223 protein-coding genes and 14 pseudogenes (2 of these 237 cut by a window edge) are annotated in these 230,686 nt (G+C 40.7%); 114 read left to right on the top strand and 123 right to left on the bottom strand.

Annotation, left to right across the window (positions count from 1 at the left end; translation table 11 throughout):
- On the top strand, positions 1-606 hold the 3' portion of the coding sequence (locus AC0VZ4_RS10420; protein ID WP_017006644.1) for a hypothetical protein. 24 nt of this gene lie to the left of the window's left edge; the window shows 606 of its 630 coding nt (coding positions 25-630); its start codon lies beyond the left edge, outside the window; it ends in the stop codon at positions 604-606.
- Positions 607-634: 28 nt separating this feature from the next.
- On the opposite strand, the gene AC0VZ4_RS10415 is transcribed toward AC0VZ4_RS10420, so the two are convergent.
- On the bottom strand, positions 635-1,903 hold the full coding sequence (locus AC0VZ4_RS10415; protein ID WP_475439589.1) for an IS110 family RNA-guided transposase: 1,269 nt from the start codon (positions 1,901-1,903) through the stop codon (positions 635-637).
- A 349-nt stretch (positions 1,904-2,252) separates the two neighbouring features.
- Here AC0VZ4_RS10415 and AC0VZ4_RS10410 point away from each other — a divergent pair, with 349 nt between their 5' ends.
- Positions 2,253-3,119 carry a PhzF family phenazine biosynthesis protein gene (locus AC0VZ4_RS10410; protein WP_475439615.1) on the top strand — a complete coding sequence of 289 codons (867 nt, stop codon included), beginning with the start codon at positions 2,253-2,255 and terminating at the stop codon, positions 3,117-3,119.
- Positions 3,120-3,147: 28 nt separating this feature from the next.
- Here the strand turns inward: AC0VZ4_RS10410 and AC0VZ4_RS10405 are convergent.
- Positions 3,148-3,483, bottom strand: a pseudogene (locus AC0VZ4_RS10405) (transposase); the annotation flags it as partial.
- Between the two features lie 80 nt (positions 3,484-3,563).
- On the opposite strand from AC0VZ4_RS10405, the gene tnpA reads away from it, so the two are divergent.
- From tnpA to AC0VZ4_RS10385, 4 genes are all read left to right on the top strand, one after another.
- Positions 3,564-3,863 (top strand): IS66 family insertion sequence element accessory protein TnpA, encoded by a 300-nt coding sequence (gene tnpA / locus AC0VZ4_RS10400; RefSeq protein ID WP_475439614.1) that lies wholly within the window; start codon positions 3,564-3,566, stop codon positions 3,861-3,863.
- The gene (gene tnpB / locus AC0VZ4_RS10395) at positions 3,860-4,207 is read left to right on the top strand and encodes an IS66 family insertion sequence element accessory protein TnpB (protein ID WP_475439613.1); all 348 of its coding nucleotides are present in this window, start codon (positions 3,860-3,862) and stop codon (positions 4,205-4,207) included. Before tnpA ends, tnpB begins: the two co-directional genes overlap by 4 nt.
- A gap of 95 nt (positions 4,208-4,302) precedes the next feature.
- On the top strand, positions 4,303-5,826 hold the full coding sequence (gene tnpC, locus AC0VZ4_RS10390; RefSeq protein WP_475439612.1) for an IS66 family transposase: 1,524 nt from the start codon (positions 4,303-4,305) through the stop codon (positions 5,824-5,826).
- 99 nt (positions 5,827-5,925) lie between these two features.
- A complete protein-coding gene (locus AC0VZ4_RS10385) occupies positions 5,926-7,185 on the top strand; it encodes an IS4 family transposase (RefSeq protein ID WP_337119945.1) in 1,260 nt (419 codons plus the stop codon).
- Positions 7,186-7,221: 36 nt separating this feature from the next.
- Here AC0VZ4_RS10385 and AC0VZ4_RS10380 read toward each other — a convergent pair whose 3' ends face one another.
- From AC0VZ4_RS10380 to AC0VZ4_RS10365, 4 genes and pseudogenes are all read right to left on the bottom strand, one after another.
- Complete coding sequence (locus tag AC0VZ4_RS10380; protein WP_475439611.1) at positions 7,222-7,653, bottom strand: IS110 family transposase; 432 nt, start codon at positions 7,651-7,653, stop codon at positions 7,222-7,224.
- A 93-nt stretch (positions 7,654-7,746) separates the two neighbouring features.
- Positions 7,747-8,508 (bottom strand): IS5 family transposase, encoded by a 762-nt coding sequence (locus tag AC0VZ4_RS10375; protein WP_475439610.1) that lies wholly within the window; start codon positions 8,506-8,508, stop codon positions 7,747-7,749.
- 55 nt (positions 8,509-8,563) lie between these two features.
- Positions 8,564-8,848, bottom strand: a pseudogene (locus tag AC0VZ4_RS10370) (IS110 family transposase); the annotation flags it as partial.
- Between the two features lie 435 nt (positions 8,849-9,283).
- Positions 9,284-10,318, bottom strand: coding sequence for an IS110 family RNA-guided transposase (locus AC0VZ4_RS10365; RefSeq protein ID WP_033031807.1), 1,035 nt, complete (start codon positions 10,316-10,318; stop codon positions 9,284-9,286).
- A 153-nt stretch (positions 10,319-10,471) separates the two neighbouring features.
- On the opposite strand from AC0VZ4_RS10365, the gene AC0VZ4_RS10360 reads away from it, so the two are divergent.
- Together AC0VZ4_RS10360 and AC0VZ4_RS10355 are read left to right on the top strand one after the other, a co-directional pair.
- Positions 10,472-11,446: a transposase gene (locus tag AC0VZ4_RS10360; protein WP_033031893.1), complete on the top strand. Its 975-nt coding sequence runs from the start codon at positions 10,472-10,474 to the stop codon at positions 11,444-11,446.
- A gap of 201 nt (positions 11,447-11,647) precedes the next feature.
- A complete protein-coding gene (locus tag AC0VZ4_RS10355) occupies positions 11,648-11,839 on the top strand; it encodes a hypothetical protein (RefSeq protein ID WP_045984394.1) in 192 nt (63 codons plus the stop codon).
- 139 nt (positions 11,840-11,978) lie between these two features.
- On the opposite strand, the gene AC0VZ4_RS10350 is transcribed toward AC0VZ4_RS10355, so the two are convergent.
- On the bottom strand, positions 11,979-12,806 hold the full coding sequence (locus tag AC0VZ4_RS10350; protein ID WP_475439609.1) for a phytanoyl-CoA dioxygenase family protein: 828 nt from the start codon (positions 12,804-12,806) through the stop codon (positions 11,979-11,981).
- Positions 12,807-13,066: 260 nt separating this feature from the next.
- Between AC0VZ4_RS10350 and AC0VZ4_RS10345 the strand changes: the two are divergent.
- A pseudogene (locus AC0VZ4_RS10345) lies at positions 13,067-13,177 on the top strand (ISAs1-like element ISPsesp1 family transposase); the annotation flags it as partial.
- 22 nt (positions 13,178-13,199) lie between these two features.
- Here the strand turns inward: AC0VZ4_RS10345 and AC0VZ4_RS10340 are convergent.
- Entirely contained in the window at positions 13,200-14,237 is a 1,038-nt protein-coding gene (locus tag AC0VZ4_RS10340; protein WP_475439608.1) for a methionine synthase, read from the bottom strand.
- A gap of 78 nt (positions 14,238-14,315) precedes the next feature.
- Positions 14,316-15,293 carry a DUF1852 domain-containing protein gene (locus tag AC0VZ4_RS10335; protein ID WP_475439607.1) on the bottom strand — a complete coding sequence of 326 codons (978 nt, stop codon included), beginning with the start codon at positions 15,291-15,293 and terminating at the stop codon, positions 14,316-14,318.
- A 605-nt stretch (positions 15,294-15,898) separates the two neighbouring features.
- Between AC0VZ4_RS10335 and AC0VZ4_RS10330 the strand changes: the two genes are divergently transcribed.
- The 4 genes and pseudogenes from AC0VZ4_RS10330 (at position 15,899) to msrA (ending at position 19,654) form a co-directional block, all read left to right on the top strand.
- Positions 15,899-16,648 (top strand): spermidine synthase, encoded by a 750-nt coding sequence (locus tag AC0VZ4_RS10330; protein ID WP_475439606.1) that lies wholly within the window; start codon positions 15,899-15,901, stop codon positions 16,646-16,648.
- Positions 16,649-16,784: 136 nt separating this feature from the next.
- Positions 16,785-17,176: pseudogene (locus tag AC0VZ4_RS10325) on the top strand (DUF5924 family protein); the annotation flags it as partial.
- Positions 17,177-17,265: 89 nt separating this feature from the next.
- Positions 17,266-18,234 carry an IS30 family transposase gene (locus tag AC0VZ4_RS10320; RefSeq protein WP_475441638.1) on the top strand — a complete coding sequence of 323 codons (969 nt, stop codon included), beginning with the start codon at positions 17,266-17,268 and terminating at the stop codon, positions 18,232-18,234.
- 130 nt (positions 18,235-18,364) lie between these two features.
- Complete coding sequence (gene msrA, locus AC0VZ4_RS10315; RefSeq protein WP_475439605.1) at positions 18,365-19,654, top strand: peptide-methionine (S)-S-oxide reductase MsrA; 1,290 nt, start codon at positions 18,365-18,367, stop codon at positions 19,652-19,654.
- A gap of 839 nt (positions 19,655-20,493) precedes the next feature.
- On the opposite strand, the gene AC0VZ4_RS10310 is transcribed toward msrA, so the two are convergent.
- The 9 genes from AC0VZ4_RS10310 to AC0VZ4_RS10270 all read right to left on the bottom strand — a co-directional run bounded on the left by AC0VZ4_RS10310 (position 20,494) and on the right by AC0VZ4_RS10270 (position 30,113).
- Positions 20,494-21,375 carry a LysR family transcriptional regulator gene (locus AC0VZ4_RS10310; RefSeq protein WP_008135272.1) on the bottom strand — a complete coding sequence of 294 codons (882 nt, stop codon included), beginning with the start codon at positions 21,373-21,375 and terminating at the stop codon, positions 20,494-20,496.
- A gap of 333 nt (positions 21,376-21,708) precedes the next feature.
- Positions 21,709-22,365 (bottom strand): CoA transferase subunit B, encoded by a 657-nt coding sequence (locus AC0VZ4_RS10305; protein WP_475439604.1) that lies wholly within the window; start codon positions 22,363-22,365, stop codon positions 21,709-21,711.
- 14 nt (positions 22,366-22,379) lie between these two features.
- Positions 22,380-23,078, bottom strand: coding sequence for a CoA transferase subunit A (locus tag AC0VZ4_RS10300; RefSeq protein ID WP_475439603.1), 699 nt, complete (start codon positions 23,076-23,078; stop codon positions 22,380-22,382).
- 63 nt (positions 23,079-23,141) lie between these two features.
- Positions 23,142-24,038: a hydroxymethylglutaryl-CoA lyase gene (locus AC0VZ4_RS10295; protein ID WP_475439602.1), complete on the bottom strand. Its 897-nt coding sequence runs from the start codon at positions 24,036-24,038 to the stop codon at positions 23,142-23,144.
- The gene (locus AC0VZ4_RS10290) at positions 24,035-26,026 is read right to left on the bottom strand and encodes an acetyl/propionyl/methylcrotonyl-CoA carboxylase subunit alpha (RefSeq protein WP_475439601.1); all 1,992 of its coding nucleotides are present in this window, start codon (positions 26,024-26,026) and stop codon (positions 24,035-24,037) included. Before AC0VZ4_RS10290 ends, AC0VZ4_RS10295 begins: the two co-directional genes overlap by 4 nt.
- 8 nt (positions 26,027-26,034) lie before the next feature.
- Positions 26,035-26,805: an enoyl-CoA hydratase/isomerase family protein gene (locus tag AC0VZ4_RS10285; RefSeq protein WP_475439600.1), complete on the bottom strand. Its 771-nt coding sequence runs from the start codon at positions 26,803-26,805 to the stop codon at positions 26,035-26,037.
- A gap of 12 nt (positions 26,806-26,817) precedes the next feature.
- Complete coding sequence (locus AC0VZ4_RS10280) at positions 26,818-28,437, bottom strand: carboxyl transferase domain-containing protein (protein WP_475439599.1); 1,620 nt, start codon at positions 28,435-28,437, stop codon at positions 26,818-26,820.
- Between the two features lie 10 nt (positions 28,438-28,447).
- A complete protein-coding gene (locus AC0VZ4_RS10275) occupies positions 28,448-29,623 on the bottom strand; it encodes an isovaleryl-CoA dehydrogenase (RefSeq protein ID WP_475439598.1) in 1,176 nt (391 codons plus the stop codon).
- A gap of 55 nt (positions 29,624-29,678) precedes the next feature.
- On the bottom strand, positions 29,679-30,113 hold the full coding sequence (locus tag AC0VZ4_RS10270) for a MerR family transcriptional regulator (RefSeq protein WP_165723432.1): 435 nt from the start codon (positions 30,111-30,113) through the stop codon (positions 29,679-29,681).
- A 330-nt stretch (positions 30,114-30,443) separates the two neighbouring features.
- On the opposite strand from AC0VZ4_RS10270, the gene AC0VZ4_RS10265 reads away from it, so the two are divergent.
- From AC0VZ4_RS10265 to AC0VZ4_RS10235, 7 genes are all read left to right on the top strand, one after another.
- Positions 30,444-31,625, top strand: a complete 1,182-nt coding sequence (locus AC0VZ4_RS10265) for a thiolase family protein (protein ID WP_475439597.1) — start codon at positions 30,444-30,446, stop codon at positions 31,623-31,625.
- 129 nt (positions 31,626-31,754) lie between these two features.
- The gene (locus AC0VZ4_RS10260) at positions 31,755-33,245 is read left to right on the top strand and encodes a CoA-acylating methylmalonate-semialdehyde dehydrogenase (RefSeq protein WP_475439596.1); all 1,491 of its coding nucleotides are present in this window, start codon (positions 31,755-31,757) and stop codon (positions 33,243-33,245) included.
- Positions 33,246-33,407: 162 nt separating this feature from the next.
- A complete protein-coding gene (locus AC0VZ4_RS10255; protein WP_475439595.1) occupies positions 33,408-34,565 on the top strand; it encodes an acyl-CoA dehydrogenase family protein in 1,158 nt (385 codons plus the stop codon).
- A 10-nt stretch (positions 34,566-34,575) separates the two neighbouring features.
- Positions 34,576-35,367 (top strand): enoyl-CoA hydratase, encoded by a 792-nt coding sequence (locus AC0VZ4_RS10250; protein ID WP_033031561.1) that lies wholly within the window; start codon positions 34,576-34,578, stop codon positions 35,365-35,367.
- Positions 35,367-36,518, top strand: coding sequence for an enoyl-CoA hydratase/isomerase family protein (locus tag AC0VZ4_RS10245; RefSeq protein WP_475439594.1), 1,152 nt, complete (start codon positions 35,367-35,369; stop codon positions 36,516-36,518). The genes AC0VZ4_RS10250 and AC0VZ4_RS10245 overlap by 1 nt, the downstream gene beginning before the upstream one ends.
- Before the next feature lie 10 nt (positions 36,519-36,528).
- A complete protein-coding gene (gene mmsB / locus AC0VZ4_RS10240) occupies positions 36,529-37,428 on the top strand; it encodes a 3-hydroxyisobutyrate dehydrogenase (protein WP_475439593.1) in 900 nt (299 codons plus the stop codon).
- A gap of 9 nt (positions 37,429-37,437) precedes the next feature.
- Positions 37,438-38,208, top strand: coding sequence for an SDR family oxidoreductase (locus AC0VZ4_RS10235; protein ID WP_475439592.1), 771 nt, complete (start codon positions 37,438-37,440; stop codon positions 38,206-38,208).
- A gap of 75 nt (positions 38,209-38,283) precedes the next feature.
- On the opposite strand, the gene AC0VZ4_RS10230 is transcribed toward AC0VZ4_RS10235, so the two are convergent.
- On the bottom strand, positions 38,284-39,252 hold the full coding sequence (locus tag AC0VZ4_RS10230; protein WP_475441640.1) for an integron integrase: 969 nt from the start codon (positions 39,250-39,252) through the stop codon (positions 38,284-38,286).
- Positions 39,253-39,497: 245 nt separating this feature from the next.
- On the opposite strand from AC0VZ4_RS10230, the gene AC0VZ4_RS10225 reads away from it, so the two are divergent.
- From AC0VZ4_RS10225 to AC0VZ4_RS10215, 3 genes are all read left to right on the top strand, one after another.
- The gene (locus tag AC0VZ4_RS10225; RefSeq protein ID WP_475441639.1) at positions 39,498-40,139 is read left to right on the top strand and encodes a Vat family streptogramin A O-acetyltransferase; all 642 of its coding nucleotides are present in this window, start codon (positions 39,498-39,500) and stop codon (positions 40,137-40,139) included.
- A 124-nt stretch (positions 40,140-40,263) separates the two neighbouring features.
- Positions 40,264-41,226, top strand: coding sequence for a XamI family restriction endonuclease (locus AC0VZ4_RS10220; protein WP_475439591.1), 963 nt, complete (start codon positions 40,264-40,266; stop codon positions 41,224-41,226).
- Between the two features lies 1 nt (position 41,227).
- On the top strand, positions 41,228-42,763 hold the full coding sequence (locus AC0VZ4_RS10215) for an Eco57I restriction-modification methylase domain-containing protein (protein ID WP_475439590.1): 1,536 nt from the start codon (positions 41,228-41,230) through the stop codon (positions 42,761-42,763).
- A gap of 338 nt (positions 42,764-43,101) precedes the next feature.
- Here the strand turns inward: AC0VZ4_RS10215 and AC0VZ4_RS10210 are convergent, their stop codons facing one another.
- Positions 43,102-44,370 (bottom strand): IS110 family RNA-guided transposase, encoded by a 1,269-nt coding sequence (locus tag AC0VZ4_RS10210; RefSeq protein WP_475439589.1) that lies wholly within the window; start codon positions 44,368-44,370, stop codon positions 43,102-43,104.
- Between the two features lie 352 nt (positions 44,371-44,722).
- On the opposite strand from AC0VZ4_RS10210, the gene AC0VZ4_RS10205 reads away from it, so the two are divergent.
- Positions 44,723-45,001, top strand: coding sequence for a hypothetical protein (locus tag AC0VZ4_RS10205; protein ID WP_475439588.1), 279 nt, complete (start codon positions 44,723-44,725; stop codon positions 44,999-45,001).
- A gap of 108 nt (positions 45,002-45,109) precedes the next feature.
- Positions 45,110-45,445, top strand: a complete 336-nt coding sequence (locus tag AC0VZ4_RS10200) for a hypothetical protein (protein ID WP_475439587.1) — start codon at positions 45,110-45,112, stop codon at positions 45,443-45,445.
- 46 nt (positions 45,446-45,491) lie between these two features.
- Here the strand turns inward: AC0VZ4_RS10200 and ltrA (AC0VZ4_RS10195) are convergent, their stop codons facing one another.
- The 21 genes from ltrA (AC0VZ4_RS10195) to AC0VZ4_RS10095 all read right to left on the bottom strand — a co-directional run bounded on the left by ltrA (AC0VZ4_RS10195) (position 45,492) and on the right by AC0VZ4_RS10095 (position 71,295).
- Complete coding sequence (gene ltrA / locus AC0VZ4_RS10195) at positions 45,492-46,847, bottom strand: group II intron reverse transcriptase/maturase (RefSeq protein ID WP_475439586.1); 1,356 nt, start codon at positions 46,845-46,847, stop codon at positions 45,492-45,494.
- A gap of 665 nt (positions 46,848-47,512) precedes the next feature.
- Positions 47,513-48,475: a TIR domain-containing protein gene (locus AC0VZ4_RS10190; protein ID WP_475439585.1), complete on the bottom strand. Its 963-nt coding sequence runs from the start codon at positions 48,473-48,475 to the stop codon at positions 47,513-47,515.
- A 143-nt stretch (positions 48,476-48,618) separates the two neighbouring features.
- Positions 48,619-49,974 (bottom strand): group II intron reverse transcriptase/maturase, encoded by a 1,356-nt coding sequence (gene ltrA / locus AC0VZ4_RS10185; protein ID WP_475439584.1) that lies wholly within the window; start codon positions 49,972-49,974, stop codon positions 48,619-48,621.
- A 1,324-nt stretch (positions 49,975-51,298) separates the two neighbouring features.
- The gene (locus tag AC0VZ4_RS10180; RefSeq protein ID WP_475439537.1) at positions 51,299-51,955 is read right to left on the bottom strand and encodes a hypothetical protein; all 657 of its coding nucleotides are present in this window, start codon (positions 51,953-51,955) and stop codon (positions 51,299-51,301) included.
- A complete protein-coding gene (locus tag AC0VZ4_RS10175) occupies positions 51,945-54,827 on the bottom strand; it encodes a hypothetical protein (protein WP_475439583.1) in 2,883 nt (960 codons plus the stop codon). The genes AC0VZ4_RS10180 and AC0VZ4_RS10175 overlap by 11 nt, the downstream gene beginning before the upstream one ends.
- Before the next feature lie 2 nt (positions 54,828-54,829).
- Positions 54,830-60,490: a phage tail protein gene (locus tag AC0VZ4_RS10170; protein ID WP_475439582.1), complete on the bottom strand. Its 5,661-nt coding sequence runs from the start codon at positions 60,488-60,490 to the stop codon at positions 54,830-54,832.
- Complete coding sequence (locus AC0VZ4_RS10165) at positions 60,483-60,893, bottom strand: DUF6950 family protein (RefSeq protein ID WP_475439581.1); 411 nt, start codon at positions 60,891-60,893, stop codon at positions 60,483-60,485. Before AC0VZ4_RS10165 ends, AC0VZ4_RS10170 begins: the two co-directional genes overlap by 8 nt.
- Positions 60,877-61,467 (bottom strand): hypothetical protein, encoded by a 591-nt coding sequence (locus AC0VZ4_RS10160; protein WP_342863944.1) that lies wholly within the window; start codon positions 61,465-61,467, stop codon positions 60,877-60,879. Before AC0VZ4_RS10160 ends, AC0VZ4_RS10165 begins: the two co-directional genes overlap by 17 nt.
- Positions 61,467-62,021: a hypothetical protein gene (locus tag AC0VZ4_RS10155; RefSeq protein WP_475439580.1), complete on the bottom strand. Its 555-nt coding sequence runs from the start codon at positions 62,019-62,021 to the stop codon at positions 61,467-61,469. Before AC0VZ4_RS10155 ends, AC0VZ4_RS10160 begins: the two co-directional genes overlap by 1 nt.
- Before the next feature lie 203 nt (positions 62,022-62,224).
- Complete coding sequence (locus AC0VZ4_RS10150) at positions 62,225-62,512, bottom strand: hypothetical protein (RefSeq protein WP_475439579.1); 288 nt, start codon at positions 62,510-62,512, stop codon at positions 62,225-62,227.
- A 40-nt stretch (positions 62,513-62,552) separates the two neighbouring features.
- Positions 62,553-65,549: a tape measure protein gene (locus AC0VZ4_RS10145; protein ID WP_475439578.1), complete on the bottom strand. Its 2,997-nt coding sequence runs from the start codon at positions 65,547-65,549 to the stop codon at positions 62,553-62,555.
- Positions 65,509-65,853, bottom strand: a complete 345-nt coding sequence (locus AC0VZ4_RS10140; RefSeq protein WP_475439577.1) for a hypothetical protein — start codon at positions 65,851-65,853, stop codon at positions 65,509-65,511. Before AC0VZ4_RS10140 ends, AC0VZ4_RS10145 begins: the two co-directional genes overlap by 41 nt.
- 20 nt (positions 65,854-65,873) lie before the next feature.
- Positions 65,874-66,200, bottom strand: a complete 327-nt coding sequence (locus tag AC0VZ4_RS10135; RefSeq protein WP_475439576.1) for a hypothetical protein — start codon at positions 66,198-66,200, stop codon at positions 65,874-65,876.
- A gap of 39 nt (positions 66,201-66,239) precedes the next feature.
- Positions 66,240-67,139: a hypothetical protein gene (locus tag AC0VZ4_RS10130; protein ID WP_475439575.1), complete on the bottom strand. Its 900-nt coding sequence runs from the start codon at positions 67,137-67,139 to the stop codon at positions 66,240-66,242.
- Complete coding sequence (locus AC0VZ4_RS10125) at positions 67,136-67,339, bottom strand: hypothetical protein (protein WP_475439574.1); 204 nt, start codon at positions 67,337-67,339, stop codon at positions 67,136-67,138. The genes AC0VZ4_RS10130 and AC0VZ4_RS10125 overlap by 4 nt, the downstream gene beginning before the upstream one ends.
- Positions 67,336-67,779 carry a phage tail terminator protein gene (locus AC0VZ4_RS10120; RefSeq protein ID WP_475439573.1) on the bottom strand — a complete coding sequence of 148 codons (444 nt, stop codon included), beginning with the start codon at positions 67,777-67,779 and terminating at the stop codon, positions 67,336-67,338. Before AC0VZ4_RS10120 ends, AC0VZ4_RS10125 begins: the two co-directional genes overlap by 4 nt.
- Before the next feature lie 11 nt (positions 67,780-67,790).
- The gene (locus AC0VZ4_RS10115; protein WP_475439572.1) at positions 67,791-68,243 is read right to left on the bottom strand and encodes a phage virion morphogenesis protein; all 453 of its coding nucleotides are present in this window, start codon (positions 68,241-68,243) and stop codon (positions 67,791-67,793) included.
- Positions 68,244-68,711: a hypothetical protein gene (locus AC0VZ4_RS10110; protein ID WP_475439571.1), complete on the bottom strand. Its 468-nt coding sequence runs from the start codon at positions 68,709-68,711 to the stop codon at positions 68,244-68,246.
- Between the two features lie 76 nt (positions 68,712-68,787).
- Positions 68,788-69,726: a capsid protein gene (locus tag AC0VZ4_RS10105; protein ID WP_475439570.1), complete on the bottom strand. Its 939-nt coding sequence runs from the start codon at positions 69,724-69,726 to the stop codon at positions 68,788-68,790.
- 41 nt (positions 69,727-69,767) lie between these two features.
- Complete coding sequence (locus AC0VZ4_RS10100; protein WP_475439569.1) at positions 69,768-70,163, bottom strand: hypothetical protein; 396 nt, start codon at positions 70,161-70,163, stop codon at positions 69,768-69,770.
- 4 nt (positions 70,164-70,167) lie between these two features.
- Positions 70,168-71,295 carry a hypothetical protein gene (locus AC0VZ4_RS10095; RefSeq protein WP_475439568.1) on the bottom strand — a complete coding sequence of 376 codons (1,128 nt, stop codon included), beginning with the start codon at positions 71,293-71,295 and terminating at the stop codon, positions 70,168-70,170.
- 350 nt (positions 71,296-71,645) lie between these two features.
- On the opposite strand from AC0VZ4_RS10095, the gene AC0VZ4_RS10090 reads away from it, so the two are divergent.
- Complete coding sequence (locus tag AC0VZ4_RS10090; RefSeq protein ID WP_475439567.1) at positions 71,646-72,029, top strand: hypothetical protein; 384 nt, start codon at positions 71,646-71,648, stop codon at positions 72,027-72,029.
- Positions 72,030-72,295: 266 nt separating this feature from the next.
- The gene (locus AC0VZ4_RS10085) at positions 72,296-72,535 is read left to right on the top strand and encodes a hypothetical protein (protein WP_475439566.1); all 240 of its coding nucleotides are present in this window, start codon (positions 72,296-72,298) and stop codon (positions 72,533-72,535) included.
- 40 nt (positions 72,536-72,575) lie between these two features.
- On the opposite strand, the gene AC0VZ4_RS10080 is transcribed toward AC0VZ4_RS10085, so the two are convergent.
- Positions 72,576-73,124: a hypothetical protein gene (locus AC0VZ4_RS10080; protein ID WP_475439565.1), complete on the bottom strand. Its 549-nt coding sequence runs from the start codon at positions 73,122-73,124 to the stop codon at positions 72,576-72,578.
- 140 nt (positions 73,125-73,264) lie between these two features.
- Here AC0VZ4_RS10080 and AC0VZ4_RS10075 point away from each other — a divergent pair, with 140 nt between their 5' ends.
- Entirely contained in the window at positions 73,265-74,092 is an 828-nt protein-coding gene (locus AC0VZ4_RS10075; protein WP_475439564.1) for a hypothetical protein, read from the top strand.
- Here the strand turns inward: AC0VZ4_RS10075 and AC0VZ4_RS10070 are convergent.
- Genes AC0VZ4_RS10070 through AC0VZ4_RS10060 form a run of 3 tightly spaced genes read right to left on the bottom strand, consistent with a single transcriptional unit; the run spans position 74,085 to position 77,831 of the window.
- Entirely contained in the window at positions 74,085-76,775 is a 2,691-nt protein-coding gene (locus AC0VZ4_RS10070) for an ATP-binding protein (RefSeq protein WP_475439563.1), read from the bottom strand. The genes AC0VZ4_RS10075 and AC0VZ4_RS10070 overlap by 8 nt on opposite strands.
- A gap of 56 nt (positions 76,776-76,831) precedes the next feature.
- Positions 76,832-77,344: a hypothetical protein gene (locus tag AC0VZ4_RS10065; protein WP_475439562.1), complete on the bottom strand. Its 513-nt coding sequence runs from the start codon at positions 77,342-77,344 to the stop codon at positions 76,832-76,834.
- 13 nt (positions 77,345-77,357) lie between these two features.
- The gene (locus AC0VZ4_RS10060; protein ID WP_475439561.1) at positions 77,358-77,831 is read right to left on the bottom strand and encodes a helix-turn-helix domain-containing protein; all 474 of its coding nucleotides are present in this window, start codon (positions 77,829-77,831) and stop codon (positions 77,358-77,360) included.
- A gap of 139 nt (positions 77,832-77,970) precedes the next feature.
- Between AC0VZ4_RS10060 and AC0VZ4_RS10055 the strand changes: the two genes are divergently transcribed.
- Genes AC0VZ4_RS10055 through AC0VZ4_RS10035 form a run of 5 tightly spaced genes read left to right on the top strand, consistent with a single transcriptional unit; the run spans position 77,971 to position 82,629 of the window.
- A complete protein-coding gene (locus AC0VZ4_RS10055) occupies positions 77,971-78,285 on the top strand; it encodes a helix-turn-helix domain-containing protein (RefSeq protein WP_475439560.1) in 315 nt (104 codons plus the stop codon).
- 42 nt (positions 78,286-78,327) lie between these two features.
- Positions 78,328-78,789 (top strand): hypothetical protein, encoded by a 462-nt coding sequence (locus AC0VZ4_RS10050; protein ID WP_475439559.1) that lies wholly within the window; start codon positions 78,328-78,330, stop codon positions 78,787-78,789.
- Positions 78,790-78,803: 14 nt separating this feature from the next.
- Complete coding sequence (locus AC0VZ4_RS10045; protein ID WP_475439558.1) at positions 78,804-79,721, top strand: hypothetical protein; 918 nt, start codon at positions 78,804-78,806, stop codon at positions 79,719-79,721.
- A gap of 9 nt (positions 79,722-79,730) precedes the next feature.
- The gene (locus AC0VZ4_RS10040) at positions 79,731-81,395 is read left to right on the top strand and encodes a transposase (RefSeq protein WP_475439557.1); all 1,665 of its coding nucleotides are present in this window, start codon (positions 79,731-79,733) and stop codon (positions 81,393-81,395) included.
- A complete protein-coding gene (locus AC0VZ4_RS10035; protein ID WP_475439556.1) occupies positions 81,385-82,629 on the top strand; it encodes an AAA family ATPase in 1,245 nt (414 codons plus the stop codon). The genes AC0VZ4_RS10040 and AC0VZ4_RS10035 overlap by 11 nt, the downstream gene beginning before the upstream one ends.
- Here AC0VZ4_RS10035 and AC0VZ4_RS10030 read toward each other — a convergent pair.
- Complete coding sequence (locus AC0VZ4_RS10030) at positions 82,626-83,036, bottom strand: hypothetical protein (protein ID WP_475439555.1); 411 nt, start codon at positions 83,034-83,036, stop codon at positions 82,626-82,628. The two genes, AC0VZ4_RS10035 and AC0VZ4_RS10030, sit on opposite strands and share 4 nt — an antisense overlap.
- A 158-nt stretch (positions 83,037-83,194) precedes the next feature.
- Here AC0VZ4_RS10030 and AC0VZ4_RS10025 point away from each other — a divergent pair, with 158 nt between their 5' ends.
- The 19 genes from AC0VZ4_RS10025 (at position 83,195) to AC0VZ4_RS09935 (ending at position 93,687) form a co-directional block, all read left to right on the top strand.
- Entirely contained in the window at positions 83,195-83,554 is a 360-nt protein-coding gene (locus AC0VZ4_RS10025; protein ID WP_475439554.1) for a hypothetical protein, read from the top strand.
- A gap of 164 nt (positions 83,555-83,718) precedes the next feature.
- Entirely contained in the window at positions 83,719-84,030 is a 312-nt protein-coding gene (locus tag AC0VZ4_RS10020; protein WP_475439553.1) for a hypothetical protein, read from the top strand.
- An 11-nt stretch (positions 84,031-84,041) separates the two neighbouring features.
- Complete coding sequence (locus AC0VZ4_RS10015) at positions 84,042-84,437, top strand: phage protein GemA/Gp16 family protein (RefSeq protein ID WP_475439552.1); 396 nt, start codon at positions 84,042-84,044, stop codon at positions 84,435-84,437.
- Positions 84,438-84,635 (top strand): hypothetical protein, encoded by a 198-nt coding sequence (locus tag AC0VZ4_RS10010; protein ID WP_475439551.1) that lies wholly within the window; start codon positions 84,438-84,440, stop codon positions 84,633-84,635.
- Complete coding sequence (locus tag AC0VZ4_RS10005) at positions 84,632-85,039, top strand: Mor transcription activator family protein (protein WP_475439550.1); 408 nt, start codon at positions 84,632-84,634, stop codon at positions 85,037-85,039. The genes AC0VZ4_RS10010 and AC0VZ4_RS10005 overlap by 4 nt, the downstream gene beginning before the upstream one ends.
- Positions 85,040-85,048: 9 nt before the next feature.
- Complete coding sequence (locus AC0VZ4_RS10000) at positions 85,049-85,354, top strand: hypothetical protein (RefSeq protein ID WP_475439549.1); 306 nt, start codon at positions 85,049-85,051, stop codon at positions 85,352-85,354.
- A gap of 11 nt (positions 85,355-85,365) precedes the next feature.
- Entirely contained in the window at positions 85,366-85,617 is a 252-nt protein-coding gene (locus AC0VZ4_RS09995; protein ID WP_475439548.1) for a hypothetical protein, read from the top strand.
- A complete protein-coding gene (locus AC0VZ4_RS09990; protein ID WP_475439547.1) occupies positions 85,604-85,795 on the top strand; it encodes a hypothetical protein in 192 nt (63 codons plus the stop codon). The genes AC0VZ4_RS09995 and AC0VZ4_RS09990 overlap by 14 nt, the downstream gene beginning before the upstream one ends.
- Positions 85,792-86,019 (top strand): hypothetical protein, encoded by a 228-nt coding sequence (locus AC0VZ4_RS09985; RefSeq protein WP_475439546.1) that lies wholly within the window; start codon positions 85,792-85,794, stop codon positions 86,017-86,019. Before AC0VZ4_RS09990 ends, AC0VZ4_RS09985 begins: the two co-directional genes overlap by 4 nt.
- 148 nt (positions 86,020-86,167) lie before the next feature.
- On the top strand, positions 86,168-86,419 hold the full coding sequence (locus tag AC0VZ4_RS09980; RefSeq protein WP_475439545.1) for a hypothetical protein: 252 nt from the start codon (positions 86,168-86,170) through the stop codon (positions 86,417-86,419).
- Entirely contained in the window at positions 86,409-86,852 is a 444-nt protein-coding gene (locus AC0VZ4_RS09975; protein WP_475439544.1) for a hypothetical protein, read from the top strand. The genes AC0VZ4_RS09980 and AC0VZ4_RS09975 overlap by 11 nt, the downstream gene beginning before the upstream one ends.
- 9 nt (positions 86,853-86,861) lie before the next feature.
- Entirely contained in the window at positions 86,862-87,200 is a 339-nt protein-coding gene (locus AC0VZ4_RS09970) for a hypothetical protein (RefSeq protein ID WP_475439543.1), read from the top strand.
- Positions 87,200-87,706: a DUF1804 family protein gene (locus AC0VZ4_RS09965; protein ID WP_475439542.1), complete on the top strand. Its 507-nt coding sequence runs from the start codon at positions 87,200-87,202 to the stop codon at positions 87,704-87,706. The genes AC0VZ4_RS09970 and AC0VZ4_RS09965 overlap by 1 nt, the downstream gene beginning before the upstream one ends.
- Positions 87,706-89,445, top strand: coding sequence for a hypothetical protein (locus tag AC0VZ4_RS09960; RefSeq protein WP_475439541.1), 1,740 nt, complete (start codon positions 87,706-87,708; stop codon positions 89,443-89,445). Before AC0VZ4_RS09965 ends, AC0VZ4_RS09960 begins: the two co-directional genes overlap by 1 nt.
- A complete protein-coding gene (locus tag AC0VZ4_RS09955) occupies positions 89,438-90,937 on the top strand; it encodes a phage portal protein family protein (RefSeq protein ID WP_475439540.1) in 1,500 nt (499 codons plus the stop codon). The genes AC0VZ4_RS09960 and AC0VZ4_RS09955 overlap by 8 nt, the downstream gene beginning before the upstream one ends.
- Positions 90,927-91,544, top strand: coding sequence for a DUF3164 family protein (locus AC0VZ4_RS09950; protein ID WP_232525528.1), 618 nt, complete (start codon positions 90,927-90,929; stop codon positions 91,542-91,544). The genes AC0VZ4_RS09955 and AC0VZ4_RS09950 overlap by 11 nt, the downstream gene beginning before the upstream one ends.
- 10 nt (positions 91,545-91,554) lie before the next feature.
- On the top strand, positions 91,555-91,998 hold the full coding sequence (locus AC0VZ4_RS09945) for a hypothetical protein (protein ID WP_096793092.1): 444 nt from the start codon (positions 91,555-91,557) through the stop codon (positions 91,996-91,998).
- A gap of 2 nt (positions 91,999-92,000) precedes the next feature.
- A complete protein-coding gene (locus AC0VZ4_RS09940) occupies positions 92,001-92,543 on the top strand; it encodes a hypothetical protein (RefSeq protein ID WP_475439539.1) in 543 nt (180 codons plus the stop codon).
- A gap of 1 nt (position 92,544) precedes the next feature.
- The gene (locus AC0VZ4_RS09935; protein ID WP_475439538.1) at positions 92,545-93,687 is read left to right on the top strand and encodes a phage head morphogenesis protein; all 1,143 of its coding nucleotides are present in this window, start codon (positions 92,545-92,547) and stop codon (positions 93,685-93,687) included.
- A 465-nt stretch (positions 93,688-94,152) separates the two neighbouring features.
- On the opposite strand, the gene AC0VZ4_RS09930 is transcribed toward AC0VZ4_RS09935, so the two are convergent.
- The 18 genes from AC0VZ4_RS09930 to AC0VZ4_RS09845 all read right to left on the bottom strand — a co-directional run bounded on the left by AC0VZ4_RS09930 (position 94,153) and on the right by AC0VZ4_RS09845 (position 114,149).
- Positions 94,153-94,809, bottom strand: a complete 657-nt coding sequence (locus AC0VZ4_RS09930) for a hypothetical protein (protein ID WP_475439537.1) — start codon at positions 94,807-94,809, stop codon at positions 94,153-94,155.
- Positions 94,799-97,681, bottom strand: a complete 2,883-nt coding sequence (locus AC0VZ4_RS09925) for a hypothetical protein (protein WP_475439583.1) — start codon at positions 97,679-97,681, stop codon at positions 94,799-94,801. The genes AC0VZ4_RS09930 and AC0VZ4_RS09925 overlap by 11 nt, the downstream gene beginning before the upstream one ends.
- Positions 97,682-97,683: 2 nt before the next feature.
- Entirely contained in the window at positions 97,684-103,344 is a 5,661-nt protein-coding gene (locus tag AC0VZ4_RS09920) for a phage tail protein (RefSeq protein ID WP_475439582.1), read from the bottom strand.
- A complete protein-coding gene (locus AC0VZ4_RS09915) occupies positions 103,337-103,747 on the bottom strand; it encodes a DUF6950 family protein (RefSeq protein ID WP_475439581.1) in 411 nt (136 codons plus the stop codon). Before AC0VZ4_RS09915 ends, AC0VZ4_RS09920 begins: the two co-directional genes overlap by 8 nt.
- Complete coding sequence (locus AC0VZ4_RS09910; RefSeq protein WP_342863944.1) at positions 103,731-104,321, bottom strand: hypothetical protein; 591 nt, start codon at positions 104,319-104,321, stop codon at positions 103,731-103,733. Before AC0VZ4_RS09910 ends, AC0VZ4_RS09915 begins: the two co-directional genes overlap by 17 nt.
- Positions 104,321-104,875, bottom strand: a complete 555-nt coding sequence (locus AC0VZ4_RS09905) for a hypothetical protein (protein ID WP_475439580.1) — start codon at positions 104,873-104,875, stop codon at positions 104,321-104,323. Before AC0VZ4_RS09905 ends, AC0VZ4_RS09910 begins: the two co-directional genes overlap by 1 nt.
- Before the next feature lie 203 nt (positions 104,876-105,078).
- Positions 105,079-105,366: a hypothetical protein gene (locus tag AC0VZ4_RS09900; RefSeq protein WP_475439579.1), complete on the bottom strand. Its 288-nt coding sequence runs from the start codon at positions 105,364-105,366 to the stop codon at positions 105,079-105,081.
- Positions 105,367-105,406: 40 nt separating this feature from the next.
- Entirely contained in the window at positions 105,407-108,403 is a 2,997-nt protein-coding gene (locus AC0VZ4_RS09895; RefSeq protein WP_475439578.1) for a tape measure protein, read from the bottom strand.
- Positions 108,363-108,707, bottom strand: coding sequence for a hypothetical protein (locus AC0VZ4_RS09890; RefSeq protein WP_475439577.1), 345 nt, complete (start codon positions 108,705-108,707; stop codon positions 108,363-108,365). The genes AC0VZ4_RS09895 and AC0VZ4_RS09890 overlap by 41 nt, the downstream gene beginning before the upstream one ends.
- 20 nt (positions 108,708-108,727) lie before the next feature.
- Positions 108,728-109,054 (bottom strand): hypothetical protein, encoded by a 327-nt coding sequence (locus AC0VZ4_RS09885; protein ID WP_475439576.1) that lies wholly within the window; start codon positions 109,052-109,054, stop codon positions 108,728-108,730.
- Between the two features lie 39 nt (positions 109,055-109,093).
- Positions 109,094-109,993: a hypothetical protein gene (locus tag AC0VZ4_RS09880; RefSeq protein ID WP_475439575.1), complete on the bottom strand. Its 900-nt coding sequence runs from the start codon at positions 109,991-109,993 to the stop codon at positions 109,094-109,096.
- The gene (locus tag AC0VZ4_RS09875) at positions 109,990-110,193 is read right to left on the bottom strand and encodes a hypothetical protein (RefSeq protein WP_475439574.1); all 204 of its coding nucleotides are present in this window, start codon (positions 110,191-110,193) and stop codon (positions 109,990-109,992) included. Before AC0VZ4_RS09875 ends, AC0VZ4_RS09880 begins: the two co-directional genes overlap by 4 nt.
- Positions 110,190-110,633 carry a phage tail terminator protein gene (locus AC0VZ4_RS09870; protein WP_475439573.1) on the bottom strand — a complete coding sequence of 148 codons (444 nt, stop codon included), beginning with the start codon at positions 110,631-110,633 and terminating at the stop codon, positions 110,190-110,192. The genes AC0VZ4_RS09875 and AC0VZ4_RS09870 overlap by 4 nt, the downstream gene beginning before the upstream one ends.
- An 11-nt stretch (positions 110,634-110,644) precedes the next feature.
- Positions 110,645-111,097 carry a phage virion morphogenesis protein gene (locus AC0VZ4_RS09865; RefSeq protein ID WP_475439572.1) on the bottom strand — a complete coding sequence of 151 codons (453 nt, stop codon included), beginning with the start codon at positions 111,095-111,097 and terminating at the stop codon, positions 110,645-110,647.
- Positions 111,098-111,565: a hypothetical protein gene (locus AC0VZ4_RS09860; RefSeq protein WP_475439571.1), complete on the bottom strand. Its 468-nt coding sequence runs from the start codon at positions 111,563-111,565 to the stop codon at positions 111,098-111,100.
- A gap of 76 nt (positions 111,566-111,641) precedes the next feature.
- Complete coding sequence (locus AC0VZ4_RS09855; RefSeq protein ID WP_475439570.1) at positions 111,642-112,580, bottom strand: capsid protein; 939 nt, start codon at positions 112,578-112,580, stop codon at positions 111,642-111,644.
- 41 nt (positions 112,581-112,621) lie between these two features.
- Positions 112,622-113,017 (bottom strand): hypothetical protein, encoded by a 396-nt coding sequence (locus AC0VZ4_RS09850; RefSeq protein WP_475439569.1) that lies wholly within the window; start codon positions 113,015-113,017, stop codon positions 112,622-112,624.
- Between the two features lie 4 nt (positions 113,018-113,021).
- Positions 113,022-114,149, bottom strand: a complete 1,128-nt coding sequence (locus AC0VZ4_RS09845; protein ID WP_475439568.1) for a hypothetical protein — start codon at positions 114,147-114,149, stop codon at positions 113,022-113,024.
- Positions 114,150-114,499: 350 nt separating this feature from the next.
- On the opposite strand from AC0VZ4_RS09845, the gene AC0VZ4_RS09840 reads away from it, so the two are divergent.
- From AC0VZ4_RS09840 to AC0VZ4_RS09830, 3 genes are all read left to right on the top strand, one after another.
- On the top strand, positions 114,500-114,703 hold the full coding sequence (locus tag AC0VZ4_RS09840; RefSeq protein ID WP_475441590.1) for a hypothetical protein: 204 nt from the start codon (positions 114,500-114,502) through the stop codon (positions 114,701-114,703).
- The gene (locus AC0VZ4_RS09835; protein WP_475441589.1) at positions 114,694-115,050 is read left to right on the top strand and encodes a helix-turn-helix domain-containing protein; all 357 of its coding nucleotides are present in this window, start codon (positions 114,694-114,696) and stop codon (positions 115,048-115,050) included. Before AC0VZ4_RS09840 ends, AC0VZ4_RS09835 begins: the two co-directional genes overlap by 10 nt.
- A 219-nt stretch (positions 115,051-115,269) precedes the next feature.
- Positions 115,270-115,509: a hypothetical protein gene (locus AC0VZ4_RS09830; protein ID WP_475439566.1), complete on the top strand. Its 240-nt coding sequence runs from the start codon at positions 115,270-115,272 to the stop codon at positions 115,507-115,509.
- Positions 115,510-115,549: 40 nt separating this feature from the next.
- Here AC0VZ4_RS09830 and AC0VZ4_RS09825 read toward each other — a convergent pair whose 3' ends face one another.
- Positions 115,550-116,098, bottom strand: a complete 549-nt coding sequence (locus tag AC0VZ4_RS09825; RefSeq protein ID WP_475441588.1) for a hypothetical protein — start codon at positions 116,096-116,098, stop codon at positions 115,550-115,552.
- A 158-nt stretch (positions 116,099-116,256) separates the two neighbouring features.
- Here AC0VZ4_RS09825 and AC0VZ4_RS09820 point away from each other — a divergent pair, with 158 nt between their 5' ends.
- Entirely contained in the window at positions 116,257-116,967 is a 711-nt protein-coding gene (locus AC0VZ4_RS09820; RefSeq protein WP_475441587.1) for a hypothetical protein, read from the top strand.
- 19 nt (positions 116,968-116,986) lie between these two features.
- Here AC0VZ4_RS09820 and AC0VZ4_RS09815 read toward each other — a convergent pair whose 3' ends face one another.
- The 5 genes from AC0VZ4_RS09815 to AC0VZ4_RS09795 form a co-directional block, all read right to left on the bottom strand.
- On the bottom strand, positions 116,987-117,457 hold the full coding sequence (locus AC0VZ4_RS09815) for a hypothetical protein (protein WP_145234018.1): 471 nt from the start codon (positions 117,455-117,457) through the stop codon (positions 116,987-116,989).
- On the bottom strand, positions 117,454-117,690 hold the full coding sequence (locus AC0VZ4_RS09810; protein WP_475441586.1) for a hypothetical protein: 237 nt from the start codon (positions 117,688-117,690) through the stop codon (positions 117,454-117,456). The genes AC0VZ4_RS09815 and AC0VZ4_RS09810 overlap by 4 nt, the downstream gene beginning before the upstream one ends.
- 258 nt (positions 117,691-117,948) lie before the next feature.
- Positions 117,949-120,618, bottom strand: coding sequence for a sensor histidine kinase (locus tag AC0VZ4_RS09805; protein WP_475441585.1), 2,670 nt, complete (start codon positions 120,616-120,618; stop codon positions 117,949-117,951).
- Positions 120,619-120,659: 41 nt separating this feature from the next.
- Positions 120,660-121,151, bottom strand: coding sequence for a hypothetical protein (locus AC0VZ4_RS09800; RefSeq protein ID WP_475441584.1), 492 nt, complete (start codon positions 121,149-121,151; stop codon positions 120,660-120,662).
- 18 nt (positions 121,152-121,169) lie between these two features.
- Complete coding sequence (locus tag AC0VZ4_RS09795) at positions 121,170-121,652, bottom strand: helix-turn-helix domain-containing protein (protein ID WP_475441583.1); 483 nt, start codon at positions 121,650-121,652, stop codon at positions 121,170-121,172.
- Between the two features lie 145 nt (positions 121,653-121,797).
- On the opposite strand from AC0VZ4_RS09795, the gene AC0VZ4_RS09790 reads away from it, so the two are divergent.
- Genes AC0VZ4_RS09790 through AC0VZ4_RS09770 form a run of 5 tightly spaced genes read left to right on the top strand, consistent with a single transcriptional unit; the run spans position 121,798 to position 126,424 of the window.
- A complete protein-coding gene (locus tag AC0VZ4_RS09790; RefSeq protein WP_475441582.1) occupies positions 121,798-122,109 on the top strand; it encodes a helix-turn-helix domain-containing protein in 312 nt (103 codons plus the stop codon).
- Between the two features lie 41 nt (positions 122,110-122,150).
- Entirely contained in the window at positions 122,151-122,579 is a 429-nt protein-coding gene (locus AC0VZ4_RS09785; protein ID WP_475441581.1) for a hypothetical protein, read from the top strand.
- Positions 122,580-122,595: 16 nt separating this feature from the next.
- A complete protein-coding gene (locus AC0VZ4_RS09780) occupies positions 122,596-123,516 on the top strand; it encodes a hypothetical protein (protein WP_475441580.1) in 921 nt (306 codons plus the stop codon).
- A 9-nt stretch (positions 123,517-123,525) separates the two neighbouring features.
- Positions 123,526-125,190, top strand: coding sequence for a transposase (locus tag AC0VZ4_RS09775; RefSeq protein WP_475441579.1), 1,665 nt, complete (start codon positions 123,526-123,528; stop codon positions 125,188-125,190).
- Positions 125,180-126,424 carry an AAA family ATPase gene (locus AC0VZ4_RS09770; RefSeq protein WP_475439556.1) on the top strand — a complete coding sequence of 415 codons (1,245 nt, stop codon included), beginning with the start codon at positions 125,180-125,182 and terminating at the stop codon, positions 126,422-126,424. The genes AC0VZ4_RS09775 and AC0VZ4_RS09770 overlap by 11 nt, the downstream gene beginning before the upstream one ends.
- On the opposite strand, the gene AC0VZ4_RS09765 is transcribed toward AC0VZ4_RS09770, so the two are convergent.
- On the bottom strand, positions 126,421-126,831 hold the full coding sequence (locus AC0VZ4_RS09765) for a hypothetical protein (RefSeq protein WP_475439555.1): 411 nt from the start codon (positions 126,829-126,831) through the stop codon (positions 126,421-126,423). The two genes, AC0VZ4_RS09770 and AC0VZ4_RS09765, sit on opposite strands and share 4 nt — an antisense overlap.
- Positions 126,832-126,989: 158 nt before the next feature.
- On the opposite strand from AC0VZ4_RS09765, the gene AC0VZ4_RS09760 reads away from it, so the two are divergent.
- From AC0VZ4_RS09760 to AC0VZ4_RS09670, 19 genes are all read left to right on the top strand, one after another.
- Positions 126,990-127,349, top strand: coding sequence for a hypothetical protein (locus tag AC0VZ4_RS09760; RefSeq protein ID WP_475441578.1), 360 nt, complete (start codon positions 126,990-126,992; stop codon positions 127,347-127,349).
- A gap of 164 nt (positions 127,350-127,513) precedes the next feature.
- Entirely contained in the window at positions 127,514-127,825 is a 312-nt protein-coding gene (locus AC0VZ4_RS09755) for a hypothetical protein (protein ID WP_475439553.1), read from the top strand.
- Positions 127,826-127,836: 11 nt separating this feature from the next.
- Positions 127,837-128,232, top strand: coding sequence for a phage protein GemA/Gp16 family protein (locus AC0VZ4_RS09750; protein ID WP_475439552.1), 396 nt, complete (start codon positions 127,837-127,839; stop codon positions 128,230-128,232).
- Positions 128,233-128,430, top strand: coding sequence for a hypothetical protein (locus AC0VZ4_RS09745; RefSeq protein WP_475439551.1), 198 nt, complete (start codon positions 128,233-128,235; stop codon positions 128,428-128,430).
- Positions 128,427-128,834, top strand: coding sequence for a Mor transcription activator family protein (locus AC0VZ4_RS09740; RefSeq protein WP_475441577.1), 408 nt, complete (start codon positions 128,427-128,429; stop codon positions 128,832-128,834). The genes AC0VZ4_RS09745 and AC0VZ4_RS09740 overlap by 4 nt, the downstream gene beginning before the upstream one ends.
- Before the next feature lie 11 nt (positions 128,835-128,845).
- A complete protein-coding gene (locus AC0VZ4_RS09735) occupies positions 128,846-129,139 on the top strand; it encodes a hypothetical protein (protein ID WP_475441576.1) in 294 nt (97 codons plus the stop codon).
- Positions 129,140-129,165: 26 nt separating this feature from the next.
- Entirely contained in the window at positions 129,166-129,417 is a 252-nt protein-coding gene (locus AC0VZ4_RS09730; RefSeq protein WP_475441575.1) for a hypothetical protein, read from the top strand.
- Positions 129,404-129,595 (top strand): hypothetical protein, encoded by a 192-nt coding sequence (locus AC0VZ4_RS09725; protein ID WP_475439547.1) that lies wholly within the window; start codon positions 129,404-129,406, stop codon positions 129,593-129,595. Before AC0VZ4_RS09730 ends, AC0VZ4_RS09725 begins: the two co-directional genes overlap by 14 nt.
- On the top strand, positions 129,592-129,819 hold the full coding sequence (locus AC0VZ4_RS09720; RefSeq protein ID WP_475439546.1) for a hypothetical protein: 228 nt from the start codon (positions 129,592-129,594) through the stop codon (positions 129,817-129,819). The genes AC0VZ4_RS09725 and AC0VZ4_RS09720 overlap by 4 nt, the downstream gene beginning before the upstream one ends.
- Before the next feature lie 148 nt (positions 129,820-129,967).
- A complete protein-coding gene (locus AC0VZ4_RS09715) occupies positions 129,968-130,219 on the top strand; it encodes a hypothetical protein (protein ID WP_475439545.1) in 252 nt (83 codons plus the stop codon).
- Positions 130,209-130,652: a hypothetical protein gene (locus AC0VZ4_RS09710; RefSeq protein ID WP_475439544.1), complete on the top strand. Its 444-nt coding sequence runs from the start codon at positions 130,209-130,211 to the stop codon at positions 130,650-130,652. The genes AC0VZ4_RS09715 and AC0VZ4_RS09710 overlap by 11 nt, the downstream gene beginning before the upstream one ends.
- A gap of 9 nt (positions 130,653-130,661) precedes the next feature.
- Entirely contained in the window at positions 130,662-131,000 is a 339-nt protein-coding gene (locus AC0VZ4_RS09705) for a hypothetical protein (protein ID WP_475439543.1), read from the top strand.
- A complete protein-coding gene (locus tag AC0VZ4_RS09700) occupies positions 131,000-131,506 on the top strand; it encodes a DUF1804 family protein (protein ID WP_475439542.1) in 507 nt (168 codons plus the stop codon). The genes AC0VZ4_RS09705 and AC0VZ4_RS09700 overlap by 1 nt, the downstream gene beginning before the upstream one ends.
- Positions 131,506-133,245, top strand: coding sequence for a hypothetical protein (locus tag AC0VZ4_RS09695; RefSeq protein WP_475439541.1), 1,740 nt, complete (start codon positions 131,506-131,508; stop codon positions 133,243-133,245). Before AC0VZ4_RS09700 ends, AC0VZ4_RS09695 begins: the two co-directional genes overlap by 1 nt.
- Positions 133,238-134,737, top strand: coding sequence for a phage portal protein family protein (locus AC0VZ4_RS09690; protein ID WP_475439540.1), 1,500 nt, complete (start codon positions 133,238-133,240; stop codon positions 134,735-134,737). The genes AC0VZ4_RS09695 and AC0VZ4_RS09690 overlap by 8 nt, the downstream gene beginning before the upstream one ends.
- The gene (locus AC0VZ4_RS09685) at positions 134,727-135,344 is read left to right on the top strand and encodes a DUF3164 family protein (RefSeq protein WP_232525528.1); all 618 of its coding nucleotides are present in this window, start codon (positions 134,727-134,729) and stop codon (positions 135,342-135,344) included. Before AC0VZ4_RS09690 ends, AC0VZ4_RS09685 begins: the two co-directional genes overlap by 11 nt.
- A 10-nt stretch (positions 135,345-135,354) precedes the next feature.
- On the top strand, positions 135,355-135,798 hold the full coding sequence (locus AC0VZ4_RS09680; protein ID WP_096793092.1) for a hypothetical protein: 444 nt from the start codon (positions 135,355-135,357) through the stop codon (positions 135,796-135,798).
- Between the two features lie 2 nt (positions 135,799-135,800).
- A complete protein-coding gene (locus tag AC0VZ4_RS09675) occupies positions 135,801-136,343 on the top strand; it encodes a hypothetical protein (RefSeq protein WP_475439539.1) in 543 nt (180 codons plus the stop codon).
- A gap of 1 nt (position 136,344) precedes the next feature.
- Positions 136,345-137,487: a phage head morphogenesis protein gene (locus AC0VZ4_RS09670; RefSeq protein ID WP_475439538.1), complete on the top strand. Its 1,143-nt coding sequence runs from the start codon at positions 136,345-136,347 to the stop codon at positions 137,485-137,487.
- A gap of 457 nt (positions 137,488-137,944) precedes the next feature.
- On the opposite strand, the gene AC0VZ4_RS09665 is transcribed toward AC0VZ4_RS09670, so the two are convergent.
- The 6 genes and pseudogenes from AC0VZ4_RS09665 to AC0VZ4_RS09640 form a co-directional block, all read right to left on the bottom strand.
- Positions 137,945-138,904, bottom strand: coding sequence for a sugar-binding transcriptional regulator (locus tag AC0VZ4_RS09665; RefSeq protein ID WP_475441574.1), 960 nt, complete (start codon positions 138,902-138,904; stop codon positions 137,945-137,947).
- 248 nt (positions 138,905-139,152) lie between these two features.
- A pseudogene (locus tag AC0VZ4_RS09660) lies at positions 139,153-140,154 on the bottom strand (ABC transporter ATP-binding protein).
- 10 nt (positions 140,155-140,164) lie between these two features.
- Positions 140,165-140,995 carry a carbohydrate ABC transporter permease gene (locus tag AC0VZ4_RS09655; protein ID WP_475441573.1) on the bottom strand — a complete coding sequence of 277 codons (831 nt, stop codon included), beginning with the start codon at positions 140,993-140,995 and terminating at the stop codon, positions 140,165-140,167.
- A 2-nt stretch (positions 140,996-140,997) separates the two neighbouring features.
- Positions 140,998-141,869 (bottom strand): annotated as a pseudogene (locus AC0VZ4_RS09650) (carbohydrate ABC transporter permease).
- A gap of 146 nt (positions 141,870-142,015) precedes the next feature.
- On the bottom strand, positions 142,016-143,320 hold the full coding sequence (locus tag AC0VZ4_RS09645) for an ABC transporter substrate-binding protein (protein WP_475441572.1): 1,305 nt from the start codon (positions 143,318-143,320) through the stop codon (positions 142,016-142,018).
- Between the two features lie 152 nt (positions 143,321-143,472).
- Positions 143,473-144,111 (bottom strand): annotated as a pseudogene (locus AC0VZ4_RS09640) (hypothetical protein); the annotation flags it as partial.
- 88 nt (positions 144,112-144,199) lie between these two features.
- On the opposite strand from AC0VZ4_RS09640, the gene AC0VZ4_RS09635 reads away from it, so the two are divergent.
- Positions 144,200-145,168: an IS30 family transposase gene (locus AC0VZ4_RS09635; protein WP_475441477.1), complete on the top strand. Its 969-nt coding sequence runs from the start codon at positions 144,200-144,202 to the stop codon at positions 145,166-145,168.
- A gap of 27 nt (positions 145,169-145,195) precedes the next feature.
- On the opposite strand, the pseudogene AC0VZ4_RS09630 reads toward AC0VZ4_RS09635, so the two are convergent.
- Positions 145,196-145,888: pseudogene (locus AC0VZ4_RS09630) on the bottom strand (hypothetical protein); the annotation flags it as partial.
- A gap of 529 nt (positions 145,889-146,417) precedes the next feature.
- On the opposite strand from AC0VZ4_RS09630, the gene AC0VZ4_RS09625 reads away from it, so the two are divergent.
- The 5 genes and pseudogenes from AC0VZ4_RS09625 (at position 146,418) to AC0VZ4_RS09605 (ending at position 152,013) form a co-directional block, all read left to right on the top strand.
- Complete coding sequence (locus tag AC0VZ4_RS09625) at positions 146,418-146,801, top strand: response regulator (RefSeq protein WP_007377149.1); 384 nt, start codon at positions 146,418-146,420, stop codon at positions 146,799-146,801.
- 13 nt (positions 146,802-146,814) lie between these two features.
- The gene (locus AC0VZ4_RS09620; protein ID WP_475441571.1) at positions 146,815-147,720 is read left to right on the top strand and encodes an AAA family ATPase; all 906 of its coding nucleotides are present in this window, start codon (positions 146,815-146,817) and stop codon (positions 147,718-147,720) included.
- Positions 147,721-147,726: 6 nt separating this feature from the next.
- A complete protein-coding gene (locus AC0VZ4_RS09615) occupies positions 147,727-148,713 on the top strand; it encodes a DUF58 domain-containing protein (protein WP_475441570.1) in 987 nt (328 codons plus the stop codon).
- Entirely contained in the window at positions 148,713-150,683 is a 1,971-nt protein-coding gene (locus tag AC0VZ4_RS09610; RefSeq protein WP_475441569.1) for a transglutaminase TgpA family protein, read from the top strand. The genes AC0VZ4_RS09615 and AC0VZ4_RS09610 overlap by 1 nt, the downstream gene beginning before the upstream one ends.
- Positions 150,684-150,691: 8 nt before the next feature.
- Positions 150,692-152,013, top strand: a pseudogene (locus AC0VZ4_RS09605) (Na+/H+ antiporter family protein).
- Positions 152,014-152,285: 272 nt separating this feature from the next.
- On the opposite strand, the gene AC0VZ4_RS09600 reads toward AC0VZ4_RS09605, so the two are convergent.
- From AC0VZ4_RS09600 to AC0VZ4_RS09590, 3 genes are read right to left on the bottom strand one after another with little or no spacing between them, the layout of a single operon-like run.
- Positions 152,286-152,717, bottom strand: a complete 432-nt coding sequence (locus tag AC0VZ4_RS09600) for an acyl-CoA thioesterase (protein ID WP_475441568.1) — start codon at positions 152,715-152,717, stop codon at positions 152,286-152,288.
- A 5-nt stretch (positions 152,718-152,722) separates the two neighbouring features.
- Positions 152,723-153,541: a M23 family metallopeptidase gene (locus tag AC0VZ4_RS09595; RefSeq protein WP_475441567.1), complete on the bottom strand. Its 819-nt coding sequence runs from the start codon at positions 153,539-153,541 to the stop codon at positions 152,723-152,725.
- Positions 153,534-154,391: a 6-carboxytetrahydropterin synthase gene (locus AC0VZ4_RS09590; protein WP_475441566.1), complete on the bottom strand. Its 858-nt coding sequence runs from the start codon at positions 154,389-154,391 to the stop codon at positions 153,534-153,536. Before AC0VZ4_RS09590 ends, AC0VZ4_RS09595 begins: the two co-directional genes overlap by 8 nt.
- Before the next feature lie 203 nt (positions 154,392-154,594).
- Here AC0VZ4_RS09590 and fabA point away from each other — a divergent pair, with 203 nt between their 5' ends.
- Positions 154,595-155,110, top strand: a complete 516-nt coding sequence (fabA, locus tag AC0VZ4_RS09585; protein ID WP_002960896.1) for a bifunctional 3-hydroxydecanoyl-ACP dehydratase/trans-2-decenoyl-ACP isomerase — start codon at positions 154,595-154,597, stop codon at positions 155,108-155,110.
- Positions 155,111-155,175: 65 nt separating this feature from the next.
- On the opposite strand, the gene rmf is transcribed toward fabA, so the two are convergent.
- The gene (gene rmf, locus AC0VZ4_RS09580; RefSeq protein WP_002960897.1) at positions 155,176-155,346 is read right to left on the bottom strand and encodes a ribosome modulation factor; all 171 of its coding nucleotides are present in this window, start codon (positions 155,344-155,346) and stop codon (positions 155,176-155,178) included.
- Between the two features lie 410 nt (positions 155,347-155,756).
- Here rmf and acuR point away from each other — a divergent pair, with 410 nt between their 5' ends.
- The 3 genes from acuR (at position 155,757) to AC0VZ4_RS09565 (ending at position 157,923) form a co-directional block, all read left to right on the top strand.
- Positions 155,757-156,392, top strand: a complete 636-nt coding sequence (gene acuR, locus AC0VZ4_RS09575) for an acrylate utilization transcriptional regulator AcuR (RefSeq protein WP_475441565.1) — start codon at positions 155,757-155,759, stop codon at positions 156,390-156,392.
- Between the two features lie 49 nt (positions 156,393-156,441).
- The gene (gene acuI, locus AC0VZ4_RS09570) at positions 156,442-157,434 is read left to right on the top strand and encodes an acrylyl-CoA reductase (NADPH) (protein ID WP_475441564.1); all 993 of its coding nucleotides are present in this window, start codon (positions 156,442-156,444) and stop codon (positions 157,432-157,434) included.
- A 72-nt stretch (positions 157,435-157,506) separates the two neighbouring features.
- Positions 157,507-157,923: a VF530 family protein gene (locus AC0VZ4_RS09565; RefSeq protein ID WP_007377141.1), complete on the top strand. Its 417-nt coding sequence runs from the start codon at positions 157,507-157,509 to the stop codon at positions 157,921-157,923.
- A gap of 98 nt (positions 157,924-158,021) precedes the next feature.
- Here the strand turns inward: AC0VZ4_RS09565 and AC0VZ4_RS09560 are convergent, their stop codons facing one another.
- Entirely contained in the window at positions 158,022-158,453 is a 432-nt protein-coding gene (locus tag AC0VZ4_RS09560; RefSeq protein ID WP_475441563.1) for a DUF3859 domain-containing protein, read from the bottom strand.
- A gap of 206 nt (positions 158,454-158,659) precedes the next feature.
- Here AC0VZ4_RS09560 and AC0VZ4_RS09555 point away from each other — a divergent pair, with 206 nt between their 5' ends.
- Together AC0VZ4_RS09555 and AC0VZ4_RS09550 are read left to right on the top strand one after the other, a co-directional pair.
- On the top strand, positions 158,660-159,544 hold the full coding sequence (locus tag AC0VZ4_RS09555) for a YHYH protein (protein ID WP_475441562.1): 885 nt from the start codon (positions 158,660-158,662) through the stop codon (positions 159,542-159,544).
- A 13-nt stretch (positions 159,545-159,557) separates the two neighbouring features.
- A complete protein-coding gene (locus tag AC0VZ4_RS09550) occupies positions 159,558-160,088 on the top strand; it encodes a hypothetical protein (RefSeq protein ID WP_475441561.1) in 531 nt (176 codons plus the stop codon).
- 88 nt (positions 160,089-160,176) lie between these two features.
- Here the strand turns inward: AC0VZ4_RS09550 and AC0VZ4_RS09545 are convergent, their stop codons facing one another.
- From AC0VZ4_RS09545 to AC0VZ4_RS09520, 6 genes and pseudogenes are all read right to left on the bottom strand, one after another.
- The gene (locus AC0VZ4_RS09545) at positions 160,177-162,012 is read right to left on the bottom strand and encodes a protein kinase domain-containing protein (protein WP_475441560.1); all 1,836 of its coding nucleotides are present in this window, start codon (positions 162,010-162,012) and stop codon (positions 160,177-160,179) included.
- Between the two features lie 198 nt (positions 162,013-162,210).
- Positions 162,211-162,591: a hypothetical protein gene (locus tag AC0VZ4_RS09540; protein ID WP_475441559.1), complete on the bottom strand. Its 381-nt coding sequence runs from the start codon at positions 162,589-162,591 to the stop codon at positions 162,211-162,213.
- Positions 162,592-162,681: 90 nt separating this feature from the next.
- Entirely contained in the window at positions 162,682-163,341 is a 660-nt protein-coding gene (locus tag AC0VZ4_RS09535) for an NADPH-dependent FMN reductase (RefSeq protein WP_475441558.1), read from the bottom strand.
- Positions 163,342-163,504: 163 nt separating this feature from the next.
- Positions 163,505-163,741 (bottom strand): hypothetical protein, encoded by a 237-nt coding sequence (locus AC0VZ4_RS09530; protein ID WP_008136419.1) that lies wholly within the window; start codon positions 163,739-163,741, stop codon positions 163,505-163,507.
- A 71-nt stretch (positions 163,742-163,812) separates the two neighbouring features.
- Positions 163,813-164,430, bottom strand: a pseudogene (locus tag AC0VZ4_RS09525) (DUF5924 family protein); the annotation flags it as partial.
- Between the two features lie 32 nt (positions 164,431-164,462).
- On the bottom strand, positions 164,463-165,431 hold the full coding sequence (locus AC0VZ4_RS09520; RefSeq protein ID WP_475441638.1) for an IS30 family transposase: 969 nt from the start codon (positions 165,429-165,431) through the stop codon (positions 164,463-164,465).
- 207 nt (positions 165,432-165,638) lie between these two features.
- Here AC0VZ4_RS09520 and pxpB point away from each other — a divergent pair, with 207 nt between their 5' ends.
- The 7 genes and pseudogenes from pxpB (at position 165,639) to AC0VZ4_RS09485 (ending at position 172,320) form a co-directional block, all read left to right on the top strand.
- Positions 165,639-166,304, top strand: coding sequence for a 5-oxoprolinase subunit PxpB (gene pxpB / locus AC0VZ4_RS09515; protein ID WP_475441557.1), 666 nt, complete (start codon positions 165,639-165,641; stop codon positions 166,302-166,304).
- Positions 166,297-167,224 (top strand): annotated as a pseudogene (locus AC0VZ4_RS09510) (5-oxoprolinase subunit C family protein). The gene pxpB and the pseudogene AC0VZ4_RS09510 overlap by 8 nt, the downstream one beginning before the upstream one ends.
- A gap of 28 nt (positions 167,225-167,252) precedes the next feature.
- The gene (locus AC0VZ4_RS09505; protein ID WP_475441556.1) at positions 167,253-167,963 is read left to right on the top strand and encodes a DUF969 domain-containing protein; all 711 of its coding nucleotides are present in this window, start codon (positions 167,253-167,255) and stop codon (positions 167,961-167,963) included.
- Entirely contained in the window at positions 167,960-168,985 is a 1,026-nt protein-coding gene (locus AC0VZ4_RS09500; protein WP_475441555.1) for a DUF979 domain-containing protein, read from the top strand. The genes AC0VZ4_RS09505 and AC0VZ4_RS09500 overlap by 4 nt, the downstream gene beginning before the upstream one ends.
- Positions 168,978-169,646, top strand: coding sequence for a pyroglutamyl-peptidase I (gene pcp, locus AC0VZ4_RS09495; protein ID WP_475441554.1), 669 nt, complete (start codon positions 168,978-168,980; stop codon positions 169,644-169,646). The genes AC0VZ4_RS09500 and pcp overlap by 8 nt, the downstream gene beginning before the upstream one ends.
- A 153-nt stretch (positions 169,647-169,799) precedes the next feature.
- Entirely contained in the window at positions 169,800-171,473 is a 1,674-nt protein-coding gene (asnB, locus tag AC0VZ4_RS09490; RefSeq protein ID WP_475441553.1) for an asparagine synthase B, read from the top strand.
- Entirely contained in the window at positions 171,457-172,320 is an 864-nt protein-coding gene (locus tag AC0VZ4_RS09485; RefSeq protein ID WP_475441552.1) for a PhzF family phenazine biosynthesis protein, read from the top strand. Before asnB ends, AC0VZ4_RS09485 begins: the two co-directional genes overlap by 17 nt.
- Positions 172,321-172,471: 151 nt before the next feature.
- On the opposite strand, the gene AC0VZ4_RS09480 is transcribed toward AC0VZ4_RS09485, so the two are convergent.
- From AC0VZ4_RS09480 to AC0VZ4_RS09450, 7 genes are all read right to left on the bottom strand, one after another.
- Positions 172,472-173,650 carry an IS4 family transposase gene (locus tag AC0VZ4_RS09480; RefSeq protein ID WP_096792381.1) on the bottom strand — a complete coding sequence of 393 codons (1,179 nt, stop codon included), beginning with the start codon at positions 173,648-173,650 and terminating at the stop codon, positions 172,472-172,474.
- Positions 173,651-174,242: 592 nt separating this feature from the next.
- The gene (locus tag AC0VZ4_RS09475; RefSeq protein WP_475439682.1) at positions 174,243-175,460 is read right to left on the bottom strand and encodes an IS4 family transposase; all 1,218 of its coding nucleotides are present in this window, start codon (positions 175,458-175,460) and stop codon (positions 174,243-174,245) included.
- A 92-nt stretch (positions 175,461-175,552) separates the two neighbouring features.
- Entirely contained in the window at positions 175,553-176,731 is a 1,179-nt protein-coding gene (locus tag AC0VZ4_RS09470) for an IS4 family transposase (protein WP_475441551.1), read from the bottom strand.
- A gap of 339 nt (positions 176,732-177,070) precedes the next feature.
- Positions 177,071-177,517 carry a response regulator gene (locus AC0VZ4_RS09465; protein WP_008133516.1) on the bottom strand — a complete coding sequence of 149 codons (447 nt, stop codon included), beginning with the start codon at positions 177,515-177,517 and terminating at the stop codon, positions 177,071-177,073.
- Positions 177,518-177,850: 333 nt separating this feature from the next.
- Positions 177,851-178,423: a MiaE family protein gene (locus AC0VZ4_RS09460; protein ID WP_475441550.1), complete on the bottom strand. Its 573-nt coding sequence runs from the start codon at positions 178,421-178,423 to the stop codon at positions 177,851-177,853.
- 48 nt (positions 178,424-178,471) lie between these two features.
- On the bottom strand, positions 178,472-179,104 hold the full coding sequence (locus AC0VZ4_RS09455; protein ID WP_033029593.1) for a sulfotransferase: 633 nt from the start codon (positions 179,102-179,104) through the stop codon (positions 178,472-178,474).
- Positions 179,105-179,118: 14 nt separating this feature from the next.
- Positions 179,119-179,490 (bottom strand): MAPEG family protein, encoded by a 372-nt coding sequence (locus AC0VZ4_RS09450; RefSeq protein ID WP_149605286.1) that lies wholly within the window; start codon positions 179,488-179,490, stop codon positions 179,119-179,121.
- A gap of 205 nt (positions 179,491-179,695) precedes the next feature.
- Here AC0VZ4_RS09450 and AC0VZ4_RS09445 point away from each other — a divergent pair, with 205 nt between their 5' ends.
- Together AC0VZ4_RS09445 and AC0VZ4_RS09440 are read left to right on the top strand one after the other, a co-directional pair.
- Positions 179,696-180,955 (top strand): IS4 family transposase, encoded by a 1,260-nt coding sequence (locus AC0VZ4_RS09445; protein WP_475441549.1) that lies wholly within the window; start codon positions 179,696-179,698, stop codon positions 180,953-180,955.
- 61 nt (positions 180,956-181,016) lie between these two features.
- The gene (locus tag AC0VZ4_RS09440; RefSeq protein ID WP_475441548.1) at positions 181,017-182,363 is read left to right on the top strand and encodes a DUF2254 domain-containing protein; all 1,347 of its coding nucleotides are present in this window, start codon (positions 181,017-181,019) and stop codon (positions 182,361-182,363) included.
- 134 nt (positions 182,364-182,497) lie between these two features.
- On the opposite strand, the gene AC0VZ4_RS09435 is transcribed toward AC0VZ4_RS09440, so the two are convergent.
- The 3 genes from AC0VZ4_RS09435 to ggt form a co-directional block, all read right to left on the bottom strand.
- On the bottom strand, positions 182,498-183,223 hold the full coding sequence (locus AC0VZ4_RS09435; protein ID WP_007377161.1) for an SIMPL domain-containing protein: 726 nt from the start codon (positions 183,221-183,223) through the stop codon (positions 182,498-182,500).
- A gap of 154 nt (positions 183,224-183,377) precedes the next feature.
- Positions 183,378-185,072: an NAD-dependent malic enzyme gene (locus AC0VZ4_RS09430; RefSeq protein ID WP_007377162.1), complete on the bottom strand. Its 1,695-nt coding sequence runs from the start codon at positions 185,070-185,072 to the stop codon at positions 183,378-183,380.
- Between the two features lie 141 nt (positions 185,073-185,213).
- On the bottom strand, positions 185,214-186,986 hold the full coding sequence (gene ggt / locus AC0VZ4_RS09425; protein WP_475441547.1) for a gamma-glutamyltransferase: 1,773 nt from the start codon (positions 186,984-186,986) through the stop codon (positions 185,214-185,216).
- Between the two features lie 97 nt (positions 186,987-187,083).
- On the opposite strand from ggt, the gene rrtA reads away from it, so the two are divergent.
- Positions 187,084-187,680, top strand: a complete 597-nt coding sequence (gene rrtA / locus AC0VZ4_RS09420; protein WP_475441637.1) for a rhombosortase — start codon at positions 187,084-187,086, stop codon at positions 187,678-187,680.
- A gap of 89 nt (positions 187,681-187,769) precedes the next feature.
- Here the strand turns inward: rrtA and AC0VZ4_RS09415 are convergent, their stop codons facing one another.
- The 5 genes from AC0VZ4_RS09415 to AC0VZ4_RS09395 form a co-directional block, all read right to left on the bottom strand.
- The gene (locus AC0VZ4_RS09415) at positions 187,770-190,280 is read right to left on the bottom strand and encodes a S9 family peptidase (protein WP_475441546.1); all 2,511 of its coding nucleotides are present in this window, start codon (positions 190,278-190,280) and stop codon (positions 187,770-187,772) included.
- Between the two features lie 123 nt (positions 190,281-190,403).
- Positions 190,404-191,567: an endonuclease/exonuclease/phosphatase family protein gene (locus AC0VZ4_RS09410; protein WP_008135168.1), complete on the bottom strand. Its 1,164-nt coding sequence runs from the start codon at positions 191,565-191,567 to the stop codon at positions 190,404-190,406.
- 112 nt (positions 191,568-191,679) lie between these two features.
- Entirely contained in the window at positions 191,680-192,831 is a 1,152-nt protein-coding gene (locus AC0VZ4_RS09405) for a 5-(carboxyamino)imidazole ribonucleotide synthase (protein ID WP_475441545.1), read from the bottom strand.
- 2 nt (positions 192,832-192,833) lie between these two features.
- Positions 192,834-193,316, bottom strand: coding sequence for a 5-(carboxyamino)imidazole ribonucleotide mutase (gene purE, locus AC0VZ4_RS09400; protein ID WP_002962540.1), 483 nt, complete (start codon positions 193,314-193,316; stop codon positions 192,834-192,836).
- A gap of 151 nt (positions 193,317-193,467) precedes the next feature.
- On the bottom strand, positions 193,468-195,057 hold the full coding sequence (locus AC0VZ4_RS09395) for an ABC-F family ATPase (protein WP_475441636.1): 1,590 nt from the start codon (positions 195,055-195,057) through the stop codon (positions 193,468-193,470).
- Positions 195,058-195,445: 388 nt separating this feature from the next.
- Between AC0VZ4_RS09395 and AC0VZ4_RS09390 the strand changes: the two genes are divergently transcribed.
- Together AC0VZ4_RS09390 and AC0VZ4_RS09385 are read left to right on the top strand one after the other, a co-directional pair.
- The gene (locus tag AC0VZ4_RS09390) at positions 195,446-197,065 is read left to right on the top strand and encodes an IS1634 family transposase (RefSeq protein WP_475439728.1); all 1,620 of its coding nucleotides are present in this window, start codon (positions 195,446-195,448) and stop codon (positions 197,063-197,065) included.
- 348 nt (positions 197,066-197,413) lie between these two features.
- Positions 197,414-197,611 (top strand): annotated as a pseudogene (locus AC0VZ4_RS09385) (porin); the annotation flags it as partial.
- Positions 197,612-197,634: 23 nt separating this feature from the next.
- Here the strand turns inward: AC0VZ4_RS09385 and AC0VZ4_RS09380 are convergent.
- The 3 genes from AC0VZ4_RS09380 to AC0VZ4_RS09370 form a co-directional block, all read right to left on the bottom strand.
- Entirely contained in the window at positions 197,635-198,894 is a 1,260-nt protein-coding gene (locus tag AC0VZ4_RS09380; protein WP_475439645.1) for an IS4 family transposase, read from the bottom strand.
- Between the two features lie 64 nt (positions 198,895-198,958).
- The gene (locus tag AC0VZ4_RS09375) at positions 198,959-200,005 is read right to left on the bottom strand and encodes a cache domain-containing protein (RefSeq protein WP_475441544.1); all 1,047 of its coding nucleotides are present in this window, start codon (positions 200,003-200,005) and stop codon (positions 198,959-198,961) included.
- A 90-nt stretch (positions 200,006-200,095) separates the two neighbouring features.
- Positions 200,096-201,355 carry an IS256 family transposase gene (locus AC0VZ4_RS09370; RefSeq protein ID WP_475439694.1) on the bottom strand — a complete coding sequence of 420 codons (1,260 nt, stop codon included), beginning with the start codon at positions 201,353-201,355 and terminating at the stop codon, positions 200,096-200,098.
- A 256-nt stretch (positions 201,356-201,611) separates the two neighbouring features.
- On the opposite strand from AC0VZ4_RS09370, the gene tnpC (AC0VZ4_RS09365) reads away from it, so the two are divergent.
- Positions 201,612-203,051, top strand: a complete 1,440-nt coding sequence (gene tnpC / locus AC0VZ4_RS09365) for an IS66 family transposase (protein ID WP_475439674.1) — start codon at positions 201,612-201,614, stop codon at positions 203,049-203,051.
- A gap of 908 nt (positions 203,052-203,959) precedes the next feature.
- Here tnpC (AC0VZ4_RS09365) and AC0VZ4_RS09360 read toward each other — a convergent pair.
- Genes AC0VZ4_RS09360 through AC0VZ4_RS09350 form a run of 3 tightly spaced genes read right to left on the bottom strand, consistent with a single transcriptional unit; the run spans position 203,960 to position 206,758 of the window.
- Complete coding sequence (locus AC0VZ4_RS09360) at positions 203,960-205,168, bottom strand: ABC transporter permease (RefSeq protein ID WP_096793171.1); 1,209 nt, start codon at positions 205,166-205,168, stop codon at positions 203,960-203,962.
- Positions 205,161-205,949, bottom strand: coding sequence for an ABC transporter ATP-binding protein (locus AC0VZ4_RS09355; RefSeq protein ID WP_165743220.1), 789 nt, complete (start codon positions 205,947-205,949; stop codon positions 205,161-205,163). The genes AC0VZ4_RS09360 and AC0VZ4_RS09355 overlap by 8 nt, the downstream gene beginning before the upstream one ends.
- Positions 205,946-206,758, bottom strand: a complete 813-nt coding sequence (locus AC0VZ4_RS09350) for a DUF3025 domain-containing protein (protein ID WP_475441543.1) — start codon at positions 206,756-206,758, stop codon at positions 205,946-205,948. Before AC0VZ4_RS09350 ends, AC0VZ4_RS09355 begins: the two co-directional genes overlap by 4 nt.
- A gap of 112 nt (positions 206,759-206,870) precedes the next feature.
- Between AC0VZ4_RS09350 and AC0VZ4_RS09345 the strand changes: the two genes are divergently transcribed.
- Together AC0VZ4_RS09345 and AC0VZ4_RS09340 are read left to right on the top strand one after the other, a co-directional pair.
- Entirely contained in the window at positions 206,871-208,496 is a 1,626-nt protein-coding gene (locus AC0VZ4_RS09345) for a M28 family metallopeptidase (RefSeq protein WP_475441542.1), read from the top strand.
- 120 nt (positions 208,497-208,616) lie between these two features.
- A complete protein-coding gene (locus tag AC0VZ4_RS09340; RefSeq protein WP_475441541.1) occupies positions 208,617-209,786 on the top strand; it encodes a putative manganese transporter in 1,170 nt (389 codons plus the stop codon).
- A gap of 41 nt (positions 209,787-209,827) precedes the next feature.
- Here the strand turns inward: AC0VZ4_RS09340 and AC0VZ4_RS09335 are convergent.
- Positions 209,828-210,649 (bottom strand): annotated as a pseudogene (locus tag AC0VZ4_RS09335) (IS4 family transposase); the annotation flags it as partial.
- 79 nt (positions 210,650-210,728) lie between these two features.
- Here AC0VZ4_RS09335 and AC0VZ4_RS09330 point away from each other — a divergent pair.
- Complete coding sequence (locus AC0VZ4_RS09330) at positions 210,729-211,613, top strand: IS982 family transposase (RefSeq protein WP_475441595.1); 885 nt, start codon at positions 210,729-210,731, stop codon at positions 211,611-211,613.
- Positions 211,614-211,624: 11 nt separating this feature from the next.
- On the opposite strand, the pseudogene AC0VZ4_RS09325 reads toward AC0VZ4_RS09330, so the two are convergent.
- From AC0VZ4_RS09325 to seqA, 7 genes and pseudogenes are all read right to left on the bottom strand, one after another.
- A pseudogene (locus AC0VZ4_RS09325) lies at positions 211,625-212,146 on the bottom strand (transposase domain-containing protein); the annotation flags it as partial.
- A 135-nt stretch (positions 212,147-212,281) separates the two neighbouring features.
- On the bottom strand, positions 212,282-213,868 hold the full coding sequence (locus AC0VZ4_RS09320; protein WP_475441540.1) for a dihydrolipoyllysine-residue acetyltransferase: 1,587 nt from the start codon (positions 213,866-213,868) through the stop codon (positions 212,282-212,284).
- Between the two features lie 8 nt (positions 213,869-213,876).
- Positions 213,877-214,854 carry an alpha-ketoacid dehydrogenase subunit beta gene (locus tag AC0VZ4_RS09315; RefSeq protein WP_002962936.1) on the bottom strand — a complete coding sequence of 326 codons (978 nt, stop codon included), beginning with the start codon at positions 214,852-214,854 and terminating at the stop codon, positions 213,877-213,879.
- Positions 214,854-216,068 carry a thiamine pyrophosphate-dependent dehydrogenase E1 component subunit alpha gene (locus AC0VZ4_RS09310; RefSeq protein WP_475441539.1) on the bottom strand — a complete coding sequence of 405 codons (1,215 nt, stop codon included), beginning with the start codon at positions 216,066-216,068 and terminating at the stop codon, positions 214,854-214,856. The genes AC0VZ4_RS09315 and AC0VZ4_RS09310 overlap by 1 nt, the downstream gene beginning before the upstream one ends.
- Positions 216,069-216,333: 265 nt before the next feature.
- Positions 216,334-217,386, bottom strand: coding sequence for a succinylglutamate desuccinylase (gene astE / locus AC0VZ4_RS09305; protein WP_475441538.1), 1,053 nt, complete (start codon positions 217,384-217,386; stop codon positions 216,334-216,336).
- 121 nt (positions 217,387-217,507) lie between these two features.
- A complete protein-coding gene (pgm, locus tag AC0VZ4_RS09300; protein ID WP_475441537.1) occupies positions 217,508-219,145 on the bottom strand; it encodes a phosphoglucomutase (alpha-D-glucose-1,6-bisphosphate-dependent) in 1,638 nt (545 codons plus the stop codon).
- Between the two features lie 9 nt (positions 219,146-219,154).
- A complete protein-coding gene (gene seqA, locus AC0VZ4_RS09295; RefSeq protein ID WP_475441536.1) occupies positions 219,155-219,751 on the bottom strand; it encodes a replication initiation negative regulator SeqA in 597 nt (198 codons plus the stop codon).
- Between the two features lie 220 nt (positions 219,752-219,971).
- Between seqA and AC0VZ4_RS09290 the strand changes: the two genes are divergently transcribed.
- The 5 genes from AC0VZ4_RS09290 (at position 219,972) to fur (ending at position 222,508) form a co-directional block, all read left to right on the top strand.
- Complete coding sequence (locus AC0VZ4_RS09290; RefSeq protein WP_475441535.1) at positions 219,972-220,739, top strand: alpha/beta fold hydrolase; 768 nt, start codon at positions 219,972-219,974, stop codon at positions 220,737-220,739.
- Between the two features lie 95 nt (positions 220,740-220,834).
- On the top strand, positions 220,835-221,056 hold the full coding sequence (locus AC0VZ4_RS09285) for a DUF2788 domain-containing protein (RefSeq protein ID WP_002962930.1): 222 nt from the start codon (positions 220,835-220,837) through the stop codon (positions 221,054-221,056).
- Between the two features lie 2 nt (positions 221,057-221,058).
- On the top strand, positions 221,059-221,337 hold the full coding sequence (gene ybfE, locus AC0VZ4_RS09280) for a LexA regulated protein (protein ID WP_002962928.1): 279 nt from the start codon (positions 221,059-221,061) through the stop codon (positions 221,335-221,337).
- A gap of 14 nt (positions 221,338-221,351) precedes the next feature.
- Positions 221,352-221,879, top strand: coding sequence for a flavodoxin FldA (gene fldA / locus AC0VZ4_RS09275; RefSeq protein WP_007375757.1), 528 nt, complete (start codon positions 221,352-221,354; stop codon positions 221,877-221,879).
- A gap of 185 nt (positions 221,880-222,064) precedes the next feature.
- Positions 222,065-222,508, top strand: a complete 444-nt coding sequence (gene fur, locus AC0VZ4_RS09270; protein ID WP_002962922.1) for a ferric iron uptake transcriptional regulator — start codon at positions 222,065-222,067, stop codon at positions 222,506-222,508.
- A 272-nt stretch (positions 222,509-222,780) separates the two neighbouring features.
- On the opposite strand, the gene glnS is transcribed toward fur, so the two are convergent.
- Positions 222,781-224,439, bottom strand: coding sequence for a glutamine--tRNA ligase (gene glnS / locus AC0VZ4_RS09265; protein WP_337120408.1), 1,659 nt, complete (start codon positions 224,437-224,439; stop codon positions 222,781-222,783).
- Between the two features lie 217 nt (positions 224,440-224,656).
- Between glnS and AC0VZ4_RS09260 the strand changes: the two genes are divergently transcribed.
- On the top strand, positions 224,657-225,727 hold the full coding sequence (locus tag AC0VZ4_RS09260) for a DUF3083 family protein (protein ID WP_033039029.1): 1,071 nt from the start codon (positions 224,657-224,659) through the stop codon (positions 225,725-225,727).
- A gap of 57 nt (positions 225,728-225,784) precedes the next feature.
- On the opposite strand, the gene sucD is transcribed toward AC0VZ4_RS09260, so the two are convergent.
- From sucD to sucA, 4 genes are all read right to left on the bottom strand, one after another.
- Complete coding sequence (gene sucD / locus AC0VZ4_RS09255; RefSeq protein WP_002961811.1) at positions 225,785-226,657, bottom strand: succinate--CoA ligase subunit alpha; 873 nt, start codon at positions 226,655-226,657, stop codon at positions 225,785-225,787.
- Positions 226,657-227,823 carry an ADP-forming succinate--CoA ligase subunit beta gene (sucC, locus tag AC0VZ4_RS09250; protein ID WP_007375754.1) on the bottom strand — a complete coding sequence of 389 codons (1,167 nt, stop codon included), beginning with the start codon at positions 227,821-227,823 and terminating at the stop codon, positions 226,657-226,659. Before sucC ends, sucD begins: the two co-directional genes overlap by 1 nt.
- Before the next feature lie 177 nt (positions 227,824-228,000).
- A complete protein-coding gene (gene odhB / locus AC0VZ4_RS09245) occupies positions 228,001-229,512 on the bottom strand; it encodes a 2-oxoglutarate dehydrogenase complex dihydrolipoyllysine-residue succinyltransferase (protein WP_337151249.1) in 1,512 nt (503 codons plus the stop codon).
- A 3-nt stretch (positions 229,513-229,515) separates the two neighbouring features.
- Positions 229,516-230,686, bottom strand: the end of a protein-coding gene (gene sucA, locus AC0VZ4_RS09240) for a 2-oxoglutarate dehydrogenase E1 component (protein WP_475441534.1). 1,649 nt of this gene lie beyond the right edge of the window; the window shows 1,171 of its 2,820 coding nt (coding positions 1,650-2,820); its start codon lies beyond the right edge, outside the window — the gene reads right to left on this strand; its stop codon occupies positions 229,516-229,518.

Here is a 230,686-nt window from a genome sequence, read left to right as displayed (position 1 = left end):
AAAATAGTAGTCAATAAAGATAAAAAGAAATTTGACAAAATAAAACCCATATTTGAAGAATGGCTAAAACTAAATAGGGACTATATCGAGTTAACTGAAAGTGGTGATAACCTTTATTGGTACAATGAGCGCTCAAATATTAGTGCTCTTGCTGGTGCTGTATGGCGCAGAGGTGGTTTTGCCCAAGAGGAATTTTCTTCTGAAAAAGGTGAAAAATCAGAAAGAAAAATGGGTCGTGTAGACCTTTATTTTCACTTTCAAGGCTTAGATGTAATTTGCGAAGCAAAACACTTGTTTTTATATATGCCAGAAAATAATAGAAAATGTTTAAAAACAAAAATCAAAGCTAGCCTAGCTAACGCTTTTGAAGATGTAAAAACTACGACAGCAGCAACTGATTATCAAGATTTTGGATTAGCACTTTCATTTATCGTTCCTTATTACTTAAATGAAAAAAATGTTGAAGATACAGAGATAGAGTTAGATAACGTTTTAAGTGACCTTGATTGTTCATTTTATGTTTCATTTAAGACAACCACCGAAGATATAATTAATGAAAATGATGGTGTATATAATTCTGTCATTCTCGTAGGTAAATTTGCCTAACAACACGCCCTGAGGTGGACAGCAAGCGCTAAAGCTCACTTTCCACCGCAAATTTTAACAGCGGTGATCCCTTACTTTTCAATGCGGTTAAGTAAGTTGATTCATCGTAGGGCGTATGTGTTTTCCAGCACCTAAATAGGATTCGTATCCACTTAAATGCCAATGATCTGATGATGGTATTATGAGGTTTTCCTTTGGCTTCTTGCTGCCGATAATAGGCTTTAGCCCAAAATGAATAACGCACAGATAATCCAGCCCATTCCACAAATGTTTGCCTTAAAAATTTAGTGCATGAGTATCGCCAGTGTATCCATTCCTTTTTGCCACTGCGTTCGGTTACTGGAGCAATGCCTGCGTATTTTTGTATGTCAGCGGCGCACTTATAGCGGTCACGATTTGACCCCATAGCGGCTAATAATCGAGGTGCTAATTGTGGCCCCGCCCCAGGTAAACTATCAAAAATAGCGCGATCTGTATGTTGCTTATAAAGTGTTTTAATTTCGTCATCAAATCGTGTTATTGCCAACATTAGCTGTTTAAGTTGCGGAACGAGGCATTCAATAAGTAATAAGTTTGGCGTGATCACCGCCATATCTTCGGTGAGAATTTCAGCATCTTTTATTTCTTTTATCCGCTTTTCATTAACGAGTGGGTAGCGGGAATTATGTTGATTAAAGAAGTCGAGTAGTGTTTGTTTCCTCGCTTTTTTAGCGTGAGCAAGAGAGGGCCAGCGCAGTAAGAAGTCACAGAATATTTGAGTGTCTTTTTCTTTAAACCAATCAATCACGTGGGGATAATAATTTTTTAGCGTTGTGGCTATTTTATTGGTTAAATTAACACGATCTTGTACTAGTTTACGTCTGTATTCGACAAGCTGCGCAAGACACCTAACGTCCTCTGAATCCGGCCTAATAACCGTTAATTTATCCATATGAAGTTGTAAGATTTCAACTTGAATAATTGCATCAGTAGGATCATCTTTCGCCCCGCTGTGCGTAAATGCAGCACGGTATTTAGCAACACTTGATGGGTTAATCACAAATAATACAATGTGCTTAAATTTACTGAGTGCATATATAAGTGGGCCTTTTTTTAGCTCACACGCGACAGCAACAGATCTGCCGTTGTAGCGTTGTTTTAACCCAAGCGCCCATGCATTAATTGACTTAGGCTCAGAGGAAATCACACTTAAATGTTGTGTATTTGTGTCGCGATTTATTTCACAAATATCGTGTTTACGGTCGGCCCAATCGATCCCGATAAGGGCAGCAAAATCTGAGACGTTAAAGGCTTCCATTTTGGGCCTCCTAGAGGTAAAGTGAAAGAATAGATAGAGGCTAATAGTGTTTCTCGCAGGTCTTATAGATAGTCGGCATTACGACAATCCCTGAGTATGCGTATTGAAACAAATAACTTCTGTTGATCCGAAAGTCTTGTTACAAACATTGATTGTTTCCGCTCAAATATTCGTGATCAACAGAAGCATATTCCATGTATTAATGAGATAGGTAAATACATTAATTAATGGAACGGAGTAACTATAAGGCAATCAAGCGGGACTAAAAACAGTTTGCTCGGTTTCGCTTCGCTACACATTTTAGCAAACAATTTTTAGCCCCTTATTGGGGCGTTATACGGGAGACAGAGTGTTGGTTAATATCGAAGTTGCTTTGGTAAACTCATTTACAATAAATGGAAAAGGCGGAAACCCTGCGGGTGTTGTCTTGAATGCCGACCAACTATCGGATACTCAAAAACTGAAAATTGCACAAGCTGTAGGATATTCAGAAACGGCTTTTGTTTCCAATGATGACGAAGTTGATTATGAAGTCTCTTTCTATACTACAACAGGCGAAGTTGACTTTTGCGGTCACGCTACATTAGCAACTTTTTCTATTCTGTACCAAAAAGGTATTCTTGCAGCAGGCTCTTATGTTCAACGCACGAAAGTTGGAATGTTACCAGTTATCATCGAGTCAAATGGTAAAGTAGTGATGGAGCAGCAATTACCGCAAAAATTAGATACCTTTCAATACCAAGAAATTTCAAAAATTATTGGTATTGAAAGCAGCATACTAGAAAGCACGAAATTACCTATTGAAGTTATTTCTACGGGGCTACCTGATGTGATTATTCCTGTCCCTAACGGATATTTAGATGTAATAGAACCAGATGATGAACTAATCGCTAACTTTTGCGAAAAACATAAAGTTGTTGGTTTTCATGTTTTTGAACTTTGTGAACCTGAAAGTAGACTTACAGCAAGCTGTCGTAATTTTGCTCCATTATTTGGTATCTCAGAAGAATCAGCTACGGGCAGCTCTAGTGGTGCTTTAGCATGTTATCTCACAGAGTATCTAGCTTTGGGATGTGACTATGTTTTTGAGCAAGGTAGAGCTATGGGTTGTACTTCTATAATTACAGCATCTGTTAAATCTGATAACTCTACTGTAATCAATGTGAAAGTTGGTGGTTTTGCGAGTATCATTGGTAAGGTGGTAATTCCCGTATAACAACACGCCCTGAGGTGGACAGCAAGCGCTAAAGCTCACTTTCCACCGCAAATTTTAACAGCGGTGATCCCTTACTTTTCAATGCGGTTAAGTAAGTTGATTCATCGTAGGGCGTATGTGTTTTCCAGCACCTAAATAGGATTCGTATCCACTTAAATGCCAATGATCTGATGATGGTATTATGAGGTTTTCCTTTGGCTTCTTGCTGCCGATAATAGGCTTTAGCCCAAAATGAATAACGCACAGATAATCCAGCCCATTCCACAAATGTTTGCCTTAAAAATTTAGTGCACGAGTATCGCCAGTGTATCCATTCCTTTTTGCCACTGCGTTCGGTTACTAGAGCAATGCCTGCGTATTTTTGGTAAGCGTCTAGCAAAGTGCACCTGCCAGTCACTCGTCAAAATGATTAAGCTATTTCCGAATTTCAATGAGGAGATAGTCATGAGAAAAACACGCAGCCTTGAACAGTGGCGCTGTATTATCGAAGAACAACAAGTCAGTAATTTAACTATCACTGACTATTGCCAGCAAAATGCTTTATCAAAAACAACTTTTTATGCCGCACGAAGTAAGCTTAATGAATCATCAGGCAGCTTTGTTCGCGCTAAAGTGACTAAACACGTTGACGTTATCGAACAGCAACAGTCAATCACCCTCACTATCGGCAAAGTAAACGTCAGCTTGCCACCCACAATGCCTGCCACTTATCTGAGTCAACTGTTACGCGAGCTTGCCTTATGAAAATGTTTGTCGAACCAAAAAGTATTTATTTACACCGCGAGGCCGTGGATTTTCGAAAATCCATTGATGGTCTAATCGCAATCGTTGAAGGCGAACTTGAGCGTGATGCTTATACTGGCGCATTATTCTTATTCTGCAATAAAGCGAAAGATAAACTCAAGCTCGTTTACTGGGATAAAACGGGGTTTGCTTTATGGTATAAGCGCTTAGAAAAACAAAAGTTTAAATGGCCAAATAAAATCAGCTTGCAGGAATTTGAACTCAGTCCTGAACAACTGGATTGGTTGTTGTCGGGATATGATGTGCTTGGTCATGAAGAATTGCAGTATCAATCGATGATCTAATCGATCATATTGACAGTAAATGATCGTTGCCACACCGTCTGTTTTATCTTTGCGTCAAGCAAGAAAACAGCGTCAAATTCTGTTAAATTGCGAACATGAAAATTGATGTACACTCACTTCCTGACGACCCAGAACAACTCAAGCGCATGGTGCTTGAGTTGCAACAGCTTATGGATGAAAAGTTAGCTGAAAAAGATGCGCAAATTCACGAATTACTGCAAGCTTATAACGCTAAGCTTGCCAAAGAGTACGCCAAGAAATCTGAAAAGATGCCGGGGGCAGGCGAAGTATTCAATGAAGCAGAAGATATTCTTGATGAACATGATAAAGCGCTATTGGCGACACCGGCCTCAGTAAAGAAAGAAAAAGCCAAACCGAAACGCCGCCCACTGCCGGCGCAGTTACCGCGAATTGAGGTGATTGTTGACCTTGAAGAGGATGGCAAAATGTGTGATTGCTGTCACAGCCCACTACATAAAATGGGTGAAAGCAGCAGTGAAGCGCTCGAGTTTGTGCCAGCGCATATCAAAGTTATCAAAACCATTCGTCCTAAATATACGTGCCGTCACTGTGAGCGTGAAGGCATTGAAAGTGTGGTAAAAACCGCCCTTATGCCCACAACAGCGATCCCAAAAAGCATCGCAACGCCCAGCTTGCTGAGCCAAATAATCATGTGTAAATATCAGTTTGGCTTACCGCTTTATCGTCAAGAAACATTGTTTGCCGATATCGGTATTGAGTTGAGTAGGCAAACCATGTCGAGTTGGATGCTACGCTGCGCAGACCTGCTGTCCCCCTTGTATCAACGCTTAAAAGAGGCGTTGTTATCTCAAGCAGTTATTCATGGTGATGAAACCCCGCTCAACGTTATTAACGCAGATAAAGCGACCAGCTATATGTGGTTGTATTGTTGTGGCGATGATAAACAGGGTAAAGGCACGAATATTGTCCTGTTTGATTATCATAACAGTCGCGCAGGACACTGTGTGGTTGATTTTCTTGATGGTTATCAAGACTATATGCAGGTAGATGGCTACAAGGCGTACGAGCAAACAAAAGCAACACTCGTGGCATGTCTAGCCCATATCCGTCGTAAATTCATCGAAGCGAAAGGGAAGAATAAAAAAACAGGTAAAGCGGATGTTGCACTCAACCTGATAGGCAAACTTTACGGTATTGAACAAAGCATCAAAGATAAAACGCACGATGAAAAATTCAATGTTAGGCAACAAAAAGCGAAACCAATCGTTGATGAATTGTATCGATGGTTGATAAAGCACAAAGATAAAATCCCTCCCAAAATGGCGCTAGGTAAAGCAATTAGCTATGCGATAAATCAGTTTGAGAAATTCAGGCGTTACCTCGATGATGGCAGGCTCAGTATTGATAATAACCGTGCAGAGCGAGCAATAAAACCGTTCGTGATAGGGCGAAAAAACTGGTTATTCTCAAATACCTGCAATGGTGCACATGCCAGCGCCATACTCTACAGTCTTGTTGAAACCGCAAAGGCAAATGACCTTGTGGTGCATGACTATATCTCTACTTGCTTACAGCACCTTGCTGAGCAGCCAGATAATCTAGCGCCACTGCTACCTTGGAACATTAAGCAAAGCTAGGTGCCGTTCATAGGTTGGATCTTAAGAAAACTTGAAGTTGAACTCTGTTAATGATCAAATAGTTACGCCAATAAAAACATGACTAAAAACAGAGTTCACATGCAGATTAACCAAGTTTCAAACCAATTAAAAGCCCTTATCTCAGAAAAACACCTCATTGAGCTTGCAAAAACCTCTGGATTTCAAGTTCGACACCGTTGCCTGTCGATCGTTTCTCTGCTCAAAGCCGTATTTAAAAGCTTATCTTGCCTGCAAGACGCTAACTTGTCAGATATCCATCAAAACTTGCGAACGCAGGCTGATTGCACGATAAGTTATAAACCCTTTCATAATCAAATTCGAAAACCAGCCTTGACTGAGCTTGTCCGTGAGCTCGTTATTCAAGCGATGTCTAAATTGACTGTAAACACGCTGGATAAAACCTTTTTTACCCAGCGAGGAATACAGCGAGTGTTATTGCAAGATGGTTCTTCATTTGCTCTACATGATGAATTAGCGCAGGTTTTTGCTGGTCGTTTTACTGCTGTAAGTCCTGCCGCAATTGAGTTGCACGTTACCTATGACCTATTTAATGAACAACCCTGCGAAATAGATATTCGTCCTGATGTTGAAACTGAGCGCGCCTTTTTACCAGGTAGCCACACACTTGAAGATACGTTATTACTTGCTGATGCTGGGTATTTTGACTTAGATTACTTTGAGCAAGTAGCTCAAGATGGCGGATATTTTTTGATCAGAGCAAATAAAAACATTAACCCAATCGTTACATCAGCTTATTGCGCGGGTATAGAACTTAAAGAAAAGAACATTAAAATCAAAACGTTACTCGATAAATTCGCAAGCCAACCACTTGAATTAACAGTACGTTGGAAGAAAAATGGGCCCGAGTACAGGCTTATCTATTTACCGAATGAAAAGCGCCCCGTTTTCCTTGTTACTAATTTAAAAGAGGCACAGTTTAGCTTTGACGAGCTACTCGATATATATGCAACTCGTTGGCAAATTGAGTTGTTTTTCAAAGAACTAAAGTCATGGAATAACCTTAAAGGGTTCATCACACGAGATCCTCATATTGCCGAATCATTGGTTTGGCTGAGCATACTGCAAACACTTATCAAGCGTTTTATCTGCCATAGTGCAGCGGGTATGTTTAAGTGTGCGATCTCGACATTTAGAGCGAGTAAGTGCAGTTATCTTTGGTTGGATGATATTCTGGATTGCATAGAACAAACACGGTGCAGCCATAAGATACATCGTGTATTTGAGCTACTAGCGGTAAATTGTAAGCGGCAAAGCATTGAGAAAAACAATGATATTTGCCGTTTTAAGATAGGAAGTCACACGGTCTGTGTTCCTTAAGAACTAAGCTATGAGGTGCCGTTAGCTATACGCTTACTATTTTTGTATGTCAGCGGCGCACTTATAGCGGTCACGATTTGACCCCATAGCGGCTAATAATCGAGGTGCTAATTGTGGCCCCGCCCCAGGTAAACTATCAAAAATAGCGCGATCTGTATGTTGCTTATAAAGTGTTTTAATTTCGTCATCAAATCGTGTTATTGCCAACATTAGCTGTTTAAGTTGCGGAACGAGGCATTCAATAAGTAATAAGTTTGGCGTGATCACCGCCATATCTTCGGTGAGAATTTCAGCATCTTTTATTTCTTTTATCCGCTTTTCATTAACGAGTGGGTAGCGGGAATTATGTTGATTAAAGAAGTCGAGTAGTGTTTGTTTCCTCGCTTTTTTAGCGTGAGCAAGAGAGGGCCAGCGCAGTAAGAAGTCACAGAATATTTGAGTGTCTTTTTCTTTAAACCAATCAATCACGTGGGGATAATAATTTTTTAGCGTTGTGGCTATTTTATTGGTTAAATTAACACGATCTTGTACTAGGGGCTGTTGATCTTTGTAGTATATATATTAATCAGCCCATATTGGTAGCCACATCATAGTGAATGCTAAAGCGAGCATGGAATGATAATTCCGCTCAAGCTTTTCATACCGTGTGGCTATCCCTCTATATTGTTTGATCCGACCAAAGGCATTCTCAACTAAGTGCCTATATTTGTACATGCACCAGTCAATATCTTCATTACCCACTAAACTGTTATCCTTGCGTGGAATAACGGGTGTAGCGCTATTGTCACGAATAAACTCTCTTAGTTTTTCACTATCGTAGCCTTTATCTGCGACAACAACATTACTCGTTGGGCAATTGGCTACAAGTGACTCTGCATGGACGATATCATGCGTATTTCCACAGGATAATTCATAATAAACAGGCAATCCTCCGCTATCTACTGCAAGATGAATTTTAGTCGAATTACCACCTCGACTCTTACCGATTGATTCATTGTCAGCGGTTCTTGCACCGCAACTATGCTGGTGAGCCCTGACAATACTGCCATCAATAAAGATCCAATCCATATCAGCATAGTGGGATAACACTCGAAATAATTCATTCAAAATATCTTTTTTGGACCATAAATTAAATCGTCTATAAATAGCACTCCACGAGCCGAAATAAGACGGTAAATCTCGCCAAGGAATACCGGTACGCATCTTATAGAGTATGCCTTCGAGCGTTTTTCTATGCTCAGGCTTATTATAAATTCGACCACTTAAGTGCATTACTTTTGATAAGACATTCCATGTCGCGTCTGTTAACATTAATCTTGGCATGAGGGTTCGGTGTAACGTTTTTTAGCGAATTCAATTATACCTTATCCTTATGCTGTTTGTTTTTTATACCGCAAAGATCAACACGCCCTAGTTTACGTCTGTATTCGACAAGCTGCGCAAGACACCTAACGTCCTCTGAATCCGGCCTAATAACCGTTAATTTATCCATATGAAGTTGTAAGATTTCAACTTGAATAATTGCATCAGTAGGATCATCTTTCGCCCCGCTGTGCGTAAATGCAGCACGGTATTTAGCAACACTTGATGGGTTAATCACAAATAATACAATGTGCTTAAATTTACTGAGTGCATATATAAGTGGGCCTTTTTTTAGCTCACAGAACTAACAGTGACATATATGGACGCTCCCTTGAAGTCAAGACGAGCTAATGTATAAACATCAAAATTGATGCCTTTATTCTATTATCACGTATCTCATATCACAGTAATGATGCGTCACAAGCTTGCTGAAAAGCAAAGGTACTGACATATATTCGAGCTATGGTGTCATGGTTATCATGCGCCATGCTCCTAATGAGCTTCGTACCAAGGGACCTAAAAAATATTCACCCAAGCGAGATTAAATCTCGTGTCTTTATCTGGTTAACCTTGGTTAGCGTGCGCTTTTTATTTCATTATAAGTGAAGTACATACAGGATAAGTGTATGTTACGACTTAAGTGCCCAAACACCCACTCAGGTTTTAAAACCTATGTCATAACCAGGCTGTCTTAAGTCGTAAACTCGGGTGTGATTGGCGTGTAAAATACGCATAATTAAGCATCCTTCTGTGTATTTTGCACAAACTGAGGTGAGTAGAGAGTTTGCTTGGTCAGCAATATCCACATCAGTCGAGCCAATCTGTGTGCGGTGGCGACCACCACACAATTAAAGTGTTTTTTCTCGCGTAATTGATTTATCCACTGGCTTAGCGCATCTGTTTTATGGTGGCTTCTGGCGATAAGGGCGCGAGCACCGTGAATAAGTTGTTTTCGTAGGTAACTGTTGCCGCGCTTAGTAATACCAGACATTTTACTTTTATCGCCTGACGCATATTGTTTAGGTGTTAATCCTAGCCACACCCCGAGTTCTTTTGCGCTCTTAAATGCCTGACCGTTCCCGATTGATGCTGCATAAGCAGAGGCATTGAGTACACCCACGCCAGGAATGGAGTGAAGTATTTTAGCGTTTGTATCCCGTTCAACGTGTGCAGTAAGCATCGCTTCAATAGCTTTAATGCGTTTAACAAGGGTTTTGTACTCAGTGTAAATATCACTCACCATAATGCGCAGCTGAGGGCGAAGCTCAGAATCACTTTCTAACGCAATTATCCCTTGCTGAAACGCCTTAATACCGACAGGAAATACATACCCAAAATCGACCAATAAACCGCGTAATTGGTTGGTTGCAGCAATCCTGTTTTGCAGAAGTCGCTCACGTATCTTATGGAGCATGAGTATTTCTTGCTGAGCTTCGGTTTTAATAGGAACGAATTTAATATTAGGGCGTAAGCTTGCTTCATAGATAGCAAGGGCATCGTTACTATCATTTTTATTGCCGCGAACAAAGGGGGTAACGTGTTGTGCAGGAATAAGGTCAACGGTATGACCGTAAGACGTAAATACTCTCCCCCAGTAGTGGGAAGAATAACAGGCTTCCATCACCACGCGACACGGTGGGGCATTTGCCATGAAGGCGTTGAGTTTAGGTCTGTTTAAGCGTTTATTGCATTCTCTTTTGTGATGATGATTAAAGCCAGCGACTTGGAATACATTTTTTGCCAAATCAATTGATAATGTGCTAATTTTCATGATGGACGTTCCCTTTAACTGAGTGTGAGTTAACCAGTTTGGCGCATTGACGCCGTTTAGGGGAGCGTCCATCTCATCACCCATCCTAAATTTTGCTCTTTTCAAAATTTAGGACTTCGTTTTAGTTGGTGCAAAAAATGAGCAGGGTATCTTATGGCAATTGCAAGAAAGCGTCAAGTAAGTTTGGTTGATACAAAGTACTACCACTGTATTTCACGTTGCGTGCGTCGTGCGTTTTTGTGCGGTGAAGACCATTTTACGGGTCAATCTTACGAGCACCGCAGAGGCTGGGTTGAAGACAAACTGCTTGAGTTAGCCAAGGTGTTTTGTATTGACGTCTGTGCTTATGCCGTTATGAGTAACCACACGCATTTAGTGTTGTATGTTGATGATAAACAGGCAAATAGGCTGAATGATAAAGCGATTGTTATTCGCTGGCACAAGCTGTGCAAAGGCACATTGTTAACGCAAAAGTACATACAGGGTGAAAGGCTAAGTAAAGTTGAGCTTATCTTTTTTAATCAAACAGTAAAGGAATATCGAGAGCGTCTATCAAGTATTAGTTGGTTTATGCGGGTGTTAAATGAAGACATTGCGCGCAGGGCAAATAAAGAAGATAACTGCACTGGCAGGTTTTGGGAGGGACGTTTTAGTTCGCAAGCGTTATTAGATGAAGCCGCATTGGCGGCCTGCATGGCGTATGTAGATTTAAACCCCATTAGAGCCAAAATGGCAAAGACACCAGAAGAATCAGACCATACCAGTGCTCAAGTACGGCTAATATGCGCAAAAGAAGGCAAGCAGCCAAAACAATTACTCCGCTTTGCAGGCATGCCACGTCAAATCATGCCAAAAGGGCTACCCTTCGAGCTTAAATCGTACCTTGAACTTGTTGAGTTAACAGGACGTTGTATACGAGAAGACAAACGAGGGTATATTGAGAGTATACAGTTACCCTTACTCGAAAGAGTCAATATTTCCTCTGAAAACTGGTTGAAACTCACCACACAATTTACATGCGTATTTCATGGTGCAGTAGGCAGACCAACCTCACAAGCAAGTTATTGTGAAAATTTAAACAGAAAACGGCGAGCGAATATCAGTAACTGCGAAAAGCTACTCGCATAAAACGTACAACTTAGCAAAAAATTAACACTGCATAATGCGGAGCATTTTCATGCGCGTAATTTAGGTTTAAGAGTACAAATAACTTATTTACTGGATGAAATGAAAGTAACCCAATAGTAAAAGATAAATTTTTAGCTGAAAAAGTAAATTTAATAGCACAGTTTTATTTGTTTAATTAGAGTGGCTGTCTAGTTTAGTCAATTGCTTGATAAAGAGTTTGAAGGGCACATTCTTAGTTTTATGATAGAAGGTGGTAATAAAATTATTTTTGCATTTAACAATAATATACCTTCATTGAGTAAAGATGAATTATTTGATAAAGCAATCGCGTTACAAAGAATAATAAATGTACCAATGACACGTTATGCTGAACTGTTATTTAATCACGTTTAATAAAAACAAGTGACAATAACTTTAGTGGCTTAATTTGCAGCAGACGTTTGGTATTTAGGCAAGGCAGAGCCTATGGTGTGTGGTGTTCCCCATAAATAGGCGATAACGCAGCATAAATTCGCAAATATAAACAGAGTACTCATTTGGTAAACTCGATACAATATTCTGCCGCCTCCATTTGTATTTGCGTTTCATAAAAATCACTGGGTAGTTGTATATCATGTTGAAGGTTTTTTGCGCTGAGTGTTTGTATGTTCTTCATGAGTGCTTGGCGCTTTTTAATCCATTCATTTGGAAATATCGGATTATTGATAAGGTGCGATAAAGCCCTAAATTCAAAGTATATAGTTCTGCGTATTGCTTGAGCTTCCTGCCTTGCTGATGAATGAACTGTATTTACATGATGTATTACTACGTCTCCTGCACAGGCTGTAACATCTAAGCTCTTTAACTCCGAATTTGTTAACTGGCGTTTTATATCGCACACACTTAATGGGCTAAAATGAGAACGAGGGATCACCTTTAAAGCCCCATGTTCTGCTTTTGCGTCATCTAAATATATACCGACAGTTATAATTGGTGTTTGCGTGCTTACGGGCATATCACGGTGCCAATCAAAACCGTGCGTATCTTGTGAATGCTTAATTACAATTGATTCATAGGTCGGTAAAGCGGGTTCACCAATTAAAGCCTCAACGTAATTCATGAGTTTAGTATGTGCTAATAAGCAAGCGAATTGAGGTTCAAATAGAAAAAGTGAATTGATACGCGATATATATGGGGTATCCGCATTTTGGGTGATGGCAATATTATCGAGTGATTGTCCTAAAAAGTAGTGTGACTTTGCCTTATCATCCAAATGCTGGCAAAAGTTTTGAAGTTTAGCAATTGTACTAGGTTCAATTAATTGTTTAATTAATACAAAGCCTTGCTGTTTAAACTGTTCTGACACCAAGTTAGTTTGCATATTAAAAGTTTCCTTTTAGTAATATCACACCAATATATTTTGCCAAAGTTTAACGGCGTTACTGCATTTAATTCATTTACTATTAATGACAATATTGGCTCAAAAGTGGTTTAATCTTGAAGTATGTAAAGTACTAATAAAGTCAGATTTATACAACGATACGCAGCTCATACTTATAGTACCTTCAGGGCGGGATCACACTTTGTAAATAAACAAATTTTATGATCTAATACCATAAATTTCATCACCTTAAACTTATTATGTCACTCTTCTCACATTTAGAACTCGTCAAAGATAATCGTTCACATATAAATCAGCACCATAACTTAGTTGATGTGCTTTTTCTTATTATTACTGCCGTTACATCAGGGTGTGAAAATTTCTAGTTCTTTTCTAATAACTCTTTTCTAATAACTCTTTTCTTATAATTTCAGCTCCAGCGCTCAAGGCATTTAGTTTACCTCTCGCTATATGGTGAGGTAGTGGAGCCATGCCGCAGTTTGTACACGGATAGAGCTTGTCGGCATCTACAAATTGCAGTGCTTTACGTAGCGTACTTGCTACTTCTTCTGGTGTTTCGATAGTGTGGCTTGCTACATCAATTGCGCCTACCATTACTTTTTTACCACGAATGAGTTCTAGTAAATCCATTGGTACATGCGAGTTATGGCACTCTAGTGAGATAATATCGATATTAGATTGCTGAAGCTTAGGGAATGCCTCTTCGTACTGTCGCCATTCATTGCCAAGTGTTTTTTTCCAATCTGTATTGGCTTTAATGCCGTAGCCATAGCAAATATGCACGGCGGTTTCGCATTTAAGACCTTCAATTGCGCGCTCTAAACAGGCGATTCCCCAGTCGTTCACTTCATCAAAAAATACGTTAAACGCGGGCTCATCAAATTGGATGATATCAACGCCTGCGGCTTCTAATTCTTTTGCTTCTTGATTGAGAATTATGGCAAATTCCCACGCTAGTTTTTCGCGGCTTTTATAATGATCGTCGTAAAGCGTGTCAATCATTGTCATTGGGCCTGGCAATGCCCATTTTATTGGTTGCTTGGTTTGCTTGCGTAAAAATTTAGCGTCTTCAACAAACACAGACTTTTGGCGGCTCACAGGACCAACAACGGTGGGTACACTTGCGTCGTATCGGTCGCGAATTTTTACTGTTTTACGTTTTTCAAAATCAACACCGTTTAGGTGCTCTATAAACGTAGTTACAAAATGCTGTCTTGTTTGCTCGCCATCGCTAACAATATCAATACCTGCTTGTTGTTGGTCGAATAATGACAAACGAAGGGCGTCGTGCTTACCTTGGGTTAATTCGTTACCTTGTAATTTCCAAGGTGACCAAAGTGTTTCTGGCTCTGCAAGCCATATGGGCTTAGGTAAACTCCCAGCGGTAGATGTAGGTAGTAATTTTTTCATAATAAATAATGCCGTATATTTTAGTTAATTATTAAACGTAGCGTTAAGCGCGTTATTACTGGTTGTTACTATTAGTTGTTATGACAGATAGCGAGTAGAGAATTGCTCAAGAACTCTTTGGTACGGCTTGATAAAATGCTCTTGTGCAAATTTGCCTTGTTCATTTGCTAACTTGCCGCGCTCTTCTCGGTCATACACAATTTGCGTTAGTGAGTGATCCAAGTTTTTTAAGTTTGGTTTATATGATTTACCCGCTGTTGCATTGGCATTATAAATCTCTGGTCTGTAGATTTTTTGAAACGTTTCCATCGTACTAATGGTGCTTATAAGCTCAAGATTGCTGTAATCATTAAGTAAATCACCAAAGAAAAACAATGCTAAAGGCGCTGCACTATTTTGTGGCATAAAGTAACGTACCTGTAAGCCCATTTTTTTGAAGTATTGCTCAGTTAAAGACGATTCATTTGGCTCGTATTCTACGCCAAGTACCGGGTGTTGGTTTTCGGTGCGGTTATAGGTTTTGTTATCTGACACACTTAGGCATATAACCGGTGGTTTTTTAAAGTTTTGTTTGTATGTACCCGAATTTACGAATGACTGAAATAGCTTGCCATGTAATACCCCAAAGTCATCAGGAATACTAAATTGAGACTTGCCTTTATTGTGCTCTTGTAGGAGTACGCTAAAGTCGTAGTCGCGTACATACGATGAAAAGTTGTTTCCTACAATGCCTTCAATGCGCTTATTAGTTTTATGATCAACAATGTTTGTTTTTAATATTTCGATTGATGGGAAGCTTTCGCCGCCATCTTCAATACCTATTTCAACAGAGATAATTTCAAGCTCAACAGCATAACGCTCACCTTTGGTGTTATCCCAATGGGCTAGGGCATTAAAACGGTTGTTAATCATGTTTAAGGCGTTACGCAAGTTTGCTTTGCGGTATTCACCTCTGGCTAAATTAGCAAAGTTGGTTGTGATACGCGTATTAGTTGATGGATGATAATTTTCGTCGAGTGAAACGCTCTTTATATTAAATGTAAAATCTTTTTTCATCGTGTTTATATCCAATTTTATAATTTAAACCTGATTGATGCTTTGCGCTTTATTAACCTTGCAACTTACTTAGCTGGTTTTGTTATTCAGCTGCTTTAAGTTGTTAGTAGTGTTTAGCGCTAAGGGATGAGTAATTTATACGTTGATTGGTATATGAAGAAAAACGGTTTAATTTCACATAAAACATGAGTCATATTCATTAATCATTATTGTTAGATTCGATTACGTAGCAGTTGACGAAAAAAAGGCACAAATCAGTAAAAATAACGGATAGATGTTTAGCCGTTTAGACTTCTTTGGTGGTGGTGTGCACTTTATTCATGTTGAGCATGAGGAATATTCAAAGGGGTTTTTTATAGCTATAACAGTACATTAGCCAAATTTCAGTATGTTAAGTCGTTGTTTTTACTAAGAGTCATCACTGGATAAGTTTTAATTAGCTATGAAGGCAGACACTTCAGCTGATCTGAATAATAAACAGACCTTTTTGAGTACGTATATAAATGCCTGTAAATTAATAAAAGCGCTATAAATCATATTAATAGCAATGGCAGTACGTTAACTAAGTTATACTCGTTTTTCATCACCTCACCTATTGAGTATTCGTGGATATCAAAGGCACTTGTATTGCATCAACTATTGATGAGCATGGCCCTGTTTATATATATCAAACAAAAAAGAATCTAATTCTCAGCTTTGACGGAAAAATTTATCAAAGCTGTATTAAATTAAATAATATTAACGGGTTAAGCTTAGCTTATACGCAAGCTATGATGGCTGCGCTTTTTTTTATACCAAATTTAAAAACCGCGATGATAATGGGGCTTGGGGCGGGCTCTATAGCAAAAAGTCTTTATCATGCGTTTCCTGCACTGACTATACATACCGTTGAATACCGTAAAGCAGTTGCTGATATGGCTATAAAATATTTTGAAGTTCCTGTGTCAGAACGTTTGTTTATTCACATTGATGATGCGGCAAACTACATGAAAAAAGCGCAGATAAAAACGGATGTTATTTTTTCTGATTTATACAGCTCAGATGGGATGGAATCAGATCAGGTGCAATCATCCTACTTACGTGATTGTAAAAATGCGCTCACTTTTGATGGTGTTTTAGTACTTAATATTTGCCATACCAAAGCTGGGCAAAGAGAAGCGTTCGATCAACTACTTGAGAAAGAATTTGCAGGACAGATATTTAGTTTTATTATTGAAGGCGGCAATAAAATTGTTTTTGCTTTTAACAATAAAATGCCAGTACTTAGTGAGGATGAATTACTCGCTAAGGCTTACGCGTTACAAAAATTAATAAACGTACCAATGACGCGCTATGCCGAGCTTTTATTTAATTAAAAATGGTTAGTTTGATGTACTGTTAAATGGCGCGTTTAAATCCATCCGTCTATCTGTTGTTCATTTAAACTTGGTTAAACTAATCATACTCAGAATAAAAATAATAAAGTACATACCCGTACGGAAACACGCATACATGGATTACTGTAAAAATATAATCGCTAAATTTATAAGCGCGATGCAAAAGCGGCCTGGATTATTGGCTGTGTTGGCGTTTTTGTCGGGCGTTGCCAGCTTTGCACTTGTAGATAGAAAAGAGTCTCTTTCGCAAGTTATTGCGATATTTTTACTTATTAGTTGGTTGTGGCTAATTATTGATAATTGGCTACGAGACAAAGTAGAAGAAAAATTTGGTGTGGCTGTATCTCCTAATGTAATGCGTTTTGCGCTACAAATGGTGCAACAAGAAAGCCTATTTTTTGCTTTGCCGTTTTTTTAGCGGTTACGCAGTGGGACCATCCTCAAGCATTTTTTACCTCCCTCATTGTTTTGTGTGCGGTTATATCGGTAATCGACCCCTTTTATTATACCTAAATTCGGATAATAAGTGCAATTTCTCAGATTAGATGGCCAGCTGTTATAATTCGGCCATTCTCTCGCCAAAGGAAATTGCTTTAATGAAATATAAACAGCTGACACAAGCAGAAAGATACCAGATTTACGCGTTAATAAAAGCAGGAAATAACCAAAAACAGATAGCTGATGAACTCACTCGTTCACCGTCATCTATCTCTAGAGAGTTAAAACGCAATAAAGGGCTTAAAGGCTATCGACCTAACCAAGCCAATAATTTTGCAGAGCAAAGACGCAAGTCATCTTTCAAAGCAAGTAAGTTAACAGATGATGTTACTGACTGGATTAATAAATTGTTGGTTGACGGACTTTCGCCAGAGCAGGAGGCAGGCCGCTTAGCTTTAGAGAAAAAGGTCGTTTTGCATCATGAAACGATTTATCAATATATTTACAGAGACAAGGCTCGTGGTGGTGAACTACATAAGACACTCACTCGTGCATGTAAAAAGTATAAAAAACGCTATGGAAGCTACGATAAACGTGGACAGATAGTTAATCGAGTCAGTATTGATGAACGCCCAAGTATTGTGGATTCAAAGTCTAGGATTGGTGATTGGGAGGGCGATACAGTGATAGGCAAAGGGCGTAAAAATGCCCTTGTTACAATGGTTGAACGTAAAACGTTATATACAGTCGTTCACAGAATTGAAAGCAAGCATGCGAAAATAACAGCCGATGCGCTGATCAAGTGTATGACACCCTATAAAGGTAAGGTTATTACCGTGACTTTAGATAATGGAAAAGAGTTTGCTCACCATGAGCATGTTGCACAAAAATTAGAAGCGGATGTGTATTTCGCTCACCCATATTCATCATGGGAGCGGGGCATAAATGAGAATACCAACGGCTTACTTAGACGCTTCTTCCCCAAGGGAACTGACTTTATGTCGCTAAGTGAAGCAGAAATACAGGCGGCAGTTGATAAGCTCAACCATCGGCCAAGAAAAACAAGAGGGTATAAAACCCCTCATGAGTTATTTACGGGGCAATCAGAAGTTCTGGTGGCTGCATAATGATTGCACTTAATACTTGAATTCAAGGGACCAAAACTTAATACACTTCGTACTAAATAAGTAATTAGCTTGAAATGAAAATTAAGATAAGGAGGTCTTAATTAGCACGCACTTGTTTATGAGGTACTTTATGAAACACCAGCATTTATTATATTTATCAGGCGCTGCTATTATATTTAGCACAGGCGGTTTTGCTTTATCTATGGAAAAGGTTGAGCAAAGTAATGTCGAAGCAACCATGCATGTAGAAACCATTGTACTTGGATCTGGTTGTTTTTGGGGAGCCGAAAAACGCTACGAAGCGCTTAATGGCGTTATTGATGCTGAGTCGGGTTACGCTGACGGCAAGGGCTTTAAAGCAACCTATAGAAACATTACTGATCAGTCTCGTCGTTTTGACGAGAACAACTATGCTGAAGTTGTACAAGTTATGTATAACAGCAATATAATTTCAGCAGAAGATCTATTAAAAAAATATTTTGAAAGTCACGATCCTACGCAAAAAAATCGCCAAGGTAACGATATCGGTACGCAATATCGCTCAATCGTATTAACGACTACCGATGCGCAGGCTAAAGTTGCAGAGCAAGTTAAGTCGCAATATCAGCAACTTTTAACAGATGCGAGCTATGGCAAAATTGAAACGGTTATTAAACCGCTTCAAGGCTTTGTATCGGCAGAAGAGTATCATCAAAATTATCTAGAAAAGAACCCTAATGGCTATTGCCCTGATCATTCTACCGGTGTGGTTTTTAATAAAGCACCCGTAGAAAAAGTGGATAACAGTGCCTTACTGACGGGTAAACAAATAGTGATTTTAGATTCACGTGAATACTGCCCATACTGTGAAAAATTCAAAAAAGCAGTTGCAAATGATTATAAAGGGACAATACCCATGACATTTCGCCATGCTGACCAACTTAAAGGTTTAACTATTAAGTCAGCCACATGGGCAACGCCGACTATTTTGTTTTTAGAAAATGGCGTTGAAGTATATGGCCGTCAAGGTTACGCAACGCCTGAAGAATTTTATAAAGCATTAGGCGCATTCAAGTTAGGTAATAGCGACGCTTACAAGGTCGCGTTTAATGCACGAACAGATAGGTCATATTGTCAAGAGTACAAAGAGTTTAAAAATGTTTCAGATGGCACTTTTGTGGATAAGTTAAGCGGTGAACCTTTATTTGATACAAATGATAGCTTTAACTCCGGCACGGGCTGGTTGTCGTTTATTCATCCAGTAAAGAACAATGTAACACAGCATGACGACAGTAGTTGGGGTATGACACGCATTGAGCTTCGCTCAAAAAGTACTGGTATACACTTAGGGCACTTGTTCCCAGGTGAAGGTCCAAGAGGGCGCGATCGCTATTGTATTAACGCAACAGTACTTGATTTTGTACCGCGAGATAAAAGTTAAATTAAAATTATTCCAGACATAATTTAATTTTCAAAAATATTAACTAAGGTTGTAATCTAAAAGCTCAACACGCCCTAGTAAGCTTTAACTTACTAGGGTTGTTGAGCTTTTAGGATTAAATTCGTTCTATCTAGTGGGGGTAATCGCGGCGAAAGGTTTGGTACTTATACTTTGTGAACGGCTATGTATGGCTAATATCAACACATTATAAGTTTTGTTTTGCCTAAAAATAAAACATGCCGTTGAAAATTAAACCTTTAGAGATAACAGTTCCTAAAGTATTTAACTTATATTCTATATATATTATGTAGTTGCAAGTAAATAAAAATAGCTCAAGCTAAGTCACCACCTAACTTGAACTATTTTTCACACTGACAATATCTTCACACACAATATAAAGATTCTGCTTGCTACAATTTCGTAGTCTTGTATTACAAGTCATGTGGTATGAGCCAAGAATAAAAACAGTTCAAGCTAAGTCACCACCTAACTTGAACTGCTTTTCACACTGACAACATCTTACACACACAATATAAGATTCTTTTAACTGCAACATTTGAGTCACTAAAACCCAAAAAGTTGCATTTATTACTCTTTATGAAACAGTTAAATTAAATTGTTTCGAGCTGATAATGTAACTTTAGTATTTAACCTTATTCTCGACAAGCGATAAAAACGAAACCAATGGGTGAAAAAAATTAAACTATAGACTTTAGTTTAATGTGTGTGGCTAAGCTTATGTATTTAAATAAAAAATAATTAAAATTGCAAAGAGCTTTAGACGAATTCAGTAATACAACACACAGTAGGTTGTATTACTGAACTCGTCTAATCGGGGGTTATTCTTGGATTTTTCTAAACGTATTTACAACCCACTTCGCAAATAAATCAAGTGGGTGATTAGGTGTGTTGGATTCGTGTTGTACTAAGTAGTATTTATCTTTAGTTGTTAAAGGCTGTTCAAATAATTTATACAGCCACTTCTCATCTAACCAACTTTGACTAATTGGCAGTGGAATAAGCGCAATGCCCATGCCTTGCTGCGCAGCACGTGCTACACCAAACATACTGTCTATTTGGATAATTTGCGAAGGAGAAAAGTCATCAATGCCTGCTTTTTCAGCCCATTGATGCCACGCCCAAGGACGTGCTTTATGTAGAATTAGCGGAACTTGGTTTAGTGCTTTACGATGATCATTTTTCCACTGGTTGAGCAGTTTTTCATTACACGCAGGGATATATTCAAGATTAAATAATTCAGTTACTAAGCCTTCAGTAGGTTTACTAGAGGACAATACAATAGATAAATCGCTATGCCGTGTTATTTCTTTGCGTGTTTTAAGCGTATCCATTTGTAAATTAATATTAGGATGCTCTGTCGTCCACTCACTTAATTTAGGCATAAGTAGTTCGCTTGCAAAAAACTCAGGCAAGGTAATTGTTAAATTAGTGTTTTGTTGCATCTGACTAAACTCGTTAATGGTACCTTCTAACATGGTAATGATAGGAGATACGGCATCAAAAAAGTTTTTACCAGCTGTTGTTAAACTTATTGAACGTGTTTTACGCTGAAAAAGTTCAATACCAAGCTGTTCTTCAAGTTGTTTTATTTGATGGCTTACTGCCGAAGGTGTTAAGTAAAGCTCATTAGCTGCATGCTTAAAACTTAGGCTTCTTGCTGCAAAGCAAAAAGATCGAAGGCCACGAATAGGAGTTTGCATGTTTTCCAGTATTAAGTTGTTTATATAGCCTAGTATAGGCAAAAATCGAACCAGTTAGTAATGTTAGTAATTTCAGCAAGTTAAAATTACTCATAGAGAAAATTCACAAAAGTGGTGCATGATAACAACAAAGTAGTGCAAATGCTCTAGCTAACTAATCATCTATTTATGCAACTATTATAGATAAAAATTTACTACAGATGTATGAATTAGCCTAAAAATAATGCAAAAGGACAAAAAAAATCCCTCTTGCGAGGGATTTTGGGTAACTCAGCGCCATTGGCACTGGGAATGAGGTCGGTACAGGGTAAAGCGTTATTTTTAAGCTAAAGCCTAAAAAACCATTTCTGGAACTTCACCGTCAACAAGTAATTTACCTGCTGTTTTACTAATGATTTCATCAACAGATACGCCCGGAGCACGTTCTAATAGATGAAATGCGCCGTCTTTAACTTCTAATACGGCTAAATCTGTTACTATTTTTTTTACGCAATTAACGCCAGTAAGCGGTAAAGAGCAGGCTTCTAATAGTTTAGAGTCACCATGCTTACTTGCATGGGTCATAGTAACAATAATATTTTTCGCGCCAGCGACTAAATCCATCGCGCCACCCATGCCTTTAATCAGCTTTTTAGGGATCATCCACGATGCGATGTTGCCGTTCTGGTCAACTTCAAATGCACCCAGAACGGTTAAGTCTACATGACCACCCCGTATCATGGCAAAACTATCTGCACTATTAAATATGGCTGCACCTTTGGCTACTGTCACGGTTTCTTTACCCGCGTTAATCATATCGGCGTCTAGCTCTGCTTTAGTGGGGTACGGGCCCATGCCTAAAAGGCCATTTTCGGACTGTAACATAACTTCAATATCATCTGGTACATAGTTTGCGACGAGTGTCGGAATTCCTATGCCCAAATTTACGTAGTAACCGTCTTGAAGTTCTTGTGCAACGCGCATTGCAACTTGTTCACGTGATAATGCCATAATTATGCTCCTGCTTAATCTCGTGTTGTTACACGTTCAATGCGTTTTTCAAAGCTGCCTTTAATAACGCGATTTACAAAAATACCTGGGGTATGAATTTGGCTTGGTTCAAGCTCACCCGGCTCTACAATTTCTTCTACTTCGGCAACGGTAATTTTGCCTGCTGTTGCAGCCATTGGATTAAAGTTCATGGCGGTGTGTCTAAACACTAAATTACCAAAGCGATCAGCTTTCCACGCTTTAACAATAGCAAATTCACCCGTTATAGATTCTTCTAAAATATACGGGCGACCATTAAACTCTTTTACATTTTTACCCTCAGCCACAGGAGTACCGTAACCGGTTGCCGTGTAAAACGCAGGTATACCTGCGCCACCAGCACGCATTTTTTCAGCAAGTGTACCTTGAGGCGTAAGCTCTACATCAATTTCGCCACTTAATAACTGCTGCTCGAATAGGGCATTTTCACCAACGTACGAGGCAACTACTTTTTTAATTTGTTTGTCTTGTAATAAAATACCTAAACCAAAGTCATCAACACCACAGTTATTAGATACTACGGTTAAGTTTTTTGTTTGCATGTGCTTAATTTGTTTAATTAAGCCCTCAGGAATACCACATAAACCAAAACCACCGGCAATAATGGTATCGCCGTCTTTTAATCCTTCCATTGCAGCTTCGTAACTAGAAACTACCTTATCAAAACCGGCCATGAGTCTCTCCTCATTGTGTGCTATTTGTTGTTAACTATCTTGAATCATCATTTTATAAGATAGCTATTTAGTGTGTAGTGCCACAGATACTTTGCTCACAGGTTGCTTACCAAGTGCTTTGGTTATTTCCCAGCCAGCGTCACTTAACCTTTGTAAATCAATTGAGTGTTCAATGCCAAGCCCTTGCAGTAAGTAAACTACATCTTCGGTGGCAACATTTCCTGACGCACCCTTAGCATAAGGACAGCCACCAAGGCCCGCAACTGCCGCGTCAACCGTTGCAATACCTAGGCTTAAAGCTGCGTAAATATTTGTGAGCGCTTGGCCGTATGTATCATGAAAATGCACCGCCAACTTGGCTTTATCAATGTGCGTTAAAAGTAACTCGATTAATTGCGTTACTTTTCTAGCGGTGCCAACACCTATGGTATCGCCAAGGCTTACTTCGTAACAGCCTAAATCTAATAGCTTTTGAGATACACTTAATACTGCTTGCGGGTTAATTTCACCCTCGTAAGGGCAACCTAGTACACAGCTTACATAACCACGTACACGAATATTATTAGCTTTAGCAAACGCCATTACTTCACTAAAGCGTTCAATACTTTCGTCTATTGAGCAGTTTATATTTTTTTGACAAAACGACTCACTCGCAGCGGTAAATATAGCAAACTCTTTAATGCCAACAGCGTGCGCTGCTTGTGCACCTTTTAAGTTAGGTGTAAGGGCGCTTAAATTTACGTCAGGTAAGTTGAGTGCTGATATTACATCCGCTGAATCTGCCATTTGTGGCACCCATTTGGGGGAGACAAACGCGCCAGCTTCAATATCTTTTAAACCTGCAGCACTTAGAGCGTTAATAAGCGTTACTTTATCGGCTGTGCTTACTGTTTTTTCGTTTTGTAGACCGTCTCGCGCGCCAACTTCAACAATACGTACTTTATTTGCAAAGGCACTCATTGTGCACCTTCCTCAGTTGTATCTTCGACAATAGCAAGTAAGGCTCCATGCGTTACCAGTTCGCCCTCACCAAAACAGTAGCTTTTTAAAATGCCGTCGTGTGGTGCGTTAAGCGTGTATTCCATTTTCATGGCTTCGATAATAACAACCGCATCGCCTTTGGTAATTGTGCTACCAATGTCAATTAAGTGTTTTACTACCGTGCCATTGAGTGGGGCGGCAAGTGGCAGTGCTTCGCTTTCGTGCGAACTAATATAATGTTTATCAACTAGTTCAAGCTTAGTTTGCAGTGCTTTATTCATAACAGTGACAATATTGCCAACAGTATTTACATGCGCGGTATGTTTTTCGCCGTTAATAAATACACTGCAAAGATTATTATTTAATGTGCCTTGTAGGTTAAATACATGCTTGTTATGCGTAATATTATAGCCCGCTGTGGTTTTTATAGCGCTTAGCTGTAAATCGGCAAAAGGGATTTTAATTGCTTGTGGTGCATTGAGTGTAAAACCACTCAGTTGTTGCCACGGGCTTGCACTGTTTGGCGCATTTTGGGTGTTAGTTAACGATTCTAAATATGCAAAAGCACCAATAAGCTGACTTGCTTGCAATAACGATTCGTTAACCGCAACTAACGAGTCACCTTGCTCTGCAATAAAGTGTGTACTTGGCGCACCCTGTTTAAAGGTAGGGTGGCTTGCTAAATTATGTAAAAAGCCAATGTTAGTGCTAAAACCCGCTAAATTAAATTGCTCAAGAGCGTGTTGTAAACGGCTCAGTGCTTGTTCGCGAGTGTCGTCGTGCACAATAAGTTTTGCAATCATCGGATCGTAAAACGGGCTGATTTCGTCGCCTTGTGCAATGCCTGTATCAATGCGTACAAATTCGCTGTTAAGCGGTGTGTGTAGTGCTTCAATAGTTCCCGAGCACGGGATAAAGTCGTTAGCTGGATCTTCTGCGTATATACGCGCTTCAAAGCTATGACCCTGCAATTGAATATCGCTTTGTGTCAGTGGCAGTGTTTGCCCACCCGCAATATTAATTTGCCAGTTGACTAAATCTACACCGGTTACCATTTCGGTCACAGGGTGTTCTACTTGTAGGCGCGTATTCATTTCCATAAAGAAAAATTCATCGCCACACAGTAAAAACTCAACCGTACCAGCGCCTCTATAATTTATAGCCAGTGCACAACGTACAGCCGCTTCACCCATTTCTTTACGTAGTTCGTCAGATAAACCCGGAGCAGGGGCTTCTTCAATTACTTTTTGATGACGACGTTGCAAAGAACAATCACGATCACCTAAATAAACACAGTTACCATGGTTATCCGCAAATACTTGCACTTCAACATGGCGAGGTTGGTTTACGTAGCGCTCAAGCAATACTAAATCGTTACCAAAACCGGCAATTGCTTCACGTTGCGCACCTTGTAGTGCGCTCATAAAGTCTTTTGCTTTTTGTACAACGCGCATGCCTTTACCACCGCCACCAAAGGCAGCTTTAATGAGTACAGGGTAGCCAATTTTTTCAGCTTCACTTTGTAAAAAAGCAGGGTCTTGTTTATCACCATAATAACCAGGTACTAATGGCACATTAGCAGCTGCCATTATTTCTTTAGCGCGGGTTTTAGACCCCATTGCTTCAATGCTACTTGCTGGTGGCCCTATAAAAGCAATGTTATTAGCTTCGCAGGCTTTAGCAAATTCGCTGTTCTCAGATAAAAAACCATAGCCTGGGTGAATACAATCAGCGCCGCAGTCTTTGGCAACTTGCAAAATTTTGTCTGCTACTAAATACGAATCTTTACTTGGCGCAGCACCAATATGGTAAGCCTCGTCAGCCATTTTTACGTGCCGGGCATGTTTGTCTGCATCAGAATAAACCGCGACCGTGGTTAAGCCCATTTGTTTTGCGCTGCGCATTACTCGGCACGCAATTTCTCCACGATTGGCAATCAGTACTTTTTGTAATCGTTGTGTCTTCATAATCAATCCTACAATTGCCAAGCGGGTGAGCGTTTATCAAAAAAAGCAGTTAGCCCTTCTTGACCTTCTTCAGATACGCGAATTTTTGCAATACGCTCAGCGGTAAGCTCAATGAGTTCATCGGTAATTTCTTTATTTGCTACATCGTTAATTAATGCTTTTGCGGCTTTAACTGCAACAGGTCCGTTATCAATCAGTGTTTGCAGCATATTATCGAGTGCACAGTCTAAATTACCGGTTACTTGATGAATTAAACCAAGTTGCTTAGCAGTATGTGCATCAAACACTTCAGCCGTTAAAAAGTACCTGCGAGCAGCGCGTTCACCAATCGCTTTAATGACATACGGGCTAATAACAGCCGGAATAAGGCCAAGCTTTACTTCGCTTAAACAAAATTGCGCATCGTCTTTACTAAGGGCTATGTCGCAACAAGCTATTAAACCCAGAGCACCACCAAAAGCAGCGCCTTGCACAGCGCAAATTGTAGGATGGGGCGAGCTTGCCAATACCTGCATTAACTTAGCTAATTGCATTGAATCAGCTAGGTTATCGGTGTAGTTGTTATCAGCCATTGATTTCATCCAAGCTAAATCGGCGCCGGCTGAAAAGTGTTTACCCTCTGTTTTTAAAACCAAAGCGCGAATATCAAGCGTATTTGCATGTTCAATACATTGGATCAGCTCATGTATTACTTCACTGTTAAATGCGTTTCTTTTTTCTGGGCGACTTAACACAAGTACAGCCACATTAGATTTTGTTATTTGTAGTGTTACTGACATTTTGCGCTCCGGTTACATTCTAAATACGCCAAATTTCGAATCACGTTTTGGTGCGTTATTCGCAGCCGTTAACGCAAGCCCTAATACATTACGTGTATCGGCAGGGTCTATAATACCGTCGTCCCACAAACGAGCGCTTGCGTAATACGGATGACCTTGCTCTTCGTACTGTTCAATAATTGGCTTTTTAAAATCACTGATTTCTTGCTCGCTCATGCTTTGGCCTTTACGTGCTAAAGCATCTTGTTTAACTTGCGCCATTACACCCGCAGCTTGCTCGCCGCCCATTACCGAAATACGGGCATTAGGCCACATCCACATCATGGTTGGTTCAAATGCGCGGCCACACATACCGTAGTTACCTGCGCCGTAAGAGCCGCCAATAAGTACAGTGAATTTAGGCACATCAGCACACGAAACCGCCATCACCATTTTAGCGCCGTGCTTAGCAATGCCTTCGGCTTCGTATTTTTTACCCACCATAAAGCCGGTAATATTTTGTAAAAACACTAAAGGAATATTGCGCTGAGCACACAGCTGAATAAAGTGCGCGCCTTTTTGCGCCGACTCACTAAATAAAATACCGTTATTAGCCACTATGCCAACGGGGTTGCCATAAATGCTGGCAAAACCTGTGACTAACGTTTCACCAAAGTAGCGTTTAAATTCATCAAATGATGAGTCGTCCACTGTGCGCGCTATTACTTCGCGTACATCAAACGGCTTTTTAAGGTCGGTGCCTACAATGCCGTAAAGCTCGTTTATATCGTAACGGGGTGGTTTTACATCTTCTAGTTCTTGTTTAAGTAACGGCGCTGTAGGGCGTGTGTAGTTAATGCGCTCAATACATTGGCGCGCAATAGACAGGGCATGAGCATCGTTTTCAGCGTAGTGATCGGCAACACCCGACACTTTACAGTGCACATCGGCGCCGCCTAGTTCTTCAGCGGTTACTTCTTCGCCCGTTGCTGCTTTTACAAGCGGCGGACCTGCTAAAAATATAGTGCCTTGATCTTTTACAATAATGCTTTCGTCTGCCATTGCGGGTACGTACGCACCACCTGCGGTACATAATCCCATTACCACGGCAATTTGTGGAATGCCTTTACCCGACATACGGGCTTGGTTGTAAAAAATACGACCAAAATGCAACTTATCTGGAAATACATCATCTTGCTCTGGCAGATTTGCACCGCCAGAATCCACCAAATAAATACACGGTAAGCGGCAGCGCTCTGCGATGTCTTGTGCGCGTAAATGCTTTTTAACGGTAAGCGGAAAATATGTACCGCCTTTAACCGTGGCATCGTTTGCAATAATCATGCATTCAACGCCTTTAACACGGCCAATACCGGCTACAACGCCTGCACAAGGTATTGCTTGTTCGTACACACCAAAGGCTGCAAATTGCGAAATTTCTAAAAACGGTGAGCCTTCGTCAATTAATGTGTTTATGCGGTCGCGTACAAATAATTTACCACGGCCTTCGTGGCGCTCCTTTAATGCAGCGCCTCCACCTTGGCTAATTATTGCTACTTTACTGCGTAAATCATCCACCAGCGCCGACATGTTTTTATGGTTTTGCACAAACGTTGGATCGTGAGGATTAACGCTCGATTTTAAAATAGTCATGGTTTAATCCTTAACGGCTTTCTGTGAAAAGTTCGCGGCCAATAAGCATGCGGCGAATTTCGGATGTACCAGCACCAATTTCGTATAATTTAGCATCACGAAGCAGGCGGCCTGTTGCGTATTCGTTTATGTAGCCATTTCCGCCTAAAATTTGAATCGCATCAAGCGCCATCTTAGTCGCAAGCTCTGCTGCGTATAAAATTGCACCGGCTGCATCTTTACGGGTTGTTTCGCCTCGGTCACACGCTTTAGCTACCGTATATACGTATGAGCGCGCAGCATTCATTTGTGTATACATGTCGGCTACTTTGCCTTGAATTAACTGAAATTGACCAATAGGGGTATCAAACTGTTTACGCTCATGAATGTACGGCACCACTATGTCCATACACGCTTGCATTATGCCAAGCGGGCCCGCTGCAAGTACTACGCGTTCGTAATCAAGGCCACTCATAAGTACTTTAACGCCTTCGTTTAAGTTACCTAAAATGTTTTCCTCGGGCACTTCGCAGTTTTCAAATACTAGCTCACAGGTGTTTGAGCCGCGCATACCCAGTTTGTCGAGCTTTTGCGCTGTTGAAAAACCAGGAAAGTTGCTCTCAACAATAAACGCGGTAATACCTTTAGCGCCGGCGTTTAAATCTGTTTTAGCGTAAATTACTAACGTGTGTGCGTCTGGACCATTGGTGATCCACATTTTATTACCATTTAAAATGTACTTATTGCCTTTTTTTTCGGCTTTGAGTTTCATCGATACAACGTCAGAGCCCGCATTAGGCTCGCTCATTGCAAGGGCACCAATGTGCTCGCCACTAATAAGCTTTGGTAAGTATTTTTCTTTTTGAGCTTGTGTGCCGTTACGGTTAATTTGATTAACACACAGGTTTGAATGTGCTCCATAGCTTAACCCTATAGAGGCACTGGCACGGCTAATTTCTTCCATAGCAATAACATGTTCTAAGTAACCTAATCCTGCGCCGCCAAGTTCTTCAGATACGGTCATACCCAGTACGCCCATTTCGCCCATTTGAGTCCAAAGTTGATTTGGAAAAGCGTTATCTAAGTCCGTTTTTTCAGCAAGCGGGGCAATCTCCTGACTTGCAAAACTGTTTACGTGGTCGCGGATCATATCGGCGGTTTCGCCAAGGCCAAAGTTCATTTCTTTATATAGTGAAATAGTGCTCATGATTCATTCCTGTGTGACGTGTGTGTTGTCAGTGTGTTTTTATTTTAAAAAAAACTTATTCGTCTATTTTATTAAGCGTGTCTCTACAGCGGCGCTCGGCCGTCACCAACTCCATAAGAACAACTTTAATGTCGTCCATTTGTTGAGATAGGTCTGCTTTTTTTTCTGAAATAAGGTCAAGCATAGTAACCAACTGCTTAGCGCTTGATTTATCTGCGTCGTACAGTTCAAACAAACGACCGGTTTCGGCCAATGTAAAGCCAAGGCGCTTACCACGTAATATTAGTTTTAAACGCACTTTATCGCGTTTTGAATAAATACGGGTTTGACCATTACGATCAGGCGTTATTAACCCTTGGTCTTCGTAAAAGCGAATAGAGCGGGTTGTAATGTCAAATTCTTTAGCGAGTTCGCTAATGCTAAATGTTTGTTCATTACTGGCCGGCATTTTGGCTGAGCTTGCAAAGTTTGTTTGATTATCTGGTTTCATAATTGTATTTACCTCATTCGAATAACTCCAATATAAGTGAAGTTTACGTAAAGGTAAAGCTTGGTGTGATTTGAAACTATTTATAAAGGAATGTTTAAGCGAGGTATTGATTTATATTATTAATATTCAATGGGTTATTTTTATTTTATCAGTGTAGCCTAACCGATGGAAAATAATCCTTACACTTATAAAACTAAAAATTAAGCTGTTTTTAGTTGACGTTGGCGTAAACGTTAGTATTGTGTAAGGGTATTAAATAATAAATGAATACTAAATTAATAGAGCAAATATACTAACAACTATTTGCGTATAAATACAATGGAGTTAGTTATGACTTTAGAATCAGTGGTAATTGTAGCAGCAAAACGCACCCCAATGGGTGGTTTTATGGGAGCGTTAAGTGATGCGCAGTCTACCGAGCTTGGCGCTACCGCCATTGCAAGTGTACTCACACAAACTGGTTTAGCTAATGATGCAATAGACGAAGTAATTATGGGCTGTGTATTACCAGCAGGCCTTGGACAAGCACCCGCACGCCAAGCAATGTTAAAAGCAGGCCTTGCACTTAGCACTGGCGCTACAACAATTAACAAAGTATGTGGCTCTGGTTTAAAAGCGACCATGCTTGCAAACGATTTAATTAAAGCAGGCTCTATTCAATCTGCTATTGCTGGTGGCATGGAAAGCATGACAAACGCACCGTACTTTATACCAAAAGCGCGTGGCGGTATGCGCATGGGTCACGGTGAAATAAAAGATCACATGATGAGCGATGGCCTTGAAGATGCTTACGACAACAAAGCTATGGGTTGTTTTGCACAAAACACCGCCGACGAATACGGCATTGGCCGCGAGCAAATGGATGCGTTTGCATTAGGCTCATTAAGTAAAGCTAAAGCCGCGATACAAAATGGTAGCTTTGATAACGAAGTTGCACCGCATACGATGCAAACACGCAAAGGCGATGTAACAGTATCGATTGATGAGCAACCAGGTAATGCCCGCCCAGAAAAAATTCCTACTTTACGTGCAGCTTTTAAAAAAGACGGCACTATTACAGCCGCTAATTCATCGTCAATTTCAGACGGTGGCGCAGCGCTTATATTAATGAGCGAATCAAAAGCAAAAGAGCAAGGCTTAACACCGCTTTGTAAAATTGTAGCGCACAGCACGCATTCTCAAAAACCAAGTGAATTTACAGTAGCGCCAGTAGGGGCTATGAACAGCGTGCTTGAAAAAGCAGGTTGGGCTGTAAACGATGTTGACCTTTGGGAAATTAACGAAGCATTTGCCATGGTAACCATGCTGGCTATTAACGAGTTAAAACTTGATGAAAGCAAAGTAAACGTTAACGGCGGTGCATGTGCATTGGGTCATCCAATTGGTGCAAGCGGCGCGCGTATTTTAGTAACGCTTATTCATGCCCTTAAAAACCGAGGCCTTAAAAAAGGCATTGCGTCTTTATGTATTGGTGGCGGTGAAGCGGTTGCTATGGCCGTAGAAGCTTACTAATTACAGTTACATCAATAGCTAGACGAATACTTAAACGAATAACTACAAAAGCGCCGCACTAATAATACTAACAAAGCGGCGCTACCAATTTTAAAAGAGAACACACAACTCACACACTAGGATTTAATCATGCACCAAGTTCCACTACTTATTAATGGCGAATTTATTCAATCAGCGTCTAAAGAGCTTATCGATGTTATAAACCCAGCAACTCAAGAAGTACTTGCACAAGTGCCATGTACCACCGAGTCAGAAATGGACGCGGCAATTGCCTCAGCCTCTGAGACGTTTAAAACATGGAAAGACGTACCCATTACTGAACGTGCTCGTATTATGATGAAGTACGCTGCGCTATTAAAAGAACATCACGATGAGCTTGCTACCATTATTTGCCATGAATTGGGTAAAACGTTTGAAGATGCAAAAGGCGATGTTTGGCGCGGTATTGAAGTAGTAGAACAAGCATCAAACGCACCATCATTAATGATGGGTGAAACAATGGAAAACGTAGCGCGTAAAATCGATACGTATTCTTACATGCAGCCACTTGGCGTATGTGCGGGCGTTACTCCGTTTAACTTTCCGGCAATGATCCCACTTTGGATGTTCCCGCTGGCTATTGTGTGTGGTAACACCTTTATTTTAAAACCGTCTGAGCAAGATCCACTTACACCAATGCGCTTAGCAGAGCTATTTATTGAAGCCGGTGCACCAAAAGGCGTATTACAAGTTGTTCACGGTACAAAACCACAAGTAGACCGCTTACTAGAAGATAAAGCAGTGCGTGCTATTTCATTTGTTGGCTCGTGTGGTGTAGGTGCTTATATTTATTCTAAAGGCACGCAAAACCTTAAACGTGTGCAAGCGTGTGTTGGTGCTAAAAACCACATGGTTATTATGCCTGATGCAAGTAAATCGCACGTTGTAAACAACCTAGTAGGCGCATCAGTCGGTGCTGCTGGCCAGCGTTGTATGGGTATTTCGGTTGCTGTGTTTGTAGGCCAAGCAAGTCAGTGGGTAGATGAAATTAAAGCAGGCTTTGAAAATGTACGCCCAGGCGTGTGGGATGATGCAAACGCGGCATACGGTCCACAAACATCAAAAGCAGCAAAGGCACGTATTTTATCACTCATTGCCGGTGGTAAAGAGCAAGGCGCTACTTGTTTAATTGATGGTTCTGACTTTACGGTTGAAGGCTTTGAGCAAGGTAATTGGGTTGGCCCAACGTTATTTACCGATGTAACCAAAGAAATGGATTTATACAAAGAAGAAATATTTGGTCCAGTACTGGCGTGTATGTTTGTAGACACGCTTGATGAGGCAATCGCACTTATTAACGACAGCCTTTACGGTAACGGTACCTCGTTATTTACCTCAAGCGGCGCAGTGGCTCGTAAATTCCAACACGAAATTGAAGTAGGCCAAGTAGGTATTAATGTGCCAATTCCGGTGCCACTTCCGTTCTTTTCGTTCACTGGTTGGAAAGGCTCGTTTTACGGCGATACACACACGTACGGTAAACAAGGTATTCGTTTTTATACAGAAACTAAAACGATTACATCACGTTGGTTTGAAGACGACATTGCGTCGGGTCCAAACATGAGTATTAACTTAAAATAATCGTAATTAAAAAATGAGTAAATAAAAGAATAATTAATAAAAAAGATGGGCGCGAAGGCTACTTCACACACAACACACACATAAGCCTTCGCTGCTCGTCACAAACTATCCCTGTGACGGGAAACACTAACAACACAACTAACACAATTAAAGAGGTCTACCATGGACTTTAACTTATCAGAAGATCAACAAGCCTTTGCTCAAACAGCACGCCAATTTGCCGAGTCAGAACTTGCGCCCCATGCAGCAAAGTGGGATCGCGAACATATTTTTCCTAAAGACACGATTAAAGCTGCGGGCGAGCTTGGTTTTTGTGGTTTATACACGCCAGAGGAAGCAGGCGGCCTTGGTTTATCTCGTTTAGATTCGAGCATTATTTTTGAACAACTTGCTATGGGCTGTACCGCAACAACGGCTATGTTAACCATTCATAATATGGCTACCTGGATGGTAGCAAGTTTTGGTACCGATGCCGTTAAAGACAAATACGTAGAGCAATTAGTCATGGGCGAGTTACTTGCCTCTTACTGTTTAACAGAGCCAGGCTCGGGCTCAGACGCCGCATCACTTAAAACCAAAGCCGTGCTTGAGAGTGATGAGTACGTTATTAACGGCTCAAAAATGTTTATATCGGGCGCTGGCGAAACCGAAGTATTAGTGGTAATGGCACGTACAGGCGGCGAAGGCGCTGCGGGTATTTCGGCATTTGTAGTGCCTGCCGACGCAAAAGGCGTGCAATACGGCAAAGCTGAAGAAAAAATGGGTTGGAACGCACAACCTACACGCCTAATTAGCTTTGAAGATGTACGCATCCCTGCGTATAACTTGTTAGGCGCAGAGGGCGAAGGCTTTAAATTTGCGATGCAAGGCCTAGATGGCGGTCGAATTAACATTGCCACATGTTCAATTGGTACAGCGCAGGCAGCACTTAATACCGCCCGTGAATATTTAAAAGAACGTACACAATTTGGTAAACCATTGGCTGCGTTTCAAGCATTGCAATTTAAAATTGCCGATATGAACACCGAGCTTGTAGCTGCGCGCCAAATGGTAAGGCTTGCTGCATTTAAACTTGATAATAACGACGTTGAAAAAACCACTTACTGCGCGATGGCTAAACGTTTTGCTACCGATGTTGGCTTTACTGTGTGTAACGACGCACTGCAAATTCATGGTGGTTACGGTTACATAAAAGAATACCCGCTTGAGCGCCATGTACGTGATGTACGCGTTCATCAAATTTTAGAAGGCACTAACGAAATTATGCGTGTGATTATAGCGCGCCGTATTTTGGCTGAGTCTGCAAGCGACGTTTTATAAGGAGCAATGTATGTCAGAATCTAAATCTAATCCGAGTATTGAACTTACAACCGAAGGTCATGTTGCTATTTTAACGATGTCTAATCCGCCAGCAAATACCTGGACAAAAGACACCCTAGTTGATTTAAAAAATACCGTTAATGAGCTTAATAATAATAAAAATATTTATGCATTAGTACTGACTGGTGAAGGCGAGAAGTTTTTTAGCGCGGGTGCCGACCTAAACGTATTTGCTGGTGGCGATAAAGGCGTAGCCGCCGATATGTCGCGTGTATTTGGTGAAGCATTTGAAGCGCTTACTAATTTTAGAGGTGTGTCGGTTGCAGCCATTAATGGCTATGCAATGGGCGGCGGGCTAGAAGTTGCCCTTGCGTGCGATATACGTATAGCGGAAGAGCAAGCACAAATGGCGCTCCCTGAAGCTAAAGTTGGCTTATTACCCTGTGCGGGTGGTACACAAAATTTAGCATGGCTAGTTGGCGAAGGCTGGGCAAAACGCATGATTTTATGCGGCGAGCGCTTAAAAGCTGATAAAGCCTTGCAAATTGGCTTAGTAGAAGAAGTAGTACCACAAGGTGAAAGCTTTGCGGCAGCACTAAAACTTGCCAACCAAGTGGCCGATCAAAGCCCCACCTCAGTTGCAGCATGTAAAACATTGATTCAAAAAGGGCGCCATCAACCAATGGCAAGTGTATTACCTCTTGAACGCGAGTTATTTGTTGGTTTATTTGATACACAAGATCAACAAGAAGGTGTAAATGCCTTTTTAGAAAAACGCCGCGCTAACTGGGTAAACGGCTAATGAGTGCTTTAACATTATTAAATAGCGCCGATGAGCCCGTGGTATTTGAAACCGCAGCCGCAGAAAATGGCAGTTTAATAGGGCTCATTACACTCAACGCGCCAAAAGCATTAAATGCACTTAATTTTGAAATGATCAAATTACTTGAGCCGCAATTGCGAGCTTGGCAAGATGATGATGCTATTGCAATGGTCTTGTTAAAGGGCGCAGACGATAAAGCATTTTGCGCAGGTGGCGATGTTGTAAGCCTTCATCATGCAATGGCGCAAGGTAAACCAACAAGCTTAGTTGAAGAGTTTTTTACGCTAGAGTACAAGCTTGATTATCTTATTCATACCTTTGATAAACCAATCCTCGTTTGGGGTAACGGCATAGTAATGGGCGGCGGTTTAGGGCTAATGGCCGGTGCTAGCCATCGCGTCGTAACCGAAACATCTCGCATTGCCATGCCAGAGCAAACCATAGGTTTATACCCTGATGTAGGCGGCAGTTACTTTTTACATAAAATGCCACAAAGTGTGGGGCTATTTTTAGGGCTAACGTCGGCATCAATTAACTGTGACGACGCGCGTTTTGTATCGCTTGCCGATCACTTTATCGACAGCACTAAATATGATGCCATGCTTGCACAAATTTTAGCAGCTAAATGGGGCAAAACCGCAAGCTTAAATCATGAGCGTTTAACTAAGTTATTAACCGATTTAGACAACCAATCGGCGCGTATGCCAAAAGGCAATATAAAAGCTAATTTAAAAACGATTCAAAAGCTGGGTGAATTTACAACCTTGCAGGAGCAAGTTGATTATATTTTAGGGCTAACCACTGACGATAAATGGCTACAGCGCGCTCAAAAGTCACTTAAACACGGATGCCCACTAAGCTGCGCACTCGTTAGTGAGCAATTAAAAACAAGCAAAGGCAAAAGCTTATTAGCGTGTTTTAAAATGGAGCTGGGTATGTCGGTTCGTGCTGGCGAAGTAGGTGAGTTTCAAGAAGGTGTAAGGGCGCTACTAATAGATAAAGACGGCGCACCTAATTGGCAATACAAAACACTTAGTGATGTACCACAAACAATAATAGACAGCTTTTTTGTTAAACGCTTTGGCGAAAACCACCCACTCAATGGCTTAGACACGCCAATACACAAATAAAGGAAAGACGATGACTAAACTCAATATCGGTTTTATCGGCTTAGGTAATATGGGCGGCCCAATGGCGGCTAACTTAATTAAAGCTGGACATACTGTGAGTGTGTTCGATTTAAACCAGTCGGTCGTAAATGAACTTGCAAGCAAAGGCGCAAAAGCAGCAGTTGATGCAAAGCAGTGCGCAACCAATGCTGACGTACTTATTAGTATGTTACCTGCAGGCAAGCATGTTAAATCGCTGTATTTAGGAAATAACGACGACAGCGGCTTAATTAACGTGCTAAACAATAATACATTAGTAATTGATTGCTCAACAATAGATGCAGAATCAGCACGCACTGTAGGCAGTGCACTTGGCAAACAAGGCATAAGCTTTGTAGATGCACCGGTATCGGGCGGCGTTGCAGGCGCAACCGCAGGCACACTTACTTTTATTGTAGGCGGCGAAAAACCCGCGTTTGATAAAGCAAATACAGTGCTGAGTGATATGGGTAAAAACATATTTCATGCAGGCAATATTGGTGCAGGGCAAGTAGCAAAAATATGTAATAACATGCTACTTAGCATTTTAATGGCAGGCACCAGCGAAGCACTGCAAATGGGTATTAACAACGGCCTCGATCCTAAAATACTTAGCGACATTATGACCGCAAGTTCGGGCCGTAACTGGACGCTTGAACTTTACAACCCTTGCCCAGGTGTAATGGATACAGCCCCTGCGAGTAACGATTACAAACCAGGCTTTATGGTTGATTTAATGGCTAAAGATTTAGGCCTTGCCATGGAAGCCGCGCAGCAAAGTAATTCATCAACCCCTATGGGTTCAATGGCTAAAAATTTATACACTATGCTACAGCACCAAGGTGCGGGTAGTGATGACTTTAGTGCCATTTTTAAACTGTTTTCTAAGTAGGAGCAACGCGTGGAAATTAAAAATAACACGGTAGTAATAACCGGAGGCGCACAAGGTTTAGGCTTTGCAATGGCGCAAAAATTTGCACTTATGGGTGCTAACATTGCTTTAATAGATATGGCACAAGACTTATTAAACAACGCATGCGAGCAATTGACACAGCTTGAAGGTATAACCAGCAATATCAAAGGTTATGCCGCAAACGTAACAAATGAGAGCGAAGTAGAAAACGTATTTAATACTATTAACAGCGATTTTGGCAACATTGGTGTGCTTATAAACAACGCCGGTATTTTACGCGACGGCATGTTTATAAAGGCAAAAGACGGTAAAGTCGTTAAAAAAATGTCTCTTGATCAATTTCAATCAGTGATTGATGTAAACCTGACAGGTGTGTTTTTAGCAGGGCGGGAAGCGGCAAGCCACATGATTGAATCAGGCAAAGGCGGCGTTATAGTTAATATGTCGAGCGTAGCGCGCGCAGGTAACATAGGCCAAACAAATTACGCGGCATCAAAAGCAGGCGTGGTGGCACTTACCACCACATGGGCTAAAGAACTTGGTCGATTTGGTATACGTGTAGGCGCTATTGCACCAGGTGTTATAAGCACCGCCATGACCGACGCCATGAAGCCCGAAGCGAAACAGCGTATGCTTGCAGTAACACCCGTAGGGCGCTTAGGCGAAAGCGACGAAATTGCCCATACTGCACAATACATAATCGAAAACGATTTTTTTACCGGTCGCGTGGTTGAAATAGACGGCGGTATTCGTTTGTAAAACAGGCGGGATTAAGGTTGATTTAAAAAGCATGGCGCTTGTGGACTGTGCTTTTTTGTTTTAAATCGGGGAGATTTATAATCTTGAAAAAGGGCTAATGACACCGTTGGCACCTTGTTGTAGTACATGGGTATATATTTGTGTAGTACGCACGTCACTGTGCCCAAGTTGTGTTTGTACTGTGCGTATATCAGCGCCGCTTTGCAGCAAATGCGTAGCGAATGAGTGGCGCAAAGTATGTGGGGTAACGTGTTTGTTAATTTCGGCTTTTGTTGAAGACAGTTTAACTGCCTTTCTTACCCCTGAATGATCTAAGTGATGACGTCTTATTTCTCCTGTTTCAGGGTCTGTACTTAATTTATGTGATGGGAACAGAAACTGCCATTGTAATGACTTATTAGCGCTTGGGTATTTTTTACTAAGTCGATGAGGCATCCATACACCGGCGTACGCATCATTTTTTAAATCTAACTGTAAATATTCATCAACCTGAATTATTTGATTTCTTAGCATTGGTATTAATTCTTCAGCAAGTGTCACAATACGATTTTTATTACCCTTGCCGTTCCAAATGCGTATGTTTTTATAGTCGAAGTCAATATCATGAACTCTTATTTTTACTGCTTCCATCAGCCGTAAACCACTTCCATATAGCAGGCTTGCTATCAAATAATGTCGCTTATTTATATTTCTAAAAAATAGCGATACCTCATTTTGTGTAAGTACGACAGGAAGTTTCTGTTGACGGTTACTTTTGATGAAATTTAAATCTAATGAAAGCTCATTCTTGATAATATGTTTATATAAAAAAGCAAGTGCATTTAAAGCGGTTGCTTGTGTTCTCGCTGCCACTTTTTTAGTAACTGTTAAGTGATTTAAAAATATTTCTACTTCATTATTGCCCATACTGGTAGGGTGCCGCTTATTATGAAAATGGATATAGGCAGTAATCCAAAAGACATAAGTTTCAATAGATTTTTTAGCATAATGATGGCTATACATATAGTTGATAATACTATTAAGGAAAGGGGACTTAGTTTTCATTTTAAATCTCAATTAACTGTATTTATATACAGTATTGGCGTTTTTCCTCCTAAGTCAAGAAATGAGGACGTTTTCCTCTTTTCTGCATTTTAATAAAAGAACAGCCTGACTTAAAGTTTAAAGCTGGCAATGTGTTACAGGATTTGTTATTAATATGAAAAACAATTAAGGGGACATACATTGCTCATAAAAAGAGGAAAGTGTCCTCTGATAAAGCTGTTAAAAGTCACAGACACATTGGAGGCATTTTGAAAGGTCCGAGCCCTGAAGACAAAGAACCTATGAAGGGGTTTCCCCAAGTGGGATATTTGAAGAACTACATTTCTTCTGAAAATATCATCGTTGGTGACTATACCTACTACGATGATCCTGAAGGCCCAGTACGATTTGAGAGCAATGTGCTTTATCATTTCCCATTTATTGGAGATAAGCTCTTAATAGGAAGGTTTTGCGCCATTGCAAAAGACGTAAAATTCATCATGAATGGCGCTAATCATAAAATATCTGGATTTTCTACATACCCATTTCAAATATTTGGTAATGGTTGGGAGAAGGTCATGCCCAAAGAGGGTGATCTACCCTACAAAGGCGATACAGAAATTGGTAATGATGTTTGGATCGGCTATGAAGCTACAATTATGCCGGGAGTCAAAGTTGGCAATGGAGCAATAATAGCGAGTAAATCTGTCGTGACAGATGATGTCCCGGCGTACAGCGTTGTTGGTGGCAATCCTGCCAAAGTCATTAAATATCGATTTGATGGTAGTACAATTAACGAACTCTTAGAGATGGCTTGGTGGGATTGGAGTGCAGAAAAAATTACTGAACATCTCGAAGCAATAGTTGGTTGTGATCTTGTTGCGCTTCGGAAAGTAAGTGACTTTTAACAAAGCATTGCAGCGGACAAGCCGCTGAATGCGACGTTAGGGCACTCAAATAAATTCATCGAGTTCTGAAAGTAAAATCATGAGAGAATTCATCTAATTCATGATAAAAAATTAGGATATATAAGTGGCAGTAAATAGAAATAAAGTAGATTTATGGAAGGCAGACGTTGCTAAATCAGTTGATTTTTATAACGAATGGTTTATGACATTCGCTCCAAAAGCATTTAGGGATACTCGCATTGAGACTACAAAACAAGTGGAGGAAGCCCTTACTTGGACTGAAAACTTAACCAACATCCTTCCAGAAACGCTTATAAATCATCCGTCAGTTTTACCAATGCTCAGAATGACAACTTGCCCACCCATTGCGCGTGATCGCCTGATAGGGCTTGCTGGCGTGACCCCAAATTTAGTGAAGAGCATGGAGAAAGACGCTCGCGTTCCTCCAAAAATGAAGCAGCCAAAATTAATTACAGAACTTAAAATGATCGGTGTGATTATCGAGAAAATGGCAGATCCCGATATATTTGTCTGGAAAGATCGTGGCGATATGGGTACTAAGGAAGAAGTTCGCCGTGCATCAACCATCGTGGCTGACCGATTATGCGGCGCTGTCGCAGATCCAATCATTCGCAACGCTCAAGAACAACGGCAACTTGAGGCAATGAAAGTATGGCTTGAAGCCAGAGGGTATCGTCAACTTGAATCGGGTGAAGCTGAAGACTGGCTTTCCATGCCAAACGGTACTTTTTCATTTAGGTTCAATGTGCCAGTGAATCAAGGCGATGAAGGTAAGCAGGTTAACATTCCAGTTGACGCTGTAATCATGCGTAAGAATGCAGCCGAAGGTGATTTCCCTGCATTATTTGAAGCAAAATCTGCAGGCGATTTTACCAATACGAACAAACGTCGAAAAGAAGAAGCCATCAAGATTCAACAGCTTCGCCATACATACGGCGACAAAATCACTTTTGATCTATTCTTATGCGGTTATTTTGATTCTGGTTATCTTGGCTATGAAGCGGCTGAAGGTATTGACTGGGTTTGGGAACACCGTATTGACGATTTAGCGCAGTTTGGGTTTTAGAATGATAGTTGATGAATTTGAAAGTCAGCGTCAGATTTTGCAGGAAAAGCTTGACGGGCAAAAGACGCAAGAAGAACGTAACATCATGGGGCAATTCTCAACGCCTAATATGCTAGCTAGTGATGTTCTAACCCATGCAAAGAAAATTTTCCCCAAGCGCGGTAAAGTTAGATTTCTTGATCCGGCTTTTGGCACTGGTTCGTTTTACAGCGCATTGAATAACGCATTCCCTGAATCCCGTATTGAAGCTGCGACTGGATTTGAAATTGATGAGCATTATGGAAAACCAGCTTTAAAATTATGGAGAGAAACCGACCTTAATTATCAGATTGCAGACTTCACCGAACAAGAAATTCCGAGTGAAGACAATAGATATAATTTAATCGTTTGTAACCCGCCTTATGTTCGGCACCATCATATAACAGGTCAAAAAGAACGGCTTCAAATTAAGGCCCTTGAAGCTGCCAACATGAATTTGTCTGGTTTGGCTGGTCTATACTGCTACTTCATGGCACTTGCACATCCATGGATGAAAAAAAGCGGTGTTGCAGGGTGGTTAATACCCAGTGAATTTATGGATGTTAATTATGGCCAAGCTGTTAAAGACTACTTGTTGAATGAAGTAACTCTTCTTCAAATTCATCGTTTTGACCCAAGTGATGTTCAGTTTGATGATGCCCTTGTCTCATCTGCTGTTGTTTGGTTTAAAAACAAAAAACCGGGTAAAACTCATAAAGTAAAATTCACTTATGGCGGTACAATTGACAAACCAACACATGAAAAAGATGTTTCACTTCCTGTATTAGCAAAAGAAAAGAAGTGGACACGCTTTCCGCTTTCTGAAGAACGCGAAGAAAATAATGAATTAAAATTGAGTGATTTCTTTTCAGTGAAGCGAGGTATTGCAACCGGTGATAATAAGTTTTTTGTACTTACACGCGAGCAAATTGAAAATCTGGGGCTGCCACTTGAACACTTTCGGCCTATCTTGCCGAGTCCGCGCTACCTCAATGTGACTGAAGTTAAATCTGATAAAAATGGTTATCCTGAAATTGAAAATAAATTATTCGTTCTGGATTGCAAACTTCCACTTGATGAAATAAAACGTAACTATCCTGAACTCTACAATTACCTTGAATACGGTGTTCAATCAGGTGTATCTGAACGGTATTTGTGTAAGCACCGTAAGATTTGGTATTCACAAGAAAACCGTGCAGAAAGCCGCTTTTATTGTACGTACATCGGACGTTCAGATAAGGAAGGGAAAAAACCTTTCCGTTTTATTCTGAACCGGTCAAAAGCGATTGTGGCTAATTCATATTTGATACTTTACCCAAAGCCTCATCTTGAAAAAGAAATTGAACTGCATCCGGACTTGACTGAAAATCTGCTCGGAGCTTTGAATAAAATCACAAGTAAAGCCATGCTGGATGAAGGTCGTGTGTATGGCGGTGGAATGCATAAAATGGAACCCAAAGAATTAGCAAATGTTTCTGCCCTAGAAATCAGTGAATTGTTACATGCCACCGTGCCCTAACAAGTTGCTGCACGCGGACTCCCTAAGCTGTCGCGGGTTTTGCAAAAAGACGCAAAAACGCGCGCCAACTTACTCCGCCGGTGAGCAAGGCGTTATAAAGCAAATCGAATTATGAGTATATTCAAACATATTGATGTAATAATTGGTGTTGCTTTAATAGTGGCTGGCTTATATTTTATCGTAATAAAAAATGAGTACCTGACAGGCTGTGTATTGTTGGTTTTTGGCGTCGCATATTTTAGTAAAAAATCAGACGTATCATCGAGTGGAAATGAGTTTTCAAATGATGATTAGTGTTACTGCTTTCTAACAACACGCCCTGAGGTGGACAGCAAGCGCTAAAGCTCACTTTCCACCGCAAATTTTAACAGCGGTGATCCCTTACTTTTCAATGCGGTTAAGTAAGTTGATTCATCGTAGGGCGTATGTGTTTTCCAGCACCTAAATAGGATTCGTATCCACTTAAATGCCAATGATCTGATGATGGTATTATGAGGTTTTCCTTTGGCTTCTTGCTGCCGATAATAGGCTTTAGCCCAAAATGAATAACGCACAGATAATCCAGCCCATTCCACAAATGTTTGCCTTAAAAATTTAGTGCATGAGTATCGCCAGTGTATCCATTCCTTTTTGCCACTGCGTTCGGTTACTGGAGCAATGCCTGCGTATTTTTGTATGTCAGCGGCGCACTTATAGCGGTCACGATTTGACCCCATAGCGGCTAATAATCGAGGTGCTAATTGTGGCCCCGCCCCAGGTAAACTATCAAAAATAGCGCGATCTGTATGTTGCTTATAAAGTGTTTTAATTTCGTCATCAAATCGTGTTATTGCCAACATTAGCTGTTTAAGTTGCGGAACGAGGCATTCAATAAGTAATAAGTTTGGCGTGATCACCGCCATATCTTCGGTGAGAATTTCAGCATCTTTTATTTCTTTTATCCGCTTTTCATTAACGAGTGGGTAGCGGGAATTATGTTGATTAAAGAAGTCGAGTAGTGTTTGTTTCCTCGCTTTTTTAGCGTGAGCAAGAGAGGGCCAGCGCAGTAAGAAGTCACAGAATATTTGAGTGTCTTTTTCTTTAAACCAATCAATCACGTGGGGATAATAATTTTTTAGCGTTGTGGCTATTTTATTGGTTAAATTAACACGATCTTGTACTAGTTTACGTCTGTATTCGACAAGCTGCGCAAGACACCTAACGTCCTCTGAATCCGGCCTAATAACCGTTAATTTATCCATATGAAGTTGTAAGATTTCAACTTGAATAATTGCATCAGTAGGATCATCTTTCGCCCCGCTGTGCGTAAATGCAGCACGGTATTTAGCAACACTTGATGGGTTAATCACAAATAATACAATGTGCTTAAATTTACTGAGTGCATATATAAGTGGGCCTTTTTTTAGCTCACACGCGACAGCAACAGATCTGCCGTTGTAGCGTTGTTTTAACCCAAGCGCCCATGCATTAATTGACTTAGGCTCAGAGGAAATCACACTTAAATGTTGTGTATTTGTGTCGCGATTTATTTCACAAATATCGTGTTTACGGTCGGCCCAATCGATCCCGATAAGGGCAGCAAAATCTGAGACGTTAAAGGCTTCCATTTTGGGCCTCCTAGAGGTAAAGTGAAAGAATAGATAGAGGCTAATAGTGTTTCTCGCAGGTCTTATAGATAGTCGGCATTACGACAATCCCTGAGTATGCGTATTGAAACAAATAACTTCTGTTGATCCGAAAGTCTTGTTACAAACATTGATTGTTTCCGCTCAAATATTCGTGATCAACAGAAGCATATTCCATGTATTAATGAGATAGGTAAATACATTAATTAATGGAACGGAGTAACTATAAGGCACTCAAAAGGACAAATAACAGTTGGTTTTTGCTCCTGCGTCGCTTATTTTAACCAACTGTCATTTGCCTCTTAGTGAGGCGTTAGGTTTTCAAGGAGGTTTTGTGAGCTATATCGAAGGAAAGAATAAAATTCAGGTGCTTGATGAGTTAGCGGGAACAGCTCAAGTAGGTAGTCAAATCCATGAGCAACAAAAAGCCGCGCTCACTGTACTTTGCACTGAAGATATAGAGGCATCTTTAAAATCGCTTGAAAATCAACTTAAGCTTAACTCTGAATCATCAGATAAAGTGGCTAATAAAATATTCTGGTTAAATGTAGTCTTGGCTTTAGCCACTGCTGTAGGTGCTGCCGCGACAGCGTTCATAGCAATAAAAACCTAACAAGAACATTAAACGGAAAAATTACAGTTGGCTGTTTTTCGTTCCTCAAACATAATAGCCAACTATAATTTTCCGCTTATGTAAGCGTTAGCCGTACAAGGAGTTCACATGAAAATATGGATATTGTTTCTCATTTTGAGTATTTCTTTCTTTGCACAATCTAATAACGATATTGCTGTGAAAAAAGAGATTGATTTATTTTTGGGCGTTTCTGAGTGTTTAAGGAATATTTCCAGCGATAAAATTATAAATCCAGAACACGATGAATTATCTTTAATCACTAGCGTAATTGAAAATATTACTCTTGAATTAGGCACAAATGATAACGAGCAAAAAGAATTCAGAGAATTATATAAAGTAGCTTCCAAATACTGTTCAAAAGAAATAAATGACCTTAAAGCTAGTTATAAAAGTACGGCTAATCGGGTAGCCGGAGGTCTCTAACCTCCAGCCCCCACACCACCCATCATGCGGGTCCGCAATGGGCGGTTCATCTCCCGTAATGAATACCGATCCAAATATCTCTCAATGACACTAAACCTTGTGATGCTAAATAGTCATTGCCTAGCGCAATGTTAATTCCTTTTGTTTTTGAGCTTCGACAAGGCCCTTTACTGGTGATACCACAGGCTATCGCGAGTCGTTCGCTAACACCCAGTTTTATTAAACTGCGTACTTTCGTACGTGGTTTACGCCATTGCCGCCAGTAGCACATTCTTATCCTACGGCGGATCCAATGATCTAAATCCACCGTTAACTGATAAGCGTTGGCTATTAGGTAATAGTGTCCCCAGCCACGTAAATACTGCGTGAGTTTATGAATTTGTAGGGTCATTGAGATCCCCCAGTTGCGGTTAGTGAGTTCTCTTACATTTGCTTTAAATTTCTTTAGCGCCTGTTCGTGGATCTGCACTTGAGCGTAGCGGAAGGTAAACCCAAGAAATTTCGAGCCTGATACGGGACCGACTCGACTTTTCGATTCATTCACTTTGAGTTTTAATCGCTGAGTGATAAACGCAGTAATTTCCCGTTGGATTATTAGCCCTTCACTTTTCGTTTTTACTAAAATGATTATGTCATCAGCGTAACGTGCAAACTTAAGGTGTTTGTAGGTTAGCTTCTTATCTAATTCATCGAGTAAAATATTGGAAAGTAAAGGGGATAATGGCCCACCTTGAGGGACTCCTTTGGTTGACTCAAACCACAGACCCTTTTCGCGCTCTGCGATCCCTGCTCGTAGGTATTTACCGAGTAGGTGCATGAGTGCTTTGTCTTTGATTTTACGACCAACACGATTCATCAGCATGTCATGGTTTACCTCATCAAAGAACTTAGACAAGTCAATATCAACCGCTGTTTTGCAACCTTGTTTAACACAAGATTGAACATGGTCCACTGCTTGACTGGCTCTTTTATGAGGGCGATAACCATAACTATGTGGTGAAAATTGAGGCTCAAAGAAAGGGCTAATCACTTGAGCAATGGCTTGTTGGATCACTCTGTCGATAACAGAGGGGATCCCAAGCATTCGCTCACCGCCATCAGGTTTAGGTATTATCACGCGTTTGACTGGCAAGGGTTGATAAGTGCCGTTAAGTAATTGTTGTTTAATACCCAGCCAATGTAACTTAGCGAAGTGATTAAATTCCTCAATACTCATATTATCAATACCGGCAGCCCCTTTATTGCGCTTAACATGTTGCCATGAAGCGCTAATATTGTGGTTGCTCAGTACCCTTGCCATCAGGTCATGATTTGTTTGGTTGTATTCATTCGAGGTATTATTCACCATAGAACGCTGTTCATCACTATCACAACACGGTGATCTATGTGAATTCAAGTTCATTTGTAGTATCTCCTCTGGTTAAGATGTTCAGGCCTTCACCATGTCTTATCCATTACGATAAGTGTTGGGCTACTATGCCGTCTGCTGACTTCTGATAAATCACTCTAGCGATTACTCGATAAAGCGCGTCGAAACTAACGCTTGTTTACTGCTATTTCGCTCGCTGTAGGTCGCAGCAACCAAAGCGCCAAGGGTTGAACAACCAGTCCCTAACTGGTAATCTTCAAGCGTTAGTGCGGATGCGTGTTTATCAGATCTCCCCGAATAAGGTGCATCGACTTTCTCTGCACAACTGCATCATTTACGGTGGCCGTTAGATCACATGACTTCGCTATCTTGTGCTAGCTCGTCTCCAGCCTACGCCTCATATGATGTTTTTGTTCATCAGCTCGCAGATTTGCTAGCGGCTTCCTCCAGACTATCTCTCGCGATTTAGCCCTTGCCATTCGCTAGTAGTTATCGTTTAATAACAGCATGTTATTTAAACGGTGATCTTCCTACAGAGGACTTTCACCTCATAAGTCAATGCCCATGTCGGGCGTACACAAGCCAATCAAGCAGGACTAAAAACAGTTTGCTCGGTTTCGCTTCGCTACACATTTTAGCAAACAATTTTTAGCCTCTTATTGGGGCGTTATAAGCCCTGAGAGGCTTGGCGTATATTTTTAGATAATCCTGTTCATATCTATTTCGCAACCAGAAGTTTTCATTTCTTTTGCTAATTTAAACTTCCACGCACCTGCATCATCAAGAGTTTCATAAACGACACCACTAATATCGTTCGGTTTTTCTAAATTCCCTTTAACTATTGCGGTGACGTTTTCTCTTCCTAATTTGCCTATGAAATATCCATGCTCAAATACTACATTTTGACGAGCTCTCGGCGAAAGTTCTGCTAGTCCAATTTTAGAACCTTGATCACACGGGGTATATAAAACTATGGCAAAACATACTTCATCTGCATATTTTTCTATTTTCTCAATTATTGTTTTACTTGAGCTGGCTTGTTCATGCAATATTATAGGCTCAAGTCCAACTTGAGTTACAAATCGAGCCAATTGCTCTTTTGCCAAATCATCATGACCATGAACAATAAATACCTTATTCTTATTAGGTATTGGTTTGCTGTAAACAGGTGGCTGCTGAATTACTGGTTGAGAAAAAGGCTGCTGTACTGGCTGGAAAACCCCTACAGCCGATGGACGATTGGCAGGAACATTTTGTTGTACTGGAGGAAAAGTACTTGCAACCTGCGGTTGGTTAATTATGGGTTGAATTACCGAGCTTTTAGAGCTTTCTAACCTTGTAGCAATCTGTAAGCAATGACTTTTTAATTCTTGGTTTCTGTCCTTATTATGAGGGTATAGCAATTTTTTATCATCATCGTCTTCAATTATATCTCTAATTAATTTTCCAACTAATTGATTAGACTCCAAATCCCAAATAGCGCGCATTCTATTGCCTTTAGAGCCAGAACCAATTTCATACTTATCCGAATAAAGTTCTATATCAACTGATTCAGCAATAAATTGCGCCAAAGAATTATTAGAAAAATCTAAAAAGTAACCACCACCCATTTCAAAATAAGTTTCTAGTTTTCTGCGCTCTTTAGTGGTTAAATCAGACATCTAAGACCTTTATTAATTTAATCATACGGCTAGCTTGTTTCTTTCGTTTATATTAACCTTGCAAAGGGCTTATAATCGGGTAGCCGGAGGTCTCTAACCTCCAGCCCCCACACCACCCATCATGCGGGTCCGCAATGGGCGGTTCATCTCCCGTAATGAATATTGATCCAAATATCTTTCAATGACACTAAACCTTGTGATGCTAAATAGTCATTACCTAGCGCAATGTTAATTCCTTTTGTTTTTGAGCTTCTACAAGGGCCTTTACTGGTGATACCACAGGCTATGGCGAGTCGCTCGCTAACACCCAATTTCATTAAACTGCGTACTTTCGTACGTGGTTTACGCCATTGCCGCCAGTAGCACATTCTTATCCTACGGCGGATCCAATGATCTAAATCCACCGTTAACTGATAAGCGTTGGCTATTAGGTAATAGTGTCCCCAGCCACGTAAATACTGCGTGAGTTTATGAATTTGTAGGGTCATTGAGATCCCCCAGTTGCGGTTAGTGAGTTCTCTTACATTTGCTTTAAATTTCTTTAGCGCCTGTTCGTGGATCTGCACTTGAGCGTAGCGGAAGGTAAACCCAAGAAATTTCGAGCCTGATACGGGACCGACTCGACTTTTCGATTCATTCACTTTGAGTTTTAATCGCTGAGTGATAAACGCAGTAATTTCCCGTTGGATTATTAGCCCTTCACTTTTCGTTTTTACTAAAATGATTATGTCATCAGCGTAACGTGCAAACTTAAGGTGTTTGTAGGTTAGCTTCTTATCTAATTCATCGAGTAAAATATTGGAAAGTAAAGGGGATAATGGCCCACCTTGAGGGACTCCTTTGGTTGACTCAAACCACAGACCCTTTTCGCGCTCTGCGATCCCTGCTCGTAGGTATTTACCGAGTAGGTGCATGAGTGCTTTGTCTTTGATTTTACGACCAACACGATTCATCAGCATGTCATGGTTTACCTCATCAAAGAACTTAGACAAGTCAATATCAACCGCTGTTTTGCAACCTTGTTTAACACAAGATTGAACATGGTCCACTGCTTGACTGGCTCTTTTATGAGGGCGATAACCATAACTATGTGGTGAAAATTGAGGCTCAAAGAAAGGGCTAATCACTTGAGCAATGGCTTGTTGGATCACTCTGTCGATAACAGAGGGGATCCCAAGCATTCGCTCACCGCCATCAGGTTTAGGTATTATCACGCGTTTGACTGGCAAGGGTTGATAAGTGCCGCTAAGTAATTGTTGTTTAATACCCAGCCAATGTAACTTAGCGAAGTCATTAAATTCCTCAATACTCATATTATCAATACCCGCAGCCCCTTTATTGCGCTTAACATGTTGCCATGAAGCGCTAATATTGTGGTTGCTCAGTACCCTTGCCATCAGGTCATGATTTGTTTGGTTGTATTCATTCGAGGTATTATTCACCATAGAACGCTGTTCATCACTATCACAACACGGTGATCTATGTGAATTCAAGTTCATTTGTAGTATCTCCTCTGGTTAAGATGTTCAGGCCTTCACCATGTCTTATCCATTACGATAAGTGTTGGGCTACTATGCCGTCTGCTGACTTCTGATAAATCACTCTAGCGATTACTCGATAAAGCGCGTCGAAACTAACGCTTGTTTACTGCTATTTCGCTCGCTGTAGGTCGCAGCAACCAAAGCGCCAAGGGTTGAACAACCAGTCCCTAACTGGTAATCTTCAAGCATTAGCGCGGATGCGTGTTTATCAGATCTCCCCGAATAAGGTGCATCGACTTTCTCTGCACAACTGCATCATTTACGGTGGCCGTTAGATCACATGACTTCGCTATCTTGTGCTAGCTCGTCTCCAGCCTACGCCTCATATGATGTTTTTGTTCATCAGCTCACAGATTTGCTAGCGGCTTCCTCTAGACTATCTCTCGCGATTTAGCCCTTGCCATTCGCTAGTAGTTATCGTTTAATAACAGTGTGTTATTTAAATGGTGATCTTCCTACAGAGGACTTTCACCTCATAAGTCAATGCCCATGTCGGGCGTACACAAGTCATTCAAGCAGGACAAAAAACAGCTGGTTTTTGCTCGTGCCTCGCTTATTATAACCAGCTATTTTGTTGCCTCTTAATGAGGCGTTGGTGCGTCAAGCTAAGCTTGATCCATCTTGCAGGGTGCAAGTCCCTGTCGGGCAAGGTCTAACTAACCTCCTGTATCGAGTGTTGCGCCTTTGGCGGAGTGTGGGATTAGCAATTGCTTTTCAGTTATGAGGATAGCATCACACGAACAAGATTGGCGAAGCGTACACAGAGAATTATGTAGGCCATAGGGGTTATCGTGATCCTGAAGTGCTGATATCGCTCCGATAAATATTAGATCTGACTGACGAGGTTTGCAACGCCACCGAAGTCCATGCAAAACAGCCGTGTTAGTAAGGTTGTGGCGAGTCAGCGGAGTTTCAAAGCCGTGGCATGTATAAAGAGATGGTTTGAGAACTTGAGAGATCCAAAGGTGTTCCACAAGGATGGTGGTAGGAAAGCTTAACGAAAAGCAAAGCTAACGATGACCTTTTGGAAGTCAGATCAGCCCATAGTAGTCTGGGCAGGGGAAAGCCCTGTACATGGCGAAGGAGCTGACAGTTATATCGGGTACTAAGTCAACACATAGACCGGACAAAGTAGGTGTAAGCCGCCGTTAAAATCTGGAATAAAATACGGTAGATTCTAGAATTTGCAAATTATGTTAAATTGACATTTAAATTTATTTATTTGTGTGAAAGGGTATGGATTTTAATGTTTTTTAGCGGGTTTAAGCCCGCTTAAACTTGTTTAGCTTTTTGGTATTCTCCACATATATTTAAACATATCTGTAGCTTTGTCGTGAGCCTCAATGATTTCAGCTTTAGTACAATCAACCATTATCCCTGTTGGTACATCATCAGTTGACCATTCTATTATTGCATCATTATTTAATTTAATGGCTTTAATAACAGCATTACCGAGTCTTATAATACTCATTTCATCTGCATCAAACGTTTTCCCTGTTGATATAGTTACTTTAGCATTAGCAATTTGGCTCTTACGATCTAATCGAAATAATGTCATAGCATAAGGTGCTAAGACTTCTTCAACTGTTTTGACTACCAAGCACTGCGGCTCGATTGGTAATGGTTTAGGATTTATAGTTGTAATTGTTCCATCTTTATTTGCAATAGGATCGGGTAAGTTTGCGTTGTACTCTTTTACGCTATTAAGGTTAACTAAATAATCGTAGTAGCTTTGTGCCCAATCCCATTGTTTAGCCAAAACAACAAGTTCGGCAAATTTATTAATTACGACGACCGATTTGTTGAGCGCAATTAAACGCTCAATATCTTGTCTAGTTTTTGTTACAGGACGTCGTAATAACTGCGGTAAACCCTGTTCATTTAAAACTGGTTCGTTATTTTCGTCTACGACGATAAAGTTTAAAAAATCACTTATCATTTTTAATCCACCCTAGAGGCTCTAAAATTTGGGCCGTGCCTACTTTTACTGTTTGTCCGTTGTCATCAAGCATTGTTGATTGGTTACTTACTATATGAATCATTCCATCGTCACCCCAATCTGTTCCCTCGTGCTTAAGTTCTGTATATGCGTAGTTGATGAAGCCTTGTTGGTTTTCAACTACATTGTAATTAAGAGCTTTGAATGCAACTTCACCCCCAACTAAGGATCTTTCTATACTTACTGGAAGGTGGGTTATTATTGACCAGCTAGTACTTTCAGGGAGGAACCGTCCTGCTTGCAGATTTCTTTGCAACAACGAATAAGAAGCCATGTTCGGTTTTGGATGTGCTCCTGTTAGAATCTTTCCAATTAGGGAAAATGCGAGCGGTTTTCCCGTGTTTTCTGCGTAGTAATTAGATGAAAAAACATCCCCCAGACCAAGCACACTTCCGTGCACAGTACTATTAGTGCTATCTTGCGTAAATTTGGCTTTCGTCTTATAAGATATAATAGCAACGGAAGATGAATTAAGGGAGCTTGATGTGTAATCATTGGTTGTAGTTGCACTTACGATAGAAGAACTCGACCAAGTAACCCCAAAATCATCCGTTTGGTGCTTTGTATGTGATGTTCCGATTGCCGCTCTTGTTAATGGATAAGCTTTTGTTACGCCATTTTCTGGGATGGCAGTACTCCAACTACCAACCCAACCCTCTTTAAGATCATCACACTGCAGTATTGTAGCAGGATTACCTATTACTTCGGTATATAGGTATTCCCAAGCAATAGGTGTACTATCAGTTAACACATAAACAAGGATAATATTTGGGTTTTCTCCCCAGCTAGAGGGGTAGTATAGATGCGCAGAACGGGGGGAGACTAAGGATTCAGGCAGAGTTAAATTATCAAAAAGTTCTCCATTAGCTGCATTGTACATAAAGTAACCATCGGTTACATTAATCCCAAATTCCGCTACTCTATCTGGGTAAGCACGAACCCCCGCCAAAGAGGAGGATAAAGTACTAGACCCTGCTAGGTCGAATAGTTTAGTTACTTTTAAAAGCTCACGTCCACGATATTCACTACTTTTTACTTTTAAGTCCGCTTCTGCAAAGTCTTCTTGAGTTAGTCCCCAAGCTGAATAGCGCATATCACGACAAATGCCACCTTGACCGCTCTCATAAATGGCGTCGTAGAGGCGTCCATCCGGTCTATGTTGGCTCGTATTTCCAGAGGATAGCCCGCCAGAACCCAGCGCTAGGGTGCATACCTCCGTAAACGCCTCTTGCTTACTACGTATGCGGTGTGCATTGGTGGTATATTCAAACCACTTACGTCTTTGTGACTTTTCTAGTGAGGTGGTGTCATGTGTCCAAGCCGTTCCTGAGGGATTAAAACTAGGGTGATAAGCCCCCTGATTTAAGCGATTAACCGTTCCGCACACTAAAAAATAGGTATGAGAAGCATCTGAGTCATCATTACGTCGAGAAGAAAATACCCCCGTATAAGGACTAAGGTTATAGGCACTAAGAGTGTTGGAAAAGTAGTTCACCCCTGTGTCTACGCCCGCAGCGGGCGGCGCATTCCTCACCCCTTGTGGAGTGATACGACCACTCGTACTGGCACCATCAAACCTGAGTGTTAAATTACCCACAGGGGCGGCATCTATGGCATCCCAATCACCGTTTCCGAGACCTGCAACACTGCGTCCTCGCAAGCACCATTGATAAAACTTACCGGTTGCATCGTCAAAGTAAATATTATTATTAGGGTCGCTCGCGATAGCTATACGCTGGGTCTCTGTGGCGGTTTGCCAGTTAACGCCTTTGCCCGTGCTAGATTCATCACCTTCATACCAAGCAAAATATGAGCTGGGGCGGACGGTATCACTGACCGTCATAATATTATTAATATTAGTTGCCAAACTTTGAATTACCCCGTTGGCATATACAAACGGGTCAGCATGATTTATTTCACGTAAGAATACTTCAAAGCCCCACATATCAACACGCTCAGTTACTACTTTATTAGTCGTTGTTTCGCTTGCAAATGCTATTGCTGGGCTAGCGTGAGTTACACTTAAACCTGTTGCACTATCGTAAGTACGTGTACCATCTTCTGCGAGGGGGAATTTAACACGCACGCCGTAGTCACTTTGGTGACTACTTAAACCAATAATATTAGAAACAACCCCACAGATATTTACTACGGCCTGCTTTGTTTTACTGTTACCAGTTTCAGCGGAATTACCTAAATACCCAAGAGCAAGTTGTCCTGCTAATGACGACGCGGCCCCCCCCGATAAACCCAACCCTTTATTTATGACTTCTATTATTCCGGCAGCATCTAACATCCTACCAAAATGTACAAAACCACTGGCAGCAAATTTTTCATTATTTGCCGCTCTACGCGCCTCAAACTCAACCTTGCGCATAGCCCACGGGTAGGGGTGTAGCGCTTCAATGTCTAACTGTTGCTGTTTTAACGTCTTAAGCGTTACGGTTGAGCCGTCCGCTGCTTTAAAATCCACTTCGCCTGGTTTAGTTTGATAGTCAAACATGGCCTGAAAGTTATCGTTTACTAATAAATTAGCGTTTTTCAGCGCATCAGCAACGCCTTTAAATTCTACTGTAGTCGGCAGCACAATCGCCGGTTGGTTGTTTTTGTTGCCTTGGCCCCAGTTTTTGGTTAGCTCAATAACGTGCTTATTATTGGCGTTAATGTAGGTGCGATTAATTGCGACAGGATCACTTCCTGTAACAAATAAAAAGTCACCTTGGCGTACGTTTTCAGGGCTTTCGCCGCTTTCGATAACCACGTCTTTAAAGCCGTTGGCTATCGTGATTTGTGAGGCAGAATACTCAGCCATAATTAATCCTCTTGTGAAATAATTGAAAGTTTTTGTGAAGGGTTTTGCCATGATCCGTAAATATTTACGCCCGACCGGCTTGTTATTGCGAGCTTGTACGTTCTGTCTGTCGTGGTTCGCTTATTGTCTGTATAGGTAAAAGACCCTGACGCCGATTGCGTTAGTAACCAATGGTATGAGTCGGATTCACGATCATAGTCATTGGTTACAATTGTACCCGCGCCGTGGTAGGTTTGCGTTTGGCGTACTACCCATGAGCCGTTTACTAACTCTGATAGCTGAATGGTGCATACGGGATCGCTTGGCTTTCCTGCAGGGTTTGTACTTTTGCCCGAGGCCATCGAGTTAAGTTGTAATGAACACACAATATTAATTACGCCACCGTTTGAGCCAAATGGGCCAATTTCGACAAAGGCATCGGCTGATAAGTCGGTGGTTGTAAGCGCGGTGCTGTATGTACCAGCCACAATAGAGCCACCAAAGTAACCATTGCCCCCCGTGTCTTTCCATTCAAGTGCATTGGCTTTGGTTAGGGCAGCTAAGTTAGGCAAACCATTGCTTAGTATCTTAGGGCCATACCAATACCAAACATTATCTGGCCCAAAACCTAGTGCATACTCTATTTTCATAAAGCTATCACCTATCAGGTCGATACGTGGTGAGGCGATACGTGTACCTGCACGTAATACTTTGGCATCAACGGTATCTTCAATCAGTGCGCTACCGTGAACGTGTAGCACATAGGATTGCCAGCTTGAACCTGTATAGCGGCGTGTATTTTCTATTTTCGGGTCGCTCGATTTGTAAATAGTTACTATGTCATTAATAACCGGTTGGCCACTGGGAACCGCTGCATTAGCCGTTAAATTAGACCACGCACCTGTTGATGTAGATACCGTGTAGCGCCCAGCACCACGCTCACCATTTGCCCCTGTTAATCCTGTATATCCTCTTGGCCCAGTCGCACCGTTTTTACCGTCTGCGCCATCCTGACCATCTGTCCCTTTAAATAATGACCATGTGTAATCTGCTGGGTTAGTTGACTCTGTAGCCGTGGTTTTATTTACAGCAATACCAATATATTTGGTGTTGCTGTTTGGGACTTGATACATGCCCGAACCGCTGGCATTGTCACTGTATGCAATCCATGTGTAGGTTGTTTGGCCGTCTGTACCATTTGCGCCAGGGACACCGTCTGTACCATTTGCGCCATCTTCACCTTTTATTTTTGACCATGTGTAATCGGCGGGGTTAGTTGACTCTGTAGCTGTGGTTTTATTATAAGCAAAGCCAATGTACTCTTTGTTAATGGGGAAGTTACTAAGCCCAGCACCGCTGTGATTATCAGCATACTTTAACCATGTATAAGTAGTTAAACCGTCAGCGCCTTTGGCCCCTGGCACACCATCTTTGCCATCCTGACCATCAATACCGTCTCTACCATCCGCGCCATCCGCGCCATCCTGCGCTTTTATATCCTCTAGTGAGCTAACGGCATGCCCATCACCTAGCACTAAACGGCCTTTAAATATATGTACGGGATTAGCGGGGTCTGAGTTATCGACGTAGGACGTAGGCACAAACGTGTCACTAACCATCACGCCTTGGCGAATAATATCACCAATAAAATCAAGGTTGGCTAACTCGCCATCGTTATAGCCCGCGATACCGGTAACGCGACCATTGTTATCAAGCGTCCAGCCGCCACGGGCAACGAGTTTGCCATCCACAGTGGTAAATAATTGGCGTAACTGTTTAATGCTTGCGGTGCTTTCACCGTCCGTTATTTGCAGGTTGGCAATAAACTCAGCTAGGGGGCCATTAACCCATGAACCGCTGTTTGCAACACATTGTACGGCGTCGCTTTCGTTGGTGATATTGCCCTCGGCGTCAACACAGTAACCCACTGCGGTGCGGGTGTACTCTTGCGCGGTGGCAATAGCTTGGTTTTTTGCATCTTCGGTATCACTGTTAATTTTGGCGCTGAGCGTTTGCTGTAGCATACTAAACGCTTGATTTTGGCTGGCAAAAGTTTCTTCTATTTCATCAAACTCAGCAATGGTATCGTCAATAAACGATTCAAACTCTTGACCGCGTACTGTGTTTGCCTCGTCAATCGTAGCAATAGCGGTTGCTACGTCACTAAAGCGCGCAGTTACACTATCAAACGTGGCTTGATAACGTTCATCGCGTATAACACTTGCTTGGTGCTCATTAGCCACAACCTTATTTAATACGGTAATTACGCCATGGCTTTGCTGATACACAGCCGCGAGTTCAAGTGTTTTACTTGCAACGCTTTCAAGCTCAGTGGTTTTGGCCATTAACTCATCTTGTGCTAAAGCTAACTTTATACCTTGCGTTGCTAGCTCGTTGTTTTGTAGTAACTGGTTAGCGGCGGTAATCACATCATTTAAATTTGCGTCTTGCAGTTCAAGTTCAAGTCCGCGCACTTGCACTATGTTTTGACTGATTGAGCCATTGATGGCATCGAGCTTTTCATCAACACTGCTAAACTGGGCATCAACCCCGCCATCTGCGGCATTGAATGAAGTTATTAAGGTTTCAAAATATGCGTCTTTACCGTTTAAAAATTGTTGGGCGTTGTTGGCTTTTTCAAGCGTGTTGTTTTCAGTTAGCTGTTCAAGCGTGGCGCTTAATTGGTACGTTGTATTAAATGTATCTATTATTTGGTTAACACTGCTTAGCGTTTGAAAGCCAAATGTGTTCACCCATGCGGTGGTGGCATACTGCGCCATAATGCCCGTAGCCGCATTTATGTCACTTTCAAGCGTTGTTGTACGTGCTGTTATGTCGTTAAGTGCTAAATCGTTTGCACCCCGTTTACCGACTTCAATAAAATCGATATCGCATGATCCTAAATTAAACACAAGTGAGGTAATTAAGCCTGTATAACCTTCTGTGCCTGTTGCATCAATTTGGATTGTTTGCCATTCGGTATTTTCAGGGAGTGGTACATTAATAATCGCGCCACTGTTGTTAAACAATATTTCGCCAAGCCACGTCGAATCTATGTGCTTGCGCACGCGTAGCCTAAACATTGGGTTATCATCGGCGTTGTAGCTTATTGAAGGGGCGCTAACGGGAGTTGATACGACAATGTACCCTTGTGCGTTGTGGCTATCTACATTACTAAACCCCTCATCATTACTATTAAACTGCCAGCTATAAGCGGGGCTTAACGCTTCAATTGCACCGGCTATTTCGCTTTGCATTTCGCTGAATGTGGCACGCTGTGTTATCTGCCCTGCTTGTACTAAAAGCTCGGCTTCAGCTTGACTAATGCGCTTGTCGCTTTGCGTTAGCCTGTTGGCTTGTATTGTCACATTGGCGTTAACGCCATCAATTAACAATGTAGCTTCATTAAACGACTCGTCAGCGTAAGAAAACGCACGGTTAACAATAGTTCCACTTTCTGGATCAACAAATACAGCAGCATCAATTAAGCGCTCATTACCTAATTGACGTTGCTCGTAATTTTGACGCCAATTTGTATAATTTGCTGATAAATCCAGCACACTTTTTTCAATATCCGTGCGTCTATTTTGCTCTAAATTAAGTTCACTAACGGTGTTTGCAAGCACCTCGGGTATATTGTTTTCGGTTTCAGGGCGCAGGCGATCAACTTGATTGTTAATGTCATCTATGAGCGTTTGTGCATTTTCGCTTAATTGAGTTAATTCAATGTCATTAATGTATTCTGATAAATCAACATTTGTTGTAGTTGCAGTTACATTAACCCAATCACTTGCACCTAAGTGATTAACACTGCGTACCCTAAATTTATACTCAGTTATACTTTGTAAGCCAATGCGATTATAAATTTGTGCAAGCACACGTTCGCCGCTTGTTGGTAAGTCAATAGTCCCTAAAAACTCCCACTCAAACTGTGTGCCAATGCCAGCTGCTGCAATCTCTGCAGTGAGAGTAATTTGGTTATAATCAGCAGTTACATACACTGTCGGCAAAGTCGGGGTTAATACACTAAATTGCACAGCAACAATCAATGAGCGTTGGCCAAAGATGTTTTTAGCACTAATGCGGGCGATATATTCACCCAATTGTAAATTTGGAATAGTTACTTGTGTGTACGTTACTGAGGTTTTAAATACCTGCTCATTTGTAGTGGTATTTATAAACTCTACGTCGTATTCATTTACAGTAAGTGGAGCAGGGTGATGCCATTTAATAATACCGTTTCCATCGCCATCAATTATTACCCGTACATCAAAAATAGACTGCGGTTTGCCGACCAAATAGTCGCTGTTGGGTGTTAAATCCTGCGCGCCTGGTACAAGGTTATCGGCCCATAAATCAGCGCCATCCTCAATACACATCACAGTAACGCCACCATCTAATCTAAAGCGACGTTCAACAACACGATAAATCTTATTGTTTATCGACTCACCTGGTAAGTTTAAATACACAGTGCGTCCTACAGCAGCAGCTAGGCCTTTGTGTTTAAGTGGTAACTCAATTTCACCTAAACGCGTTTGCTCTAAATATATAGTTGCTAAACGCTGTGCAGTGGTGGCGCTCCTTACAAATGGTAAACTTATCGATTTTTCAAGTATTTGATTATCAATTGCTTGATAGTTATCAGCAACTACAGGGGGGGCATCTGTACGGTCATAATTCTGAGCAGGATCGGTAAATGTCGCTCTAACAATATTGGCCCTGTCGCGTAAATCTGCGTGCCATTTTATTTTTATATTGCCATGGACATCACCCTGGTTAATCGTATATGTCGGGTTGCCATACCAGGCACCAACACGTACATACCATTGGCCCATTTGCCTAAAAATCTTACCGGCAAAGCACGCTTCTAACTGATTTAAGACCTCAAGTGGTTTAGAGCTAAATGTAAAACTTCCATTGGTTGTATATCGTGGCTCAGTCGTAACATTGCCATCAGAGTCTTTAAACTCAGCCTCTTCATCACATATATTAATAGCAGCAATCCACCACTGTAATGGTAAACGCTCAAAAGGCACTTCGTGAGCGCCATAAAAACGCACATAATGCAGGGCGCATAGCACCGCATTTTGGGTCCACAGCCATGTATTTTCATCATCAGGGTTCTGGTTTGTGTCGCGGGGATCCCAAACACGTGCGCCACGTATTAAGAACTCAGTTTCAGATATACCGTCTTCAAATACTTCTCGGTTATTTTCAAGCTCAATAAAAATATACGCTTGGCCAAAGCCTATGTGTTCATTCGTCCAACCAGCCATTTTACTTACGGCTTTTACGTTAGCGCTGGTTTGGCGTCCATCACTGAGTAGATAATCCCAGCTTTCAGTTGGGTAAGCAGTAATCGGCTTATCAGCTATATAAACATCTTCTAATGCATCAATAGGTGCGCCGTTTATAAGCACAATCATTTGAACAAATTTTTTATCGTTACGCTCAACCTCCGCTTGGTGTGCAATAACCCCCCCAACGCGGTCACGACCAAAGGTAATACGTCGTGGTTGGTCAATGCCTTTTTGTAAGCCTTTTGCTAATGTCGCTAAGTCCTCTTCAGGTACATCAGGTGTCAGTGAATCCCACAGCGCACCTACTGTCTTATCATAAAGACTGCGTCCAAAACCGAAAATGTCGCCACCAGTATCAACAACGGCTTCAACTACCTTAGACATTACGCACCTCCAATGGGTAAACAGTCTTAACAACGCCCATAGGCAAGGTCACTAAACCATTTTCACCAACACATAAAACCGCATTAATAGTTACAATACTGCCAACAAGCTCACCTTTAAATTCAACCAAGGCCAAATCCCCCCTACGAGCATAAGCAATGCTTATCTCTGGGTTTAAACGGTCTTTAAACACACTTTCAACATTATTTAAACCCTGTTTAAATAACTGTTTAAACGCGCCTTTTTCACTTTGATATTTACCTCTAAAATCGCTCGCCACATCATTACCCGTTGAAAATAGCACCCAATCGGCAACAAAAAGACAGCAATCATTTTCACCCCATTTAAAAGGTGAACCTTTGCGTTGATTAATGAAAGCAGCAAGCTTAGCGGCGACGTTCATAGCGTTTATTTCCTATGTAGTTGCCAGGCTGAGTATCGGGAAGATTTTGTGTATTGGCGGTACTTTGCTCACTAAAAAACATATCACCAGGATAAATAGCCGTTTGTGTTGCGTGGTTCCAGCGTTGATTTAATCGCGCATCCTTCCAGCGTTCACTTTCACCAGCAATACTGAGTTGTACTTGGGACACATCGCCACGCTCAATATCACACGCAACAATGTATCCACTTTCTAGGAGTTGGCTTTGGTTCACACGATAATGCTCATCGACAGTCACAAGGTAAATTTCGCAGTGATGGCTTATTGGATCGTTTTCGGCGACTTCTCCTAGCACCGATTTATCTTGTGTGTGTAATGTTAAGCGGATCCGCGTGCTATCGTTTTTATCACTAGCGGGGATTTCGCTTACAGTGCCAAGCATACCTACACCATGCCAGGTTAAATTATTAAATCGGCGTTCACCGACACCAGTATGCAGCAACACATCACCACTTTTAAAAGCTAAGCGTACAAAGTAGCGTGCACGGCCACTATTTGCTAAATCACTCAATAAGGCAGGGTTTAAACTTTCCATTAAAATGCCTCTCTTCCTTTAATCTTCCAGCTCGTCACAATGCCTTTTTTATACTGTGCACTGGCAAGCCCTTGCTTATTGTCAGTAAGTCGGAATAACCCAGCGGGTTGTTTAAAGGTAATTAAAGTATTGTCTGCAGGAATTTTACGAACAGGGGATTCAAAAATAGCAGTTGCTTGGCCAATCGAATTACTTATCAAGTCAGATGTTAATATTTTAAGCTCAGTGTTTTGCCCAACGCCAACTTGCATGCGTTCGCCAGTAACCAGCAAGGTTTGGTTAGCGGGTAGGCCATCAATGTTTAAAATATTGCCGTCTTGGTTTGCACCACGCACATAGCCCGTAAAGTCTTTATCTAGCTGTTCACGGCGGTAATCAATTAAGGTAAACGTGCCCACTTGCCCGCGTAGGCTGGCAATAAAGCCATCAAGGGCCAACGCATCACGCTCAGGCACATTGGCAAGTTCAATTTCAAATTCCCAGTAAGCACCTTCAAGGTCATAAACCTCAGTGGCGTTATTGGCTTTGTTTAAATGGGTTTGGCTATTGGGCACTAACGTAAAGTTAGAAATCTTAGGCCGTTTGGGTAGGGGGAGTGGTTGCATCGTTACCAAGTTTCGTAATAAAACACTGGTAACGAGTATAAAATTTAAAGGGTAAGCTTTCGGCTGGAAATCACTTTACAGTCAAGCTGTTGCATAATGAGAGTGTAAAGTGCAATTATCATAACTAACTGGTTATAAAACACAACTAAAAGTTATTCATACCAGTCTTCACTACTTCCTGGTAAAGCAATTGCAGTATTTAAACCGGTTCGCTCCTTTACTATGTAGTCAAAAGTTTCTTTTTGATTGGCTACTCTAAGCCCATTATTACTCAAAACATCACTACCAGCAGTCTCAAATATTGCATTAACAATTGACTCCCTCGTAGGAAACTTCATCGCGGGTAACTCATACGTAACTTCACCGGTAACACCATCATCACCAACAACAATAATTTTAACTTCAACCTTGATTGGCGCTTCAATTTTCAAATCTGTCATAATTTATACCTTTTTAACTTAATTAATAAAAATACCCATTTTAAGCAGCGCCCCTTACTGCTTTAATAATTGCGCCGTTACTTTGTATGTTAGCTACCACAACACCAACCACTTGGCGGGCTATATCTTGCCCAACTGCTTGCGATGTTTGCTCATTTGCGCCGCCTTGTACGGTAATTTCATTGGTAATATGAATAGCTACACCACCAGAGCTGGCTGCATCATTTGCAGCACTGCCAGTGTTATAACGGCGCGCCATTTGGCTGATTTCTGTATTTTGTTTAGGGCTTAATACACGCTCGCCACGTTGTAATACATAAGTCGATTCGTTCGGCACATAATCTAAACCACCGTGTGCAATACCCGCTGGTTGTTGCGCTTTAATTTGGCGTACTTGTTGTAACCCACTTATTACTGCTGCAGCTGCGGCAACGCCACCCAACACAGGGCCAACAAGTGGAATAGGCGCTAACGATGTATATGCAGCCGTTGCACCTTGGTAGGTATTAATAACAGCCTGAGCAATAGCAAAGGCTTTGTACGCTTTAAAGGCTGTTTTACTTTGCCCTGCCATGGTTTTAAACGTGGCAGCACCAATACCTACAACTGTTTTAGCTTTTTCTGCATTTGTTTGTGCTTCAAAACCGGCTAAAGCAACAAGTTGCGCTTTCATTGCTGGCGCATACTGATCCGCAAACGCCGCTGTTAGTCGCTGCTGATGCCCCATATCCTCTTGCTCAAGCACACTGTTATAGCCTTGTACTTTAGCTATCTTCTCATCGTACTTTTCTCTTTCATTATCAAGCTGTATCGCTCGTATTCTATCTTGATGAGCTTGTTCATCCGCCTCTTTTTGAGTATGAAACCCGCGTAACAGTAGTAATTCTGTTTCTCGTGTTTGCTGTAATACTTGGTTATCAGTATCGTATTTAAGTTCGCCAACCTCATCATTAGCGGCAACCCCTTTTGTTGCGCGTCTTGCTGCATCAACACGGGCTTTTTCTTTGGCTTGGTGTATTGCTAGGTGTTGGTTATATACCTCCAGTGCTTCGCGTCCAGCCAATCCTTTAATTTGAGCTAATCTATCGTCAAGCTGATTCTGTAAATCGTTTTTACGCTTTTCTTCTGCTTCATTTTCGATGCGTGTTTTTTCAGCTTTTCCCTTTTCTGTAAGCGCATTAGCGTCTTCCTGATACTTAGATTCCAACTGTTTTAAAAGGGAGTTTGACTTGGTTTGGCTTATGGTTTTATTTTTTAATGCCGCATTGACCACTTGCTGGCGGCTAATGTAACTGGCTTTGAGCCGACCTTCTTCATCCAGCAAACTTTGCTCTAAACGCTTAATGTTATCGGGCAAACCGCTTGATCCAACAGGGGCAGGCTTAGGCTTTTCTGTTTCTTTAATGGCAAGCACTTGTTGTAGCGCCACAATTTCATTTTTTAAATCAGTAACGCGCTGTTGTGCAGCTTCAACGTCAGAAAACTTGCCTTTTAAAAACGGGTTATTAAAACGTTCCCTTGCTTCATCTGCCAGTTGAATCGCATTTTTTATCCGCCCCTGTGCCATTAGTAGTAAACCTTGTGCCTGGCTACTGGTTAAATTGGCATACGGGTTTAGGTCTTTACTGGCTTCTTTAAGTTTATTTACTGAGTCAGTAGCGTCATCGCTTTGCGATGCAAAATAAGTAAGGGCAACACCAGCAGTGACAAGCAAACCAACAGGGCCGCCCAATAATCCCATTACAGTTGCAAAATTTCGGCTTGTTATTGTTGCTCGCTTTGCTGCTTTATCATACGCATTCGTTGTTGCAGTCATTGCAACGGCATTCGTTATCGCTTCTTTGTCTAACGTATTTACAACTTTCTGTGCAGCCGCGCGTTGCTGTGATGTTTGCGCCAGTATTACATTATGCTTCGCACGATCTATATCTTGTGCAATACGCTTATTTTCTATCGCTACTGCTTCATAGGCTTGTTTGGCATGCACTTCATCAGCCAGTATCGCTTTTTCTTTAGCGGCTATATTTACAACATACCCTTTAGCGCTGGCAGCCAAGCCCGCCGCTAAATGGCTCGTCAGAACAGTACCAAGCACGCCCGTTGCAAATACCAAACTATCTACAGCGTCTTCGTTCTCACGTAAATAAGCCATAGTGTCGGTAATTGCGTCAACAACACTAGTAACAGCAAAGTTTACTGGCTCTTCATATTTGCGTATTAAGCGCTGGTACTCGTTACCCATTTCCGCAAAGCTGGCATTTATTTTACCCTCGGTGGCCTCGGCCGCACCGGCATAATCACCCAGCGCGGCTATTAATGTGGTTTTAAACATGGCGCTGGTTACTTGCCCCGCATTTACCATCTTTCTAAAACTACCTGCTACACCACCACTGGCTTTATCAAGCTTTTGCATTAAACCAGGCAAAGGTTCAGTGACTTGGTTTAACTCTTCAGCACGTAAAACGCCGGCAGTCATCCCTTGGGTCATACCAAACAAACTCTGCCCAAGCTGCACATTACTGGCACCTGTTTTAGCGGCCACGTTGGCAAAGCCCTCTAATATCGCTTTACCTTGTGCGTTAGTGACTAAGCCGGACTCTTGCAGTGTTAAAACACGGCTGTACGAATCGGCAAGGGTGGTGTAGTTGGTATTTAATCGGTCAGAGGTGGCAAATAAGTATTCTTGTACTTTGGCGTAGTTTTGCGCTGAGCCAGTTAACCCTTTTAAGCGGGTATCGAGTAATTGTGCGGCCCCCGTATCTCGCACAAACATGGTGGCGGTGCCAATGCCCACTAAGGTCGTGAGCGTTGCACCTATTTGCCCGTACGCGGTATTCATTAACCCCAGCTGGCGGGTCATTGCGCCTTGCTGTTGCATAACGTGGGCTTGGCTGGCACCTAATTGCTGGTTTGCGGCTATTTGGCGTTGTACTGCTTGCGGTATACGGTTTAGTTCATTTACGTTTTGGCGCGCACCGGTGGTAACTGCTTTACCGTCATAGGATAAGCGTAACGCCAAATTCAAGTTGTTGCTCATCGGGTCGCCTTATTAGTCCAATTATGGTGCGCTCTAGGGTTTGCAGTTTTGCAAAATCATCGGGGTTAAGGGTTATATTTGCATAGCGCCAGGCTATATCAGCCCTGGCATAATCAAGGGCAATTTCACCCCCGTCGTTATCCCGTTGCCATTGGCTGCTAGCGGTAGTTAATGCCAATACAGCTGTGTGATTCGGGGGCAATACAAATAATGTTTCTTCTACTTGTGGTGCAACCTGCTTAGGTGCGCCAAAATGGGCTTCGTCGTCATCAAGGGTTTTACTGGCTGCTGCTAGGTCGCCCAAAAACCACCTAGCAACATCGGCTAGTTTTTTTCAGTGATTCGGTACTGGGCGTTAATGCACTCAACACTTAAGCGAGAGGCTAAGCCACCGTAAACTAGCAGCTCATCAAGGGTGCCTTTATCAAATGGCACGTCTTTGCCGTCATCAATAAAGTTTTCCCAGCCGGCTAATAGCTCGCGCACAATGTCAGCATCTTCAGAACCTTCCCTGGTTGTTACTGCTTGGACTTCGCTATGAGTGAGCAACTTAATTTTTGCTGTAAATTTAAAAGGTAGGCCACCAAATTCAAAATCAAGCGGGGCGCTGATCACGGCATTTTTTAAGTCGTTTAGTAATTTTAATTTCATAATTGTTCCTAAATAAAAAGTAATAAAAAGGGGTCGTCCTTATTCAAACACTATGGTCAGTTCGTCATAGCCAGCGCCGCTGGGTACTAACTTGCCGTCAAACTCATAGCCGGTTAATTCAGAGTCCAGGCTGGTGTACTTAGGCCAAGGCATTTGGTAGCGGCCAATAATAGTTACTTTTTTACCTGCAGCAGTGCCGTGGGTAAATTCAAACATTTGCACCTTGCCCACATCATCAAACGGGTTAAAAGTTGCCAGTTCTTCAGCTGTTAGCGTAAAGTTAGCGCTGCTTTCGTGACCGGTTATCATTATTTCTTCGTGGTTAATAGCGCGGTCAAACACCACGTTATTACCTAAATCAACCGTAAGCTTATGTAGCGTGCGTTTAACATCGTTAAGCTTAAAATCACTGCTATTACTTACGCCGAGTACTTCGGGGCGCACCCAACGGTCCCAATCAACAGCAGGGGCGGCTGTACTAGCAACCGGCGCACTAAACAAGCCTTTAAACTGCCAATTCAGCATCGGCTTGCCTTTTTCAAGCGCAAAGCTCACGTTGCCTTTCATTTCGCTAATGTTGTGGGTGTTTTTACCAAAGCGTACTTTGCAGGTAACAGCCACAGCCGCGCCTTTAGTAAAGGTAACGCTTGAGGCATCAGCCACTTGCACCATGCCACACGCTAATAACAGCGGGGCAAACGCAGGCTCATTACCCACAGTGCCACTCATAGCAAGCGGGGTTTTAAAGTTAAGGCTTATATGCTCACCATAAAACGTTTCTAGGCTTGCACCGCTGTAACTGGTTTCTAGCTCGTCTTTTTCGCTTTCGCTTTCAAGGGCCAGCTCAACGTCACTGGCATAAATAGCGTGTAAGCCCGTTAAGGTTGTGCCCAGGGCATCAGCTAAAATGAGTTTGTCTTTAAATCGCCAACTGCTCATGCGTTAGTCTCCACTTTAATTAGCTCACCGCTTTTTAAATTAAAAGCGCCGGCTATTTCATCTCTGTTACCTTTAGCACTTGCCAGTACCTGGTTAACGTTTTGGGCAATCGTCATCGCGCGGGATTGTTTAGGTGTTGTGATCACAACGCCTGTTTCCTCAGCGGGTTTACTTGATTGCGGCTCGGTTTGTTTGCTCATGGCATCACCTTCACAGTTACGGTATGTAGGCCAGTGACACTAAACTGGCACTGGTAAATTAAGTTATTCGTTTGTTTGCTAAGCTCAATTGTGCGTCCCTTATCTAGCTTAATTGGGTTCCAACCAGCGAACTGGCAACCTGCAACGGCGTGTTTCACATCACTACGTAATTGCTTTATTTGTATATCGCTGTGCGCATTACCTGCAGCACAGGGAATAACAATCATCACCGCAAACACATCTTTAACCTGGTATTCGTCCATGCCGTGTACTTCATTGGTGTTGGTGTTGTCATCAGCCAGCGGCAATACAAATAACTGCGCACTGTGTACAGCATGTTCACGCACAGTGTTAAAATCGCTGGCAAACCCCACAGATGCATCAAAAACAGTGTTGTTTAATAAGGCTTCTATGTTGTTTAAATCAAAGTTAAATGCCATTTAAATACTCTTTAAATTAACCAGTCAGTAATGATGTTGTTGATCTCGGTTTCTTGTATTGCCGCTATACCAATCAATTTACGTGACGGTAAAGTCACACTATGGTTGCGCCCAGTCTTTCCGCCAAAGTGGTGTATTGCGGCATACTTTTCGCCTAAGCCAAACTCTAAACTATTACCTGTTACGTTATGCGTAACAGAATCAGCAAGGTTACGCTGATCAGTCAGCGTTAAATCGCTCTTACGCTTTTTTCCTTTTTTGGAGCTACGCCCTAATCGTGCCGCCTCTGACTGCTCCCACTTACTACCATCGGGCGCTTGCTCTTTAGTAAAACGCTCAACCGTATCGCTATCTAAAAACGCGCCTATGTCATCCATTACTGTTGAAAAGTTCGCACCTCGTTCTTGCAGTATCTGCAAACGGGGGAAGGCATTCCCGGTTATATGTATAAATACACCGGCCATTTAATAACCTGGCCAGTTAAATTGAGAGCCTGCAGGTTTGGTTCGCATCCCAGTTCTTACGCCTGCAGGCGCATCTTCCTTAATTTGGATCACACCTTTACTAACCTTATCAAGCTGCGCCATTGCGTTACTTTTTACGGCTTTCAGGTGTTCGTCAGCAATGTTAGGGGCAAGCTCACAATGCATTAAATCGTTAGCAATGCCTGGCAATACTGAGTTATTAATATCGTCTTGGTTTAGCGCAAACCGTGCTACATAACCCGCTATAACCGCATTTACATTTTTTTGTGCTTGCACATACCAGGCATTAATTTGCTCTTGCAGCTCGTTATAAGTTTCACTTAAAAGGGCAGCTTCAACATCGTCACGCGTTACGCGACTGCCCACTTCGTTAAACTTACTTGATGCAAATTGCAACAGCGTATTAATACCTATTTTGTCTATAACTGCTTGTTCTGTCGTAAACATACATACCTCAGTTAGTAAAAAAAAGGCCCGAGCAAGTCGGTACTGGGGCCTTTACACAGGGAACAACAATGATTAATTAACCAGCTGGTGTTAGCACGTTGGTCAGCAAAATACCGCAGTCTTTCGCAATAATTTGCTCTTGAACGGCTTCACCTACCATGATTTCTACCCCCCCATTTAAACCAGCAGAAACGTCACGATTGCCTGATTTACGCAAGCCATAACGTGCGGTTAGCGCAAAGGTCATACGGTTATTGTTAAACGAGGCAAGCGGGTCGTGATAAGTAAACGACAAGGTATCTTGCCAAACCTTTTGTAGGTTAACGGCTTGGCCTTTTTTCGCGGTGTTGAGGCGCGCTTGGCCAACAGTTACATGTTCAAGCTCTAGCACTTCTTTTATATAGCTCCATGGCACTAAGCCTTGGTCGCCACTGGTGCCATTGAATGCTTTTAATAGCTTAGGGTGAGTACGTAACTTAGTTGCCACCGATTGCGATAATGTCATTGCATTAGGGCGCATGAGTGGTGCATCTAGCATCTCTAAAAAAAACGGTAAAATATCAAGCGTAGGGTCATCCAAGCGTTTTTGGCCACCTGCGGCTAATGACTGTGTGCTACCAAAGTTAGCGGCTTTGTTGTACATAGTTGCTACACGTATTTCACGGTTAAGCAATACTAAGTCCGTTAAGCTTTCAGCGGCATGGGTTCGCGGGTTATAGTTAGCTGGCGCATTGGTTACATCGTCGTTAGGCACAACATCCGATAAACCATGATCAACCACCGAACCCGTTTTTTCTTCAACACTGAACTCAACTTGATTAGGGGATGATTTACGACCGATTTTTGAATCAACGACCGTAAACTTTTCGCCTTTTTTATATTCAGTCCATTTGTAGTTACGTAAACCAACAGGTGAATAGGGTGCAAGTGTGTCTGCAACCAAAGCTCTATTACGATAAGCAATGGCTATGGCCGTTTGCTCAACGTCTGGGGTAAATGGCATACCATTACTCATGGCAAATCCTCACTATTAATAATTAAGTTAACCCAAGCGCATTAAGCGCTTGGAATTGTTGCTACCACATGCGGGTTTAAAAAAATGTCGCCAATAACACCGGCTTCGCCGTCTTCCATAACCCAGCCCGCAACATACACCTCGGTTTGCCCCACAAAGTTTGCAGGGTCAAATTCAACGGCTTTACCCTCGCTGTCAGCAACAATTGGGGTGCCTGCAATTAACGCTTCACCAAACTCAATCGGTGCGCTTTGGGTCATTACAACGTCAACACGCAAATGCTCATCTGTGCCTTGCTCGGTAACACCTGCATACATGGCACTGGCATCAACCGCCAAAGCCACATGAAAGTCGGCCGCAGCCGATACAACCACCAAGCGATTAGCAGGTATGACATCTTCTGAGCTAAAGTTTCTAATAAATCCTGGTTGTGCCATGCTCTTACGCCTTTTTAATGTGGTCTAACGCGGCAGTAATACTAATTTCAATGCCCTTGCTAGATTGTGATTGTTGAAATTCAAGCGCCTTCGCTGCCAGCGCTTCTGCACTGTCGTCAGTTACTTCGCCGTCTTTATCGTCTTTATTAAACTCGTGGGTTAACCCTGTTTGCTCAGGTAAGCCTTTTAAAAAGCCTTCAAACCACGCAGCGGGTTTAAGCTCTTGGCTTTTACCGTCTGCGGCAGCAAACTCAAAAGTAGTGTCGCCGTCATCCAGCTTGGCCATAAACTCAGCCATGCCATCGGTATTGGTTAAACGTGGGGCCTTACCGCCATTTACTTCGGTGTTAATAAAGGTGCTAGCCGCTGCAACACGTTGCGCGTATTCTAGTTGCGCGTTTTTAGCGTTAGCCGCATCAATTTGGTCTTGCAGCGCCTTTCTTTCTTTTTCATCCATTGCATTGTCCTCATGGGTGGGTGGTTTACTAAATTCGGCACCTTCACCCGCGCTGGCTTTAGCACGTTCGTGCTCAGCAATAATGGTTTCTTCTTTTAACCATTCACCTTCGTAGTCGGGCACAACTTTATCAGCCGCTTCACTACCAAAACGGTCAGTTATAAAGTTGCGTAAATTGCCCATTAGGCGGGTAAGGGTGTTTGATGTGCGCAGCGATATGTTGTCAATATCACCGGCAGCAAATTCTAGGGTTAGGGTGTCGGCGTCATCAGCTTGGTTAAACTGCCAGGCTAAGCCTTCAACAGCTGGGGCTTTACCGCCTAAGTAGCCAATGTGGGCAAGCTTATAGCCGTTATCGACCTTTTCTAAACGTACAGAGCGGTTAGGGTAACGCTTGCTCTCAACGGCCTGGGCAAATTCAGCACATACGTCTTCAGCTTTAGCAAACAAAGAGCCACCTTCGGCTTTTAGCTCACTGGCCCAGCCCCATGCAGCGTCATGCATTTTTGGGTGGCCAATAACCAGCGGCGCGCTTTTAGGTTTAAAGTTTGCTACTACGCTGTTTAAATCAGCGTCGCTAAATGAGTGCGTAACGCCTTTAGCGTCTGTTTGGGTGCCAGCTTTAAATACTTCAAACCAATCAAATTGGGTGTTTGGGGTTGTTTTGTTTGCCATGTTCCAAGTGCCAATAAACTAACTAAGTGGCACCCAGTGTAGGGGGGTAGTGACTATTGAACCGCTGGAAAAGACTTTACAGCGTTAAGAATGGGGTAACGTATATAGGCTAAGCGGGTATCAATCACACTGCAAGGAATATTTTATGGCTCGCTGCAATTCATGTACAACCACACTAACCACTGACGAAATAACGTTTCTCGATGGCCAATGCTCAAACTGCGAATACGATGCCCACGCCCAAGCGTTCTCACTTTGTAAGTCTTGCAACAGCCCACTGTACACACCCATTAAGCTAAACGGCGAGTTTTATTGCTCTAATAAATGTGCACATAAAAAGGAATTTAAACATGGTAGATAAACGCAGGGTGCTAGCAGAATTTCGTCATTATTATGAACCAACACTCGACAGCCAATTACCCATAACATTACCAAACGGGTTTGTCGTAGTTGCAATTAACGGGGCTTGCCCACTATGCAAAAGGGAAATAGCGGCATATAAAATAAAAGGCAACGTGACCTTACCACTACCAACAGTGCTGACGTTTGATGCAAATGCTGTTTGCGATGAGTGCAAGTGCATATTTCCTTTATACGGCCGTATAAGAGCAAAAAACAAAACAGCGCAACTTGAACGGTTAGAAAACGGGCGCTGGGTGTTCTACTTGCACAATGCATTAGTAGATAAGTTTAAGCTCAGTTTAAATTGGCTTACTCGCTTATTTAAAGAATAGGCCTGTATATCAGGCTAATTATCCCAACATAAACAACCCCACCTTTAAATCTAAGTTAAACCATGTTTAAACCCTGTTTAAATTCGATTGAGCGTGTTTAAACGGTTTTCAGCTAAGCCATCATAGCCACAAATTAATAGAGTGCTTAAAATCGCTTACAGGCGTTAATGGGTTTTTAGCCTTTTTTAAAAAGCTGTGCTAAAAAATAAGCCCCCGCTGTATTTAAATACAGCGGGGGCTTAACCCAACATAAAAAAGGAAATGTAATGTCTGTAAAAAAACTAATTATTGGTGATCTAGCAGCAAAAATATTTGCCAACCAACATATCAACAATAACAACCAACCCATCGATCCCAGCTTTGCCATAGAGCAAGCAGAGAGTTTTTATAACATGCTCAGCGCTAAAGGGTTCGTTGCAAGACCTGATGGACAAGATATGACTGAGTCAGAGGCTATCGACTCAATACAGCAAAGCGCTAAAGACTTAGCTGAGAAAAAACTTTAATTAGATGTTACAGCAGGCCAACAATGGCCTGCTTATTTACTTACCTAAGAAACTTAATAGCAATCAATAATTCCTCTTCACTTACTTTAGTATGAACGATTTTATTGAGCTCTAACATCTGATCAAGAACTCTTAATATTGCTTTTTCTTGTACTTTTTCATTGTGAATTAGCTTATCAATCTGCGCTTGTTGCTGCGCAATCATCTTCGCAAACGACTGGCGCTCAGTTTTGGTTACAGGCTCTTCTTCGCTAAGCGGTTCTTCTTTTTCAACAGGCTCTTGGGGTGCAGCGTCTTTAGCGGGTGCACGTTGCATTTGCTCAGCCAATTCATAGGCATGTTGCTCAGCCACAGCTTTAGCAAAGCTAGGTTCAGCGCAAAACACCTCATTAAATGAATGAGTGGTAATTTGAGTTGAGCACATTAAAATTTTATTAGCTTCTTCAAGTACTAACCGAGCATCATTTACAATGAGGCCAGTTAGCATTGGTGCATTACTTTTAAGTAATAGTAAAGCTTTGTGTGCAATCTCGTCAGAGCTAAGCCCAGGGGGGTGGTAGTAACCATCGTTAGTTAAAGGCATCATCATTCTCCAATCAGTTAAATTAAATACAATCAGTGAGCATCTACAATAACCAACCCCAGTAAAAACCACTGCGGGAAAAACCTTTACATATAAAAACGGGGTAGTTAATTTAACCAGTAGGATTAAAACAAAAAAGGAAACACATGAAAAAACTACTTTTAACACTCGCAGCTGTGGCAGTTCTTGGAGGTTGTAAGTCTACAGAAGATGCTTATCAGGCGAGTGCGCTGCTAACTTATCCAGAAAAGCCACCAGTTCAAGATGTAAGGTTGTCTTTAGGTGCTTCCCCTTCTAGTGCTTTCAAATGCTATCCAAGTAATTTTACTGTTGGCGATAATATAACACCGCAAAACTCACAAGGTTATTACTGTTACAGAACCAACAAAGGCAGTTTTGTTTTTGATGGGAATAACTTTATTGGTTTAAGTAAATTTAACGAAACAATGCGTAAACATGATGATGTGTATACATACTTAAATCCTTACTATGATGATAACAATGATGTTTACCCCCTAAAAGCATCACCGGTTGTAGTTAAAGCTGAACCTCCTTCATTACATACTCTAGGCTTAGATAGTAAAAACCAGATATTAAAAGCATGTAAAAGCATGACTCGTCTACAAATAGACAACTTACTTAAAGAGCTACAAAGTACGAGAATTAAATGGTCAGGTAAGCTCAGTGATATTTCAGAAAAAAATTACAACTACGATACTGTAATTGCCTTTGTTGAAACAGAGGAGTTAGACCGAGAGCTTAAGCGCTTTGACGAAGTAATAATAGTAAAAGAGCGCTTATATATTGCTGCTCACATACCGAGTAAATATCAAAGTGGTTTAGTAGATTTCAATATCAATGATACTGTTATTTTAGATGGTAAAATAACGCGTATTGAGCAACGTGACATAATTTATAATTACGAATGTCAAGTAAGTTTTACTGATGTCAAACTGTCAAAAGCCCCTAACTAGGGGCTTTTTCACTTCTAGCCTGAATAGGCTTTGGCTGCAATATCACTGGAAACTGTGCAACTATTTTAGTTCCTTTCCTACCCGAAGTACGCTTAATCGGCTGCCTGTACTCTTTAGCAATGCTATCCATTACATAATGCCCTAATCCAAAATTAACAGAGCGGGTAAATAATGACAATCCTTTGCCATTGTCTATTACTTGCAGCCTCAACTTATTACCCACTTTGTTTAAGTGAACTGTTATTTTGGTTGCGCTAGCATGTTTGAATACGTTTTCAACAGCATGGTATAGCACCGCGTAAATATCACATTGCAATTGTTTAGTAAGAGCCTCTGTTCCAATCGTTACATTAAATTCAGGCTCAACCCCATCCCTTGATAAGCACTTAATATGGAGCATATCGATTGCAGTAGCTAAGTCATTATGGCCAAGGCTAGCATGGCTATTTGCGATAGGGTTTAATACATCATGCGCTTTCTTGAGTTTTACCAGCCCTTCACAAACCATCGTTTCATCACCGCCACATAAATCTATACCATTTGCTAGGTTTATAGCGGCAACGCTCAAGCCCTCACGCTGTAACTGCTTTTGGTGCGACTTAAACACACGGTGAAAGCTCTGCAACCAAAAGAACACAAAGCCTGCAATACATACAGCAAGGCCTGTTAGCATAAACGCATAAAACCACATCGCGCTATTAGAGCTATACCATGGCCCACTTACCACAAAGTTAAATGGTTGTGGTTTACTCCACACGCCGCCATTAATTTTACTTCTATATTCAAGTGTGTACGTATCAGGGTTTAGCTTGTTTAATTGTATAAGTGGAGTTGGTATGTCATGCCATTCGCTCATATTTAAGCGGTATTGATAACTGATATGATCATTCAGCGTATAGCTATAATTAGTTAAAGCTATATCAAGCCAACCTGAGTTATTAACTTTTAATGTATCAGGGTTTAAATAAGTTTTAGTATTTGTCTTGATGTAACTAATACTGCTATTTGGTACGGTTTCCTGTCTTTTTCTTTCAACTCTTATTACACCTTGATTACTAACAGCAATGATTTTATCACTAATAGTTAAAATACCATTTGGTGTAAATGAATGGTCGCCAGTTCCTTCTAATAAGTTCGTGTATGCATCGTCCATACTAAACTTATGAATGCCATGATTGGTAGATAAATACAGTTCCTGGCTTAATGAGTGCAATTCATTAATATATAGCGGGCTAACAACAGATTCCCACTTCCCATCAACTTTTCTAAATAGACCATTCCCATAAGTTGCAGCATAAAGCGTATTACCTAACAACTGAACATCCGCTACAGGTGCATATTTTTCAAGTTCAATAGATGCATCACCACGATCATTAAACGACACCAAGCCTTTCTCGTTAGCAATATAGAGCTTACCGTCAAGTTTCTTAGTTGCCCAAACAATCTCATGCGGTAAAAATTTATTGATATAGCCAGAATCAATTGGAGTCAGCCCCAAACTATATATTTGTACACCCTCATCATTAGTAGACAAGTAAATTTGCTTATTAATGACGGCTAAATTAATTACGTAACCTTTAAAAAACTGGCTAACGACTTGCGTATTTAGGTTAATTGCATAAGCCCCTAAATTAGTAGCAACTAATACAGTGTCATTTTCTTGAACTAATGCAGTTACAGAAAAGCCAAGTTTTGATATTTGCTGATTTAAATTATTAAGCTCTGAGTACTGGCCGTCTGAGTAGGTATAGAGCCCTTCATCAGTGCCTACCCATGTTTTATCATTCACTGTTGCAATCACATTATAAATAGAGGCAACCCCAAGACGATCAAGCCTAACCTTAGAAGAAACAACCTCAAAGTTGCTAACATCTAATGTCCAAAGGTTTTGTTCATCATCTACAAACAAATCCTTGTACGCCTGTGGACGCGGGTTTATGCCTTTTTGTAATACTGAAAGTTGAGTGATTTCAGCTTGGTTAATTGAACCACGGTCAACATAATATAAAAAATAAGGGGGCGAAAAGCGTAAATGTCTAGCACTTGTAATTTCATCATTAACAATTTTTACGTCGTTCAAATATGAATACGAAGTCATATGATCATTTAAAAAATATATTACACCAAATGGGGTAGCAACAAGCTCACCTTTACTAACACTAGTACCATCTATCAAACGGGCACTACTGTCATTAATCACATACACGCCGTCATTAGCCATCACATAACCATGATTAGCCGAGGCTGATACATCAAACATTTTTACTTTTTTACTGAGTGGTTGAGTAGTTTCTAATGTTTCTAAATTAAGTAAAGTTAGCTGCTCTCTACCCAACATAAATAAATGCGTGTTATTTGCTGCCAGCTTGCTTGCTGTAATATCACTAAGCTTTGTTGCTTCAAGCGTATGTATATCAAATTGCCATACATCATTGTCTTTATATGCGATATACAAGTAGCCAGGTGATTGAAAAATGACATCACTTGTCCATCGTTTTGGTAAAGCAGATATGCTGGATAAGTTTAAGTAATGGCTACCATCAAAACGATAGACGCCATCATGTGAAGAAAAATAAATATTCTTGTTATTATCTTGGGCAGCAGCGTTCAAATGCTGCATATTAAACGCAAAACAATTAAAACTACTCAACATAAATAAGAGTAAAAATAGTAACTTTTTCATAATGGTGTCCATCTTATTATTGCCAATAAAATTGGCTTACACTATTCCTGGTGAACTTATTGCGCCAATGTAGGTCTGTGGTCTCTAGAACCACAATATGGTTTAACAATTGGCATTGCTACTTCTAAATCATCAGATGTTAATGAGCTTGTCTTATAATTTAACGTTTTTGTAGCACTTTTGGATATACCACTTTTATACCAATTTTCATGGGCATTTTCAGGTGGAGTCACAACTAAAAAAGTAGGCTTGCGTGGGTCACTTTTATTAACTTTAGTGTTCCAACTACGAAGAACCTGATCACCAGCAGCATTGCCATACATACTTGCAAATGCTGTTGCAAGTAAATGTGCACCTGCATCACTTGTAATGATCATCGCAGTTTTAGAAAAGTCACTACCACAATCAAAGCTCATATCCACGTTAAGCATTGAGTTATCTGGCAGTAAAATATCTGCACTCATATATTGAATAACAGCGCGGTCTTCAAGAGGGGTAAGGGCTGCAACATTACAAACAGTTAATGCAGCACACAGTAAAGTTACAATTTTAAATTTATTATTAAACATATTTATTTTCCATTTAAGCCATATACAACGCTCCCTCAGCAACTGTTTTAACAAACACTTCATTCATATTATGCTCAAAAGCTTTTTGAATAAGCATCGGCCTCAACTTTTTGCAAATCAAGAGTTCACGTTCCGCAGGCAAATTTTTTGTATAAAGTAATTCCTCTAAAACTTTTTCAACCAAAGCATTAGCTGCTAATAGGTCATCAACACCTAATATTGGCTGGTTGTCTTTCGAAGATGGTTTATTGATCTCAGAAGATTTAATAACGTCTAAATTAAATACCTTATCTAAAGAAATACCTCTTTTTACGCATGTATTAACAATAGCGCTATATGGAAGCGTATTCTTTTTTCTAGCAGTAGATACACCTGAATGCGAAAGCCCTAGTTCAAGTGAAAGCGATCTATCACTCTTAACTTCTAGTATTTCACTCAGACGATCAAAAACGCTGAAATCAATATCAACAATAGTAGTGTCAAACATATCGGTCAGTCAATGCCTTTTTTATATTACATTTATTTTTTATAATTATGTTGACGTCCTATTAATTAGCCACTAAAGTAAAAAGCGTACTTATGACATATAAATTAGACACAACAATTTTACATAGGATTAATTTAGCATGACTTCTAAAAAAATGACATTTGAAGAAATCAAGAAAACCCTTAGAGAGCGAGATATTACGTTTACAGATATAGCCCATGCGCTTGAAATAACACCTTCTCATGTAACCAATGTGGCAAAACGGTCTGCTCGTTCTAAACCAGTTGCTGAGGCAATTGCGTTATCACTTGATCTTGAATTATTCGAAGTATTCGCAAATGAATACGACGGAACATCTCGTAGAGGCCCAAAAGACCGTACTGAGCGCAAACAGCAAATTTATGCGGCATTACGTAATCAACAACCCGTACCAGCACCGCAAAGCATGGCGTAATGAAGTTAGTTATAACAGGTTAATTTGCAGGGAATATTTACTATGAATTTTTCAAATCAAATAAAAAGTCTACTCCATGATGATGTACCGCCAGAGTGCGACGTGTACCATAAGTTTTGCCAAACCGTAAATGTGTGTATGCGTAAAAGCGGCTTTTCTCGCGCACAATTGGCAGATCGAATGAACTACGCTGCCACAGATAATAGCGATGTCGACCAAGTAAAATTAAACAAGTGGTTTGCACCTAGCCAGCCGCAACAAATGCCGATTTACTTATTGCCAGCACTATGTTGGGCACTACAAACAATTGAGCCCGCCTCAATTTTGTTAGCGCCATTATTATTTTTGCCCGTAGATAAACGAGCGCAAATGCTCCAAAAGCATGCTGAGCTTGAAATCGAAATTGAAGCAAAAAGGCAAAGTCAGCAATCTATTTTAAGTCAGCTAACCGTTAGCGACCCACAAGATCCTCAATTCAAAGTCTCTGATTTTCTAACTGAATAAATAAGGCCAAAACAATGACTATCAAAGACCAAGAACCGTCTGAAATTCAGGTTTTCAGCGCCGAGGAGCAACAGCAGCTCAGTGCAAAAATAGAAAAGATGGCAGGGCACATACAACTTGTAATGCCAGATTCTGTTGACCAAGCATGGCAACTGGTTGTGCGCATGGAAGAACAAGCACTGGTAGAGACCGCTAAGCGTGGACTGTTGTATATGTCGATCAAAATGCACCTAGGCCACGGCGAGTTTGAAACCAAGCTACGTGAACACAATATTGCACCACGCACAGCACAAGAAGCTGTAACGGTTGCAAAAATGTTTTTAGCGCTGCCTGAGGCAAAAGCGCGGACGTCTGCGCTTTTAAACATGAACAAAAGCAAGTTAATTGAAATGGCACGCTTACCAGTTGAAACCGTTGAATCGTTAGATGACGACGACCTAGACACGCTTAATGACCTATCAGTGCGTGAGTTCCGTAAAGAAATTCGCAAACTAAAAGATAAGCACACCGACCTTGAAGAGCAAACAGCCACGCTGATTAACGCCCTAGAGACTGAGCGACTAACCAAAGCCCCTAAACAAATGTATGAGCTACCTATGCTGGTTGCACAGGTGCGCCAAAAATCGTTTGCACATAATGCCGTTGTTAACGAATCGCTCGAAGAGTTTATAGCCATGACCGAGCAGCTTTGTAACGCCCGTGACCTTGATTTAAACCACCGCATAGGCGCAGCACAAACAACCTGGCATTTATGGCTAGGCATACAACAGCGTATTACCCACATGTTAAATCGGTTAAGCGGTGAGTTTGGCCCAGAGCATTTAGCTGGCGCTGAGTGCATACCGCAATTTGCCGAAGACGAATGGCAAGACGCACAGGCAAACCGTGAATACATGCTGGCTATGTACAACGACCGTTTTAATACAAAGTAGGAGAGAGCAATGCATCCTGCAGTACAAAAATACAATAAGTTGCCAAGCACAGGCTTGGAACTGAGTTGGCAAAATGCCAGCGAAACAGCCCGTAAAAAAGCCCAAAGTAGGGCGGTGCTAGTACGTCACTTATTAACCCAAGAGTGCGGCATACCTAAAGCATTTGAGGCACTAGTAAAAAACTACCGTGCCAACACGGCGCTTAGCACATTAGCAAGCGCGATTGATGCACTAGGTAAGTTACCAGGGCGCGCCACCATTTATAACTGGTGCAATGCTTATAAAGACAACGGTATTAACAGCTTATTACCTAACCATAAAGGCAAAGCGCAAACACAATATAGCTGGCTTGCCCGCTGCTTAGAGCTTTACCACAGCCCTAATAGCCCAAGCTTTGCACAAGTGAGCGACCAACTAAATAAAGAGGGTTATAAAGCCGAGCATCACCAAGTGCGTCGTTTTATTAATGCACTACCGCACGAACTTGGCCCACAAAGCCCGTATCGTATGGGTGCAAAACTGTACCGCGAAAAACATAAAGATCACTTACTGCGTTCAACCGATAACTTAAAGCCAGGCGTTATGTATAACGGCGATGGCCACACGCTCGACGTATACCTAGCGCACCCAAAAACGGGCAAACCTTACCGCGCTGAGCTTACCGCGTTTCAAGACGTAGCAAGCCGTTGCATTGTAGGCTGGGAACTAGGCTACGCCGAAAGCACGCTAGACACCCTAGCAGCAATAAGCCGCGCTATTAAAGTGCATAACAACGTGCCTGCCATGTTCTACCTTGATAACGGCTCAGGCTACAAAAACAAACTCATGAACGACGACACCACCGGCTTTTATGCACAGTTTGAAATAGACGTAATTTTTGCCATACCAGGTAATGCTCGTGTTAAGTGGATTGAGCGGTTCTTTTTACACATGGAAGACCGCGTGGGTAAACGCTTTAGCACCTATTGCGGGCGCGACCACGATGACCGCCATAAGCAGCTGGTACTTAAAGAGGCCAAGCAAGGCAAACGTAAACTACCCACAGTAGACGAATGGATAGCTGAGTTTAAAGCCTTTTTAAACGACTACCACAACAGTGAACACCCAGAGATTAAAGGCAAAACACGCCAACAAGTATGGGACGAAAACATCGAGCATGTACCACCAGTAGAGGGTGATTTTGTCATGCTACCGCGCGAAACCGTCAATATTCGTCGTGGCCGTTTTCGCTTGCATCAACGTGATTACAGTGCCGACTTTTTACACCAGTTTAACGGCCAAGAGCTTATTGCTGCCTACGACCTACACGACGACAGCTACACCAAGCTTTATAAGCTAAACGGTGAATTTTTAATGTTCGCTAACTTAAAAACTAAATCGCATGCCGTGCCTACGTCGCGCATTGAGCAAGCTGAAAGCAAACGCCGCACGGGTCGCTTAAAGCGCATCGACACCAAACGCCGCGAAATCGAAGCCCAAGAAACACAAGATCGCGTTATCGATGTTGATTCGGTGGCTAAGTTTGCCGCGCCAATTAAAGCCATTGCAGCACAACAAGCACCAGTAAACATTTTTGATTTTGATGTAGCACCCACACAGCCACAGCACGAAATCGACCTAAACGAATTATTAGACCAACCTAATCTACGCAAGGAAACAACCTATGAGCTATAGCCAACCACACCCATACACAGCAGAGCAAACGCTGCGTGTTGAACTAATAAACCAAGAGTTAAGCACCACAGGCATGACCGCCGAAGAATTAAATTGTGGCTTTGCATTGCAGTCAGTAAAAGAAGTACTGGCAAACAAATGCACCATTGACCCTGAAAAGGTCATTGCCAAAATGTGGCATCAGTTATTTGGTGAAGCGGCTATCACCGAGATTGAAAAACGCAACGGCTTTAATAAGTCTTATAACAAAGCAGACCAAGAACTCGCTGCCCGTATTTGCCTGCGCTTGCAATCGCCTGAAATACGCGACCAAAACATTACCAGTGCCAGCATTGCGGTAAGTATGGGTAAAAGCCCAGCGTCTATTAGCCAACTAATTAATGGTAAGTACAACGCAAAGCCCACTAAACACCTGCACGACATTTGGGCGCTTATTTGCCCAGCTGAGGTAGAGCAAGGCAAAGCAAACGGTGAGCTTACTGAGCGTAAACAAATAAGCATTGTGTACGGTGATGTGCGCTTTATTCCTACCAGCACATCAAAGCTGATTGCCATGGCCTGCGACCAAGCACGCCAACGTAAACGCTTTAGTGTGTTTGCAGGGCAAGCAGGCTTAGGTAAAACCAAAGGCATTGCGGAATATTGCCGCCACAATAAAGAGGCCATTTTAATTGCCGGCAGTGAGCAAACCAGCAGCACCCAAGTACTCGAGCAACTAACCACAGCCCTGGGCTTATCGCGTTGCCCAAGTGCCTATAAAAACATGCAAAAAATTATTATGGCACTACGCGATACCGACCGTTTAATTATTTTAGACGAAGCCGACAAGTGCAAACCTAACTCGCTCGACCCACTGCGTACTATTAGCGATCAAGCCATTGTGGGGGTAACCCTTGTTGGCAATATTCAACTAGTAGACAAGCTACAAACGCAAGAGCGCTATGAACTTATAGCGAGCCGTGTGTGCTTTTGGCCAAAGCCTATCGGCCAAATTACCGTTGAAGACATTAAAACCCTGTTTTTAGAGCTAACAGAGGGCACCATTAAGCTCGGCCAAGACGATGCAAAGTGGTGGATGTGGCTTCACAAACGGGTTGAAGGTAACGCCCGAGAACTCGTTGAAAACTTGTTACCGCACTTGCTTAACCACACCAACAAAAACCCAGACACTGCCGTCGACAAGCTCTTAGTTAATGGCATTTTTTCATCAGTACTTAATAAACCAGCGGTCTAGTGACCGCGACGATTTGGCTCTAGCGGCGCTTTAAAAGGGTTGCGCTCATCAAAAGGCCAAAACTCGAACTCATAGTCATCAACAACTTGGGAGTAAGCAAGTGATGCACAAACAACACGATCAATCACAAAGCCAGAGCGCGACTCAAGCTCTTCAAAATGAGCAAACGGCGCTAGATATGCAGCAGATTCGCCAAGCAACAGAATCGCTAAATAATGCACAAACACGTCAAGGATCTCGCATTCAGGAGGCAAAGATGCAGCAACTTTTGAAACGCCAGAGCCGGATGCGATTGAAGCGGATTGAAAGTCAAAATCAACACCAGCTTCACGAACAGCTATTTGGCAGCACTGATCTGCAGCAGCTTTATGAGCGTCAGACAGTTCAGCAAATTCATTGGGGCACATTGTACAAAGCAATTGATATAGCCGTTCGATGTGCGCTTTGGGTAGGGCGTTTATTAAGTTTTTTCGGCTGGCCTCGGTCAAATAGTAAAGCTGCTCAAGCGAATAAGACACAGTAATTTCCTCATAACATTTTAAATTTAAAAATAAGGTATATCACAATGGCATTTTCAATAAAATTAAACACATCACGCTACACCGCACACTTAGCGTTTAGCTCGCTGGTGACTAACGCAACTATGCTAAATCTACTTGCAAAAAAAGACCCTAAAGGTGAGCTAATAGATAAGTGCGACGGCAATATTAAAGCCGCCTTTGCAACACTTACAGCCGATAAGTTATTTAGTATTCACCATGTGCATGAAATTAACTCTCATGCACACACAGCAAGACGTTTTAATACTATCTATCGTGATTTTCCGCTGGTTTATACCAGCGGTATGAAAGACTGGGGCATTAAAATTATTGGTATAGGCCAAGCCCCACACTTTGAAATTGAAGCGCTGGAGGAAAGCGCATGAGTATAACTACTTCTGCAAAAAAGGGGGCGACTGAAAGTCATCGAAAGGCCACTCGTCTGTGTACTTGCGTTGTATGCGTTGGAACACGCGAGACAATTGCTCGATTTGTTCAGGAGCGCTTAGCTCCACCTCCAATATATTTGAGTCAATTAAGGGAGTTAGAAGTGAAATTGACTCATTGTATATCTGCAATAGAGCCAAGCGACCAAGAAGACGGGCCTCATGACTACTCTCTTGAAATGTCTTTTGAGCAGGAAGGCTTAACTGCTCAACAAGCCGAGTATAATTTTTGGCTCGCCAAGCTTGAAAAGCTTGAAGAACGTGAAACTCTGCGCCTGGAAGGGTGGTTAAAATGGCACAAAGCTGAAATACGTCATCGTCAGAAAATGCGTGTATTAAGCTATCTCGTTGGGTTATGGCGTGATTTAGCTGCTTTTTGTGATTTGGGTAAGTCTGCAAAACAAAACCTTAAATGAGTGAGAACGTTATGAGTTTAATACAACAAATCAAAATTGCACAAAAGGCGGCGGGTATCGACCAAGATACCCACCAACTAAATGTGTCGTACATATGTAATGGCCGCACTAATACATGCGTAAAGCTTACCAAGCTTGAGCAACAACAGCTGCTTACACGTTACCGCGCTATGAACCCAAATGCAGGAAAAAAACAGTTACCGGCTCAGCTAAAAATGATTTACAGCCTGTGGGGCCAATTAAGCCGCGCAGGTGCGGTAAATATCGATTCAAAAGGGGCATGCGACTCGTTTTGTGAAAGTCACTTGCAGGGTAAAAAGCTTAGCCAAAGCGCCCAGCAATGGCCGCATATTATCGAAGTACTTAAACAATGGCTTGCACGCCATAAAGTAAAGCAGGGGGCGTAAATGGCTAATTACGAAGAGTACCAAAACTTCACTATTAACCCACGTAAGCCGCCTTACACAGAGGAAGAACGCTATCGCCCAATTAAAGCTGCAGACCGAGCAAAATGCCGCATTCGCCGTGACGTAGAGGCACACCAAGAGCAACGCCGACTAGATCGCGAAAACGGCTTAGATTATTTATTTGAGGAGCAATCATGAGCGAATCAAGCATAGATTTACGGGCATTACCCCATGGCCTGCGCCGTATTGTTAAACACTTAGGGGTTGATAAAACCATTGCGGTACTTACTGAGCAGCAGGGGCAAATGTTTTATATCCCTGAAAAGCCAACCGATGTTCACGAAGTAGTTAAAGTGTTTGGTAAAGCCCTGGTGCAAGAGTTAATAGAAGCAAACGTAGGTTCAAGCTACCAAATACCTATGCTACACAAAGTGCTTATGCAAATTCGCAATCAACAAATTTGTGAAGCCCTGGACGCTAAAGCCTGCAACATTCAGCAGTTAGTTAAACGTTTTAAAATAACCCGCCAGCAAGTAAGCAGTATTTACAGTGCATACCAAGACGAACGGGCGCACGAAACACAATTAAATTTAAGTTTGTAGGAGAATAACATGGATACAAATACAGAAAAGAAAGCGTGTAACTGTTTTACAGAAACATTAAACCGAGTTAAAGACCATTTAACAGAGCAAGGCAAAGTACCTTCAGACGCTATTAATATTTCTTTTCGGTGGCAAGGGCAATCAATGATTCTAACTGAAGGGGAATACTCGCCAGTAAACCCTAAAGTTGAAGTTAAATTCCAAGCACCAAAAAAAGGCGGTGGTCATGCACGCAATGTAACTAAAATCGACATCTCGATAATGGCTACACATTGCTGTTATTGCGGCCGTGAATATCAACGAGAAAATGGTTAGTAGGGGGCGTCATGGAGCTTTTAAAAGACATTAAAGCAGAATGCTTAGCCTTTTTTAACGCTGCAACGTTACGCAGCAAACCAGTAATTCATTACAAATGCCCTGAGTGCGATAACACCTTAAAAACCATGCGCCCACCAGAGGGCGAGGTTTATAACGATCATACTATTTGCATACATTGCTGGTTTGAGTTTATCCGCATTACCGATGGTACTGAGGTAAGAATTCAAAGCATCCCCAAGCACAAACATGCAAAACAATAACTTTGTACTGCTCACTGCGTTGCAACTTAGCGGCGGCAAAAAGCCAAAGCGGTGGCAGTACGAATACGGTTTAAACCTGCTTAACCGGTATATCAACCAACGCAAGTTATTTGGCCTAAACACTACAGGCATGATGGACGAATACCGCGAAGCATTTAGAGAAATTAAGGGTAAATGATGGAAACTGAATACCAAACTTACGTAGTAAAATTTGAAGGCGAAGCACCGCAAGTGACCGCTGGCATGAACATCAATGGCGGTAGTCTGCGCCGTGTATGTTTTAACAACCAAATGGCGTTAAACGATGACGCTAGGCAGCTGATTGAAGATGCACTTGAAGAAGGTACGCTTACACAACGCCAAGTAGACGACCTACTAAACGAACTTTTAACACTGCTTTAAACCATGTTTAAACCTCATTTAAATTAAATTGGCTTGCCCCCTTGTATTAGTAAGCCTTTTTAATTTAACCTAATAGACCAGCTCGAAAGCCCCAGCCGCAAACAACTTTACAGTGTTACCCAATCCCCTAAATTGATTTACTACCAGCATGACAAATACAGTGCATGCGCCATTTATTGAGTTTTTAGCTCAACAAATTATTAAGGCCAGTTCTAAAGCCGAGCAAATTGCAATTTCTCGCCGTTGCCCGCTAAAAGACCTGCCCGCATTGCGTACCCGCGTTAAACAGCTGCTAAACCCAGCGAACAAAAAGCCGGCGCGCAGTACTCGCTTACCTGCCTGTTACGTCCTAACAAAACAACGTTTAACCAAAATGAGGACTCAACAGCATGGCGCTTAAAAGAAAAGTGGTAGTACCGACTGCCCCAAGCTTTACGTTTCAAGAATTAGTACCAAAAGCCACGTTTGAGCTTTATCAAGACGACCCTTTGTTTTTGATCAATCTATTTGATGATCGCGCATTGCGTATGCTGCAAAAGTTACGCAACACATTTGGGCCATGCACCGTAAATAGTTGGAGCTGGGGCGGCGCTAATCAATACCGTGGCTATCGTCCACTTGATTGCACTATTGGGGCAAAGCGCAGCCAACATAAGCTAGGCAAAGCATTCGACTGCAGCTTTGAAAACTACACTGCACAGCAAGTACGCGACTACGTATTAGCACACCCGCAAGAATTCCCATACATCACCGCCATAGAAGGGCAAGTGAGTTGGTTTCATTTTGATGTACGCACGCCTACATGGACGGGCATTAAAGTATTTAACCCGTAAGGACCACCCATGACCCCAGAGCAAGAAAACCTACTGTTTGAATCTATTGGTTCAATTAAAGCCAGCCAAGAAGCCATTTTAAACAGTGTTGCAGAGATAAAAGCAGATATTCACCAAAGTATCGAAAAAAGCGAAGCACGCCAAAAGGTTGTAACCGATGCTTTAAAAGTAGAGCTAAAGGACAGCGAAAAACGCCAAATTGCAGCGATTAATAAGCAGGATGAACGTTTAACTAAGGTTGAAGAAAAACTTACTAACCAGCGCGTTAAAGTGGCGGCTATGGGTGGTACTGCAGGTTTAGCGGTGTCGTTGATTGCCTATGCCGTAAAAAATGGATTGATGAACTAATGGCGCACCCTGCAGAAAAGAAAAACGCCGTACGCCATAGCTATGTATCAGAGCTGCTTGCGTTAAGCGTAGCGGCTATTAAACACAGCGTGGCAGACGGTACAGCACGTCGCTGGAAAATGGAAGCCAAAGACAACGGCGACGATTGGGACTTAGCCCGTGCAGCAAGCCGCCGCAGCGAGGGTACAGCAGGGGAGTTTACCACCGACTTTATTGAAGAGTTCACCATTCAAGTTAACGAAACCTTTGAGCTTTTAAAATCAGCCGAGGGCGCAGCGCTGCCACTTGAACAACGCACCAAAGTACTTAGCTCACTCACCGATATGATGAGCAAAGTAATGAAGGTATCGGGCGGTAATAAAAAGCTTGAAAAGCGCACCATTGCCACCGAGGTGTTAAAAATTCTTGCTAAGTTTGTATCAACTAAATACCCCGACTTTGCGCCCGAATTTGTTGAAATACTTACCGCCTTTGGTCCACGACTCGATCAGGAGTTAAGTGACTAATGGCAGATATGAATTCACGTGAGTTTTTAGCTGAAATAGAACAAATAACTAGCTCGCTACGCCGTGATATTGAAGCAAAAGAACGTAATATTGATCCAAGTCCTGCTGCCATTAAAGCACGCCGTAAACGCGTATTAGCAGGTGATTTTGAATTTTTTGTATATACGTATTTTCCGCATCACATGTGGCTTGACGACGATCAAGAGGCTTCTGAATTCCAAAGCTATTTTATGAACTGGTTCCCCGAAGCCCTCAAGCTTAAAAATGGTTGGAAAAACTGGTTTGTGGCCCCGCGTGGTGAGGGTAAAAGTACACTGGGCGTAAAAATAGCGCCGGTGTATGTGGCTGTTTTAGCATTATTGCAAGACCAAGATATTTGCCAAGAACTTGGTTTACAAAAGCTAAGTCAATTTATCGATTTCGTTATCTTGTTTGGTGCTGAAACAAAAATGCCAACCAAAACATTAGAGGTCGTTAAAACCGAGTTGCTTAACAATAATAATCTGGCGCTGGACTTTCCCGAAGTATGCCAAAAATCCCCCGTTTGGAAGCTAGGTGAGTTTGTAACAGCTCAAGGTGTTCGTTTTGAAAGCCGTGGTGCTGAGCAATCAGTACGCGGTACGTTCCATGGTGCAAGCCGCCCTAAATTACTACTATCAGATGACATTATTACAGATGCCGAGGCTAAATCACCGACTGAGCGTGATAACCGCTGGCGTTTTTTAGAGGCCGCCGTGCAATACCTTGGCCCACCCGACGGAACAGTTAAGTTTTTAGGTGTAAACACAGTTTTAAATAACGATGACCCAATAAGCCGCGCCGAAGAAGCACCAGGGCATATTGTTCACCGCTTTAAAGCCATTAAACAAATGCCAGAACGCATGGATTTATGGGAGCAATGCCGCGATTTAATGGTACATGATGACAAGCGCTTTGAAAAACGCGCAGCGGTAAAGGGACAAGCGGTTTCTACAGAGCAAAAACCGTCATTTAAGTTTTGGATAAAAAATAAAAAACAAATGCTTAAAGCCGCTAAAACAAGCTGGCCAAGTGTGCGTACGCTTTACGATTTGATGTGTATGTGGGCAGCTAATAAGCGTGAGTTTAACCGCGAAATGCAAGGCATTGCCAAAAGCGACGAAGAAGCCATATTTTATCAGTTTGATTTTTGGGTTGATCGCTTAAACGAATGGATACCCTATGGCGCATGTGACCCAAGCATGGGCAAAACAGAAAAAGCCGACCCTAGCGCTATATTAGTGGGCTTTTACTCTAATGAATTACAAAAACTACACGTTGAATATGAAAGCCGTAAAGTACGTGGTACCAGCCGTTTACTTAACGATTTAATACGCGCACAAAAAGAATATAACTGCCGTGTGTGGGGCTTTGAGAACAACAACGCCTTTGATTTTATGCGCAGCCAGTTTATTACAACAGGCCTAGAGCAAGGTATAGCACTGCCTTTACGTGGTGTTACTGCAACCATACCTGCAGAGGAACGCATCGGCTCGTTAGAGACCTATGTTACAAACACGCCAGCACAAATTGCCTTTCATTCACGGTGTCGTTTACTCCTTGACGAGCTTGAAAACTGGCCTGAAAAGCAAACAAACCATCACTACGATCTAAGCTGTGGATTAGCCATTTTATGGATGGTAGCCAGCACCGGTGCGGGCGGTATTCCCCGTGTTAATAGCCGCAAAGTAACTAAACAAATAAGGGGCTATCATGTATAGCAAACCACGCGTTACATCTAAAGCATACGCTGCACTTAACCGTATGTTTGACCAAAACCGTTTAGATCCAAGCCTAACGTCGCTTATTACTGAGCTACCAAACCCAGATCCAATCCTACGCCGCGCGGGTAAAAACACCGCTATTTATGAAGAAATAGCCCGTGATGCGCATGTTATAGGTGAATTGCGTTCATTACGCAGTGGCTTATTTAGCTTTAATACCGAGCTAGTGCCAGGCGGTGACGATGCAGCCAGTTTAAAAAGTTATGAACTAGCTAAAGCCTTTTTTGCTAAAAAACCTTGTGCCCATACAGAATGGGCCGATATGGATTGGCACAACTACAGCGCCATTTTAAATGGCTTTAGCGTTACCCACTTAGGCAAATACATTAAACACGATGGCCATTGGCAACCCGAATATGTAGAGACCTGGCGTAACAGCCGCTTTGCGTTTAATAGTGATCACGAGTTGCTTGTTAAAACCAGCGACAACCCACAAGGCGAGTTAGTCGATCAACGCCGTTGGTCGTGCGTTCGCCACATGCCAAGCGCCGAAAACCCGTATGGTATCGCGTTATTAAGTAGCTGTTTTTGGCCATGGACGTTCAAGCATGGCGGCTTTAAGTTTTTTGTACAGCTGTGCGAGCGCTTTGGTATTCCATTTCCTGTGGGTAAATACCCAATAGGCAGTAAAGATTCAGATATAAATAACTTGCTTGACGGATTAGCTAAGCTTGTACAAGACGGCATAGCCGCCATACCTGATGACACCAGCATTGAGATCATCGAGAGCAAAATATCTGGCGAGCCAGTCCCTGAGCGCCTGGTAAACTTTTGTAATGCTGAAATAAGTAAAGCGCTAACCAGCCAGACCTTGGCAACAGAGCAAAAAAATGGGGGCGCACGTGCAGCAAGCGAAACCCACGCAAAACGAGCAGGCGATAATCAGCGCTCAGACAGGGTGCTTGTGGCTTCATTTCGCAACCAACTTTTAAACTCGCTTCACACTGTAAATTTCGATGGTGGCGAGCCGCCTAAATTCATCTTTAAAGACAAACGCGAGATCAACACTGACACCGTAACCCGCGTGCGCGAGACAGCCCGTATTGTGCCCGTTGGTGAAGATTGGGCCTATCAAGAACTCGGTGTACCAAAGCCTAAAGACGGCGAAACAATCCTAGATGTACCAGAAGAAGGCCAAGGCATAGCCACGGCTGCTAAATCTGAGTTTGCCAAAAAGACAACCGATAACGTAGAGCTTACCAACGAATTTGATGTGTTTGATCACGCAAGTGAAGACACCATTAAAAAGCTTTTTCATTTTGCTCAGGCATCAAAAGACCTGGACGAACTTAAACAAAAAATCACCTCACAATTCCCTGATATTTCAGACTCAGCACTGGCAGAAGTTGCCCAAACAGCAATGGAGTATGAATTTATGGCAGGCATGAATGAGGCTAATTCTAAAACTGTGGAGATAGATGATGAATAACGTTCCTGATGGTTATTTAAAAGACGGCAAAAGCAATTTAGTAGCTATTGCCAACATCAAACAAACAGACTTGATCAAAGACGAGTTTGTTAAAAAAGCCATTGATAAAGCCGTTGATATGCAAGAAGCACTGGCAGAGTTTAAACAAAGTTTAATGGCTGAAGCAGACGATTTTATAGAGCTATTAGCCCAAGAACATGGCGTTAACTTAGGCGGTAAAAAAGGCAATGTGACACTACGCACCTTTGACAGCCAATTAAAAGTAACCCTACAAACCCAAGAGCGCATTGAACTTGGCCCAGAGCTTACCCTTGCCAAGCAATTAATTGATCAATGCCTGGACGAATGGACCGAAGGTGGCAACCAAAATATTAAAGCCATTGTTAGCAAAACGTTTAATACCGATAAGCAAGGATCACTTAATCCGCAACGAATTTTAGCCCTGCGTAAACTCGAAATTTCAGATGATTCAGGCAAGTGGACCAAAGCCATGAATATTATTGCTGAGTCGGTTGGTGTGGTTGATTCTTGCCGTTTTATCCGCTTTTACAAGCAGGATGATAAAGGCATTGAGCAAGCAATTTCACTCGATATAGCAAAACTGTAGCGGGGCGCTTATGGCCATCACAAAAGAGCAGTGGATAGAGATAGAAAAGCACTTAGCAGGCTTTTTTGGCTCGGTTATTTTCAAATACGGTGAGTTTGAAATAACTGTTACACGTGGTCGTGTATCTGAGTCTAAAACCAGTTTAGTTGTGTACGTTGACGATGTAATTAAAGGTGGTTGGTACTCTAAAGATAACGAACGCCCTGCGTGTATACCTGATGTTTGGCGTAAACGAACCCGCGCCAGATACACAGCCAAATCAATCAAAGATGCAGAAAAAGCATGGGGTAAGCGCCGTGCAAAAAAAGAAATGCCTGAGCTTTATGAAATAACCGAATACAACACATGCGATTTTACAACCGCTAAAAGCCTCGTTCGTCAGTATAAAAAACTGGATTGTTTAGAGCTTATTAAAATTGGTGGTAAAACTTACAACGACTATATAAAGGTATAACTATGGACCCAATTACAATAGCACTTGGCATAGCAAAGCTCACAGGCCTGGATAAAAAAATAGGCGGTTGGATAGGGGGCGACAATGGATCAAAGGTCGCGTCTAAAGTGGTAGATATTGCGCAAACCATTACTAATGGTGGCACGCCTGAGCAAGCATTAAATCTGGTTCAGCAATCCAGTGCATTACAACAAGAGTTACGGCAAACCATTTTAAACCGTGAAAAAGAGCTTGATGATTTAGCGTTTAAAAACACTCAAAGCGCCCGCAATATGCAGATTGCAGCACTTAATCAAGATGATAAGTTTTCTAAACGCTTCATTTATTACTATGCGTGGTTCTGGTCGGTTGCAACCGTTATATACATAGGGTGTATAACGTTTTTAACTATTCCAGATACCGCAACACGCTTTGCAGATACCATTTTGGGCTTTATTTTAGGCACCGTTGTAGCGTCAATATTGAATTTCTTCTTTGGTAATAGCCGTGATAATTCACGTAGAAACGAAATTCAAGACATTCAACAGTCGTTAAAAGAGCACTAATATGGCCTTACCAGCTCCACAATATGGCGACCTTGTTAAGTTCAAGGAAGCCATTTCTCATTTCAAAGATAAAATTAAGCTTACAAGTGAGTCATATAAAGATTTGCAGGGCTTAATTCACGCAAAAGCATTTACTGTTGCCGGTGCAACTCAGCTATCAATACTTAACGATTTTTATAAAGCGGTAGATTCGGCAATTAGTGATGGCGAGACGATATCGGACTTTAGAAAACGTTTTGATAAAATAGTTGATGATCATGGCTGGTCATACAATGGTAAACGAGGCTGGCGATCAAAAGTCATTTATCAAAATAATAAAAACACCGCGCGAGCAGCTGGCCGTTGGCAACAACAAGAACGGATAAAACAGCGCAGACCTTATTTATTATATTTAACTGCCGGTGATAGTCTCGTTAGACCTGAACACGGCAAGTGGAATTACATTTTATTACCAGTTGATCATCCGTTTTGGGATACGCATTATCCACCAAATGGTTATAACTGTAGGTGTAAAGTGGTATCACTTAATGCGCGAGATATTGCACGCATGGGTTTATCAATTAGCAAACCTGAAAAAGTTAATAAATTTATGGAGTCATTCAAAGTTGTAGATTCATCAACAGGTGAAGAACTTAATAAATTGCCAGGCATAGATTTAGGCTGGGATTATAATCCGGGCAAAGCATGGTTAGGCGCAGACATTGCAGCGGGTAAATCAGTAATGACTTTATCAACCGATATCCAAAAATTAGCAATCCCACAATTTAACGAAGCCATTTTAAAATCTCAGCAGTACTATATAAAGAAGGTAAACTTACAAGCAGCGAAGTTAGCGCTTAAAAAGTCAGTACCAGATAGCCAGCAATTTACGCTAGGGCACTTGCCTACAAATTTATTAAATGAATTGTCACGTAAAAACGCACCTATATATAGTAGCGCTGTTACAGTCAGCAGTGCTCAAATTGAAAAGTTTTTAATTGGCCAGCTTACGCTTGAACAAATCCAGATATTAATGAACGCTGTTCAAAATCCAAATACGTTTACCTACATAGGCAGCCAAGTAAAATTATCATATCAAGATTTTATGATCGCGATTAACTTAGGCCCTCAGTTTAATACGATTGTAGCGGCTGAGAAAATTTAAACATTGGCAGTTCAAAATATTTAAACCGTATTTAAAAGGCGTTTAAAGTCTGTTTAAAGGAAAGTTAAACGATCAAGAATGATCTAATTCTAAACGTAAAATGAGCAGGAATGATTGAGTAATGAGTCAGTTTGAACGTTTTCGTCTAAAACCATACGTAATCGTGTTTAATAGAATTTCACACTATAAACTAACGAAACCCAGTAATAATGGGCTTTTCCAAAAGATGAGGGCGAAAATCATCACATCATCATTATTCTAGAAATGAACAGCCCCTTACAATTATTCTAGAAATGAACAGCCCCTTACACTTGGTTATTGTAAGCCGCCGTTAAAATCTGGAATAAAATACGGTAGATTCTAGAATTTGCAAATTATGTTAAATTGACATTTAAATTTATTTATTTGTGTGAAAGGGTATGGATTTTAATGTTTTTTAGCGGGTTTAAGCCCGCTTAAACTTGTTTAGCTTTTTGGTATTCTCCACATATATTTAAACATATCTGTAGCTTTGTCGTGAGCCTCAATGATTTCAGCTTTAGTACAATCAACCATTATCCCTGTTGGTACATCATCAGTTGACCATTCTATTATTGCATCATTATTTAATTTAATGGCTTTAATAACAGCATTACCGAGTCTTATAATACTCATTTCATCTGCATCAAACGTTTTCCCTGTTGATATAGTTACTTTAGCATTAGCAATTTGGCTCTTACGATCTAATCGAAATAATGTCATAGCATAAGGTGCTAAGACTTCTTCAACTGTTTTGACTACCAAGCACTGCGGCTCGATTGGTAATGGTTTAGGATTTATAGTTGTAATTGTTCCATCTTTATTTGCAATAGGATCGGGTAAGTTTGCGTTGTACTCTTTTACGCTATTAAGGTTAACTAAATAATCGTAGTAGCTTTGTGCCCAATCCCATTGTTTAGCCAAAACAACAAGTTCGGCAAATTTATTAATTACGACGACCGATTTGTTGAGCGCAATTAAACGCTCAATATCTTGTCTAGTTTTTGTTACAGGACGTCGTAATAACTGCGGTAAACCCTGTTCATTTAAAACTGGTTCGTTATTTTCGTCTACGACGATAAAGTTTAAAAAATCACTTATCATTTTTAATCCACCCTAGAGGCTCTAAAATTTGGGCCGTGCCTACTTTTACTGTTTGTCCGTTGTCATCAAGCATTGTTGATTGGTTACTTACTATATGAATCATTCCATCGTCACCCCAATCTGTTCCCTCGTGCTTAAGTTCTGTATATGCGTAGTTGATGAAGCCTTGTTGGTTTTCAACTACATTGTAATTAAGAGCTTTGAATGCAACTTCACCCCCAACTAAGGATCTTTCTATACTTACTGGAAGGTGGGTTATTATTGACCAGCTAGTACTTTCAGGGAGGAACCGTCCTGCTTGCAGATTTCTTTGCAACAACGAATAAGAAGCCATGTTCGGTTTTGGATGTGCTCCTGTTAGAATCTTTCCAATTAGGGAAAATGCGAGCGGTTTTCCCGTGTTTTCTGCGTAGTAATTAGATGAAAAAACATCCCCCAGACCAAGCACACTTCCGTGCACAGTACTATTAGTGCTATCTTGCGTAAATTTGGCTTTCGTCTTATAAGATATAATAGCAACGGAAGATGAATTAAGGGAGCTTGATGTGTAATCATTGGTTGTAGTTGCACTTACGATAGAAGAACTCGACCAAGTAACCCCAAAATCATCCGTTTGGTGCTTTGTATGTGATGTTCCGATTGCCGCTCTTGTTAATGGATAAGCTTTTGTTACGCCATTTTCTGGGATGGCAGTACTCCAACTACCAACCCAACCCTCTTTAAGATCATCACACTGCAGTATTGTAGCAGGATTACCTATTACTTCGGTATATAGGTATTCCCAAGCAATAGGTGTACTATCAGTTAACACATAAACAAGGATAATATTTGGGTTTTCTCCCCAGCTAGAGGGGTAGTATAGATGCGCAGAACGGGGGGAGACTAAGGATTCAGGCAGAGTTAAATTATCAAAAAGTTCTCCATTAGCTGCATTGTACATAAAGTAACCATCGGTTACATTAATCCCAAATTCCGCTACTCTATCTGGGTAAGCACGAACCCCCGCCAAAGAGGAGGATAAAGTACTAGACCCTGCTAGGTCGAATAGTTTAGTTACTTTTAAAAGCTCACGTCCACGATATTCACTACTTTTTACTTTTAAGTCCGCTTCTGCAAAGTCTTCTTGAGTTAGTCCCCAAGCTGAATAGCGCATATCACGACAAATGCCACCTTGACCGCTCTCATAAATGGCGTCGTAGAGGCGTCCATCCGGTCTATGTTGGCTCGTATTTCCAGAGGATAGCCCGCCAGAACCCAGCGCTAGGGTGCATACCTCCGTAAACGCCTCTTGCTTACTACGTATGCGGTGTGCATTGGTGGTATATTCAAACCACTTACGTCTTTGTGACTTTTCTAGTGAGGTGGTGTCATGTGTCCAAGCCGTTCCTGAGGGATTAAAACTAGGGTGATAAGCCCCCTGATTTAAGCGATTAACCGTTCCGCACACTAAAAAATAGGTATGAGAAGCATCTGAGTCATCATTACGTCGAGAAGAAAATACCCCCGTATAAGGACTAAGGTTATAGGCACTAAGAGTGTTGGAAAAGTAGTTCACCCCTGTGTCTACGCCCGCAGCGGGCGGCGCATTCCTCACCCCTTGTGGAGTGATACGACCACTCGTACTGGCACCATCAAACCTGAGTGTTAAATTACCCACAGGGGCGGCATCTATGGCATCCCAATCACCGTTTCCGAGACCTGCAACACTGCGTCCTCGCAAGCACCATTGATAAAACTTACCGGTTGCATCGTCAAAGTAAATATTATTATTAGGGTCGCTCGCGATAGCTATACGCTGGGTCTCTGTGGCGGTTTGCCAGTTAACGCCTTTGCCCGTGCTAGATTCATCACCTTCATACCAAGCAAAATATGAGCTGGGGCGGACGGTATCACTGACCGTCATAATATTATTAATATTAGTTGCCAAACTTTGAATTACCCCGTTGGCATATACAAACGGGTCAGCATGATTTATTTCACGTAAGAATACTTCAAAGCCCCACATATCAACACGCTCAGTTACTACTTTATTAGTCGTTGTTTCGCTTGCAAATGCTATTGCTGGGCTAGCGTGAGTTACACTTAAACCTGTTGCACTATCGTAAGTACGTGTACCATCTTCTGCGAGGGGGAATTTAACACGCACGCCGTAGTCACTTTGGTGACTACTTAAACCAATAATATTAGAAACAACCCCACAGATATTTACTACGGCCTGCTTTGTTTTACTGTTACCAGTTTCAGCGGAATTACCTAAATACCCAAGAGCAAGTTGTCCTGCTAATGACGACGCGGCCCCCCCCGATAAACCCAACCCTTTATTTATGACTTCTATTATTCCGGCAGCATCTAACATCCTACCAAAATGTACAAAACCACTGGCAGCAAATTTTTCATTATTTGCCGCTCTACGCGCCTCAAACTCAACCTTGCGCATAGCCCACGGGTAGGGGTGTAGCGCTTCAATGTCTAACTGTTGCTGTTTTAACGTCTTAAGCGTTACGGTTGAGCCGTCCGCTGCTTTAAAATCCACTTCGCCTGGTTTAGTTTGATAGTCAAACATGGCCTGAAAGTTATCGTTTACTAATAAATTAGCGTTTTTCAGCGCATCAGCAACGCCTTTAAATTCTACTGTAGTCGGCAGCACAATCGCCGGTTGGTTGTTTTTGTTGCCTTGGCCCCAGTTTTTGGTTAGCTCAATAACGTGCTTATTATTGGCGTTAATGTAGGTGCGATTAATTGCGACAGGATCACTTCCTGTAACAAATAAAAAGTCACCTTGGCGTACGTTTTCAGGGCTTTCGCCGCTTTCGATAACCACGTCTTTAAAGCCGTTGGCTATCGTGATTTGTGAGGCAGAATACTCAGCCATAATTAATCCTCTTGTGAAATAATTGAAAGTTTTTGTGAAGGGTTTTGCCATGATCCGTAAATATTTACGCCCGACCGGCTTGTTATTGCGAGCTTGTACGTTCTGTCTGTCGTGGTTCGCTTATTGTCTGTATAGGTAAAAGACCCTGACGCCGATTGCGTTAGTAACCAATGGTATGAGTCGGATTCACGATCATAGTCATTGGTTACAATTGTACCCGCGCCGTGGTAGGTTTGCGTTTGGCGTACTACCCATGAGCCGTTTACTAACTCTGATAGCTGAATGGTGCATACGGGATCGCTTGGCTTTCCTGCAGGGTTTGTACTTTTGCCCGAGGCCATCGAGTTAAGTTGTAATGAACACACAATATTAATTACGCCACCGTTTGAGCCAAATGGGCCAATTTCGACAAAGGCATCGGCTGATAAGTCGGTGGTTGTAAGCGCGGTGCTGTATGTACCAGCCACAATAGAGCCACCAAAGTAACCATTGCCCCCCGTGTCTTTCCATTCAAGTGCATTGGCTTTGGTTAGGGCAGCTAAGTTAGGCAAACCATTGCTTAGTATCTTAGGGCCATACCAATACCAAACATTATCTGGCCCAAAACCTAGTGCATACTCTATTTTCATAAAGCTATCACCTATCAGGTCGATACGTGGTGAGGCGATACGTGTACCTGCACGTAATACTTTGGCATCAACGGTATCTTCAATCAGTGCGCTACCGTGAACGTGTAGCACATAGGATTGCCAGCTTGAACCTGTATAGCGGCGTGTATTTTCTATTTTCGGGTCGCTCGATTTGTAAATAGTTACTATGTCATTAATAACCGGTTGGCCACTGGGAACCGCTGCATTAGCCGTTAAATTAGACCACGCACCTGTTGATGTAGATACCGTGTAGCGCCCAGCACCACGCTCACCATTTGCCCCTGTTAATCCTGTATATCCTCTTGGCCCAGTCGCACCGTTTTTACCGTCTGCGCCATCCTGACCATCTGTCCCTTTAAATAATGACCATGTGTAATCTGCTGGGTTAGTTGACTCTGTAGCCGTGGTTTTATTTACAGCAATACCAATATATTTGGTGTTGCTGTTTGGGACTTGATACATGCCCGAACCGCTGGCATTGTCACTGTATGCAATCCATGTGTAGGTTGTTTGGCCGTCTGTACCATTTGCGCCAGGGACACCGTCTGTACCATTTGCGCCATCTTCACCTTTTATTTTTGACCATGTGTAATCGGCGGGGTTAGTTGACTCTGTAGCTGTGGTTTTATTATAAGCAAAGCCAATGTACTCTTTGTTAATGGGGAAGTTACTAAGCCCAGCACCGCTGTGATTATCAGCATACTTTAACCATGTATAAGTAGTTAAACCGTCAGCGCCTTTGGCCCCTGGCACACCATCTTTGCCATCCTGACCATCAATACCGTCTCTACCATCCGCGCCATCCGCGCCATCCTGCGCTTTTATATCCTCTAGTGAGCTAACGGCATGCCCATCACCTAGCACTAAACGGCCTTTAAATATATGTACGGGATTAGCTGGGTCTGAGTTATCGACGTAGGACGTAGGCACAAACGTGTCACTAACCATCACGCCTTGGCGAATAATATCACCAATAAAATCAAGGTTGGCTAACTCGCCATCGTTATAGCCCGCGATACCGGTAACGCGACCATTGTTATCAAGCGTCCAGCCGCCACGGGCAACGAGTTTGCCATCCACAGTGGTAAATAATTGGCGTAACTGTTTAATGCTTGCGGTGCTTTCACCGTCCGTTATTTGCAGGTTGGCAATAAACTCAGCTAGGGGGCCATTAACCCATGAACCGCTGTTTGCAACACATTGTACGGCGTCGCTTTCGTTGGTGATATTGCCCTCGGCGTCAACACAGTAACCCACTGCGGTGCGGGTGTACTCTTGCGCGGTGGCAATAGCTTGGTTTTTTGCATCTTCGGTATCACTGTTAATTTTGGCGCTGAGCGTTTGCTGTAGCATACTAAACGCTTGATTTTGGCTGGCAAAAGTTTCTTCTATTTCATCAAACTCAGCAATGGTATCGTCAATAAACGATTCAAACTCTTGACCGCGTACTGTGTTTGCCTCGTCAATCGTAGCAATAGCGGTTGCTACGTCACTAAAGCGCGCAGTTACACTATCAAACGTGGCTTGATAACGTTCATCGCGTATAACACTTGCTTGGTGCTCATTAGCCACAACCTTATTTAATACGGTAATTACGCCATGGCTTTGCTGATACACAGCCGCGAGTTCAAGTGTTTTACTTGCAACGCTTTCAAGCTCAGTGGTTTTGGCCATTAACTCATCTTGTGCTAAAGCTAACTTTATACCTTGCGTTGCTAGCTCGTTGTTTTGTAGTAACTGGTTAGCGGCGGTAATCACATCATTTAAATTTGCGTCTTGCAGTTCAAGTTCAAGTCCGCGCACTTGCACTATGTTTTGACTGATTGAGCCATTGATGGCATCGAGCTTTTCATCAACACTGCTAAACTGGGCATCAACCCCGCCATCTGCGGCATTGAATGAAGTTATTAAGGTTTCAAAATATGCGTCTTTACCGTTTAAAAATTGTTGGGCGTTGTTGGCTTTTTCAAGCGTGTTGTTTTCAGTTAGCTGTTCAAGCGTGGCGCTTAATTGGTACGTTGTATTAAATGTATCTATTATTTGGTTAACACTGCTTAGCGTTTGAAAGCCAAATGTGTTCACCCATGCGGTGGTGGCATACTGCGCCATAATGCCCGTAGCCGCATTTATGTCACTTTCAAGCGTTGTTGTACGTGCTGTTATGTCGTTAAGTGCTAAATCGTTTGCACCCCGTTTACCGACTTCAATAAAATCGATATCGCATGATCCTAAATTAAACACAAGTGAGGTAATTAAGCCTGTATAACCTTCTGTGCCTGTTGCATCAATTTGGATTGTTTGCCATTCGGTATTTTCAGGGAGTGGTACATTAATAATCGCGCCACTGTTGTTAAACAATATTTCGCCAAGCCACGTCGAATCTATGTGCTTGCGCACGCGTAGCCTAAACATTGGGTTATCATCGGCGTTGTAGCTTATTGAAGGGGCGCTAACGGGAGTTGATACGACAATGTACCCTTGTGCGTTGTGGCTATCTACATTACTAAACCCCTCATCATTACTATTAAACTGCCAGCTATAAGCGGGGCTTAACGCTTCAATTGCACCGGCTATTTCGCTTTGCATTTCGCTGAATGTGGCACGCTGTGTTATCTGCCCTGCTTGTACTAAAAGCTCGGCTTCAGCTTGACTAATGCGCTTGTCGCTTTGCGTTAGCCTGTTGGCTTGTATTGTCACATTGGCGTTAACGCCATCAATTAACAATGTAGCTTCATTAAACGACTCGTCAGCGTAAGAAAACGCACGGTTAACAATAGTTCCACTTTCTGGATCAACAAATACAGCAGCATCAATTAAGCGCTCATTACCTAATTGACGTTGCTCGTAATTTTGACGCCAATTTGTATAATTTGCTGATAAATCCAGCACACTTTTTTCAATATCCGTGCGTCTATTTTGCTCTAAATTAAGTTCACTAACGGTGTTTGCAAGCACCTCGGGTATATTGTTTTCGGTTTCAGGGCGCAGGCGATCAACTTGATTGTTAATGTCATCTATGAGCGTTTGTGCATTTTCGCTTAATTGAGTTAATTCAATGTCATTAATGTATTCTGATAAATCAACATTTGTTGTAGTTGCAGTTACATTAACCCAATCACTTGCACCTAAGTGATTAACACTGCGTACCCTAAATTTATACTCAGTTATACTTTGTAAGCCAATGCGATTATAAATTTGTGCAAGCACACGTTCGCCGCTTGTTGGTAAGTCAATAGTCCCTAAAAACTCCCACTCAAACTGTGTGCCAATGCCAGCTGCTGCAATCTCTGCAGTGAGAGTAATTTGGTTATAATCAGCAGTTACATACACTGTCGGCAAAGTCGGGGTTAATACACTAAATTGCACAGCAACAATCAATGAGCGTTGGCCAAAGATGTTTTTAGCACTAATGCGGGCGATATATTCACCCAATTGTAAATTTGGAATAGTTACTTGTGTGTACGTTACTGAGGTTTTAAATACCTGCTCATTTGTAGTGGTATTTATAAACTCTACGTCGTATTCATTTACAGTAAGTGGAGCAGGGTGATGCCATTTAATAATACCGTTTCCATCGCCATCAATTATTACCCGTACATCAAAAATAGACTGCGGTTTGCCGACCAAATAGTCGCTGTTGGGTGTTAAATCCTGCGCGCCTGGTACAAGGTTATCGGCCCATAAATCAGCGCCATCCTCAATACACATCACAGTAACGCCACCATCTAATCTAAAGCGACGTTCAACAACACGATAAATCTTATTGTTTATCGACTCACCTGGTAAGTTTAAATACACAGTGCGTCCTACAGCAGCAGCTAGGCCTTTGTGTTTAAGTGGTAACTCAATTTCACCTAAACGCGTTTGCTCTAAATATATAGTTGCTAAACGCTGTGCAGTGGTGGCGCTCCTTACAAATGGTAAACTTATCGATTTTTCAAGTATTTGATTATCAATTGCTTGATAGTTATCAGCAACTACAGGGGGGGCATCTGTACGGTCATAATTCTGAGCAGGATCGGTAAATGTCGCTCTAACAATATTGGCCCTGTCGCGTAAATCTGCGTGCCATTTTATTTTTATATTGCCATGGACATCACCCTGGTTAATCGTATATGTCGGGTTGCCATACCAGGCACCAACACGTACATACCATTGGCCCATTTGCCTAAAAATCTTACCGGCAAAGCACGCTTCTAACTGATTTAAGACCTCAAGTGGTTTAGAGCTAAATGTAAAACTTCCATTGGTTGTATATCGTGGCTCAGTCGTAACATTGCCATCAGAGTCTTTAAACTCAGCCTCTTCATCACATATATTAATAGCAGCAATCCACCACTGTAATGGTAAACGCTCAAAAGGCACTTCGTGAGCGCCATAAAAACGCACATAATGCAGGGCGCATAGCACCGCATTTTGGGTCCACAGCCATGTATTTTCATCATCAGGGTTCTGGTTTGTGTCGCGGGGATCCCAAACACGTGCGCCACGTATTAAGAACTCAGTTTCAGATATACCGTCTTCAAATACTTCTCGGTTATTTTCAAGCTCAATAAAAATATACGCTTGGCCAAAGCCTATGTGTTCATTCGTCCAACCAGCCATTTTACTTACGGCTTTTACGTTAGCGCTGGTTTGGCGTCCATCACTGAGTAGATAATCCCAGCTTTCAGTTGGGTAAGCAGTAATCGGCTTATCAGCTATATAAACATCTTCTAATGCATCAATAGGTGCGCCGTTTATAAGCACAATCATTTGAACAAATTTTTTATCGTTACGCTCAACCTCCGCTTGGTGTGCAATAACCCCCCCAACGCGGTCACGACCAAAGGTAATACGTCGTGGTTGGTCAATGCCTTTTTGTAAGCCTTTTGCTAATGTCGCTAAGTCCTCTTCAGGTACATCAGGTGTCAGTGAATCCCACAGCGCACCTACTGTCTTATCATAAAGACTGCGTCCAAAACCGAAAATGTCGCCACCAGTATCAACAACGGCTTCAACTACCTTAGACATTACGCACCTCCAATGGGTAAACAGTCTTAACAACGCCCATAGGCAAGGTCACTAAACCATTTTCACCAACACATAAAACCGCATTAATAGTTACAATACTGCCAACAAGCTCACCTTTAAATTCAACCAAGGCCAAATCCCCCCTACGAGCATAAGCAATGCTTATCTCTGGGTTTAAACGGTCTTTAAACACACTTTCAACATTATTTAAACCCTGTTTAAATAACTGTTTAAACGCGCCTTTTTCACTTTGATATTTACCTCTAAAATCGCTCGCCACATCATTACCCGTTGAAAATAGCACCCAATCGGCAACAAAAAGACAGCAATCATTTTCACCCCATTTAAAAGGTGAACCTTTGCGTTGATTAATGAAAGCAGCAAGCTTAGCGGCGACGTTCATAGCGTTTATTTCCTATGTAGTTGCCAGGCTGAGTATCGGGAAGATTTTGTGTATTGGCGGTACTTTGCTCACTAAAAAACATATCACCAGGATAAATAGCCGTTTGTGTTGCGTGGTTCCAGCGTTGATTTAATCGCGCATCCTTCCAGCGTTCACTTTCACCAGCAATACTGAGTTGTACTTGGGACACATCGCCACGCTCAATATCACACGCAACAATGTATCCACTTTCTAGGAGTTGGCTTTGGTTCACACGATAATGCTCATCGACAGTCACAAGGTAAATTTCGCAGTGATGGCTTATTGGATCGTTTTCGGCGACTTCTCCTAGCACCGATTTATCTTGTGTGTGTAATGTTAAGCGGATCCGCGTGCTATCGTTTTTATCACTAGCGGGGATTTCGCTTACAGTGCCAAGCATACCTACACCATGCCAGGTTAAATTATTAAATCGGCGTTCACCGACACCAGTATGCAGCAACACATCACCACTTTTAAAAGCTAAGCGTACAAAGTAGCGTGCACGGCCACTATTTGCTAAATCACTCAATAAGGCAGGGTTTAAACTTTCCATTAAAATGCCTCTCTTCCTTTAATCTTCCAGCTCGTCACAATGCCTTTTTTATACTGTGCACTGGCAAGCCCTTGCTTATTGTCAGTAAGTCGGAATAACCCAGCGGGTTGTTTAAAGGTAATTAAAGTATTGTCTGCAGGAATTTTACGAACAGGGGATTCAAAAATAGCAGTTGCTTGGCCAATCGAATTACTTATCAAGTCAGATGTTAATATTTTAAGCTCAGTGTTTTGCCCAACGCCAACTTGCATGCGTTCGCCAGTAACCAGCAAGGTTTGGTTAGCGGGTAGGCCATCAATGTTTAAAATATTGCCGTCTTGGTTTGCACCACGCACATAGCCCGTAAAGTCTTTATCTAGCTGTTCACGGCGGTAATCAATTAAGGTAAACGTGCCCACTTGCCCGCGTAGGCTGGCAATAAAGCCATCAAGGGCCAACGCATCACGCTCAGGCACATTGGCAAGTTCAATTTCAAATTCCCAGTAAGCACCTTCAAGGTCATAAACCTCAGTGGCGTTATTGGCTTTGTTTAAATGGGTTTGGCTATTGGGCACTAACGTAAAGTTAGAAATCTTAGGCCGTTTGGGTAGGGGGAGTGGTTGCATCGTTACCAAGTTTCGTAATAAAACACTGGTAACGAGTATAAAATTTAAAGGGTAAGCTTTCGGCTGGAAATCACTTTACAGTCAAGCTGTTGCATAATGAGAGTGTAAAGTGCAATTATCATAACTAACTGGTTATAAAACACAACTAAAAGTTATTCATACCAGTCTTCACTACTTCCTGGTAAAGCAATTGCAGTATTTAAACCGGTTCGCTCCTTTACTATGTAGTCAAAAGTTTCTTTTTGATTGGCTACTCTAAGCCCATTATTACTCAAAACATCACTACCAGCAGTCTCAAATATTGCATTAACAATTGACTCCCTCGTAGGAAACTTCATCGCGGGTAACTCATACGTAACTTCACCGGTAACACCATCATCACCAACAACAATAATTTTAACTTCAACCTTGATTGGCGCTTCAATTTTCAAATCTGTCATAATTTATACCTTTTTAACTTAATTAATAAAAATACCCATTTTAAGCAGCGCCCCTTACTGCTTTAATAATTGCGCCGTTACTTTGTATGTTAGCTACCACAACACCAACCACTTGGCGGGCTATATCTTGCCCAACTGCTTGCGATGTTTGCTCATTTGCGCCGCCTTGTACGGTAATTTCATTGGTAATATGAATAGCTACACCACCAGAGCTGGCTGCATCATTTGCAGCACTGCCAGTGTTATAACGGCGCGCCATTTGGCTGATTTCTGTATTTTGTTTAGGGCTTAATACACGCTCGCCACGTTGTAATACATAAGTCGATTCGTTCGGCACATAATCTAAACCACCGTGTGCAATACCCGCTGGTTGTTGCGCTTTAATTTGGCGTACTTGTTGTAACCCACTTATTACTGCTGCAGCTGCGGCAACGCCACCCAACACAGGGCCAACAAGTGGAATAGGCGCTAACGATGTATATGCAGCCGTTGCACCTTGGTAGGTATTAATAACAGCCTGAGCAATAGCAAAGGCTTTGTACGCTTTAAAGGCTGTTTTACTTTGCCCTGCCATGGTTTTAAACGTGGCAGCACCAATACCTACAACTGTTTTAGCTTTTTCTGCATTTGTTTGTGCTTCAAAACCGGCTAAAGCAACAAGTTGCGCTTTCATTGCTGGCGCATACTGATCCGCAAACGCCGCTGTTAGTCGCTGCTGATGCCCCATATCCTCTTGCTCAAGCACACTGTTATAGCCTTGTACTTTAGCTATCTTCTCATCGTACTTTTCTCTTTCATTATCAAGCTGTATCGCTCGTATTCTATCTTGATGAGCTTGTTCATCCGCCTCTTTTTGAGTATGAAACCCGCGTAACAGTAGTAATTCTGTTTCTCGTGTTTGCTGTAATACTTGGTTATCAGTATCGTATTTAAGTTCGCCAACCTCATCATTAGCGGCAACCCCTTTTGTTGCGCGTCTTGCTGCATCAACACGGGCTTTTTCTTTGGCTTGGTGTATTGCTAGGTGTTGGTTATATACCTCCAGTGCTTCGCGTCCAGCCAATCCTTTAATTTGAGCTAATCTATCGTCAAGCTGATTCTGTAAATCGTTTTTACGCTTTTCTTCTGCTTCATTTTCGATGCGTGTTTTTTCAGCTTTTCCCTTTTCTGTAAGCGCATTAGCGTCTTCCTGATACTTAGATTCCAACTGTTTTAAAAGGGAGTTTGACTTGGTTTGGCTTATGGTTTTATTTTTTAATGCCGCATTGACCACTTGCTGGCGGCTAATGTAACTGGCTTTGAGCCGACCTTCTTCATCCAGCAAACTTTGCTCTAAACGCTTAATGTTATCGGGCAAACCGCTTGATCCAACAGGGGCAGGCTTAGGCTTTTCTGTTTCTTTAATGGCAAGCACTTGTTGTAGCGCCACAATTTCATTTTTTAAATCAGTAACGCGCTGTTGTGCAGCTTCAACGTCAGAAAACTTGCCTTTTAAAAACGGGTTATTAAAACGTTCCCTTGCTTCATCTGCCAGTTGAATCGCATTTTTTATCCGCCCCTGTGCCATTAGTAGTAAACCTTGTGCCTGGCTACTGGTTAAATTGGCATACGGGTTTAGGTCTTTACTGGCTTCTTTAAGTTTATTTACTGAGTCAGTAGCGTCATCGCTTTGCGATGCAAAATAAGTAAGGGCAACACCAGCAGTGACAAGCAAACCAACAGGGCCGCCCAATAATCCCATTACAGTTGCAAAATTTCGGCTTGTTATTGTTGCTCGCTTTGCTGCTTTATCATACGCATTCGTTGTTGCAGTCATTGCAACGGCATTCGTTATCGCTTCTTTGTCTAACGTATTTACAACTTTCTGTGCAGCCGCGCGTTGCTGTGATGTTTGCGCCAGTATTACATTATGCTTCGCACGATCTATATCTTGTGCAATACGCTTATTTTCTATCGCTACTGCTTCATAGGCTTGTTTGGCATGCACTTCATCAGCCAGTATCGCTTTTTCTTTAGCGGCTATATTTACAACATACCCTTTAGCGCTGGCAGCCAAGCCCGCCGCTAAATGGCTCGTCAGAACAGTACCAAGCACGCCCGTTGCAAATACCAAACTATCTACAGCGTCTTCGTTCTCACGTAAATAAGCCATAGTGTCGGTAATTGCGTCAACAACACTAGTAACAGCAAAGTTTACTGGCTCTTCATATTTGCGTATTAAGCGCTGGTACTCGTTACCCATTTCCGCAAAGCTGGCATTTATTTTACCCTCGGTGGCCTCGGCCGCACCGGCATAATCACCCAGCGCGGCTATTAATGTGGTTTTAAACATGGCGCTGGTTACTTGCCCCGCATTTACCATCTTTCTAAAACTACCTGCTACACCACCACTGGCTTTATCAAGCTTTTGCATTAAACCAGGCAAAGGTTCAGTGACTTGGTTTAACTCTTCAGCACGTAAAACGCCGGCAGTCATCCCTTGGGTCATACCAAACAAACTCTGCCCAAGCTGCACATTACTGGCACCTGTTTTAGCGGCCACGTTGGCAAAGCCCTCTAATATCGCTTTACCTTGTGCGTTAGTGACTAAGCCGGACTCTTGCAGTGTTAAAACACGGCTGTACGAATCGGCAAGGGTGGTGTAGTTGGTATTTAATCGGTCAGAGGTGGCAAATAAGTATTCTTGTACTTTGGCGTAGTTTTGCGCTGAGCCAGTTAACCCTTTTAAGCGGGTATCGAGTAATTGTGCGGCCCCCGTATCTCGCACAAACATGGTGGCGGTGCCAATGCCCACTAAGGTCGTGAGCGTTGCACCTATTTGCCCGTACGCGGTATTCATTAACCCCAGCTGGCGGGTCATTGCGCCTTGCTGTTGCATAACGTGGGCTTGGCTGGCACCTAATTGCTGGTTTGCGGCTATTTGGCGTTGTACTGCTTGCGGTATACGGTTTAGTTCATTTACGTTTTGGCGCGCACCGGTGGTAACTGCTTTACCGTCATAGGATAAGCGTAACGCCAAATTCAAGTTGTTGCTCATCGGGTCGCCTTATTAGTCCAATTATGGTGCGCTCTAGGGTTTGCAGTTTTGCAAAATCATCGGGGTTAAGGGTTATATTTGCATAGCGCCAGGCTATATCAGCCCTGGCATAATCAAGGGCAATTTCACCCCCGTCGTTATCCCGTTGCCATTGGCTGCTAGCGGTAGTTAATGCCAATACAGCTGTGTGATTCGGGGGCAATACAAATAATGTTTCTTCTACTTGTGGTGCAACCTGCTTAGGTGCGCCAAAATGGGCTTCGTCGTCATCAAGGGTTTTACTGGCTGCTGCTAGGTCGCCCAAAAACCACCTAGCAACATCGGCTAGTTTTTTTCAGTGATTCGGTACTGGGCGTTAATGCACTCAACACTTAAGCGAGAGGCTAAGCCACCGTAAACTAGCAGCTCATCAAGGGTGCCTTTATCAAATGGCACGTCTTTGCCGTCATCAATAAAGTTTTCCCAGCCGGCTAATAGCTCGCGCACAATGTCAGCATCTTCAGAACCTTCCCTGGTTGTTACTGCTTGGACTTCGCTATGAGTGAGCAACTTAATTTTTGCTGTAAATTTAAAAGGTAGGCCACCAAATTCAAAATCAAGCGGGGCGCTGATCACGGCATTTTTTAAGTCGTTTAGTAATTTTAATTTCATAATTGTTCCTAAATAAAAAGTAATAAAAAGGGGTCGTCCTTATTCAAACACTATGGTCAGTTCGTCATAGCCAGCGCCGCTGGGTACTAACTTGCCGTCAAACTCATAGCCGGTTAATTCAGAGTCCAGGCTGGTGTACTTAGGCCAAGGCATTTGGTAGCGGCCAATAATAGTTACTTTTTTACCTGCAGCAGTGCCGTGGGTAAATTCAAACATTTGCACCTTGCCCACATCATCAAACGGGTTAAAAGTTGCCAGTTCTTCAGCTGTTAGCGTAAAGTTAGCGCTGCTTTCGTGACCGGTTATCATTATTTCTTCGTGGTTAATAGCGCGGTCAAACACCACGTTATTACCTAAATCAACCGTAAGCTTATGTAGCGTGCGTTTAACATCGTTAAGCTTAAAATCACTGCTATTACTTACGCCGAGTACTTCGGGGCGCACCCAACGGTCCCAATCAACAGCAGGGGCGGCTGTACTAGCAACCGGCGCACTAAACAAGCCTTTAAACTGCCAATTCAGCATCGGCTTGCCTTTTTCAAGCGCAAAGCTCACGTTGCCTTTCATTTCGCTAATGTTGTGGGTGTTTTTACCAAAGCGTACTTTGCAGGTAACAGCCACAGCCGCGCCTTTAGTAAAGGTAACGCTTGAGGCATCAGCCACTTGCACCATGCCACACGCTAATAACAGCGGGGCAAACGCAGGCTCATTACCCACAGTGCCACTCATAGCAAGCGGGGTTTTAAAGTTAAGGCTTATATGCTCACCATAAAACGTTTCTAGGCTTGCACCGCTGTAACTGGTTTCTAGCTCGTCTTTTTCGCTTTCGCTTTCAAGGGCCAGCTCAACGTCACTGGCATAAATAGCGTGTAAGCCCGTTAAGGTTGTGCCCAGGGCATCAGCTAAAATGAGTTTGTCTTTAAATCGCCAACTGCTCATGCGTTAGTCTCCACTTTAATTAGCTCACCGCTTTTTAAATTAAAAGCGCCGGCTATTTCATCTCTGTTACCTTTAGCACTTGCCAGTACCTGGTTAACGTTTTGGGCAATCGTCATCGCGCGGGATTGTTTAGGTGTTGTGATCACAACGCCTGTTTCCTCAGCGGGTTTACTTGATTGCGGCTCGGTTTGTTTGCTCATGGCATCACCTTCACAGTTACGGTATGTAGGCCAGTGACACTAAACTGGCACTGGTAAATTAAGTTATTCGTTTGTTTGCTAAGCTCAATTGTGCGTCCCTTATCTAGCTTAATTGGGTTCCAACCAGCGAACTGGCAACCTGCAACGGCGTGTTTCACATCACTACGTAATTGCTTTATTTGTATATCGCTGTGCGCATTACCTGCAGCACAGGGAATAACAATCATCACCGCAAACACATCTTTAACCTGGTATTCGTCCATGCCGTGTACTTCATTGGTGTTGGTGTTGTCATCAGCCAGCGGCAATACAAATAACTGCGCACTGTGTACAGCATGTTCACGCACAGTGTTAAAATCGCTGGCAAACCCCACAGATGCATCAAAAACAGTGTTGTTTAATAAGGCTTCTATGTTGTTTAAATCAAAGTTAAATGCCATTTAAATACTCTTTAAATTAACCAGTCAGTAATGATGTTGTTGATCTCGGTTTCTTGTATTGCCGCTATACCAATCAATTTACGTGACGGTAAAGTCACACTATGGTTGCGCCCAGTCTTTCCGCCAAAGTGGTGTATTGCGGCATACTTTTCGCCTAAGCCAAACTCTAAACTATTACCTGTTACGTTATGCGTAACAGAATCAGCAAGGTTACGCTGATCAGTCAGCGTTAAATCGCTCTTACGCTTTTTTCCTTTTTTGGAGCTACGCCCTAATCGTGCCGCCTCTGACTGCTCCCACTTACTACCATCGGGCGCTTGCTCTTTAGTAAAACGCTCAACCGTATCGCTATCTAAAAACGCGCCTATGTCATCCATTACTGTTGAAAAGTTCGCACCTCGTTCTTGCAGTATCTGCAAACGGGGGAAGGCATTCCCGGTTATATGTATAAATACACCGGCCATTTAATAACCTGGCCAGTTAAATTGAGAGCCTGCAGGTTTGGTTCGCATCCCAGTTCTTACGCCTGCAGGCGCATCTTCCTTAATTTGGATCACACCTTTACTAACCTTATCAAGCTGCGCCATTGCGTTACTTTTTACGGCTTTCAGGTGTTCGTCAGCAATGTTAGGGGCAAGCTCACAATGCATTAAATCGTTAGCAATGCCTGGCAATACTGAGTTATTAATATCGTCTTGGTTTAGCGCAAACCGTGCTACATAACCCGCTATAACCGCATTTACATTTTTTTGTGCTTGCACATACCAGGCATTAATTTGCTCTTGCAGCTCGTTATAAGTTTCACTTAAAAGGGCAGCTTCAACATCGTCACGCGTTACGCGACTGCCCACTTCGTTAAACTTACTTGATGCAAATTGCAACAGCGTATTAATACCTATTTTGTCTATAACTGCTTGTTCTGTCGTAAACATACATACCTCAGTTAGTAAAAAAAAGGCCCGAGCAAGTCGGTACTGGGGCCTTTACACAGGGAACAACAATGATTAATTAACCAGCTGGTGTTAGCACGTTGGTCAGCAAAATACCGCAGTCTTTCGCAATAATTTGCTCTTGAACGGCTTCACCTACCATGATTTCTACCCCCCCATTTAAACCAGCAGAAACGTCACGATTGCCTGATTTACGCAAGCCATAACGTGCGGTTAGCGCAAAGGTCATACGGTTATTGTTAAACGAGGCAAGCGGGTCGTGATAAGTAAACGACAAGGTATCTTGCCAAACCTTTTGTAGGTTAACGGCTTGGCCTTTTTTCGCGGTGTTGAGGCGCGCTTGGCCAACAGTTACATGTTCAAGCTCTAGCACTTCTTTTATATAGCTCCATGGCACTAAGCCTTGGTCGCCACTGGTGCCATTGAATGCTTTTAATAGCTTAGGGTGAGTACGTAACTTAGTTGCCACCGATTGCGATAATGTCATTGCATTAGGGCGCATGAGTGGTGCATCTAGCATCTCTAAAAAAAACGGTAAAATATCAAGCGTAGGGTCATCCAAGCGTTTTTGGCCACCTGCGGCTAATGACTGTGTGCTACCAAAGTTAGCGGCTTTGTTGTACATAGTTGCTACACGTATTTCACGGTTAAGCAATACTAAGTCCGTTAAGCTTTCAGCGGCATGGGTTCGCGGGTTATAGTTAGCTGGCGCATTGGTTACATCGTCGTTAGGCACAACATCCGATAAACCATGATCAACCACCGAACCCGTTTTTTCTTCAACACTGAACTCAACTTGATTAGGGGATGATTTACGACCGATTTTTGAATCAACGACCGTAAACTTTTCGCCTTTTTTATATTCAGTCCATTTGTAGTTACGTAAACCAACAGGTGAATAGGGTGCAAGTGTGTCTGCAACCAAAGCTCTATTACGATAAGCAATGGCTATGGCCGTTTGCTCAACGTCTGGGGTAAATGGCATACCATTACTCATGGCAAATCCTCACTATTAATAATTAAGTTAACCCAAGCGCATTAAGCGCTTGGAATTGTTGCTACCACATGCGGGTTTAAAAAAATGTCGCCAATAACACCGGCTTCGCCGTCTTCCATAACCCAGCCCGCAACATACACCTCGGTTTGCCCCACAAAGTTTGCAGGGTCAAATTCAACGGCTTTACCCTCGCTGTCAGCAACAATTGGGGTGCCTGCAATTAACGCTTCACCAAACTCAATCGGTGCGCTTTGGGTCATTACAACGTCAACACGCAAATGCTCATCTGTGCCTTGCTCGGTAACACCTGCATACATGGCACTGGCATCAACCGCCAAAGCCACATGAAAGTCGGCCGCAGCCGATACAACCACCAAGCGATTAGCAGGTATGACATCTTCTGAGCTAAAGTTTCTAATAAATCCTGGTTGTGCCATGCTCTTACGCCTTTTTAATGTGGTCTAACGCGGCAGTAATACTAATTTCAATGCCCTTGCTAGATTGTGATTGTTGAAATTCAAGCGCCTTCGCTGCCAGCGCTTCTGCACTGTCGTCAGTTACTTCGCCGTCTTTATCGTCTTTATTAAACTCGTGGGTTAACCCTGTTTGCTCAGGTAAGCCTTTTAAAAAGCCTTCAAACCACGCAGCGGGTTTAAGCTCTTGGCTTTTACCGTCTGCGGCAGCAAACTCAAAAGTAGTGTCGCCGTCATCCAGCTTGGCCATAAACTCAGCCATGCCATCGGTATTGGTTAAACGTGGGGCCTTACCGCCATTTACTTCGGTGTTAATAAAGGTGCTAGCCGCTGCAACACGTTGCGCGTATTCTAGTTGCGCGTTTTTAGCGTTAGCCGCATCAATTTGGTCTTGCAGCGCCTTTCTTTCTTTTTCATCCATTGCATTGTCCTCATGGGTGGGTGGTTTACTAAATTCGGCACCTTCACCCGCGCTGGCTTTAGCACGTTCGTGCTCAGCAATAATGGTTTCTTCTTTTAACCATTCACCTTCGTAGTCGGGCACAACTTTATCAGCCGCTTCACTACCAAAACGGTCAGTTATAAAGTTGCGTAAATTGCCCATTAGGCGGGTAAGGGTGTTTGATGTGCGCAGCGATATGTTGTCAATATCACCGGCAGCAAATTCTAGGGTTAGGGTGTCGGCGTCATCAGCTTGGTTAAACTGCCAGGCTAAGCCTTCAACAGCTGGGGCTTTACCGCCTAAGTAGCCAATGTGGGCAAGCTTATAGCCGTTATCGACCTTTTCTAAACGTACAGAGCGGTTAGGGTAACGCTTGCTCTCAACGGCCTGGGCAAATTCAGCACATACGTCTTCAGCTTTAGCAAACAAAGAGCCACCTTCGGCTTTTAGCTCACTGGCCCAGCCCCATGCAGCGTCATGCATTTTTGGGTGGCCAATAACCAGCGGCGCGCTTTTAGGTTTAAAGTTTGCTACTACGCTGTTTAAATCAGCGTCGCTAAATGAGTGCGTAACGCCTTTAGCGTCTGTTTGGGTGCCAGCTTTAAATACTTCAAACCAATCAAATTGGGTGTTTGGGGTTGTTTTGTTTGCCATGTTCCAAGTGCCAATAAACTAACTAAGTGGCACCCAGTGTAGGGGGGTAGTGACTATTGAACCGCTGGAAAAGACTTTACAGCGTTAAGAATGGGGTAACGTATATAGGCTAAGCGGGTATCAATCACACTGCAAGGAATATTTTATGGCTCGCTGCAATTCATGTACAACCACACTAACCACTGACGAAATAACGTTTCTCGATGGCCAATGCTCAAACTGCGAATACGATGCCCACGCCCAGGCGTTCTCACTTTGTAAGTCTTGCAACAGCCCACTGTACACACCCATTAAGCTAAACGGCGAGTTTTATTGCTCAAATAAATGTGCGCATAAAAAGGAGCCAAGACGTGGGCGTTAAATCAAAAACGATACTAACCATACTTGCTGTGGTCTTGGGTTTTTCATTGGGAATTAAATACATTAATAACCAATACAAACTGGCAGTATTAAAACAGCAGCACCAAAAGCAACTATTAAAAACACAGCGGCGTCATGCTGTCGTTATGTATTTATTACGTTATCAACACAGCGAAAGTACACAATGCAATTAACACTCTTTGGAAAAGCGGTTAGAAAGGCACGTATTGACTCCGGTTGTACATTAAAAACAATGGCGCACGAATTAAATATTTCAATATCATATTTAAGTGCGCTTGAGACAGGTAAGAAAAAAATAAGCCCAAAATGGGTGAAGTTAATAGAGCAGTATTTTTTGTCTAATAAAATTTATATCCATAACTTAAAGTCACTTGCCGACTTATCCAATAATTCAGTGTCATTACTTGGCTTGCCCAAAGAACACAAAATGCTACTTGTTCATATCGCCTCATTACAACTTACGAGTGAGCAAGTTCAGCAAATTACAAATTCATTACCACAAACTAACTCCCACCTTTAAATCTAAGTTAAACCATGTTTAAACCCTGTTTAAATTCGATTGAGCGTGTTTAAACGGTTTTCAGCTAAGCCATCATAGCCACAAAATTAATAGAGTGCTTAAAATCGCTTACAGGCGTTAATGGGTTTTTAGCCTTTTTTAAAAAGCTGTGCTAAAAAATAAGCCCCCGCTGTATTTAAATACAGCGGGGGCTTAACCCAACATAAAAAAGGAAATGTAATGTCTGTAAAAAAACTAATTATTGGTGATCTAGCAGCAAAAATATTTGCCAACCAACATATCAACAATAACAACCAACCCATCGATCCCAGCTTTGCCATAGAGCAAGCAGAGAGTTTTTATAACATGCTCAGCGCTAAAGGGTTCGTTGCAAGACCTGATGGACAAGATATGACTGAGTCAGAGGCTATCGACTCAATACAGCAAAGCGCTAAAGACTTAGCTGAGAAAAAACTTTAATTAGATGTTACAGCAGGCCAACAATGGCCTGCTTATTTACTTACCTAAGAAACTTAATAGCAATCAATAATTCCTCTTCACTTACTTTAGTATGAACGATTTTATTGAGCTCTAACATCTGATCAAGAACTCTTAATATTGCTTTTTCTTGTACTTTTTCATTGTGAATTAGCTTATCAATCTGCGCTTGTTGCTGCGCAATCATCTTCGCAAACGACTGGCGCTCAGTTTTGGTTACAGGCTCTTCTTCGCTAAGCGGTTCTTCTTTTTCAACAGGCTCTTGGGGTGCAGCGTCTTTAGCGGGTGCACGTTGCATTTGCTCAGCCAATTCATAGGCATGTTGCTCAGCCACAGCTTTAGCAAAGCTAGGTTCAGCGCAAAACACCTCATTAAATGAATGAGTGGTAATTTGAGTTGAGCACATTAAAATTTTATTAGCTTCTTCAAGTACTAACCGAGCATCATTTACAATGAGGCCAGTTAGCATTGGTGCATTACTTTTAAGTAATAGTAAAGCTTTGTGTGCAATCTCGTCAGAGCTAAGCCCAGGGTGGTGGTAGTAACCATCGTTAGTTAAAGGCATCATCATTCTCCAATCAGTTAAAATAAACACGTAAATTAAATACAATCAGTGAGCATCTACAATAACCACCCTTGGTAAAAACCACTGCGGGAAAAACCTTTACATATAAAAAACCTGTCGCTAATGTAACCAACAGGATTAAAAACAAAAAAGGAAACCTAAGTATGGAAAGCATTTTTCCTGAGTCAAATAAACCAAAACCTAGCGAACGTACTCCTCAAGGTATGATCAAATACCACCGATTACAAAAGTGGTGGTTAGAAAAATTAACTGCATCAGAGCGTCAACGCATACGTAACCAATATTCACCTATGAGTGACAGCAATATTGATAAAGGCAATTACACCCATTCATCAAGCAGCACAGTGAAGTTTTTAAAAGAAGTGGGAGGGTGGTTTATAGCCAAAGAAGGTGATCGTCCATTAGCCCTAAAAATACTTAAAGAGGCTGAGGCCAATATTCACTTATCAACCTCAGTGGTAGATCAGCACTTTTTATATGGCCGAATGATGGAGCTTTACTACAAAGACAGAAAAAAAGAGGGCTACTACGAGTTAGCAAAAGAATATGCGTTAAAACAAATTGATATTGCTGCTACCACAGTACAACAAATGAAACGTGATCACTTAAGCTTTATTGCTATTAGCTCTAAAAAATACAAATCTATGCGTCACTTAACAATCGAAAACACGCCATTTCACATCCCCAGCCATGCGGGTTACTCACAACTTGCCATTATCTATAAAAAAGAAAAGCGTTGGGATGATGTTATTGCTTTATGCGAACAAGCAATAAGTGAAGGGTGGTGTGGAGATTGGGAAGATCGCGTTGATGACGCCCTAAGGCAAAAACTAAAACAACAAGCCCCTAGCTAGGGGCATGTTATCACTCAACTTATTGTTCTGTTGGTTTTTCACCTGCTTTATCAAGACTTTCTGTTACTTCAGTATTGTTCTTGTATCCTGAGTTTATATCACTTGTAAATTTAGAGCGCGCTTCATCTGTCATAGTTTTCAGCGCTTTCATATCTTCATTATCAATTTCCATCAAATAATCAAGCGTTTGCGCGTAATTGTCTTGGTAACATTTTCGCTTTTCTTCGGAAATATTAGGATCATTTATTGCTTTTTTAAGCGACTCGATTCGCGACATTGCTTTTCTTTTAAAGAAAAATTTGAAGATACTCAATGAACCAAAACTACCTGCTAATTTGAAGGCATAAGCAAGAAATAAAGTAAAGGCGGGGATAGTCGTTGTTGCGGCTAACTTTAGTTGCTCTGATTCCAACTCACCTGCAAGAAATAACAATCCACCGCCAATAACTGAAGCACAAGTATTAGAAATAGCAGCAACTTTTTTTGTCATTGCGTTTTCCCTTGCTTTTCCATTTTTTTATATAGCGCAGCTAGCTCCTCAAATGAAGCATCATTTTTGACCCGGACTCGCCTTGTGACCAAAACACCATTAACCTCTTCTTTATAGGTAACTATGATTCCAAAGAGTTTACATAAAGTCATGTAGACAAGCGTCTTTCCTAGCCAATAAAAAAGCGGCATTAGCGCAAAAATAAGTATTATTAAAACTATTTTTTCAGTCATTTTAATACCCTAGTAATTGTCAAAACTAAGTGCATCATTCACATTTTGTGCACAAAGAAACAGCGCATCAATCAAGCTAAGCGCAGCGTACATACCAACCGTTAAACTGAAAAGCACCGCATGGTCATGCTCAATAAACCCTACTGTCACTTGCGTAACGGTAGCAATCAATAATAAACATCTCGTTATCATTAAGTAGGTAAATACGTTTTTAAGGGGTTTATATATACCACCTAAAGGCATACCCGTAAAAAGCCCCTAACTAGGGGCTTTTTCATTTCTACTAATTACGCTTTTAACACAAAGCGGAAAACCTATCGCGATACTGGTACCCGCTTTGCTACTCTTAAATCCAAGTTTGGCCTTATACCGCTTTGCCACATCACGCATTACATATAAACCCAAACCGTATTTAAATGTACGAACATATAAACTACAGCCCTTACCATCGTCTATAACAGTTACATGTACTTGACTACGAACCTGCTCAACAAACACTTCAACCTGACTAGCTTTACCATGATCAATTGAATTACGTACTGAGTGGTAAACAAGCGCGTATATATCTCTTTCTAACCCTGCGTCTAATGTAACACTGTCGCTAAACGATATTGTGTATTCAAAATTAAGCCCAGTGCATTCAAATTGCAATGCAGCTTGTAAAGCAGCTAACCCCTGTTGAATACTACGCTTACCAAGCGCAGCATTGCCATGGGCCAATGGTACTATTACGTCAACAGCTTCATCTAAATAAACAAGCCCATCCGCCATTTTATTTAAATCAGGGCTACTGCAAGCACTCTTGGCTTTTAGCAGCTTAGTAAGCGCTAGGTTCATTTTGCATGAGCCAATCATGTCATAAAGTTTTTTATGTACCCCGTAGTTAGCTTTTAACAGCAGTACAGCAAACAAGATAATAAACATAATTACTAACGCGGGTAATACAAAGAGTAGCAAAGTGACTACGTTCGACTCATACCACTTCCCAATAAATTCTAGGTTTAAACTTTCACCCTCAACCCAACTTCCACCGTTTAAACGGCTTTTAAACTTTAATGTATAGTTACCTGGTCTAATATTATGAAAATTAATAATACCAGAATCGCTATCAATCCAATTATCATCTATGGCGTAAGCAAATTCAGTATTGCCAATAAAGTTAAGATCAGATAGGTATAAACTAGTTTGGCTGCTAGCATCAAACGCTTGGCTTGGCTGATTGACGAAATACTTATTCTCAGTTTTAACAGCAGTTACTCGGGGTTGATTAGTCATAACTTTATTAACGAGTTTAATTGTTGTGATCCCGTATTGCGTACCAAACGTTAAATCACTTTCATTTTCTAGCATCATTGAGTTTGGTGTAACGTTTAGACCAGCAGTTCCTGGCACTAACGAATAATCTGTTTCAGCAAATTTATAAACACCATCGATGGTACCAATGTATAACTGGCTATTAAATTCCTGTAAATCAATAATGCTTTGCGAGCTGTTTAAACGTTGTAATTCTCCATTAGCAAACTTGTAAAGACCATTCCCAAACGTCGCTATATAAACAGAGCCATTCAGTTTTACTGCATCCACAACAATACCAATCTCATTTCCATGGTAGCCAATGCGTTGCAATTTATCTTTTATGTAAAAACCCTCGGCTGAAAGCACAAACATATCATTGCCTATAAACTTAACGTCTAAAATTTCGTTGTTATGCAAAAGTGAATTTACGTCATGTAGCGTTGCAAGAATATCGTTCTTATATGTAAACACACCCTCGAAACTGGTTGAAATATATAATTCACCAGACTTAACAGTCAAAGCAATTACATATTTATCGTAAATTTTTACTGTTTCATTGTTTTTATAATTGTACTCGGTTAGCCCTTTATTTGACGCAATAAACAAACTATCGCCTATCACTGCAATATCAGTGATCACATAACCATAGTCGTTAGGGTTGCCAACAATATTAAAGCCCTGGCTTGTGTAATTCAAAACGCCGCGCTCAGTACCAACAAAAAAGCCATTGCGGTAATGTTTTTTGATATTGTAGTCAGATGAGTAGGGTAAGCTTAATTGATTTATCGTAGCTGGTTTTATTTGTACATCGTTACTTGATATAAACCACAAATTGTCTGAATTATCTTTAAATATACGGCGTACAGGTGATTTAACCATATTTACTTTTTCATTGATAATTGAAAAATCCATTAAATTTAAATGTACTACGGCACCATTTTTTTCTATATAAACAGTATTACCATTAGCATAAAGTGACTTTGGATTAGTAGGCCAGGGCGTTGATTTTTGCTTACCAAATGCATCATAGTAATAGAGGGTTTTATCTCGCCACGCTATAAGTCCATATTCATTGTTGCTAATTTTGGTGTAGGTGGCGGGTGTAGCATCAATCAATTTTGCAGTATTACCGTCGATTGCAAAAAGACCATCATCAGTATCAATGTAGCCGTCAGCAATCGCATTCACTCGTAAACCGTCAGGTAATAGTTTTAAAGGCGTTAGTACACCATTTTGATACTCAAAGCTACTAAGCTTATGGCTACGCAAACAGTAGATCACATCATTTATTAAACCTACACGCCAACACCCGCTATTTATCAGCTGTGTTGTTGTATTAGTAGTTAGGTCAATTTGGTATAAACCCAAGTCACCATACGCTAATAAAAGTTGGTTTTTATCTTTAATGTACCTAACATCTTCTAACCAATTGTTAGGTACGTTATATAAATCAGCTAATGGGATATGAGTTTGCCCATCTAATCTAAAACCACCTTGTTGGCTAGCTTGATAAATAAAACCATTCTTATCTTGCGCTATACCAAAACTATAACCAGCAAGTTCAGTAGCGCCTGCCGTGCTTGTAAAAAGCATAATTGAGCAAACTATAGATTTAATAAGTGAGTGTTCCATGTGCAAAACTAGGGCTTTATAGCCCTAGCCTCCATTAATTATTATTGTAACTCGGTGGGGTGGTGACTGCGTGTACCGCACAATTGCAATACATTAGGGCTAGTATTGATTGTGCGAGTAGCGTAGTTACTACTAAAGCTTTTTAATTCAATTACTTTAGTTGAATTAACAGGCCAATCCAATGAGCCAAAATCATTAATTAAGAGCATGGTAGGTTTGCGTGGGTCATCGGGGTTGGCTTTTGTTAGCCAAGCTTGCTTTACTTTTTCGCCTGCCACCGCGCCATAAAGCCTAGAGTATGCATTTGCTAAAAACTTAGCACCTTGTTCGGTGGTTACAATAATACCAGTGCTTTTAAATTCAGAGCCGCAATCGAAACTCATATCAACATTCATATCACTGCCATCCGGCATCAATAGAGTAGAGTTAATATGTTTTACCTGGGCACGGTCTTGCATTGGTTCAAGCGCAGCAGCAGAAACAGAAACTGCAAGTAAAGCAGTAATTAATAAAGTTTTATATAAGGTTTTCATTTCACATCCTAAAGAAATTTAAACCAGTTTTAGACTACTCCTTGCAATAGCATTGACAATAGCGTGATCACAATCATATTCAATTGCAGCATCAACAAGTATTGGTCTCAGTAATTTTCGCACAGCAAGTAATCGTTCAACTGGGAGATCAGTTTTTGTTACAACCTCGTCCATAATTGACTCTACAAGTGTGTCTATATGAATAAATTCATTTTTAAACTCTTCACTATGTAAAAATTTAGGAGTCGGTTCATTTAGCTGATTTGAATAAACGTGCTTTTGCTGCAATCCAAAAATACTGTCAAGTGAAATACCGCGCTCCACACACGATTTAACGATCCCTTCGTAGGGCAAAGTGCCTCTATTCATCGCATTTAAAAATGTAGACTGAGACAGTCCCATAGCTAAAGAAAGCGCTCTTTCACTGGTAACACCAAATTCATCTTTTAGCTTTTTAGCAGCTCTTTCTATATCAACTTTTTTTAAGGTATCAGTTGTCATATTAACTTGTCAATACATGTATAATGTTAAAAGAATAAAAAAATAATGTTTAAGGTTACTTGACATTACATAAATAATGATTCAGATTAAATAACGACAAAACATTACATATATATGTAACTAACTTTACATAGGATAACTTAGCATGAATTCTAACGGTTTAGTATTTGAAGATATACGCAAAAAACTTCTCAAAAAAGACATTCTATTGTCAGACTTAGCAGAGGGGCTAAACGTAACAAGAGCCCACGTTTACTCAATTGCAAAACGTAACAACAAATCAAAGCCAGTTGCTGATGCGATTTGTTCTGCACTAAACATGTCTATCGAAGAAGTATTCGGCGATACCTACCAAGATCACCAAGCAAGAGGTCGTCAAGACCGAGCTGCCAGAAAACAGCAAGTGATTGATGCCATTCGCAACAAAAAGCCAATCCCAGAATCAAGTTTTACCTAACCTAGTGGCAAACACAAATAATTTTACAGGGAAAAATTACCATGAAACTTACTGATTTAGAGTCAATATTCAATCAAGACGAAGCGCCAAGTTGCGATGTATATATACCTTTCCTTTATGCTGTAAATGCTGCAGCCAGAACAAGTGGTTTAACTCGCCAAGGCATTGTTAACCGAATGAACAGCGCTCTAAAAGTTGATGACGTAGCAATAAACGAAACGTTGTTAAATAAATATTTAGCACCAGGCACTGAAAAATATTTACCTGCGCATCAGCTACCAGCATTGCTATGGGCAATCAAAAGTATTGAGCCACTAAACGTATTGCTTGAGCCGCTATTATTCAAAGCCATTGATCAACGTTCCCAGTTACTGCAAAAACACGCAGAACTACAAATGGAAATAGAAAAGCGCGCACAACAACAACGCGACATTCAAAAAACACTTCTACCAAATACTTCTAGCAATTAATTTGTAGGCCAAAACAATGACTATCAAAGACCAAGAACCGTCTGAAATACAGGTTTTTAGTGCCGAAGAGCAACAGCAGTTAAGCGCCAAAATCGAGAAGATGGCAGGGCACATACAACTTGTAATGCCAGATTCAGTTGACGAAGCATGGCAACTGGTTGTGCGTATGGAAGAGCAAGCGCTTGTTGATACAGCAAAACGCGGGCTTTTATATATGTCGATCAAAATGCACTTAGGTCATGGTGAATTTGAACACAAGCTACGTGAATACTCTATTGCACCACGGACAGCCCAAGAAGCAGTCACAGTTGCCAAAATGTTTTTAGCGTTACCAGAGGCAAAAGCGCGGACGTCCGCGCTTTTGAACATGAACAAAAGTAAGTTGATTGAAATGGCACGCTTACCCGTTGAAACCGTTGAATCGTTAGATGACGACGACCTAGACACGCTTAATGACCTATCAGTGCGTGAGTTCCGTAAAGAAATTCGCAAACTAAAAGATAAGCACACCGACCTTGAAGAGCAAACAGCCACGCTGATTAACGCCCTAGAGACTGAGCGACTAACCAAAGCCCCTAAACAAATGTATGAGCTACCTATGCTGGTTGCACAGGTGCGCCAAAAATCGTTTGCACATAATGCCGTTGTTAACGAATCGCTCGAAGAGTTTATAGCCATGACCGAGCAGCTTTGTAACGCCCGCGACCTTGACCTAAACCACCGCATAGGCGCAGCACAAACAACCTGGCATTTATGGCTAGGCATACAACAGCGTATTACCCACATGTTAAATCGGTTAAGCGGTGAGTTTGGCCCCGAGCATTTAACCGGCGCTGAGTGCATACCACAATTTGCCGAAGACGAATGGCAAGACGCCCAAGCAAACCGTGAATACATGCTCGCCATGTTTAACGACCGTATTAAAACCCGCGAGTAGGAGAGAGCAATGCATCCTGCAGTTCAAAAATACAATAAGTTGCCAAGCACAGGCTTGGAACTGAGTTGGCAAAATGCCAGCGAAACAGCCCGTAAAAAAGCCCAAAGTAGGGCGGTGCTAGTTCGCCATTTACTTACCCAAGAGTGCGGCATACCTAAAGCATTTGAGGCACTAGTAAAAAACTACCGTGCCAACACAGCGCTCAGCACATTAGCAAGCGCGATTGATGCACTAGGTAAGTTACCCGGGCGCGCCACAGTTTATAACTGGTGCAATGCGTATAAAGACAACGGTATTAACAGCTTATTACCTAACCATAAAGGCAAAGCGCAAACACAATATAGCTGGCTTGCCCGCTGCTTAGAGCTTTACCACAGCCCTAATAGCCCAAGCTTTGCACAAGTGAGCGACCAACTAAATAAAGAGGGTTATAAAGCCGAGCATCACCAAGTGCGTCGTTTTATTAATGCACTACCGCACGAACTTGGCCCACAAAGCCCGTATCGTATGGGTGCAAAACTGTACCGCGAAAAACATAAAGATCACTTACTGCGTTCAACCGATAACTTAAAGCCAGGCGTTATGTATAACGGCGATGGCCACACGCTCGACGTATACCTAGCGCACCCAAAAACGGGCAAACCTTACCGCGCTGAGCTTACCGCGTTTCAAGACGTAGCAAGCCGTTGCATTGTAGGCTGGGAACTAGGCTACGCCGAAAGCACGCTAGACACCCTAGCAGCAATAAGCCGCGCTATTAAAGTGCATAACAACGTGCCTGCCATGTTCTACCTTGATAACGGCTCAGGCTACAAAAACAAACTCATGAACGACGACACCACCGGCTTTTATGCACAGTTTGAAATAGACGTAATTTTTGCCATACCAGGTAATGCTCGTGTTAAGTGGATTGAGCGGTTCTTTTTACACATGGAAGACCGCGTAGGTAAACGCTTTAGCACCTATTGCGGGCGCGACCACGATGACCGCCATAAGCAGCTGGTACTTAAAGAGGCCAAGCAAGGCAAACGTAAACTACCCACAGTAGACGAATGGATAGCTGAGTTTAAAGCCTTTTTAAACGACTACCACAACAGTGAACACCCAGAGATTAAAGGCAAAACACGCCAACAAGTATGGGACGAAAACATCGAGCATGTACCACCAGTAGAGGGTGATTTTGTCATGCTACCGCGCGAAACCGTCAATATTCGTCGTGGCCGTTTTCGCTTGCACCAACGTGATTACAGTGCCGACTTTTTACACCAGTTTAACGGCCAAGAGCTTATTGCTGCCTACGACCTACACGACGACAGCTACACCAAGCTTTATAAGCTAAACGGTGAATTTTTAATGTTCGCTAACTTAAAAACTAAATCGCATGCCGTGCCTACGTCGCGCATTGAGCAAGCTGAAAGCAAACGCCGCACGGGTCGCTTAAAGCGCATCGACACCAAACGCCGCGAAATCGAAGCCCAAGAAACACAAGATCGCGTTATCGATGTTGATTCGGTGGCTAAGTTTGCCGCGCCAATTAAAGCCATTGCAGCACAACAAGCACCAGTAAACATTTTTGATTTTGATGTAGCACCCACACAGCCACAGCACGAAATCGACCTAAACGAATTATTAGACCAACCTAATCTACGCAAGGAAACAACCTATGAGCTATAGCCAACCACACCCATACACAGCAGAGCAAACGCTGCGTGTTGAACTAATAAACCAAGAGTTAAGCACCACAGGCATGACCGCCGAAGAATTAAATTGTGGCTTTGCATTGCAGTCAGTAAAAGAAGTACTGGCAAACAAATGCACCATTGACCCTGAAAAGGTCATTGCCAAAATGTGGCATCAGTTATTTGGTGAAGCGGCTATCACCGAGATTGAAAAACGCAACGGCTTTAATAAGTCTTATAACAAAGCAGACCAAGAACTCGCTGCCCGTATTTGCCTGCGCTTGCAATCGCCTGAAATACGCGACCAAAACATTACCAGTGCCAGCATTGCGGTAAGTATGGGTAAAAGCCCAGCGTCTATTAGCCAACTAATTAATGGTAAGTACAACGCAAAGCCCACTAAACACCTGCACGACATTTGGGCGCTTATTTGCCCAGCTGAGGTAGAGCAAGGCAAAGCAAACGGTGAGCTTACTGAGCGTAAACAAATAAGCATTGTGTACGGTGATGTGCGCTTTATTCCTACCAGCACATCAAAGCTGATTGCCATGGCCTGCGACCAAGCACGCCAACGTAAACGCTTTAGTGTGTTTGCAGGGCAAGCAGGCTTAGGTAAAACCAAAGGCATTGCGGAATATTGCCGCCACAATAAAGAGGCCATTTTAATTGCCGGCAGTGAGCAAACCAGCAGCACCCAAGTACTCGAGCAACTAACCACAGCCCTGGGCTTATCGCGTTGCCCAAGTGCCTATAAAAACATGCAAAAAATTATTATGGCACTACGCGATACCGACCGTTTAATTATTTTAGACGAAGCCGACAAGTGCAAACCTAACTCGCTCGACCCACTGCGTACTATTAGCGATCAAGCCATTGTGGGGGTAACCCTTGTTGGCAATATTCAACTAGTAGACAAGCTACAAACGCAAGAGCGCTATGAACTTATAGCGAGCCGTGTGTGCTTTTGGCCAAAGCCTATCGGCCAAATTACCGTTGAAGACATTAAAACCCTGTTTTTAGAGCTAACAGAGGGCACCATTAAGCTCGGCCAAGACGATGCAAAGTGGTGGATGTGGCTTCACAAACGGGTTGAAGGTAACGCCCGAGAACTCGTTGAAAACTTGTTACCGCACTTGCTTAACCACACCAACAAAAACCCAGACACTGCCGTCGACAAGCTCTTAGTTAATGGCATTTTTTCATCAGTACTTAATAAACCAGCGGTCTAGTGACCGCGACGATTTGGCTCTAGCGGCGCTTTAAAAGGGTTGCGCTCATCAAAAGGCCAAAACTCGAACTCATAGTCATCAACAACTTGGGAGTAAGCAAGTGATGCACAAACAACACGATCAATCACAAAGCCAGAGCGCGACTCAAGCTCTTCAAAATGAGCAAACGGCGCTAGATATGCAGCAGATTCGCCAAGCAACAGAATCGCTAAATAATGCACAAACACGTCAAGGATCTCGCATTCAGGAGGCAAAGATGCAGCAACTTTTGAAACGCCAGAGCCGGATGCGATTGAAGCGGATTGAAAGTCAAAATCAACACCAGCTTCACGAACAGCTATTTGGCAGCACTGATCTGCAGCAGCTTTATGAGCGTCAGACAGTTCAGCAAATTCATTGGGGCACATTGTACAAAGCAATTGATATAGCCGTTCGATGTGCGCTTTGGGTAGGGCGTTTATTAAGTTTTTTCGGCTGGCCTCGGTCAAATAGTAAAGCTGCTCAAGCGAATAAGACACAGTAATTTCCTCATAACATTTTAAATTTAAAAATAAGGTATATCACAATGGCATTTTCAATAAAATTAAACACATCACGCTACACCGCACACTTAGCGTTTAGCTCGCTGGTGACTAACGCAACTATGCTAAATCTACTTGCAAAAAAAGACCCTAAAGGTGAGCTAATAGATAAATTCGACGGCAATATTAAAGCCGCCTTTGCAACACTCACAGCCGATAAGTTATTTAGTATTCATCAAATCCATGAAGTTAATTCACATGTTCATACCGCACGCCGTTTTAATACTATTTATCGTGATTTTCCGCTTGTTTTTACCGATGGCATGAAAGACTGGAGCATTAAAATTATTGGCATAGGCCAAGCGCCACACTTTGAAATTGAAGCGCTGGAGGAAAGCGCATGAGTATAACTACTTCTGCAAAAAAGGGGGCGACTGAAAGTCATCGAAAGGCCACTCGTCTGTGTACTTGCGTTGTATGCGTTGGAACACGCGAGACAATTGCTCGATTTGTTCAGGAGCGCTTAGCTCCACCTCCAATATATTTGAGTCAATTAAGGGAGTTAGAAGTGAAATTGACTCATTGTATATCTGCAATAGAGCCAAGCGACCAAGAAGACGGGCCTCATGACTACTCTCTTGAAATGTCTTTTGAGCAGGAAGGCTTAACTGCTCAACAAGCCGAGTATAATTTTTGGCTCGCCAAGCTTGAAAAGCTTGAAGAACGTGAAACTCTGCGCCTGGAAGGGTGGTTAAAATGGCACAAAGCTGAAATACGTCATCGTCAGAAAATGCGTGTATTAAGCTATCTCGTTGGGTTATGGCGTGATTTAGCTGCTTTTTGTGATTTGGGTAAGTCTGCAAAACAAAACCTTAAATGAGTGAGAACGTTATGAGTTTAATACAACAAATCAAAATTGCACAAAAGGCGGCGGGTATCGACCAAGATACCCACCAACTAAATGTGTCGTACATATGTAATGGCCGCACTAATACATGCGTAAAGCTTACCAAGCTTGAGCAACAACAGCTGCTTACACGTTACCGCGCTATGAACCCAAATGCAGGAAAAAAACAGTTACCGGCTCAGCTAAAAATGATTTACAGCCTGTGGGGCCAATTAAGCCGCGCAGGTGCGGTAAATATCGATTCAAAAGGGGCATGCGACTCGTTTTGTGAAAGTCACTTGCAGGGTAAAAAGCTTAGCCAAAGCGCCCAGCAATGGCCGCATATTATCGAAGTACTTAAACAATGGCTTGCACGCCATAAAGTAAAGCAGGGGGCGTAAATGGCTAATTACGAAGAGTACCAAAACTTCACTATTAACCCACGTAAGCCGCCTTACACAGAGGAAGAACGCTATCGCCCAATTAAAGCTGCAGACCGAGCAAAATGCCGCATTCGCCGTGACGTAGAGGCACACCAAGAGCAACGCCGACTAGATCGCGAAAACGGCTTAGATTATTTATTTGAGGAGCAATCATGAGCGAATCAAGCATAGATTTACGGGCATTACCGCACGGCCTGCGCCGTATTGTTAAACACTTGGGTGTTGAACAAACCATTGCGGTACTTACTGAGCAGCAGGGGCAAATGTTTTATATCCCTGAAAAGCCAACCGATGTTCACGAAGTAGTTAAAGTGTTTGGTAAAGCCCTGGTGCAAGAGTTAATAGAAGCAAACGTAGGTTCAAGCTACCAAATACCTATGCTACACAAAGTGCTTATGCAAATTCGCAATCAACAAATTTGTGAAGCCCTGGACGCTAAAGCCTGCAACATTCAGCAGCTGGTTAAGCGTTTTAAGATCACCCGCCAGCAAGTAAGCAGTATTTACAGTGCATACCAAGACGAACGGGCGCACGAAACACAATTAAATTTAAGTTTGTAGGAGTTATTAAAATGAACAAACTAACAATAAATGGTAAGACAATCACCCACTCTGGCAGTGGTGACCTTTGTATAGCTAATGGCAAGATTACTATTGGCGGTGTTGATATTACTGATCTAGAAAGCGTTGAAGGTAAACAGGTAAACATAATTATTGAGGGGGACGTTGAAAATATATCCTCAGATGATGGCGATATAGTTATTAACGGAAACGTTAAAAATGCCACCACCAAAAACGGTAACATTTCATGTGGTCAAGTTCATGGTGATGTTAATACCAAGAATGGCAACATTTTAAGAAGATAAGTTTTCGTCAATCGCGGAGAAATAACATGAATAACAACACTGAATTAAAAGCCCAATGTCAGCAGCACTTTACACGTTTAGCTGATCGTGGCGTACCACTACTTACGTTTGATTGCCCCAGCTGTAACAAGCAATTACTCACAACGCGTCCTGGTATTGATCAAGTATGGGACACACTATCAACCTGTTGGCACTGTGATTGTGCATTTTTAAAAATTACTGATCACTACGAAGTGCGCACACAAATACCACCGCATTTAAGCAATGCAAAACAATAACTTTGTACTGCTCACTGCGTTGCAACTTAGCGGCGGCAAAAAGCCAAAGCGGTGGCAGTACGAATACGGTTTAAACCTGCTTAACCGGTATATCAACCAACGCAAGTTATTTGGCCTAAACACTACAGGCATGATGGACGAATACCGCGAAGCATTTAGAGAAATTAAGGGTAAATGATGGAAACTGAATACCAAACTTACGTAGTAAAATTTGAAGGCGAAGCACCGCAAGTGACCGCTGGCATGAACATCAATGGCGGTAGTCTGCGCCGTGTATGTTTTAACAACCAAATGGCGTTAAACGATGACGCTAGGCAGCTGATTGAAGATGCACTTGAAGAAGGTACGCTTACACAACGCCAAGTAGACGACCTACTAAACGAACTTTTAACACTGCTTTAAACCATGTTTAAACCTCATTTAAATTAAATTGGCTTGCCCCCTTGTATTAGTAAGCCTTTTTAATTTAACCTAATAGACCAGCTCGAAAGCCCCAGCCGCAAACAACTTTACAGTGTTACCCAATCCCCTAAATTGATTTACTACCAGCATGACAAATACAGTGCATGCGCCATTTATTGAGTTTTTAGCTCAACAAATTATTAAGGCCAGTTCTAAAGCCGAGCAAATTGCAATTTCTCGCCGTTGCCCGCTAAAAGACCTGCCCGCATTGCGTACCCGCGTTAAACAGCTGCTAAACCCAGCGAACAAAAAGCCGGCGCGCAGTACTCGCTTACCTGCCTGTTACGTCCTAACAAAACAACGTTTAACCAAAATGAGGACTCAACAGCATGGCGCTTAAAAGAAAAGTGGTAGTACCGACTGCCCCAAGCTTTACGTTTCAAGAATTAGTACCAAAAGCCACGTTTGAGCTTTATCAAGACGACCCTTTGTTTTTGATCAATCTATTTGATGATCGCGCATTGCGTATGCTGCAAAAGTTACGCAACACATTTGGGCCATGCACCGTAAATAGTTGGAGCTGGGGCGGCGCTAATCAATACCGTGGCTATCGTCCACTTGATTGCACTATTGGGGCAAAGCGCAGCCAACATAAGCTAGGCAAAGCATTCGACTGCAGCTTTGAAAACTACACTGCACAGCAAGTACGCGACTACGTATTAGCACACCCGCAAGAATTCCCATACATCACCGCCATAGAAGGGCAAGTGAGTTGGTTTCATTTTGATGTACGCACGCCTACATGGACGGGCATTAAAGTATTTAACCCGTAAGGACCACCCATGACCCCAGAGCAAGAAAACCTACTGTTTGAATCTATTGGTTCAATTAAAGCCAGCCAAGAAGCCATTTTAAACAGTGTTGCAGAGATAAAAGCAGATATTCACCAAAGTATCGAAAAAAGCGAAGCACGCCAAAAGGTTGTAACCGATGCTTTAAAAGTAGAGCTAAAGGACAGCGAAAAACGCCAAATTGCAGCGATTAATAAGCAGGATGAACGTTTAACTAAGGTTGAAGAAAAACTTACTAACCAGCGCGTTAAAGTGGCGGCTATGGGTGGTACTGCAGGTTTAGCGGTGTCGTTGATTGCCTATGCCGTAAAAAATGGATTGATGAACTAATGGCGCACCCTGCAGAAAAGAAAAACGCCGTACGCCATAGCTATGTATCAGAGCTGCTTGCGTTAAGCGTAGCGGCTATTAAACACAGCGTGGCAGACGGTACAGCACGTCGCTGGAAAATGGAAGCCAAAGACAACGGCGACGATTGGGACTTAGCCCGTGCAGCAAGCCGCCGCAGCGAGGGTACAGCAGGGGAGTTTACCACCGACTTTATTGAAGAGTTCACCATTCAAGTTAACGAAACCTTTGAGCTTTTAAAATCAGCCGAGGGCGCAGCGCTGCCACTTGAACAACGCACCAAAGTACTTAGCTCACTCACCGATATGATGAGCAAAGTAATGAAGGTATCGGGCGGTAATAAAAAGCTTGAAAAGCGCACCATTGCCACCGAGGTGTTAAAAATTCTTGCTAAGTTTGTATCAACTAAATACCCCGACTTTGCGCCCGAATTTGTTGAAATACTTACCGCCTTTGGTCCACGACTCGATCAGGAGTTAAGTGACTAATGGCAGATATGAATTCACGTGAGTTTTTAGCTGAAATAGAACAAATAACTAGCTCGCTACGCCGTGATATTGAAGCAAAAGAACGTAATATTGATCCAAGTCCTGCTGCCATTAAAGCACGCCGTAAACGCGTATTAGCAGGTGATTTTGAATTTTTTGTATATACGTATTTTCCGCATCACATGTGGCTTGACGACGATCAAGAGGCTTCTGAATTCCAAAGCTATTTTATGAACTGGTTCCCCGAAGCCCTCAAGCTTAAAAATGGTTGGAAAAACTGGTTTGTGGCCCCGCGTGGTGAGGGTAAAAGTACACTGGGCGTAAAAATAGCGCCGGTGTATGTGGCTGTTTTAGCATTATTGCAAGACCAAGATATTTGCCAAGAACTTGGTTTACAAAAGCTAAGTCAATTTATCGATTTCGTTATCTTGTTTGGTGCTGAAACAAAAATGCCAACCAAAACATTAGAGGTCGTTAAAACCGAGTTGCTTAACAATAATAATCTGGCGCTGGACTTTCCCGAAGTATGCCAAAAATCCCCCGTTTGGAAGCTAGGTGAGTTTGTAACAGCTCAAGGTGTTCGTTTTGAAAGCCGTGGTGCTGAGCAATCAGTACGCGGTACGTTCCATGGTGCAAGCCGCCCTAAATTACTACTATCAGATGACATTATTACAGATGCCGAGGCTAAATCACCGACTGAGCGTGATAACCGCTGGCGTTTTTTAGAGGCCGCCGTGCAATACCTTGGCCCACCCGACGGAACAGTTAAGTTTTTAGGTGTAAACACAGTTTTAAATAACGATGACCCAATAAGCCGCGCCGAAGAAGCACCAGGGCATATTGTTCACCGCTTTAAAGCCATTAAACAAATGCCAGAACGCATGGATTTATGGGAGCAATGCCGCGATTTAATGGTACATGATGACAAGCGCTTTGAAAAACGCGCAGCGGTAAAGGGACAAGCGGTTTCTACAGAGCAAAAACCGTCATTTAAGTTTTGGATAAAAAATAAAAAACAAATGCTTAAAGCCGCTAAAACAAGCTGGCCAAGTGTGCGTACGCTTTACGATTTGATGTGTATGTGGGCAGCTAATAAGCGTGAGTTTAACCGCGAAATGCAAGGCATTGCCAAAAGCGACGAAGAAGCCATATTTTATCAGTTTGATTTTTGGGTTGATCGCTTAAACGAATGGATACCCTATGGCGCATGTGACCCAAGCATGGGCAAAACAGAAAAAGCCGACCCTAGCGCTATATTAGTGGGCTTTTACTCTAATGAATTACAAAAACTACACGTTGAATATGAAAGCCGTAAAGTACGTGGTACCAGCCGTTTACTTAACGATTTAATACGCGCACAAAAAGAATATAACTGCCGTGTGTGGGGCTTTGAGAACAACAACGCCTTTGATTTTATGCGCAGCCAGTTTATTACAACAGGCCTAGAGCAAGGTATAGCACTGCCTTTACGTGGTGTTACTGCAACCATACCTGCAGAGGAACGCATCGGCTCGTTAGAGACCTATGTTACAAACACGCCAGCACAAATTGCCTTTCATTCACGGTGTCGTTTACTCCTTGACGAGCTTGAAAACTGGCCTGAAAAGCAAACAAACCATCACTACGATCTAAGCTGTGGATTAGCCATTTTATGGATGGTAGCCAGCACCGGTGCGGGCGGTATTCCCCGTGTTAATAGCCGCAAAGTAACTAAACAAATAAGGGGCTATCATGTATAGCAAACCACGCGTTACATCTAAAGCATACGCTGCACTTAACCGTATGTTTGACCAAAACCGTTTAGATCCAAGCCTAACGTCGCTTATTACTGAGCTACCAAACCCAGATCCAATCCTACGCCGCGCGGGTAAAAACACCGCTATTTATGAAGAAATAGCCCGTGATGCGCATGTTATAGGTGAATTGCGTTCATTACGCAGTGGCTTATTTAGCTTTAATACCGAGCTAGTGCCAGGCGGTGACGATGCAGCCAGTTTAAAAAGTTATGAACTAGCTAAAGCCTTTTTTGCTAAAAAACCTTGTGCCCATACAGAATGGGCCGATATGGATTGGCACAACTACAGCGCCATTTTAAATGGCTTTAGCGTTACCCACTTAGGCAAATACATTAAACACGATGGCCATTGGCAACCCGAATATGTAGAGACCTGGCGTAACAGCCGCTTTGCGTTTAATAGTGATCACGAGTTGCTTGTTAAAACCAGCGACAACCCACAAGGCGAGTTAGTCGATCAACGCCGTTGGTCGTGCGTTCGCCACATGCCAAGCGCCGAAAACCCGTATGGTATCGCGTTATTAAGTAGCTGTTTTTGGCCATGGACGTTCAAGCATGGCGGCTTTAAGTTTTTTGTACAGCTGTGCGAGCGCTTTGGTATTCCATTTCCTGTGGGTAAATACCCAATAGGCAGTAAAGATTCAGATATAAATAACTTGCTTGACGGATTAGCTAAGCTTGTACAAGACGGCATAGCCGCCATACCTGATGACACCAGCATTGAGATCATCGAGAGCAAAATATCTGGCGAGCCAGTCCCTGAGCGCCTGGTAAACTTTTGTAATGCTGAAATAAGTAAAGCGCTAACCAGCCAGACCTTGGCAACAGAGCAAAAAAATGGGGGCGCACGTGCAGCAAGCGAAACCCACGCAAAACGAGCAGGCGATAATCAGCGCTCAGACAGGGTGCTTGTGGCTTCATTTCGCAACCAACTTTTAAACTCGCTTCACACTGTAAATTTCGATGGTGGCGAGCCGCCTAAATTCATCTTTAAAGACAAACGCGAGATCAACACTGACACCGTAACCCGCGTGCGCGAGACAGCCCGTATTGTGCCCGTTGGTGAAGATTGGGCCTATCAAGAACTCGGTGTACCAAAGCCTAAAGACGGCGAAACAATCCTAGATGTACCAGAAGAAGGCCAAGGCATAGCCACGGCTGCTAAATCTGAGTTTGCCAAAAAGACAACCGATAACGTAGAGCTTACCAACGAATTTGATGTGTTTGATCACGCAAGTGAAGACACCATTAAAAAGCTTTTTCATTTTGCTCAGGCATCAAAAGACCTGGACGAACTTAAACAAAAAATCACCTCACAATTCCCTGATATTTCAGACTCAGCACTGGCAGAAGTTGCCCAAACAGCAATGGAGTATGAATTTATGGCAGGCATGAATGAGGCTAATTCTAAAACTGTGGAGATAGATGATGAATAACGTTCCTGATGGTTATTTAAAAGACGGCAAAAGCAATTTAGTAGCTATTGCCAACATCAAACAAACAGACTTGATCAAAGACGAGTTTGTTAAAAAAGCCATTGATAAAGCCGTTGATATGCAAGAAGCACTGGCAGAGTTTAAACAAAGTTTAATGGCTGAAGCAGACGATTTTATAGAGCTATTAGCCCAAGAACATGGCGTTAACTTAGGCGGTAAAAAAGGCAATGTGACACTACGCACCTTTGACAGCCAATTAAAAGTAACCCTACAAACCCAAGAGCGCATTGAACTTGGCCCAGAGCTTACCCTTGCCAAGCAATTAATTGATCAATGCCTGGACGAATGGACCGAAGGTGGCAACCAAAATATTAAAGCCATTGTTAGCAAAACGTTTAATACCGATAAGCAAGGATCACTTAATCCGCAACGAATTTTAGCCCTGCGTAAACTCGAAATTTCAGATGATTCAGGCAAGTGGACCAAAGCCATGAATATTATTGCTGAGTCGGTTGGTGTGGTTGATTCTTGCCGTTTTATCCGCTTTTACAAGCAGGATGATAAAGGCATTGAGCAAGCAATTTCACTCGATATAGCAAAACTGTAGCGGGGCGCTTATGGCCATCACAAAAGAGCAGTGGATAGAGATAGAAAAGCACTTAGCAGGCTTTTTTGGCTCGGTTATTTTCAAATACGGTGAGTTTGAAATAACTGTTACACGTGGTCGTGTATCTGAGTCTAAAACCAGTTTAGTTGTGTACGTTGACGATGTAATTAAAGGTGGTTGGTACTCTAAAGATAACGAACGCCCTGCGTGTATACCTGATGTTTGGCGTAAACGAACCCGCGCCAGATACACAGCCAAATCAATCAAAGATGCAGAAAAAGCATGGGGTAAGCGCCGTGCAAAAAAAGAAATGCCTGAGCTTTATGAAATAACCGAATACAACACATGCGATTTTACAACCGCTAAAAGCCTCGTTCGTCAGTATAAAAAACTGGATTGTTTAGAGCTTATTAAAATTGGTGGTAAAACTTACAACGACTATATAAAGGTATAACTATGGACCCAATTACAATAGCACTTGGCATAGCAAAGCTCACAGGCCTGGATAAAAAAATAGGCGGTTGGATAGGGGGCGACAATGGATCAAAGGTCGCGTCTAAAGTGGTAGATATTGCGCAAACCATTACTAATGGTGGCACGCCTGAGCAAGCATTAAATCTGGTTCAGCAATCCAGTGCATTACAACAAGAGTTACGGCAAACCATTTTAAACCGTGAAAAAGAGCTTGATGATTTAGCGTTTAAAAACACTCAAAGCGCCCGCAATATGCAGATTGCAGCACTTAATCAAGATGATAAGTTTTCTAAACGCTTCATTTATTACTATGCGTGGTTCTGGTCGGTTGCAACCGTTATATACATAGGGTGTATAACGTTTTTAACTATTCCAGATACCGCAACACGCTTTGCAGATACCATTTTGGGCTTTATTTTAGGCACCGTTGTAGCGTCAATATTGAATTTCTTCTTTGGTAATAGCCGTGATAATTCACGTAGAAACGAAATTCAAGACATTCAACAGTCGTTAAAAGAGCACTAATATGGCCTTACCAGCTCCACAATATGGCGACCTTGTTAAGTTCAAGGAAGCCATTTCTCATTTCAAAGATAAAATTAAGCTTACAAGTGAGTCATATAAAGATTTGCAGGGCTTAATTCACGCAAAAGCATTTACTGTTGCCGGTGCAACTCAGCTATCAATACTTAACGATTTTTATAAAGCGGTAGATTCGGCAATTAGTGATGGCGAGACGATATCGGACTTTAGAAAACGTTTTGATAAAATAGTTGATGATCATGGCTGGTCATACAATGGTAAACGAGGCTGGCGATCAAAAGTCATTTATCAAAATAATAAAAACACCGCGCGAGCAGCTGGCCGTTGGCAACAACAAGAACGGATAAAACAGCGCAGACCTTATTTATTATATTTAACTGCCGGTGATAGTCTCGTTAGACCTGAACACGGCAAGTGGAATTACATTTTATTACCAGTTGATCATCCGTTTTGGGATACGCATTATCCACCAAATGGTTATAACTGTAGGTGTAAAGTGGTATCACTTAATGCGCGAGATATTGCACGCATGGGTTTATCAATTAGCAAACCTGAAAAAGTTAATAAATTTATGGAGTCATTCAAAGTTGTAGATTCATCAACAGGTGAAGAACTTAATAAATTGCCAGGCATAGATTTAGGCTGGGATTATAATCCGGGCAAAGCATGGTTAGGCGCAGACATTGCAGCGGGTAAATCAGTAATGACTTTATCAACCGATATCCAAAAATTAGCAATCCCACAATTTAACGAAGCCATTTTAAAATCTCAGCAGTACTATATAAAGAAGGTAAACTTACAAGCAGCGAAGTTAGCGCTTAAAAAGTCAGTACCAGATAGCCAGCAATTTACGCTAGGGCACTTGCCTACAAATTTATTAAATGAATTGTCACGTAAAAACGCACCTATATATAGTAGCGCTGTTACAGTCAGCAGTGCTCAAATTGAAAAGTTTTTAATTGGCCAGCTTACGCTTGAACAAATCCAGATATTAATGAACGCTGTTCAAAATCCAAATACGTTTACCTACATAGGCAGCCAAGTAAAATTATCATATCAAGATTTTATGATCGCGATTAACTTAGGCCCTCAGTTTAATACGATTGTAGCGGCTGAGAAAATTTAAACATTGGCAGTTCAAAATATTTAAACCGTATTTAAAAGGCGTTTAAAGTCTGTTTAAAGGAAAGTTAAACGATCAAGAATGATCTAATTCTAAACGTAAAATGAGCAGGAATGATTGAGTAATGAGTCAGTTTGAACGTTTTCGTCTAAAACCATACGTAATCGTGTTTAATAGAATTTCACACTATAAACTAACGAAACCCAGTAATAATGGGCTTTTCCAAAAGATGAGGGCGAAAATCATCACATCATCATTATTCTAGAAATGAACAGCCCCTTACAGTTATGTATTTATTTATACTATTTAACATAATGTAAATTATAGGTGGTTAATGTATACATAGAAAGAGCGCTTAAATGCGCCCTTACTATGTCCAATACTAGACGGTATCGGACATTAAGTGGTTTTATTACAATAACAGGTATTACTAATACAGATACTTTATTTCTCAATTTGTTTAATCAATACTTAATAAACGCTCAGCTGTATATTCGTTAGTGATTAATCCACTGATCATGTTTGACCTTACTGCGCCCAAAATGGCTAACACTTTTTCTTCACCAGCAGCTATCGCATAAATCTGTTTGTTAGCATTTGTTTTTAATGGCGTACTTGCTACACGCTGATTAACTGTGCAATCTAAAAGCTTACCGTTTTTATCAAACACCCAACTAATCATTTCACCAACAGCACCAAGATCTTGTAGCTCTTTAAGTTCTTGTGCATCAATAAAACCATCTATATGTAATGGCGACTTTTCACCTAAGCTACCAATACCCACAAATGTTACATCGGCATCTTTAGCGAGTTTTAAATTACCGGTAATATTTTGTTGTGCGTGTAACTGTTCTTTTTCTTCAATGCTTCTGGGTAAAACTGGCAATGGCATTGGATAATGTTTTGCATTGGTGTGTTCGGCCATTCTTACTACAACATCATAAGGTGAAGCCGATCCATCCAAAGCCATATTACCTAGCATTGCTACAATTTTATGTTGCGGACAATCAACGGTTCTTAGCTCATCTACACATGAACGTAAAACTCGACCGGTTCCCATAGCAAGTACTTTGGGTTGTTCTGATTTTAAATGACGTTCTATTTCTGCCGCGCCAGCTTGAGCCAAACCTAATGTAGATGAAGGTTCTGAGGGATCGCTCGGTACAACTTCACACGAATCTAACCCAAAACGGCTTTTTAATTTTTCAGCTAAATCCATACATTTGGCAATCGGGTGGTCAAGTCTAACTTTAATTAATCCTTGGCTCACAGATAATGCGACCATTCTTTGTGCAGATTGGCAAGATATATTTAGCTTTTTAGCAATTTCATCTTGTGTGTTACCGCCAACATAATATAACCACCCTGCTCTGGCTGCATCATCTAGCTTTCTAATTTCTGTATTTGATAGCTTTACCACGTAAACCTCTTAAAATAGAAGGAAAACTAAGTCCTTATTTTCATTACATAATTTCAATTATATGTGCTGCTATATAAATTATTTTATTAATTTTGGAGTATCTATTTATTAATAACGTTTTTGTTATTTATAGTTGTAAATATACCATTCCTTAATAAAAAATACCTAGGTTTCATAGGATTATGTAATTAGAATTTAGTTAATAGCACCCTTATAAAGGTGCTATTTAAGGTAATTAAAGATTGGCTCTAGCGAATTGTTAAACCGTTATTATCAAACTTTAATACTTTATCAGCCGGTGCGCTTAGGTAAATACTGTCGCCATATTTTAACGGACAATCACCATCTGCTTTTACTGTTACGGTCCCTTTGCCTTCAATATTTATATGTAAAAAGCTCTCCGATCCTAAATGCTCAATTACACCGACAGTACCAGCCCACGTTCCTTGCTCAGTAGAGAGTGTTATATGCTCTGGTCGTATACCAATACAACTAACATTCGTATCTTCATTTTGTGGAGCATCTATAAAATTCATTTTTGGAGAGCCAATAAAACCAGCTACAAATTTGTTTACTGGGTTTTTATAAAGCTCTAAAGGTGTGCCTACCTGTTCAATAATACCGGCATTAAATACCGCGATTCTATCTGCCATTGTCATAGCTTCAACCTGATCGTGCGTAACATAAATCATTGTTTTAGCTAAACTTTTATGTGATTCAGATATTTCTAAACGCATATTTACACGTAGTGACGCATCAAGGTTTGAAAGCGGTTCATCAAATAAAAATGCCGAAGGCTGACGTACAATTGCGCGCCCTATCGCTACACGCTGGCGCTGACCGCCCGATAATTGCCCAGGCTTTCGGTCTAAATAATCGGTCAAATTAAGAATTTTAGCGGCGTTAGCAATTTTACTTTCGATTTCTACAGGGCTAACTTTGGCTCTTTTTAAAGGAAAAGCAATATTGTTACGCACTGTCATATGCGGATACAACGCGTAGGATTGAAACACCATTGCTAAGCCTCTTTTTGCAGGCGGTGTTTTTGTAGCGTCAATGCCATCAATTTCTATATTACCACTGGTGGTATCTTCAAGCCCTGCGATCATACGAATTAATGTTGATTTACCACAGCCTGATGGCCCAACAAATACGATAAACTAACCGTCATTAATTTCTAAGTCGAGTGGTTTAATTACGTTAACTTCATCAAAGTTTTTAGTGACTTGTTTTAGTGTGATGCTGCCCATGTGTATTCTCCTATTTTACTGCGCCGAAACTTAATCCACGCACTAATTGTTTTTGACTAAAACAACCAAGTATTAAAATTGGCACAATGGCCATGGCAGATACTGCCGATAACTTAGCGTAAAATAACCCCTCAGGGCTTGAGTAACTGGCAATAAATGCCGTTAAAGGTGCAGCATTCGCAGCGGTTAAAATAAGTGTCCAAAATGCTTCGTTCCATGACAAAATAACATTTAACAATAATGTTGAGGCTATACCTGGTAAGGCTATTGGTAATAAAACATGGAATATTTCTTCACCAATTGTTGCGCCATCCATACGTGAAGCTTCAAGTATTTCGTTTGGTATTTCTCTAAAGTAGGTGTACAGCATCCATACCATTATTGGTAAGTTAATGAGTGTCATTACAATCACTAAACCTAATTTTGTATCGAGTAACGCAAAGTCTCGAAACAATAAATAAATCGGAATAAGTACCCCTACTGGCGGTAACATTTTGGTTGAAAGCATCCACATTAATAAATGCTTTGTTTTTTTAGTTTGTACAAAAGCCATAGACCAAGCAGCAGGTACAGCAATTAATAAACCCAGCAAACTTGAACCTAACGATATAACCACAGAGTTCCAAAAATGGTTAAAGTATGGCGAACGTGACAGTACATCGCGGTAATTTTCGAGCGTCCAATCAAACGCATATAAGCTTGGGCTTGCTGAAATTGCTTCTGCTTCCGTTTTAAAGCTGGTGATTAACGTCCATAAAATTGGAAAGAAAATCATGCCGCTTATTGTCCATGCAGCAATGGTATAAATTAGTTTGGAACGACGGCTATCTTTTATAGTCATAATTAACCCTCCAAGTTTTTGCCAATTAAGCGCATTAAAAATATAGCGACTATATTTGCAATAATAACTGCAACTATACCCCTGCCGAACCGCCGCCTACATCAAATTGAAGCAGTGATTGCGTGTAAATTAAGTACGTAATATTGGTTGACGAATAACCAGGGCCGCCACTAGTTGTAACTAATATTTCAGCAAAAATTGACAGTAAAAATATAGTTTCGATTAAAATAACAGCTGTTACAGCGCGCGATAAGTGCGGTAAAACGATGTAAAAAAACTTACTAAATGGCCCAGCTCCGTCTAAATCAGCCGCTTCTAATTGTTCACGATCTAATGACTGTATTGCTGTTAGTAGTATCAATGCTGCAAACGGTAACCACTGCCAAGACACAATTATGATGATTAAAAATAACGGCATTTGAGCAAAAAAGTCGATAGGTTCAAAGCCAAGCCAAATCGCGAAATGTGCAAATAAGCCATTAACTGGGTTCATTAGCATGTTTTTCCATACCAATGCCGACACAGTTGGCATTACAAAAAATGGGGCTAGTACCATAATGCGAACGTAATTTCGTCCCCATATTGCTTGGTCTAGTAAAATAGCTAAGCCAATACCACCACAAATAGTGATAAGTAAAACCCCAGTAACTAAGTAAAGCGTGTTAAAAAATGATTCAAAAAAAGCCGGATCAGTTAAGAAAAATTCATAGTTTAAAAAGCCTACAAACTCTTTATCCCCAGGAACGAGTAAGTTGTAATCAATAAATGAAAAATACAGTGTCATACACAGCGGAACTATCATCCAAGCAAGTAATAAAATTACACTAGGAAGAAGCATAAACCGAGCAAGCGTGCGCGAGTTAGTTGTTGCCATAAAGGTGACCTTAAAAAAGCCAATTCTATTTACTTGTTAACTATCAAGTGAAAATCAGAAACCCTTGATAGCGTTTATAACTAACAAGTAAATAGAATTGACATAAAATATTGGGTAAGTTTGAGTACTTACCCGCCCAGTACATGTTATTTAGGGTAGCGAGCTTTACGCATTGTTCGCTCAACAAGGTGCTGAGACGTACTAAGCGCTTGCTTAACGGTCGTTTGGCCAGTTAATGCTGCTGAAAATTGTTGCCCAACAGCTGTACCAATTCCTTGAAACTCAGGAATAGCAACAAATTGAATACCTACATAAGGCACTGGTTTAACGGTCGGATTTTTAGGATCTGCAGATTGAATAGAATCTAAGGTAATTTGTGCAAACGGTGCTGCATCCATGTACTTTTGATTACTGTAAAGTGATTTACGTGTACCTGGCGGTACTTTTGCCCAACCTTTCTTGTTGGCTACAAGTTGAGTGTATTCTTTAGATGTTGCCCAGCTAATAAATTTCATTGCGGCATCTGGTTTTTTGCTGCTTGCCGGTACGGCTAAAGTCCAAGACCATAACCAGTTACCGCGTTTACCTAAACCGTTATCTGGCGCAAGTGCAAACCCTACTTTATCGGCAACTTCTGAGTCTTTTTTGTTAGTAACAAATGCGCCTGCAACGGTTGCATCAATCCAAATACCACATTTTCCGGTTTGAAATAGTGCAAGGTTTTCATTAAAACCGTTTGCTGATGAACCAGCAGGACCAGATTCTTTCATCACATCGACATAATACTGAAGGGTATTTTCCCACTCTGGGGTATTAAACTGTGGTTTCCAATTTTCATCAAACCAACGCGCACCAAACGAATTAGCCATGGATGTAATAAGTGCAACGTTTTCGCCCCAACCTGCTTTACCACGTAGACAAAGGCCATAAACACCTTCTTTTTTATCTGTCATGGCTTTGGCGGCTTTGCGTATAAAGTCCCATGTTGGGGCTTTAGGCATAGTCAGCCCTGCTTTTTCCATTAAGTCAGTGCGGTACATAACCATTGAGCTTTCGCCATAAAATGGCGCAGCATAAAGTTTGTCATTAATGGTTAAACCGCTTCGAATTGCCGGAATTAAATCGTCTAAATCGTAGTTTTCACCTAAATTATCCAGCTCTTTTAGCCAATTTTGCTTGCCCCAAATTGGTACTTCATAAGTACCTATGGTCATAACATCGTATTGGCCGCCCTTTGTTGCAACATCAGTAGTGACACGTTGGCGAAGAATGTTTTCCTCTAGAGTGACCCATTTTAGATCTATATCAGGGTTTTGGCTGGTAAAGTCACTGCTTAATTCTTTCATGGTGATCATGTCACCATTGTTAACAGTCGCTATTGTAATTGTTTCTTTTGCCGCAGCGCCCATGCTTATAAAGCCACACGCGAGCATAATTAATTTATTTTTCATCGGGTATTCCCCATACACGTTATGTTTTAACAAGTGCTATTAAATTTCAATCTATTACCAATTCTATTTATGGCAGTTTTAACGCATAAAACTGCCCGCAAAGTGCCTTTTTAGGTCCTTTGTATAAATAGTTAGACTAGTTAGATAATGATTTAAAATTTAACAGATATTTCAGAAGTGAAGCCGTCAAATCCATTACCGATTTGGCCGCCCGAATTAACACCTTCTTCTTGGTTAACATACTCAACTTTTAAAAGCGTTTTATCGTTAAACCAGTAACCTGCGGCTACTTGAATACGCTCTACTGTGTTGTCTGTTTGTTCAATTAAGTCGGAAGTGTTTTCGGCTTCTGCATAACGAGCCGCTACATATAGCTTTTTAGGAATAATATATTGTTGTGCTTCAAACACGAAGTACTCAACCGATGAGTCGCCTTCTATTACACTGTTTGAATCAAAAGTAGTGCCATTTTCATCAGCTATGCCGCTTGTACCAAAGTAGGTAATACCGGCAACTGCATTACCAGCGGCATCTGCAAATGTGTAGTCATCAGATGATTTACCAACCATAAAAATTAGACTAGTTTCGTCAGATGGTTGATAAGCTAAGTTAAGCTGGATGATTGATTGCTCAAGCCCTGGCATTGCGCCAACGTGAGTGTCACGCTCATTCGAAGGTGACGCTGAGAAATTATAGTTTTCACCATCGCCAAAGCGATAGTTTGTTGTGGTTACACCATCAAGACTTGCTACGCCATTTTCAAAACGTAACTGGTCGCCTTGATTCGCTTTCCTAAATTCGGATAATAAGTGCAATTTCTCAGATTAGATGGCCAGCTGTTATAATTCGGCCATTCTCTCGCCAAAGGAAATTGCTTTAATGAAATATAAACAGCTGACACAAGCAGAAAGATACCAGATTTACGCGTTAATAAAAGCAGGAAATAACCAAAAACAGATAGCTGATGAACTCACTCGTTCACCGTCATCTATCTCTAGAGAGTTAAAACGCAATAAAGGGCTTAAAGGCTATCGACCTAACCAAGCCAATAATTTTGCAGAGCAAAGACGCAAGTCATCTTTCAAAGCAAGTAAGTTAACAGATGATGTTACTGACTGGATTAATAAATTGTTGGTTGACGGACTTTCGCCAGAGCAGGTGGCAGGCCGCTTAGCTTTAGAGAAAAAGGTCGTTTTGCATCATGAAACGATTTATCAATATATTTACAGAGACAAGGCTCGTGGTGGTGAACTACATAAGACACTCACTCGTGCATGTAAAAAGTATAAAAAACGCTATGGAAGCTACGATAAACGTGGACAGATAGTTAATCGAGTCAGTATTGATGAACGCCCAAGTATTGTGGATTCAAAGTCTAGGATTGGTGATTGGGAGGGCGATACAGTGATAGGCAAAGGGCGTAAAAATGCCCTTGTTACAATGGTTGAACGTAAAACGTTATATACAGTCGTTCACAGAATTGAAAGCAAGCATGCGAAAATAACAGCCGATGCGCTGATCAAGTGTATGACACCCTATAAAGGTAAGGTTATTACCGTGACTTTAGATAATGGAAAAGAGTTTGCTCACCATGAGCATATTGCACAAAAATTAGAAGCGGATGTGTATTTCGCTCACCCATATTCATCATGGGAGCGGGGCATAAATGAGAATACCAACGGCTTACTTAGACGCTTCTTCCCCAAGGGAACTGACTTTATGTCGCTAAGTGAAGCAGAAATACAGGCGGCAGTTGATAAGCTCAACCATCGGCCAAGAAAAACAAGAGGGTATAAAACCCCTCATGAGTTATTTACGGGGCAATCAGAAGTTCTGGTGGCTGCATAATGATTGCACTTAATACTTGAATTCAAGTTTTAATAAGTTTAAACCTGCTTTAAAGCCACCTTCAAATTCTAAAGTACCTTGAAGTCGGTAGTTATAACCTCTGTCTTCTTGAAATGCTTCACCGAAACTTGAAGTCGTAATGTGACCTGTAACATTATACGCACGTACTACACCACTATCGAAAGTTTCGCTGTAACTTAGCTGTGCACCGTTTTCTGCGGTTGCGTAATCGGTAATACCATTACCAATAAGAGCATTACTTTGGTTATCTGCGCCGTCTTGAAAACCTTTAAATTGGAAGGGCGACCCACCAATGTTACCTAAACGCAGTGTTAAATTTGCGTTTTCTTTTGGTGTGCCATAGAGGCCTAGTAAGTCAAATTCAACACCTGCAAAATCGTTGTGAAATGAAAAGTCACGATCTTCGCCACCAAAGTCATTAGGCTCTTCTGCAATATCTATATCGGCAGTAATGAACTCGTTAATATGAAATTTAAGCATTAGATTTGCTCTAATACGCCCAAATCCTGATTCTTGTTCTTCATCTTCTGAACGAAATGCACCGTCTTTAGCCTGAATTGACTGAAAGTTTTGCATTAGTAAAAAGTCTACGTCAACGCGATCTAAATATTCAGAAATATCAGCCTGTGCTGGAGCCGATGTAGCCATAGCTGCCGCTATGAGAGAAATTGCAAATTTAGTCTTTTTATTATTCAACATAATAAGCTCTTTATTGAGTGTGGTGTGTGATGCCAACTTTATTAAATTGCATTTTCATTTAATGAAATTGGTATTAATTCAGTGTGTATAGATGAGGCTGGCTGAGCAAAACATTAAATGGTTAATGAAATTGCACTTGTGAGCATAAGCTCATATGGTGGGCGTAATCACAGAATGAATTTAGAAGGTCAACGATTTTTTATTACAAAACGTTTACAAAAAATCGAATCTATATGTAAATATTTTTGAATCAATAAGTTAAGTAGCAAATTTGTTACATCAAATTTTGAGGAAATAAGGTTCTGGATTAAGGAATTTGTTGTAGATACATCATTATTGCTCAATACAATTCATGTAAACATAAGTTAGTAGAAGATATAAAAGCAGGTGATCCTTTTAAAATAGGCTGTTGGTCAGACCTATAAACTGTTTATTTATTAGTGTTTTTTAAGTAACGTTCTTGAGCTTATGAAGGGGTTAGCTTAGTATTAAAGCACTTAGATGTATTCAAAATAGAAGTAACCTACATATGGAATTTGTTCGCCCGCTAGAGCCCATCCTCATCATTGACGATGTTAAAGAAATACGTGATTACCTAAACCAGATTTTAACCGAACTAGGTTATGAAGATATTTTAGAAAGTGTAGACTTTAGTTCAGCTAAACCGGTTATTGATGAAAAATCGCCTAACGTAATATTTTTAGATGTAGATTTACCTGACTCTGATGGCACAGATATCCTAGAGTTTATTAATATTACCTACCCTCACGCACACGTTGTAATGTGCTCTGGTCATAACAGTTTTGAAAATGTGCAAAACACGTGGGAGCTAGGTGCTAAAGGGTTTATTGCGAAACCATTTAATGCAAAAAAAGTAGACACCGTAATGAAGCGCCTCGAACTAATAGAATAATAATAAGGTTAGCATGCAAAGTACTGTTACTGCGATTATAGAAGATCTTTCGAGTGTTATATTTGGTAAACAACAACAAATAAAACTGGCACTTACATGCTTATTTAGCGAAGGGCATTTACTCATTGAAGATTTGCCTGGCATGGGAAAAACCACTCTTTCTCATGCATTGTCAGCTGTGTTAGGTTTATCGTATCAGCGTATACAATTTACCAGTGATCTTCTGCCTGCTGATATTCTGGGTACTAATGTATTTAACTCTACCGAGCACAGTTTTACGTTTCATAAAGGCCCTATTTTTAGCCAAGTTATTTTAGCTGATGAAATAAACCGCGCGGGACCTAAAACACAAAGTGCGTTGCTTGAAGCAATGGAAGAGCAACAAGTAACAGTCGATGGTAAAAAATACTCGCTGCCAAATCTATTTTTTGTGATAGCAACACAAAACCCGCTTTATCAATCAGGTACCTACCCGTTACCTGAGTCGCAATTAGACCGATTTTTAATGCGCATTAGCTTAGGTTTTCCACCTAAAGAAGCCGAAAAACGCTTAATTTTGAATATGCAAAAACGAGATTACAGCCAATTACCTAAGCGTATTAACCAACAAGAGTTAGCGGCAATTCAAAGCCAAATAAACCAAATCACTTTAAGTAGCCCGGTTATTGACTACATTATAGAGCTTGTTAATTACACACGCACAAGCAACGCTTTTGCTGCATCGTTATCACCTCGAGCCAGTATGGCTCTGGCTAAAGCGGCTAGGTCGTGGGCCTTTATTGATGGTCGTGATTTTGTAATGCCAGAAGATGTTCAAGCCGTATTTGCAAGTGTGTGTCAGCATCGATTAGGTTTGCATAATGAGTCAGGTGAAGCGCAAGTAAACGATATTTTAAAAAACGTTTTAGTTCCGGTATAAATTTTTATGCCAAAAAAAACAGCTAAGCGCCCTTCTTTATTTAAGTCATTTAAGCAAAGTGTATTTAATAAGTTATTAAGAAATAAACATTTAAAAAACTCAATTACACTTGAACACAGAACAATTTATGTACTGCCATCGTCCCTAGGTTGGTACTTTGTAATTGTGGCTATTTTAAACTTTGTGATGGGCATTAACTATCAAAATAATTTAATTTTAATAATGTCTTATCTTATGTTTGTGGTGATGATTATTGCTGTATTAATGGGCTACAGTAACGCTAAAGGCTTAACGGTTAAATTTAAAGATGCATTTAACAGCTACGCTCCTCAAAAACCGAGTATTGTATTTGAATTACAAAGCCCTTCTGTTACCCAATCTATTAATTTAACATATCAAGGTAGTGAGCAAACTCACAAACATACCGGCCAAGTTGATAGTAAACCTCAGTTACTTACACTCAACTTACCCTACAGCTCACGCGGTAAGTACTCAGTGCAACGTATTAAAATAGCGAGTAACTATCCCTTTGGCTTAATAACTGTTTGGAGCTACATTCAATTACAAGAAGATGTATTTGTATATCCGTCGCTTGAACAAGTACACAGTGATGCGAATGTTTCTATGCTTGATGAGCAAGCCGATAAAGGTATTTCTACACAATCCGGTAGCGAAGAGTTTGAGTCTCTTATCCCACACTTACCAGAAATGGGCTTGCAAAGAGTGTCGTGGAAGCATTACGCAAAAACACAGCAGTTGTTAGTTAAAGAATTTGTAGACTTTAAAACAGCGAATGCGCTCTTCGATTTTACGTTAATGAATGGAGATACAGAACAGCGCTTAAGCCAGTTATGCTTTTTAGTGTGTGAAGCAACCGAGAAAAACACCCCTTTTATGTTAAAGCTACCGAATAAAACAATAAATACAAATACCGGACAGCAACATAAGCAGCAATGCTTAGAATTATTATGCTCATTTAATGGTGATGTGTAATGGACATACTTAAAAACGAAAAAGTAATAAATTATTCGCTGTCTTTTATATATGCATGTTTGATTGTATTTTTTATATCACATTTACCGCTTGTTTTTGTTGGTGTACTTACACTTATTTGTGCATGGAACTTTTACATAACGCTGAGTAATAAACCAACGCCAAATGCTTGGCTGGCAAACATACTCGCAGGTGTGTCATTAGGTTTAATGCTCTATACAATAGGCATGTCGGATACGGTTATTTTATTTGTGGCCATGCTGCTACTTGCTAGCTTATTTAAGCTGCTGCAGGCTAAAACCAAAAAACACTATCATGTAATTACAACGCTTACGTTTTTTTCACTCTCATCGGTGTACTTATTTAACCAAAGCATTTTAACGACTTTAACTGTAAGTGGTTTATACATATTAAACTTTGCAGTACTTGGCCTACTCGAGTCCAAACATAATTTAAAAATAGCCTCTAAACAAAGCGGTAAACTGCTACTTTTAGCGCTTCCTTTAGCTATATTTTTACTGCTTTTTTTACCAAAAATGCCCGCCTTTTGGCAGCTTCCTGGGCCTAAGCTTGCTAAAACAGGGCTTTCTGAACAAGTCGATCCATTCGATATTGCTAAGCTTTCAAACTCAGATGAACTTGTGTTTAGAGCTAAATTTAATGAAGAAAAACCTGTAGCGCCTTATTATTGGCGAGCAATAGTCCATGATGAGTTTAATGGAAATGCGTGGCTTACGTCTGACTTTTTAAAATATAATAATGTAAAAACAAATACGCAGAGCGAAAATGATGAGCAACTTATTGCAAGCTACTCAGTTATTACAGAGCCTGCTACACAAAAATGGCTCTATGGTTTAGCCTATTCCAGTAGTAACTCACAAAATGTTGAAGGTAATTCGCTAGGTTTATTACGTAAAAAAAGTCGCCAAGCTAAAAACTTACAATACGATGTAAATAGCTTTAACTTCACAACTTTACCGCTTGGCGAATTTGAAGAAAAACGCTACAAATACCTCGCTTATAAAAAGAATGTAAAAACATCATCACTTGCTAAAACCTTAAAGCAAAATACACACTCTGATCGCGATTTTTATAATCGCTTATTACAATACTTTGCAGGTACGGGATTTACTTACACATTAACACCCACTCCTATGAGCGGTGATAATACAATTGACCAATTTTTATTTGAAAACCAACGTGGCTTTTGTGGCCACTATGCCAGTGCCGCCGCGTACATTTTTAGAACCGCAGGTATACCCGCTCGACTAGTAAGTGGCTATTTAGGCGGTGAATTAAATCAAGATAATAATACGTTAACAGTTCGTCAGTACGACGCACATGCATGGGTAGAAGTATATTTACAAAACGAAGGTTGGATTATTTTTGATGCAACCGCAGTTGTCGCACCAGAGCGTTTAAATGGTTCACTTTCGCAAAACGAAGAGCTGAATGACGAATTTAAAAGTAACCTTGATTTTGGTCTAGTGAGTTTAAATAATTTCCCTGCTATTAATTGGTTAAGGTTTGAACTTGAAAATCTCGATTATCAATGGTCTAGCTGGGTACTTGGTTTTGACGAAGAAAAACAAAATGATTTTTTAAAATCAATTTTTGGTAGTAAAAATATTTGGCTTGTACCATTAATGGTTTTACTAACAGCTGGTTTTTGTTTTATAGGTTATTTTGTTTATTTAAACTTACCAAAACGCCCGGCTAAATTAGCGCCTATGGTTAAAGAGTTTTATGAAGTAAAAGCATGGGCTAAAAAACAAAAAATAAATACACCCGATAATTTAACACCGAGTCAGCAGTTAGACTTTTTTGCTGGTCAACTTCCTCATTCTGCACAATCTATAAACACTTTTAGGCAGTTATTTAACCAAGTACGCTATGGTAAAAAACCTTTTACGAAAGAGCGTAAAACTCAGGCTAAAGATCTGATAAAATTAATTAAAATTTCCAAATAGAGAATACTATGAATGCTGTTGTTATAGGCGTTATTTTAATGCTCGGGCTATCTCTGGCTCGTGTTAACGTCATTGTTGCCATGATAATAAGCGCGTTAGTTGCAGGTCTTACTGCAGGCTTGGGTATAAAAGAAAGTGTTGATGCATTTAACTCTGGCCTTTCTGCCGGAGCTGAAATTGCACTAAGTTATGCCATGATCGGTGCTTTTGCCGTTGCTATTTCTAAGTCGGGTTTAACACGCATTCTCGCTGATAAGTTACTTGCTAAAGTAAATACTAAAGGCAGCGGGAATGAAACGTTTTTAAGTTACTTCATTTTATTAATTATTTTAGGTTGTGCGATTTCTTCGCAAAACTTAGTACCCGTACACATAGCGTTTATTCCTATTTTAATCCCGCCGTTACTCGTTGTTTTTAATCAGTTAAGATTAGACAGGCGTGCTATAGCGTGTATTTTAACATTTGGATTAGCAACGTCTTACATGGTGCTTCCTTATGGTTTTGGCGGTATTTACTTATATTCGATTTTGCACAAAAACCTAGTTGATAACGGTCTAGGCATTGTAAATACCCAAGTCCCTATGGCGATGATAATTCCCGCATTAGGTATGTTTATTGGATTACTTATTGCGGTATTTATTACCTACAGAAAACGCCGCGAATACACCGAGCTCCCATTAACAACCCAGAGTAAATCGACTGATGTCGAAAACCCTAAAAAGTAATGACTGTAGGACTTTTTGCAGTACTTGCCTCCCTTGTTGCACAAAACCTAAGTGGCTCAATGATTTTAGGTGGCTTAGTAGGTGTAATGATATTTAGTGTTTTTGGTGTAGTTAAGTGGGAAGAAAACGGCGACGTATTTAGTAAAGGCGTTGCGATGATGGCCATGATTGGCTTTATTATGATATCGGCACAAGGCTTTGCTTCAGTTATGCAAGCAACCGGCGATGTAGCAAGCTTAGTACACAGCGCAGCCGCCCTTTTTGATGGTAATAGACCCCTTGCCGCCGGTGTTATTTTGTTAGTCGGGTTGTTAATTACAATGGGAATTGGTAGTTCGTTTTCAACAGTGCCAATTATTGCAACTTTGTTTGTTCCTTTATGTTTAGACCTTGGGTTTTCTGTTATGGCTACTGCTGCACTTGTTGGTACTGCGGGCGCTTTAGGTGATGCAGGCTCCCCTGCTTCAGACTCAACGCTTGGCCCAACATCGGGTTTAAATGCCGATGGCCAGCACGACCACATTAGAGACTCTGTTATTCCAACATTTATTCACTTTAACATTCCGCTGCTGATATTTGGCTGGATTGCAGCAATGGTGCTTTAAGTAGTATTTATGTAATTGTTGATAAATGTGATTAAAAGCTAAATATAACCAAAAAGGTATGTTAAAAGCATACCTTTTTAGTATCCAAACCCAACAACTCTCCCCCCTATCAATTCCCCCAGTTTGATTACTTTCTTTTAGTTAATACTAACTACGTTGTTGAGGTTATACTTAATAAACATTTAGTATGATGTGTTCTTTTACTGGTTTTATATAAGCACCAATTAAGGTGCTTATATAAATTTACTTTAGCGTATATTTAAAGCTTTAAGTTAATCAAAACCATAAATCATTTTGTCGCATACTACCGGAGTCGGTCTGTGATTATCATCGACTGCAACAAACGTAAAGCTGCCACTAATGGCTGAATGCTTATCGTCTTTGTGCATAGTTTCTAATAATATATCTACGTCAACTTTTAAGCTGGTGTTACCTACATGCACTACTTTAGCTATTAACTCTGCAAAAGTACCTGCTGGTATGGCCTCTTTAAAGTTGACTCTATCAGAAGATATAGTTACCAAAGGCTTACGGCAAAAACGAGTCGCTGCTATAAATGCCACTTCATCCATCCACGCCAGTGCATCACCACCAAATAAAGTATTGTGATGATTAGTACGCCCTGGAAACACGGTTTTAGTTACCGATGTGGTTGAGTCTTCAATACGCTGAGCAATTATTGCATCGCGATTTACGTCAGTCATAAATCCTACTTTTTGTTTGCTAATGTATCTTGCATTAGTAATGCAGGATCAAGGCGTTCGCCTTTCCAGTTAAAACGCCAATCTAGGTGAGGACCCGTTACACGCCCTGTTGCACCAATTTCAGCCACTTTGTTACCTTGCTCAATTTTATCACCCACTTTTACATCAAGCTTACTTAAGTGAATGTAAGTTGAGGTAATACCATGGCCATGATCAATAATTAATGTACCGCCAGAGTAGTATAAATCAGGTTCAGAAAATACCACGGTACCACTAATTGGCGCGTAAACAGGAGAACCTGTTTTATTAGCAATGTCTAAGCCAAAGTGCGGACGACGAGGCTCGCCATTAAAATAGCGCTGACTACCATAAACACCCGATATACGCCCTTCTGCAGGCTTTAACACAGGGTCTAAAAAGTACAGTAAATCAGACTCTACTTCTCTGGCTTTTCGTACAGCAACTGCTTCGCGGCTTATACGTGCACTGACTTCTTTTGGCGGTGAAACATACTTCTTAGCCACGCCGGTAATTTTATCAATTTCATATTCACGCTTAGTTATGGCTAGCGGCTGAGAATGAGATTTACCAGTATTATCTACCCATTTTAGAGTATGGGTAGTTTTAGCGTCACGCCCAAAACCAAATACAAAATCACCCTTTGGTGAAAGTTTTAAGCTTTTGCCATCTAAGCTTACTGATTTAGCGTTTTCTAGCTTTCCAGTAACTAAACCGCCTTGTGTTAAATGTCCTTTTAACTCAAGCGCCATAGCACTAAAGCTAGCAGAGGCAACAAGCGCTGTTGCTAAAAGTGTTTTAAACATAACTAATCGATCCTTTTCCAACACCTTCATAAGCGGTCACTTTCACTGCTTTTTCTGGGTATTGGGCTTTAATTTGGCCAGCTACATGTTCAGCAATACATTCTACCGTGGTGTCTACTGGTAAAATGTCACAACGGGATTCGCTAATAGCCATTTCAAAATAGCCTTGTGCCGATGTATAAGCAAAACATACATCACCCGCTTTGGCTGTTATGTGCTTTAAATCAGGTGCATTAATTTGATCTTCACTGGTAGCTAAGTAAATATCTTCCCACTTTTGAGACCATTCTTTTTGCAAACGCGGCATAGAGATACCATCTAGGCTAATGCCAATTTGAGAACGATGCCCATGAATAATACGCTGGCAATTACCGTCATGCTTTTTAAGGCCATGGCTGTAATGATAGTAAAAACTTTGGCTGTGTTCAGGCTTAAGAGACAGCTCAATTTTTTCAATGTTATCTGGTAGCTTCGGTAAAATAGTCGCAATTAAAAATTCAGTAACCGATTCAACCGTTACTTCGTCTGCGTTAATCATGCAATAAGCTTGATGAGGAGCGCTCATAGCTAAGTGGTTGTTTTCACCAAATGTACAGTCGAGTGTTTTATGCTCGTCAAATTCAGATACAGTGCCATTAAGGCCCGTAGGAATTGCTAATCGGTGATCAATACACTCATCTATAATGCCTTTAATTTGCTTTTTAACTAAACCAAAGTCTAAAACCATAGACTCTTCGTTAAGTTTACCGTGCAAAGTTAAATCAACAATCCAGCTCTCGCCCACGGCGCCGCGTTTGTGACATAAGTAAGAAAAATCAATCACAGTTAGTGAGTTAACAAAAAGGATCATAAACTTCCTTTAGACTGGTTATAAGACAGCGTTAATTATAATGATTTCTGATTGTAATTGCGCGGTTTTATAGTGCAAAAACCAATCGCGCTGATTGATTGATGATTTAATATGCAATATTTTGATTTTTTAACTGCTCCGAGTTGTTTAGCGTACAAGTGTACGCTAAAGTACTTGGCAATTTCTAAGCGAAGATAAGTGTTATGGAACCTAAAAATAGCTATACAAAAGAAGAGTTGATCCTGTGTGGTCAAGGTGAAATGTTTGGTGAAGGCAACTGCCGTTTACCAAGTGACAACATGTTAATGATGGACCGTATTACCTCTATTACTGCTGATGGCGGAATTCATGGTAAAGGCGAAATTGTTGCTGAGCTTGATATTGACCCTAGCCTGTGGTTTTTCGATTGCCATTTTAAAGGCGACCCAGTAATGCCAGGTTGTTTAGGCTTAGATGCTATGTGGCAACTAGTTGGTTTTTACTTAGGTTGGTCTGGTGGCCCTGGTCTTGGCCGTGCGCTAGGTGTGGGTGAAGTTAAATTTACTGGCCAAATTTTACCAACTAATAAAAAAGTAACTTACCGCCTTGTAATGAAACGCGTAATTAAACGTAAATTGTTCATGGGTGTTGCAGATGGCACTGTAGAAGTAGATGGCCGAGTAATTTACGAAGCTAAAGATTTAAAAGTGGGCTTGTTCCAAGACACTAGCGCGTTTTAATTTTTAAATGCGTACAAAAAGGCCTCCAACGTGGAGGCCTTTTTGCTTAAATTCGATTATTGATTTTAGGTTTTGTACATGTTGCGGTTTTCAATCGCTTCACGCCAACCTCCTAACCACTCTGATTTGGGATCTACTTGTTGATAAGGGCATAGCTCTTTTGAGCGACCTGCTAAACCTGCTTTAAAACCTTGAGAATGAGCTCTTTCTAAACGATCTCTTTTCTGTCTCTTCATCGGTAATATCCTCACCTTTTTTATTTATATATTGTGTAGCATTAGTGAAATCTACATTTAATGAATAGTTAATAAAAATGTAAAATTCAAATCATAAAAGCAATTAAATTGTTTGACTTTAACTAAGCTGCTGATGCAAAAATGAATTAACATTTAAAAAAGTAAGTGGTCATACAACATTCAATTTGACCGGTTTTATGCTAAATAAAATGCGACTCAATAATCGCTAAAAAGCACTTATGTGCTTTAATTGTGACCGACTAATATAGACTAAGTTCCAAACAAAAATGTAATCGTGACACTTTTATTTCATTAATCTTAAATTAGTAGCCCGCCCCTAACTTGAAGTATTTTTAAACAATTTGAATTTATACTTGATTATTTAAAGTCAACCGGTCTAATATGTGTGCATGAACAAAAATACATCAACACCAATACGCCGTGGTCGCCCACCTAAAATAGCCAGAGAGAACGCCGATACCAAAGCGTTACTTATTCGCACAGGTCTAGAAACATTAACTGAATTTGGCTTTAGCGCCACGGGGCTCGATACTATTTTAAAAAAAGCGGCTGTACCTAAAGGCTCCTTTTATCATTACTTTAAAAGTAAAGAAGCCTACGGCATTGCGTTAGTTGATGCATACGACAGTTACTTTATTGCCAAGCTTACCCACTACCTGCAACAAGAAGATGTTCCCCCACTTGAGCGGATCATTAATTTTACCCAAAGCGCAATTAAAGGAATGAAAAAATACGATTACAAACGTGGCTGTTTAGTAGGTAACTTAAATCAAGAGCTTAACCATTTAAGTGATGAGTTTAAAACCAGATTAATGCAAAGCTACACCGCTTGGCAAAACCATGTAGAGGTTTGCTTAAATCAAGCTAAACAACAAGGCACAATTGCAAGCCATGTAAATACAGAATTGATGAGTGAGTACTTTTGGATTGGTTGGGAAGGTGCGGTAATGCGCGCCAAGCTCACAAAATCAAATACTCCACTTACTTTATATACAGAAATGTTTTTACGCGCATTATTAACCTAATGCGTTTTTATTTACCAATTAAAAGACGATCGGTCTAAAAGGATATCTCATGAGTAACCCAATTAAAGCCATTGTTATTAATAAAGAAGATAATAACTACAGCGCTTCATTATCAACTATCGAAAATAGTGATTTACCAAACGAAAACGTCTCTATCGACGTGCTATACAGCACACTTAACTATAAAGATGGTTTAGCAATTACTGGTAAAGGCCCCGTTGTACGCAGTTTTCCTATGGTGCCAGGTATCGATTTAGTGGGTACGGTTACAAATTCCACCAGCGATGAATTTAAAAATGGCGATAACGTAATATTAAATGGCTTTGGTGTAGGCGAAAAATATTGGGGCGGGCTTGCTCAAAAAACGGCACTTAATAGCGATTGGCTAATCCCCTTGCCTGCAGGTATCTCTCCAAAACAAGCGATGCAAATAGGTACAGCTGGTTATACCGCTATGCTAAGTGTTATAGCACTTCAAAAACAAGGCATTACGCCTGAATCTGGCGAAATACTGGTAACTGGTGCCAATGGTGGCGTAGGCAGCTTTGCTATTTATTTATTAAACCAGCTTGGCTACAACGTAACAGCAGCTACGGGTCGATTAGATCAAAGTGAATATTTAAAAGAGTTAGGTGCTAAACAAGTAATTGACAGAAACGAGCTTTCAAGCCCGGGTAAGCCTTTGCAAAAAGAGCGCTTTGCAGCGGCAATAGATTCTGTAGGTAGCCATACACTTGCTAATATTCGTGCATCATTAAAGTATGGGGGTGTAGTAACGGCCTGCGGACTTGCCCAAGGCATGGATTTACCTGCCTCAGTTGCCCCATTTATATTACGTGGTGTGTCACTAATAGGCATTGATAGCGTAATGCGCCCTAAAGCCGACAGAATTGAAGCGTGGGATCGTTTAGCTAAATTAGTAAACGCTGATTACTTAGATAAAATTTCGACAGAAATATCACTAGAACACGTAATTGATAACGCAGAGCTACTAATGCAAGGCAAAATTCGCGGTCGTGTTGTAGTTAATTGTCAAAGTTAAGCTATTTACTCTGTTAAAGCCTCGTTATTAAATTTATAATGCAATTTGTATTTTAATAACGAGGCAACACCTATGAGCAACCAAGAACTTTTCAGTAATAACCCACTGCAAGGCGTTAAATTAGAACAAGTGGTTGAAGAGCTGGTTGAACAATACGGGTGGGAGCTCCTACACGCTTATTTACAACTTAACTGCTTTAAAAACAATCCTGATATAAAGTCAGCGGTTAAATTTTTACGTAAAACACAATGGGCACAAGAAAAAGTAGATAACTTTTACCTTTATCGCCTTAAAAACTTACCTAAGCCTGATGATGTTCAATACGAATTACCGCCACGTGATCGCGTGATCCCAGCTGATCATAAACCGGGGGAGCCGTGTGAACTTAGTTTTGTTGATGCTAAACGTATTATAGAAAAAAAAGCATCAAAGCAACGTGCTCGCGATCGTAAACAACGCTCTAATTCTAGTAACCCTTGGGGTAACTAAACACGCTAATTTAATTTTGTAGAGCTATTTTAAATGGCTCTACAATTCTCTTTTATTAATTTTTATTACATCCACACCATATAGCTAACAAATAGAAATCAATACCCTCGGTTTTTCCAAAAATCTGTTTCAGTACGCTCTGCCTCTAATGCCACCTTAAAAGTTTTATCAGCAATAATTTTCCCATTTAGCTCAATAGTCATACGCCAATCACCCAATTTATTCTCTATTGGCAACCAAAGCGTGTCGCCTAAATAAAAGTTCCAATCACTGTTTTTAACGTATACATCGCCTTCAAAGGGGTCCATTACATCACCGTCACTGTCTGGAATATCTGGATGGTATATACAATAGTGAAGCTTTTCGCCTTTACCCTTTTTAATATTTACGATTAAGCCAAACTCAACATCTACCTCAGCTATTACATTTGTTGTAAATTGCTCTATTTGTGGCAATGCTTTACTTTCGCTATCCCACTTAGAGTAAATACCGTGACTTTGTAACGTCACTACAGGTTTTGTTTTAGCCATTAAGGTAACCTTTTATATTAGCTATTTTTGCATTAGTTTAACTTTTTGAAATTTTAAAATAAAACACAATTCAATAAAGTTAAATCTCAACTTAGCTTTAATACTTCGCCTATTTACATCATTGCTAATTTGTCATCATTGTTTACACACTATTTGCACAATTGCTGATTATTGTTTGAGTAACTTAATTGATCAGGTAAGCAGCAATGAAACTACACGCAGTTAATATTAAAAACACAAATCGGGTAAATGCTATAAAGCTAAGCACCTTGGCTCTAGTTGTTTCATCGTTAGTTGCTTGCGGAGGTGGAGAAGGCATAGTTGATACCTCAACAACTACAGATTCATCACCAACCACCTCAGATAACGGTACAGGTACGAGTAGCTCAACCCAAGGCGTGTTTTGTGAATATAGCTACAGTGAATATAACGAGTCAGAATCAGTACAAGCCACCAGCGCTGCAGATTGGTCATGCACAGGAACTACACGCGACTTAGTCGCTAATGGCATACCTGATCACGAAGTAGGTACATTCCCTAATGCCGATAACCCAAATACTATTTCTGAACAATCAGTAAATGAAAGCTACACACTTGAGCCTGTAGAAACAACACAAGCAACCATGCTTGGTGGCCCTCGCGGAATGATAGGCGTTGTACTTAACGGCATTAAAATAGACGCAGGCACAGGCGGTAGTTGCGATGATTCTGGCACCGATTGCGATTTAGGCGACAACAGCGGTAATTGGAATATAGAAGCCTTAAGCCAAGACACGTTTAGTTTTGGAACAGACGGCTTTCCTATTTATGCACGTTACGGCTATTCAGACTCAAATAATGCAACTTCAGCGCTAACCGTAATGACCGGTAGCTACCAACACATAACATCTGTAAGAGCAAACCGCCCTTCTACCGATATATACCCATTAGGTACATTTGCACAAGATTGGGAATACGTAGCAGGCTCTGGTGATTTAGATGAATGTAATGGCCGCGTTGGCGTAACACCTGAGTTTCCTCAAGGGATATACCACTACTACGCAACAGACACTTATCCGTTTTTTCAACGCTGCGTTAAAGGCGAAGTTTAATTAGGAGTAAGTTATGCCTTATAAGAAAAATTATCTGTTAAGTGTGACCACATTAGGCTTATTGAGCACATCAACATTAGCAAACGCGCATTTAATGGTTGCAGAGCACGGTACGCTGAATTTTGTTGATAATAACGTGTTTATTGTACTTTCAATCCCTATGTCGGCTTTTAAAGGGGTTGATGAAAACAAGGATGGCAAAGTATCAATAATTGAGTTTAATGCTTATAAAAAGCTAATAACTAAGCGAGTTAAAAAGAACGTTTATTTAGCGGATCATCAGTATAAATTTACTATTGACGGACTTTTGCTAAACCCAGAAGCGTCGCATAAACATAAAAGCGACAATATAGACCAAGTAACCATTACTGGGCGCTACTCTTTGCCTAGTAAACTAACCAAAGTTAACTTTAACGTTAAGCTATTTAGTAACAATGAGCACAAGCGGCACTATCAAATTACAGCGACTAATAAAACGCAAAAGCTAACTCACCAATTTGAGCTATCACCAACGTCGCCCTTTAGTAAGGTGTTTAATAATTAGTAATACTTACCTAAATAATTAACTAGCAAAGAGTACAAGGTAAACCAATTTGTGCTCTTTTTATCTTTGTCTTCTTATTTAACACTCTTTAGTGAAGGGTTCTTTCTATATAAGGTACAAGCTTGGGGTTTTTAGGAAAGTAATGCTCTTGTTGCTGCTCACATAAACTAAACTCACGTGTGTTTTTATATGGGAGTTTCATAAAGCCCGCAACACCCACGTCCGTAATATTTACCGCGTATTGCATAAGTTTATTAAGCAAACGTTTAAACTCAACCTCTTTGCTCGAATCGAGTAAGCGGTAGTAATGGTGAATCTTCATTCTGTCGGGCAGTGCTTCAAAAATAATACACCCCGTATGATGAATTTGGTTAAGCTCAAATACGCATTTAATAACTTTTTTAGGTAGCTGTAGTTGCTCATCAGGGTCTTTACCATCTTCAAAGTATGAATGCGGGCGGGTTATGTCGTTTGCTTTCATGCTTACAACTTCGTATTCAAGCTCTGGTAGGCTATCAAACTTAAATGCACCGGTGCCATCTCGCTCTAACTGAATAGTTTTACGGGCATCAAACAAACAACACTTAAATAACCCTTTTTGATTAATCGCTTGCGCAAGCATCACTGTGTTATTAATCGCATCACTAAACGCATCACCCAATGATTCGTCATGCATAATTAAAGACGATTCAACAAACATCGACTCATCCTTCCAATGAAAACTAAGCCCACCTACTACAGGGTACTTAGCTAATCGGCTTATTGATGCCAAAAATGCTTTTTCGGTATCGCCTGTATCAAACAAAAACTCTTTATAGTAGCGGTCAAGTTGCGCGTCATTTATATCAAGTAATTGCTGGTTAAGATCGGCTTGGCGTAAAAACTGTTTTCGTGAACTATATACCACCGTGTCGGGCTGCTCGTCGTTGCCATACCAAAAAGGGATATCTGCTTTTCTTTGTTTTTTATCAAGCTCAGGTAAATACATTTTGGCCATAGTTGTAATGTTACGCATAAAGTAATCACCAGCACCGTCACGTATGGCCTTACTTTTTGACAGCATGCCATCAATCACCTTAGCCAGCTCTTTTGGTAGCCCTAAGCTGCTTGCAGGGATGGCTTGCGCACCAAAGCGACACGACTGCGCCGACGCTAGCGCATACAACGTAGCGGCTACACCTTGTTCGTCAAATCGTGGGGATGATTGCTCTCCCGACATTTGCGCTTCTCCAATAAAGTACACATCGCCCATACGAGCATTCGTTGTGCTTAAATCGCCCGACATTAAATCCATAAAGTTACTCACAACAGGGTTACCATCACTATCGAGCTGTGCATACACAGAGCTGCCCCAATCCACTAACGACAGCGCATCAGTGTTTGCATCCCAAACAAGGTTTGAAGGTTTTATATCGCCATGCACTATAGGTTGTGGGCTAACGCCATTTTTGTGGCTACGTAAATCAATTAATACATTACGTAATCTAACAGCTAACGCCATTATTTGCGCGGCACTAAAGCGCCCTGTTTTAAGCGATACTTTTTCAAGGTCCTCTCCAATGGCGCGCGCCATCATTAAAATCCCTTGTTTTTTAATTCGCTCAAACGCATAAAAGGTAGGCACTAAGGGGTTATTAATTTGCGAAAGCATATACGCTTCGTCTTCTAGGCGGTCGCGTACACTTTGGGCAAGTGTAATACGCGAAAACTTAAATACCCAAGGTAAGCCGTTATCGTCATCGCCTGCAAACACAAAACCAAAAGCACCCGAGCCAATCATTTCAACGTTTTTGTAGCCCAGCAGTGTTAGCTGCTTAATACAAATATTAAGCCACTGGCGGTGTTTTTTAGCATCGCGGTGCGAAAGCAAATAAACAGATTGCTCTTCGTTGATATAAAAGTTGCGGATTTCTTTGGCTTTCAATACGGGTACTCAAATTTATAAAACTAACTAATTATTAGTTTTATGTAATGAGATTACAATAGGTTAAATAGGAGTTTTGAAATCGTTGAATAAAACAGCGCTAAAATAGTGCCAGAACAGTAAATTTAAGTGTAAACGTTAAAGCTCAAAGTAAGCCTTTACAATGCACTGTATATAAATACAGTTCACCGCTTTTTACTAACTTTCAATAACACGAAGCTGCTTAACTGATGTCACATCTATGTGCGTTTGATAATAATATTTATTAGTGACTCTTCCACGGCTCATAAAATCGATAGTTACTCGTTTAGCTTCGCCTATTACTTCTATTGTTTTATCAATAAAAAAGGTGTCTGCTGGTTGTCCGTATTTACTTTGAAGCTCTGCTACCACATTAGGCTGTATTGATACCGTAATTGAACGCCTGTCGCGATAATCAATTTCGGTATTTAAATATAACCAACGACCCTGAGCTCCCGCCGCTTTAATTTGAAACTGGTAAGTGCCAGCAACACCCTTTGGTGCACTTTGCTCAGTAAAAGCGATAAGGTTCATATTTGCAGCCGTACTTTGGCTCATTTCAATTTTATGGGGAACAGAACTACATGCACTAAGCGTTAGCACACTTAGTAAGGCTAGATATTTCAAGACACAATTAGTTAGCGGGTATTAAGGTGCATTGCGCTGAGAAGGATCTGTTTTAAAGCTCTTTAGCAAACTTTGTGGGTCAACCACCTCGGTATGCTCTTTAGCAGCCTGCGCCCACCATATTAGTTGGCCAAACGTGCGTGAGAAATAATTAAACCACGATGATTGACTCTCTCCTGAAACAGGTTTGCCATCCTCACTAAACACATCTTGCGCTTTTGGCACGTGGATCATAGCCGATACCGGCAAACAGCCAAGTTCAGATAAAAACGTGCGCATACTAATGGCCGCTCTTACACCACCCCACTGTCCTGCTGAGTAAGTTACTATTGCACTTGGTTTATACGAAAATAGTGAGCTACCAAAATGATTAAGTAAGTCAGCGAGAGCTGGACTCATGCTGTGATTGTACTCAGGGCTAATCATTATATATCCATCTGCGGCTTTAATTTTATCAGCTAATAGAGTGAGCTCTGTAGGTGCATTACTTTTAGCGTATGCAAAGTGTGGTTTAAATACGTTTTCGCTAGGAAAATCCAACGCATCAATTAGCTCAAACTCATGACTGCCAAAATGCTCTGTTAAGCATTCTATACAAGCCCTAGAAACCCTTAAGCCTAAGCGAGCTGGTTTTGGTGGAGTGCTATCGCGTACTGTGCCTAAAAATACTAAAAACTTCATATGTAATTCTCAACTTTTTTAAACGATAGCTAAACACTAACATTTTTTAGTAATTGTGTATTACACATACGCATTGTTTATTGATTCAAAGCACAATAATAATTAAATTTAAAACTGAGCTTTAGTAACCATTGGTCTGTTGATCTTTGTGGATTAAAACTAGCTAGTGAGTCAAGTAAGCCATAAGGGTAATCAGTGCAACATAAAAACCAAAACCGAGTAAGAAGGTTAAGTCAACTCTTCTAGCTTTACTCGCTTTATAAGATGCAAAATCTTTAAACTCGCTTTTATACAGCCCAAACGTAACCACTTTTAATAACAGCCAACCGGTCGAGTAAAATAAAAAGCTCAAGCCAGTATCAACTATTAGCCAAATAAAAATCTCAAATGCAATACTCATTAACTATGTCCATTGGTTTGTAATAGAAAACTATATCAGCTATGTGTTTAAAATACAGCCGGATTAGTTAATTAAGGTGTAACAGTAAATTTCGTTAAACCTATTAACTGGCCTGATTCAGTGACTACTTTTACCTGCCACTTACCAACAGAGTCGCTAGGAAAATTTACCTTGTGGGTCCATGCTCTGTAACCAAGCTCTCTCCCGCCGTTTATATTTAACGTGATCCGATCAACTTCTTCTTTATTATGAAGCCACACATGAAATATTTTTTCATTTAAACCTCTTGGTGCTTTAACAGCGGTCCAACTATATAAACCTTGATGATGCAGTGTATAGGAGTCTAACTGTTTGATACTCCCTACTGGCTTTTTATGCTGTAAATCAACTTCATGAACTAACGTAATATCGGTTAATCGCAGCGCTGCAGGAGGCACATAGCTTCTCAATTGCCACACAGCAGTGCTCAAAGCACATAAAATAAATACAAGAATAGGAAAACGCCACCAGCGTGCATTAGGCATTAAATTGTTTAAACTCGGTAGAGTAACCACTACAGCCGTTACAAGGGCTGCGGCTAAGCTTTGGCTCGTTGTAAGGTTTAACAAAATAGGTAAGGTAACAAGTAAAACAACAAATAAAGCAAAGTTATGAAACACACTAAATAACGTACGGTTTTTAGCAAGCTTCTTATCTTGAATTCAAGTATTAAGTGCAATCATTATGCAGCCACCAGAACTTCTGATTGCCCCGTAAATAACTCATGAGGGGTTTTATACCCTCTTGTTTTTCTTGGCCGATGGTTGAGCTTATCAACTGCCGCCTGTATTTCTGCTTCACTTAGCGACATAAAGTCAGTTCCCTTGGGGAAGAAGCGTCTAAGTAAGCCGTTGGTATTCTCATTTATGCCCCGCTCCCATGATGAATATGGGTGAGCGAAATACACATCCGCTTCTAATTTTTGTGCAACATGCTCATGGTGAGCAAACTCTTTTCCATTATCTAAAGTCACGGTAATAACCTTACCTTTATAGGGTGTCATACACTTGATCAGCGCATCGGCTGTTATTTTCGCATGCTTGCTTTCAATTCTGTGAACGACTGTATATAACGTTTTACGTTCAACCATTGTAACAAGGGCATTTTTACGCCCTTTGCCTATCACTGTATCGCCCTCCCAATCACCAATCCTAGACTTTGAATCCACAATACTTGGGCGTTCATCAATACTGACTCGATTAACTATCTGTCCACGTTTATCGTAGCTTCCATAGCGTTTTTTATACTTTTTACATGCACGAGTGAGTGTCTTATGTAGTTCACCACCACGAGCCTTGTCTCTGTAAATATATTGATAAATCGTTTCATGATGCAAAACGACCTTTTTCTCTAAAGCTAAGCGGCCTGCCTCCTGCTCTGGCGAAAGTCCGTCAACCAACAATTTATTAATCCAGTCAGTAACATCATCTGTTAACTTACTTGCTTTGAAAGATGACTTGCGTCTTTGCTCTGCAAAATTATTGGCTTGGTTAGGTCGATAGCCTTTAAGCCCTTTATTGCGTTTTAACTCTCTAGAGATAGATGACGGTGAACGAGTGAGTTCATCAGCTATCTGTTTTTGGTTATTTCCTGCTTTTATTAACGCGTAAATCTGGTATCTTTCTGCTTGTGTCAGCTGTTTATATTTCATTAAAGCAATTTCCTTTGGCGAGAGAATGGCCGAATTATAACAGCTGGCCATCTAATCTGAGAAATTGCACTTATTATCCGAATTTAGGTCCTCAATAAGTTAAATACGATTAATTAAATATAAAAATAACCACTTAGTCGCAATGGTGTAAATAAATTAATAAAACTGTGTTACGTTTAAATTATGTTGTACAAATAGGTTTATTTAATGAAGCCAACTCCTCATATTTATGCATTAACAAACAGTAGTTTACTGTTTTATGCATCGCATTTAGACGCTACAGATAGACTCTCTATTCAAAAGAAAATTTGGGCTTTAACTAGCCACTGTAAAAGCACTGATGAATTTAGCGATTTGGTGCCGGCCATGAACTCGCTCACTCTTTATTTAAAATCAGATAAACACTTAAATAAGTGGTTACAAGTCCTACCTTCGCTGTGGAATGATATTAAAACTAGTACTTTTAAGGGGCAACATCACTTAATCAAAACCACATACAAGGGTGAGGATATTAATTACGTGGCTCGTTATCATAATTTAAGCGCCGATGAGGTTATTAATATTCATAGTAACACCAAGTACCACGTTTTATTTTTAGGCTTTCAGCCCGGTTTTGCTTACCTACACGGCTTAGATGACAGGCTGTATACACCAAGGCGTGACGAGCCTCGCATTAAAGTACCTAAAGGTTCTGTTGCGATAGGTGCTGCACAAACCGGAATTTACCCCGCAGATACCCCTGGTGGTTGGCACATAATAGGTCATACAGATACTGCTTTGTTTGATTCGACCTCTGAGCAACCTTGTTTAATTCAACCAGGCGATACGCTTGAATTTGTTCCGCTAGTTAATAAAGGAGCAACTCATGATTAAAGTCCTTAAAAGTGGTGTATTACTTACAATTCAAGATTTTGGCCGTGAAGGCTACCGCCATTTAGGTGTAAGCAAAACTGGGAGCTTGGACCCCATTTCGCAAATCATTGCTAATAGATTACTTAATAATAACGACAATGATGCCATTTTAGAAATAACCGTTGGTTTATGCGAGCTGGAATTCACCTGCGACACAGTAATTGCACTGCATGGTGCCGATTTGCAAGCAACCCTCGATGGACATGCAATTTATCCTGGCTGGACATATGCAGTAAAAAACAAACAAGTACTGAGCTTTGCTACTGGTAGTAGCCGGCTTAAGAGCTTATTTAGCAGTGAAAGGCGGTATACAAAATACTGAGGTTATGGGCTCTAAATCTACAGATTTAAACGCGTGTTTTGCTGGTATTGAAGGTAGAGCTCTCACCACTGGTGATGAAATACCTATTACCCCTTATTATGGAGAGTTTATAAAAGTAGGCGCAATGGCCCCCGCCCAGCGCAAGCTTATACGACTGCACCAAAGTCCTCATGCTAATTTATTAGGCCAGCCTTTACTTAGCAACTTTGTATCTACCGCATTTAAAGTTAGTAGTAACAGCAACCGAATGGGCGTAAGGCTTGAGCATAAAAATAATTTGGCACATTCGCACTCTTTGCCATCATTAGGGGTGAGTCCTGGGAGTATTCAACTACCACCAAATGGAGAGCCTATTGTGTTACTAAATGATGGCCAAACCACAGGGGGCTATCCGCTTTTAGGCACTGTTATTGAAGCCGACTTACATCAATTTGCACAATTTAGACCTTTAGATACTGTTGAGTTTAAATATGTAACGTTTGAAGAAGCAGCAAAGGCGAAGCAGAAACTTGACGGACACCTACATCAATTGAGCCTTGCACTTAAAAATAACCTATAAAAACATTCTAAAAATAAATAGGAAAACTATGTTCGATTTAAATTATTGGCCGCTTATTGGCATTCCTGTTGTAGTAATCGGTTTTGCACTGCGCTTTAACCCTTTACTAGTGGTTACCTTTGCAGGACTTGCGACCGGCTGGGCAGTCAATCTTGATTTTATCAGCTTACTGCAAACGTTTGGCGAAAAGTTTATGAACTCGCGCCAATTAGCGAGCTTCATTTTAATTTTACCTGTTATTGCACTGCTTGAACGTTATGGATTACAACAACGTGCTCGCGATTGGATTTCACAAATTAAAACAGCCACCAGCGCGCGTATACTCGCTCTTTATTTTATTGTTAGAGAATGCTCGGCTGCACTTGGTTTACTCTCACTCGGTGGGCAAGCACAAACGGTTCGTCCTTTGCTTGCTCCTATGGCATTAGGAGCTGCTACAAATAAATATGGCGAATTGCCTAAACCCGTAAAAGACATGATCAGCGCCCATGCGGCGGCGGTTGATAACATTGCGGTATTTTTTGGTGAAGACATATTTATAGCCTTTGGTGCTGTTTTACTTATGGATGCATTTTTAAAAGAAAACGGCATAACCGGTATTGAACCCCTGGATATTGGTTTATGGGCAATCCCTACTGCGCTATGCGCCTTGGTTATTCACTTATTTAGACTAGCTCGACTCGAAAGTAAAATTGCAAAAGCGGTTGCTAAATATAATGCACCGGAGCCAATACTATGAGTAAAGTAATTGATACTGATGTATCGCACACAAGCACTGCACTAGTGACCATTGAAAACATATACCTGCTTATTGGCATCATGGTGATGTTTTTAGTAGTACGTACCCTGCAAGACAAAAATCATCCAAAAAGGCTTACAACCGCCCTATTTTGGTTTTTATTTGGCAGTAGCTTTTTACTTGGTGATTTTGCTATTGCAACTCTTGGTGCACAAACAACGTATTTAATGGTGGGTATTAGCGTATTACTCATTGCTTTATTAGCCGGCTTAAATTTAGTGTCCATGGGAAGTTACTCTATTCCTAGCGAGCAGGATCAAAACCAAAGCGCTAAAACTCTAGGCAATAAGTTATTTATTCCCGCTTTAATGATCCCAATTGTTACCGTAGTCTTTACTGTACTATTTGATAATGTAGCTATAAACAATGTTTACTTACTTGATCAACGCCATTTAACGCTCGCCTCCTTAACCATTGCATGTATTTTTGCATTACTTGTTGGCTGGAAAATAACCGGTGGTAGCCCTGTTCAAGCCATAAGCGAATCACGCCGTTTAGTAGATTCTATTGGTTGGGCAGCCATTTTACCGCAAATGCTAGCCATGCTTGGTGGGGTATTTATTGTGGCGCAAACAGGCGACTCTATTAAAGAACTAGTTACTTTATTTATAGCCCCTGATAACCGTTTTATGCTGGTTGTTTTGTATTGTATAGGTATGGCATTTTTTACCATGATTATGGGTAACGCGTTTGCTGCATTTCCGGTGATGACTGCTGGTATAGCGATGCCATTTTTAATTGAAGGTCATGGCGCAAGCCCTGCACCTTTAGTAGCGCTAGGTATGTATAGCGGCTATTGCGGTACGTTAATGACGCCGATGGCAGCCAATTTTAATATTATTCCTGCCGCTCTTTTAGACTTAAAAGATAAGTACCATGTAATAAAGGTTCAAATTCCGACGGCAGTTACCTTACTCGCCGTTAATATTATTTTAATGTATAGCTTGGTGTTTAATGACTAAATCAACTTCTTCAATGGCGTGTGTATTAATAACCGGCTTTGCGCCTTTTGGTGGCGAAGCTATAAATCCTTCTTGGCAAGCAGTGCAAAAGCTTGATGAAACTATCATCATGAAACACAAAATATGCACACTAGAACTTGCCTGTGAATTTAATACGTCTATCAGTCAGCTTATAAACGCCATTGAGTCGCACAATCCGGCGGTTGTTTTGTGTATAGGCCAAGCCGGTGGGCGCAGTGAAATATCAATAGAGCGAATAGCAATAAACGTTGACGATGCACGTATTAAAGACAATGCAGGTAATCAACCTGTCGATACACCAATAGAAAAAAATGGCCCTGATGCCTATTTCACAAACTTACCAATAAAGCGCATGTTACAAGCATTGCACAACAGTAATATACCAGCTGCCATTTCGAATACGGCAGGCACGTATGTGTGTAATCACGTTATGTATGGTCTTATGCATTACATAAATGATCACTGCGCTGTAATGAAAGGTGGCTTTGTTCATATCCCTTATTTACCAAGCCAAGCTGTGCACCACAATGGCGCACCAAGCATGAGTGAGGAAACCATTATTAACGCGCTAAAAGTGATGGTTGCGCAAGCTTTGAACAATAATAGTGACGTAAAAATAGCAGCAGGAACCACACATTAACCACTTTGGTGCAGTTAAATATAACTTGGTGCATAAATTATTCTTAATTAATTGTAAAAGCTATGTGACTTGAGTAATTTTTTCTGATAAAACAAGGTTTCGCAGCACAGCAAATTGGCTTTGCTGCACACATAATAGGAATGAGGAGTTACTATGTGTTCAATTTTTGGGGTATTAGATATAAAATCTGATCCCACTCAATTGCGTACCCAAGCAATTGAAATGTCAAAGCTGCTTAGACACCGAGGCCCAGATTGGTCTGGTGTATACGCATCTGAAAAAGCTATTTTAGTGCATGAGCGTTTAGCTATTGTTGGTGTATCAAGCGGTGCACAGCCTTTATACAATCCTGAAAAAACAAATATTTTAGCGGTTAACGGCGAGATTTATAATCATAAAGAACTTGCAGCAGAGCTAGATGTTGATTTTACTTTTCAAACTCAATCAGACTGTGAAGTTATTTTAGCGCTGTACAAACAAAAAGGGCCTGACTTTTTAAATGACCTAAATGGCATTTTTGCATTTTGTTTATACGACGAAGAAAATGACGCCTACTTAATTGGCCGTGACCATATTGGTATTATCCCGCTTTACACTGGTCACGACGAGCACGGTAACTTTTACGTTGCTTCTGAGCTAAAAGCACTTTCTCCAATTTGTAAGCATATTGAAGAATTTCCACCAGGGCATTACCTGTACAGCAAAGATGGCAAAATGACACCTTATTACAAACGTGATTGGGAAACATTTGATGCAGTTAAAGATAACAGCGCACAAGCGCAAGACGTTAAAGATGCGTTAGAAGCAGCCGTTAAACGCCAGCTAATGTGTGATGTACCATACGGGGTATTACTTTCTGGTGGTTTAGACTCATCGGTTATCTCTGCTATTACCCAGCGTTTTGCTGCAAAACGTATTGAAGATAACGATGAAAGCGATGCATGGTGGCCTAAGCTGCATTCTTTTTCAGTAGGCCTTGAGGGCTCACCTGATTTAGCCGCTGCCCAAAAAGTAGCTGACATGATTGGTACTATTCACCACCCTATCATTTTTACCATTCAAGAAGGTATTGATGCACTGCGTGAAGTGATTTACCACATTGAAACGTATGATGTAACAACGATTCGTGCCTCTACACCTATGTACTTAATGGCTCGCCAAATTAAAGCGATGGGCATTAAAATGGTGTTATCTGGCGAAGGTGCTGATGAGCTATTTGGTGGTTACTTATACTTCCATAAAGCCCCTAACGCACAAGAGTTTCATGAAGAGCTAAACCGTAAAGTATCAAAACTGCATATGTTTGACTGTTTACGTGCTAATAAATCAATGGCGGCATGGGGTGTTGAAGCACGTGTACCGTTCCTTGATAAAGAATTTGTTGATGTTGCTATGCGTATCAACCCTGAAGCCAAAATGTGTAAAGATGGCAAAATTGAAAAACACATTTTACGTGAAGGTTTTGATGGCTACTTGCCTGATGAAGTTTTATGGCGCCAAAAAGAGCAATTTTCAGACGGTGTTGGTTACAGTTGGATTGATACGTTAAAAGAGTTTGTAAATGAGCAAGTGAGCGATCAAGAGCTTGCAAATGCTAAATTTAAATACCCTATTAATACGCCAGATTCAAAAGAAGCTTACTACTACCGTACTATTTTTGAATCGCACTTTCCGGGTGATGCATCAGCGAAATGTGTACCACATGGTAAATCGGTAGCGTGTTCGACTCCTGAAGCACTTGCATGGGACGCATCGTTCCAAAACAATGCAGATCCATCAGGTCGTGCTGCGGGCGTTCATAACGACGCGTATGCAAGCAAAGGTTAATACTCTTTGTTTAACGAAGCGTAAGCCCAAATGGCTTGCGCTTCGCTTTATAAAACTCACTTCCACCGAATCTGTTTTTTATAGCCCTGCAAATAACTTAAAAGGCTCTAGTGCTTTAATTGTTATTTATAAAAATGGGTTAACATCAAAAACAATGCAATATATTGCATCACAATCAAACCACCCTGCTACCGTATTTTTAAATCAAAATGAGATAACTAAACGCCATTGTAATATTCGCTGGTTTAACCAAACAAGTGAAATTAAACGCTGTGGACATGGCACTTTAGCGGCCGCTAATTTTTTAATAAAGCATTTTGGTTATTGCCCAGAAGCACTTACATCAATGAGTAATGAGCGTTTTACTATAAGAGTAAAAAAACAACGCACCCAGTTATTACTAAAAAGCATAGAGCCTAAAAAAAGCGAATTAGCTGCAGGTGAGTTAAAAAGTGTGTTTTCATCAGCAATAAAAGCAGCCTACAGTACCGGCGATAAAAACGGTTATACGGTTGTATTATTTAATGAAGAATTTAGTAAAGACGTTGAAAAAGACGATTTAAAAAGCTTACACGTTGATTTTAAAGCTTTGAGTAAACTCCACAAAAATGCAGTAATTGCCCTTAGTATAAAAAATAAAGACAAGAAAAATTCCAGAGCGCATTTTAGATACTTTGCACCCCAGTTTGGAGTAAATGAGGACAGTGCAACGGGCTCAGCAATAACTGTTATTGCCCCTCTGCTATTTAGACTACATGGTTTAAATAAAGTTAAGCTTATACAGCAATCAAATAATGGCGCATTGCTAAATTATGAGTTTAACAATGCTAAAGTTGTCATTTACTAGGGCGTGTTGACCTTTGCGAATTGAAATTTGTTCAATCTAGGGGCGATTAAATCGCGGCGCGAGGTTTGTAACCTAGTGGGCTAAGTAAAAATCGAGCAACAAAGAGTTTATCGCCCCTATGCAGAACCCGAAGGGCTGAGGGATCCCCACTTTATCCAGCGGCCTCTTTTTGATAATTAAAAATAAAGTTTTTTAAACTTTTTTCTATATAGCTTTGTGTAATACGTCTCTTACATAGCTTTATGACTTGCTTGGCTAAGGTTAAAAATGAAAGAACTCGGCGATTCTTAACACTATTTGCTTGAAATTTTATATGCCACTTTCTTTTTTCTGCTTCACACCCTATAAACCATAACGCAGTGCTCGCTATTGTGGCTATCAAGCATAATATTCCTATTCTATTTATGCCGGTGCTTTTACTAAAACGCCACGAAAAACCATATCTCAAACTTTTGTCATCGCGGAAATTTTGCTCTATTTGCATTCTTTTACTATATAAACCAACTACTCGCTTACTCGTCATTGTATTGTCTGATGTCGCGAGTAACCATGGCTCTTTCGCTAAGTTTTGATACATTTTTGTATCTTTCGTAAATCTGCTTTTTCCTTTTCTTCCTTTATTTTTTCCATGATATACGTGTAAAAATGCATCGCATGCTGTCGGGCTGGACTGAGTTAGTCTTGCTTGACCTAACGCCTTTGGTATATCGCTGGCACCAGCCCTAAGTTGTTTTAATGTATGCCATTGTGATTGCATGGCTAGTTTACACTTCATTGAGCCTCTTAATCGACCTATCATATGCCAACCAAGTTCGCGTACTTTACTATACCAAGGCGTAAGAAAGCCGCCGTCTGTTACAATATAGACACTAGGATGTCGTCCAAGCACTTCATAAAGTTCATCTAAAAACAGGCTGTTGGTTGCTGGGCTATCAAAATTCTTCTGCTCAACAATCATGTTATAAATCACGATAGAGCGCCCATCCACAAGTAAGCTTGCTCGCAGTAAGTGATAGTCGTGACCACAGGCACCGCTCCAGTCAACGGCAATTGCAAGCATTGGTAAAGAGTCGATAATAGGATGAGCTAATGCTTTATAGATAGCGACCCTTTCATTGTAGAGGTGAGTATTTTTTAAGAAGCGATCAACGCGTTTTATTTTATGTTTTACATCCACAGCGCCAGACAAATTTCTGCCGATTTCAGTTAAGGTAAGTTTATTGCCCGAAATTAATGCATTACTGCAGCTTAGTAATGTTTTTACTCTGGCATTATTGAATGGCGCTAATGCATGTTTAAAGTACTTATGGCAAACTGATGTGTCAGGCATAGCAGTTGTGACTTATGTGGGTTGTGGTGATTTACATAAGATCATAAATTGCTGTGCCTGTCACGTTTTGGGGATTCGTCAGCCCTAAGGGCAGTGTATGTTTGGTATTTATGCTGCGTTATCGCCTATTTATGGGGAATGACCACACTACATAGCCTCTGCCTTGCCTAAAAACCAAACACACTACTGCAAATTCAATCGCCAAAATTCAACATACCCTAATGTTGTGTTAAATCATATTCATATTACAACTTGATTAAAGATACTTATCGGCTTATAAATTTATAATAGCCTTGAAGAAAAATTTGCTCCTTGCTAGCCGGCTTTTGATTATTTTTACGTGCATGCAAGCATGAGAAATAACGCATAAGCTGTTACCGAACCGCTAAGCTATAAATCTAGGAGCGATTAAATTGCGCATAAATTAAACAAATTTCAATCCTAAAAGACTAACAAGCCCTCATAGCTTAGTTCTTAAGGAACACAGACCGTGTGACTTCCTATCTTAAAACGGCAAATATCATTGTTTTTCTCAATGCTTTGCCGCTTACAATTTACCGCTAGTAGCCTAAGGGATCCCCAAAAATAATCATTAAGTTTCAATTACATCACTCACATCCATATTTTTCCAATTGAGTTGCACTACCACTTGTGCGAAATAGGCGAGCCCTTCTAAATAATCTCGCCGTCGCAGTTTAATGGACTGTTTTTTGAAGTATCGCAACCCAACAAATGCCCATGACACTACTCGCCTGCTTTTGGTTGAGTTAGCTTGAAAAGATCCTGTCTTTCCTGCTTTGTCTATCACTGCACCCAGCATCATTGAGAACCAATGCGCCAGTGTTGCGAGCAGTAAAAGTATGTCTAATCGGTAGAGTTTGTTCGTTCTGTGTAGATCTGAGCCTAAGCCGAACCTAACACTTTTTTGATCTCGAAATCCGGCTTCTATTTGCATTCTCATACCATATAATTTGAGCACTTTTTCGAGAAAGTGGTGCCTTTTTGGAAGTGAAGAAACGAGTAGCCAAGGCTCCTTATAACCACGTTTTTTATCTCTTTTTAATAACTTATGCCCCTTGCCAACCAGCACTGCATGCGTTTGATATTTTGCACTTTTGGTCAACTCGGTCGCGCCAAGATACTGGCTCTTACGTTGATTGCTCTTGAATAGTGACTGGCATGGAACAAACTCATCGCTGCCCTGCGTTTTCAAGTGTGCCGTACCTCGAACTCGGCTAATATAATGCCAGCCATTGTTTCGCACGGCTTTGAGCCAAGGAACTTTAAAGCCCGCATCCGTCACAATGACGGGCCGGCAATCACTCGGCAAGATCAGTTTGAGCATCTTCAAGAACCGTTTTTGTACTTTTGGGCAATGATATTGAAAGCTGAGTGCACTTTCCTGATACAGGGTTAAAGAGCGACCTTCACTGACAATGCTGGCACGCAGAATACAATATTTGGTTTGTGTATCGGCATGACTCCAATCAACCAAAATGACGGGATGCTTTTCAGTGACCACAAAACGGCTTAAGTGAACATAAACCGTTGTTGATTCACGTAAAAGCTCGTGGTTACTGAGCAGTCGATCAATACGTTTAATATCATGTTTTTCAGTGGTTTTTGAATTCAAATTGCGACCGATAGACGTCAAGGTGCATTGCTGACAGTGCAAAAGAGATTTAACGGCAGCGACTAGAGTATTAAATCTGGCTTTATGAATTGATTTAGGGGTGACAGCGCGGAGCATATTGTGCAAAATAGTAAAAGCATTCATGGTGTTTAGCTCTGTTGTTTGTAAGTGATTCATAAGATCACAAAACACCATGAATGTTCCCTCGCTTCCCACATTTTTTAATACTGTTAGTTTATTGATATATAAAGGCTAATTCTGGGGATACTTTAGGCTAGTAGCTCAAATACACGATGTATCTTATGGCTGCACCGTGTTTGTTCTATGCAATCCAGAATATCATCCAACCAAAGATAGCTGCACTTACTCGCTCTAAATGTCGAGATCGCACACTTAAACATACCCGCTGCACTATGGCAGATAAAACGCTTGATAAGTGTTTGCAGTATGCTCAGCCAAACCAATGATTCGGCAATATGAGGATCTCGTGTGATGAACCCTTTAAGGTTATTCCATGACTTTAGTTCTTTGAAAAACAACTCAATTTGCCAACGAGTTGCATATATATCGAGTAGTTCGTCAAAGCTAAACTGTGCCTCTTTTAAATTAGTAACAAGGAAAACGGGGCGCTTTTCATTCGGTAAATAGATAAGCCTGTACTCGGGCCCATTTTTCTTCCAATGTACTGTTAATTCAAGTGGTTGGCTTGCGAATTTATCGAGTAACGTTTTGATTTTAATGTTCTTTTCTTTAAGTTCTATACCCGCGCAATAAGCTGATGTAACGATTGGGTTAATGTTTTTATTTGCTCTGATCAAAAAATATCCGCCATCTTGAGCTACTTGCTCAAAGTAATCTAAGTCAAAATACCCAGCATCAGCAAGTAATAACGTATCTTCAAGTGTGTGGCTACCTGGTAAAAAGGCGCGCTCAGTTTCAACATCAGGACGAATATCTATTTCGCAGGGTTGTTCATTAAATAGGTCATAGGTAACGTGCAACTCAATTGCGGCAGGACTTACAGCAGTAAAACGACCAGCAAAAACCTGCGCTAATTCATCATGTAGAGCAAATGAAGAACCATCTTGCAATAACACTCGCTGTATTCCTCGCTGGGTAAAAAAGGTTTTATCCAGCGTGTTTACAGTCAATTTAGACATCGCTTGAATAACGAGCTCACGGACAAGCTCAGTCAAGGCTGGTTTTCGAATTTGATTATGAAAGGGTTTATAACTTATCGTGCAATCAGCCTGCGTTCGCAAGTTTTGATGGATATCTGACAAGTTAGCGTCTTGCAGGCAAGATAAGCTTTTAAATACGGCTTTGAGCAGAGAAACGATCGACAGGCAACGGTGTCGAACTTGAAATCCAGAGGTTTTTGCAAGCTCAATGAGGTGTTTTTCTGAGATAAGGGCTTTTAATTGGTTTGAAACTTGGTTAGTCTGCATGTGAACTCTGTTTTTAGTCATGTTTTTATTGGCGTAACTATTTGATCATTAACAGAGTTCAACTTCAAGTTTTCTTAAGATCCAACCTATGAAACCACTTTAAGAAGTGTGAAACGTTTGCTCTTATATTTGCAACAATTACAAAAGCGAAGTTGCTAATACTTTGAAGGAATAATTTGAAGTAATTATTGTTATTAAAGGATTTTTACAAGTTTAAATAAATTAAAGGTTTAATATACACAAAAGCGCTAAATAAATATTAGCGCTTTGAAAATTACAATTTAAGTTTTTAGTAAGCTATAAATAAAAACAGTGAACCGCCCTACTGTTTTTTATAAATCAGACCAATAAGGATTTAATATTTTCAATAAGCACATTTTTTTTAACTGGTTTTAATAATTGGCCATCAAAACCTAAATTAATATATTTATTTTCACTAAAAGTATGTGCAATAATTTTTGTTGTGGTTTTATCAATGTGCTTTCTTATTTTTAGCATCGCATCTGTGCCCGTAAATTCAGGCATAATTATATCCATTAAAATAATGTCATAATTATTTTGTGAAACCATAATAAGTGCTTCTGCTGCACTTGAAGCAAAATCAACGTTAAAACATTCATCTTCAAGCATTTTTTTTATAACAATCTCAATTAAAAGATCGTCATCTACCAACAATACATTGATAAGTTTATTTTGGCTTTGTGTTATGGAGGAAATGTTATTCGGCATCGCTTTATTAGCTGGCTTTGGTTTTACAAACTCTTTAACATTACTTTCTGATGACATTGATAATTTACTCCTAGTATTTTTTGAGTTTGTAACTTATATAAAATTAATTACTTACTATGTAGGTATATATCGGCAGCTTGAAGAATTTACTTAATAATATATAACCACTGTTCTTTATATAAAGCAATTATTGGCCCAAGTAATTTATGTTTAAAATTAGTAACTTATTTACTGCTCAATAAGATTTTTAATTGTGATTAGCAAATTGCGATGCAAAATTAATTTTATTAAGCTGTTATCCGTGAGGTTCAGAAAGGCGGGTGTTTTTACTGTATAGGAAGTAAAACACAGACTTGATTATCTATGTTTTACAGTTTAACTAAAATAGTTTTAATGCAGTGCTGCCGTGAACGGGATGCTTTCACAGATTTTTTCTTCAGCTATAAGCAATTCTTCTAAACGTATATCCACTTCCTCTTTTTCGAAGTACTCGTAAGCAAGTTCAACAAAAAGATTTTTATGCTTTTCTTCTGATTTAGCGATAGCAACATAAAAGTCTTTTTCTTTACCCTCAGGAAGTGCTTGTGCAACTAAAGAAAAACGCTCGTGCCCTCTTGCTTCAATTACACCGCCAACCAGTAATCGGTCCATTAAAAAACCATCACGACCATGTCTAAACAGTGCACGAATTTGTTTTATATACGGATCTTTTTTGTCATCGCCTAAGTTTACATCACGCTCTAAAAGTAATTTAAGTACTTGTTTAAAATGTATTAATTCTTCTAGCGCTAAGTCGGTCATAGCTTTTACTAATTTACGTTTGTCTGGGTAATGCGAAAGCATAGACATAGCCATACCCGATGCTTTTTTTTCTGCAGCGGCGTGATCTTGTAAAAAAGTATTAAAGTCAGCAAGGACAACTTCGGTCCATTCAAATGGGGTGTGATATTTTAATTCAAACATGTTCTGTACAACTTAAATAATAATGCGGGGGATTTTAACGTATTTGATTTAAAAAATCTTGTAAGGCAGTAATTTATCTATGCGCCCTTTAGCCGTAGATTCAACTTTTAACGGGTGTTTAATATCGTTCCATGCGGTGACTTTACCGCCCATATTCATTTTTTCAAAATCAGTTTTATCACTTTTTAATGCTAAAAAGTTGCATAACTTTTTGTAGCTTTCTGGTTTTGCTATATCAATGGATAAAAAATCGTTGTCGCGGTTATTAAAGTACGTTTGAGCGTCATTAAAATGTGTTTTATAGCAGTGAGTTAAGTAACTATCGTCGCTAATATTATTAAGCGAAAGCTCACTAAATGTGTTTAAATAACAGCGTTTTATATGAATATTAAAGCCCCCGTCGCCGCGCGTTAAATTAGTGTGCATACGCGTTAAAAGCTGCTTTATTGATGCAAGCCACGCACTCAATTCGCGCTCTAAATAAATAAACTTAGAGTTTGGATAATGAATATCAAGCGCTTTAAAATCGTTAAATATGGGAGTGTCGGCAATTGCGCTGGCATTTTCAAAACAGGCATTAGTATACGCGGTATGCGCCGTTGTAATACCAAGCTCTAAAAATGCGTGGCACACACTGGTTGTGCCGGTACGCGGTAAACCTATTATAAATATTTTGCTCATTAACTTTTCTTTAATTAGCCACGTGTTACTAGCAATACAAAGGCGCTAACAATAATCACTAAAAATGTCGCAATAGTACCAATTTGGCGATATTTCAGGTTTTTTTCTACTATGCCTATATTTTGAAACACACGCCCTATTAATAACGCACCACCTAATATATGACAGTAATGGCTAGCAAGCCCTTGGTATTCTGCCAAAAAAAGTAAAATTAAAGCAATTGGCACGTACTCCATAAAGTTAGCATGGGCACGCACAGCACGTTGCAGCGTTGCGTTACCGTTATCACCAAGTGATATCTGCTCAGCGCGGCGCACTTTTATTACGTTAAAACTCAAATAAATGTAAAACAATGCAAGTAATGCAGCATAAGTTGAAATGATCATGGCGTTTTCCTGTTATTTTATCGCATAAGCATGCGCTTTATTATTGTGGGCGTGATAATAACATATAAATTTGAGCAGCATTATCAGAAGTTTAATAAATGCCTATGCTAAGCTCATAGGTTGGATCTTAAGAAAACTTGAAGTTGAACTCTGTTAATGATCAAATAGTTACGCCAATAAAAACATGACTAAAAACAGAGTTCACATGCAGATTAACCAAGTTTCAAACCAATTAAAAGCCCTTATCTCAGAAAAACACCTCATTGAGCTTGCAAAAACCTCTGGATTTCAAGTTCGACACCGTTGCCTGTCGATCGTTTCTCTGCTCAAAGCCGTATTTAAAAGCTTATCTTGCCTGCAAGACGCTAACTTGTCAGATATCCATCAAAACTTGCGAACGCAGGCTGATTGCACGATAAGTTATAAACCCTTTCATAATCAAATTCGAAAACCAGCCTTGACTGAGCTTGTCCGTGAGCTCGTTATTCAAGCGATGTCTAAATTGACTGTAAACACGCTGGATAAAACCTTTTTTACCCAGCGAGGAATACAGCGAGTGTTATTGCAAGATGGTTCTTCATTTGCTCTACATGATGAATTAGCGCAGGTTTTTGCTGGTCGTTTTACTGCTGTAAGTCCTGCCGCAATTGAGTTGCACGTTACCTATGACCTATTTAATGAACAACCCTGCGAAATAGATATTCGTCCTGATGTTGAAACTGAGCGCGCCTTTTTACCAGGTAGCCACACACTTGAAGATACGTTATTACTTGCTGATGCTGGGTATTTTGACTTAGATTACTTTGAGCAAGTAGCTCAAGATGGCGGATATTTTTTGATCAGAGCAAATAAAAACATTAACCCAATCGTTACATCAGCTTATTGCGCGGGTATAGAACTTAAAGAAAAGAACATTAAAATCAAAACGTTACTCGATAAATTCGCAAGCCAACCACTTGAATTAACAGTACATTGGAAGAAAAATGGGCCCGAGTACAGGCTTATCTATTTACCGAATGAAAAGCGCCCCGTTTTCCTTGTTACTAATTTAAAAGAGGCACAGTTTAGCTTTGACGAACTACTCGATATATATGCAACTCGTTGGCAAATTGAGTTGTTTTTCAAAGAACTAAAGTCATGGAATAACCTTAAAGGGTTCATCACACGAGATCCTCATATTGCCGAATCATTGGTTTGGCTGAGCATACTGCAAACACTTATCAAGCGTTTTATCTGCCATAGTGCAGCGGGTATGTTTAAGTGTGCGATCTCGACATTTAGAGCGAGTAAGTGCAGTTATCTTTGGTTGGATGATATTCTGGATTGCATAGAACAAACACGGTGCAGCCATAAGATACATCGTGTATTTGAGCTACTAGCGGTAAATTGTAAGCGGCAAAGCATTGAGAAAAACAATGATATTTGCCGTTTTAAGATAGGAAGTCACACGGTCTGTGTTCCTTAAGAACTAAGCTATGATGCTAAGCTAAGGGTATTAAGTAAGTAGAAAATTACATAAGGATTTTATGTTTGTACCTCGCAAAGTAGCCGACAGTTACCGTGAAATGATTAACAGTATTGGCTTTTACCCTTCTATGCTTTCAGTGGGCTTTTTAGTATTTGCCATTATAACTATGTCGGTTGAATATTTAGCCCCTATTGAGCAGCTAAAATCGTTTATATCGGTTGTACTTGTTGATAGCGCCGAAAACGCGCGTACTATTTTAAGCACTTTAGCAGGCAGTATTATTTCGCTTACCGTGTTTAGTTTTTCGATGGTAATGGTTGTTTTAAATTCGGCCAGTGCGAGTTTATCGCCTCGCGTAGTGCCAGGGCTTATTACGCGTAAATCACACCAAATGGTTTTGGGCTTTTATTTAGGCAGCATAATTTACTCAATTATTATGCTTATAAATATTAATAAGCTTGATGGTGGCAGTACGGCAATTCATTCAATTGGTGTGTTGTTCGCACTTATTTTTGGCTTGATTTCATTAGGTTTATTTGTATTTTTTATACATTCAATCTCTCGTGCTATTCAGGTTGATAATGTGTTAAATGGCTTATTTAGCCAAACTAAAAACGAAATTAAAACAATAATACAAAGGCAATCAGATCACCCCGTTGAAGACTTTCCAGACTTTAGCAAGTGGCACTCTGTTGTCAGTAAAACAGAGGGATATTATAAAGGCGTACATACCGATAAGCTGTGTGCCATTTTGGCAGAGCAAGATATAAAGGTATATATCTCTGTTAACCAAGGTTATTTTACAGTTAAAGGTTACCCGTTTTTAAAATGTAATAAAGATATAGTAAACGATGAAGAGCTGATAAATAAAATTCTCGACTGCTTTATTTTTTATATAGAAGAATACATTAGCGATCATTATCGTTATGGGTTGACGCAAATATCAGAAATTGCGGTTAAAGCAATGAGCCCAGGCATAAACGATCCAGGTACTGCGGTTAAATCAATTGATATGCTGAGCATTTTACTTATTCAAAGGCTTTCAATTAACGATATTAACTACTCGTTTAAGCACAGTGACAATGCCCCATTGCTATACCTTCATGAAACAAGCTTTGACGAATTATTACATGACAACTTTACGCCGCTTCGTAATTACGCAAAAGGCGATGCATACGTAATGACAAACGTGCTTGAGGCGTTTAAAAACATTTTGTTTATTGCGCACAAAGACACTGATGCACGAAACAGCTTGTTTAATTATTTAAATGCGATTGTTGATGACATCAATGAACATGTCACAAATGAATACGACAGGAGAGAAATAACTAATATGCTCAATGCAATTGCCCGCATTAGCGAAGAGCAAGGTGAGAAGTTGGTGGCACGTTTTGAGCACCACTAGGGCGTGTTGAATTATTTGGATTGAAATTTGTTCAATCTAGGGGCGATTAAATCGCGGCGCGAGGTTTGTAACCTAGTGGGCTAAGTAAAAACCGAGCAACATAGAGTTAATCGTCCCTAGGAAGAACCTATATTTTAATCTATGTAGTACACAGCATAGCTTGAAGCTGTTACTTTAATCTCTCCAGCATGGTAGGCATCAGGTACATAATTACTTGGTGCGCTATCAGCCATCATTACTTTTTCTGCACGCATATAAGGCTGTGATTGCACATTGAGTGGACTTAGTGATGCGCTATACAAACCTTTTAAATCAACGCCATAATCTTCACTAAACTCTTTTGCTGCATCGCGTGCATCTTTTATTGCTAATTTTTGCGCTTTTTTATGTAGTTCGTTGTAGTTACTTGCTAAAAATTGCGTTTGGTTAATTTCGTTAATTCCGTTGTTAACTAAGCTTTGTAGTAACTCTGGGTATTTATTTATATCGCTGAGTTTAACTGTTAATGTGCGAGAAACTTTGAAGCCTTTAAAGTCTTGGTTACCGGTTGTGCGGTTATATTGACTATCACGGTTTATTGAAATTTGCCCAGCATTTATATCACCTTCTCTAACCCCTACTTCTTTTACGAGCTTAATTGCTTTAGCGATGGTTAAATCGGTTTTATTTTTAGCTGCAATTAAGTCCTTATCAACTTCGGTAATACCTACACTAAGCTGTACGTAATCCGGCATTGTGGTAAGAGTGGCTTCGCCCTTTACGTAAATATGAGGGGCATCGGGAGTAGCTGCAGCAAGTGCATCAAAGCTAAGTACATTTAAAGCCAGCGCGCTACCTAAAACAAGGGTAAGAGTTTTCATTAAGTCGATCCTTTAATTTTGTTAAACCCAGTAAACACCGTACGCGGTTAATTAAATATGAACAAGCACAAAAAAACAGACATTTGCCTGTTTTTTGTTAAGCATTGTAACTGTGCCTACAACGTTATTTATTTTTAATTATGTATAAACCTAATTAAACACTACAACGCTTATAGTTACGGTATTTTGGTAACCAGTAATTTTTGTCTATTGCGGCCCATAAAGCATCATCAGTGATCTCAAGTGCAACACCTTCTTCAATCGCTTTTTTAGCAATAGCAAATGCAATACGTTTACTTAGCGTTTCAATTTCAGTAAGCGCAGGTAACAAACTACCTTTACCTGTATTGGCACGCGGCGACGACTCAGCAAGCATTTCACTAGACACACTTAACATTGCATCCGTAATACGCGTTGCTTTAGCGGCAATAACCCCTAAGCCAATACCTGGGAATATATAACTGTTGTTACATTGTGGAATTGGGAACGTTTCGCCATTGTACTCAACGGGTGCAAATGGGCTACCGGTTGCAACAAGCGCTTTACCATCAGTCCATTTAATTACATCTTCTGGGTATGCTTCTACCTGCTTAGATGGGTTACTTAATGGGAAAATAATAGGTTGCTCACAACCTGCGTGCATTGCACGAATTACCTGCTCGGTAAATAAACCTGGTTGGCCTGAAACACCAATTAAAATATCAGGTTCTGCACAGTGCATCACATCAAGAAGTGATGCGTATTCACCGCTGTAAGTCCAATCACTTAACGAGCCTTTAGGTTGTGCAAGTGCTTGTTGGAAGTCGCGTAAGCCTTCCATACCTTCACTAAGCAAGCCAAAACGGTCAACCATAAATACTTGGCTACGCGCTTGTGCTTCTGTAATGCCTTCAAAAACCATTTGGCTAATAATTTGCTCAGCAATACCACAACCAGCAGAACCAGCACCAACAAATACCACTTTTTGCTGGCTCAGTGTTGAATTTTTAACGCGACACGCAGCAAGTAAAGAACCAACCGTTACAGCCGCCGTACCTTGAATATCATCATTAAAGCTACAAATTTCATTGCGGTAGCGCTTAAGTAATGGCATTGCATTTGGCTGTGCAAAATCCTCAAACTGCAGCAATACATTTGGCCAGCGACGTTTAACCGCTTTAATGAATAAATCTAAAAACTCATCGTATTCGTCTTGAGCAATACGCTTATGGCGTGCGCCCATATACATAGGATCGTTCAAAAGCTTTTCGTTATTAGTACCTACATCAAGCATTACAGGTAATGTGTATGCTGGGCTTATACCACCACACGCTGTGTAAAGTGACAATTTACCAATTGGGATACCCATACCACCAATACCCTGATCGCCTAGGCCTAAAATACGTTCTCCATCGGTAACAACAATAACTTTCACTTTACCTTTTGTAGCATTACGTAAAATGTCATCAATTTGAAAACGGTCTTCGTACGAAATAAATAAGCCACGTGCACTGCGATAAATGTCTGAAAACTTTTCACAAGCATCACCCACTGTTGGGGTGTAAATAATAGGCATCATCTCTTCAAGATGGTCACGTACTAAACGGTAGTACAGTGTTTCGTTGTTATCTTGGATTGCACGTAGGTAAATGTGCTTATTCAAATTTTCGGTAAAGCTAGAATACTGCTGATAACAACGCTCCACTTGCTCTTCAATTGTTTCAAAGCGTGGAGGAAGTAAACCAGCAAGATTGAAATTTTCGCGTTCTTTTTTACTAAAAGCACTGCCTTTGTTTAATAGCGGCGTTTCAATTAGGCCAGGGCCAGAATGATGAATATATAAGTAGTTAGGATCAGTATTTGTTGTCATATTTCCAAGCTTTAACGGAGTCTTAAGTTATGATCTGTCATTATCATTGTTAGAAGTTTAATTGCAATGACAATTCAGTTGGTCAGACCATTGAGAAAAACACTTGCAAGCCTCACTGCCTGCAAGTGTATTATACATAAATTAAAATTTGATAGTGACGTGATTATCAGTTAAATCAGATAATGCAACACCTTCACGTCTCGGATCGGCGCCGCCATACAATTTGTTATTTTTAATTTCAACGGCATGTAAGCCTGAGTTCAAATCGAGAACACGTACATTGTGTCCGCGTTTAGTAAGCATAGGTGCAATAGCTTCAAGCGTTGTGCCTTTTTCAAGGCTGGTGTAATCGTTACGATTTGTTGTACGTGGTAAGTTTATAGCGTCTTGCGCTGATAAGTTCCAGTCAATAACGCCAACAACCACTTGCGCAACATAATCAATAATGCGACTACCACCAGGAGAACCCACAACTAAACGTAAGCTGCCATCTTTGTTAAATACCATTACCGGTGACATAGAGCTACGCGGTCGTTTACCAGCCTCCACGCGGTTTGCTACAAGTTTGCCGTTTTTACGCGGAGAAAGCGAAAAGTCGGTTAGTTGATTATTTAAAATAAAACCATTCACCATAACCGTAGAGCCAAACGCCATTTCAATTGAGCTGGTCATCGAAACGGCATTCCCTTTACTATCTACAATAGAGACGTGTGAGGTAGAAGGTAACTCGTATGAATCATCCATTGCGTAACTTAAATAACCCACAGGATTACCCGCAACAGCTGGTTGGTCGGTTTCTGTAATTAACTTAGCGCGTGAGGCAATGTAATCTTTGTTTAGTAGCTCTTTTGTAGGTACTTGGGTGAAATCGGGATCGCCCATGTACATATCGCGATCGGCAAATGCAATACGCGAAGCTTGGCTAAAGTAATGAATCGCTTTTTCGCCGTTTGGCTTAAGTGCGCTCATATCTTTATGTTCAAGTAAGCCAAGCATTTGCAGTACCGCAACACCGCCACTGCTTGGTGGAGCCATTGAACACACATTATAGGCACGGTATTGTATACATACTGCATCGCGTTCTTTGCTTTTGTAATCGGCTAAGTCTTGTACGCTTAATTTGCCTGGGGCAATTTTAGAGCGCTGTACAGCATTAACCATTTGTTTAGCATTGTCGCCTTTGTAAAATGCATCAATGCCTTGCTTTGCAATGTCTTTGTATAAATCAGCAAGCGGTTGATTCTTTTTAATTGTGCCCGCTTCAATCAGTTTACCATTTGGGTAAAAGTATTCGTTAATAATTGGCATACTCAACACGCCAGGGTTTAACTGGCGTGCTAATAAGCCATGTAAACGCGGCGAAATTACAAAGCCTTGCTCAGCAAGTTCAATAGCGGGTTTAAAAAGTTCTTCCCATGGCAACGTACCGTATTGTTTATGGGCGCTCGCAAAGGCATGTAAAATTCCAGGTACACCAACAGAGCGTCCGCCTACTACGGCTTCAATCCATTTAACGGCTTTACCGTGTTTATCTAAAAACAGCGTTTCGTCTGCATTTGCAGGTGCTGTTTCGCGACCATCAAAACTTGTCAGCTTATTGTTAGCTTTGTTGTAATACATCATAAATGTACCACCGCCAATACCAGAGGATTGCGGTTCAACTAAAGTAAGTACAAGTTGAGTTGCAATTGCAGCGTCAACGGCACTGCCGCCTTGGGCTAAAATTTGTTGGCCGGCTCTTGAGGCATATGGATTTGCCGCTGCAACCATATACTTGTCACCTACCACAACTTGCTTGTGACTAAGGCCCGTTGCTGCTTCTGGTTCGCGAGTTTCTATCGGTTGCTGTGCAAAAGAAGGTAATGTTATTGCGCACAGCCCAATAGCAAATAATGAGTTAAGTTTAAAATGCATAAAAAGTCTAAAAACACTTAATAACGATAAGGTAATTGGCATCTTAAAGTTAAACGGGCACAATATGCAAAAATTTATACTAAAAAATTACAATAAAATGCTTAATTTACCTATTCAACCTCGTTATATGTTGCCACCTATAATTTTGATGCTTTTTAGTACCATTTTTGCTGCATTTGATTTAAATAATTTACTAGAATTTAACAGGGAGCTAATTAATCAAGGCGAACTGTGGCGAATTTTTTCTAGCCAGTTTGTACACGCTAATTGGGCTCATTTGGGATTAAATGCCAGTGGTGTTTTATTAATTTGGTTACTGCATGGCGAATACACATCACCTACTCGTTACGCCGTTAATATAAGTGCGCTGGCACTGTGGTGTGGACTTGGCGTGTATTGGTTTTGCCCAAGCATACATATTTATACCGGATTAAGTGCTCTGCTGCATGGCGTAATTATTTGGGGGGCAGTTAAAGATATAACTGTAGGGCTTAAGTCGGGTTATTTATTATTTATAGGCGTATGGATTAAAATAGCGTTTGAGCAATTTAGCGGCCCTAATGCTGATATAGGAAAGCTTATTAACTCAACTGTAGCTATTGATGCACATTTAATTGGTGTTATTGGCGGGACTCTGCTTGCCATACCACTGATTATAGAACTCTTTAAAAAGAATTTTAAAAAGAAAAAATAAAGTTAGATTTTGTTCAATCCAATAAAAACGCCGCATTAGTTTAGTCAACCAATGCGGCGTTTTTGTTTTTATAATTTAATAGTTAAAGATTAAAGCGTTTCTTTAAATAACTTATGAATACGGCGGTATTCGTCTAACCAACTTGAAGGCTGTACAAAACCATGTGGTTCAACAGGAAATATAGCTGTTTCAAAGTTTTGTTTTTCAAGCTCTATTAAGCGCTGTACTAAACGCACTGAGTCTTGAAAAAACACGTTATCGTCAACCATGGGGGCATTAATGAGTAAACGTTTGTTTAAACCCTCAGCGTAATAAATTGGCGAGCTGCGTTCATACGCAATCGGGTCAACATCAGGATGGTTTAATATATTAGCCGTGTAACCTGTGTTGTAATGTGCCCAATCGGTAACAGGGCGTAGTGCCGCACCTGATTGAAATAATTCAGGCGCAGTAAACAATGCCATAAAGGTCATAAAGCCGCCATAAGAGCCACCATAAGTACCGACTGCTTTGGTATCAACGTTGGCATTTTGCGCCATCCATTTAACGCCATCGGCTAAATCTTGTGTTTCAGGTGTGCCCATTTGACGATAAATCGCAGTACGCCAATCACGCCCGTAGCCTTTAGATGCGCGGTAATCCATATCCATTACTATATAACCTTCATCAGCGAGCAATGAATGAAACATAAATTCACGAAAATAAACCGAAAACCCCATATGTGAGTTTTGCAAGTAACCCGCGCCGTGGTTAAAAATAACCGCTTTGCGATTTTTACCTACTTCACCTTCAACGTAATCAGCTGGATAGTATACTTTTGCGTATATAGGTTGTTCAGTATGGCTCGATGGCACGGCAACAATTTTAGGTGCAGTTAGTTTTTTAGCTAAAAACTCATCCGACACTGTGTGCGTTAAGCGCGTTGCTTTTGCGTTGGCTTGTGCGTCTGCTACATAAAGCTCATTAGGCATCGTAATTGTAGAGTGCTTAAGGAGTAACTTGGTTTCATCAGGGCTTAACGTGTAGTCAGTCATGCCATTTAAATCAGTAACTTGCTCACTCTTACCTGTTTGTGGGTTAACACGGTAAATTTCGTACAGGCCTGGGTGCTCCACATTCGCTTTGTAATAAATTGCGCTGTCGTCGCTGGTAAGCGTTAAGTTAGAAACCTCAAATTGGCCTTGTGTAAGCGCAGTTGCACTACCATTGACTGGCTTTTTATAAAGTTGGCTGTAACCAGATTCTTCCGATAGGTAATAAAGCGTGTTTGAGTTATGTAACCAACCAAAGTCGTTAAATGCGTAAGCAATCCATGCATCGTCATGTAGGCGGTGTTGCGACACAAGTTTGTTGTTTTTAAAATCAACGTTCGCAAGCCAGCGATCTTTGTTGTCCCACGCTTCAAGCATGACAGCCACTTGTGAGCCGTCGTCGTTCCATACTATTGGGCTTTGCTCAAAACCCCAGTCCATAATAAGGTTAATGCCACGAGGCGCCTTTTTAGACTTATATGTTTTACCATCACGTGCATAATTTTCTTTTTTAACTGCGGCTAAAACATCTTCATCAAAACCCGGTAAGGTATTAAAGCTAAGTGATGTTTGCTCTTTGTTAGTTAAATTGATGTAGACAAGCTGTGAGGTTTCTTCTTTAGCATCTGCAACACGGCGGCGTGCTTTTTTAGGCTCAATAGTTGCATCATTAGTGATGTAATTTGGCATAATATCGCCATCTGCGCGCCAATCAGTTTTTTCTTTAACTACGACTAATAACGCATCACCATTTGGCGAAAGCTGTGCCTCTGCAACTTTATTACCGTTACCTAAGTAGTAAGCCGTGTTAGCAATTGAATCATTTTGTTCATTAATTTGCTCATTGCGTGCTTGCTTATCTTTTTTATTTTTTTGTTGAAGCGCCACAAATTTAATCAGTTTATGCTGCTCTTTAGCAATATACGTGCTTGGCTCTTCAATCCCTTTAGGCTTATCAGCAAGTTTTAAGTTAGCAAGTTCATTGGTTAATCCTGTTTTTAAATCAACTTTAAAAAACACATTACCTTGGCGGTAAACTAAATCACCATTGTTTAAAAATTGTGGTTTAGACTCACTTGTTGATGTCGCTGTAATTTGTTTAAGTTCACCTGTTTTTAGGTTTTTAACAAATACATTGCCTTTAAATGTGTAAGCCGCCATTGTTTTATTTTTAGAATAAACAGCTTTATTTGAACCCACAGTATGAAGTTTATTAAGTGCTACCTGCTCTGCTGTTTGGCTGTTAACAGATTGGCTAAATAAATTGCGTAATGTATTACCTTGCTCTTTTTGAGCATAAATAATAGTAGCTGAATCGCTTGCCCAATAAGCGCTCTCTGGCTGATTACCCATCCAATCGGGATCGGCCATTGCTTGTTCTAGCGTTATTTTTTGTGAGCCGATATCTGCTGGTGTGTTTACAACCGCAGCAACCTTGGTTGCTGGTAAAGCACTTTGCTGTGTTGAAGAGGTGTTAGTGTTAGCGGTAGCGCTACAACCTGCAAGCATGATACTTGAGGCAACGGCTAAGGCCACTAATGTTTTAGATGAAGAAAAATTAAAAATCATAGTGCTTCTATACGGTTATTATAATTAGGCCGTATTTAAGCAGAAGCACTCAAGTTATTGCAATTATTTAAGATAAATAGCCATTAAACAGGGTAAAGCTCAGTTTACTAATTGTAATAGACGTTATTCAATTACTAAATCAAGCCACACCAGTCGATGATCGCTTGATGCGTTTCTGTCTTTAATTAAACGGTATTCATTACTGGTTTTAGTTGGCCAAAACACCCCACCGTCCTTAATTTTTAAGCCATAGTTTGACGGTAAAACGTAATCAACACGGGCTTGCCAATTAGCACTGTAATTTTGTGCATAAGGCACATCATACTGCTCTTTAGCACCTTCACTTTTTGGAACAAAGTGAGCATTTATTAATGGGTTTTTAAGTAATTGGTCGGTGGTATTTGTACGGGCTTTATCGCCTTCAGGGGCTGCGTTTAAATCGCCTAAAATAACAAAACGAGAGCGAGCTTTTAAACCGCCTTTTTCGCCTTTATCGTCGTAAATATACTTAGCATTTGAAACGTAATCGGCTATTAACCTTACTTCATCGTGGTTACGCTTGCCGTTTCTGTCCTCTTCACCGTCAAATACAGGCGGTGTTGGGTGAGATGCAATAACATGAATGGTTTTATCGTTTACGCTAATAGGTAAATCCCAAAACGATTTAGAGCTTAGTCTAAGTGCTTGCCATTCTTGTGCGTTATACCAGTTTTCGCCTGTTTTAGGCATTACAGGCATTTGAGCATTTGGCATGTCTTTATATTTAAAAGTTTGAAGGGTTCTTACTTTATCAAAATCGATTGGGTATTTTGACAAAATAGCCATACCATAATGCCCTTCAAAAAAGCCAAAGCCTTGTGCATCGCCCATCACGCCATTTTTTTTGCCATCATTATCTAAATCAAACTCGGTGGCTAGGCCTGTATTTACTGGGGCTATATAAGAGTAAGGATAGTTAATAGCGGCTTGTTCTTGCTGACCTACATTTAAATAATGTTTATTAAAGTATTCAATGCCCTGCTCTTTTGGGATGTAATCAAATTCGTTAAGTAAAATAATATCAGGGCGAACACGCTGAATAATTTCCGCTATGTTCTTAATTTGCTGGTGGTTTGCTTTAAGTGAGTTAACTAAGGCATCACTTTTAACTTGCTCGCCTTTAGGTGTGTGATTAGTTGCATCCATACTTACATTAAAAGTAGCAACACGAAGAGAGTCTGATGCAAATGTATTTAAGCTAAATAATGCAGTAATGGCTAGCACGCCAGATATTGTTTTTAGTTTCATTGTTTTACTTCACAAATTTAAAATTAGACTTTAACAGTATTACATATTCAAAGCCCATTTTTATGACAAAAAAATACCGGCTTAAGCCGGTATTTATATAAAGGTATGATAACTATTCACTGAGTAGTAAATTGGCAGCTGCTTTTAAAATACCAGGGTACTCTTGTTCAGGTAGGTATTCTGAAAGTTCGCCAAGCTTATCGGCGAGTTCATTTATATTTGTAGCCGATACATTTATATGGCCCATTTTACGCCCTGGCTTTGCTGTTTTTCCGTACCAATGACTTGTAACATTCGCTATATGTAAAATTTCACTCGGTATACTTGATTGTCCTAATACATTAATCATTGCTGTAACGTATTTAAGTTCTGTATTACCAAGCGGTAAACCTGCAACAGCACGCATGTGGTTTTCAAACTGGGAGCAATGGCAACCTTGTTGCGTCCAGTGGCCAGAGTTATGTACGCGCGGTGCAATTTCGTTAACGAGTAATGTGCCTTGAACATCAAAAAACTCTATAGCCAATACGCCAACGTAGTTAAGCTCGTTTGCTATTTTTGTAAATGCATTGTTTGCTTGAGCTTCAACATTTTGATTATTTTTACCGGCAATAGAGAGCGTCAATACACCATTGGTGTGCTCGTTTTCTGTTAGCGGATAAATAGCAACATTACCGTGTTTGTCGCGCGCACCAATAATAGATACTTCACGATCAAACGGGATCATTTTTTCAGCAATAATCGAATGAGGCGCAAGCTGCGTGCCTGATGCAATAAAATCAGCCATTTGTGACCAAATTTCGTCTATTTGATCATCCGATTTTAAACGCCATTGGCCTTTTCCATCGTAACCCGCTTGGCATGTTTTAATTACAAGTGGTTTACCTAGAGTTTTAACGGCAAGTTCTAAATGCGCTTTTTCAGTAATTAGTTGATACGGCGCACAAGTTACGTTTGTTTTATCAAGCAATGCTTTTTCAAGCGAGCGATCGCCACCGGTTTTAATAGCGGCTTTACCTGGGTAAAACTTATTGCTGTTACAGCAAAGTGTTAGTACGTCATCAGGAATATGCTCAAACTCGGCAGTAATGGCATCAGCGTTTGATATAGCTTGCTCAAGCGACGTGCTATACACATCGCCTGTTAGTGGGTGCTTAATTTGCTTGCTGCCTACATCGTACGCCACAACGTTTAAATTAAGCGGCGCGCCGGCAAGGCTCATCATACGTGCAAGTTGCCCTGCACCTAATATTAAAATATTCATTATTACTCTGCAGGGTTTGGATTAGCTAATATAGTGTCGGTTTGCGCTTTACGAAACGCTTCAATTTTTGCAAAAATTTCTGGATTTTGACACCCTAAAATTTGTGCAGCTAATAACCCCGCGTTTGCTGCGCCCGGCTCACCAATTGCTAGCGTACCTACTGCAACGCCTTTAGGCATTTGGCAAATAGATAAAAGTGAATCAACACCATTTAATGCTTTTGATTTTACAGGCACGCCAAGTACAGGAAGCGACGTAAAAGCAGCTGCCATACCTGGTAAATGTGCTGCGCCGCCAGCACCAGCAATAATAACTTTAATACCACGTTCTGCGGCTGAACTTGCGTAATCAGCAAGTAATTGAGGAGTGCGGTGTGCAGACACGACTTTGGTTTCGTACTTAATGCCAAAATGCTCTAGCATAAGTGCGGCATGTTCCATGGTTGGCCAATCTGATTTAGAACCCATAATAATGCCAACAGTCATAAATACTCCTCAGTAATGTATTTTAAAAATAGCGGACTTATATCCGGTTTTAGGCGGGTATTATACCCAAACCAAGTTTAATTGCGACTCACAAAAACAAAAAAAGCCATGTTTAAACATGGCTTTTTAGAGTTAACGGGTAAATAGCTAATTAAGCTTCTTTACTCGCTAGGTATTCTGCGTAGTTGCCTCTAAAGTCGATAACTTTACCGTCTTTAACTTCCCAAATTCGGGTCGCAACCGATGATACAAACTGACGGTCGTGCGAGACAAACATCAATGTACCTTCATAAGCTTCAAGGGCTAAGTTAAGCGCTTCAATAGATTCCATATCCATGTGGTTGGTTGGCTCATCCATTAGCAATATGTTTGGTTTATGCATCATAATTTTACCAAACAGCATGCGGCCTTGCTCACCACCTGAAATTACTTTAACTGATTTTTTAATATCGTTTTGAGAGAATAACATACGGCCTAAAAAGCTACGAACCACTTGCTCGTCGTCGCCTTCTTGTTGCCATTGTTCCATCCACTGAAACAAGTTCATGTCGGTTGCAAACTCATCAGCGTGATCTTGTGCGTAGTAACCAATGTTCGCGTTTTCAGAAAACTTAAACTCACCAGCTTTTGGCGCTAAGCGCCCTGCTAATGTATTAAGTAATGTTGTTTTACCAACACCATTTTCACCAATAATAGCAATGCGTTCGCCAACTTCTACTAAACCTTCAAGTCCAGAAAACAACGTATTGTAGTCAAAACCTTGTGTTAGGTTTGTCATTTCAAGCGCGTTTCTGAATAACTGCTTTTCTTGGTCGAAACGAATAAATGGCGTTTGACGTGAAGATGCTTTAACTTCGTCTAACTGAATTTTGTCGATACGTTTAGCGCGCGATGTTGCTTGCTTAGCTTTAGATGCGTTAGCAGAGAAGCGAGAAACAAACTGTTGAAGTTCAGCAATTTGGTTTTTCTTCTTCGCGTTTTCGCTAAGTAGCTGCTCACGTGCTTGCGTTGCTGCAAACATGTATTCGTCGTAGTTACCTGAGTAAATACGTAGCTCACCGTAGTCAATATCGGCCATGTGAGTACACACAGAGTTTAAAAAGTGACGGTCATGCGAGATGATTATCATGGTACAGTCGCGTTGGTTTAACACGTCTTCTAACCACTTGATGGTGTAAATATCCAAGTTATTGGTAGGCTCATCAAGTAGCATTATATCTGGGTCTGAAAACAACACTTGTGCCAGTAGCACGCGAAGTTTAAAACCAGGTGCAATTTCTGACATTGGGCCAAAATGTTGGTCAGTGCCAATACCTACGCCTAACAGAAGCTCGCCTGCTTTAGATTCAGCAGAGTAACCATCCATTTCAGCAAACTCAGTTTCAAGATCGGCTACTTTCATACCGTCTTCTTCACTCATTTCTGGTAAAGAGTAAATACGGTCACGTTCTTGTTTTATTTTCCACAGCTCTTTGTGACCCATGATCACAGTATCAATTACTGAGTATTCTTCGTAGGCAAACTGGTCTTGGTTTAGTTTAGCAACACGTTCATTTGGATCAGTACTTACATTACCTGAAGACGCTTCGAGCTCACCACTTAGAATCTTCATAAATGTTGATTTACCACAACCATTTGCACCGATTAAACCGTAACGGTTACCATCGCCAAATTTTGCTGAGATATTTTCAAATAATGGTTTAGCACCAAATTGCATGGTGACATTAGCTGTACTAATAATAGCGCTACCCTCCAAAGGAGTAATGATGTATTTAAATTGCGCGCAGTTTAAACCAAAATGGCCTGTTTTTCTATGAAAGTTTAAAGGCAGACCACTACGTTTTAGCCATTTATTATGACTATCTAGTTGGTAGCTAAAATAACGGATTAGATTTAATGGTTTCGTTAATTTTTATGCAAATTAAAATCCAAAAATTATTTTTTATAAACAGGCATGAGGGGTTAGAAATAGGGATACAGATTAGATTAACGTGTTTGTGTGTTTACTTAACTCATTTAACTACAACCTATAACAGACATTGATCAGACCAATTTCAAAAATTTCGATTTAATTTAAACGCTTAATTCTCTTTAATTTGATAAAATAACATCTCAACTTTGAGGTGTATATGAATCTAAAAATCAAACGGTTAGACCATCACGGTATTGTTTCAGGTGTTATAGAAGACTTAAAAATTGTCAGCCTTTTAGATCAATACTTACCTCAAGACGATAAACAAGAAATCACCCCCGGTGAAGCTGTAAAAGGCATGATCATGAATGGACTCGGTTTTGCCAATCGACCTTTATCACTCAGCCCTCAATTTTTTACTAACTTGCCTCTTGAACATTTATTTCGTGAAGGGGTTCAAGCATCACATTTTAATCGTCACAAACTTGGTAGAACTCTCGATCAATGCTTCGAGTTTGGCTGTGAAAGCTTATTTTCATTAGTCTCCGGACAAGCATGTGAAATAGAACAAGTTGATAAAACCTTTGAATCACTTGATACAACGAGTCACTCACTGACAGGTGAATATGCTTTTGATGATGGAGATAGTGATGAAAACGTCATTAAAATTACTCATGGCTATAGCAAGGCTCACCGTCCTGATTTAAAACAAGTCGTACAAGAAATCATTGTTAGCCAAGATGGTGGGATCCCGCTTGCATGTAAAAACTGGGATGGTAACAGCGCAGACACCGCTATTTTTAAAGCGCGAAGTAAGGCGCTTGTTGACGAGTTCAAAAAAAGCCAAGCTCCTAAATACCTTGTGGCAGACTGTAAACTTTATCATAAAAGTAATGCTGAGTTTTTAACCAAAATTCAATTTCTCACGCTAGTACCTTCAACAATTTCTCTTGAAAAATCCTCTATAAGTACAGCCATAGCAGCCAACCAATGGGTTAATATTGATGATAACTATCAATATGTTGTTGAAGAGATTGAGCATATGGGGATAAAGCAAAGATGGATGATTATTTATTCAAAAGCAGCTAATAGCCGAGCACAAAAAAGCATTGTTCGACAAGTTGAGCGAGCACACACAGGCATCAAAAAAGACCTCTTCCATTTACAAGCTCAACGTTTCGCTTGTCAAACTGACGCACAACGCGCATTAGATAAATTAGCGAAAAAGATGAAGCATCATCAAATAGCGACTCAGCAATTTATTAAGCATAAAGTCTATGAAGGTAAAGGGCGACCTAAAAAAGATGCGCCAGTAAAAAATATTGAATGGCAAATCACGGCAGAAATTGAAGAAAACGAAAGCGCAATAAAACAGATTGTAGAACAAAAGTCATGCTTCGTATTAGCAACGAATATTGATAAAGAAGCCCTTTCACCAGTAGGTTTACTTAAGCATTACAAAGCACAATCTGAAGTAGAAAAAGGGTTTAGGTTTTTAAAAGACCCCTTGTTTTTTGTTTCATCATTATTTATCAAAAAGCCAAGTAGAATAGATGCTCTGTTGATGGTGATGACACTTTCATTGTTAGTTTATTCAATCGCGCAAAGACGAATGAGAGCGAATATGAAAAAAGAAAAAGCCACGATAGCGAATCAAATCAATAAAGAAATATCTAACCCAACATTACGTTGGGTCTTTCAGTGTTTTGAGGGAATTAATCTACTCCAGCAAGGCGACAAAATCAGCTTGGATGGTTTTGATGAGTTCAGGGAAAAGATAATAAGGCTCATTGGTGGACATGCGTTGCATTTATATAAAATCCAAAAAGTTGCCTAGGGGTCTGATCAATGCCTGCTATAAAAATAAAAAGTTATATTTATGAAAATAAAGCGATTTTAGAGCTTTTGCACTAGTTACTATTTTTTAACCAAGATGAAATTAATTCAAATTATAATTTTAACACACCACTTATTACCAATCCTTTTTCCCTACAAAACAACTAAAAAAACAAACCTCAGCAACACTTGAAAAACAAAATTAACCTTTAGTGAATATATATTAAGTTTAACGCTTAATTTTAGTGAGTATTTTTCACTTTTGAGCTGTTTATTGCTTTGTTAACCTTTGAATCTGAATTTTTACCTACGTAAAAAACTGACCAATTTACACAGGGCAACACACAAGATGAGCAAAAAATTAGCAACACTTATTAGCGCAAGTATTGTAATCGCACCCGCTGTTTCGGCAGTAGAGTTATACAAAGATGATAAAAACACTGTTGAAGTAGGTGGATATCTTGATGTACGTGTAATTAATACACAAAACGAAACCGAAGTTGTTAACGGTACTTCGCGCATCAACTTTGGATTTACCCGAAAGCTTAAGAAAGACTCATAGCTTAGTTCTTAAGGAACACAGACCGTGTGACTTCCTATCTTAAAACGGCAAATATCATTGTTTTTCTCAATGCTTTGCCGCTTACAATTTACCGCTAGTAGCTCAAATACACGATGTATCTTATGGCTGCACCGTGTTTGTTCTATGCAATCCAGAATATCATCCAACCAAAGATAACTGCACTTACTCGCTCTAAATGTCGAGATCGCACACTTAAACATACCCGCTGCACTATGGCAGATAAAACGCTTGATAAGTGTTTGCAGTATGCTCAGCCAAACCAATGATTCGGCAATATGAGGATCTCGTGTGATGAACCCTTTAAGGTTATTCCATGACTTTAGTTCTTTGAAAAACAACTCAATTTGCCAACGAGTTGCATATATATCGAGTAGCTCGTCAAAGCTAAACTGTGCCTCTTTTAAATTAGTAACAAGGAAAACGGGGCGCTTTTCATTCGGTAAATAGATAAGCCTGTACTCGGGCCCATTTTTCTTCCAACGTACTGTTAATTCAAGTGGTTGGCTTGCGAATTTATCGAGTAACGTTTTGAGTTTAATGTTCTTTTCTTTAAGTTCTATACCCGCGCAATAGGCTGATGTAACGATTGGGTTAATGTTTTTATTTGCTCTGATCAAAAAATATCCGCCATCTTGAGCTACTTGCTCAAAGTAATCTAAGTCAAAATACCCAGCATCAGCAAGTAATAACGTATCTTCAAGTGTGTGGCTACCTGGTAAAAAGGCGCGCTCAGTTTCAACATCAGGACGAATATCTATTTCGCAGGGTTGTTCATTAAATAGGTCATAGGTAACGTGCAACTCAATTGCGGCAGGACTTACAGCAGTAAAACGACCAGCAAAAACCTGCGCTAATTCATCATGTAGAGCAAATGAAGAACCATCTTGCAATAACACTCGCTGTATTCCTCGCTGGGTAAAAAAGGTTTTATCCAGCGTGTTTACAGTCAATTTAGACATCGCTTGAATAACGAGCTCACGGACAAGCTCAGTCAAGGCTGGTTTTCGAATTTGATTATGAAAGGGTTTATAACTTATCGTGCAATCAGCCTGCGTTCGCAAGTTTTGATGGATATCTGACAAGTTAGCGTCTTGCAGGCAAGATAAGCTTTTAAATACGGCTTTGAGCAGAGAAACGATCGACAGGCAACGGTGTCGAACTTGAAATCCAGAGGTTTTTGCAAGCTCAATGAGGTGTTTTTCTGAGATAAGGGCTTTTAATTGGTTTGAAACTTGGTTAATCTGCATGTGAACTCTGTTTTTAGTCATGTTTTTATTGGCGTAACTATTTGATCATTAACAGAGTTCAACTTCAAGCTTTCTTAAGATCCAACCTATGAAAAAACACTACGAGTAAAATAATGAAATTTTGTCGCCTTTCACTCACTTTCAATAATAAATGATGAGTATTTAAGCTAACAGCTAATTCAAGAGGGAGCATCGCGATATCTCCTTCAAAATAAATCCGTTTTTTTAAGTAGTATTGTTGAGGGTAACTATTTATTGGCAGTGTATTGCCAACAGACATTTCTTCGGCTTCATTAAATTCATCATCCCAAGTCCTACTTTGGTTAAACTCAAAGCCAAATCGTAAGTCAGTATCTGGATGGTATAAAAATTCACCTTCATTATTCATTAAGTAAATAGCAATGCCCCTTGGAGACTCTACAATTAAGCTTTTAAATAATTCGTCTGCAAAATAATTAGTGACTAGTACTGCAAACACTTGCTTATGTTCGTCGAAAACAGGTTTAGCAACTCGAAAAGTACTAATGTAAGGCTGCTGTATTTCGCCATTTTCTCGATTGTAATTTATAGGGGAAATGTAAACTGAATTTGCATCTAATATACTGGCTTTAATTACGTAGTCACGTTGTCCTTTTTGTTGTAATTGTTCTCCATCGAGCCTAACTAGGCTGCCGAGCTCAGTGCGATCGACCCTAACAACTTCTTGGCCACCGTCTGCTAGTGTAATATAACGTGCCTGTAATATGCTTTCGTCTGTGCGCATAAAACCCGAAAATATACTTGCTAAGCGCTCTTGCCAGATCGCAATTGGCGTACCCAATAGTGGATCTATCAATTTATGTTCTGAGGCGCGAGAAATACCTTGGATTGGTGGTGTAGCATCTAGAAATCGGATAGCAGTAACGCTGTCTTTAAAGTGCTTTTTTAAAGACAGCGTTTTTGTTTCTAATTCTCTTTTTAATTCAATTTGAGCCGTATTATAAACGTCACTTCTTACTTTTTTCTCAAATAAATAAAGCGAGGGTAATGAAATAACTATAAATGTTATTACAACCAAAAGTATCAGCTTGTTATTTTTTGTGCTTCTAAAAAAAATATTCTTTTTTAACATTTACTTTCGCCACTAAATTGAACTACTAAACAGTATAGAGTATTAAACAATTAAATATCCTAGCAACCAGAACTTACAGGCGAGTTATTGTCAAATCTGGTGTATGAGCTCATCTTGATGCTCTGTTTGATCTTGAGTTATTCTTTCGCCGTCTTTAAATTTTACCCCTGTAATTACTTCAGCCAGTAACTTAAACCCTCGCAAGCGGTACCATTTTTTCTCTGCCGACTGCGCGAGTTTAAAAACCATCATTAAGGTGGTTGTCCGGCTGCCACAACTCTTCACTTTATGCGTTCTCAGCCTTACCGTCGCAAACGTTGACTCTATCGGATTACTCGTTCTTATGTGCATCCAATGCTCAGCAGGATAATCATAAAATGCCAGCATTTCATCTTTATCCTTCATCAAGCAATCCGTCGCTTTTGGGTATTTGACTGAGTAATTTTTAACAAATAAATCATACGCTTTATAAGCAGAAGCTCGACTCTCTGCCATCCAGATATCTTGTAAATTCGCTTTGATTTTAGGTTGCATTGATTTCGGCACTTTGTTTAGCACATTCGCGATTTTATGCACCCAGCAACGTTGATGTTGGGTTGTTGGCCATACTTTGGTGAGGGCATTCCAAAACCCCAGCGCACCATCCCCTATGGCCAATTTTGGTGGTATTGTTAGACCCTGTGAGCGCAGTTGATTTAACACTTCAGTCCAGCTCTGCTCAGACTCACGAACCCCGTCAACCACCGCCAATAGCTCCTTTCTGCCCGTTTCATCTACCCCCATAATTACCAGTAAGCACAGCTTATCATCCATTCGAATTTTACTGTAAATCCCATCGGCCCAGATATACACATATCGACGTTTAGCCAAGGAACGTTTAGACCACTGCTGATACTCCGTTTCCCAGGTGGATTTCAACCGAGAGACACTATTGGCCGACAAACCTTTGGCTTGCTCGCCTAAAAGAGACACTAAAGCGGGCTGCATATCACCCGTCGAAATTCCTCGTAAATAGAGCCATGGGATCAGCTCTTCGATATTTTTTGTCCGTTTCAGATAAGGCGGGATCAAGGCACTATTGAATTTAATGCCTTCCTTTTTTCGATCCCTGACTTTAGGTATTTTGACCTCAATATCACCAAGGCCTGTTTGGATCGTACGCTCAGGCTGGTGACCATTTTTGACGATCCGCTGAAGTCCCTCGACGGTCTCATGCTGGTATTGAGCCAATAAAACAGCCAACTCAGCCTCAATCGCTTGAGCTAACAACTGCTGCGCCCCGCTTTTAAGCAACTGCTCTAACGGATTGTCTGGTTTTTCAATGGAAATAACATTATCATTTTCAGTCATTGCGATGTCTCTCTGGTTAATTGTTGATCTGGTCAAGATCAATTAACAGATTACATCGCAATGACTTTTTCTCATACACCAGAAACGACTATAGCTCCTTACAGGCCTATAAGGGGTAATTTTCAATATTTAGCTTTTAGTTACTTAAAGAGTAACTATTCACCATGGTAAATTATTTTCAAAGGATCTTTTTTAACTATTGACCGATCCCGCCAGTATGCCAAGCTAGGGCTATGACCTAATAGCCCTAGCTTCAATGAATTTAAACAGCATCAACATCGACGAAATCGTTGAGAAAACCAAAGCTCAATTACAAGAAGGTAAAACTCTCACGCCTGCGCTGAAGATGTCTATTGAACTCATTCTGGTTGTCGTTGTTATGTTAGCAAGTAAATTAGGACTTAACAGTAACAATAGCAGTATCCCGCCATCAAAAGACATCAACCGAAAAAAACAAAACAAAGAGAAATCAGCCAAGTCAGCGGGTGGTCAAAAAGGCCGTGCAGGTAAAACACTAACCCAAACACAGACGCCTGATGAGATCAAAATCATCCTAGTTGAACGTGATTTTTTACCGAAAGGTCACTACCGTGAAATTGGCTTTCAAAAACGACAGGTTGTCGATATAGATATCAGGAAAGTGGTCACTGAATACCAAGCACAAATTCTGGAAAATGAGCAAGGTAAGCGTTTTATTGGTGAATTTCCAGAAGACGTTAACAGTCCTATTCAATATGGGGTTGGTGTAAAAGCCCATGCAGTTTACCTATCCCAATATCAATTACTCCCTTACAACCGCATTGAAGAATATTTTTGTGATCAACTCGGTATTCCAATCAGTGCGGGTAGTTTATTTAACTTTAATGAACAAGCAGCGGCCTTGGTAAAGTCCTCCGGCGCAGAAGCCGCGCTCAAGAAAGCCCTGAAAACGACTTATCAAGCCTTACACGTTGATGAAACGGGGATTAATATAGGTGGTAAACGACGATGGCTTCATGGTGCATCAACGACGTGGTGGACGTATTTTTACCCGCATGAGAAAAGAGGGAAAATAGCGATGGATGACGCCGATATTTTACCTCACTTTACTGGGGTACTATGCCACGACCACTGGAAACCGTATTATCAATATACACAGTGCCAACATGCCTTGTGTAATGCACATCATATCCGAGAGTTAGAAAGGGCATGGGAGCAAGACGGTATGCAATGGGCAAAGGATTTGCAAACCCTACTGACTGAAATCAATAAACATCAAATAGATAACCCCGAGCTAGATGCAGACACAAAAGCTCACTATATAGAGAAATATCAACAAATATTGGCTCAAGGTGACATTAAATGCCCTCCACCGGATAGAAACAGCCGAGTAAAAGGCCAGCGAGGCAGATTGAAACGAACAAAGTCTAGAGCGTTGTTAGAGCGGTTAAGAGATTATCAAGATGATGTCTTACGGTTCATGACGGAAACAGCGGTGCCTTTTAGCAACAACCAAGGTGAGAATGATATTAGGATGACCAAGGTTCATCAAAAGATATCTGGGTGCTTCAGAAGCATGCAAGGTGCAGAGATGTTTTGTTTAATCAGAAGCTACCTCTCGACTTGCAGAAAACAGCATGTATCAGCAAGCCTAGCCCTTGAATTACTCTTCAAAAATCAGTTACCTGATATATTTATTGAAAATGTGGCTGAATAGTTACCTTAAAGATTGATAATCTGAGATGGCATCGTAAATCCATTTATGTATTTACCGTGCAATTATTTTATTAGTAACGGGTAACTATTTACGTATAGTTTTTTAGCATTACGCCCTGTTTATCATTCAAGATTGAAATTTGTTCCGTCAAGGGCCTATATCGCGGCGCATGGTTTATAACCTTTGGGCTAGCTAGCTGCCCCTGCGTTACCTTACTAACTTACATTAAGAATAAGTAAGATGTCTGCGGATTACTAACGCCCTTTACCGACTTCAATATAAGCGGCAAAGAATCAATAGCCATAAGGGAGAATGCAATTGGCAGCGTATGTTGGCATTTATGCTGCGCTATCGCCTATTTATAAATAATCCCTTATAAGTAACACCACATTATTTAGGCTGTATTTTGACTAAAGAACAGGTCTATTTTTGAAATTTCACCCACAAAAGTTCAACACGCCTAACCTAAATTAATAAACACTGAGGAAATTATAAGCATAGAGTACGTTAATACGTTCTGAACAGATCTGAACATTGGGAACTAATGACCATGAGAGCAACATTCGTAAACAGCTGTTTAAAAGATTTTTTATACCAATCCGCAATAATACTTGATCAATTTCAGGGATTAAATCTGACTTTAACTGCGTTAAAATTCCTGTTATACGACTGCATGGATGCAGGAGGTAGAGCAATTAGTGATAACAATTAAATAAAGAAGTTTTTGCTTTGTTATCAACATAATTTTCTTACTTAAAAATAGATCACGTAATTAAGGGTATTGGTGTTATTGATGATTTCCATAATTAAAATCAACATATAAAAATAGCAGCTAAACGCTGCTATAAAACTTAAATATACGCTTACTGGCTTTGGTAATAAATTACCAAAGCCAGAATAACTTTATATCATCTAAAAAGTACATCTTCGCGATTAAACCACTTAACGCAAAAGGCCAGTAGCCCTGCTGCAATGATTGCAGTGGCTAAAAATATTAAGCCAATGAATGTGTAATCAACAGTCCCTTTTACTATTTCTTTAATCGCTAAAGCCACGTTTGTAACTGGAATAAATGCTGTTTTAGCAGTGAGTTCCATATTTGGCATGATTGAAATAATAATCGGGAAAAATACGCCCATACTAAGTGGTGCCATATAGTTTTGCGCTTCTTTAAACGTGCGAGCATAGATAGATATAGCCAGAGCTAAGGCCGAAAATATAGCTGCAACCGGTAATAATAGTAAAAATATCATCAGTAAATCGGTAACTGCTAATGTACTAAATGCGGCTTTAATAAAATCAAGATCGGCAAATGCGAGCGCCAGTGCTATCCAGCAGCCCATACTTAAGACGGTTATGGTTGTGGAGGCAATGGATGTAGTTAACAAGGTTATAAATTTACCAAGCACCAACTCTGTACGCGTAATAGGTGTAAGTAGGAGTGTTTCTAGCGTGCCACGTTCTTTTTCGCCAGCGCCTAAATCAATAGCGGGATAAGTTGCCCCCATCAATACTAATGGAATAAGTAGGTAAGGTAAAAACCCGCCAATTTTTTCGCCAAGGTTTTCACGTTTATCGGCTGTATCTACTTTTATGACTTCAATTGGATTAAGAATAGATTTTTGAACAGACTCTTCAATACCAAAACTGATTAGCTTTTGAGTTTGCAGCACGTCACTGTATTCTTTTGCAAGTTCTTTAACGCGTTCGAATAAAAAGTTGATAGATTTTGAATCGTTAAAAACAACCTGCCACTGGCTTTGTTTTCCATCGTCCAATGTTTGCACAGCATGACTTGGTAAATAAATACCCATATCAATATCGCCAGCGATTACACCTGCTTTAAGCTCATCAATATTGTTAAAGGTTTTATCCCCTTTATAAAGCTCAAAACTTTTGTGATAAAACACTTTATCTGTAAACTCTTGTGCGTAGTCACCGTTGATAATCGCGTAAGTATTTACTTTTTGCTCAGCGTCCATTGCAGCTTGCGAGCTTATAAATGCCATTACGGCAAACAATAACGGAAATATAGCAACAGGGAGCGCGACTACAAATAATAGCGTTTTTTTATCGCGTAATAACTCTCTTAATTCCTTTTTAAATACCTCAAACATCATGTTTCTCCGTTAATATGTTCATAAACGCTTGGTTAAGCTCATCACTATTGCCTGCTTGTTTAAACTCTTCTACTGTTCCGTCAAAACAGCTAATACCTTCGTTAATTACAGCGACTCGGTCGCACAAAAGAGCAACTTCATCTAGATGATGGGTTGAGAAAATAACAGGCGTCCCTTGCGCCTTTAAACCTTTGATAAATTTAATAACGGTTTGTGTTGTCATTATATCAAGGCCCGTTGTTGGCTCATCAAGCACAACAACTGCTGGGCGATGAACAACTGCACGCGCTATATTTGCTTTTTGCTTCATACCTGTTGAAAGGTTTTCTGCCCGTTTATCTACAAATTTGTGCATATCAAGCAATGTAAAAAGCTCATCACAACGCGTTGCTATATCGCTTTTGTTCATGCCATGAAGCTTTGCAAAATACTCTATGTTTTCTTTTACAGTTAAGCGGCCATACAACCCCGTAGAGCCTGATAAAAAACCAATAGACTTACGTCCCAATAGCGGTTTTTTTACAATATCGTTTCCGGCAATCGTTATTGAGCCTTCATCGGGCTTTAACGCGGTTGAAATCATTCTCAGTGTCGTCGTTTTACCCGCACCATTTGGGCCGAGCAATCCAAGTACCTCACCTTTAGCGCAACTAAAACTAACGTCTCGTACTGAGTGAAAGTAGTCTTTATCTTCACGAGGATCGATGTCGTCTATTTTATTTTTTTTGTGATCTTTAGTTAGCTTAAATTTCTTTTTAAGCCCAGCAACTTCTATCATGTTCGCATCCTTCGTTTCGCTCTAAAATAATCTGTATTGTTGTAAAAAGAGTCGTCTTTGTTTTCGTCATGCCAGCCAGGCACTCCTAATAAAGGCAGTGGCGAAAGCTTTTTGTTATCAGCTAAGCAGTTATCTGTATTAATCATCTCATAAAGGGCTTGGTCAAGGTACTGGTATTGAGTTACTAAGTCTTTACAAAATATTTCATTAGGTACACAAACAAATAACGCTTTACCCGTTAAACCTATATAAGGCTTTGTTAGCATTTCATAATTAGCATGACCAAACATAAAAGGTTTTATTGTTTTACCCCACTCATGTCTGTGTTCAACGAATGCAGTTTTCCATTGGTGATCGCAAAGCCACTGCTGCCATTTACTCTCACTTATAGCTAATACAACGCCACATTCATCAAAAAGCGTTAGTGCATTACGATGCTTAGTACGCTGTTGCAGTCCATGCTCAGCTATATCTTGCACATGTCTATGGTTTATTAACGCTTTGGTTTTTGGAAATAAACACCATATAAACCCACCAAATAAGTCATGCCAATTTTCACTGCGTGTAGGTACAACACCCGTTTCAAAAATTACTTGCTCGTAATAGCGAACGCCAAACTCTACCTTTGCATCATCTTCAAAAGTAATAGGAATATTATTCTCATTTATAGCGGTTAAAAATGGAGAAAACCACTGCGGCGCCGGCCAATCTGTTAGTTCGTTAACTTTAAATAGCTCACGTAAATGCGCAAATGCACCTGTTTCTAAACTACTGATTTGCCACTGCTCGGGGGGAGTAAAACGCTTCATTTAAACCTTTAACAATTTATGCCTATAATTTACGAGAAGTTTACCGTAAAAACTGGTTCTGCTTAATAGAAGTTAATATACTAATCACAACTTAAAACAAAAAAGAGCTGACATGAAACATTATTTCTCTCTCACACTCCTCGCTACTGCTGTTTTAGCTGGTTGCGCAACAACAAGTATTACCCCTACTGATGTAACAAATGGATATAACAGTATTAAAGCTGATGAACTGGCTAAACATGTAAAAGTACTCGCATCGGATGAGTTTGGTGGCCGTGCTCCTTCATCACCGGGCGAAAAGCTAACGCTTGATTATTTAACTGCGCAGTTTAAAGCTTTAGGCTTAGAGCCTGGTAATGGCGACAGTTACTTACAAGAAGTGCCATTGGTTTCTTTAGAAGCTGATTCGAACATGGTGCTTAGTATTGGTGGTAAAGACTATCAATATAAAAAAGACATGGTTATGGGTAGCAGCCGCATTAGCGCACAAGAAGGCATAGAAAATTCTGAACTTGTATTTGTGGGCTACGGCGTTAATGCACCTGAATACAATTGGAATGATTACGAAGGATTAGACGTTAAGGGCAAAACGGTTGTAATGCTGGTTAACGATCCGGGATTTGCAACAAAAGACCCTGCTTTATTTACTGGCGATGCTATGACTTATTACGGTCGTTGGACATACAAATATGAAGAAGCAAGTCGACAAGGTGCAGCTGGCGCAATTATTATTCATGAAACAGCACCTGCGTCATACCCATGGTCAGTAGTTGAAAACTCTTGGAGCGGTGAGCAGTTTGGTTTTCAAAAAGAAAACAACAATATGGACCGCGTAGCCGTTGAAGGCTGGGTTACAACTGACGTAGCAAAAGAGCTTTTCACTAAAGCAGGTTTAGATTTTGATACTGCGAAAGAAAACGCAGCTAAAGGTGCTTACCATGTTGATATGGGCGATTTAACTGCTTCTGTTAATGTTAAAAATACGATTAAAAAATCGGTGTCGTATAACTTTATCGCCACGTTACCAGGAAGTGAGCAAGTAGATGAGCATGTGATTTACTCAGCTCACTGGGATCACTTAGGTACAGACAAAACACGTAAAGGCGATCAAATTTATAACGGTGCTCATGACAACGCAACGGGTACAGCTGGGCTAATTGAAGTAGCTGAAGCCTTCACTAAATTACCTAAGCACCCTAGCCGCTCAATGACATTTTTAGCGGTAACTGCTGAAGAACAAGGCTTACTTGGCTCTAAATACTATGCAGCAAACCCAGTCATTGCAGCGAATAAAACAGTGGCTAACATAAACATGGATAGCTTAAATTTATTAGGCAAAGTAAAAGACATAAATGTGGTTGGTATTGGTAAATCACAAATGGATGAGTTTTTAGCAACTGCAGCTCAAGAGCAAGGCAGAACAATATCAGGCGATCCTAAACCATCATCAGGTGGTTATTACCGCTCTGATCACTTTGCATTTGCTAATATGGGGATTCCGGCAATGTACGCAGGTGGCGGCACAGTGGCTGCAGATGAAGAGACAGCTAATTACCGTAAGCGCATGAGCTTAGTGCTTCGCGGTTGTTACCATCAACCATGTGATCGTTACCGTGACGAATGGGATTTATCGGGTGCTGTTCAAGACTTACAATTGTTTTATAAAGTAGGTTTTGATATTTCTGAGCAAGAGCAATGGCCAACGTGGAATGCAAGCTCAGAATTTCAACGTAAGTAGCATTGGTTTAACATCGAAAAACTCAAAGAGAGTAATCGATTTAAATAGATGCAAATGATATTGATTATCATTTAATTAAAATATACAGTGTTACTAAGTTTATTTAATTGGTAACACTGTATGATTTTACTCTCTCAAATAGGATTTATTACGCCCGCTTCTAAACGCTTTGTTAGCCAAAATAAACGTTTATTATTACCACTTTTTTTACTGGTATGCTTAGCTGTGCCATCACTTCGTGAAATTACAATAACAGCACTAAGCGATGCTTTTTTTCAAGTTAGCGTATTTGTTGCTGCTACATTATTAATTTATTACTACGCCATAGAGCATTTACCTCAATTAGAACTTAGTTATTTAAGTGCTAAATCGCCGGTATTAGAAATATTTTTTGCTGCCGTTTTAGGTGCCCTTCCTGGATGTGGTGGTGCAATAATAGTGGTTACCCAGTTTACAAAAGGCCAAGCAAGTTTTGGGGCTATTGTTGCTGTTTTAACAGCTACAATGGGAGATGCCGCATTTTTACTCCTTGCCACTCGCCCTACTGAAGGTTTAACCATAATGGCCATTGGCTTAGTAGTAGGCACGCTTTGTGGTGTTATAGTAAACGCCCTTCATGCAAAAGACTTTTTACGCCCAACAAAGCAAGAACAAAAACACCAAGTTAAAGTATTGCCAACTAGTATAATTAAAATAAGCAAACCCGTTTGGATGTTCGCTATTATTCCAAGCCTCATTATTGCCTTTTTAATTGCATTTAATGTCAACTTTGATCAATTTGGAAAATACACAGGCACAAGTATTAGTATTTTTGGTGCTGCAATGGCGTTATTTACTGTAACTATATGGGCGTATTCTTCTAAAGGTGAAAGCTATAAAGAAGTAACCTCAGAAGACGATGAATGTAATCCATCTTCTAAAATTATTAAAGTACTTCAAGACACACACTTTGTGACCGCATGGGTAGTGGCATCGTTTATGTTGTTTGAGATTTTAGTAAATATTGCAGGGCTTGATTTAAAAAACTGGTTTGCACATTATGCTTATTTAGCCCCACTTATTGCTGTAGTGATTGGTTTTTTACCAGGTTGTGGCCCGCAAATAATTGTTACTACGCTTTATATTCAAGGCATTATTCCCTTTAGTGCATTAACTGCTAATGCAATATCTAACGATGGTGATGCGTTATTTCCTGCAATTGCAATGGCACCTAAAGCGGCTGTAATTGCGACTGTGTATACATCCATTCCTGCTTTGGCCGTTGGCTATGGCCTTTACTTTTTAAGTTAAAATTGTCATATACAAAAAGCTCAGCAATTGCTTAATGCCAGTCAGTTAACAGCGGACTGGCATTTTTTATTGGGGTATTTACTGGGTTTTGGTTTCACACACCTCGGATACGCCCGCTCCCGTTTTATCGGCAATATGTGATGTTCAACTTGAGCTTGTAATTGCTCTATTGATTTAGGTATCCGTCCTGCATTTTCTATAAACATTGTATGAATAAGGTTAATAATACTAATAGCACACGTCGTAAAACTCAGGTGTTTTGCATATATTCCAGACTTTTTCTGCGCCATTTTCACCATCTGGTATCGGAGCAAGTTATAGCTCAACATTACGCCCCATAATTCTTGCGCTATCATCTCAGGTTTCTTGCTGCGTAGCGTGAAGTGACTATTCAGTAACGTTTGTTTCATTTCTCGATAACCAAGTTCAATTTCCCATCGTTCACTATAGAGGTCAACAATGTCAGCCTTAGGGAAACGCATTGGATCAGTCAGTGAAGTGAGTATATTCACTTCTTTCCCCTTAACCGTTTTTGTGACTAGCCTGACTTCAATACTCTGTGGTAAATCGTCGAACTTTTTTCTCGCTTGTGCTGTTGCTTTTAGCTTGATAAGTTTGTCTTGACGACCTAAAGAGCGAACAATTTCATATTGCGTGCCTTTTCTCATCGGTTGAAGCCAATGCCTATTTCCCCCAGCATGATGCCAACGATTGAGTAAGCCTAGAGAATAGAAGCCTCTATCAAATAACGTCAGTGAGTTATCGGGTGTTGCCTCGATTAAGTCTTCAGCCAACACCATTTCACTAGTACGACAACTATCAAAGGCGCTCCCCATTAATAAATGGCTAGTTAACCTGAATCTCGTTTAAGAAATTGAACTAAATGCCTGTTCCGAGATCCGATCTTTCGACCAAAAACGATTGGATAAGCAAGGAACAGGCATGATTAAATTAGTTGAATTATTTTGCGATGTCGATGATTTTTGCAAAGTATTTATACCCCAATGGGAAAAACAATTACTCGAAGATGGCACCCAAAAACGTCAGCGTTCAGGACGTATGACGACCAGTGAAATTATGACTATTGTTATTAGTTTTCATATGTCACATCACCGAGATTTCAAAAATTACTACCTTGGCTATGTATCACTTATGTACAAAAGTGAATTTCCCAACTTGCTCAGTTACACACGATTTTTAGCCGTTATGCCAAGGGTAATTGTGCCGATGTGTGCCTATTTTACTTCACTTAAAGGTAAACCCACAGGCGTTGAATTCATTGACTCCACATGTATTAAAGTGTGCCATAATATTCGTATTCCAAGACACAAAACCTTTGATGGAATAGCCCAGCGTGGCAAAGGAACAATGGGATGGTTTTATGGCTTCAAGCTACATTTAATCGTTAATCACCATGGTGAAATTGTTGCTGCGAAAGTGACAACAGGAAATGTACATGATACTCAACCAGTGCGTGAGTTAGCGAGCTGCCTGACGGATAAATTATATGGTGACAAAGGGTATTTAAGTAAAGCTTTAGAAGCCGATTTACTCGATAAAGGGGTAAAGCTCATTACGACGGTTCGCAAAAATATGAAGGCAAAAGCGATGTCATTATGGGATAGAGCAATGCTTTCAAAACGCTTTATAATCGAAACAATTAATGACCAGCTCAAGAACATATCCTTCATTGAACATTCAAGACATCGGAGTATGAACGGCTTTATGTTGAATTTAGTCGCTGGATTGGTGGCTTATTGCTTGAAAGAAAAGAAGCCACACCTTAATTTAACTGACGTAGAGCTTAACGCATTAGTTATCGCTTAAGCAGAACTCAGGTTAGTTAACTCCATCAAACACACCATGCGAACCTGAGGGAAAGCCGTGTCACCATGCTGATTTTTCCACACGGAGAATGCATGTTGATTTTCAGCAGTATCCGGTGTGCGCCAAATAACACCATCAACACCCAGTAGTGATAGCCCGCACCATGTGGGATGGTTCGCATCAGCATTCCACATTTGCTGACTTTTCTCAAAAACCTGTTTAACGGCATCAGCCCCAAGCCGCTGCCTAGCCTGTACAACCGCACTGGGTGCAACGAGTTCTTTTTTACCTGGTAAAGCGAGCCCTAATTTACTGACAATACTCCACAGTGGGTCTTCACGATAAAACGACATACAAATGACTGTCCAAACGGCCATCTCAACAGGAAGCCTTCTTTTCCTTATCGTCGCGACACCAGCGGTTTCAGCGCATTGTTTGATAAAGTCAGGACATAAAAAATCACTCAGTTGACCTAAGCCTTCTGAATTGGGTGCGTAGCTATTGGCAAGAGAAAGTGCGGTAGTGAGTTGCAAAATAAAAGGCTCCTGAATAAATTCAGAAGCCTTTATAAACTAACCAGAAGATCGGTCAATGGATCGTCAAATATTTCTTAACTGATCGGCATTAAGCAAATTGCTGGTTTTTATCAGGTTTCAACAATTATATTATTAACTCATTGCCATCATCATTGCCGATGGATTTTCTAAGTACGATTTCCATAGGTTATTAAAACGAGCAATAGTCCCGCCATCAATAACGCGATGATCGCCAGACCAACTCACTTGCATAATAGCTTTACTCACAACTTGCCCACTTTCATCAAAACGCGGTAAGTGCTGCAGTTTACCCAATGCAACAATAGCCACTTCTGGTTTATTAATGATAGGGGTTGCGATAGTGCCGCCAATTGCACCAATATTAGAGATGCTAATCGTCCCACCTTTTAAATCATCCGGTGCAACACGCCCTTCTCGCGCTGAATGAGTTAAGCGAGTTAAATCATTTGCCACATCTACAATGCTTTTACTCTGACACGATTTAATATTAGGGACTAACAAGCCAATTTTTGAGTCAACCGCTATACCAATATTATGATCGTTATAATAAGTTAGCTCTGAGCATTCATCATTCACTTTTGAATTAAGTACAGGGTACTCTTTCATTGCCAATGATAATGCCTTTACAAAAAATGGCATCATGGTCAGCTTTACGCCTTGTGCTTTGTACTGCTCTTTTAAGGAGCTGCGCAAAGCTATAAGCTGTGTTAAGTCTATTTCATCACTAAACGTAAAATGCGGAATAGTTGAAACCGAAGCTACCATTTGCTTGGCCATAGCCACTTTAATGCCTTTAATTAGCTCTACTCGTACGCCACCGCTTTGATTCTGCGTTTGATTTTGTACTGCACTTTGAGAAGCATAGCTATTAAGCGGTGCAGTATCAATAGTATTTGGCACTTCGCCTTTTACAAACTCTTCAATATCTTGCTTGTAAATTCGACCATTTTTACCACTACCTGGTACACAGGTTAAATCAACATCAAGTTCACGTGCTTTACGGCGAACCGCAGGCGACGCCACCGCTTTTTGATTGATAACTTTAGTAGCTTCCTGCGTTTTAACAGGGGCAACTTTTTCAGCGACAGCATTAGTTTGAGCTTTAACGACCGCTTGGTTTATATCAACACTTGGCTTTACTGCACTGCCTGCAATTGTCATTTGAAACAACGGGCTATGTACTTTTGCTATTTCACCTTTTTGGTAATATAACTTTTGCACTGTGCCTGTATATTTTGCCGGAATTTGTACTAATGCTTTGTCGGTCATTACGTCACAAACCGCTTGGTCTTCTTCTATTTCATCGCCTTCTGCGACTAACCAATCAACAATCTCACACTCAACAATACCTTCACCAATATCTGGTAGTATAAAGTCCTCAACTACATCAGATGCATTGTTATTAGTTTGATTTTCAGCTTGTACAGGTTCTTGAACTACTTCATTACTCGTACTATCACCAGTTACATCCATAGCAAATAAAGGTGCATGTACTTTAGCAATTTCACCTTTTTGATAATATAGCTTTGTAATAACACCATCATGCACTGCCGGAATTTGTACTAATGCTTTGTCTGTCATCACATCACAAATTGGCTGATCCTCAGATACGGTATCGCCTTCTTGAACTAGCCACTCAACAACTTCGCATTCAACAATGCCTTCACCAATATCGGGTAATATAAAATCTTTAGCCATGGTAACCCCTAAAAATCCATTGATTGTTTAATTGCAGCCAACACTTTTAGTGCGTCCGGTACGTATTCTTTTTCAAGTGCCAACGGGTATGGTGTATCTAGGCCACATACACGTAAAATTGGCGACTCTAAATGCAAAAAACACGCTTGTTGTATTGTTGCTGCTATCTCGGCACCAAAGCCATTAGTTATAGGCGCTTCATGACTCACGATTAAACGGCCGGTTTTAATAACCGATTTAGCAATCGTTTCAACATCCCATGGTAAAATACTACGAAGATCTATTACTTCACAGCTTATACCTTGCTCGCTTGCTTGCTGTGCTGCCTCTTCAATAATCTCCATTTGAGCACCCCACGCTAAAAGCGTAATATCGGTACCCTCTTGTACTACTTCAGCCGTGCCTAATTCAATACTATAATCTTCTTCAGGCACTTCGCCTGTTGATGCACGATATAAACGCTTAGGCTCAAAAAATATGACCGGGTTATCATCTTTAATAGAGGCACGTAATAAACCTTTAGCCTGATAAGGGTTACGCGGTACAACCACTTTTAAGCCAGGTGTGTGCGCAAAATAAGCTTCGGGTGATTGCGAGTGATATAAGCCACCTGCAATACCACCGCCATAAGGCGTACGAATAGTTAAGTTACCAACATTAAATTCGTTACCACTGCGATAACGAAATTTAGCAGCTTCATTTACTATTTGATCGAACGCTGGGAAAATATAATCAGCAAATTGAATTTCTGCCAATGCAGGCGCACCAAATGCCGCTAAGCCATTAGCGAAACCTAAAATACCTTGCTCGGTTAGAGGCGTATTAAAAACACGATGCTTACCGTATTTTTCTTGCAAGCCTGATGTTGCTCTAAATACACCACCGAAGTAACCAACATCTTCGCCAAAAATACAGGCTTGAGGGTGTTCGTTCATCGTAATATCGAGGGCAGAGTTAATTGCGTGAAGCATGTTCATTTTAGCCATTACTTAATTCTCCCTGCGGTTACTGGGTAAGCATCTGGATGCTGCTTTATATGTTCTTTTAATTGTTCGTACTGGCGTTGCAATAAGGGAATAGGTGTATCGTAAACGTCTGAAACCAATTCTTCTAAAGCAGGCTTGGCAACAACTTCAGCACGCTTTAGCGCTGCTAAAATTTCTTCACGAATCGACTCTTTTGCTTTTATGTCGTCTTCTTCGTTTAACCAGTCTTGTTTGACCAGCCATTTTCTAAATTTATCAATAGGACAGGTTTGATTATTTGCTTCTTCATCTTTAGATCGATAACCACTTGGATCGTCTGACGTAGAATGCGCGCCTAATCGATAAGCAATTGACTCAATAAGTACAGGTTCACCTTGTGTTGAGGCTATTTCACGTCCTTTTTTAGTCGCTGCATACACAGCAAGTGCATCGGTGCCATCAACACGAATTGTTTTAATGCCATAACCCACACCACGCGAGGCGATACCATCACCTTTAAATTGCTCATCAGCAGGGGTTGATATTGCATAGCCGTTATTACGTGCAAAAAATATAACCGGCGCTCTGTGAACAGCGGCCATATTTAAACCTGCATGAAAGTCACCTTCAGATGCAGCACCTTCGCCAAAGTAACAAATAGTCACATTATCAATTGTGCTGGCAAGCTCGCCTGTTTTAGCGTCGATGTGCTTTATTTTTTGGCCATATGCATAACCCGTTGCTTGTGGTATTTGCGTACCCAATGGCGATGAAATCGTCATGTAGTTTAGCGCTTTAGAGCCATAATGGATTGGCATTTGGCGACCTTTGCCTAAATCCAATTCATTTGAAAACATTTGGTTCATAAATTGATCAAGCGTAAAACCACGGTAATGCAATGCAGCTTGTTCACGATATTGAGCCATGATCATATCGTCTTGATCAAGTGCAGCAGCAGAAGCTGTAACTGCGGCTTCTTCGCCTAGGCATTGCATATAAAAACTAACACGGCCTTGGCGCTGCGCGCCTTGCATACGTTCATCTAACAAACGTATAAAACGCATTGTTTCATATAACTTAATAGCGGTATGTTTTGAAATGTCAGGTGCGGTTGCACTAGGATGGATGTCGCCGTCCTCAGTTAAAATACTAAGGGTTGGAATATTAAGCGCTTGACCATCAATAAATTCAAGCTCGTGGTTAATATTCAGCGATACGTTATTTGGATTACTCATAACCTACCTTCTTTTGTTGTCGGTAAAACAGTGCCCCTTTAAATTATTATTGTGGGTGATTGTTGCTGGTTAAACTTTGCAACATCTGCACTATCTTTAATTAAAGCTGCCAACACTTTACGTTAACGTAAAGTGTTATTCAACAGATCTGGGACGAAACAAAAGCAAATACTGGCTAAATAAGTGGCAAGTTAACGATACGGTTACTTTAATTAATAGTAATCATATAGTTAACTTTAAGTTACTAGTGGTCTGATGAGTTAAATTAGATGAAATTGCTATCAATATCCATTGGAATAACAGTAAGGAGTGCTCTTTGCCCTAATGCTACGCTCGCATTTGGAAAAATAATAGCCTCTCCTTCAACGTCAGCGTAAATCGCTGTATCACCGTCGGTTGCAAGTAGTTCACCTTTCGCAAAGCCAGTAAAGTTCTCTGCATCGTCAGAAAAAGGAAAACTAAAATCGTGCTGCGTTCTATTAATTGTCCGGTGCACTGCAAACAATTCAAACTGGCTTGCATTAAAATCAGGGTATTTAACTTCATTTTGACTAATTAATGCAGTTAAGGTTTGCTTTGTTTTTTCAAAGCGACCCATATCGTTTTGACCAAATGGCTTAACTTGACCCAGCTCTACCGTAAAAGAATCAGCACCGTGTATAAATGACGAATAATAGCTAAATGTTGTTGCAGGAGATTTCATCATAAGCACGGTATTTACACCACAACTCAATAAAAATTGTAACTGCGACTTTTTCCATGGCTTACCATGTAAAAATGGATACACAGCAAATTTTTCGTTTTTAGAGCCTCTAATTGCAGTGTGTAAGTCGTAATGACTTCGGCTACTGCCTTGCTCGCCACGGGCATAAAAATCGCTTACGTATTGCTCAAGCTTTGCAGCGCGGTTTCGCTCATTATTCATTGGTACACCTTCAACTGTATGGTGACCATTGAATAATCTATTTAAGTTTTCTTCTACAAAACGCAGGCCAATATTAATTGATTGTGGATTACCGTAAATAAACAAAGCGCGCTGCTTAAGTATCAGCTCGCCTTTTATAATTTGTTTAATGAGCGCATCACAAATTTCAATTGGCGCAGTTTCGTTACCATGTACAGCGCTTGAATAAACTACATCTTTTGACGTTGTAACAGCAGGTTGAAACTCAATGACTCCGGTATCGTGTATATTTACACGAGTCCCATTATCTAAAACAAACTCACCTGCATCTAAATGCCATTCGTTGTCACGACTAAGCGTTAAAAAATCGCCCGTTTGTTTTAATTCATTTAAGTAAGATGGATTGGCTGACATATAATAAGCCCTTTAAAAATAACGTGAGAGTAGACTCTTATGCATATATTTTTATAAATACACAAGGTATAGAAACGAAAACGGCTGAATAAATCAGCCGTTTTAAAATTATTAGATTAAGTTAGCTTATAACTGAATCTACAAGCTTTTTAGCTTCTTTTTCAAGTAACGCTAAATGCGCTTCACCTTTAAATGATTCAAGGTATATTTTATAAATATCTTCAGTACCTGATGGACGCGCTGCAAACCAGCCATTTTCAGTGACCACTTTTAAACCACCAATGGCGGCATCGTTACCTGGTGCATGAGTCAATTTTTGCAAAATAGGCTCGCCAGCAAGTGTATCTGCTTTAACATCAGAAGCACTCAATGCTTTTAAACGTGATTTTTGACCGCTTGTAGCAGGTGCATCTAGGCGTTTATAAATTGGAGAACCAAACTCTTGTTCTAATTCTTTATAAAGTGCTGATGGCGTTTTACCTGTTACTGCGAGTATTTCTGCAGCGAGTAGACCCATAATAAAGCCGTCTTTATCTGTACACCATACAGAGCCATCAAAACGTAAGAATGCAGCACCGGCGCTTTCTTCGCCACCAAACGCAAGCTTGCCTTTACTTAAGCCTTCAACAAACCATTTAAAGCCTACTGGTACTTCTTTAACTTTACGGCTGTTACGAGCGGCTACTTTGTCGATCATAGAGCTAGAAACCAATGTTTTACCAATTTCTACGGCTTCATTCCAATCACGGTGTTTAAGTAAGTAATCGATTGCCACTGCTAAAAAGTGGTTTGGATTCATTAAACCATCTGGCGTTACAATACCGTGGCGATCGTAGTCAGGGTCGTTACCAATAGACACATCAAAATCATCTTTTAATGCAATAAGGTTCGCCATTGAATAAGGTGATGAACAATCCATACGAATTTTGCCGTCTTTATCAAGTGGCATAAAAGCAAAACGTGGATCAACAACATCATTAACTACGGTTAAATCTAAATTATATTTTTTAGCAATAACAGGCCAAAAATTAATACCTGAACCACCTAGTGGATCGATACCAATTTTAATACCTGCATCGCTGATTGCTTTTAAATTAACGATATTTGCTAGGTCATCAATATAAGGAGTCATTAAATCTTCGTAGCGGATAAAGCCAGAACGCGATGCTTTAGCGAATGGGAATAACTCAACTTCAACTAAGTCTTCTAATAAAAGTTGATTAGCTCTGTCTTCAATCCATTTAGTTACATCGGTATCAGCAGGTCCGCCATTAGGTGGGTTGTACTTAAAACCACCATCTTCAGGAGGGTTATGCGACGGGGTAACTACAATACCGTCTGCAAGCTCATTTGGGTGTAGCTTGTTATGACTAACGATGGCATGGCTAATAACGGGTGTTGGTGTAAAATCACCGTCTTCTTGTGTTATCACTTGCACTTCGTTAGCAACGAGTACTTCAATGGCGGAGTTAAATGCGGCCTCACTCAATGCGTGCGTATCTTTACCTAAAAATAACGGACCAAAAATATCATTTTGTTTTCTGTAATCACAAATAGCTTGAGTAATCGCCAAAATGTGTGATTCGTTAAATTTAACATCGTAAGAACACCCACGGTGGCCTGATGTACCAAAAGCAACGCAATGCTCAGGGTTCTGCTCAAGATCTGGTTCATTTAAATAATAGGCAGATACTAATTTTGGAACATTAACCAGTGCCGATTGTGGAGCAGTTTTACCTGCGCCTGAGTGAATAGCCATTATATTTCCTTACAGGTAATCGCGAATTTTTTCAGCTTGCTCTGCACTGTAACCAAGGCAAAGAGCCACTTCATGAAGCATCATTTTTTTACGCGTTGTATTAGAATTCGTCATAACCCAATATTCACTATCAGTTATGTTTTTAGGATTCATGCTACTGCCGCTATTAACTAAGTCTTCTTTGCTGGTAGCAAAGTAAACACGGTCGCGGCCTTTTATATCTAATACAGCCGAAAAGTCAGTTTTATGTGTACGGTAAAATGCACTTAAAATAAACAAAAAACGTCCAACAACGCCCTTTTGCATTGCCAGCTCTTCTTTATTTAGTACATTAAAAACATTATCACTTTTTTGCTTCACAGGTGCGTGAGCTACAGGTGTTTGTTTTTTTGTAGTCTCAGCAGCCGTTGGGTCTGAGCTTTTTAATGTGGCAGTGGACGTAGTCGCAGTTTGATTGTTTTGAGTTAGTTCTACGTTTGCGGTTAGAATTTTTTCGCCGCTCAGATTTAATAAACGACGTAAAATAGTGGATGCACTTTCACCAATACTTTGCGTATTGCTTGCAATATATTGATATAATTCGTCGTCTATGTCGATTTGTTTCATGTTATTCCTGTCATTACGGGTCACATTTCTTTCTCCCGTGTGATTATACCCAAACCAATCAGAAATGCGAGTTACAACAAGCACTCCCGTAAACATATTAATATTTACTTGATTGTTGTTGATTTAACAAACAAAAGCCCAATTGAATAAATAGTCGCTGTATTTTTTGCTTTTTAGAGCAATGCTCGGCAAACTATGGCGAATTTTTCAGGAGGCGTGTATGCAGTTAAATTACAAGCAACAAGGGCAAGGTCCTAACGTTATTTTGATCCACGGGCTTTTTGGGTCATTAGAAAACTTAAATGTTATTGCAAAGCCATTAAGTGAACACTTTAATGTTATAAACGTTGATTTGCGTAACCATGGTCTGTCACCTCATAGCGATGAAATGAATTACCCAGCAATGGCACAAGATATTGTTGAGTTATTAGCTCATTTAAACATAGATAAGGCCCATTTAGTTGGCCACTCTATGGGTGGTAAAGTGGCAATGGAATTAGCGCTTACCCATCCTGAGCTGGTAAATAAATTGGTTGTACTTGATATTGCACCTGTTAGTTACCCCGCTCGCCACACAAAAATACTGCAAGCATTAAAAGCAGTTTCAGCACAATCAATCGACGATCGAAAACAAGCTGATGCAATTATGCAGCCTTTTATCGAAGAGCTTGGAGTTCGACAATTTTTACTTAAAAGCCTCGCTAAAAATGAAGAAGGTCGTTTTGCATGGCGATTTAACTTAAATGTGCTTAATGAAAAATATTCGACAATCACATCCAATGTTAATGAAAACAATTCTTGTTTATGCGATACTCTTTTTATTAAAGGCAACGATTCTGACTATATTTTGCCCGAACATCGTACTGCAATTACAACACGCTTTAAAAACACCAAGGCTAAAATTATTCATGGAGCAGGTCATTGGCTTCATGCTCAAAAGCCCCTTGCTGTTAATAAAGCGATAAATGACTTTTTAACTGCGATTTAAAGTAATTTTAATCGCGTATTTTTGATTCTGCGCACTAAATATATGAATATTTATATGCTATAGTACGCGCCGTTTAATTTAAAGGTTATACGTTGATGGTCAGTCAGTTAATTAACGAATTTGATACCCTAGGGTTGTATTTTGGCTTAGCCGGTATTTTCATATTCATCGGCATGGCAATTAAAGACGTACTAAAAAGTGGTAATGTACCAAAGTTCGGACAATACATTGTCTGGGGCGTGCTCTTTTTAGGTTGTTCAGGCTTTATTGCTAAAGGGCTTATTCAAGTATTTTGGCAAGGCGCAGGTGTAGGTTAAGCATGGCGAAGTCAGAAACAGATAGAACTACACTCGATTTATTTGAATACGAAAAACGCCCAGGCAGACCTAAAACCAATCCCCTTTCACGGGATATGCAGTTAAAGGTAAATAAGCGTAATCAAATAAAAAGAGATAAAGCACGTGGTTTAAAACGTGTTGAATTTAAAGTTTCATCACAGTTATATCAAGCATTAAGTGATATGGCAGATGCACAAAATATTAGCCGCAGTGCGCTGATTGAAACGATTTTACAAGAAAGATTGGCTATTGATACATAAAAGGTTTTAAATCCATGGCAAGTGTAGGCATTTTTTTCGGAAGTGACACAGGTAACACAGAACACGTAGCAAAAATGATCCAAAAAGAATTGGGTAAAAAGCTAGTGGCTGTTCATGATATTGCAAAAAGCTCTAAAGAAGAGATAGCTGAATTTGATTTAATCTTATTCGGTATTCCGACTTGGTACTATGGCGAAGCGCAATGTGACTGGGACGACTTTTTCCCTGAGCTTGAGGAAGTGGACTTTGAAGGTAAGCTTGTGGCTATTTTTGGTTGTGGAGACCAAGAAGATTACGCAGAGTACTTTTTAGATGCAATGGGTATGATCAACGATATCGTCACTGAGCGCGGCGCTATTGTTGTGGGCCATTGGCCAAGCGAAAGCTATGACTTTGAAGCGTCTAAAGGCATGGCTGATGAGAAGCACTTTGTAGGCCTGGGTATCGACGAAGACCGTCAACCAGAGCTAACTGAGCAACGTGTTAAAGCATGGTCGGCTCAAGTGTATGAAGAAATGTGTTTAAGTGAATTAGCTGACTAATTTTCTACATATGTCGCGAGCTGTTTAAATACTATCAAACAGTTAGCGATTTAAGCTTTAATAGCAATATAAATCAATTGTTCTTTGCACTTAACGCTTAGGCACGTTATCCTGTTTATTGCTAATGTGTCGTGTACATCTTTGCAAGATGTCTAGTATAACCAAATAAAATTGAGACAGATTTAATGACTGATCATAACTTGGAACTTAAAAAAGCCGGTTTAAAAGTAACTTTACCGCGTATTAAAATATTAGAGATTTTACAATCTCCAGATAACCAACACATCAGTGCTGAAGATGTTTACAAAATTCTTTTGGATCTAGGTGAAGAAATTGGTCTTGCGACTGTGTACCGTGTACTTAACCAATTTGATGATGCAGGTATTGTAAGCCGTCATCACTTTGAAGGTGGAAAATCAGTATTTGAACTTTCAGGAAGCACGCACCACGATCATTTAGTATGCTTGAAATGTGGTAAAGTTGTAGAGTTTGAAGATGATATGATTGAACGTCGTCAACTTGAGATTGCTGAAGAAAATGGGATTACCCTTACAAATCATTCTTTGTATTTATACGGTGAGTGTAATGATAAAGCAGCGTGTAAAGAGTTTAGCGACGCAAACAGCTAATAGCGATTTTTAAAGCAATAAAAAACCTGCTAATTGCAGGTTTTTTTGTGTCTAAAATACGCTTGTAATGAATATACCCAGTAAAAACTGGGGATATTTTAAGTATTATACCAATCCGCAATAATACTTAATCATTTTGCGGGGCTAAACGTGTCGCTACCTGCGTTAAAAAATGCTCATTTAGAACAACTAAATAGCGAATTTTTTGCCTAGCTATCAACACGTTTTTCCAGCCTCAAAATAGATCACTTAATTAAGCGAATTGGTATTACTTATTGAGTTTTAGACCATGAATCGCGAAGACCCACTGTTTGGTTAAATACAACGTTCTCTGATTTAGAATCACGAGAAAAATAACCCGTACGCTCAAACTGAAAGCCCTGCTCTGCTTGAGAATCAGCAAGCGATGGCTCTAATTTAGCGTTTGGCAAAACAACCAATGACTCCGGGTTTAGTGTTGTTTCGAACTCATCAGCAGCTGCTGGGTTTGGTACGCTAAACAAACGGTCGTATAAACGCACTTCTGCAGTGATAGACTCTGGTGCTGAAACCCAGTGAATAACGCCTTTTACTTTACGTCCATCACTTGGGTTTTTACCAAGTGTTTCGCTGTCGTAAGTACAGAAGATAGTTGTGATTTCGCCATTTTCGTCTTTTTCAACACGCTGCGCTTTAATAACATAAGCACCACGTAAGCGTACTTCTTTATCAAGTACTAAACGTTTGAATTTGTTATTTGCTTCTTCTTTGAAGTCTTCACGTTCGATATAAATTTCACGCGTAAACGGTACATCACGACGACCCATTTCTTCTTTATTTGGGTGATTAGCCACAGATAAAATTTCAACCTTGTCTGCATCGTAGTTTTCAATAACGATTTCAACAGGATCGAGTACAGCCATTGCACGTGGTGCATTTTCGTTTAAGTCTTCACGGATACACGCTTCAAGCATGCCCATTTCGACCATATTCTCTTGTTTTGTTACACCAATACGCAAACAAAATTCACGAATTGAACCTGGTGTATAGCCACGACGACGTAAACCTGCAATTGTAGGCATACGTGGGTCATCCCACCCTTCTACATGGTTATTAACCACTAAATCACTAAGCTTACGCTTAGACATAATTGTATATTCAAGATTTAAACGTGAGAACTCAATTTGTTGCGGGTGACATTCTAAACTGATGTTATCAAGTACCCAGTCGTATAAACGGCGGTTATCTTGGAACTCTAATGTACATAACGAATGTGTAATACCTTCAAGCGCATCAGAAATACAGTGCGTGAAGTCATACATAGGGTAAATGCACCACTTATCAGCTGTTTGATGATGGTGCGCAAAACGCACACGGTAAATAATTGGATCGCGAAGCACCATAAATGAGCTTGCCATATCAATTTTAGCACGCAGAACACATTCACCCTCTTTGAATTCACCAGCACGCATTTTTTCAAATAACGCTAGGTTTTCTTCAACTGACGTGTCTCTATATGGACTGTTTTTACCTGGCTCTTTTAATGTACCACGGTACTGTCGCGCTTCGTCTGCAGTTAAAAAACAAACGTACGCTAAGCCTTTATTTATTAGCTCAACTGCGTAACCATATAAAGTATCAAAATAGTTAGAAGAATACTTTATATCGCCATCCCAATTAAAACCTAACCACTGTACATCCTCTTTAATAGAATTTACGTAGTTAATGTCTTCTTTTTCAGGGTTTGTATCGTCAAAACGTAGGTTACATAAACCGTTGTAGTCTTTTGCGATACCAAAATTTAAGCAAATTGATTTTGCATGACCAATATGTAAAAAACCATTTGGTTCAGGTGGAAAACGTGTATGCGTTGTAGCATGTTTCCCGCTTGCTAAGTCTTCATCAATTCGGGTTCTAATAAAGTTACTTGGGCGATTCTCAATTTCCGCCATAGGAGTGTGATCCTCTAATATTACGTAATAACAAAACTAATGCATTATTACAAAAACATACACTAACATACAGCAATAGATTAAGGTTTATTTTAGATATTGATTAACTTTAATCCACAGGTTCCATTGTTTATGAATAAAATTTGTTTTAACGCAATATTTAAGTCATCAAAACCGATTATAGTAATCGAATAACCTACTTTATAAGGATCCGAAGATGGCTACACTTAATCAACACCGCGTATATATTCCAACAAACGCACGCGCTAATCACTATTTATTGGCTGAAATAACACCTAGTGAAGCGTTTTACAGTAGTTTTACCACTATAGATTGTTGCTACGAGCGCATTGCGCGTCAACTATTTGCATGTTGTGATGAATATGAGCTTCATAATGTACATTTACTTGCCAACGATAAGCTACCGGTTGTACGATTTCATGATGAGTCATACCAGTTAGAAACGGATAAGCAGATGCTGTTTTTTTATAATCCTCGCTATCACGAAGCGCATAAACTTTATTACACACCAAACACGAAAAGTAAAAAAATACGTTTACTTTTTTTAGCCACCGGTGAGGACTTACGTGCGAATTCAGCTTTGTTTCACAATAAAGTACAAAAAGTATTGACCCTTTTACAAGAGCAATTATTTCTAAATCAACCTCAATTTAAACTTCGCGATCACCAGCATCTTACTTACGATTTGTTTGCTAAAGACAAAGGCAATAAAGAAAGTTATGGTTATAAGCTAAGAAGCCTCTACCCTCGTTATCAGTCGAGGCAATGCAATATACCGGGTGACTATGCTGAAATGACTTACACGACTTTTACTATTCCAATTTCTCGTGCAATCAAAACACAGTTTCAAACAATGGTAAACGATCAGGATTTTAAAAAGTTTTATGACTACTTTGCTGATAGCTTTAAACGCGCATGTGAAATTAATAAACTAACGCATGGCGCAATGGTTGCCAATGGTGCAATACCAATTATCCGTAACAGTAAAATAGATAAAAATGAAGGCAATGTAGAATTGCAGAAATTAAGTTTTGATGTTGAATCAAATGAAAGTCAGATTAAATATTTTTATGATGAAACTAAACTAGTAGAAACCATCCATTTCGTTGTCGTTGCGACAAACCAAGATAAGCATGAGATTGGGTATGGGCGCTTCATGAACCAAGTAGAAAAAACGGTTCACGCTTTATGTGAAGAGCTTGCTATAAATAAACAACGACAAGATTTGTCTGTGCGCTTCTTTCAGCACATTAGTTATCCATTCTAAATTTAACCCAATAACAAAAAGGCCCGCATAAGCGGGCCTTTCAGAGGGAACAAGCAATTACCAGCCTGTTTTCTCTTTAAGTGCTTTACCGATTTCAGCAAGTGAACGTACAGTTTTTACGCCCGCAGCTTCTAATGCAGCAAATTTCTCATCAGCAGTACCTTTACCGCCTGCGATGATTGCGCCAGCGTGACCCATACGCTTACCTTCTGGTGCAGTAACACCAGCAATGTAAGATACTACAGGTTTAGTTACGTTAGCTTTGATGTACTCTGCAGCTTCTTCTTCTGCAGTACCACCAATTTCACCAATCATTACGATTGCTTCAGTTTGTGGATCTTTTTCGAACATTTCTAAAACGTCGATAAAGTTAGTACCTGGAATTGGATCACCACCAATACCAACACACGTAGACTGACCAAAACCAGCATCAGTAGTTTGCTTAACCGCTTCGTACGTTAAAGTACCAGAGCGAGAAACAATACCTACTTTACCAGGTTTGTGGATGTGACCAGGCATGATACCAATCTTAGTTTCACCAGGAGTAATAACACCTGGACAGTTAGGACCGATCATGCGAGTACCTGTTTGATCTAGTTTAACTTTAACGTCAACCATATCAAGTGTAGGGATACCTTCAGTGATACAAACAATCAGCTCGATGCCAGCATCGATAGCTTCTAAAATTGCATCTTTACAAAAAGGAGCTGGTACATAGATAACTGAAGCAGTTGCGCCAGTTTCTTGAACAGCATCACGAACTGTGTTGAATACAGGAAGACCAAGGTGCGTTTGACCGCCTTTACCAGGGCTTACACCACCAACCATTTGTGTACCGTACTCAAGCGCTTGCTCAGAGTGGAAAGTACCTTGGCCACCAGTGAAACCTTGACAGATAACTTTTGTATCTTTATTGATTAATACAGACATTATTTGCCCTCCGCAGCAGCAACAACTTTCTCAGCAGCGTCTGTTAGTGATTCAGCAGCGATGATGTTAAGGTCAGACTTAGCTAGAACTTCACGACCTAGTTCAGCATTAGTACCTTCTAAACGTACAACTACAGGTACGTTTACGCCAACTTCTTTAACTGCGCCAATGATGCCTTCAGCAATCATGTCACAACGAACGATACCGCCAAAGATGTTAACTAAAACAGCTTTAACATTGTCGTCAGAAAGAATGATTTTGAATGCTTCAGAAACACGTTCTTTAGTCGCGCCGCCGCCAACATCTAGGAAGTTAGCCGGTTTGCCGCCGTGTAGGTTTACGATGTCCATAGTACCCATTGCTAGGCCTGCACCGTTAACCATACAACCAACATTGCCATCTAGAGCAACGTAGTTAAGCTCGAAGCTTGCTGCGTGTGCTTCACGTGCATCTTCTTGAGATGGATCGTGGAACTCACGGATTTTAGGTTGACGGTAAAGTGCATTACCATCAATACCGATTTTTCCGTCAAGACAGTGAAGGTTACCTTCGTCTGTAATTACTAACGGGTTGATTTCAAGTAGTGCGAAATCAAAATCAGTAAACATTTTACCAAGACCCATAAAGATCTTAACAAACTGCTTCATTTGTACTGGGTTAAGACCCAATTTGAAGCCTAGTTCACGTGCTTGGTAAGCTTGAGGACCTACTAACGGGTCGATTTCAGCTTTGTGGATAAGCTCTGGTGTTTCTTCTGCAACAGTTTCAATTTCAACGCCGCCTTCAGTAGACGCCATGAAAACTACTTTGCGAGATGCACGGTCAACTACTGCACCTAGGTACAATTCGTTAGCAATGTCAGTACAGCTTTCAACTAAAATTTTAGCTACTGGCTGGCCTTTCTCGTCTGTTTGGTAAGTAACTAGGTTTTTACCCAACCAGTTAGCTGCAAACGCTTTTACTTCGTCGATAGTTTTTACTAGCTTTACACCGCCAGCTTTACCACGTCCACCTGCGTGAACCTGAGTTTTAACAACCCACATATCACCGCCGATTTTTTCAGCAGCTGCTGCAGCTTCTTCAGGTGTATCGCAAGCGAAACCTTGAGAAACTGGTAAACCATATTCGGCAAAAAGTTGTTTTGCCTGATACTCATGCAAATTCATGATGCTTTATCCAATTTTTTATACTAAAAGAGCTGAATATTTTTGAAAATAAACAACTATCCCAAATTGCGCACCTAGTATAGATCCCAAGGCTTAACATGAAAACCCCAGTACGACCAAAGGCGCAAAAAAAAAGCTGTGAATGTTCATTCACAGCTTACATTTCATACAACTAGATTAAACATCTAGCAATAAGCGTGTTGGATCTTCAAGTAACTCTTTAATAGTTACTAAGAAACCAACAGATTCTTTACCATCAATGATGCGATGATCATAAGAAAGTGCTAAATACATCATAGGTAGTATTTCAACTTTACCATTTACAGCCATTGGACGGTCTTGAATTTTATGCATACCCAAGATTGAAGACTGTGGCAAGTTAATGATAGGTGTAGATAGTAATGAACCAAATACGCCACCATTAGTGATAGTGAAATTACCGCCGGTCATATCTGCAAGCGTTAGCTTACCATCACGACCTTTAAGTGCTAATTCACGAATACCCTTTTCGATTTCAGCAACAGATAGTTTGTCACAATCTTTAAGTACCGGAGTAACTAGTCCACGTGGAGTAGATACTGCAATGCTGATATCAAAATAGTTATGGTAAACAATATCGTCACCATCAATTGATGCATTAACATCAGGGAAGCGTTTAAGTGCTTCAGTTACCGCTTTCACGTAGAAAGACATGAAACCTAAACGAATACCATGGCGCTTTTCAAATACTTCTTGGTACTGCTTACGAAGGCTCATGATTGGTTCCATGTTCACTTCGTTGAATGTTGTTAACATTGCAGTTGAATTTTTAGCTTCAAGAAGGCGTGTAGCAATCGTTTTACGTAAACGAGTCATAGGAACACGTTTTTGAGTGCGGTCGCCCATCGATGCTGCAGGAGCTGAAGCTTCTGCTTTTTTAGCCGCTGGTGCGGGTGCTTTTAAGAATGTATCAACGTCTTCTTTAGTTACACGGCCATTTTTACCTGTGCCGTTAATTTTAGAAGCGTCTAGGCCTTTCTCAGCAATTAAACGACGAACTGATGGTGTTAACACATCAGAGCTTTCGCTTGAATCTGCTGCTGGCGCTGCGTCTGCTTTTGCAGCTGGAGCCGATGGTGCACCGCCTGCTTTAACCGAACCAATTACTTGCTCGCCGAGTACAGTATCGCCTTCGTTGTGAATGATATCACCCATGATGCCATCTTCTTGAGCTACTACTTCAAGAACAACTTTATCTGTTTCAATATCTACCAAGTTTTGGTCGCGTGTTACTGCGTCACCTGGTTGTACATGCCATGTAGCAATTGTTGCGTCTGCAACTGATTCTGGAAGTACAGGTACTTTAATGTCCACTTCTTTACCTTCTGGTGCTGATTGCGGCGCTGGCGCGTCTTCTGATTTAGCGGGTGCTGATTCTTCTTTAGATGAACCTTCACTTGCTGGCGCTGCATCAGCATCACCAAGTAAACCCATAACTTGATCGCCAAGTACGGTTGCACCTTCTTCTTGTGATATTTCTGTAATTACACCGTCATGCTGTGCAACAACTTCTAAAACCACTTTATCTGTTTCAATGTCTACTAAGTTTTGATCACGAGTTACTTTGTCGCCAACACTTACATGCCATGTAGCAACGGTAGCATCTGCAACCGACTCAGGAAGAACAGGAACTTTAATTTCTGTGCTCATTGCTTATCCTTTATTTTCTATAGTAAGCGCGTCGGCAACGAGCGCTTGTTGTTCTTTAGTATGTACTGACATGTAACCACACGCTGGTGATGCAGACGCTTTACGCCCTGCATATTTTAATTTAGCACCTTGTGGGATTGCATCAATAAAGTGATGTTGTGAACAGTACCATGCACCTTGGTTTTGTGGCTCTTCTTGACACCATACAAAATCAGTTACGTGTTGGTAACGCTCCATAATTGTTTGCATTTCGTCGTGTGGGAACGGATATAACTGCTCAACACGAACAATAGCAACATTATCTTGTTCAAGTTTGCGACGCTCTTGTAATAGCTCGTAGTAAACTTTACCACTACAAAATACAACACGTTCTACTTTCTCAGGGTTAATATCATCAACTTCGTCGATCATATTATGGAAAACACCGTGCGAAAGCTCTTCAAGCGATGAAGTAGCAAGAGGGTGACGCAGTAACGACTTAGGCGTCATAACAATCAGTGGACGACGAAGTGGCCGAACTGATTGACGACGAAGCATAGCGTAAACTTGTGCCGGAGTAGACGGAACACATACTTGCATGTTGTGATCAGCACATAGTTGTAGAAAACGCTCTAAGCGTGCTGAACTATGCTCTGGACCTTGACCTTCGTAGCCATGTGGTAACAAAATTGTCAGACCACATAAACGGCCCCACTTTTGCTCACCAGAACTTAAAAATTGGTCAAATACAACTTGTGCACCGTTGGCAAAGTCACCAAATTGCGCTTCCCAAAGTACTAATGACGTAGGCTCAGCTGTTGCATAACCATATTCAAAAGCAACGACAGCTTCTTCAGATAAAACAGAGTCAAATACTTGGAAAGTACCTTGATCTTCACTTAAGTGCTGTAGAGGTGTATAAGTAGCACCATCTGATTGACTGTGAACAACAGCATGACGATGAAAGAATGTTCCACGACCTGAATCTTGGCCCGTCAAACGGATGTCAGTACCTTCAGTTGCAATTGTTGCATAAGCAAGTGTTTCTGCCATACCCCAATCAAGAGGCTTCTCACCAGAAGCCATTAACTTACGATCATCGTAAATCTTTTTAACGCGTGACTGTGCTTTATATTGCTCAGGATAAGAAGCAATTTTCTCACCAAGTGTCTTGAGCTCTTCAACAGGTACGCTG

It is taken from the genome of Pseudoalteromonas sp. QJM3NY_22 (genome assembly GCF_056173065.1).
The sequence above is the reverse complement of the archived record's forward strand: the minus strand, read 5'-3'. Positions and strand labels throughout refer to the sequence as shown.

Excerpts from the sequence above, each read along its gene's own strand:
- AC0VZ4_RS10415 (WP_475439589.1), bottom strand. The coding sequence starts at position 1,903 with ATGGAAGCCTTTAACGTCTCAGATTTTGCTGCCCTTATCGGGATCGAT.
- tnpA (WP_475439614.1), top strand. The coding sequence starts at position 3,564 with ATGAGAAAAACACGCAGCCTTGAACAGTGGCGCTGTATTATCGAAGAA.
- tnpB (WP_475439613.1), top strand. The coding sequence starts at position 3,860 with ATGAAAATGTTTGTCGAACCAAAAAGTATTTATTTACACCGCGAGGCC.
- tnpC (WP_475439612.1), top strand. The coding sequence starts at position 4,303 with ATGAAAATTGATGTACACTCACTTCCTGACGACCCAGAACAACTCAAG.
- AC0VZ4_RS10385 (WP_337119945.1), top strand. The coding sequence starts at position 5,926 with ATGCAGATTAACCAAGTTTCAAACCAATTAAAAGCCCTTATCTCAGAA.
- AC0VZ4_RS10375 (WP_475439610.1), bottom strand. The coding sequence starts at position 8,508 with ATGCCAAGATTAATGTTAACAGACGCGACATGGAATGTCTTATCAAAA.
- AC0VZ4_RS10365 (WP_033031807.1), bottom strand. The coding sequence starts at position 10,318 with ATGAAAATTAGCACATTATCAATTGATTTGGCAAAAAATGTATTCCAA.
- AC0VZ4_RS10360 (WP_033031893.1), top strand. The coding sequence starts at position 10,472 with ATGGCAATTGCAAGAAAGCGTCAAGTAAGTTTGGTTGATACAAAGTAC.
- AC0VZ4_RS10350 (WP_475439609.1), bottom strand. The coding sequence starts at position 12,806 with ATGCAAACTAACTTGGTGTCAGAACAGTTTAAACAGCAAGGCTTTGTA.
- AC0VZ4_RS10340 (WP_475439608.1), bottom strand. The coding sequence starts at position 14,237 with ATGAAAAAATTACTACCTACATCTACCGCTGGGAGTTTACCTAAGCCC.
- AC0VZ4_RS10335 (WP_475439607.1), bottom strand. The coding sequence starts at position 15,293 with ATGAAAAAAGATTTTACATTTAATATAAAGAGCGTTTCACTCGACGAA.
- AC0VZ4_RS10320 (WP_475441638.1), top strand. The coding sequence starts at position 17,266 with ATGAAATATAAACAGCTGACACAAGCAGAAAGATACCAGATTTACGCG.
- msrA (WP_475439605.1), top strand. The coding sequence starts at position 18,365 with ATGAAACACCAGCATTTATTATATTTATCAGGCGCTGCTATTATATTT.
- AC0VZ4_RS10310 (WP_008135272.1), bottom strand. The coding sequence starts at position 21,375 with ATGCAAACTCCTATTCGTGGCCTTCGATCTTTTTGCTTTGCAGCAAGA.
- AC0VZ4_RS10305 (WP_475439604.1), bottom strand. The coding sequence starts at position 22,365 with ATGGCATTATCACGTGAACAAGTTGCAATGCGCGTTGCACAAGAACTT.
- AC0VZ4_RS10300 (WP_475439603.1), bottom strand. The coding sequence starts at position 23,078 with ATGGCCGGTTTTGATAAGGTAGTTTCTAGTTACGAAGCTGCAATGGAA.
- AC0VZ4_RS10295 (WP_475439602.1), bottom strand. The coding sequence starts at position 24,038 with ATGAGTGCCTTTGCAAATAAAGTACGTATTGTTGAAGTTGGCGCGCGA.
- AC0VZ4_RS10290 (WP_475439601.1), bottom strand. The coding sequence starts at position 26,026 with ATGAAGACACAACGATTACAAAAAGTACTGATTGCCAATCGTGGAGAA.
- AC0VZ4_RS10285 (WP_475439600.1), bottom strand. The coding sequence starts at position 26,805 with ATGTCAGTAACACTACAAATAACAAAATCTAATGTGGCTGTACTTGTG.
- AC0VZ4_RS10280 (WP_475439599.1), bottom strand. The coding sequence starts at position 28,437 with ATGACTATTTTAAAATCGAGCGTTAATCCTCACGATCCAACGTTTGTG.
- AC0VZ4_RS10275 (WP_475439598.1), bottom strand. The coding sequence starts at position 29,623 with ATGAGCACTATTTCACTATATAAAGAAATGAACTTTGGCCTTGGCGAA.
- AC0VZ4_RS10270 (WP_165723432.1), bottom strand. The coding sequence starts at position 30,113 with ATGAAACCAGATAATCAAACAAACTTTGCAAGCTCAGCCAAAATGCCG.
- AC0VZ4_RS10265 (WP_475439597.1), top strand. The coding sequence starts at position 30,444 with ATGACTTTAGAATCAGTGGTAATTGTAGCAGCAAAACGCACCCCAATG.
- AC0VZ4_RS10260 (WP_475439596.1), top strand. The coding sequence starts at position 31,755 with ATGCACCAAGTTCCACTACTTATTAATGGCGAATTTATTCAATCAGCG.
- AC0VZ4_RS10255 (WP_475439595.1), top strand. The coding sequence starts at position 33,408 with ATGGACTTTAACTTATCAGAAGATCAACAAGCCTTTGCTCAAACAGCA.
- AC0VZ4_RS10250 (WP_033031561.1), top strand. The coding sequence starts at position 34,576 with ATGTCAGAATCTAAATCTAATCCGAGTATTGAACTTACAACCGAAGGT.
- AC0VZ4_RS10245 (WP_475439594.1), top strand. The coding sequence starts at position 35,367 with ATGAGTGCTTTAACATTATTAAATAGCGCCGATGAGCCCGTGGTATTT.
- mmsB (WP_475439593.1), top strand. The coding sequence starts at position 36,529 with ATGACTAAACTCAATATCGGTTTTATCGGCTTAGGTAATATGGGCGGC.
- AC0VZ4_RS10230 (WP_475441640.1), bottom strand. The coding sequence starts at position 39,252 with ATGAAAACTAAGTCCCCTTTCCTTAATAGTATTATCAACTATATGTAT.
- AC0VZ4_RS10215 (WP_475439590.1), top strand. The coding sequence starts at position 41,228 with ATGATAGTTGATGAATTTGAAAGTCAGCGTCAGATTTTGCAGGAAAAG.
- AC0VZ4_RS10210 (WP_475439589.1), bottom strand. The coding sequence starts at position 44,370 with ATGGAAGCCTTTAACGTCTCAGATTTTGCTGCCCTTATCGGGATCGAT.
- AC0VZ4_RS10200 (WP_475439587.1), top strand. The coding sequence starts at position 45,110 with ATGAAAATATGGATATTGTTTCTCATTTTGAGTATTTCTTTCTTTGCA.
- ltrA (WP_475439586.1), bottom strand. The coding sequence starts at position 46,847 with ATGAACTTGAATTCACATAGATCACCGTGTTGTGATAGTGATGAACAG.
- AC0VZ4_RS10190 (WP_475439585.1), bottom strand. The coding sequence starts at position 48,475 with ATGTCTGATTTAACCACTAAAGAGCGCAGAAAACTAGAAACTTATTTT.
- ltrA (WP_475439584.1), bottom strand. The coding sequence starts at position 49,974 with ATGAACTTGAATTCACATAGATCACCGTGTTGTGATAGTGATGAACAG.
- AC0VZ4_RS10180 (WP_475439537.1), bottom strand. The coding sequence starts at position 51,955 with ATGATAAGTGATTTTTTAAACTTTATCGTCGTAGACGAAAATAACGAA.
- AC0VZ4_RS10175 (WP_475439583.1), bottom strand. The coding sequence starts at position 54,827 with ATGGCTGAGTATTCTGCCTCACAAATCACGATAGCCAACGGCTTTAAA.
- AC0VZ4_RS10170 (WP_475439582.1), bottom strand. The coding sequence starts at position 60,490 with ATGTCTAAGGTAGTTGAAGCCGTTGTTGATACTGGTGGCGACATTTTC.
- AC0VZ4_RS10165 (WP_475439581.1), bottom strand. The coding sequence starts at position 60,893 with ATGAACGTCGCCGCTAAGCTTGCTGCTTTCATTAATCAACGCAAAGGT.
- AC0VZ4_RS10160 (WP_342863944.1), bottom strand. The coding sequence starts at position 61,467 with ATGGAAAGTTTAAACCCTGCCTTATTGAGTGATTTAGCAAATAGTGGC.
- AC0VZ4_RS10150 (WP_475439579.1), bottom strand. The coding sequence starts at position 62,512 with ATGACAGATTTGAAAATTGAAGCGCCAATCAAGGTTGAAGTTAAAATT.
- AC0VZ4_RS10145 (WP_475439578.1), bottom strand. The coding sequence starts at position 65,549 with ATGAGCAACAACTTGAATTTGGCGTTACGCTTATCCTATGACGGTAAA.
- AC0VZ4_RS10135 (WP_475439576.1), bottom strand. The coding sequence starts at position 66,200 with ATGAAATTAAAATTACTAAACGACTTAAAAAATGCCGTGATCAGCGCC.
- AC0VZ4_RS10130 (WP_475439575.1), bottom strand. The coding sequence starts at position 67,139 with ATGAGCAGTTGGCGATTTAAAGACAAACTCATTTTAGCTGATGCCCTG.
- AC0VZ4_RS10125 (WP_475439574.1), bottom strand. The coding sequence starts at position 67,339 with ATGAGCAAACAAACCGAGCCGCAATCAAGTAAACCCGCTGAGGAAACA.
- AC0VZ4_RS10120 (WP_475439573.1), bottom strand. The coding sequence starts at position 67,779 with ATGGCATTTAACTTTGATTTAAACAACATAGAAGCCTTATTAAACAAC.
- AC0VZ4_RS10115 (WP_475439572.1), bottom strand. The coding sequence starts at position 68,243 with ATGGCCGGTGTATTTATACATATAACCGGGAATGCCTTCCCCCGTTTG.
- AC0VZ4_RS10110 (WP_475439571.1), bottom strand. The coding sequence starts at position 68,711 with ATGTTTACGACAGAACAAGCAGTTATAGACAAAATAGGTATTAATACG.
- AC0VZ4_RS10105 (WP_475439570.1), bottom strand. The coding sequence starts at position 69,726 with ATGAGTAATGGTATGCCATTTACCCCAGACGTTGAGCAAACGGCCATA.
- AC0VZ4_RS10100 (WP_475439569.1), bottom strand. The coding sequence starts at position 70,163 with ATGGCACAACCAGGATTTATTAGAAACTTTAGCTCAGAAGATGTCATA.
- AC0VZ4_RS10095 (WP_475439568.1), bottom strand. The coding sequence starts at position 71,295 with ATGGCAAACAAAACAACCCCAAACACCCAATTTGATTGGTTTGAAGTA.
- AC0VZ4_RS10090 (WP_475439567.1), top strand. The coding sequence starts at position 71,646 with ATGGTAGATAAACGCAGGGTGCTAGCAGAATTTCGTCATTATTATGAA.
- AC0VZ4_RS10085 (WP_475439566.1), top strand. The coding sequence starts at position 72,296 with ATGTCTGTAAAAAAACTAATTATTGGTGATCTAGCAGCAAAAATATTT.
- AC0VZ4_RS10080 (WP_475439565.1), bottom strand. The coding sequence starts at position 73,124 with ATGATGATGCCTTTAACTAACGATGGTTACTACCACCCCCCTGGGCTT.
- AC0VZ4_RS10075 (WP_475439564.1), top strand. The coding sequence starts at position 73,265 with ATGAAAAAACTACTTTTAACACTCGCAGCTGTGGCAGTTCTTGGAGGT.
- AC0VZ4_RS10070 (WP_475439563.1), bottom strand. The coding sequence starts at position 76,775 with ATGAAAAAGTTACTATTTTTACTCTTATTTATGTTGAGTAGTTTTAAT.
- AC0VZ4_RS10065 (WP_475439562.1), bottom strand. The coding sequence starts at position 77,344 with ATGTTTAATAATAAATTTAAAATTGTAACTTTACTGTGTGCTGCATTA.
- AC0VZ4_RS10060 (WP_475439561.1), bottom strand. The coding sequence starts at position 77,831 with ATGTTTGACACTACTATTGTTGATATTGATTTCAGCGTTTTTGATCGT.
- AC0VZ4_RS10055 (WP_475439560.1), top strand. The coding sequence starts at position 77,971 with ATGACTTCTAAAAAAATGACATTTGAAGAAATCAAGAAAACCCTTAGA.
- AC0VZ4_RS10050 (WP_475439559.1), top strand. The coding sequence starts at position 78,328 with ATGAATTTTTCAAATCAAATAAAAAGTCTACTCCATGATGATGTACCG.
- AC0VZ4_RS10045 (WP_475439558.1), top strand. The coding sequence starts at position 78,804 with ATGACTATCAAAGACCAAGAACCGTCTGAAATTCAGGTTTTCAGCGCC.
- AC0VZ4_RS10040 (WP_475439557.1), top strand. The coding sequence starts at position 79,731 with ATGCATCCTGCAGTACAAAAATACAATAAGTTGCCAAGCACAGGCTTG.
- AC0VZ4_RS10035 (WP_475439556.1), top strand. The coding sequence starts at position 81,385 with ATGAGCTATAGCCAACCACACCCATACACAGCAGAGCAAACGCTGCGT.
- AC0VZ4_RS10030 (WP_475439555.1), bottom strand. The coding sequence starts at position 83,036 with ATGTGCCCCAATGAATTTGCTGAACTGTCTGACGCTCATAAAGCTGCT.
- AC0VZ4_RS10025 (WP_475439554.1), top strand. The coding sequence starts at position 83,195 with ATGGCATTTTCAATAAAATTAAACACATCACGCTACACCGCACACTTA.
- AC0VZ4_RS10015 (WP_475439552.1), top strand. The coding sequence starts at position 84,042 with ATGAGTTTAATACAACAAATCAAAATTGCACAAAAGGCGGCGGGTATC.
- AC0VZ4_RS10010 (WP_475439551.1), top strand. The coding sequence starts at position 84,438 with ATGGCTAATTACGAAGAGTACCAAAACTTCACTATTAACCCACGTAAG.
- AC0VZ4_RS10005 (WP_475439550.1), top strand. The coding sequence starts at position 84,632 with ATGAGCGAATCAAGCATAGATTTACGGGCATTACCCCATGGCCTGCGC.
- AC0VZ4_RS10000 (WP_475439549.1), top strand. The coding sequence starts at position 85,049 with ATGGATACAAATACAGAAAAGAAAGCGTGTAACTGTTTTACAGAAACA.
- AC0VZ4_RS09995 (WP_475439548.1), top strand. The coding sequence starts at position 85,366 with ATGGAGCTTTTAAAAGACATTAAAGCAGAATGCTTAGCCTTTTTTAAC.
- AC0VZ4_RS09990 (WP_475439547.1), top strand. The coding sequence starts at position 85,604 with ATGCAAAACAATAACTTTGTACTGCTCACTGCGTTGCAACTTAGCGGC.
- AC0VZ4_RS09985 (WP_475439546.1), top strand. The coding sequence starts at position 85,792 with ATGATGGAAACTGAATACCAAACTTACGTAGTAAAATTTGAAGGCGAA.
- AC0VZ4_RS09980 (WP_475439545.1), top strand. The coding sequence starts at position 86,168 with ATGACAAATACAGTGCATGCGCCATTTATTGAGTTTTTAGCTCAACAA.
- AC0VZ4_RS09975 (WP_475439544.1), top strand. The coding sequence starts at position 86,409 with ATGGCGCTTAAAAGAAAAGTGGTAGTACCGACTGCCCCAAGCTTTACG.
- AC0VZ4_RS09970 (WP_475439543.1), top strand. The coding sequence starts at position 86,862 with ATGACCCCAGAGCAAGAAAACCTACTGTTTGAATCTATTGGTTCAATT.
- AC0VZ4_RS09965 (WP_475439542.1), top strand. The coding sequence starts at position 87,200 with ATGGCGCACCCTGCAGAAAAGAAAAACGCCGTACGCCATAGCTATGTA.
- AC0VZ4_RS09960 (WP_475439541.1), top strand. The coding sequence starts at position 87,706 with ATGGCAGATATGAATTCACGTGAGTTTTTAGCTGAAATAGAACAAATA.
- AC0VZ4_RS09955 (WP_475439540.1), top strand. The coding sequence starts at position 89,438 with ATGTATAGCAAACCACGCGTTACATCTAAAGCATACGCTGCACTTAAC.
- AC0VZ4_RS09950 (WP_232525528.1), top strand. The coding sequence starts at position 90,927 with ATGATGAATAACGTTCCTGATGGTTATTTAAAAGACGGCAAAAGCAAT.
- AC0VZ4_RS09945 (WP_096793092.1), top strand. The coding sequence starts at position 91,555 with ATGGCCATCACAAAAGAGCAGTGGATAGAGATAGAAAAGCACTTAGCA.
- AC0VZ4_RS09940 (WP_475439539.1), top strand. The coding sequence starts at position 92,001 with ATGGACCCAATTACAATAGCACTTGGCATAGCAAAGCTCACAGGCCTG.
- AC0VZ4_RS09935 (WP_475439538.1), top strand. The coding sequence starts at position 92,545 with ATGGCCTTACCAGCTCCACAATATGGCGACCTTGTTAAGTTCAAGGAA.
- AC0VZ4_RS09930 (WP_475439537.1), bottom strand. The coding sequence starts at position 94,809 with ATGATAAGTGATTTTTTAAACTTTATCGTCGTAGACGAAAATAACGAA.
- AC0VZ4_RS09925 (WP_475439583.1), bottom strand. The coding sequence starts at position 97,681 with ATGGCTGAGTATTCTGCCTCACAAATCACGATAGCCAACGGCTTTAAA.
- AC0VZ4_RS09920 (WP_475439582.1), bottom strand. The coding sequence starts at position 103,344 with ATGTCTAAGGTAGTTGAAGCCGTTGTTGATACTGGTGGCGACATTTTC.
- AC0VZ4_RS09915 (WP_475439581.1), bottom strand. The coding sequence starts at position 103,747 with ATGAACGTCGCCGCTAAGCTTGCTGCTTTCATTAATCAACGCAAAGGT.
- AC0VZ4_RS09910 (WP_342863944.1), bottom strand. The coding sequence starts at position 104,321 with ATGGAAAGTTTAAACCCTGCCTTATTGAGTGATTTAGCAAATAGTGGC.
- AC0VZ4_RS09900 (WP_475439579.1), bottom strand. The coding sequence starts at position 105,366 with ATGACAGATTTGAAAATTGAAGCGCCAATCAAGGTTGAAGTTAAAATT.
- AC0VZ4_RS09895 (WP_475439578.1), bottom strand. The coding sequence starts at position 108,403 with ATGAGCAACAACTTGAATTTGGCGTTACGCTTATCCTATGACGGTAAA.
- AC0VZ4_RS09885 (WP_475439576.1), bottom strand. The coding sequence starts at position 109,054 with ATGAAATTAAAATTACTAAACGACTTAAAAAATGCCGTGATCAGCGCC.
- AC0VZ4_RS09880 (WP_475439575.1), bottom strand. The coding sequence starts at position 109,993 with ATGAGCAGTTGGCGATTTAAAGACAAACTCATTTTAGCTGATGCCCTG.
- AC0VZ4_RS09875 (WP_475439574.1), bottom strand. The coding sequence starts at position 110,193 with ATGAGCAAACAAACCGAGCCGCAATCAAGTAAACCCGCTGAGGAAACA.
- AC0VZ4_RS09870 (WP_475439573.1), bottom strand. The coding sequence starts at position 110,633 with ATGGCATTTAACTTTGATTTAAACAACATAGAAGCCTTATTAAACAAC.
- AC0VZ4_RS09865 (WP_475439572.1), bottom strand. The coding sequence starts at position 111,097 with ATGGCCGGTGTATTTATACATATAACCGGGAATGCCTTCCCCCGTTTG.
- AC0VZ4_RS09860 (WP_475439571.1), bottom strand. The coding sequence starts at position 111,565 with ATGTTTACGACAGAACAAGCAGTTATAGACAAAATAGGTATTAATACG.
- AC0VZ4_RS09855 (WP_475439570.1), bottom strand. The coding sequence starts at position 112,580 with ATGAGTAATGGTATGCCATTTACCCCAGACGTTGAGCAAACGGCCATA.
- AC0VZ4_RS09850 (WP_475439569.1), bottom strand. The coding sequence starts at position 113,017 with ATGGCACAACCAGGATTTATTAGAAACTTTAGCTCAGAAGATGTCATA.
- AC0VZ4_RS09845 (WP_475439568.1), bottom strand. The coding sequence starts at position 114,149 with ATGGCAAACAAAACAACCCCAAACACCCAATTTGATTGGTTTGAAGTA.
- AC0VZ4_RS09835 (WP_475441589.1), top strand. The coding sequence starts at position 114,694 with ATGCAATTAACACTCTTTGGAAAAGCGGTTAGAAAGGCACGTATTGAC.
- AC0VZ4_RS09830 (WP_475439566.1), top strand. The coding sequence starts at position 115,270 with ATGTCTGTAAAAAAACTAATTATTGGTGATCTAGCAGCAAAAATATTT.
- AC0VZ4_RS09825 (WP_475441588.1), bottom strand. The coding sequence starts at position 116,098 with ATGATGATGCCTTTAACTAACGATGGTTACTACCACCACCCTGGGCTT.
- AC0VZ4_RS09820 (WP_475441587.1), top strand. The coding sequence starts at position 116,257 with ATGGAAAGCATTTTTCCTGAGTCAAATAAACCAAAACCTAGCGAACGT.
- AC0VZ4_RS09815 (WP_145234018.1), bottom strand. The coding sequence starts at position 117,457 with ATGACAAAAAAAGTTGCTGCTATTTCTAATACTTGTGCTTCAGTTATT.
- AC0VZ4_RS09810 (WP_475441586.1), bottom strand. The coding sequence starts at position 117,690 with ATGACTGAAAAAATAGTTTTAATAATACTTATTTTTGCGCTAATGCCG.
- AC0VZ4_RS09805 (WP_475441585.1), bottom strand. The coding sequence starts at position 120,618 with ATGGAACACTCACTTATTAAATCTATAGTTTGCTCAATTATGCTTTTT.
- AC0VZ4_RS09800 (WP_475441584.1), bottom strand. The coding sequence starts at position 121,151 with ATGAAAACCTTATATAAAACTTTATTAATTACTGCTTTACTTGCAGTT.
- AC0VZ4_RS09795 (WP_475441583.1), bottom strand. The coding sequence starts at position 121,652 with ATGACAACTGATACCTTAAAAAAAGTTGATATAGAAAGAGCTGCTAAA.
- AC0VZ4_RS09790 (WP_475441582.1), top strand. The coding sequence starts at position 121,798 with ATGAATTCTAACGGTTTAGTATTTGAAGATATACGCAAAAAACTTCTC.
- AC0VZ4_RS09785 (WP_475441581.1), top strand. The coding sequence starts at position 122,151 with ATGAAACTTACTGATTTAGAGTCAATATTCAATCAAGACGAAGCGCCA.
- AC0VZ4_RS09780 (WP_475441580.1), top strand. The coding sequence starts at position 122,596 with ATGACTATCAAAGACCAAGAACCGTCTGAAATACAGGTTTTTAGTGCC.
- AC0VZ4_RS09775 (WP_475441579.1), top strand. The coding sequence starts at position 123,526 with ATGCATCCTGCAGTTCAAAAATACAATAAGTTGCCAAGCACAGGCTTG.
- AC0VZ4_RS09770 (WP_475439556.1), top strand. The coding sequence starts at position 125,180 with ATGAGCTATAGCCAACCACACCCATACACAGCAGAGCAAACGCTGCGT.
- AC0VZ4_RS09765 (WP_475439555.1), bottom strand. The coding sequence starts at position 126,831 with ATGTGCCCCAATGAATTTGCTGAACTGTCTGACGCTCATAAAGCTGCT.
- AC0VZ4_RS09760 (WP_475441578.1), top strand. The coding sequence starts at position 126,990 with ATGGCATTTTCAATAAAATTAAACACATCACGCTACACCGCACACTTA.
- AC0VZ4_RS09750 (WP_475439552.1), top strand. The coding sequence starts at position 127,837 with ATGAGTTTAATACAACAAATCAAAATTGCACAAAAGGCGGCGGGTATC.
- AC0VZ4_RS09745 (WP_475439551.1), top strand. The coding sequence starts at position 128,233 with ATGGCTAATTACGAAGAGTACCAAAACTTCACTATTAACCCACGTAAG.
- AC0VZ4_RS09740 (WP_475441577.1), top strand. The coding sequence starts at position 128,427 with ATGAGCGAATCAAGCATAGATTTACGGGCATTACCGCACGGCCTGCGC.
- AC0VZ4_RS09735 (WP_475441576.1), top strand. The coding sequence starts at position 128,846 with ATGAACAAACTAACAATAAATGGTAAGACAATCACCCACTCTGGCAGT.
- AC0VZ4_RS09730 (WP_475441575.1), top strand. The coding sequence starts at position 129,166 with ATGAATAACAACACTGAATTAAAAGCCCAATGTCAGCAGCACTTTACA.
- AC0VZ4_RS09725 (WP_475439547.1), top strand. The coding sequence starts at position 129,404 with ATGCAAAACAATAACTTTGTACTGCTCACTGCGTTGCAACTTAGCGGC.
- AC0VZ4_RS09720 (WP_475439546.1), top strand. The coding sequence starts at position 129,592 with ATGATGGAAACTGAATACCAAACTTACGTAGTAAAATTTGAAGGCGAA.
- AC0VZ4_RS09715 (WP_475439545.1), top strand. The coding sequence starts at position 129,968 with ATGACAAATACAGTGCATGCGCCATTTATTGAGTTTTTAGCTCAACAA.
- AC0VZ4_RS09710 (WP_475439544.1), top strand. The coding sequence starts at position 130,209 with ATGGCGCTTAAAAGAAAAGTGGTAGTACCGACTGCCCCAAGCTTTACG.
- AC0VZ4_RS09705 (WP_475439543.1), top strand. The coding sequence starts at position 130,662 with ATGACCCCAGAGCAAGAAAACCTACTGTTTGAATCTATTGGTTCAATT.
- AC0VZ4_RS09700 (WP_475439542.1), top strand. The coding sequence starts at position 131,000 with ATGGCGCACCCTGCAGAAAAGAAAAACGCCGTACGCCATAGCTATGTA.
- AC0VZ4_RS09695 (WP_475439541.1), top strand. The coding sequence starts at position 131,506 with ATGGCAGATATGAATTCACGTGAGTTTTTAGCTGAAATAGAACAAATA.
- AC0VZ4_RS09690 (WP_475439540.1), top strand. The coding sequence starts at position 133,238 with ATGTATAGCAAACCACGCGTTACATCTAAAGCATACGCTGCACTTAAC.
- AC0VZ4_RS09685 (WP_232525528.1), top strand. The coding sequence starts at position 134,727 with ATGATGAATAACGTTCCTGATGGTTATTTAAAAGACGGCAAAAGCAAT.
- AC0VZ4_RS09680 (WP_096793092.1), top strand. The coding sequence starts at position 135,355 with ATGGCCATCACAAAAGAGCAGTGGATAGAGATAGAAAAGCACTTAGCA.
- AC0VZ4_RS09675 (WP_475439539.1), top strand. The coding sequence starts at position 135,801 with ATGGACCCAATTACAATAGCACTTGGCATAGCAAAGCTCACAGGCCTG.
- AC0VZ4_RS09670 (WP_475439538.1), top strand. The coding sequence starts at position 136,345 with ATGGCCTTACCAGCTCCACAATATGGCGACCTTGTTAAGTTCAAGGAA.
- AC0VZ4_RS09655 (WP_475441573.1), bottom strand. The coding sequence starts at position 140,995 with ATGACTATAAAAGATAGCCGTCGTTCCAAACTAATTTATACCATTGCT.
- AC0VZ4_RS09645 (WP_475441572.1), bottom strand. The coding sequence starts at position 143,320 with ATGAAAAATAAATTAATTATGCTCGCGTGTGGCTTTATAAGCATGGGC.
- AC0VZ4_RS09635 (WP_475441477.1), top strand. The coding sequence starts at position 144,200 with ATGAAATATAAACAGCTGACACAAGCAGAAAGATACCAGATTTACGCG.
- AC0VZ4_RS09625 (WP_007377149.1), top strand. The coding sequence starts at position 146,418 with ATGGAATTTGTTCGCCCGCTAGAGCCCATCCTCATCATTGACGATGTT.
- AC0VZ4_RS09620 (WP_475441571.1), top strand. The coding sequence starts at position 146,815 with ATGCAAAGTACTGTTACTGCGATTATAGAAGATCTTTCGAGTGTTATA.
- AC0VZ4_RS09615 (WP_475441570.1), top strand. The coding sequence starts at position 147,727 with ATGCCAAAAAAAACAGCTAAGCGCCCTTCTTTATTTAAGTCATTTAAG.
- AC0VZ4_RS09610 (WP_475441569.1), top strand. The coding sequence starts at position 148,713 with ATGGACATACTTAAAAACGAAAAAGTAATAAATTATTCGCTGTCTTTT.
- AC0VZ4_RS09600 (WP_475441568.1), bottom strand. The coding sequence starts at position 152,717 with ATGACTGACGTAAATCGCGATGCAATAATTGCTCAGCGTATTGAAGAC.
- AC0VZ4_RS09595 (WP_475441567.1), bottom strand. The coding sequence starts at position 153,541 with ATGTTTAAAACACTTTTAGCAACAGCGCTTGTTGCCTCTGCTAGCTTT.
- AC0VZ4_RS09590 (WP_475441566.1), bottom strand. The coding sequence starts at position 154,391 with ATGATCCTTTTTGTTAACTCACTAACTGTGATTGATTTTTCTTACTTA.
- fabA (WP_002960896.1), top strand. The coding sequence starts at position 154,595 with ATGGAACCTAAAAATAGCTATACAAAAGAAGAGTTGATCCTGTGTGGT.
- rmf (WP_002960897.1), bottom strand. The coding sequence starts at position 155,346 with ATGAAGAGACAGAAAAGAGATCGTTTAGAAAGAGCTCATTCTCAAGGT.
- acuR (WP_475441565.1), top strand. The coding sequence starts at position 155,757 with ATGAACAAAAATACATCAACACCAATACGCCGTGGTCGCCCACCTAAA.
- acuI (WP_475441564.1), top strand. The coding sequence starts at position 156,442 with ATGAGTAACCCAATTAAAGCCATTGTTATTAATAAAGAAGATAATAAC.
- AC0VZ4_RS09565 (WP_007377141.1), top strand. The coding sequence starts at position 157,507 with ATGAGCAACCAAGAACTTTTCAGTAATAACCCACTGCAAGGCGTTAAA.
- AC0VZ4_RS09560 (WP_475441563.1), bottom strand. The coding sequence starts at position 158,453 with ATGGCTAAAACAAAACCTGTAGTGACGTTACAAAGTCACGGTATTTAC.
- AC0VZ4_RS09555 (WP_475441562.1), top strand. The coding sequence starts at position 158,660 with ATGAAACTACACGCAGTTAATATTAAAAACACAAATCGGGTAAATGCT.
- AC0VZ4_RS09550 (WP_475441561.1), top strand. The coding sequence starts at position 159,558 with ATGCCTTATAAGAAAAATTATCTGTTAAGTGTGACCACATTAGGCTTA.
- AC0VZ4_RS09540 (WP_475441559.1), bottom strand. The coding sequence starts at position 162,591 with ATGAGCCAAAGTACGGCTGCAAATATGAACCTTATCGCTTTTACTGAG.
- AC0VZ4_RS09535 (WP_475441558.1), bottom strand. The coding sequence starts at position 163,341 with ATGAAGTTTTTAGTATTTTTAGGCACAGTACGCGATAGCACTCCACCA.
- AC0VZ4_RS09530 (WP_008136419.1), bottom strand. The coding sequence starts at position 163,741 with ATGAGTATTGCATTTGAGATTTTTATTTGGCTAATAGTTGATACTGGC.
- AC0VZ4_RS09520 (WP_475441638.1), bottom strand. The coding sequence starts at position 165,431 with ATGAAATATAAACAGCTGACACAAGCAGAAAGATACCAGATTTACGCG.
- pxpB (WP_475441557.1), top strand. The coding sequence starts at position 165,639 with ATGAAGCCAACTCCTCATATTTATGCATTAACAAACAGTAGTTTACTG.
- AC0VZ4_RS09505 (WP_475441556.1), top strand. The coding sequence starts at position 167,253 with ATGTTCGATTTAAATTATTGGCCGCTTATTGGCATTCCTGTTGTAGTA.
- AC0VZ4_RS09500 (WP_475441555.1), top strand. The coding sequence starts at position 167,960 with ATGAGTAAAGTAATTGATACTGATGTATCGCACACAAGCACTGCACTA.
- pcp (WP_475441554.1), top strand. The coding sequence starts at position 168,978 with ATGACTAAATCAACTTCTTCAATGGCGTGTGTATTAATAACCGGCTTT.
- asnB (WP_475441553.1), top strand. The coding sequence starts at position 169,800 with ATGTGTTCAATTTTTGGGGTATTAGATATAAAATCTGATCCCACTCAA.
- AC0VZ4_RS09485 (WP_475441552.1), top strand. The coding sequence starts at position 171,457 with ATGCAAGCAAAGGTTAATACTCTTTGTTTAACGAAGCGTAAGCCCAAA.
- AC0VZ4_RS09480 (WP_096792381.1), bottom strand. The coding sequence starts at position 173,650 with ATGCCTGACACATCAGTTTGCCATAAGTACTTTAAACATGCATTAGCG.
- AC0VZ4_RS09475 (WP_475439682.1), bottom strand. The coding sequence starts at position 175,460 with ATGAATCACTTACAAACAACAGAGCTAAACACCATGAATGCTTTTACT.
- AC0VZ4_RS09470 (WP_475441551.1), bottom strand. The coding sequence starts at position 176,731 with ATGCAGACTAACCAAGTTTCAAACCAATTAAAAGCCCTTATCTCAGAA.
- AC0VZ4_RS09465 (WP_008133516.1), bottom strand. The coding sequence starts at position 177,517 with ATGTCATCAGAAAGTAATGTTAAAGAGTTTGTAAAACCAAAGCCAGCT.
- AC0VZ4_RS09460 (WP_475441550.1), bottom strand. The coding sequence starts at position 178,423 with ATGTTTGAATTAAAATATCACACCCCATTTGAATGGACCGAAGTTGTC.
- AC0VZ4_RS09455 (WP_033029593.1), bottom strand. The coding sequence starts at position 179,104 with ATGAGCAAAATATTTATAATAGGTTTACCGCGTACCGGCACAACCAGT.
- AC0VZ4_RS09450 (WP_149605286.1), bottom strand. The coding sequence starts at position 179,490 with ATGATCATTTCAACTTATGCTGCATTACTTGCATTGTTTTACATTTAT.
- AC0VZ4_RS09445 (WP_475441549.1), top strand. The coding sequence starts at position 179,696 with ATGCAGATTAACCAAGTTTCAAACCAATTAAAAGCCCTTATCTCAGAA.
- AC0VZ4_RS09440 (WP_475441548.1), top strand. The coding sequence starts at position 181,017 with ATGTTTGTACCTCGCAAAGTAGCCGACAGTTACCGTGAAATGATTAAC.
- AC0VZ4_RS09435 (WP_007377161.1), bottom strand. The coding sequence starts at position 183,223 with ATGAAAACTCTTACCCTTGTTTTAGGTAGCGCGCTGGCTTTAAATGTA.
- AC0VZ4_RS09430 (WP_007377162.1), bottom strand. The coding sequence starts at position 185,072 with ATGACAACAAATACTGATCCTAACTACTTATATATTCATCATTCTGGC.
- ggt (WP_475441547.1), bottom strand. The coding sequence starts at position 186,986 with ATGCATTTTAAACTTAACTCATTATTTGCTATTGGGCTGTGCGCAATA.
- rrtA (WP_475441637.1), top strand. The coding sequence starts at position 187,084 with ATGCTTAATTTACCTATTCAACCTCGTTATATGTTGCCACCTATAATT.
- AC0VZ4_RS09415 (WP_475441546.1), bottom strand. The coding sequence starts at position 190,280 with ATGATTTTTAATTTTTCTTCATCTAAAACATTAGTGGCCTTAGCCGTT.
- AC0VZ4_RS09410 (WP_008135168.1), bottom strand. The coding sequence starts at position 191,567 with ATGAAACTAAAAACAATATCTGGCGTGCTAGCCATTACTGCATTATTT.
- AC0VZ4_RS09405 (WP_475441545.1), bottom strand. The coding sequence starts at position 192,831 with ATGAATATTTTAATATTAGGTGCAGGGCAACTTGCACGTATGATGAGC.
- purE (WP_002962540.1), bottom strand. The coding sequence starts at position 193,316 with ATGACTGTTGGCATTATTATGGGTTCTAAATCAGATTGGCCAACCATG.
- AC0VZ4_RS09390 (WP_475439728.1), top strand. The coding sequence starts at position 195,446 with ATGAATCTAAAAATCAAACGGTTAGACCATCACGGTATTGTTTCAGGT.
- AC0VZ4_RS09380 (WP_475439645.1), bottom strand. The coding sequence starts at position 198,894 with ATGCAGATTAACCAAGTTTCAAACCAATTAAAAGCCCTTATCTCAGAA.
- AC0VZ4_RS09375 (WP_475441544.1), bottom strand. The coding sequence starts at position 200,005 with ATGTTAAAAAAGAATATTTTTTTTAGAAGCACAAAAAATAACAAGCTG.
- AC0VZ4_RS09370 (WP_475439694.1), bottom strand. The coding sequence starts at position 201,355 with ATGACTGAAAATGATAATGTTATTTCCATTGAAAAACCAGACAATCCG.
- tnpC (WP_475439674.1), top strand. The coding sequence starts at position 201,612 with ATGAATTTAAACAGCATCAACATCGACGAAATCGTTGAGAAAACCAAA.
- AC0VZ4_RS09360 (WP_096793171.1), bottom strand. The coding sequence starts at position 205,168 with ATGTTTGAGGTATTTAAAAAGGAATTAAGAGAGTTATTACGCGATAAA.
- AC0VZ4_RS09355 (WP_165743220.1), bottom strand. The coding sequence starts at position 205,949 with ATGATAGAAGTTGCTGGGCTTAAAAAGAAATTTAAGCTAACTAAAGAT.
- AC0VZ4_RS09350 (WP_475441543.1), bottom strand. The coding sequence starts at position 206,758 with ATGAAGCGTTTTACTCCCCCCGAGCAGTGGCAAATCAGTAGTTTAGAA.
- AC0VZ4_RS09345 (WP_475441542.1), top strand. The coding sequence starts at position 206,871 with ATGAAACATTATTTCTCTCTCACACTCCTCGCTACTGCTGTTTTAGCT.
- AC0VZ4_RS09340 (WP_475441541.1), top strand. The coding sequence starts at position 208,617 with ATGATTTTACTCTCTCAAATAGGATTTATTACGCCCGCTTCTAAACGC.
- AC0VZ4_RS09330 (WP_475441595.1), top strand. The coding sequence starts at position 210,729 with ATGATTAAATTAGTTGAATTATTTTGCGATGTCGATGATTTTTGCAAA.
- AC0VZ4_RS09320 (WP_475441540.1), bottom strand. The coding sequence starts at position 213,868 with ATGGCTAAAGATTTTATATTACCCGATATTGGTGAAGGCATTGTTGAA.
- AC0VZ4_RS09315 (WP_002962936.1), bottom strand. The coding sequence starts at position 214,854 with ATGGCTAAAATGAACATGCTTCACGCAATTAACTCTGCCCTCGATATT.
- AC0VZ4_RS09310 (WP_475441539.1), bottom strand. The coding sequence starts at position 216,068 with ATGAGTAATCCAAATAACGTATCGCTGAATATTAACCACGAGCTTGAA.
- astE (WP_475441538.1), bottom strand. The coding sequence starts at position 217,386 with ATGTCAGCCAATCCATCTTACTTAAATGAATTAAAACAAACGGGCGAT.
- pgm (WP_475441537.1), bottom strand. The coding sequence starts at position 219,145 with ATGGCTATTCACTCAGGCGCAGGTAAAACTGCTCCACAATCGGCACTG.
- seqA (WP_475441536.1), bottom strand. The coding sequence starts at position 219,751 with ATGAAACAAATCGACATAGACGACGAATTATATCAATATATTGCAAGC.
- AC0VZ4_RS09290 (WP_475441535.1), top strand. The coding sequence starts at position 219,972 with ATGCAGTTAAATTACAAGCAACAAGGGCAAGGTCCTAACGTTATTTTG.
- AC0VZ4_RS09285 (WP_002962930.1), top strand. The coding sequence starts at position 220,835 with ATGGTCAGTCAGTTAATTAACGAATTTGATACCCTAGGGTTGTATTTT.
- ybfE (WP_002962928.1), top strand. The coding sequence starts at position 221,059 with ATGGCGAAGTCAGAAACAGATAGAACTACACTCGATTTATTTGAATAC.
- fldA (WP_007375757.1), top strand. The coding sequence starts at position 221,352 with ATGGCAAGTGTAGGCATTTTTTTCGGAAGTGACACAGGTAACACAGAA.
- fur (WP_002962922.1), top strand. The coding sequence starts at position 222,065 with ATGACTGATCATAACTTGGAACTTAAAAAAGCCGGTTTAAAAGTAACT.
- glnS (WP_337120408.1), bottom strand. The coding sequence starts at position 224,439 with ATGGCGGAAATTGAGAATCGCCCAAGTAACTTTATTAGAACCCGAATT.
- AC0VZ4_RS09260 (WP_033039029.1), top strand. The coding sequence starts at position 224,657 with ATGGCTACACTTAATCAACACCGCGTATATATTCCAACAAACGCACGC.
- sucD (WP_002961811.1), bottom strand. The coding sequence starts at position 226,657 with ATGTCTGTATTAATCAATAAAGATACAAAAGTTATCTGTCAAGGTTTC.
- sucC (WP_007375754.1), bottom strand. The coding sequence starts at position 227,823 with ATGAATTTGCATGAGTATCAGGCAAAACAACTTTTTGCCGAATATGGT.
- odhB (WP_337151249.1), bottom strand. The coding sequence starts at position 229,512 with ATGAGCACAGAAATTAAAGTTCCTGTTCTTCCTGAGTCGGTTGCAGAT.